Annotated in this window: 207 protein-coding genes and 2 tRNA genes (1 of these 209 only partly in view); 136 read left to right on the top strand and 73 right to left on the bottom strand. The window is 60.8% G+C overall.

The genetic code is table 11. The features are described 5' to 3' along the window. From ACH6CX_RS07230 to ACH6CX_RS07195, 8 genes are all read left to right on the top strand, one after another. Positions 1-988, top strand: partial view of a LysM peptidoglycan-binding domain-containing protein gene (locus tag ACH6CX_RS07230; protein ID WP_232940368.1) — the 3' portion only. The gene continues 74 nt to the left of window position 1, outside the view; 988 of the gene's 1,062 nt are visible here — the last part of the coding sequence; its start codon lies off the left edge, out of view; its stop codon occupies positions 986-988. An 83-nt stretch (positions 989-1,071) separates the two neighbouring features. After that, a complete protein-coding gene (gene dprA, locus ACH6CX_RS07225) occupies positions 1,072-2,214 on the top strand; it encodes a DNA-processing protein DprA (protein WP_232940369.1) in 1,143 nt (380 codons plus the stop codon). A gap of 235 nt (positions 2,215-2,449) precedes the next feature. After that, complete coding sequence (gene purE, locus ACH6CX_RS07220) at positions 2,450-2,965, top strand: 5-(carboxyamino)imidazole ribonucleotide mutase (protein ID WP_232940370.1); 516 nt, start codon at positions 2,450-2,452, stop codon at positions 2,963-2,965. 12 nt (positions 2,966-2,977) lie between these two features. Further along, a complete protein-coding gene (locus ACH6CX_RS07215; protein WP_232940371.1) occupies positions 2,978-3,544 on the top strand; it encodes an L-threonylcarbamoyladenylate synthase in 567 nt (188 codons plus the stop codon). A gap of 29 nt (positions 3,545-3,573) precedes the next feature. Continuing rightward, the gene (gene hemF / locus ACH6CX_RS07210; protein WP_334078361.1) at positions 3,574-4,494 is read left to right on the top strand and encodes an oxygen-dependent coproporphyrinogen oxidase; all 921 of its coding nucleotides are present in this window, start codon (positions 3,574-3,576) and stop codon (positions 4,492-4,494) included. Between the two features lie 34 nt (positions 4,495-4,528). Beyond that, entirely contained in the window at positions 4,529-4,960 is a 432-nt protein-coding gene (locus tag ACH6CX_RS07205) for a hypothetical protein (protein WP_232940373.1), read from the top strand. 35 nt (positions 4,961-4,995) lie between these two features. Further along, a complete protein-coding gene (gene aroE, locus ACH6CX_RS07200; RefSeq protein ID WP_396675248.1) occupies positions 4,996-5,808 on the top strand; it encodes a shikimate dehydrogenase in 813 nt (270 codons plus the stop codon). A gap of 50 nt (positions 5,809-5,858) precedes the next feature. Then, complete coding sequence (locus tag ACH6CX_RS07195; protein WP_232940375.1) at positions 5,859-6,260, top strand: hypothetical protein; 402 nt, start codon at positions 5,859-5,861, stop codon at positions 6,258-6,260. A 69-nt stretch (positions 6,261-6,329) separates the two neighbouring features. On the opposite strand, the gene ACH6CX_RS07190 is transcribed toward ACH6CX_RS07195, so the two are convergent. Both ACH6CX_RS07190 and ACH6CX_RS07185 read right to left on the bottom strand, forming a co-directional pair. After that, positions 6,330-7,241 (bottom strand): dimethylarginine dimethylaminohydrolase family protein, encoded by a 912-nt coding sequence (locus tag ACH6CX_RS07190; RefSeq protein WP_232940376.1) that lies wholly within the window; start codon positions 7,239-7,241, stop codon positions 6,330-6,332. Positions 7,242-7,362: 121 nt separating this feature from the next. Continuing rightward, entirely contained in the window at positions 7,363-8,604 is a 1,242-nt protein-coding gene (locus ACH6CX_RS07185; RefSeq protein ID WP_396675247.1) for a Zn-dependent hydrolase, read from the bottom strand. Between the two features lie 175 nt (positions 8,605-8,779). On the opposite strand from ACH6CX_RS07185, the gene ACH6CX_RS07180 reads away from it, so the two are divergent. The 5 genes from ACH6CX_RS07180 (at position 8,780) to ACH6CX_RS07160 (ending at position 16,893) form a co-directional block, all read left to right on the top strand. After that, a complete protein-coding gene (locus tag ACH6CX_RS07180; RefSeq protein ID WP_396675246.1) occupies positions 8,780-9,757 on the top strand; it encodes a LysR substrate-binding domain-containing protein in 978 nt (325 codons plus the stop codon). Between the two features lie 237 nt (positions 9,758-9,994). Further along, positions 9,995-11,422: an aldehyde dehydrogenase family protein gene (locus ACH6CX_RS07175; RefSeq protein WP_237062330.1), complete on the top strand. Its 1,428-nt coding sequence runs from the start codon at positions 9,995-9,997 to the stop codon at positions 11,420-11,422. Between the two features lie 56 nt (positions 11,423-11,478). Beyond that, on the top strand, positions 11,479-12,885 hold the full coding sequence (locus ACH6CX_RS07170) for an APC family permease (protein WP_237062332.1): 1,407 nt from the start codon (positions 11,479-11,481) through the stop codon (positions 12,883-12,885). A 223-nt stretch (positions 12,886-13,108) separates the two neighbouring features. Then, entirely contained in the window at positions 13,109-15,439 is a 2,331-nt protein-coding gene (locus tag ACH6CX_RS07165; RefSeq protein WP_237062334.1) for a TonB-dependent receptor, read from the top strand. A 38-nt stretch (positions 15,440-15,477) separates the two neighbouring features. Continuing rightward, positions 15,478-16,893, top strand: a complete 1,416-nt coding sequence (locus tag ACH6CX_RS07160) for an FAD-binding oxidoreductase (RefSeq protein ID WP_232940385.1) — start codon at positions 15,478-15,480, stop codon at positions 16,891-16,893. A 126-nt stretch (positions 16,894-17,019) separates the two neighbouring features. Here the strand turns inward: ACH6CX_RS07160 and ACH6CX_RS07155 are convergent, their stop codons facing one another. Together ACH6CX_RS07155 and ACH6CX_RS07150 are read right to left on the bottom strand one after the other, a co-directional pair. After that, positions 17,020-17,859 (bottom strand): helix-turn-helix transcriptional regulator, encoded by an 840-nt coding sequence (locus ACH6CX_RS07155; protein WP_237062342.1) that lies wholly within the window; start codon positions 17,857-17,859, stop codon positions 17,020-17,022. 142 nt (positions 17,860-18,001) lie between these two features. Further along, on the bottom strand, positions 18,002-18,559 hold the full coding sequence (locus ACH6CX_RS07150) for a gamma carbonic anhydrase family protein (RefSeq protein ID WP_232940387.1): 558 nt from the start codon (positions 18,557-18,559) through the stop codon (positions 18,002-18,004). Between the two features lie 124 nt (positions 18,560-18,683). Here ACH6CX_RS07150 and ACH6CX_RS07145 point away from each other — a divergent pair, with 124 nt between their 5' ends. Genes ACH6CX_RS07145 through ACH6CX_RS07135 form a run of 3 tightly spaced genes read left to right on the top strand, consistent with a single transcriptional unit; the run spans position 18,684 to position 21,866 of the window. Continuing rightward, positions 18,684-20,723: a M3 family metallopeptidase gene (locus ACH6CX_RS07145; protein ID WP_237062344.1), complete on the top strand. Its 2,040-nt coding sequence runs from the start codon at positions 18,684-18,686 to the stop codon at positions 20,721-20,723. A 54-nt stretch (positions 20,724-20,777) separates the two neighbouring features. Beyond that, positions 20,778-21,047: a YheV family putative zinc ribbon protein gene (locus ACH6CX_RS07140; protein ID WP_237062346.1), complete on the top strand. Its 270-nt coding sequence runs from the start codon at positions 20,778-20,780 to the stop codon at positions 21,045-21,047. A 9-nt stretch (positions 21,048-21,056) separates the two neighbouring features. Continuing rightward, a complete protein-coding gene (locus ACH6CX_RS07135; RefSeq protein ID WP_232940390.1) occupies positions 21,057-21,866 on the top strand; it encodes a hypothetical protein in 810 nt (269 codons plus the stop codon). Positions 21,867-22,099: 233 nt separating this feature from the next. Here ACH6CX_RS07135 and ACH6CX_RS07130 read toward each other — a convergent pair whose 3' ends face one another. Together ACH6CX_RS07130 and ACH6CX_RS07125 are read right to left on the bottom strand one after the other, a co-directional pair. Then, positions 22,100-22,759: a hypothetical protein gene (locus ACH6CX_RS07130; RefSeq protein WP_232940391.1), complete on the bottom strand. Its 660-nt coding sequence runs from the start codon at positions 22,757-22,759 to the stop codon at positions 22,100-22,102. Positions 22,760-22,844: 85 nt separating this feature from the next. Then, positions 22,845-24,203, bottom strand: coding sequence for an MATE family efflux transporter (locus tag ACH6CX_RS07125; protein WP_232940392.1), 1,359 nt, complete (start codon positions 24,201-24,203; stop codon positions 22,845-22,847). 456 nt (positions 24,204-24,659) lie between these two features. Between ACH6CX_RS07125 and coxB the strand changes: the two genes are divergently transcribed. Genes coxB through ACH6CX_RS07105 form a run of 4 tightly spaced genes read left to right on the top strand, consistent with a single transcriptional unit; the run spans position 24,660 to position 28,868 of the window. After that, positions 24,660-25,805 (top strand): cytochrome c oxidase subunit II, encoded by a 1,146-nt coding sequence (coxB, locus tag ACH6CX_RS07120; RefSeq protein WP_237062348.1) that lies wholly within the window; start codon positions 24,660-24,662, stop codon positions 25,803-25,805. Positions 25,806-25,829: 24 nt separating this feature from the next. Continuing rightward, the gene (gene ctaD, locus ACH6CX_RS07115) at positions 25,830-27,380 is read left to right on the top strand and encodes a cytochrome c oxidase subunit I (protein WP_237062350.1); all 1,551 of its coding nucleotides are present in this window, start codon (positions 25,830-25,832) and stop codon (positions 27,378-27,380) included. Between the two features lie 19 nt (positions 27,381-27,399). Beyond that, positions 27,400-27,972: a cytochrome c oxidase assembly protein gene (locus ACH6CX_RS07110; protein WP_237062359.1), complete on the top strand. Its 573-nt coding sequence runs from the start codon at positions 27,400-27,402 to the stop codon at positions 27,970-27,972. Positions 27,973-27,977: 5 nt separating this feature from the next. Then, positions 27,978-28,868, top strand: a complete 891-nt coding sequence (locus ACH6CX_RS07105) for a cytochrome c oxidase subunit 3 (RefSeq protein ID WP_232940398.1) — start codon at positions 27,978-27,980, stop codon at positions 28,866-28,868. Between the two features lie 42 nt (positions 28,869-28,910). Here the strand turns inward: ACH6CX_RS07105 and ACH6CX_RS07100 are convergent, their stop codons facing one another. Continuing rightward, positions 28,911-29,135 carry a DUF2909 domain-containing protein gene (locus ACH6CX_RS07100; protein ID WP_396675245.1) on the bottom strand — a complete coding sequence of 75 codons (225 nt, stop codon included), beginning with the start codon at positions 29,133-29,135 and terminating at the stop codon, positions 28,911-28,913. A 126-nt stretch (positions 29,136-29,261) separates the two neighbouring features. Between ACH6CX_RS07100 and ACH6CX_RS07095 the strand changes: the two genes are divergently transcribed. From ACH6CX_RS07095 to ACH6CX_RS07060, 8 genes are all read left to right on the top strand, one after another. Then, positions 29,262-29,951 (top strand): SURF1 family protein, encoded by a 690-nt coding sequence (locus ACH6CX_RS07095; RefSeq protein ID WP_396675244.1) that lies wholly within the window; start codon positions 29,262-29,264, stop codon positions 29,949-29,951. 42 nt (positions 29,952-29,993) lie between these two features. After that, on the top strand, positions 29,994-30,626 hold the full coding sequence (locus ACH6CX_RS07090) for a hypothetical protein (RefSeq protein WP_232940404.1): 633 nt from the start codon (positions 29,994-29,996) through the stop codon (positions 30,624-30,626). Between the two features lie 13 nt (positions 30,627-30,639). Continuing rightward, positions 30,640-31,680 carry a heme A synthase gene (locus ACH6CX_RS07085; RefSeq protein ID WP_232940405.1) on the top strand — a complete coding sequence of 347 codons (1,041 nt, stop codon included), beginning with the start codon at positions 30,640-30,642 and terminating at the stop codon, positions 31,678-31,680. A 25-nt stretch (positions 31,681-31,705) separates the two neighbouring features. Beyond that, positions 31,706-32,599, top strand: a complete 894-nt coding sequence (gene cyoE, locus ACH6CX_RS07080; RefSeq protein WP_232940406.1) for a heme o synthase — start codon at positions 31,706-31,708, stop codon at positions 32,597-32,599. A 17-nt stretch (positions 32,600-32,616) separates the two neighbouring features. Next, a complete protein-coding gene (locus tag ACH6CX_RS07075; RefSeq protein WP_232940407.1) occupies positions 32,617-33,312 on the top strand; it encodes an SCO family protein in 696 nt (231 codons plus the stop codon). Between the two features lie 88 nt (positions 33,313-33,400). Further along, positions 33,401-34,177, top strand: a complete 777-nt coding sequence (locus ACH6CX_RS07070; RefSeq protein WP_237062369.1) for a CPBP family intramembrane glutamic endopeptidase — start codon at positions 33,401-33,403, stop codon at positions 34,175-34,177. Positions 34,178-34,271: 94 nt separating this feature from the next. Further along, entirely contained in the window at positions 34,272-34,601 is a 330-nt protein-coding gene (locus ACH6CX_RS07065) for a hypothetical protein (protein WP_232940409.1), read from the top strand. A gap of 258 nt (positions 34,602-34,859) precedes the next feature. Then, on the top strand, positions 34,860-35,948 hold the full coding sequence (locus tag ACH6CX_RS07060; RefSeq protein WP_237062371.1) for a hypothetical protein: 1,089 nt from the start codon (positions 34,860-34,862) through the stop codon (positions 35,946-35,948). A gap of 48 nt (positions 35,949-35,996) precedes the next feature. Here the strand turns inward: ACH6CX_RS07060 and ACH6CX_RS07055 are convergent, their stop codons facing one another. Next, positions 35,997-37,274 carry a hypothetical protein gene (locus ACH6CX_RS07055; protein ID WP_396675243.1) on the bottom strand — a complete coding sequence of 426 codons (1,278 nt, stop codon included), beginning with the start codon at positions 37,272-37,274 and terminating at the stop codon, positions 35,997-35,999. A 402-nt stretch (positions 37,275-37,676) separates the two neighbouring features. Here ACH6CX_RS07055 and ACH6CX_RS07050 point away from each other — a divergent pair, with 402 nt between their 5' ends. From ACH6CX_RS07050 to ACH6CX_RS07030, 5 genes are all read left to right on the top strand, one after another. Continuing rightward, positions 37,677-39,125 carry a UbiA family prenyltransferase gene (locus ACH6CX_RS07050; RefSeq protein WP_232940412.1) on the top strand — a complete coding sequence of 483 codons (1,449 nt, stop codon included), beginning with the start codon at positions 37,677-37,679 and terminating at the stop codon, positions 39,123-39,125. Between the two features lie 3 nt (positions 39,126-39,128). Then, positions 39,129-39,494: an EamA family transporter gene (locus ACH6CX_RS07045; protein WP_334078354.1), complete on the top strand. Its 366-nt coding sequence runs from the start codon at positions 39,129-39,131 to the stop codon at positions 39,492-39,494. 132 nt (positions 39,495-39,626) lie between these two features. Continuing rightward, positions 39,627-39,854 (top strand): hypothetical protein, encoded by a 228-nt coding sequence (locus tag ACH6CX_RS07040; protein WP_232940415.1) that lies wholly within the window; start codon positions 39,627-39,629, stop codon positions 39,852-39,854. A gap of 36 nt (positions 39,855-39,890) precedes the next feature. Then, positions 39,891-40,070: a hypothetical protein gene (locus ACH6CX_RS07035; protein ID WP_232940417.1), complete on the top strand. Its 180-nt coding sequence runs from the start codon at positions 39,891-39,893 to the stop codon at positions 40,068-40,070. 2 nt (positions 40,071-40,072) lie between these two features. Beyond that, positions 40,073-40,219 (top strand): hypothetical protein, encoded by a 147-nt coding sequence (locus ACH6CX_RS07030; protein WP_232940418.1) that lies wholly within the window; start codon positions 40,073-40,075, stop codon positions 40,217-40,219. A gap of 20 nt (positions 40,220-40,239) precedes the next feature. Here ACH6CX_RS07030 and ACH6CX_RS07025 read toward each other — a convergent pair whose 3' ends face one another. Together ACH6CX_RS07025 and ACH6CX_RS07020 are read right to left on the bottom strand one after the other, a co-directional pair. Next, entirely contained in the window at positions 40,240-41,046 is an 807-nt protein-coding gene (locus ACH6CX_RS07025; protein ID WP_237062381.1) for an iron chelate uptake ABC transporter family permease subunit, read from the bottom strand. After that, the gene (locus ACH6CX_RS07020; protein ID WP_396675282.1) at positions 41,046-41,828 is read right to left on the bottom strand and encodes an ATP-binding cassette domain-containing protein; all 783 of its coding nucleotides are present in this window, start codon (positions 41,826-41,828) and stop codon (positions 41,046-41,048) included. The genes ACH6CX_RS07025 and ACH6CX_RS07020 overlap by 1 nt, the downstream gene beginning before the upstream one ends. Positions 41,829-41,944: 116 nt before the next feature. On the opposite strand from ACH6CX_RS07020, the gene ACH6CX_RS07015 reads away from it, so the two are divergent. Then, positions 41,945-42,907 (top strand): metal ABC transporter solute-binding protein, Zn/Mn family, encoded by a 963-nt coding sequence (locus ACH6CX_RS07015; RefSeq protein ID WP_396675242.1) that lies wholly within the window; start codon positions 41,945-41,947, stop codon positions 42,905-42,907. 10 nt (positions 42,908-42,917) lie between these two features. Here ACH6CX_RS07015 and ACH6CX_RS07010 read toward each other — a convergent pair whose 3' ends face one another. Next, positions 42,918-43,325, bottom strand: coding sequence for a hypothetical protein (locus ACH6CX_RS07010; protein WP_232940422.1), 408 nt, complete (start codon positions 43,323-43,325; stop codon positions 42,918-42,920). Positions 43,326-43,539: 214 nt separating this feature from the next. Between ACH6CX_RS07010 and polA the strand changes: the two genes are divergently transcribed. Both polA and ACH6CX_RS07000 read left to right on the top strand, forming a co-directional pair. Beyond that, positions 43,540-46,281 (top strand): DNA polymerase I, encoded by a 2,742-nt coding sequence (gene polA / locus ACH6CX_RS07005; RefSeq protein WP_232940423.1) that lies wholly within the window; start codon positions 43,540-43,542, stop codon positions 46,279-46,281. Between the two features lie 63 nt (positions 46,282-46,344). Then, positions 46,345-46,575: a hypothetical protein gene (locus ACH6CX_RS07000; RefSeq protein ID WP_232940424.1), complete on the top strand. Its 231-nt coding sequence runs from the start codon at positions 46,345-46,347 to the stop codon at positions 46,573-46,575. Positions 46,576-46,751: 176 nt separating this feature from the next. Here the strand turns inward: ACH6CX_RS07000 and ACH6CX_RS06995 are convergent, their stop codons facing one another. Beyond that, positions 46,752-47,801 (bottom strand): hypothetical protein, encoded by a 1,050-nt coding sequence (locus ACH6CX_RS06995; RefSeq protein ID WP_396675241.1) that lies wholly within the window; start codon positions 47,799-47,801, stop codon positions 46,752-46,754. A gap of 65 nt (positions 47,802-47,866) precedes the next feature. On the opposite strand from ACH6CX_RS06995, the gene ACH6CX_RS06990 reads away from it, so the two are divergent. From ACH6CX_RS06990 to ACH6CX_RS06965, 6 genes are all read left to right on the top strand, one after another. After that, positions 47,867-48,544, top strand: a complete 678-nt coding sequence (locus ACH6CX_RS06990) for a phosphoribosyltransferase (protein ID WP_232940426.1) — start codon at positions 47,867-47,869, stop codon at positions 48,542-48,544. Beyond that, positions 48,541-49,209, top strand: a complete 669-nt coding sequence (locus ACH6CX_RS06985) for a dienelactone hydrolase family protein (RefSeq protein ID WP_232940427.1) — start codon at positions 48,541-48,543, stop codon at positions 49,207-49,209. The genes ACH6CX_RS06990 and ACH6CX_RS06985 overlap by 4 nt, the downstream gene beginning before the upstream one ends. Further along, positions 49,196-50,173, top strand: coding sequence for a ribose-phosphate pyrophosphokinase (locus tag ACH6CX_RS06980; RefSeq protein WP_232940429.1), 978 nt, complete (start codon positions 49,196-49,198; stop codon positions 50,171-50,173). Before ACH6CX_RS06985 ends, ACH6CX_RS06980 begins: the two co-directional genes overlap by 14 nt. 1 nt (position 50,174) lies before the next feature. Continuing rightward, positions 50,175-52,028, top strand: coding sequence for an adenosylcobalamin-dependent ribonucleoside-diphosphate reductase (locus ACH6CX_RS06975; RefSeq protein ID WP_396675240.1), 1,854 nt, complete (start codon positions 50,175-50,177; stop codon positions 52,026-52,028). A gap of 572 nt (positions 52,029-52,600) precedes the next feature. After that, positions 52,601-53,011 (top strand): hypothetical protein, encoded by a 411-nt coding sequence (locus ACH6CX_RS06970; RefSeq protein WP_232940432.1) that lies wholly within the window; start codon positions 52,601-52,603, stop codon positions 53,009-53,011. Next, the gene (locus tag ACH6CX_RS06965; protein ID WP_232940433.1) at positions 52,995-53,189 is read left to right on the top strand and encodes a hypothetical protein; all 195 of its coding nucleotides are present in this window, start codon (positions 52,995-52,997) and stop codon (positions 53,187-53,189) included. The genes ACH6CX_RS06970 and ACH6CX_RS06965 overlap by 17 nt, the downstream gene beginning before the upstream one ends. On the opposite strand, the gene yihA is transcribed toward ACH6CX_RS06965, so the two are convergent. Next, the gene (gene yihA / locus ACH6CX_RS06960) at positions 53,186-53,833 is read right to left on the bottom strand and encodes a ribosome biogenesis GTP-binding protein YihA/YsxC (protein ID WP_232940434.1); all 648 of its coding nucleotides are present in this window, start codon (positions 53,831-53,833) and stop codon (positions 53,186-53,188) included. The genes ACH6CX_RS06965 and yihA overlap by 4 nt on opposite strands. Positions 53,834-53,978: 145 nt before the next feature. On the opposite strand from yihA, the gene ACH6CX_RS06955 reads away from it, so the two are divergent. The 7 genes from ACH6CX_RS06955 (at position 53,979) to ACH6CX_RS06925 (ending at position 60,145) form a co-directional block, all read left to right on the top strand. Further along, on the top strand, positions 53,979-54,635 hold the full coding sequence (locus tag ACH6CX_RS06955) for a cytochrome c (RefSeq protein WP_232940435.1): 657 nt from the start codon (positions 53,979-53,981) through the stop codon (positions 54,633-54,635). Between the two features lie 155 nt (positions 54,636-54,790). Further along, positions 54,791-55,477: a thiol:disulfide interchange protein DsbA/DsbL gene (locus ACH6CX_RS06950; RefSeq protein ID WP_232940436.1), complete on the top strand. Its 687-nt coding sequence runs from the start codon at positions 54,791-54,793 to the stop codon at positions 55,475-55,477. A gap of 416 nt (positions 55,478-55,893) precedes the next feature. Beyond that, positions 55,894-56,316 carry a hypothetical protein gene (locus ACH6CX_RS06945; protein ID WP_232940437.1) on the top strand — a complete coding sequence of 141 codons (423 nt, stop codon included), beginning with the start codon at positions 55,894-55,896 and terminating at the stop codon, positions 56,314-56,316. An 84-nt stretch (positions 56,317-56,400) separates the two neighbouring features. Further along, positions 56,401-57,102 carry a hypothetical protein gene (locus ACH6CX_RS06940; RefSeq protein WP_232940438.1) on the top strand — a complete coding sequence of 234 codons (702 nt, stop codon included), beginning with the start codon at positions 56,401-56,403 and terminating at the stop codon, positions 57,100-57,102. A 56-nt stretch (positions 57,103-57,158) separates the two neighbouring features. Beyond that, positions 57,159-57,569, top strand: coding sequence for an ACT domain-containing protein (locus ACH6CX_RS06935; protein ID WP_232940439.1), 411 nt, complete (start codon positions 57,159-57,161; stop codon positions 57,567-57,569). A gap of 25 nt (positions 57,570-57,594) precedes the next feature. Continuing rightward, entirely contained in the window at positions 57,595-58,329 is a 735-nt protein-coding gene (locus tag ACH6CX_RS06930; RefSeq protein WP_232940440.1) for a hypothetical protein, read from the top strand. A gap of 193 nt (positions 58,330-58,522) precedes the next feature. Next, positions 58,523-60,145: a M28 family metallopeptidase gene (locus tag ACH6CX_RS06925; protein ID WP_396675239.1), complete on the top strand. Its 1,623-nt coding sequence runs from the start codon at positions 58,523-58,525 to the stop codon at positions 60,143-60,145. A 13-nt stretch (positions 60,146-60,158) separates the two neighbouring features. On the opposite strand, the gene ACH6CX_RS06920 is transcribed toward ACH6CX_RS06925, so the two are convergent. Next, positions 60,159-61,271: a GNAT family N-acetyltransferase/peptidase C39 family protein gene (locus tag ACH6CX_RS06920; RefSeq protein WP_232940443.1), complete on the bottom strand. Its 1,113-nt coding sequence runs from the start codon at positions 61,269-61,271 to the stop codon at positions 60,159-60,161. A 195-nt stretch (positions 61,272-61,466) separates the two neighbouring features. On the opposite strand from ACH6CX_RS06920, the gene ACH6CX_RS06915 reads away from it, so the two are divergent. Next, the gene (locus tag ACH6CX_RS06915) at positions 61,467-62,966 is read left to right on the top strand and encodes a RimK family protein (RefSeq protein WP_232940444.1); all 1,500 of its coding nucleotides are present in this window, start codon (positions 61,467-61,469) and stop codon (positions 62,964-62,966) included. Between the two features lie 101 nt (positions 62,967-63,067). Further along, positions 63,068-63,562, top strand: coding sequence for a hypothetical protein (locus ACH6CX_RS06910; RefSeq protein ID WP_232940445.1), 495 nt, complete (start codon positions 63,068-63,070; stop codon positions 63,560-63,562). A 70-nt stretch (positions 63,563-63,632) separates the two neighbouring features. Here the strand turns inward: ACH6CX_RS06910 and ACH6CX_RS06905 are convergent, their stop codons facing one another. Beyond that, positions 63,633-64,514 carry a LysR family transcriptional regulator gene (locus ACH6CX_RS06905; protein ID WP_232940446.1) on the bottom strand — a complete coding sequence of 294 codons (882 nt, stop codon included), beginning with the start codon at positions 64,512-64,514 and terminating at the stop codon, positions 63,633-63,635. 135 nt (positions 64,515-64,649) lie between these two features. On the opposite strand from ACH6CX_RS06905, the gene ACH6CX_RS06900 reads away from it, so the two are divergent. Next, positions 64,650-65,426: a ferredoxin--NADP reductase gene (locus ACH6CX_RS06900; protein ID WP_232940447.1), complete on the top strand. Its 777-nt coding sequence runs from the start codon at positions 64,650-64,652 to the stop codon at positions 65,424-65,426. Positions 65,427-65,595: 169 nt separating this feature from the next. After that, positions 65,596-66,123: a lipocalin family protein gene (locus ACH6CX_RS06895; protein WP_232940448.1), complete on the top strand. Its 528-nt coding sequence runs from the start codon at positions 65,596-65,598 to the stop codon at positions 66,121-66,123. 46 nt (positions 66,124-66,169) lie between these two features. On the opposite strand, the gene ACH6CX_RS06890 is transcribed toward ACH6CX_RS06895, so the two are convergent. The 11 genes from ACH6CX_RS06890 to ACH6CX_RS06840 all read right to left on the bottom strand — a co-directional run bounded on the left by ACH6CX_RS06890 (position 66,170) and on the right by ACH6CX_RS06840 (position 80,972). Further along, the gene (locus tag ACH6CX_RS06890; protein WP_396675238.1) at positions 66,170-67,921 is read right to left on the bottom strand and encodes a hypothetical protein; all 1,752 of its coding nucleotides are present in this window, start codon (positions 67,919-67,921) and stop codon (positions 66,170-66,172) included. Then, a complete protein-coding gene (locus ACH6CX_RS06885; RefSeq protein ID WP_334078348.1) occupies positions 67,918-70,185 on the bottom strand; it encodes a hypothetical protein in 2,268 nt (755 codons plus the stop codon). The genes ACH6CX_RS06890 and ACH6CX_RS06885 overlap by 4 nt, the downstream gene beginning before the upstream one ends. After that, positions 70,178-71,335 (bottom strand): BatA domain-containing protein, encoded by a 1,158-nt coding sequence (locus tag ACH6CX_RS06880; protein ID WP_334078347.1) that lies wholly within the window; start codon positions 71,333-71,335, stop codon positions 70,178-70,180. The genes ACH6CX_RS06885 and ACH6CX_RS06880 overlap by 8 nt, the downstream gene beginning before the upstream one ends. Positions 71,336-71,353: 18 nt before the next feature. Then, positions 71,354-72,256 (bottom strand): DUF58 domain-containing protein, encoded by a 903-nt coding sequence (locus ACH6CX_RS06875; protein ID WP_232940452.1) that lies wholly within the window; start codon positions 72,254-72,256, stop codon positions 71,354-71,356. Between the two features lie 4 nt (positions 72,257-72,260). Beyond that, positions 72,261-73,283 (bottom strand): MoxR family ATPase, encoded by a 1,023-nt coding sequence (locus ACH6CX_RS06870; RefSeq protein ID WP_334078346.1) that lies wholly within the window; start codon positions 73,281-73,283, stop codon positions 72,261-72,263. 6 nt (positions 73,284-73,289) lie between these two features. After that, on the bottom strand, positions 73,290-73,997 hold the full coding sequence (locus tag ACH6CX_RS06865; protein WP_396675237.1) for a DUF4159 domain-containing protein: 708 nt from the start codon (positions 73,995-73,997) through the stop codon (positions 73,290-73,292). Between the two features lie 160 nt (positions 73,998-74,157). Further along, positions 74,158-75,789 carry a TldD/PmbA family protein gene (locus ACH6CX_RS06860; protein ID WP_232940457.1) on the bottom strand — a complete coding sequence of 544 codons (1,632 nt, stop codon included), beginning with the start codon at positions 75,787-75,789 and terminating at the stop codon, positions 74,158-74,160. Positions 75,790-75,816: 27 nt separating this feature from the next. Continuing rightward, complete coding sequence (locus ACH6CX_RS06855; RefSeq protein WP_232940459.1) at positions 75,817-77,148, bottom strand: TldD/PmbA family protein; 1,332 nt, start codon at positions 77,146-77,148, stop codon at positions 75,817-75,819. 90 nt (positions 77,149-77,238) lie between these two features. Continuing rightward, positions 77,239-78,870 carry a TldD/PmbA family protein gene (locus tag ACH6CX_RS06850; protein ID WP_396675236.1) on the bottom strand — a complete coding sequence of 544 codons (1,632 nt, stop codon included), beginning with the start codon at positions 78,868-78,870 and terminating at the stop codon, positions 77,239-77,241. A 324-nt stretch (positions 78,871-79,194) separates the two neighbouring features. Next, positions 79,195-80,577 (bottom strand): nicotinate phosphoribosyltransferase, encoded by a 1,383-nt coding sequence (locus tag ACH6CX_RS06845; RefSeq protein ID WP_232940462.1) that lies wholly within the window; start codon positions 80,575-80,577, stop codon positions 79,195-79,197. Between the two features lie 128 nt (positions 80,578-80,705). Continuing rightward, a complete protein-coding gene (locus ACH6CX_RS06840; protein ID WP_232940464.1) occupies positions 80,706-80,972 on the bottom strand; it encodes a hypothetical protein in 267 nt (88 codons plus the stop codon). Between the two features lie 313 nt (positions 80,973-81,285). Here ACH6CX_RS06840 and ACH6CX_RS06835 point away from each other — a divergent pair, with 313 nt between their 5' ends. Continuing rightward, positions 81,286-82,239, top strand: a complete 954-nt coding sequence (locus ACH6CX_RS06835) for a DnaJ C-terminal domain-containing protein (protein WP_396675235.1) — start codon at positions 81,286-81,288, stop codon at positions 82,237-82,239. Between the two features lie 13 nt (positions 82,240-82,252). Further along, positions 82,253-82,579, top strand: coding sequence for a chaperone modulator CbpM (locus tag ACH6CX_RS06830; protein WP_232940466.1), 327 nt, complete (start codon positions 82,253-82,255; stop codon positions 82,577-82,579). 10 nt (positions 82,580-82,589) lie between these two features. On the opposite strand, the gene ACH6CX_RS06825 is transcribed toward ACH6CX_RS06830, so the two are convergent. Further along, positions 82,590-83,576 (bottom strand): calcium/sodium antiporter, encoded by a 987-nt coding sequence (locus ACH6CX_RS06825; RefSeq protein ID WP_232940467.1) that lies wholly within the window; start codon positions 83,574-83,576, stop codon positions 82,590-82,592. A gap of 287 nt (positions 83,577-83,863) precedes the next feature. On the opposite strand from ACH6CX_RS06825, the gene ACH6CX_RS06820 reads away from it, so the two are divergent. The 8 genes from ACH6CX_RS06820 to ACH6CX_RS06785 all read left to right on the top strand — a co-directional run bounded on the left by ACH6CX_RS06820 (position 83,864) and on the right by ACH6CX_RS06785 (position 92,271). Next, positions 83,864-84,745, top strand: coding sequence for a DUF533 domain-containing protein (locus ACH6CX_RS06820; RefSeq protein ID WP_232940468.1), 882 nt, complete (start codon positions 83,864-83,866; stop codon positions 84,743-84,745). Positions 84,746-84,838: 93 nt separating this feature from the next. Continuing rightward, a complete protein-coding gene (locus ACH6CX_RS06815; protein WP_232940469.1) occupies positions 84,839-85,099 on the top strand; it encodes a hypothetical protein in 261 nt (86 codons plus the stop codon). Positions 85,100-85,987: 888 nt separating this feature from the next. Continuing rightward, positions 85,988-86,815, top strand: a complete 828-nt coding sequence (locus tag ACH6CX_RS06810; protein ID WP_237062418.1) for a 2OG-Fe(II) oxygenase — start codon at positions 85,988-85,990, stop codon at positions 86,813-86,815. Further along, complete coding sequence (locus ACH6CX_RS06805) at positions 86,805-87,815, top strand: glycosyltransferase (protein WP_396675234.1); 1,011 nt, start codon at positions 86,805-86,807, stop codon at positions 87,813-87,815. Before ACH6CX_RS06810 ends, ACH6CX_RS06805 begins: the two co-directional genes overlap by 11 nt. A 26-nt stretch (positions 87,816-87,841) precedes the next feature. Next, positions 87,842-88,618: a WecB/TagA/CpsF family glycosyltransferase gene (locus tag ACH6CX_RS06800; RefSeq protein WP_237062423.1), complete on the top strand. Its 777-nt coding sequence runs from the start codon at positions 87,842-87,844 to the stop codon at positions 88,616-88,618. Positions 88,619-88,629: 11 nt separating this feature from the next. Further along, on the top strand, positions 88,630-89,607 hold the full coding sequence (locus ACH6CX_RS06795; protein ID WP_334078342.1) for a glycosyltransferase family A protein: 978 nt from the start codon (positions 88,630-88,632) through the stop codon (positions 89,605-89,607). Further along, complete coding sequence (locus tag ACH6CX_RS06790; protein ID WP_396675233.1) at positions 89,600-90,874, top strand: glycosyltransferase family 4 protein; 1,275 nt, start codon at positions 89,600-89,602, stop codon at positions 90,872-90,874. Before ACH6CX_RS06795 ends, ACH6CX_RS06790 begins: the two co-directional genes overlap by 8 nt. Then, positions 90,874-92,271 (top strand): hypothetical protein, encoded by a 1,398-nt coding sequence (locus ACH6CX_RS06785; RefSeq protein WP_334078340.1) that lies wholly within the window; start codon positions 90,874-90,876, stop codon positions 92,269-92,271. Before ACH6CX_RS06790 ends, ACH6CX_RS06785 begins: the two co-directional genes overlap by 1 nt. A 62-nt stretch (positions 92,272-92,333) precedes the next feature. Here ACH6CX_RS06785 and ACH6CX_RS06780 read toward each other — a convergent pair whose 3' ends face one another. Then, on the bottom strand, positions 92,334-94,568 hold the full coding sequence (locus tag ACH6CX_RS06780; RefSeq protein ID WP_334078339.1) for a DUF5011 domain-containing protein: 2,235 nt from the start codon (positions 94,566-94,568) through the stop codon (positions 92,334-92,336). A 1,176-nt stretch (positions 94,569-95,744) separates the two neighbouring features. Between ACH6CX_RS06780 and ACH6CX_RS06775 the strand changes: the two genes are divergently transcribed. Then, positions 95,745-96,767: a sulfotransferase family protein gene (locus tag ACH6CX_RS06775; RefSeq protein ID WP_396675232.1), complete on the top strand. Its 1,023-nt coding sequence runs from the start codon at positions 95,745-95,747 to the stop codon at positions 96,765-96,767. Positions 96,768-96,805: 38 nt separating this feature from the next. Here the strand turns inward: ACH6CX_RS06775 and ACH6CX_RS06770 are convergent, their stop codons facing one another. The 4 genes from ACH6CX_RS06770 to ACH6CX_RS06755 form a co-directional block, all read right to left on the bottom strand. Further along, a complete protein-coding gene (locus ACH6CX_RS06770; protein WP_334078337.1) occupies positions 96,806-98,173 on the bottom strand; it encodes an oligosaccharide flippase family protein in 1,368 nt (455 codons plus the stop codon). A gap of 17 nt (positions 98,174-98,190) precedes the next feature. After that, positions 98,191-99,384: an acyltransferase gene (locus ACH6CX_RS06765; RefSeq protein WP_334078336.1), complete on the bottom strand. Its 1,194-nt coding sequence runs from the start codon at positions 99,382-99,384 to the stop codon at positions 98,191-98,193. Beyond that, complete coding sequence (locus tag ACH6CX_RS06760) at positions 99,381-102,563, bottom strand: AMP-binding protein (protein ID WP_396675231.1); 3,183 nt, start codon at positions 102,561-102,563, stop codon at positions 99,381-99,383. Before ACH6CX_RS06760 ends, ACH6CX_RS06765 begins: the two co-directional genes overlap by 4 nt. Positions 102,564-102,901: 338 nt before the next feature. Further along, entirely contained in the window at positions 102,902-103,591 is a 690-nt protein-coding gene (locus ACH6CX_RS06755; RefSeq protein WP_232940482.1) for a hypothetical protein, read from the bottom strand. A 562-nt stretch (positions 103,592-104,153) separates the two neighbouring features. On the opposite strand from ACH6CX_RS06755, the gene ACH6CX_RS06750 reads away from it, so the two are divergent. The 5 genes from ACH6CX_RS06750 to ACH6CX_RS06730 all read left to right on the top strand — a co-directional run bounded on the left by ACH6CX_RS06750 (position 104,154) and on the right by ACH6CX_RS06730 (position 110,449). Continuing rightward, complete coding sequence (locus ACH6CX_RS06750; protein ID WP_232940484.1) at positions 104,154-105,587, top strand: undecaprenyl-phosphate glucose phosphotransferase; 1,434 nt, start codon at positions 104,154-104,156, stop codon at positions 105,585-105,587. A gap of 66 nt (positions 105,588-105,653) precedes the next feature. Beyond that, complete coding sequence (locus ACH6CX_RS06745; protein ID WP_396675230.1) at positions 105,654-106,853, top strand: outer membrane beta-barrel protein; 1,200 nt, start codon at positions 105,654-105,656, stop codon at positions 106,851-106,853. A 55-nt stretch (positions 106,854-106,908) separates the two neighbouring features. Next, positions 106,909-107,469 carry a polysaccharide biosynthesis/export family protein gene (locus ACH6CX_RS06740; protein ID WP_334078333.1) on the top strand — a complete coding sequence of 187 codons (561 nt, stop codon included), beginning with the start codon at positions 106,909-106,911 and terminating at the stop codon, positions 107,467-107,469. A gap of 2 nt (positions 107,470-107,471) precedes the next feature. Next, on the top strand, positions 107,472-109,658 hold the full coding sequence (locus ACH6CX_RS06735; RefSeq protein WP_237062441.1) for a polysaccharide biosynthesis tyrosine autokinase: 2,187 nt from the start codon (positions 107,472-107,474) through the stop codon (positions 109,656-109,658). Continuing rightward, positions 109,655-110,449 (top strand): tyrosine-protein phosphatase, encoded by a 795-nt coding sequence (locus ACH6CX_RS06730; protein WP_232940492.1) that lies wholly within the window; start codon positions 109,655-109,657, stop codon positions 110,447-110,449. Before ACH6CX_RS06735 ends, ACH6CX_RS06730 begins: the two co-directional genes overlap by 4 nt. 17 nt (positions 110,450-110,466) lie before the next feature. Here the strand turns inward: ACH6CX_RS06730 and ACH6CX_RS06725 are convergent, their stop codons facing one another. Beyond that, a complete protein-coding gene (locus ACH6CX_RS06725; RefSeq protein WP_396675229.1) occupies positions 110,467-111,825 on the bottom strand; it encodes a serine hydrolase domain-containing protein in 1,359 nt (452 codons plus the stop codon). A 473-nt stretch (positions 111,826-112,298) separates the two neighbouring features. Here ACH6CX_RS06725 and hppD point away from each other — a divergent pair, with 473 nt between their 5' ends. The 3 genes from hppD to ACH6CX_RS06710 are packed head-to-tail and all read left to right on the top strand — an operon-like array spanning position 112,299 to position 114,961. After that, positions 112,299-113,396 (top strand): 4-hydroxyphenylpyruvate dioxygenase, encoded by a 1,098-nt coding sequence (gene hppD / locus ACH6CX_RS06720; RefSeq protein WP_232940496.1) that lies wholly within the window; start codon positions 112,299-112,301, stop codon positions 113,394-113,396. Then, entirely contained in the window at positions 113,397-113,957 is a 561-nt protein-coding gene (locus ACH6CX_RS06715) for a VOC family protein (protein ID WP_232940498.1), read from the top strand. Beyond that, positions 113,954-114,961: a fumarylacetoacetate hydrolase family protein gene (locus ACH6CX_RS06710; RefSeq protein WP_232940499.1), complete on the top strand. Its 1,008-nt coding sequence runs from the start codon at positions 113,954-113,956 to the stop codon at positions 114,959-114,961. The genes ACH6CX_RS06715 and ACH6CX_RS06710 overlap by 4 nt, the downstream gene beginning before the upstream one ends. A gap of 83 nt (positions 114,962-115,044) precedes the next feature. Here ACH6CX_RS06710 and ACH6CX_RS06705 read toward each other — a convergent pair whose 3' ends face one another. After that, the gene (locus ACH6CX_RS06705) at positions 115,045-116,505 is read right to left on the bottom strand and encodes a coniferyl aldehyde dehydrogenase (protein ID WP_232940500.1); all 1,461 of its coding nucleotides are present in this window, start codon (positions 116,503-116,505) and stop codon (positions 115,045-115,047) included. A gap of 543 nt (positions 116,506-117,048) precedes the next feature. Here ACH6CX_RS06705 and ACH6CX_RS06700 point away from each other — a divergent pair. The 3 genes from ACH6CX_RS06700 to ACH6CX_RS06690 all read left to right on the top strand — a co-directional run bounded on the left by ACH6CX_RS06700 (position 117,049) and on the right by ACH6CX_RS06690 (position 122,111). Next, positions 117,049-119,277, top strand: coding sequence for a TonB-dependent receptor (locus ACH6CX_RS06700; RefSeq protein ID WP_232940501.1), 2,229 nt, complete (start codon positions 117,049-117,051; stop codon positions 119,275-119,277). A gap of 118 nt (positions 119,278-119,395) precedes the next feature. Further along, positions 119,396-120,874: an adenosine deaminase gene (locus ACH6CX_RS06695; protein ID WP_334078328.1), complete on the top strand. Its 1,479-nt coding sequence runs from the start codon at positions 119,396-119,398 to the stop codon at positions 120,872-120,874. Between the two features lie 64 nt (positions 120,875-120,938). Next, a complete protein-coding gene (locus tag ACH6CX_RS06690; RefSeq protein WP_232940503.1) occupies positions 120,939-122,111 on the top strand; it encodes a purine nucleoside permease in 1,173 nt (390 codons plus the stop codon). Between the two features lie 65 nt (positions 122,112-122,176). On the opposite strand, the gene ACH6CX_RS06685 is transcribed toward ACH6CX_RS06690, so the two are convergent. From ACH6CX_RS06685 to ACH6CX_RS06655, 7 genes are all read right to left on the bottom strand, one after another. Then, the gene (locus ACH6CX_RS06685; protein ID WP_232940504.1) at positions 122,177-123,061 is read right to left on the bottom strand and encodes a hypothetical protein; all 885 of its coding nucleotides are present in this window, start codon (positions 123,059-123,061) and stop codon (positions 122,177-122,179) included. Positions 123,062-123,447: 386 nt separating this feature from the next. Then, complete coding sequence (locus ACH6CX_RS06680; RefSeq protein ID WP_396675228.1) at positions 123,448-124,032, bottom strand: hypothetical protein; 585 nt, start codon at positions 124,030-124,032, stop codon at positions 123,448-123,450. A 1,036-nt stretch (positions 124,033-125,068) separates the two neighbouring features. Continuing rightward, entirely contained in the window at positions 125,069-126,493 is a 1,425-nt protein-coding gene (locus ACH6CX_RS06675; RefSeq protein WP_232940506.1) for an adenylosuccinate lyase family protein, read from the bottom strand. Between the two features lie 83 nt (positions 126,494-126,576). Next, positions 126,577-128,082, bottom strand: coding sequence for a DASS family sodium-coupled anion symporter (locus ACH6CX_RS06670; RefSeq protein WP_232940507.1), 1,506 nt, complete (start codon positions 128,080-128,082; stop codon positions 126,577-126,579). An 87-nt stretch (positions 128,083-128,169) separates the two neighbouring features. Then, on the bottom strand, positions 128,170-131,085 hold the full coding sequence (locus ACH6CX_RS06665) for a TonB-dependent receptor domain-containing protein (protein ID WP_396675227.1): 2,916 nt from the start codon (positions 131,083-131,085) through the stop codon (positions 128,170-128,172). A gap of 154 nt (positions 131,086-131,239) precedes the next feature. After that, complete coding sequence (locus tag ACH6CX_RS06660) at positions 131,240-131,728, bottom strand: FecR/PupR family sigma factor regulator (RefSeq protein ID WP_334078324.1); 489 nt, start codon at positions 131,726-131,728, stop codon at positions 131,240-131,242. Then, on the bottom strand, positions 131,715-132,356 hold the full coding sequence (locus ACH6CX_RS06655) for an RNA polymerase sigma factor (protein ID WP_396675226.1): 642 nt from the start codon (positions 132,354-132,356) through the stop codon (positions 131,715-131,717). The genes ACH6CX_RS06660 and ACH6CX_RS06655 overlap by 14 nt, the downstream gene beginning before the upstream one ends. Positions 132,357-132,500: 144 nt before the next feature. On the opposite strand from ACH6CX_RS06655, the gene ACH6CX_RS06650 reads away from it, so the two are divergent. Beyond that, positions 132,501-133,307 (top strand): hypothetical protein, encoded by an 807-nt coding sequence (locus ACH6CX_RS06650; RefSeq protein ID WP_396675225.1) that lies wholly within the window; start codon positions 132,501-132,503, stop codon positions 133,305-133,307. Positions 133,308-133,331: 24 nt separating this feature from the next. Here ACH6CX_RS06650 and ACH6CX_RS06645 read toward each other — a convergent pair whose 3' ends face one another. Next, entirely contained in the window at positions 133,332-133,913 is a 582-nt protein-coding gene (locus tag ACH6CX_RS06645) for a TIGR00730 family Rossman fold protein (RefSeq protein WP_237062466.1), read from the bottom strand. Positions 133,914-133,969: 56 nt separating this feature from the next. After that, on the bottom strand, positions 133,970-134,998 hold the full coding sequence (locus ACH6CX_RS06640; RefSeq protein ID WP_396675224.1) for a transporter: 1,029 nt from the start codon (positions 134,996-134,998) through the stop codon (positions 133,970-133,972). Positions 134,999-135,381: 383 nt separating this feature from the next. Between ACH6CX_RS06640 and ACH6CX_RS06635 the strand changes: the two genes are divergently transcribed. From ACH6CX_RS06635 to ACH6CX_RS06590, 10 genes are all read left to right on the top strand, one after another. Next, positions 135,382-137,175, top strand: coding sequence for a DUF885 domain-containing protein (locus ACH6CX_RS06635; RefSeq protein ID WP_396675223.1), 1,794 nt, complete (start codon positions 135,382-135,384; stop codon positions 137,173-137,175). Between the two features lie 362 nt (positions 137,176-137,537). Further along, a complete protein-coding gene (locus ACH6CX_RS06630) occupies positions 137,538-137,816 on the top strand; it encodes a hypothetical protein (RefSeq protein ID WP_396675222.1) in 279 nt (92 codons plus the stop codon). A 99-nt stretch (positions 137,817-137,915) separates the two neighbouring features. Beyond that, the gene (locus tag ACH6CX_RS06625) at positions 137,916-138,506 is read left to right on the top strand and encodes a DUF6338 family protein (protein ID WP_396675221.1); all 591 of its coding nucleotides are present in this window, start codon (positions 137,916-137,918) and stop codon (positions 138,504-138,506) included. A 13-nt stretch (positions 138,507-138,519) separates the two neighbouring features. Continuing rightward, positions 138,520-138,693: a hypothetical protein gene (locus ACH6CX_RS06620; protein ID WP_396675220.1), complete on the top strand. Its 174-nt coding sequence runs from the start codon at positions 138,520-138,522 to the stop codon at positions 138,691-138,693. A 145-nt stretch (positions 138,694-138,838) separates the two neighbouring features. Next, the gene (locus ACH6CX_RS06615; RefSeq protein ID WP_396675219.1) at positions 138,839-139,174 is read left to right on the top strand and encodes a hypothetical protein; all 336 of its coding nucleotides are present in this window, start codon (positions 138,839-138,841) and stop codon (positions 139,172-139,174) included. Between the two features lie 197 nt (positions 139,175-139,371). Continuing rightward, a complete protein-coding gene (locus tag ACH6CX_RS06610; protein WP_396675218.1) occupies positions 139,372-141,012 on the top strand; it encodes an RNA-directed DNA polymerase in 1,641 nt (546 codons plus the stop codon). Then, positions 141,005-142,570 (top strand): DNA polymerase, encoded by a 1,566-nt coding sequence (locus ACH6CX_RS06605; protein WP_396675217.1) that lies wholly within the window; start codon positions 141,005-141,007, stop codon positions 142,568-142,570. Before ACH6CX_RS06610 ends, ACH6CX_RS06605 begins: the two co-directional genes overlap by 8 nt. A gap of 224 nt (positions 142,571-142,794) precedes the next feature. Next, positions 142,795-144,021, top strand: coding sequence for a S41 family peptidase (locus tag ACH6CX_RS06600; RefSeq protein WP_396675216.1), 1,227 nt, complete (start codon positions 142,795-142,797; stop codon positions 144,019-144,021). 44 nt (positions 144,022-144,065) lie between these two features. Beyond that, positions 144,066-144,641, top strand: a complete 576-nt coding sequence (locus ACH6CX_RS06595) for a DUF4124 domain-containing protein (protein WP_396675215.1) — start codon at positions 144,066-144,068, stop codon at positions 144,639-144,641. Positions 144,642-144,813: 172 nt separating this feature from the next. Then, a complete protein-coding gene (locus tag ACH6CX_RS06590) occupies positions 144,814-145,281 on the top strand; it encodes a hypothetical protein (protein ID WP_237064423.1) in 468 nt (155 codons plus the stop codon). A gap of 233 nt (positions 145,282-145,514) precedes the next feature. Here the strand turns inward: ACH6CX_RS06590 and ACH6CX_RS06585 are convergent, their stop codons facing one another. From ACH6CX_RS06585 to rtcR, 3 genes are all read right to left on the bottom strand, one after another. Continuing rightward, positions 145,515-145,988: a hypothetical protein gene (locus ACH6CX_RS06585; RefSeq protein ID WP_237064424.1), complete on the bottom strand. Its 474-nt coding sequence runs from the start codon at positions 145,986-145,988 to the stop codon at positions 145,515-145,517. 240 nt (positions 145,989-146,228) lie between these two features. Next, positions 146,229-146,627: a hypothetical protein gene (locus tag ACH6CX_RS06580; protein WP_237064425.1), complete on the bottom strand. Its 399-nt coding sequence runs from the start codon at positions 146,625-146,627 to the stop codon at positions 146,229-146,231. Between the two features lie 98 nt (positions 146,628-146,725). Next, on the bottom strand, positions 146,726-148,321 hold the full coding sequence (gene rtcR / locus ACH6CX_RS06575; RefSeq protein WP_396675214.1) for an RNA repair transcriptional activator RtcR: 1,596 nt from the start codon (positions 148,319-148,321) through the stop codon (positions 146,726-146,728). Positions 148,322-148,563: 242 nt separating this feature from the next. Between rtcR and ACH6CX_RS06570 the strand changes: the two genes are divergently transcribed. From ACH6CX_RS06570 to ACH6CX_RS06540, 7 genes are all read left to right on the top strand, one after another. Next, positions 148,564-149,790: an RtcB family protein gene (locus tag ACH6CX_RS06570; protein ID WP_334078307.1), complete on the top strand. Its 1,227-nt coding sequence runs from the start codon at positions 148,564-148,566 to the stop codon at positions 149,788-149,790. Positions 149,791-149,794: 4 nt separating this feature from the next. Continuing rightward, the gene (gene rtcA, locus ACH6CX_RS06565; protein ID WP_396675213.1) at positions 149,795-150,823 is read left to right on the top strand and encodes an RNA 3'-terminal phosphate cyclase; all 1,029 of its coding nucleotides are present in this window, start codon (positions 149,795-149,797) and stop codon (positions 150,821-150,823) included. 200 nt (positions 150,824-151,023) lie between these two features. Beyond that, positions 151,024-151,093: transfer RNA gene (locus ACH6CX_RS06560), tRNA-Thr, on the top strand. A gap of 378 nt (positions 151,094-151,471) precedes the next feature. Then, positions 151,472-152,629 carry a slipin family protein gene (locus ACH6CX_RS06555; RefSeq protein WP_396675212.1) on the top strand — a complete coding sequence of 386 codons (1,158 nt, stop codon included), beginning with the start codon at positions 151,472-151,474 and terminating at the stop codon, positions 152,627-152,629. Positions 152,630-153,060: 431 nt separating this feature from the next. Further along, positions 153,061-153,720, top strand: coding sequence for a hypothetical protein (locus tag ACH6CX_RS06550; RefSeq protein WP_396675211.1), 660 nt, complete (start codon positions 153,061-153,063; stop codon positions 153,718-153,720). A 390-nt stretch (positions 153,721-154,110) separates the two neighbouring features. Further along, positions 154,111-154,851 (top strand): hypothetical protein, encoded by a 741-nt coding sequence (locus ACH6CX_RS06545; RefSeq protein ID WP_232940538.1) that lies wholly within the window; start codon positions 154,111-154,113, stop codon positions 154,849-154,851. Positions 154,852-155,062: 211 nt separating this feature from the next. Continuing rightward, on the top strand, positions 155,063-155,719 hold the full coding sequence (locus tag ACH6CX_RS06540; RefSeq protein ID WP_396675210.1) for a peroxiredoxin: 657 nt from the start codon (positions 155,063-155,065) through the stop codon (positions 155,717-155,719). A 9-nt stretch (positions 155,720-155,728) separates the two neighbouring features. Here the strand turns inward: ACH6CX_RS06540 and ACH6CX_RS06535 are convergent, their stop codons facing one another. Then, positions 155,729-156,175: a GNAT family N-acetyltransferase gene (locus ACH6CX_RS06535; protein WP_237064436.1), complete on the bottom strand. Its 447-nt coding sequence runs from the start codon at positions 156,173-156,175 to the stop codon at positions 155,729-155,731. Between the two features lie 2 nt (positions 156,176-156,177). Between ACH6CX_RS06535 and ACH6CX_RS06530 the strand changes: the two genes are divergently transcribed. From ACH6CX_RS06530 to ACH6CX_RS06510, 5 genes are all read left to right on the top strand, one after another. After that, complete coding sequence (locus ACH6CX_RS06530) at positions 156,178-156,780, top strand: tRNA-uridine aminocarboxypropyltransferase (RefSeq protein WP_396675209.1); 603 nt, start codon at positions 156,178-156,180, stop codon at positions 156,778-156,780. Next, positions 156,777-157,160 carry a VOC family protein gene (locus ACH6CX_RS06525; protein ID WP_396675208.1) on the top strand — a complete coding sequence of 128 codons (384 nt, stop codon included), beginning with the start codon at positions 156,777-156,779 and terminating at the stop codon, positions 157,158-157,160. Before ACH6CX_RS06530 ends, ACH6CX_RS06525 begins: the two co-directional genes overlap by 4 nt. A gap of 12 nt (positions 157,161-157,172) precedes the next feature. After that, positions 157,173-157,550 (top strand): hypothetical protein, encoded by a 378-nt coding sequence (locus ACH6CX_RS06520; RefSeq protein WP_232940544.1) that lies wholly within the window; start codon positions 157,173-157,175, stop codon positions 157,548-157,550. A 174-nt stretch (positions 157,551-157,724) separates the two neighbouring features. Further along, positions 157,725-158,372, top strand: coding sequence for a hypothetical protein (locus ACH6CX_RS06515; RefSeq protein ID WP_396675207.1), 648 nt, complete (start codon positions 157,725-157,727; stop codon positions 158,370-158,372). Positions 158,373-158,510: 138 nt separating this feature from the next. Beyond that, positions 158,511-160,718 (top strand): OsmC domain/YcaO domain-containing protein, encoded by a 2,208-nt coding sequence (locus ACH6CX_RS06510; protein WP_396675206.1) that lies wholly within the window; start codon positions 158,511-158,513, stop codon positions 160,716-160,718. Between the two features lie 71 nt (positions 160,719-160,789). Here the strand turns inward: ACH6CX_RS06510 and ACH6CX_RS06505 are convergent, their stop codons facing one another. The 4 genes from ACH6CX_RS06505 to ACH6CX_RS06490 form a co-directional block, all read right to left on the bottom strand. After that, on the bottom strand, positions 160,790-161,827 hold the full coding sequence (locus tag ACH6CX_RS06505; RefSeq protein ID WP_396675205.1) for a DUF2235 domain-containing protein: 1,038 nt from the start codon (positions 161,825-161,827) through the stop codon (positions 160,790-160,792). Positions 161,828-162,089: 262 nt separating this feature from the next. Beyond that, positions 162,090-162,296, bottom strand: coding sequence for a DUF6445 family protein (locus tag ACH6CX_RS06500; RefSeq protein WP_369413290.1), 207 nt, complete (start codon positions 162,294-162,296; stop codon positions 162,090-162,092). Further along, the gene (locus ACH6CX_RS06495; RefSeq protein ID WP_369413291.1) at positions 162,274-162,456 is read right to left on the bottom strand and encodes a DUF6445 family protein; all 183 of its coding nucleotides are present in this window, start codon (positions 162,454-162,456) and stop codon (positions 162,274-162,276) included. Before ACH6CX_RS06495 ends, ACH6CX_RS06500 begins: the two co-directional genes overlap by 23 nt. A 258-nt stretch (positions 162,457-162,714) precedes the next feature. Next, positions 162,715-163,536, bottom strand: coding sequence for an OmpW family protein (locus tag ACH6CX_RS06490; protein ID WP_232940553.1), 822 nt, complete (start codon positions 163,534-163,536; stop codon positions 162,715-162,717). Positions 163,537-164,522: 986 nt separating this feature from the next. Between ACH6CX_RS06490 and ACH6CX_RS06485 the strand changes: the two genes are divergently transcribed. Further along, a complete protein-coding gene (locus ACH6CX_RS06485; RefSeq protein WP_334078298.1) occupies positions 164,523-164,708 on the top strand; it encodes a hypothetical protein in 186 nt (61 codons plus the stop codon). A 402-nt stretch (positions 164,709-165,110) separates the two neighbouring features. Here the strand turns inward: ACH6CX_RS06485 and ACH6CX_RS06480 are convergent, their stop codons facing one another. Beyond that, complete coding sequence (locus ACH6CX_RS06480; protein ID WP_396675204.1) at positions 165,111-168,053, bottom strand: M16 family metallopeptidase; 2,943 nt, start codon at positions 168,051-168,053, stop codon at positions 165,111-165,113. Between the two features lie 19 nt (positions 168,054-168,072). After that, complete coding sequence (locus tag ACH6CX_RS06475; RefSeq protein WP_396675203.1) at positions 168,073-168,354, bottom strand: hypothetical protein; 282 nt, start codon at positions 168,352-168,354, stop codon at positions 168,073-168,075. Positions 168,355-168,397: 43 nt separating this feature from the next. Between ACH6CX_RS06475 and ACH6CX_RS06470 the strand changes: the two genes are divergently transcribed. The 4 genes from ACH6CX_RS06470 (at position 168,398) to ACH6CX_RS06455 (ending at position 171,472) form a co-directional block, all read left to right on the top strand. After that, complete coding sequence (locus ACH6CX_RS06470) at positions 168,398-168,868, top strand: DUF3291 domain-containing protein (RefSeq protein ID WP_232940559.1); 471 nt, start codon at positions 168,398-168,400, stop codon at positions 168,866-168,868. 152 nt (positions 168,869-169,020) lie between these two features. Next, positions 169,021-169,440, top strand: a complete 420-nt coding sequence (locus ACH6CX_RS06465) for an archease (RefSeq protein ID WP_232940561.1) — start codon at positions 169,021-169,023, stop codon at positions 169,438-169,440. Between the two features lie 41 nt (positions 169,441-169,481). Then, positions 169,482-170,915, top strand: a complete 1,434-nt coding sequence (locus ACH6CX_RS06460; RefSeq protein ID WP_396675202.1) for an RtcB family protein — start codon at positions 169,482-169,484, stop codon at positions 170,913-170,915. A 107-nt stretch (positions 170,916-171,022) separates the two neighbouring features. After that, positions 171,023-171,472 (top strand): hypothetical protein, encoded by a 450-nt coding sequence (locus ACH6CX_RS06455; RefSeq protein WP_334078294.1) that lies wholly within the window; start codon positions 171,023-171,025, stop codon positions 171,470-171,472. A gap of 77 nt (positions 171,473-171,549) precedes the next feature. Here ACH6CX_RS06455 and ACH6CX_RS06450 read toward each other — a convergent pair whose 3' ends face one another. From ACH6CX_RS06450 to ACH6CX_RS06440, 3 genes are read right to left on the bottom strand one after another with little or no spacing between them, the layout of a single operon-like run. After that, positions 171,550-172,347 (bottom strand): CLCA_X family protein, encoded by a 798-nt coding sequence (locus ACH6CX_RS06450; protein WP_396675201.1) that lies wholly within the window; start codon positions 172,345-172,347, stop codon positions 171,550-171,552. A 20-nt stretch (positions 172,348-172,367) separates the two neighbouring features. Beyond that, positions 172,368-174,932 carry an ATP-dependent DNA helicase gene (locus ACH6CX_RS06445; protein ID WP_396675200.1) on the bottom strand — a complete coding sequence of 855 codons (2,565 nt, stop codon included), beginning with the start codon at positions 174,930-174,932 and terminating at the stop codon, positions 172,368-172,370. Beyond that, positions 174,920-176,590, bottom strand: a complete 1,671-nt coding sequence (locus ACH6CX_RS06440; protein ID WP_396675199.1) for a VRR-NUC domain-containing protein — start codon at positions 176,588-176,590, stop codon at positions 174,920-174,922. The genes ACH6CX_RS06445 and ACH6CX_RS06440 overlap by 13 nt, the downstream gene beginning before the upstream one ends. A gap of 377 nt (positions 176,591-176,967) precedes the next feature. On the opposite strand from ACH6CX_RS06440, the gene ACH6CX_RS06435 reads away from it, so the two are divergent. The 3 genes from ACH6CX_RS06435 (at position 176,968) to ACH6CX_RS06425 (ending at position 181,076) form a co-directional block, all read left to right on the top strand. Beyond that, complete coding sequence (locus ACH6CX_RS06435) at positions 176,968-177,753, top strand: hypothetical protein (RefSeq protein ID WP_396675198.1); 786 nt, start codon at positions 176,968-176,970, stop codon at positions 177,751-177,753. 197 nt (positions 177,754-177,950) lie between these two features. Then, positions 177,951-178,979 (top strand): zinc-binding dehydrogenase, encoded by a 1,029-nt coding sequence (locus ACH6CX_RS06430; protein WP_396675197.1) that lies wholly within the window; start codon positions 177,951-177,953, stop codon positions 178,977-178,979. Positions 178,980-179,069: 90 nt separating this feature from the next. Then, positions 179,070-181,076, top strand: a complete 2,007-nt coding sequence (locus tag ACH6CX_RS06425; RefSeq protein WP_396675196.1) for a DNA/RNA helicase domain-containing protein — start codon at positions 179,070-179,072, stop codon at positions 181,074-181,076. A 169-nt stretch (positions 181,077-181,245) separates the two neighbouring features. Here the strand turns inward: ACH6CX_RS06425 and mtgA are convergent, their stop codons facing one another. Then, a complete protein-coding gene (mtgA, locus tag ACH6CX_RS06420; RefSeq protein WP_396675195.1) occupies positions 181,246-181,926 on the bottom strand; it encodes a monofunctional biosynthetic peptidoglycan transglycosylase in 681 nt (226 codons plus the stop codon). Positions 181,927-182,083: 157 nt separating this feature from the next. Here mtgA and ACH6CX_RS06415 point away from each other — a divergent pair, with 157 nt between their 5' ends. Next, positions 182,084-182,638, top strand: coding sequence for a DUF4166 domain-containing protein (locus ACH6CX_RS06415; RefSeq protein ID WP_396675194.1), 555 nt, complete (start codon positions 182,084-182,086; stop codon positions 182,636-182,638). A gap of 19 nt (positions 182,639-182,657) precedes the next feature. Here the strand turns inward: ACH6CX_RS06415 and ACH6CX_RS06410 are convergent, their stop codons facing one another. Beyond that, a complete protein-coding gene (locus tag ACH6CX_RS06410) occupies positions 182,658-184,151 on the bottom strand; it encodes a C13 family peptidase (RefSeq protein WP_396675193.1) in 1,494 nt (497 codons plus the stop codon). Between the two features lie 135 nt (positions 184,152-184,286). Here ACH6CX_RS06410 and ACH6CX_RS06405 point away from each other — a divergent pair, with 135 nt between their 5' ends. Further along, positions 184,287-185,981: an alkaline phosphatase D family protein gene (locus ACH6CX_RS06405; RefSeq protein WP_237064456.1), complete on the top strand. Its 1,695-nt coding sequence runs from the start codon at positions 184,287-184,289 to the stop codon at positions 185,979-185,981. 246 nt (positions 185,982-186,227) lie between these two features. Here the strand turns inward: ACH6CX_RS06405 and ACH6CX_RS06400 are convergent, their stop codons facing one another. After that, positions 186,228-186,503 (bottom strand): UTRA domain-containing protein, encoded by a 276-nt coding sequence (locus ACH6CX_RS06400; RefSeq protein WP_232940578.1) that lies wholly within the window; start codon positions 186,501-186,503, stop codon positions 186,228-186,230. A 450-nt stretch (positions 186,504-186,953) separates the two neighbouring features. Beyond that, positions 186,954-187,030 (bottom strand) — tRNA-Arg (locus tag ACH6CX_RS06395). A gap of 397 nt (positions 187,031-187,427) precedes the next feature. Here ACH6CX_RS06395 and ACH6CX_RS06390 point away from each other — a divergent pair. Beyond that, positions 187,428-187,847, top strand: a complete 420-nt coding sequence (locus ACH6CX_RS06390; protein WP_232940580.1) for a cytochrome c5 family protein — start codon at positions 187,428-187,430, stop codon at positions 187,845-187,847. A 339-nt stretch (positions 187,848-188,186) separates the two neighbouring features. Here ACH6CX_RS06390 and rep read toward each other — a convergent pair whose 3' ends face one another. Further along, positions 188,187-190,220, bottom strand: a complete 2,034-nt coding sequence (rep, locus tag ACH6CX_RS06385; protein ID WP_232940582.1) for a DNA helicase Rep — start codon at positions 190,218-190,220, stop codon at positions 188,187-188,189. 225 nt (positions 190,221-190,445) lie between these two features. Here rep and ACH6CX_RS06380 point away from each other — a divergent pair, with 225 nt between their 5' ends. The 4 genes from ACH6CX_RS06380 to ACH6CX_RS06365 are packed head-to-tail and all read left to right on the top strand — an operon-like array spanning position 190,446 to position 192,265. Next, entirely contained in the window at positions 190,446-190,715 is a 270-nt protein-coding gene (locus ACH6CX_RS06380; RefSeq protein ID WP_396675192.1) for a DUF3565 domain-containing protein, read from the top strand. Beyond that, positions 190,715-191,182, top strand: a complete 468-nt coding sequence (locus ACH6CX_RS06375) for a YaiI/YqxD family protein (RefSeq protein ID WP_232940586.1) — start codon at positions 190,715-190,717, stop codon at positions 191,180-191,182. Before ACH6CX_RS06380 ends, ACH6CX_RS06375 begins: the two co-directional genes overlap by 1 nt. Further along, positions 191,182-191,703, top strand: coding sequence for a GNAT family N-acetyltransferase (locus ACH6CX_RS06370; RefSeq protein WP_232940587.1), 522 nt, complete (start codon positions 191,182-191,184; stop codon positions 191,701-191,703). The genes ACH6CX_RS06375 and ACH6CX_RS06370 overlap by 1 nt, the downstream gene beginning before the upstream one ends. Next, positions 191,696-192,265, top strand: coding sequence for a GNAT family N-acetyltransferase (locus tag ACH6CX_RS06365; RefSeq protein WP_396675191.1), 570 nt, complete (start codon positions 191,696-191,698; stop codon positions 192,263-192,265). The genes ACH6CX_RS06370 and ACH6CX_RS06365 overlap by 8 nt, the downstream gene beginning before the upstream one ends. 18 nt (positions 192,266-192,283) lie before the next feature. On the opposite strand, the gene ACH6CX_RS06360 is transcribed toward ACH6CX_RS06365, so the two are convergent. The 3 genes from ACH6CX_RS06360 to ACH6CX_RS06350 are packed head-to-tail and all read right to left on the bottom strand — an operon-like array spanning position 192,284 to position 194,611. Continuing rightward, positions 192,284-192,766: an isoprenylcysteine carboxylmethyltransferase family protein gene (locus ACH6CX_RS06360; protein ID WP_232940589.1), complete on the bottom strand. Its 483-nt coding sequence runs from the start codon at positions 192,764-192,766 to the stop codon at positions 192,284-192,286. A 51-nt stretch (positions 192,767-192,817) separates the two neighbouring features. Beyond that, positions 192,818-194,314: a YifB family Mg chelatase-like AAA ATPase gene (locus ACH6CX_RS06355; RefSeq protein ID WP_232940590.1), complete on the bottom strand. Its 1,497-nt coding sequence runs from the start codon at positions 194,312-194,314 to the stop codon at positions 192,818-192,820. Between the two features lie 54 nt (positions 194,315-194,368). Beyond that, positions 194,369-194,611, bottom strand: a complete 243-nt coding sequence (locus ACH6CX_RS06350) for an accessory factor UbiK family protein (RefSeq protein ID WP_232940591.1) — start codon at positions 194,609-194,611, stop codon at positions 194,369-194,371. 467 nt (positions 194,612-195,078) lie between these two features. Here ACH6CX_RS06350 and ACH6CX_RS06345 point away from each other — a divergent pair, with 467 nt between their 5' ends. The 6 genes from ACH6CX_RS06345 (at position 195,079) to ACH6CX_RS06320 (ending at position 200,630) form a co-directional block, all read left to right on the top strand. Further along, positions 195,079-195,792 (top strand): TorF family putative porin, encoded by a 714-nt coding sequence (locus ACH6CX_RS06345; protein WP_232940592.1) that lies wholly within the window; start codon positions 195,079-195,081, stop codon positions 195,790-195,792. A 53-nt stretch (positions 195,793-195,845) separates the two neighbouring features. Continuing rightward, positions 195,846-196,184 carry a P-II family nitrogen regulator gene (locus ACH6CX_RS06340; protein WP_232940593.1) on the top strand — a complete coding sequence of 113 codons (339 nt, stop codon included), beginning with the start codon at positions 195,846-195,848 and terminating at the stop codon, positions 196,182-196,184. Between the two features lie 80 nt (positions 196,185-196,264). Further along, on the top strand, positions 196,265-197,524 hold the full coding sequence (locus ACH6CX_RS06335; RefSeq protein ID WP_232940594.1) for an ammonium transporter: 1,260 nt from the start codon (positions 196,265-196,267) through the stop codon (positions 197,522-197,524). Positions 197,525-197,644: 120 nt separating this feature from the next. Continuing rightward, positions 197,645-197,983: a P-II family nitrogen regulator gene (locus ACH6CX_RS06330; protein ID WP_067084464.1), complete on the top strand. Its 339-nt coding sequence runs from the start codon at positions 197,645-197,647 to the stop codon at positions 197,981-197,983. 361 nt (positions 197,984-198,344) lie between these two features. Further along, positions 198,345-198,572, top strand: a complete 228-nt coding sequence (locus ACH6CX_RS06325) for a hypothetical protein (protein ID WP_232940595.1) — start codon at positions 198,345-198,347, stop codon at positions 198,570-198,572. 165 nt (positions 198,573-198,737) lie between these two features. Continuing rightward, complete coding sequence (locus ACH6CX_RS06320) at positions 198,738-200,630, top strand: DUF3604 domain-containing protein (RefSeq protein WP_232940596.1); 1,893 nt, start codon at positions 198,738-198,740, stop codon at positions 200,628-200,630. Between the two features lie 5 nt (positions 200,631-200,635). On the opposite strand, the gene xerC is transcribed toward ACH6CX_RS06320, so the two are convergent. Genes xerC through ACH6CX_RS06295 form a run of 5 tightly spaced genes read right to left on the bottom strand, consistent with a single transcriptional unit; the run spans position 200,636 to position 204,767 of the window. Beyond that, positions 200,636-201,532: a tyrosine recombinase XerC gene (gene xerC, locus ACH6CX_RS06315; protein ID WP_305080427.1), complete on the bottom strand. Its 897-nt coding sequence runs from the start codon at positions 201,530-201,532 to the stop codon at positions 200,636-200,638. 12 nt (positions 201,533-201,544) lie between these two features. Beyond that, positions 201,545-202,285, bottom strand: coding sequence for a DUF484 family protein (locus ACH6CX_RS06310; RefSeq protein WP_232940600.1), 741 nt, complete (start codon positions 202,283-202,285; stop codon positions 201,545-201,547). A gap of 46 nt (positions 202,286-202,331) precedes the next feature. Continuing rightward, positions 202,332-203,162: a diaminopimelate epimerase gene (gene dapF, locus ACH6CX_RS06305; protein ID WP_232940602.1), complete on the bottom strand. Its 831-nt coding sequence runs from the start codon at positions 203,160-203,162 to the stop codon at positions 202,332-202,334. Positions 203,163-203,169: 7 nt separating this feature from the next. After that, on the bottom strand, positions 203,170-204,435 hold the full coding sequence (gene lysA, locus ACH6CX_RS06300; protein ID WP_232940604.1) for a diaminopimelate decarboxylase: 1,266 nt from the start codon (positions 204,433-204,435) through the stop codon (positions 203,170-203,172). Beyond that, on the bottom strand, positions 204,432-204,767 hold the full coding sequence (locus ACH6CX_RS06295; protein WP_237064465.1) for a lipoprotein: 336 nt from the start codon (positions 204,765-204,767) through the stop codon (positions 204,432-204,434). The genes lysA and ACH6CX_RS06295 overlap by 4 nt, the downstream gene beginning before the upstream one ends. Before the next feature lie 99 nt (positions 204,768-204,866). Here ACH6CX_RS06295 and cyaY point away from each other — a divergent pair, with 99 nt between their 5' ends. Then, complete coding sequence (cyaY, locus tag ACH6CX_RS06290; protein WP_232940607.1) at positions 204,867-205,205, top strand: iron donor protein CyaY; 339 nt, start codon at positions 204,867-204,869, stop codon at positions 205,203-205,205. 318 nt (positions 205,206-205,523) lie between these two features. Here the strand turns inward: cyaY and argH are convergent, their stop codons facing one another. Continuing rightward, entirely contained in the window at positions 205,524-206,936 is a 1,413-nt protein-coding gene (argH, locus tag ACH6CX_RS06285) for an argininosuccinate lyase (RefSeq protein ID WP_232940608.1), read from the bottom strand. A gap of 171 nt (positions 206,937-207,107) precedes the next feature. Here argH and ACH6CX_RS06280 point away from each other — a divergent pair, with 171 nt between their 5' ends. Continuing rightward, positions 207,108-208,241 (top strand): sensor histidine kinase, encoded by a 1,134-nt coding sequence (locus ACH6CX_RS06280; RefSeq protein WP_237064467.1) that lies wholly within the window; start codon positions 207,108-207,110, stop codon positions 208,239-208,241. Further along, entirely contained in the window at positions 208,238-208,987 is a 750-nt protein-coding gene (locus ACH6CX_RS06275; RefSeq protein WP_232940610.1) for a LytTR family DNA-binding domain-containing protein, read from the top strand. The genes ACH6CX_RS06280 and ACH6CX_RS06275 overlap by 4 nt, the downstream gene beginning before the upstream one ends. Positions 208,988-209,158: 171 nt before the next feature. Here ACH6CX_RS06275 and ACH6CX_RS06270 read toward each other — a convergent pair whose 3' ends face one another. The 3 genes from ACH6CX_RS06270 to ACH6CX_RS06260 form a co-directional block, all read right to left on the bottom strand. Further along, on the bottom strand, positions 209,159-211,849 hold the full coding sequence (locus tag ACH6CX_RS06270; protein WP_396675190.1) for a kelch repeat-containing protein: 2,691 nt from the start codon (positions 211,847-211,849) through the stop codon (positions 209,159-209,161). A 232-nt stretch (positions 211,850-212,081) separates the two neighbouring features. Then, complete coding sequence (locus ACH6CX_RS06265) at positions 212,082-213,230, bottom strand: PilT/PilU family type 4a pilus ATPase (protein ID WP_232940612.1); 1,149 nt, start codon at positions 213,228-213,230, stop codon at positions 212,082-212,084. 92 nt (positions 213,231-213,322) lie between these two features. Then, the gene (locus ACH6CX_RS06260; RefSeq protein ID WP_232940613.1) at positions 213,323-214,357 is read right to left on the bottom strand and encodes a type IV pilus twitching motility protein PilT; all 1,035 of its coding nucleotides are present in this window, start codon (positions 214,355-214,357) and stop codon (positions 213,323-213,325) included. A 125-nt stretch (positions 214,358-214,482) separates the two neighbouring features. Between ACH6CX_RS06260 and ACH6CX_RS06255 the strand changes: the two genes are divergently transcribed. The 14 genes from ACH6CX_RS06255 to ACH6CX_RS06190 all read left to right on the top strand — a co-directional run bounded on the left by ACH6CX_RS06255 (position 214,483) and on the right by ACH6CX_RS06190 (position 228,282). After that, a complete protein-coding gene (locus ACH6CX_RS06255; protein ID WP_232940614.1) occupies positions 214,483-215,181 on the top strand; it encodes a YggS family pyridoxal phosphate-dependent enzyme in 699 nt (232 codons plus the stop codon). A 103-nt stretch (positions 215,182-215,284) separates the two neighbouring features. Continuing rightward, positions 215,285-216,112: a pyrroline-5-carboxylate reductase gene (gene proC / locus ACH6CX_RS06250; protein ID WP_334078283.1), complete on the top strand. Its 828-nt coding sequence runs from the start codon at positions 215,285-215,287 to the stop codon at positions 216,110-216,112. A gap of 51 nt (positions 216,113-216,163) precedes the next feature. Continuing rightward, positions 216,164-216,769 carry a YggT family protein gene (locus ACH6CX_RS06245; protein ID WP_232940615.1) on the top strand — a complete coding sequence of 202 codons (606 nt, stop codon included), beginning with the start codon at positions 216,164-216,166 and terminating at the stop codon, positions 216,767-216,769. Between the two features lie 230 nt (positions 216,770-216,999). Next, positions 217,000-218,967 carry a dynamin family protein gene (locus ACH6CX_RS06240; RefSeq protein ID WP_232940616.1) on the top strand — a complete coding sequence of 656 codons (1,968 nt, stop codon included), beginning with the start codon at positions 217,000-217,002 and terminating at the stop codon, positions 218,965-218,967. A gap of 224 nt (positions 218,968-219,191) precedes the next feature. Beyond that, positions 219,192-220,325 carry a homoserine O-acetyltransferase gene (locus ACH6CX_RS06235; protein ID WP_396675281.1) on the top strand — a complete coding sequence of 378 codons (1,134 nt, stop codon included), beginning with the start codon at positions 219,192-219,194 and terminating at the stop codon, positions 220,323-220,325. Beyond that, positions 220,325-220,915, top strand: a complete 591-nt coding sequence (gene metW / locus ACH6CX_RS06230) for a methionine biosynthesis protein MetW (protein WP_232940618.1) — start codon at positions 220,325-220,327, stop codon at positions 220,913-220,915. Before ACH6CX_RS06235 ends, metW begins: the two co-directional genes overlap by 1 nt. Before the next feature lie 91 nt (positions 220,916-221,006). Further along, a complete protein-coding gene (locus ACH6CX_RS06225; RefSeq protein ID WP_232940619.1) occupies positions 221,007-221,459 on the top strand; it encodes a DUF4426 domain-containing protein in 453 nt (150 codons plus the stop codon). A 137-nt stretch (positions 221,460-221,596) separates the two neighbouring features. After that, positions 221,597-222,223, top strand: a complete 627-nt coding sequence (rdgB, locus tag ACH6CX_RS06220) for an RdgB/HAM1 family non-canonical purine NTP pyrophosphatase (RefSeq protein ID WP_232940621.1) — start codon at positions 221,597-221,599, stop codon at positions 222,221-222,223. A 2-nt stretch (positions 222,224-222,225) separates the two neighbouring features. Continuing rightward, positions 222,226-223,440 carry a radical SAM family heme chaperone HemW gene (gene hemW, locus ACH6CX_RS06215; protein ID WP_232940623.1) on the top strand — a complete coding sequence of 405 codons (1,215 nt, stop codon included), beginning with the start codon at positions 222,226-222,228 and terminating at the stop codon, positions 223,438-223,440. A gap of 240 nt (positions 223,441-223,680) precedes the next feature. Next, on the top strand, positions 223,681-224,010 hold the full coding sequence (gene trxA, locus ACH6CX_RS06210; protein ID WP_232940624.1) for a thioredoxin TrxA: 330 nt from the start codon (positions 223,681-223,683) through the stop codon (positions 224,008-224,010). 406 nt (positions 224,011-224,416) lie between these two features. After that, positions 224,417-225,676: a transcription termination factor Rho gene (gene rho / locus ACH6CX_RS06205; RefSeq protein ID WP_232940625.1), complete on the top strand. Its 1,260-nt coding sequence runs from the start codon at positions 224,417-224,419 to the stop codon at positions 225,674-225,676. Positions 225,677-225,958: 282 nt separating this feature from the next. Further along, positions 225,959-226,228, top strand: a complete 270-nt coding sequence (locus ACH6CX_RS06200; protein ID WP_232940626.1) for an RNA-binding protein — start codon at positions 225,959-225,961, stop codon at positions 226,226-226,228. 149 nt (positions 226,229-226,377) lie between these two features. Beyond that, positions 226,378-227,841: a 4-hydroxy-3-polyprenylbenzoate decarboxylase gene (gene ubiD, locus ACH6CX_RS06195; protein ID WP_396675189.1), complete on the top strand. Its 1,464-nt coding sequence runs from the start codon at positions 226,378-226,380 to the stop codon at positions 227,839-227,841. 39 nt (positions 227,842-227,880) lie between these two features. Beyond that, positions 227,881-228,282, top strand: coding sequence for a hypothetical protein (locus tag ACH6CX_RS06190; RefSeq protein WP_232940628.1), 402 nt, complete (start codon positions 227,881-227,883; stop codon positions 228,280-228,282). The last annotated feature ends 219 nt before the right edge of the window (positions 228,283-228,501 follow it).

Raw genomic sequence — 228,501 nt, 5'->3', positions numbered from 1 at the left:
CAATCCGGACCACCCGGACGAGTATGTGGTCCAGAAGGGCGACACCCTCTGGGACATCTCCGGCACGTTCCTTTCCCAGCCATGGTACTGGCCGGAAATATGGCAGGTGAACCCCCAGGTCGAAAACCCCCACCTAATCTACCCCGGTGACCGCCTGCGCCTGGTGTATGTCGAGGGCCAGCCGCGCCTGCAACTGGAGCGCGGGCCGCGCCCGTACCGCCTGTCTCCGGGCGCCGACCGGCTCGAGCCGCAGGTGCGCCGCGAGGCGGTGGGCGAGGCCATCCCCGCCATCCCGCTGGACGCGATCAACGCCTTCCTGTCCCGCACCCGCATCGTCGAGCCCAATGCCTTCGAGGGTACTCCGTACGTGATTTCCGGTGAGGACCAGCGGATCCTGATGGGTGCCGGCGAGCGCATCTATGCCCGCGGCGACTTCCGCGCGCCGCTGGCCTCCTACGGTATCTACCGCCCGGGCGAGCTCTACACCGACCCCTACACCGGTGAAGTCCTGGGGATGCAGGCGCTGGACGTGGGCGATGTGGACCTTTACCAGCTGGATCCGGACCAGCGCCGCGATTTCTCCGTGGCCACCATGGAAGTGACCCGCACTTCCCGCGAGATTCGCCTCGAGGACCGCCTGCTGCCGGTGGAGGAGCGCTCCATTGCCGCACTGTTCCAGCCGGGCGCGCCGGCCACCCCGGTGGAGGGCGTGATCCTGGGCGTGGAAGAAGGCGTCACCCAGATCGGTAAGTACGACGTGGTTGCCATCAACCAGGGCGAGCGCGAGGGCCTGCAGCCGGGCCACGTACTGGCGATCTACAAGCGCGGTGCCGTGGTGCGCGACCGCATCGAGCGCGAAAATGTGAAGCTGCCCGACGAGCGCGCCGGCCTGTTGATGGTTTTCCGCACTTTCGACAAGATGAGCCTGGGCCTGGTGCTCGAGGCCGACCGGGCCCTGGAAGTCCTGGACCTGGTCCGCAACCCCTGATCGATCGCGGGGCGCCGGTCGCCCCGGTCCCGCTGGCCGCCCAGCCAAACGGGCGCGCCACCTGACAAAACTCCGGAAGACGCATGGATGCGCTGACTCCCACCATGGCCCTGCTGCGCCTGGAGGGCCTGGGCCCCGCCCGTTACTGGCAACTGCTGGACCGTTACGGCTCCGCTGCCGCGGCCCTTGATTCCCTGCCCCAGTCACTGCTCGACAGGCTCCCCCCGCGGGCGCGCCAGCAATGGCGTGAATATCGCCAGCGCGGTAGTGACTGTGCACTGCTGCAATGGGTGCGGGAGGAGCAGGCGCGCTGTCGTGACCGCGGCATACAGCCCCTGGAACACTCCCACGAGGACTACCCGGCCCTGCTGCGGGAGATTTCCCGGCCACCACCTGTCCTCTACCTCAAGGGCAATGTTGCCGCCCTGCACCTGCCGCAGGTGGCGGTGGTGGGTGCCCGCCGCGCCTCGCGCGCCGGGCTGGACAATGCCCACGCCTTTGCCCGGGAACTGGCCGCCGGGGGTTTTGCCATTACCTCGGGACTTGCGCTGGGCGTGGATGCCGCTGCGCACCGCGGTGCGCTCGATGCCGGCGGTGCCACGCTGGCAGTGCTCGGCAGCGGCATCGACCGGATCTACCCCCGTCGCCACGATGCGCTGGCCGCAGAAATCATCGATCGCGGCGGTGCGGTGCTGAGTGAGCAGCCGCTCGGCAGCGCCGCCGAGGCCGCCAACTTCCCGCGCCGCAACCGTATCATCAGTGGCCTCGCCCGGGGGGTATTGTTGGTGGAGGCGGCGGTCCGCTCGGGTTCCCTGATCACCGCGCGCCTGGCGCTGGAGCAGAACCGCGAGGTATTCGCCATCCCCGGTTCCATCCACAACCCGCTGGCCCGCGGCTGCCATGAAATGATCAAACAGGGCGCGGCGCTGGTGGAGACCGCGTCGGATATCGTTACCCAGCTGGGGGGGATACATGTACCGGCGACGGCACCGCCGGCCACCCTCGAGGCGCTGCCGGTGGAAGAGGGACGGCTGGTGGTAGCGCTGGGCGGGGACCCGCGCAGCCTGGAGCAACTGGCGGCCGATACCGGCGCCGCGGCAGGCGAATTGATGGCGATACTGCTGCGCATGGAACTGGCCGGGCTGGTGGAGCAGGTGCCCGGTGGCTTCCAGCTGACGGCGCGGGGCGCCACCCACCTGCAGGCGCAGCTGACTGCTGCAGACTGATATGGCAGTGAAAGCGGCGCCGACCCGGCACATCCTTGGTGTGGTGGCGCCGGAAACACCCCACGCCGCCGCGATTTGCGCTTTATTGTTGGAAGCTCCCCCCGCGCGCGGCCGGCCCGAAACAAGGGGCGGTGACCACAGCCCAGGCGAGACCCCGGGGCGGAACTTGTTTTGCGCAGGCCAATCCGCTAGATTGCCGCGTCTTTACCGCATCGACTGTGTTGAGAGAGCTGAAATGAGCAAGCCTTTTGTCGCCATCCTGATGGGTTCTGATTCCGACCTTCCAGTAATGGAAGCCGCCTTTGGCGTGCTGGAGAAGTTCGACATTCCCTTTGAAGTGAAAGTCACTTCCGCCCACCGCACCCCGGAAAACACCCACAAGTACGTTACCGATGCCGACCAGCGCGGCTGTGCGGCCTTTATCTGTGCCGCCGGCATGGCCGCCCACCTGGCCGGTGCGGTATCCGCTACTACCCTGAAGCCGGTGATCGGTGTACCGATCAATGCTTCCCTGGACGGCCTGGACGCCCTGCTGTCCACCGTGCAGATGCCCGGTGGTATCCCGGTGGCGACCGTGGCGATCGGCAAGGCCGGTGCCAAGAACGCCGCCTACCTGGCCGCGCAGATCATCGGCTCCTCCGACAAGGAGATGCACCAGAAGCTGGTGGATGAGCGTCGTGCCAACGCCGAGGCGATCATCGCCAAGGACGAGCAGCTGCAGAAAAACCTCGAGCAGCGCAAGTCCAAGTAAGCGGATCCGATCATGGCGGTATCGCCACTGGATGTCCGCTTCGCCGCCCGCGTCCTCGCCGCGGGCGGCGTGATTGCGCATCCCACCGAATCGGTGTGGGGGCTCGCCTGCGACCCGCATAACCGGGACGCGGTCGAGCGCCTGCTGCGCCTGAAGAATCGCCCGCTGGCCAAGGGCCTGATCCTGGTCTCCGGTGACGAGGACGATTTCTCCCCCCTGCTGGACAACCTCACCGGCAACCAGCTGCAGCAGCTACACCGCACCTGGCCCGGGCCTGTCACCTGGCTGGTACCCCACTTCGGCCGCGTGCCTCCCTGGATCAGCGGCGCCCATCACTCCGTGGCCCTGCGCTGCACAGCGCATCCATTCACGGCGGCTTTATGCCGGGAGTTCGGCGGTGCTATCGTGTCCACATCCGCCAACCCGGGGGGCGCGCAACCGCCGCGCCACAAGTACCAGGTATTGCGTTACTTCGGCGGTGCGCTGGATTTTGTCGGCGGCGGTGCCACCGGCGGACGGGCAACCCCCAGCGAGATCCGCGACCTGATCAGCGGCGATGTCCTGCGACCGGGCCGCTGAACCATTCCCCAGAAAGCGAACTTCTGACCATGAGCGATGCAAATTCCACCGCACTGGCTATCGCGGCGGTGAAAAATTACCTGCTCGAACTGCAGGACCAGATCTGCCAGGCCCTGGCGGCCGAGGATGGCAGCACTTTCCGCGAAGACAGCTGGGAACGCCCCGGCGGTGGCGGCGGCCGCTCCCGTGTGCTGGAGGGCGGCAGCGTGATCGAAAAAGGCGGGGTGAATTTCTCCCATGTGTTCGGCGATGGCCTGCCGCCCTCGGCCACGGCCAACCGGCCGGAGCTGGCAGGCCGTTCCTTCGAGGCCATGGGCGTGTCGCTGGTGATCCACCCGCGCAACCCCCATGTGCCCACCAGCCATGCCAATGTGCGCCTGTTCGTGGCGCAGAAGCCCGGTGCCGAGCCGGTCTGGTGGTTCGGCGGCGGCTATGACCTGACGCCCTATTACGGGGTGGAAGAGGATGTGGTGCACTGGCACCAGACGGCAAAGAAAGCCTGCCAGCCTTTCGGGGAGGAGGTCTACCCGCGCTTCAAGCAGTGGTGCGACGATTATTTCTACCTCAGGCACCGGGATGAGGCCCGGGGTGTCGGCGGGCTGTTTTTCGACGACTTCAACGACGGCGGCTTCGACAACGCCTTCGCCCTGATGCGCGCGGTGGGGGACAGCTACCTGGACGCCTACCTGCCGATTGTGCAGCGGCGCAAGGACACCGCCTACGGCGAGCGCGAGCGGGACTTCCAGCTCTACCGGCGCGGTCGCTATGTGGAATTCAACCTGGTCTACGACCGGGGGACGCTGTTTGGCCTGCAGAGTGGTGGCCGTACGGAGTCCATCCTTATGTCGCTGCCGCCACTGGTGCGCTGGGAGTACGACTGGCATCCCGAGCCCGGTTCTGCCGAGGCGCGGCTGTATTCCGACTTCCTGCCGGCCCGTGACTGGGTCTGATACAGCGGCTCGATTTACTCAGGGGGACAGGACATTGGACCAGGCGCGCGAACAGGCCATCAACCGATTGTTTGTGGAGTACCGACGCACCTTCGAGAGCGGGGATGCCGAGCAGGTCGCGGATTTCTACCGCTTCCCGCTGCACTATTACAGTGAGCGTGGCGGCAAGGCCGCGGTGAACCGGAACGACTTTGTCGTCCTGGTGGCGCGGCTGCTGGCGATATACCGGCGCCTCGGCGTCGACCAGATTGTCGGCGCTGTCTCCGATATCACCGAGTTGAATGAAAACAGTGCCCAGGTGTCACTGAACTGGGTGTTGCTGCGCCGGGAAAACAACAGCAGCGCGGAAGTCTACAGCGCCACCACCCGCTACCTGGTTAGTGATTTCGAGGGCACACTGAAGATCGATGGCCTGGTCGCCGTGGATGAAACCCGCCGGATTCGCGAAGCGCTGCGCCGGCGTTGATACGCCGGCCAACCTGCCAGCGGACGGAAACACAGATGAGAGATCAATATGCCGTGGTCGGCAACCCGATCGCGCACTCCAGGTCACCGCAGATTCATCGCGCCTTTGCCGAGCAGACCGGTGAGCAGTTGGACTACGGCCGTGAACTGGTGGAGCGGGACGATTTTGCCCGCTTCGCGCGGGAATTCTTTACCGGGGGCGGTTGCGGCCTCAATGTCACCGTACCCTTCAAGCTCGATGCCTGCGCCTTTGCCGATACCCTGACGCCCCGGGCGCAGGCGGCCGGGGCGGTCAATACGCTCAAGCGCGAGGAAGATGGCTCTATCCTCGGGGACAATACCGACGGTGCCGGGCTGGTGGCCGACCTGGTGCGGCTGGGCTGGACCCCCCGCGGCCAGCGGATCCTGTTGCTGGGGGCCGGCGGCGCGGCGCGGGGCGCGCTGCTGCCACTGTTGCAGGAAAAACCGGCCGCACTGCATATTGCCAACCGCACCGCGGCCAGGGCCCTGCAGCTGGCCGAGACCTTTGCCGGTATTGGCCCGCTGAGCGGCGGCGGCCTGGAGGATATCCCCGGTGAGTACGACCTGGTGATCAACGCCAGCTCTGCCAGCCTCAGTGACCAGGCGCCACCGATCGCGGACAGCGTGCTGGCCCCGGGTTGCCGCGCCTACGACATGGTCTATGGTGCGGAGCCAACCGCCTTTATGCGCTGGGCCGCCGATCAGGGCGCGGAGTCCGCTGACGGCCTGGGAATGCTGGTGGGGCAGGCGGCGGAGTCCTTCTACCTCTGGCGCGGTGTCTATCCCGAAGTAGAGCCGGTGTTGCAACGCCTGCGAGTCGCGCTCTAGCGTCTTCGCTGTCTGGAAAAACAATAAACGACGTTGATTTGAGGTAAAACGTGCGCGAATTCCTGAGAAACCTTTCCTTCTGTTTTGCTGCCGGTGCATTCGGTGGGCTGTGCTACGCCCTGGGGCTGTGGGCCATGGGGTACCACGGATTCACCCGCTGGGTCGGTGTCGATATCGCCCCCTACCTGTCCAATGCCTACCTCTACCAGCGAATTGTCTGGGGCGGTATCTGCGGGTTGATTTTCCTGTTGCCCTGGCAGCGGTCGTGGGTGGAGCGGGGCTTTTTCCTGTCGCTGATTCCCGCCGGCATCATGCTGTTCCTGCTGTTGCCCATGCGTGGTTATGGCTTCGGTGCCATGCACCTGGGGGCGCTGACGCCGCTGGTGATTGTCATGGCCTGTGCGGCCGGCGGGATCGGGGCGTCCGGCCTGATGCGGGCCCAGGGCAAGTAAGCGGAAGGGAAAAAACAAGTAAAAAAGGCGGCCAATGGCCGCCTTTTTTGTTGTGGATCCTGGGCGCTGTTATCCCGGCTTGCGAGCCAGCGGCTGGCACATGCAGTGAACGCCGCCACCGCCGGCGGTGATCATGGAGATATCCGGATCGATCACTTCCAGGCCGCGGGCGCGACACTTTTCCTTCAGCTCGGTGTTGTCGGCCGGCAGCATCACCCGGTCGTTGCCCAGTGCGACGACATTGACGCCCAGCTCCATCACCTGCGGGTAGGAGATATCGATGATCTCGAAGTTGCGCGACCTGAACCACTGCACCAGTTCCGGCTCCACGGCGTCGACGCACACCGCCACCAGCTTCTCCGCCAATGCCGCCACCAGTACATCGATATGCAGGAAGTAGGGGTCGAATTCATAGCCCCTGACCTCCCAGCCCTCTTTTTCGATCCAGTTTTTCATCTGCTGGAAGCCCTGGGGTGAAGTGCGCTCGCCACTGTAGCCGCACAGGATCACGCCCGGTTCCAGCACCATGAAATCGCCACCCTCGAGACTGCCGGCGGTGATGATGTCGTAAATGGGGATATCGAGCTTTTCGTAAGTCTTTACCACGTCGACCCACTCGCCGCGGCGCCAGGGGCTGTACATCTGCGTCACGATCGGGCCCCAGGGGGTCATTACGGAGGAGTCGCGGGCGTACAGCTGGTAGGGGAGGTTCTCATCCGCCGGCAGCAGGTGAGTGTTCACTCCGGCATGTCTGTAGGCGTCGAGCATCTCCTGATACTGGCGCTTTGCCACGGCGGCATCGAACTGGCGTCCCAGGCGCAACGAGCGGCGCGAGGCGGCGTTGCCGGTCTGCCAGGTGTAGTGGTCGATAGGGCCGACGAGCAGGTCGGTGAGCACGCCGTGCTCGGAATCGATGCCCCAGCGACCAAGCGCCGCAGTGTTGCCGTTGTCGTTGCGGTGTTTGTAGGTGAATTCGGTCATTGCTGCCTCGGGTTCTTGAAAATCTTTCGGGCACCGGGGCCCGGTGGCCTTGATTCCCCTCCAGGGCGACCCCGACACCGGGGTCTTCATTTCAGGTGAAGGGGTTTGTTTTTACCGCTGCTCAGTCGTTCGCCATCTTCAGCATGGCGTGCAGCAGTACATTGGCGCCGGCTTCCAGGTCTGCCGGCTCCGCGTTCTCGGCCTCGTTGTGGGACAGGCCCTTTTCGCAGGGCACGAAGATCATGCCGGTGGGGGCCACGCGGGAGACATAGACGGAGTCGTGGCCGGCACCGGAGACCATTTCCTTGTTGCTGTAGCCGAGCTCGGCTACGGCGGCGCGCACGGCCTCCACGCAGGGTGGCGCGAAGGCCACCGCCGGTGAGCGCCATTCATCACGAATTTCGGCCTCTACACCGGTATCGGCCGCAATCTCCGCAGTAATTTCGCGGAAGCGACGGTCGATTTCGTCCAGCACTTCCTGCTCCGGGTGGCGCAGGTCCACCGCCAGCACCAGTTTCTCCGGCACGGTGTTGCGGCTGCCGGGCTCGGCGCGGATATCGCCGAAAGTGACACGGGCCCAGGGGGCGAACTCTTCCGCCAGCCGGTAAAGGCGGTCGAGCACGCGGTGCAGGGCCATAAACGGGTCGCGGCGTCCCTCCATCGGGCTGGGTCCCGCGTGGCATGGCTGGCCGGTGAGGGTCAGGTCGTACCAGTACATGCCCTGCACACCGGACAGCACACCGATCTGCTTTTCCTCGGCCTCGAGGATCGGGCCCTGCTCGATATGCACCTCGAAGGCGGCGGTGAGCGGGCGCGCCCTTGCCGGTGTGGGTCCCCGGTAGCCGATACGTTGCAGCTCGTCGCCGAAGGCCTTGCCTTCCTTGTCGGTGCGGGCGTAGGCGTAGTCCTGCTCGAAGTTGCCGCTCCAGACCCCGGAGCCGATCATGGCCGGGGAGAAGCGCGCGCCCTCCTCGTTGGTCCACACCGCCACTTCCAGCGGCGCCGCGGTTCCGATGCCGGCGTCGTTCAGGGCGCGCATCACCTCAAGTCCCGCCAGCACGCCGTAAACCCCGTCGAACTTGCCCCCGGTAGGCTGGGTGTCCAGGTGAGAGCCGGTAAGCACCGGCGGCAGGTCCGGGTTGCTGCCGGGCCGGCGGGCGAAAATATTGCCCATGCTGTCGATGTCGACGCTGCAGCCGGCGTCGCGGCACCACTGTACGAAGAGGTCGCGGCCCTGTTTGTCCAGGTCGGTGAGCGCCTGGCGGTTGCAGCCGCCCTTATCCGTGGCACCGATGGCCGCCATTGCCATCAGCGAATCCCACAGGCGTTGGCCGTCCACGCGGATCTTGCTGTTATCGGTCATAAGGGGGAATCCCGGTCGTTAAACTTATTCTGTCGGCGCCCGGGGCTGTCCAGGGAGGCGTGCGGGAGCCGTGCACACCAGTCTATGGTTTGCATTTATCGACACAATTAACTTTTAATTGCCGTTATGGTGTCTTTAAGGCACCAGAAGTGACAGTCCAACTCCGGATAACCCGATGCCCACCGCGCTCAGGAACCTCTCCCTCACCTCCCTGCGAAGCTTCCACGCCGTGGGGCGCCACTGCCATATGCGCCGCGCCGCGGACGAACTGCATGTTTCCCACCCGGCACTCAGCCGCCAGATCCGGGATCTCGAGGACCGGCTCGGCACGTCGCTGTTCCTGCGCACCGGCAACCGGCTGGAACTCACCGCGGCCGGGCGGCGGTTGCACCGGGTGGTCAGCGACGCCTTCGGGCGGCTGGAGAAGGGACTGCTGTACCTGGACCCGGACAGCCTCAGCGGGGAAGTGGTGATTGCCTCGACAGCCACGATTGCGGTGCGCTGGCTGATGCGGATTCTGCGCGAGGTGCAGGCCCGCTACCCGGAAATCCGGCTGCGCCTGGTCACCATCGAGCCGCGCGCGACACGCCTTGCCAGTGAAGTGGACATCGCTATCTGCCTCGGGGAACCGCAGGCGCCGGGGCGGGAAGTGTGCCCGCTGTACCAGGAACACTACCTGCCGGTGGCGAGCCCCCAGTTGCTGCAGGCGGCGGGTGGGGCCGGCAAGCTGGCCCGGCCCCGCGACCTCCTGGCCCTGCCACTGCTGCACGATCGCCAGCAGCAGTGGCCCGGCTGGTTCACCGCCCAGGGAGTCGAGTATGCGCCGCTCGCCAATGCCGTATCCGTGGACTATGCCTACCAGGCGATAGAGGCCGCGCGGCTGGGAATGGGGGTGGCCCTTGCGGACCGCCTGGAGGTCAGCGAGGACCTGAAGAGCGGACGCCTGGCCACGGTAATCGAGCGCCCGTTTACCATCGGCCAGTCGCTCTACCTGGTCAGCGACCGCAGCGATCGGTTGAACAGCCGCACCAGCCTGGTACTGGGGCTGGTATTCCAGTGGCTGGAAAGCCGCGGCGCGCCGCTGGCGCCCCCGGCCCGCGTCCTGCAACAGACCCTTGCCCAGCCCGCGGAGGGCCCGCGCCCCGGGGCATAAGCCACGCCGCGCACCAGCTTCCATCCTGCCAATCCCGCCACTATCACCTGAACAGGTGATAGTGGCCGCCCTGTTGATCACGCATACTGAATAATAATTCGAAAAAGATTAACGATTGCGCAGATTGTTTGTTTGGTAGACGATAGCTCCGGTTCCCGGACAGTCGAAAATGGCGCCAATTGCCGGCAGCGTGCCCGGATCGCCACTCCACGCACAGCAGTAGAAAAGCCGAAGAAGATGCAAAACCATAACAAGATCTATATCGATGGCCGGTGGGTGGAGTCCGCTTCCCCCGACTGGCTGGAAGTCACCAATCCCGCCACCGGCGCGCTGGTTAGCCGCGTGCCCGCCGGTACCCCGGCGGATGTGGACCGTGCCGTGCAGGCCGCTGTCCGTGCCTTCGACGGCTGGGCCATCACTCCCGCCGATCAGCGACGCGCACTGTTGCTGCGGGTCGCCGACCTGATGGAGGCCCGGAAGGAAGCTCTTGTCGACGCTGTTTCCACCAGCATGGGTTGTCCCCGCCATATCAGCGGCTGGCTGCACGTGGAGGGCCCGATCGAGGCCATGCGGCTGTTTGCCGACCACGCCGCCATAACCGGGGAAACCGCCGAACACGGTCACTCGCTGGTATGGCGCGAACCAGTAGGAGTGTGCGGTTTTATCAACCCGTGGAATTATCCCCTGCACCAGTTTGTCGGCAAGGTGGGCGCTGCGCTGGCGGCAGGCTGCACCATGGTGACCAAGCCCTCGGAGCAGACGCCACTGCAGGATTACCTGATGGCGGAAATCCTTCATCAGGCCGGCCTGCCCGCCGGTGTATTTAACCTGGTGCCGGGTCGCGGCCCCGAGGTGGGCCAGGCCCTCTGCGAGCACACGCAGGTGGACATGCTCTCGTTTACTGGCTCGACCCGCGCCGGCATCGAGATTGCCCGGGCCTGTGCGCCCACGGTAAAGCGGGTGACCCAGGAACTGGGTGGCAAGTCCCCGTTCATCATCACCGACGACTGTGATTTCACCGCCGCAGTCCGCTATGGCGTGGACGATGTGATGCTCAACAGCGGCCAGACCTGCACCGCACTCACCCGCATGCTGGTGCCTGCCAGTCGCCACGACGAGGCCCTGGAGATTATTCGCACACGGGTGGCCGAGATCGAGGTGGGGACGGGGCCGAATGCCTTTATGGGGCCGCTCTCGTCAGAGCGCCAGTGGCAGCAGGTGCAGGACTACATCCAGGTCGGCCTCGATGAGGGTGCCAGCCTGGTCTGCGGCGGCCCGGGTAAACCGGATGGCCTGCCCCAGGGCTTCTTTGCCCGGCCCACGGTTTTTGCCGGGGTCAGCAACGACATGCGCATCGCCCGCGAGGAAATCTTTGGACCGGTGCTGTGCGTGATTGCCTACGACGACCTCGACCAGGCCGTAAGTATTGCCAACGATACACCCTATGGCCTGTCCTCCGGTGTATACGCCCGGAACCACGAGGAAGCCCTGGCGATTGCGCGCCGGATTCGCGCCGGCCTGTGTTTTGTCAATGGCGGCGAGTTCAATTACCGCGCTCCGTTTGGCGGTTACAAACAGAGTGGTAATGGTCGCGAGTTTTCCCACCACGGCGTGGAGGAGTTTACCGAGCTCAAATCGGCACAGCTGGGTGCCCCCGCGGCATAAACCGCATGGCCACCGGCTGATAATAATAATCACTGAAATAACGCGGGAGTCTTACCGTGACGGACGTTGTAGTTAAAAAGAACCTTGGCAAGCGGGATATGATCCTGTTTACCGTCTCTGCCATCCTGCTGGTGGATACGCTGGCCGCTACCGCGGCCATCGGTACTTCCAGTATTTTCTGGTGGTTGTTCCTGGGGCTGTTTTTCTTTGTGCCCTTTGCGCTGGTATCGGCAGAGCTGGGCTGTGCCTACCCGGAAAAAGGCGGCATTTATGCCTGGGTACGAGATGCCTTCGGCGGTCGCTGGGGATCGCGTATCAGCTGGAGTTACTGGGTTAATGTAGCCATCTGGATGCCGGCCATTTTCATTCTCTTTGCCGGTGTCGCCAAACAGCTGTTCTGGCCGCAGATGGGGGTGGCGGGGCAGATCGGCCTCGGCATTGTGCTGACCTGGGTCGCGGTGGCTGCCAACGTGGTTACACTGAATGTCGGCAAGTGGGTGCCAAACATCGGCGCTATCCTCAAGATCATAATTTTCGGTGCGATTATTGTCGGAGCGATTTTCCATGCCGCGGACAACGGACTTGCCAACCCGATTACTTTTGACAGTATTAAGCCGAACCTGGGCGACAGCCTGCAGTATATCCCCGCTATTATCTACGGCATGCTCGGCTTCGAATTGATCAGTGCCAGCAGCGAGGAAATGCGCAACCCGCAGCGGGATGTCCCGCGTTCAATCCTGGTCTCGGGTGTCATTATCCTCGCGCTCTACACACTGGGCACAACCGCAATCCTGGCAGCAATCCCGGCACAGGACATCGACCTGGTCGAGGGCCTGGTGGATACCCTGGAAATGTTTTTTGCCCAGCTGCCATATGGTGGCCTGCTGGTGATGGCCCTGGGCCTGGCCGCGCTTTATACCTTCTTCTCCAACGGTGTGACCTGGGCCATCGGCGGTAACCGCGCTGCCGCCGAGGCGGCGGAGGAAGGTGAGCTGCCTCAGGTTTTTGCGATCAAGAGCCGCAGCCGCAATACCCCGGTAGGCGCGGCCGTACTGATGGGCATACTGAGTACCTTTATCCTGGTCCTGTACGGCTTTCTGGTGAATTCCAATGAAGACCTGTTCTGGTCCCTGTTTGCCTTCAGCGGGGTGATTTTCCTGCTCCCCTACGTGGGCATGTTCCTGGCATTCCTGAAAATGCGCCGCACTGACGCATCGCGTTCGCGTCCCTTCCGTGTGCCCGGCGGTAATCTCGGGGCACTGGTACTGACATCGCTGTGTGTCCTGGTACTGGTGGGCAGTATCTTCCTGTTTGTGTATACCCCGGGCGAGGGCATCCAGTGGCCGGTGCTGGTGGGCTCGATAATTACCCTGTTGCTGGGCGAGCTGGCAATTCTCTGGGCGGAGAAGCAGGGTAGGGGAAAAATTACCGGGGCCAGTGGAATGCCTGTTACTGCTACATGACCTGACTAGCTACCGGGCAGCGTAATCCGGCCCGGTTCCGGCCGGCAGCGCCGCAGGCGCTGCAGCGCCATCCTGTTTGACCCGCACCCGCGGGTTTTTTTGTTCCCCGGAAAAATAAAGCGAAACCCGCCTTACTCACCCATTGGGGTGATACCCGAATTTCTATTCGGTTTTTATAGTGGATCCCACGATAAAACAGATAACTGTGTCCAGAGGGATCTCTATGCTTTCACCTGTCAGTGCCACCAGCGGTGGCTACCCGAAAAACTCACTTGCCTTCGCCATTGCCGGTGTTCTGGTTTCCGGTATCGCCCTGTCCTCCACCGCTGCCGCGCGGCAGATCGAGGAAGTCAGTGTTACGGCGCAGAAGCGCGAACAGTCCGTCAACGATATTGGCGTGTCTGCCAGTGCCCTCAGCGGTGAAATGATGGAAAGCATGGGCGTCGACAGTGCTGTCGACCTGGGTGCACACACGCCGGGCCTGGTTACCGTGAACTCCACCTCGGGTGGCACCCCGGTGTTCGCCATCCGCGGTATCGGCCTGGATGATTTCAGTCCCAATAACAGCAGCGGGGTAGGTATTTACACCGACGAGGTGTTTGCCAGCAACCCGGCATTCCTCGGTGGCCAGCTGTTCGACATCGAGCGGGTGGAAGTGCTCAAGGGGCCGCAGGGAACCCTCTACGGAAAAAATACCACCGGTGGTGCGATCAATTTTATCAGTCGCAAGCCCACCAGTGAGTTTGAGTCCTTTGTCGAGGCGGGCCTGGGTAACTACAACGCGACGGAACTGACAGGCGTTGTCAGCGGTGAGATCAGCGGCGAGGTGCTGGGCCGCCTGAGCCTGAATGTGTCAAGGGCCGACGGCTGGCAGGAGGACGCCATTACCGGCCGGGAATATGGCAGCGTCGATCGTGCCGCAGGTCGCGGCCAGGTCCTGTTCCCCTTTGCCGGTAATGGCGAGGCACTGGCAAAGGTTTACTTCAGCTCAGACAGGTCCACGCCGGTTTCGCCCCAGGTGAGCGGCCTCGGAGAAGCCTTCGGTGACCCGTCCTTCGATATGCTGAACAGCATTGCCGACCCGACCCGGGTCAATGTCGGCAACCTGGACGTCAGCCGCGATGAATCCGGCTACGGCGCGTCCCTGAACCTGAATTACGGCTTTGAGTTTTTTGACCTGGTTTCCATCAGTGCTTTGGATAACTACGAGCGCGCCGTCGTCGACAATTATGGAGGTGCGTCGGCGGCGATCCTCGATCTGTTCCAGGACAACGAGATCAGCCAGTGGTCGCAGGAATTCCGCCTGGTGAGCAACGGTGCCGAGGCCGTCTCCTGGGTGGCCGGTGTCAACATTTCCGAAGATACCGTGACGGTGACAGATACCTTCGATGATTCATTCTTCGTCACCGATTCCGTCGCCAGCACCTTTGTGCTGGACCCGGCGGATGTCCCGGTCCAGGGCTGGGACCTGCTGACGGCAAGCTATGAGCAGGTGACAGGCTCGTGGGGGGCCTACCTGCACACGGAAACCGCGCTCAATGACACCCTCAACCTGGTCGCCGGTATTCGCTACAGCGCGGATGATCGCAGCTTCGACGGTATCTCCAATAACCACGACGATATTTATTCTTTCAATGACGTGATCACTGCGCTGGATGACAGCGCCAGCGAGAGCGCGGTTACGGGTAAGCTCGGACTGGACTGGCAGCTGACCGACGACCTGCTGCTGTACGGCAATGTGGCCAACAGCTACAAGGCCGGCGCTTACTACGGTGCCGCGATCCTCGATGATATCAGCTGGGCCTACGTGGAACCCGAAGAGGTGATTTCTTACGAGGCCGGCTTCAAGGCGACGCTGTTCGATGCCGCGCTTCAGCTGAACGGTGCGATCTTTAGTCTTGATTACACGGATCGCCAGTCCCTGGTCACCATTATCGTTGACGATTTCAGTAATTTCCTCGAATTCCCCGTGGCCGATACCACCCTCGTCAACGTCCCCGAGTCCACCACCAACGGTTTTGAGATGGACCTGCACTGGTTGCCAACTGACAACCTCACATTGATGGCGGGCGTTGCCTATCTCGACAGCGAAGTTACGCGTGCACCGGGCACCGCCGAGATGCGCGGTATCGAGGCGAATGCGGCGGTCAATGGCGCGGCCGATGGTGTGAACCAGCTGTTTGTCGATGCCCTGGCGGCACCACTGCCGGAAGGCGCCGCGCTGTCACAGTCCCCGGAGTGGAGTTACAACAGCCTGGTGGCCTACGACCTGCCGGTGGCCGACTACAACCTGCGGCTGCAGACCAGTTACACCTACAGCGGCGAAATGACCGCCCAGCTTGCGGATGCCAATGCGCTCTCCGGTCCCGTGCATTCCTGGGATGCTGAAGCAACCCTGTCCGATTTTGACGGTCGCTGGGAGCTCGGCGCCTGGGTCAAGAACATCGAGGACAGCAGCGCGGAAACTTACGCCTTTTCCAGTTTTGCAGGCCGTTCCTACTATCGCCAGGCACCCACCACCTTCGGGATGTCGGTTCGCTACAACCTCTATTAATCCTGCGCTGGCGATACCGCGATGATGAGAGACCAACAATGACAGATGAACAGACCCGGGCGGATGCCCTGGCGGCGCTACAGCACACTACCTTCTTTCCCTACTGGCTGGACAACTCCCAGCGTCCACGGGAGGAGCCGGCCCTGCAGGAAAACCTTTCCTGTGACCTGCTGATTGTGGGCGGGGGCTTCACCGGCCTGTGGGCAGCGGTGCAGGCCAAGGAGGCCAACCCGGCCCGGGAAGTGATCCTGATCGAGGCCAGCAGCATTGCCATTGGCGCTTCCGGGCGCCCGGCGGCGATCCTCTCAACTTCGGTAATGCACGGACTCCAGAATGCCCAGCGACTGTACCCGGATGATATGGAGGAGCTGGAGCGACTGGGCAAGGAAAACCTCGACGGGTTCCGCGAGACGATCGAGCGCTATGGAATCGACTGCGACCTGGAGTGGGGCGGTGAGCTGACCGTAGCCATCGGCGACGAAGGACTGGCTGATATCGCAAAGGAGCATGAACTCTATTGCCACTACGGCCACGATGCCCACCTGCTGGATGCCGAAAGCGTACGGCGCGAAGTCCGGTCGCCGCTGTTCAGTGGCGGCCTCTGGTCGAAGAAGCGCAGTGGTACCGTGCACCCGGCAAAACTGGCCTGGGGCCTCAAGCGGGTAGCGCTGGAACTGGGAGTGCAGATTTACGAAAACACACCCATGGTCAGCAACCGGAAAAAAAGCGGCGGCGTTGAAGTGACAACTCCCTGTGGCCGTGTGCTGGCCAACCGCGTGCTGCTGGCTACCAACGCCTTTGCTGCAGGCAACCGCAAAATTCGCAAACGGGTTGCCGCCATTCGCGATCGCATCGTCGTCACCGAGCCGTTGAGCGAGGAGCAGATGGCAGCCATTGGCTGGCACAACCGCCAGGGTATCTACGATACCCGCACCCAGCTTAACTATATGCGACTGACGGCGGATAACCGGATCCTGTTTGGCGGCCGCCTGGATTATTTCTTTGGCAACAATACCGACCCTGCAGAGGACAGGACGCCGGATCCCTATCTGCGACTGATCGACAATTTTTACCGCACCTTTCCCATGCTGCGGGGTGTGCGCTTCACCCATGCATGGAGCGGCCCCATTGCCCTGACAACCCGCATGGCGGTGCACTACCAGCATTACCATGGCGGCCGGATGTTGTATGCGGGCGGCTATTCCGGTTTCGGCGTTACCGCAACACGCTTCGGGGCCCGGGTGGCACTGGCAATTCTGGATGACAGGAAGGTACCGGAGCGTGCGTTGAAATTTGCGCGCTCGCAGCCGGCATATATTCCCCCGGAACCCTTCCGCTGGATCGGCGCCAAGATCACCATGTACGCACTGGATACGCTGGATGAAAAGGGAGGGTGGCGAGTGCCCTGGGTGCGGATGGTAGAGCGCATGGGCTTTCCGGTAACGCAGAAATAGCGACTCAGTAACGTTTGTAAGCGAGTGGTTCCAGGTACCGGGAACCGTTGCCCGCGCGTCGCCCCCCTATTGGTTAGCGGGGCTGGCGGTGCGGGCGTTTTTATTTCCGCAACAGATATTCCGGGATTACCTATCCAGGCTTGAGAGCGGGTCTGGGTCCGCCCCGCTGTGGTGACGCAGGGCGCTGATAAAGAGGTAGAACAGTTCCGACTGCGAGGTGACATCCAGCTTGGTATAGATGTGCTTGCGGTGGGTCTTGATCGTGTCGACGCTGGCATCGAGCTTTTCCGCCATGGACTTGATCGAATGGCCGCGCATGGTCATGTGCAGTACCTCGCACTCCCGTGGGGTGAGTGTTGAGCTGCCAAAGTTGCGCAGGGCATTGTCGAGTCGTTTGCCGAAGCTCTCCCCGGTGCCCCGGGGACGGACGCGATTATTGATCCATTTCCTCAGTACACTTTCCACCAGCGGCCACAGGGCGTGCAGTAGATCCACTTCCTGCCGTGAAAACCGCCCGCCACCGAGATCCGAAGCGCGGCCGATCGACAGGCTGGCGATAATGCCACTGTCCCCGACTACCAGGTAACAGGCCTCGTCGGTCAGGTTGGCCTCGCGATAGTACATGCGGAAATATTCTGTCTCCCCGAACGCATCGGGGGCCACTTCGCGCAGCAGGAACAGTCCCTGGCGATTATCGTCCACCGCGGCACGATAAAAAGGATCGAGCAGGTAGGCTCCATCGACATAGCGGTCTACCTGGGTGCTGGGCTTCTCGTTGGCAAGCAGGCGATGGTGGGTGATTTCGGGGGCGCTGTCGGAAGGGTAAATGATTGCCATGCTGCTGTTGCCCTTGACCAGGGCCTCGGCGCCTTTCAGCAGTTCGTAGATGCGCTGTGAATCTGACTCACAGTCGAGCAGGGTGGCAATACACTGGTGCCACTGGCTGAGGTCTGGTGCAGTCGTCATAAAACATCCCCGTTGCAGCGGATATTACCAAAGAACGGGACCCCGCGGCGCCTGCGCGGGGCTCATGAAGGCGTGTTTTTGCGACCCGGGCCGGTGTGCCGTCCACACTGTGCCCGGCCACCGCTGGTGGCCATGCTGCGAATCAGAACTGCTCGTGCTCGGTCAGGTACTGGTTCTTCAGTTTGACGTAATTGGCGGCCGAATAGCGGAAAAACTCCTTTTCCTTTTCTGTCAGTGGCCGCGCCTGCTTGCAGGGGGCGCCGACATAGAGGTAGCCGCTCTCGAGCTTCTTTCCCGGCGGTACCAGGGCCCCGGCGGCCAGTACCACCTCGTCGCCGATCACGGCGCCGTCCAGCACAATTGCACCGATCCCGATCAGTACACGGCTGCCTACGGTGCAGCCGTGCAGGCAGGCCTTGTGGCCGATGGTGACATCCTCGCCGATCTCCAGTGGCCAGCCCGCTTCATTGAAAGGCCCGGCATGGGTGATATGCAGAACCGCGCCGTCCTGCACACTGGTGCGGGCGCCAATCCGGATCCGGTGCATATCGCCGCGGACCACCGCCATGGGCCAGACGGAGCAGTCATCCCCGAATGTGACATCGCCGATCACCGCCGATTGCGGGTCGATATAAACACCGTTCCCGAGCTGTGGTGACTTTTCCGCCTCGCCGTCACCGTGGGGGCGCAATGGGGACATACCTCTCCTCCTGTACAATGGGTCCGCTATCATAGCAGGCTGGGGCTACCGCGAACCTGCCGGCGCCGCAGCCGTGGCCTCGCCCAACCAATTGTTGCACCGATGTAAGAGAACAGGGTCCCACATGTCCAATCCGCTGTCAGAAAACGCCCTCCTGCCGCCCTTTGACCGTCTTCACCCGGAGCACGCTGAGCCCGCAATAGGGGAGCTGATAGATGCGTGCCGGGAAGTGCTGCGGGAGGGCCTGCGCCAGCCGGGCTGGGACACGACCCTGGCCCCCCTGGAGGAGGCCGAGGATCGCCTGAGCCGGGCATTTTCCCCGGTCAGCCACCTGAACAGCGTGCTCAGCGGTGACTGGCGCGCCCCCTACGAAGCGACCCTGGCGGAAGTGACCGCTTACTCCACTGAGCAGGGCCAGAACCGCGAGCTGTTCGAGGTCTACCGGGATATCGCCGACAGCGACGAATTTGCCCAATGGCCCCAGGCCCGTCGCCAGATGATCGAGCTGGGCCTGCGGGACTTTCGCCTCGGCGGTGTCGCCCTGGACGGCGAGGAGCGCGAGCGATTTGCCGCCAACAAGCGGCGGCTGGCGGAGCTGTCCAGCCGCTTCGCCAATAACGTACTCGATGCCACCAACGCCTGGACCCACCACACCCGCGATGTGGAAGAACTCGCCGGCCTGCCCGCCACCGCGCTGGCCGCGGCGGAAGAGGCCGCCCGCAACCGCGACCAGGAGGGCTGGACCATCACCCTCGATGGACCCTGTTACCTGGCGGTGATGACCCACGCCGACAACCGCGACCTGCGCGAAATGGTCTATCGCGCCTTCGTCAGTCGCGCCTCTGACGTGGGCCCCCAGGCCGGCGCCTTCGATAATTCCGCGGTAATGGAAGAGATCCTCACACTGCGGGCGGAGCAGGCGCAGCTGCTGGGTTTCGCCAGTTACGCCGAGCTGTCCGTGGCCCGCAAGATGGCGACGGATGCCGCCACCGTAACCCGCTTCCTCGAAGACCTGGCGGCCCGCGCCCGGCCCGCCGCCGAGCGTGAGTTTGCCGAACTGCAGGCGTTCGCGCGGGAAACACTGGACCTGGACCACCTGCATCCGTGGGACATCCCCTGGGCCGCGGAAAAACTCAAGCAGGCTCGCTACGCCGTCAGCCAGGAAGCGCTGCGGCCCTATTTCCCGTTTCCGCGGGTGCTGGAAGGGTTGTTCGCGGTAGTGGAAAAACTGTTCGCGGTCACCGTGGAGGAAGACACTTCCGTGCCGGTCTGGCACGAGGACGTGCAGTTCTTCTGGCTGTCGCGGGACGGTGAGCGCATCGCCGGCTTCTACCTGGACCCGTTTGCCCGCGAGCGCAAGCGCGGCGGAGCCTGGATGGATACGGTCACCACCCGCCGGCAGGGGGCAGGCGGCCTGCAGCTGCCGGTGGCCTACCTGGTGTGTAACTTCAGCGCGGCGACCGGCGATACGCCCTCCCTGCTGACCCACAATGAGGTCACCACCCTGTTTCACGAGTTCGGGCACGGCTTGCACCATATGCTGACCCGCGTGGATGTGGCCGCGGTTTCAGGGATCAACGGTGTGGCCTGGGATGCAGTCGAACTGCCCAGCCAGTTCCTGGAGAACTGGTGCTGGGAACCCGAGGCCATCGCCATGATTTCCGGGCACTACAAAACCGGCGCGGCGTTGCCGCAGGCGCTGCAGGAAAAAATGCTGGCGGCGCGCAATTTCCAGTCAGCCATGTTTACCGTGCGCCAGCTGGAGTTCGCTCTGTTCGACTTCCTGCTGCACAGCCGCCCTGGCGGCGCCACGGCACAGGAGATCCAGCAATTGCTGGACGAAGTGCGGGCGCGGGTCGCGGTGGTGCCGGTGATTGCCGACAACCGTTTCCAGCACAGCTTCAGCCATATTTTTGCCGGCGGCTATGCAGCGGGTTATTACAGCTACAAGTGGGCCGAGGTTCTGTCGGCGGACGCCTTCTCCCTGTTCGAGGAGCAGGGTATCTTCGATCGTGACACTGGCCAGCATTTCCTCCACTGTATCCTCGAGCAGGGCGGGAGTCGCGATGCACTGGACCTGTTCACTGAATTCCGCGGCCGCGAGCCTAAAATAGATGCGCTGCTGCGCCATTCGGGCATTGACTCCACCGCCGAAACCGCGTGATGCCACCACCAGTAAACATCCAACCGAAGCAAAGGCAGTATCGGGAAAATTGATATGAGTACAGAAGATGGCGGCAAGCAGACTGGCAAGAAGCGTTTTATTGCCGGGGCGGTCTGCCCGCGCTGTAGCGCGATGGACCGAATCGTCAACTTTCGCGAGGGGGATCGCAATTACCGCGAGTGTGTAGAGTGCGGTTTCAAGGACGAAATTCGCCTGCAGTCCACGCCCCGCATCCCGGACACGCGGGTACAGCGGACGCCGGATGCAGAGCATGAGGCACCGGTGAAAATCATCCAGCCACCTAAAAAGAATAACCAGGACTGATAACAACCTGTGAAGAAAATCCTTGCCTGCGGCGGGCTGCTGCTCGCCGGCATCATTGCTTTTACCTTTATTGGCCACTACCGGGAAGTACGCGAAGAGCAGCGCGAACAGACGGCACAGCTACTGGCGCGCTGTGTCAATGAGAGCCTGCTGTCACTGTTCCGGCTGCAGGCAAATGAGTGGCGTGATCGGCCGGACTTATACCGGGACGAGGCAGCGCGGCTGAGTAAAAATGTCGCCGCGCTGCCGCAGCGACTGTCGTCCGGAGAAGACTACCCGGAATGGCGGGAAGCGGTGCTTATCTGTGAACAGTTTACGGAGCATACCAACGCACAGCACCGCACGATATTCCGTCCGCTGGCTGCCTTTGCCGAATTGCCGGTGGGAGACAACCGCCTGTTAGGTGACCGGCGCGAATTGCGGCAGCTCCGTCGCCGCCTGGCATCAGTAGAGGTGTCGGCGCGTGCGGCGGACCGATACCTGCAGGATATGCAGCGGGATATCGCCCAACTGGTCAATGATTCAGGTCTCTCTGCGGCGACCCGGCAAGCAGCCGAACAACAGATCAACAGCGAGGTCCTGGACCGCTACCGGCGCGGAGCCTTCTCCCTGAAGCAGGTGCTGGCGCATACGGGACGAGTGCACCACTATTATAAATTGCTTGCCGGGAATCCGCGCGGCTGGACGCTGCGTGCCGGGGGATTGTACTTCCATGATCGTGCACTGCGCAGTGAAGTTGACCAGTTGAACAGTGCGGTATTCCAGGGTGAGGGGCAGTTCTATGCTAACTGGAAACAGGTTCTACAGCGCCAGCAATAACCGGGCCGGCCGGGGGATAATCCGGTTGGAAAAGCGGGATGTATGCGGACTGTGAAGTGGGTGTAAAAAATAATGAGCAGGCACAGCCATTATTATTCGACCTGCTCCATGCTTCCATCCTGGAAAGATATTTTTATTGGGAATCCTCTATAACTGGCAAAACAGCCAGTAAACAAACCTGTAATCAATTCGAAAAATAACCCTTCAGACCGATATACGTCAGGTTGCCCTGGCTAGTGCACCGTATCATTGCTGATTACCGCACCCGGGGTCAGCAACCCGAACTCCAGGCTGTGGGCCAGGTCCGGCCACTCGCCGGGATCGTGGCTAAAACGCTGGCGACAGAGAATCAGGGCCACCGTCATCTCGCTGTCGAGCTTCAGGTCCATGAAAGCCCGCCCCAGGCGGGCACTCTCGGAATCCATCTCCTCACAGTGCTTTTCATTCAGTAGCCCGCGAATGACCAGGTTCGCGCGCATGGGGTCCATGGGCAGTAGCGGTGCGCCACAAAGTGGTTGCAGCCGGTCGTTGATTTCTTCCATTACCCGGTGCGACAGGTAGGCTTCCGGGACCAGGGTGTGCAGCTGTGGACGCTCTCCAGCAATGCCGGACATCCGCTCCAGGCACTGGTCAATCATCACCTGCACCGGGTTAAAGTCGATGTCGGCCGCCGCCAGCTGGTGGTGCAGCTGGTGTAACCAGGGCGGCACACTCCGTACATAGCGTATCGCAAAGCAGGTCAGGTGCAGTGCACTGTCGCCCTCGGGTAACTGGATGCTGCGGTGCAGCGCAGGTAATTGCCGGTGGACGTGCCGGCGAAAATCGCCCTGCTCGCGCTCTCGCATAACAGCGAGATCGATCGTCCGCTGCATCTGGCGGTATTGGTTGTACATCGGAACCCGCTTTGCTGTGTAGTTAAATATTTTTTAATTTGTCTGATATATAGCAACGGAGATCGGATAGTGCAAAAAAGATCTGCTATTGATTGCTGTCGGGGATCCACGAGTTGCTTTGAGTGTAGTAGTGGTAATAAAGCAGTAGACTGAAAGATCGTGCGCTGATCCACAAAAACAGGCTGAACCAAACGCCATGGTTGTCCCACGGACGTGTCAGCCACCATGCGGGAAAGAAAACCAGCACGGTTGCAATAAACATGGTGTCCCGCATTTCCCGGCTGCGTCCCGCACCGATAAATACCCCATCGAGCAGAAAGCACCACACTGCCAGCAGTGGCAGGGCGCACAGCCAGGGGTAGACCGACCGCGCTTCCACCAACACTGATTCCAGGTCGGTAAACAGCGGCAGTATCCATTCCCTGCCCGGTACCAGGATGGCAGTGACCAGCAGCGCGCTGCCCAGTGCCCAGCGGCCCGCGCTGCGGACAGTTGCGCGGAACGCGGGTTGTGAGCGCCGTGCTATCGCGTCACCCACCAGGGACTCGGTGGCATGGGCGAACCCATCCAGTGCATAAGAGGTCATCATCAGTAATTGCAGCAGGATAGCGTTGGCTGCGAGTACTGCGTCGCCCTGCGCAGCACCCTGGGCCGTAAAAAAAGTGAGCGTTAAGAGCAGCAGGCAGGTGCGCACAAACAGGTCGCTGTTGATGCGCAACAGCTCCCGCCATGGACTGCTATCCGCCCAGGGATACAGGCGCGGGTCCCGGAGCCGCCGGGCAATTTGCCGGTAAATATCGCTACCGATCCCCCGCAGCAGGAAAATACCGCAGCCGAATGCGCAGATATCGGCGCATACCGTTGCCAGCGCTGCCCCGCGGGCACCCCATCCCAGGCCAATGATAAAGACCACATCCAGCAGGATATTGAGCAGGTTGGCAGCGAGCAGAATCAGCAGTGGCGCGCGGCTGTCCTGGCGGCCGATAAAGAACCCCAGCAGTGCGAAGTTGGCCAGTACCAGGGGGGCGCTGAACAGCCGGATCTGCAGGTACGCCTCAGCCTGGGGCGCGGCCGCGGCACTCGCATTCATCCATTGCACAATGGTGCCGAGTAAGGGGGACGCGATCGCCAGCAGTGCCAGCCCCAGCACCGCGGCCAGGCACAGCGCCCGCAGCAGCCAGCCGATACCGCCATCGGAACTGCCGGCGGCCCGGGCCACCAGCCCGGTGGTGCCCATGCGGAGGAAGCCGAAGGCCCACAACAGCATCGACATCACGCTTGCACCCACGGCCACCCCGGACAGGTAGGTGGGGGAGGGCAGGTGGCCGAGGATTGCGGTATCCACCGCGCCCAGTAGCGGCACGGAGATATTGCTGAGGATCATCGGCCAGGCCAGCTTCCAGACGCGCTGGCCGGGATCTTCCAGGAGTTGTGACTGCTTCATTCACCCGAGACTTAAGTTGGCGGATTCATTGACTTTTTGCCAGCGATGTGTTCCTTTTGTTGTCGTGCTGCCCCTCTGTGAAGAGGCCGCACCGGCTCTTCCCGGGGGCGGTCCACAGGGCCACACCGGCAGGCCGGAAAAAAGATGTACTGAGACAGTAATTGCAACAAAAAGAGACGCAGGTTGTTGGTTGTACCTTCCGGACGACGACATCTGAAGTAAAAAATCTTTGGGAAAAGAATAACAAGTTGCACTGAAGCAGTATCGCGGAGCAGGTTTTTCCCCTGCTGCGCCCAGTGTAAGTAGTCTTGTGTTACTACGCGATGTCCACAATTTTTGTGTGGAATTACCCGGAAACCGTGCCCGGCGAGCGCCCGGCCGGCAATGGGGAATCCAGTTATCCGTGAATGCAGCCGATGGCTGATATAAAAACAAACACACGGAGATCTGTAGGCGATGTTGAAAGGCTTCGATCGGCTGTTCGCCTTGCTGGCAACTTCGCTGCCGGCCTACTCCGCTTTTGCGGAAGTCGAGGGGGCGGAGCGCTGGGGGGTCAATATGACCCAGGGCGTTACCGAAGTTTCCCGTACCACTTACGACCTGCACATGCTGATCTTCTGGATCTGTGTGGCAATCGGCGTGGTCGTCTTCGGGGTGATGTTCTACAGCATGTGGCGTCACCGCAAAAGCAAGGGCTACCGGGCAGCACAGTTCCATGAGAGCACCGCAGTGGAGCTGGTGTGGACCATTATCCCCACCCTCATCCTGGTGCTGATGGCAATACCCGCCACCAAGACCCTCTACGATATTTACGATACCGGCGAAGCCGACCTCGATATCATGGTCACCGGTTACCAGTGGAAGTGGAAATACGACTACCTGGGTACCGATGTTTCCTTCTTCTCCAACCTCTCCACACCGCGTTCCCAGGTCGACAACCAGTTGCCCAAGGGTGAAAACTACCTGCTCGAGGTAGACGAGCCTGTAGTGGTGCCGGTGGGCAAGAAAATCCGCTTCCTGTTTACTGCCAATGACGTGATTCACGCCTGGTGGGTACCGGACCTGGCGGTGAAGAAGGATGCAATCCCCGGCTTTATCAACGATGCCTGGACCCGCATCGACGAACCCGGTATCTATCGGGGCCAGTGCGCTGAACTCTGCGGCAAGGACCACGGCTTTATGCCGATTGTGGTCAAGGCGGTACCCCAGCAGGAGTACGATAACTGGCTGAATGAGCGCGCTGCCACAGCTGCGAAGATGCGCGAGCTCACCGAGAAGACTTTCGACTTCGACGAGCTCTTCGCCATGGGCGAGAAGGTCTATAACCGCAACTGTGCCGCCTGCCACCAGCCCGACGGCCAGGGCGTACCCGGCACCTTCCCGGCCATTGCCGGCTCGCAGATCGCCACCGGCCCGCTGACCGAGCACCTGAGTATGGTGGTGAACGGTTCGCCCAGTAACCCAGCCATGCAGGCATTCGGCCCGCAGTTGTCGGAGGTCGACCTGGCCGCGGTGATCACGTACCAGCGCAATGCCTTTGGCAATGAAATGGGCGATACCGTCCAGCCCGTCGACATCCTCAATTTTAAGAATAAACAGTAAGCGGGAGCCGAAAGGAGCATAAGTATGGCACACGGTCCTCAACCCGGATTCTCCCGGTGGCTCTACACCACCAACCACAAAGACATCGGCAGCATGTACCTCTGGTTCAGCTTTGCCATGTTCCTGCTGGGCGGCTGCATGGCGCTGGTCATCCGCGCCGAGCTGTTCGAGCCCGGCCTGCAAATCGTGCAGCCGGAATTCTTCAACCAGATGACCACCATGCACGGCCTGATCATGGTCTTCGGTGCGGTGATGCCGGCCTTCGTGGGGCTTGCCAACTGGATGATCCCGATGATGATCGGGGCACCGGACATGGCCCTGCCGCGCATGAACAACTGGAGCTTCTGGATCCTGCCGTTCGCGTTCGCGATGTTGGCTTCCACGCTGTTCATGGATGGTGGCGCACCCAACTTCGGCTGGACTTTCTACGCCCCGCTGTCCACCGAGTACGCACCACCGAGTACCACCTTCTTTATTTTCTCGATCCATATCATGGGTGCGTCTTCGATCATGGGGGCAATCAATATCATCGCCACCATCCTCAATATGCGCGCACCGGGTATGACCCTGATGAAGATGCCGCTGTTCGTGTGGACCTGGTTGATTACCGCCTACCTGCTGATCGCGGTAATGCCGGTACTGGCGGGCGTGGTCACCATGATGCTGATGGATATTCACTTCGGTACCAGCTTCTTCAGCGCAGCCGGCGGTGGCGATCCGGTGCTGTTCCAGCATGTGTTCTGGTTCTTCGGCCATCCCGAGGTGTACATCATGATCCTGCCGGCTTTCGGTATCGTGTCGGCGATCATCCCCACCTTCGCGCGCAAGCCACTGTTCGGTTACAGCTCCATGGTGTACGCCACCGCATCAATTGCCTTCCTGAGCTTTATCGTGTGGGCGCACCACATGTTTACCGTGGGAATGCCGATTGCCGGTGAGTTGTTCTTCATGTACGCCACCATGCTGATCGCGGTGCCCACCGGGGTGAAGGTGTTCAACTGGGTGACCACCATGTTCCGTGGCTCCATGACCTTCGAAACGCCGATGCTGTTCGCGATTGCCTTCGTGATCCTGTTTACCATCGGTGGCTTCTCCGGCCTGATGCTGGCGATCGCACCGGCGGACTTCCAGTATCACGATACCTACTTTGTGGTGGCCCACTTCCACTATGTGCTGGTGCCCGGTGCGATCTTCTCGATCACCGCCGGCGTCTACTACTGGCTGCCAAAGTGGACCGGCAACATGTACAACGAAACCATGGGCAAGGTGCATTTCTGGCTCGCTTTCGTCGGCCTGAACGTGACCTTCTTCCCCATGCACTTCGTCGGCCTGGCCGGCATGCCGCGGCGGATTCCTGACTACGCGCTACAGTTTGCCGATTTCAACCAGATTGCCAGCGTGGGTGCCTTCCTGTTCGGTGCGGCGCAGATCGTGTTCCTGTTCAACGTGGTACGCACGGTAATGGGTGGCAAGAAGGCGACCGACGAGGTGTGGGACGATCCGGAAGGCCTGGAGTGGACCGTGGCCTCCCCGGCACCCTACCACACCTTCAGCACGCCGCCGGCGGTGCGCTGAAACACGGAGTGGCGCGGTGATGCAACTGAGTGAAAACGCAAAACTCACAGCCAAGCTGCTGGCCCTGGCCGGCAGCATGCTGGTGTTTGCCATCTTTATCATGCCGCCACTCTACGACGCCTTCTGTGAAATCACCGGGTTGAATGGCAAGACTGGCAGCCGTTACGAGGCGGTCCCGGCTGCAGTGCAGACTGACCGTACGGTAAAAGTGCAGTTTGTCGCCAGCCACAACGAGAGCATGCCCTGGGATTTCCGCCCGTCTGTGGTCTCCATGACGGTGCATCCGGGCGAGGCAGTGGACACGGTTTTCCTGGCCCGCAATCCCACCGGCCGCGATATGGTGGGGCAGGCGATACCGAGCCTGGTGCCATTCAAGGCGGCCGAATATTTTCACAAGACGGAATGCTTCTGTTTTAACCAGCAGACCCTGAAGGCGGGGGAGAGCGCTGAACTGCCGTTGCGCTTTATTGTCGACCCGGACCTGCCAGCAGGGGTCAACACCATTACACTTTCCTACACGCTGTTCGATGTCACGGAAAAATTTACCCGGAACCTGGATAACAAAAATGCCGACTCCGAGCGAGAGGGATAAAAATTATGGCCAGTGAAAGCAGCTACTATGTGCCCGAGCAGTCCCGGCTGCCAATTTTTGCGACCATCGGTCTGTTCCTGACCGCGTTTGGAGCCGCCAACTGGATCAACGGCGGCTCCTCCTATATTTTCTTTATCGGTGCTCTGGCGATGGCCGGCGTACTGTGGTTCTGGTTTGCCGCAGTGATCCGCGAGAACATGGCTGGGCTGAACAGTGACCAGCTGAAGCGCTCCTACGTCTGGGGCATGGGCTGGTTCATCTTTTCCGAGGTGATGTTCTTTGCCGCCTTCTTCGGTGCGCTCTATTACATCCGCACCTTTGCGCTGCCCTGGCTGGGCGGGGAAGGTGACCGGGGCGAGTCCAATATGCTGTGGCAGGGTTTCGAGAACACCTGGCCGCTGATGGTAACCCCGGATGCCGCGGTGCATGGCGATGCCGCCAAGGTGGTCGGGCCCAACGACATCATCGACCCCTGGCACCTGCCGCTACTGAACACCGTGATCCTGCTCACTTCCAGTGTCACAGTGCATATCGCCCATGTATTCCTGAAGAAGGGCAAGCGCAACGCCTTTAACCTGTGGCTGGGACTGACCGTGTTGCTGGGGGCACTGTTCCTGTTCTTCCAGGTGGAGGAATACTATGAGGCCTATGTCCACCTGGGGCTGACACTCGAGTCCGGTATTTACGGCACGACCTTCTTTATGCTGACAGGCTTCCACGGTGCGCACGTGACCCTGGGCACCATCATGCTGTTGATCATGTTGCTGCGCTCGGTCATCGCCCATCACTTCAAGCCGGACGATCACTTTGGCTTCGAGGCTTCCAGCTGGTACTGGCACTTCGTGGATGTAGTCTGGGTAGGCCTGTTTATTTTTGTATACGTACTCGGCTCCTGAGGACTAATGGCGGCCCGCAATGCGGGCCCCGAAAGAGCGGTATCAGTATTTATTGGCCCAGGGAGCAGTATTGGAGAGCATGCCGCTGTCAAAGCCATACCAGATGGCAAGCAGCAGCAGGGCAGCCAGGGAAATACGGATACCCAGGGCGTAAAGGGTGCGCTTCGATTCTGGGGCGCCCATATCGCGCAAGAGGAAAAACAGCGCGCTGGACAGGCTGGCCAGCACAGCTAAAAACAGAAAGACAATAACGACCTTCAGCCACATTTGTATTCGCCATTTGTTGTAGGGGCCTGTTCGCAGGCTGGAATCGGCATGACAGTAGAGACCCATCCAGTGCGACCCCGGAAACCTTCCGAGAGGGCCAGTGTAGCACTGATTTCCAATTGGCCCGTGACCGTGTTCAGCGCACTGTTGTTGCCGGTCCTGGTGGGCCTGGGGCTTTGGCAGCTGGATCGGGTAGCGGAAAAGCGGGCCCTGGTTACTGCCGTTGACAGTCGCCTCGCCGCCCAGCCGCAGGACCCCAGCCAACTCGCGGACCTGCAGCGCTATATCCCGGTTCGCCTGCTGGGTTACTTCACCGACGAGTACTTTTACCTGGACAATCGCACGCGTAGCGGTCGCGTGGGTTACGAAATCCTCCAGATTTTTGTGTCCGGTGACCGACGCTGGCTGGTCAACCGGGGCTGGTTACCGGCGGAACGCAAGCGCTCAGCGCTACCGGAAGTGACCTGGCCCCGGGCGGCGAAAGTGATCACTGGCTTTCTCTACCCGGTAGCGCTGGCCGAGGATGAGGCTGCTGCGTCGGCTGTCGCCGGCACAGCGCGAATCCAGGCGGTGGATTCCCGGCTGGCCGACACACTTGACCTGGCGCAGCCGCAATGGACGATCAGGCTGAGTGCGGACTCGGATACCGCACTGGTCACTGACTGGCACCTGGTCAGCAGCTCGCCGGCACGCCACCTGGCCTATGCGTGGCAGTGGTTTGCGATGGCGATGGCACTGGTGATTCTGTGGCTGCTGGCGGCCACACGGCTCCCGGCCAGGCTCCGTGGAATTGATCGCCGGCGGCAAAGAGATTAACCGGCTCGAGAATAATGAAAACAGACAAGAGGTAACCTAGCCGTGACCCAGAGCAACGACACCCACCGTGAAATCAGCGAAGATGCCCCGCCCCGGTCCCGCCGGTTGCAGGCCCTGTCCGTGGTAGCCTCGGTAGTGCTGCCTATTGCGGCCGCCTACATCGTCTTCTACACCGGCGTGGGTATGCCCGATGCCACCGTGAACGAGGGCAGCCTGCTGGAGCCGCCGCGCAATATCCAGTCACTGCCGCTGATGGAGCAGGGCCGGGCCCCGCTGCAACTGGAGGCGGAAGAGCCCAAGTGGCGCTACCTGATTGTGCCGGGGCAGGATTGCGATAACGCCTGTGAGGAGCTGCTGTACACCAGCCGCCAGGTTCACGTCCGGCTCGGGGAGAAGGCCCGCCGGGTCGAGCGCCTGCTGGTCAACACTGCACCGCTCAGCCCGGAGCGCCGCGAGCAGCTGGCAGAAAAACACCCGCGCCTGCGATTCGTGACGCTGCCTGCGGCGCAGCTGGACAGCCTGCTGCAGGGTACCAGTCACAGCACCATCGATTATCCCAGTGCGCTGCTGGTGGACCAGCAGGGTTACGCAATGATGGTTTACAACAATGAACACAGCGGCAACCAGCTGCTGAAAGATATCAAGCGACTGCTGAAGTACTCCTACGAGCAGTAAGCCGGAGAATTGCATGCGCCAATACCAACCCGACCCGGACTATAACCCACGCAATGACTGGCGACTGCGGGTCGCCATGGCCGGTACCCTGCTGGCAGTGGTGGTGGTGGTCCTGGGTGCATTCACGCGGCTGGTGGATGCCGGTCTGGGCTGTCCTGACTGGCCTGGCTGTTACGGCCACCTGACCTGGCCGGACGAAGTGCACGAGATCGAGAGTGCCAATGCCGCCTTCCCGGATAGCCCGGTGGCCACGGACAAGACCTGGCCGGAAATGGTGCACCGCTATTTTGCCGGGGCACTACTGCTGCTGGTTGCAGGGCTGACCGTGATGGCCTGGCGCCGGCGGGGGCAGCGGGGTTTCCTGCATACCCATTTCCTGCTTGGCCTGATCATCCTGCAGGCCGCGTTCGGTATGTGGACAGTGACGCTCAAGCTCTGGCCCCAGGTGGTCACCGCCCACTTGCTCGGGGGTATGGCGACCCTGTCCTTGCTGTGGCTGTTGGTTGAACGCCTGCGTTACCGCAAGCGACTGATTCCGGTACATGAGTTCCGGCGGTTGCAGAAAATCCGGCCGCTGGCGATTGTCGCCGTGGTGGCAGTTTCATTACAGATTGCGCTCGGGGGCTGGACCAGCTCCAACTATGCCGCGCTGGCGTGTGCCGACTTCCCCACCTGCCATGGCGAGTGGTGGCCGGCGATGGATTTCAGCCAGGGTTTTAACGTGGCGCAGCACATCGGTCCCAATTACCTGGGGGGTGCCCTGGAGAGCGATGCCCGCACCGCAATCCATATTACCCACCGCCTGGGTGCGCTGGTTGTCAGCGCGATAGTCCTGTTGCTGGCGGCACTGGCATGGCGGGCAGGTTCGCGGCGCTGGGCTGTAGGCCTGGCCGGGGTGCTGCTGCTGCAGGTATCACTGGGTATAGCCAATGTGGTGATGTCACTGCCACTGCCGGTGGCCGTGGCGCACAATGCCGGTGCCGCGTTACTGCTACTCGGGCTGCTCACCTTCTGTTACCGTATCCAGACGGCCCAGCCGCGAATGAAAAAATAATAACGAAGTACAAAGAGGTGAAACCATGAGCACCCAAGCCGCCGCCCTGACGCACGCCACCTGGCGCGACTACTACGAGTTGACCAAGCCGCGGGTGGTCATGCTGATGATCCTCACCTCGGTGATTGGCATGCTGCTGGCAGTGCCGGGGATGGTGCCTCTCGACGTGCTGGTGCTGGGGAACCTGGGTATTGCGTTGTGTGCCGGCAGTGCCGCAGCGGTCAATCACCTGGTGGATCGCCATATCGATATCAAGATGGCCCGCACCAGCAATCGTCCTATTGCGCGTGGTCGGGTGGAGCCCCGCCGGGCGCTGGCATTCGCCCTGGCCCTGGGTGTGGCGGGCATGGCCGTGCTCCTCGCATTCGTCAATGCGCTCACGGCATGGCTGACCCTTTTCTCACTGCTGGGCTATGCGGTGGTCTACACAATGTTCCTGAAGCGCGCCACGCCGCAGAATATTGTAATCGGCGGGATCGCCGGGGCCGCACCACCACTGCTTGGCTGGACCGCGGTAACCGGGGAACTGCACGGACATGCGCTGCTGCTGGTGCTGATTATCTTTGCCTGGACTCCCCCGCATTTCTGGGCCCTGGCGGTTCACCGCCGCGAGGATTACGCCAAGGCCGACATCCCCATGCTGCCGGTGACCCACGGCGTGGCTTACACCAGGCTGCATATCCTGCTTTACACCTTTATCCTCTTCGCTGTCAGCCTGCTGCCGTTTGCAACCGCCATGCTGGGCTGGCTCTACCTGCTTGGCGCTGTGGTGCTGGGTCTGGGTTTTGTCTACTGGGCAGTGGAAATGCTGCGTGACCGGAACCCGAATGCGGGCATGGAAACCTTCAAGTATTCCATTATTTACCTGATGGCACTGTTCTGCATCATGCTGATTGATCACTACCTGGTAGCAGTGTGATAAATGGGTGAGGAAAAATGAGCAAAAATACTGCTGGTGATCCAGGCCTGAACAGCCAGGACAAGAGCCCGGAACAGCAGCGCGGCGTGCTGATTACAGTTGCCGTCTGTGTCTTTTTTATGTTGGCAGTGCTGGCCGGTTTCCTGAATAAAATGGGCCAGCCGAGGGTGCTGACCGAGGCTGAAATGCGGGCCAATGGGACCGTGGAGCTGGAACGCCCGCGGATACTGGATAATTTTACGCTGGTAGCGGACAGCGGCGACAACTGGGAAACCGGAGAGCTGGCCGGTCGCTGGACGCTGGTGTTCTTTGGGTTTACCCACTGCCCGGATATATGCCCCACCACCATGTCGACCCTGAACAGCTTCTACCAGATGCTGGATCCGGAAACCCGTGCAGATACGGATATCCTGCTGGTCTCCGTGGATCCCAAGCGAGATACCGCTGATAAGCTGCGCCAGTACGTGGACTATTTCAATCCGGAATTTGCCGGTGTCACCGGTGAGTTTCTCAACCTCAAGCGCTTTGCCAACCAGCTCAATGTGCCCTTTAACAAGGTACCGCTGGAAGACGGCGAGTACACGGTGGACCATGGGTCGCAGGTGGTCTTGATCAACCCCCGCGGACATTACCACGCCTTTTTCAAGGCGCCGCTGGATCCGGCGAAAATGAAACTGACCTACCGCTCCCTGCGCGCAACCTACAACGGCTGAATGCCGACGGGCCGGTAATACAGGGTAGGCCTGTGGGCCCGCCACCTTACGAAAGGCCGGCCAGTTAACCTGGACTGATATCCCCGATATGGACATCGAACAGCGCAGTGCCAGCCCGGTACTGCCATTGCAAACCAGAGCGCTTTATATTCCGCTGGCGCTGGCTTTATGTGTGCTGCCGTTTGGCTGGGTCGGTTTGGCGGCGCCCCTGATCTGGCTGGCCCTGAATGGAATAGAGCGCAGCTCGGGCTGGTCCCGTGGACTGCTATTTGTTGTCGCGGCGATCGCCATGCTCGCCGCGGCGCTGGGTTTGCTGCCGGCGGTCCCCCGGATCGAGTTGCTGCCGCCATACGCAGACAATGCCGGAAACATGATTGTTAGCAGTTTCAACCCGGGCAAGGCCACCATTGCGGTTGCAGTGATTGCCTTTATGTTCGGGCGTAACCAGTGGCCCGCAAGGCGGGACTTGCCGTTGCTGATCTTCGCCGCAGTACTGCCGGTGGCACTTGCACTGCCGCTCACCGGCCTCTCAGCCAAGTTTTCCGTAACCATTCTGCTCGCACTGGTGATCAACCTGGTTGTCGTATGCGTGAGCGAAGAGGCGTTTTTCCGCTGGATCCTGCAGCGTGGCAGCGAGCAGCTGCTGGGGCGGTGGCGCTGGCTGGCGGTGCCCCTGGTGGTGGCGATATTCACCCTGTTGCATACCGGCTGGGCGGCGAGTCCACAGGTTGTCACGCTGGTGGCACTGGCGGGGTTTGGCTATGCACAACTCTGGTACCTGCGGGAAAAATTCTGGGTTTGCGTCCTGGCGCACTGGGGTGTGAATAGCCTGCATATGCTTCTGTTACCCTATCCACTGCAATAACCATGAAAACATATGCCGCGACGTCGGTGCAGTAATAGCTAATTACCACCGTCCAGCGTGCACACTCCCCTGGCTCACCGGAATACAGTAAACAATGGGAATTAGTACTGAAGTCATACTCTCACTGGTCATATACAAAGTCGTTTCGCTGCTGGTGGGTAGCCTGTTCGGCTATCTGGGCTACAGGCTTTTCATATCCGGCGTCTGGGGTGGCGCCGGTGAGCTGCAAGCCGCATTTCGTGATAACCGCCTGGTCCTGAAAGAGGCCGCACCGGGCACCTTTTTTGCCATCTGTGGCGTGGTTATTATTGCCGTTACCTTATATAAAGGCCTGGAGTTTGAGGACTACCACAGGGGCAATACGAATTACGTGGAAATCGCGGAAGAAGGGGGCGATGACCTGGCGGCCCAGCCGAAAGAGTGAAGGACAGTCCGGTGGCCCAACCGGAGAGAGCTATATCATCTTTCCCTCTCAAGGGAACAATAAGGTCATTGCGCATCCAGCGTGCCCAATCCTTCTCAGTAATTGAGGCAGTTCCCCACTTGGGTTATCCAGTCGGCCGGCACAGCGTCGCGGGGGATCACATGGAATACGCAACCGCTGGTTGATGGACAGCACCGGATGCTGTTCAGATAATGCGGAATAAAGTTTGCAGAATTGCATTGCAAGGGAAGCGCCGTCATGGAAAGAGCCGTCGTCGTTCATGAGGACCGGCCGGAAAATACTGAGGGCCTGGTGCTGGCAGTAGAAAGTATTCTCCGGCACACGAATTCCACCGACATTATTGTCAGTCACCGATTTCCTGACCCCGTTTTTCGTGCCTGGCTCAAAGCGCAGCCGGTGCGTGAGGCCCAGCTGGATACTACAGGTTTTAGTGGTTGGAATATCAAGGCGCGAATTATCCAGCAACTACTGCAACAGGGGTATCCCGAGGTGATCTGGATCGATGCGGATATCCTTGTCTGCGGAAACTTCCTGGAAAAGTTTACGGACTTTTCACCCTCAACAGTGATTGCCACAGAAGAGACGGCTTTTGGGCAGCGCCAGGGTGGCAGCCACCGGACAGTAAGCTGGGGATTGAAGCCCGGCCGTCGCCTGGCCCGCACCATTAACACGGGCGTGTTGCGTGTGACGTGTGAACACACCGAGCTCATCGACACCTGGTGCAACATGCTCTCCCATCCGGTTTATCGTCAATCCCAGAGGTTGCGCTGGTTCGAGCGGCCGCTGCATATGGTGGGGGATCAGGAGGCATTCACTGCCTTGGTGTGTGCGGATGAGTTTGCCCACATTCCTGTATACCAGTTACGCAGCGGTGTGGAAATTGCCCAGTGCTTTGGCCCTGCCGGCTTTACACCCGCTGAGCGCGTAAAGGCCTGGTTGCGCAGGCGCCGGCCGCTCTTCGTGCATGCCATGGGTACCAAACCCTGGGCGCGCGGGCCACTGGAGAAGGTGCGTGGGCTACGCGCCCTGTATAACTACATTCACCTTGAGACTTGCCCCTATACCCTGATCGCATCGATCGATTACGGAAGTCGCCGGTACCCACTGGACTGGACGAGACCCCGACACCGGGTATCGCGGTTGTTTCGCCGCCTGTCCGGCGATCATTACCTCTTTTGCCAGTTACCCCTCGCGCTGTTTGACAGTGCTACGCGGCTATTGCGCAGGGTGCTTGGGATCGGTCGCTACCAGGCCAACGCCCGCTTTACTCTCGAAGCGCAGGACTTTCGTCGTAGCACCGTGACCACCTCAACACCGGGATCCTGACCGTGGCCTGAGGGCCAGCTTTTCAGGGCTGGCGGGTCCATTGTGGGCTCACCCGGCCTGTGATGCGCGGCGGGGGTAGGCAGTGCTGTCGGTATGGCCCCGGAGCAGCCTGTCACTGACAGCCACCAGGACCAGCGCCGCGAATGCTGCGATGAAAGGCACAGTGGGAAGGTGATAGCGATCCTGGGAGGCTATCAATGCATGAATACCCGCATTGGCTCCCCAGCTCAGGATGAATGGGTGGGTCAGTGCCCTGGCAAGCCCGGCCTGGTACAGGGTTAGCGCGAGGCCGCCGAGGCCTGCTGCCAGCAAAAGGAGCCAGTATCCCTGGGCCAGGATTTTCAGCGGTAGTAGCGCGCCTTCACCAAAGCGCGTCCTGATCCCCTCTGCGTTCCAGGTTATCCCAATGGTTTCATAACTGTGAAAGCGAAACAGTTTTATGAAAGTGCGCTGTACAAATGCTACCGGTTCTTCCGCAATATACTCCAGGGCGCGGGCCCTCAGAACCCGGCTCATTTCGTAAGTAGAATTCGTATTTGCAATCACGTCGGGCGGGATTTCGGCATAACCTCCATTGGTACCCGGTGAATTCCCCATCCAGAATACGGCTCCGCCGTTAGAGGACATGGGCACAAAATCATCGTATAGCTGGTAATTCCGGTAAGCCCAGGGCGCGACCATCAGTGCGAGTATCAGGAAGCAGCAGCCGGTGCGAAGAACCACTGCCAGAGGGCGTTGCCGCAAATACGCGAAGCAGGCAATCGCAAAAATGATTATCGAAACGGTAATCAGTGGCCGCACATAATACGCAGCGCCCAGCAACAGGCCCGCAAAGACCACTCGGCCCTTTGCCCCCTTGTCAGCGGTCACAAAACAATAAAGCCCGGCGACTGAAAAAAACATAAACAACAGTTCGCTCGCGAGTACGGTCACGTAAAAAATACCGGTCGGCCAGAGTGCAAGCAGTAAAAGGCTGAGCCTGGCAACCCGCGTATCGCTGAAAAAGATCTGGCACAGACGTCCAGTAAAGAAGAGGATTCCCACAGACAGGCAGATGTTTAGTGCTACGATCGGCCAGTATGCATGGCCAAACAGCAGGTACAGGGCTGCGTAGATCGCCGAGGTGCCCACTGCCCAGTAGCTGCCGGGCTCATCGGGTTGCCAGCCGTAAGTCCCGTGCTGCCAGATATTCACGGCAAAGGTATCGTAGGCGGCACTGTCGGAAACCGGCATCACCGGCACCAGCAGGGCCCATAGCAGGCGCAGGCCAATGGCGAGCAGGTAGATTCCGGGCGTCGCCACCAGCAGGCGCATCAATCGATCCATGATTATCGCTCCATAAGCTTTTGCAAAGCGGCAAGGATTATACGGATAGCGCCCGGGCGGCGACAGCTGTTGTGATTCGTTGTAACACCCTCTTCCGGATTCCGGTTTTTACCGCCTGGACGGGATGGTGCGAACCTTGCAAGCACTATGCCTGCCCGGCCTGTGTATTACTGTAATCGCGCCGGGGTTGCATTTGTGCCGAAATAACGAAAAGATCCCGTGCTCGTCCCGCACTAGAAGCGGACGCGGGTTTTAGCTCGCCTGGTACATTTGTTCAAGAAGGTAGGTGCCGGGAATTTACTGGAACGAGTCACGGATAATGAGAGCACTTGCCTGTAAAGGGTAAATGCCAATGAACGCCCCATGGAACCGGGGAGCAGAATCGCTTAAGGAGAGAGCGCAGTGTCCCATCACGAGTCCCCGTTGATTGTCGACCTGGATGGCAGCCTGATCCGTACCGACTTACTCTATGAGTCATTCGTGCGTACCCTGTTTACCCGCCCCTGGGCACTGGCTTTCCTGCCCCTATGGCTGTTCCGCGGTATTGCCTACCTGAAATATCGCCTGGCCCAGGCCATCGATATCGACGTCAGTGCATTGCCTTATAACAGCAGCCTGCTGGAGTTCCTGCGGGAGCAGAAGGCACAGGGCCGCAGCCTGGTTTTATGCACCGGTGCCAATGAAGGCCTCGCACGGGAGGTAATGGATCACCTGGGTATTTTTGATGAAATCTACGCCACCGGAATTACCCACAACCTGACCGGCGAGAGGAAAGCGCAGTTCCTGCGCGAGCGTTACGGCGAGCGTGGCTTCTCCTATGTGGGTAATGAGAACCGGGACCTGCGCGTCTGGCGCTTTGCCAGGTCTGCCGTGGTGGTTGGGTCAAGCCGGGCCCTGGCGGAAAACGCAGCACAGGTCTGCCAGCTGGAAAACAGCTTTCCAACAGCGGCACCGACTTTGTCAATTTATCTGCGGCAGGTCCGTATCCACCAGTGGGTCAAAAACCTGCTGTTGTTTGTGCCGCTGGTGACGTCACATCAATTCCTCGACGCGGAAGCTGTAACGGCAGCATTGCTGGCGTTCGTCTGCTTTGGCCTGTGTGCCTCGGCCACCTACATCATCAATGATATTGCGGACCTGGATTCTGACCGGGCGCACCAGAAAAAGCGCTGGCGACCATTGGCCTCGGGGATGTTGTCCATCCGCGCGGGCCTGCTGCTGTGTTGCCTCCTGCTGCTCGCCTCGGGTGTGCTGGTTACTTTCCTGCCACCGTGGTTTGGTGCCGTGCTGTTCCTGTACCTGGTTACCACGCTCGGTTACAGCTTCCTGCTCAAGCGGCTGCAGACCGTTGATACAGTGGTTCTGGCGGGGCTGTACACCACCCGTATCCTGGCTGGGGCTGCCGCCATTGGCGTCTACCCCTCCTACTGGCTGCTGGCATTCTCGATGTTTGTGTTCCTGTGCCTGGCGCTGGTCAAGCGAATTTCAGAAATCTACCGCAAGCAGGGGGCAGACGAGACGTCCTTGCAGATCCGTGGTCGCGGTTATTTCACCTCCGACCTGCCGGTTCTCACCAGCCTGGCGTCAGCCGCGGGTATGGTTTCGATCCTGGTGTTTGCCATGTACGTAAACAGTGCGGAGGTGATGGGCATGTACCGTTCACCGATGATCCTGTGGCTGGCCTGCCCGCTGTTTGCCTACTGGATTATCCGCATGCTGGTTATGGCTTCCCGCGGTGAAATTGATGAGGACCCGATTGCGTTTGCGATCAAGGACAAGCGCAGCTGGATAACCGGCCTGGTTCTCGGCCTGGTCCTGGCAGCTGCCTCCACCATGACGATTCAGGGATAAGAAATGAATGTGCTCAACCTCTCCGTCATATTGTTGACGGTGTTCCTGTCCGCCTGCGCGCAACTATTGCTGAAGCTGGGTATGCAAAGGGCCGGTGAGGATTACCTGGCTGACGGCGTTGGAGGTATGGTGCGTGTACTCTTCAGTCCCCACGTCTTTTCCGGGATATTCGTATACGCAGTCAGCGTACTGGTATGGCTCTGGGTGCTGTCGCGGGTGGACCTCAGTATCGCCTATCCGTTTGTTGGGCTGAGTTTCATTTTTACGCTGTTGTTTGGCTATGCGTTTCTCGGTGAGCCGGTCAATGCCATGCGCGTTGGCGGATCCATGCTGATTGCCGCCGGCTGTATCTTCGTGGCGCGCTCCTGATCCTTCCATTAACGAACCCTAGTGCTGTGTATCCGCTGGTGGCAGCCGGCTTGCTTGCACAGTGCTATTCATCGTGTACGCTCAGGGTAAGATTGGCGCTGCCGAGAGGCCCCAGGCGACAGGGTTCGTGCATTGAAAAACCTGTTCGATAAGTTTTCGCACTCGCGCAGGGTCTGCCGTGCCCTGGGTTGGCTGGGGCTTTGCCTGGTAGTACCCGTTGTGCTGTGGGCGGCGCTCGGCGGGCTGGGCCTGGTCCCCTCCCTGGTGGAGGTGTTCACTGTGCCGGGCCTCAGGATTCCGGCATCAATCGCCATTACCGGGCTGTTGATGGCCGCTGTTGGTTTCTGGGATTACGACTGATCTTCCGGGCACAGCCCGGTATTGCTGGAGGCAGCCATGTTCAAGCTATCGGACCTGTTCATCATGATCGCAGTGGGGATCTCTTTTGTGCTGTCGGGATACCTGTGGTTCAACGGGTATCGGGAACAGGGGATCTTCACAGCGCTGTGGGTGCCGAGCATTCTCGCTTTCGGCATTTACTTCAAGGTTTCCGCGCTGCTGGCACGGAGGCAATAACCATGTCGGATACGATGCTCCTGGTCATTGCCATCGGCGTATTCGTCATGCTGGTGATCGGTATTGCGCTGACCATTTACGAGTTCCGCCAGGCCGGTGAGGAACCGGCAGAAAACTCGCATTCCAAGGGCGACCATCCGGGGCGCTAAGCCGCGCGGACGGGGATGCCTCAGGTTGCGGGCCCGGTTCGCAACTGGGCCAGCAGGAATAACAGCGCTGCCGCCAATACAATCGAGGGCCCGGCCGGGGTATCCCAGAGGATGGATGCCAGCAGCCCAAGGATGACCGCCACTGCGCCGATCAGGGAGGCGAGCAGTGCCATGCGTTCGGGCGTGTCGGCCAGGCGCCGCGCTCCGGCCGCCGGAATGATCAGCAGGGCGGTAATCAGCAGGATGCCCACCACTTTCATGGCAATGGCGATCAGCAGTGCCAGCATCAGCATCAGGGCGAGCCTGACCCGTTCCACCGGCACTCCCTCCGCGGCGGCCAGTTCCTCATTCAGGGTGAATGCCAGCAACCTGTCCCACAGGAAAAACAGCAGGCCGCCGATAGCCGCAACTGCCGCCGCCATCAGCACCACATCCTGGTTACTGACGGCCAGCAGGTCGCCGAGCAGCAGCGCCAGCAGGTCGACGCGGATCCCGAACAGGCTCACCGTGACAATACCCAGCGCCAGCATGGAGTGCGACAGGATCCCAAGCAGGGTGTCTACCGACAGGGTCTGTCGGCGCTGCAGGTAAACCAGCAATACTGCCAGCACGCAACAGGTGGCGCCCACAGCGAGGGTTGGTTGTAACTGCAGGAGGAAACCCAGGGTCACACCGAGCAGGGCGGAGTGCGCCAGGGTATCGCCGAAATACGCCATGCGCCGCCAGACGGCAAAGCAGCCCAGTGGACCGCTGACCGATGCCACCAGCAGGCCCGCGGCCAGGGCGAACCACAGGAACTGGCTGCTGAACAATGCACTGACATCCATTACGCGGTCTCACTCCCGTTACCGTTGTCCCGGTGGCTGCAGCCTTGGTCGTGCACGATGTCGCCCCCCAGGTCGTGTTCATGGTTATGCTGGTGGGTATAAGGTGCCACCTTGTCGCCGAATAATTCGATAAAGGCCGGGTCGCGACTCACCTGCTCGGGATGGCCGTGACAGCAGATATGCTGGTTGATGCACAGCACCCGGTCGGTAGCCGCCATCACCACGTGCAGGTCGTGGGAAACCAGCAACACACCGCAGTTCAGTTCGTCCCGCAGGCTGGCGATCAACTGGTAGACCTCGCCCTGGCCCCCCACGTCCACGCCCTGGGTGGGTTCGTCCAGCACCAGCAGCTGTGGCCGGCGGGCGGCTGCCCGTGCCAGCAGCACCCGCTGCATCTCTCCCCCGGACAGGTCTGCCAGGCTGGCCCGCGCCAGGCGCGCCGCGCCGACCCGGGCCAGTGCTTCGTGCGCCGCGGGCGCATCGACGCGCTCGTTACCCAGTTGCAGGAAGCGCAAGACCGACATGGGCATGGACGGGTCAACCTGCATACGCTGCGGCATGTACCCGAGGCGCAGTCCCGGCTGGCGCCATACATTGCCGTGGGTAGGGCGGGTGAGTCCCAATAACAGGCGCAGCAGGGTGGTCTTGCCGGCGCCGTTGGGACCGATGACGGTGACGATCTCATCGCGCCGCAGTTCCAGCGTGATGTCGTGCAGCAACTGGCGGCCGGCCACCTCGAGGCCCAGCCCGTTTGCTGTGATGAGAGGGTCAGTTTGGCTCAGGGTGAAGTCTCCGCGACCGCGTGGGGATGCCAGGGGCTCTGTCGGCGCCGATGCTGTGTGTCGGCCCGGCAGGCGTTTGAAAGTGGCGCGCCCGGACTGGCGGGCTGGCGCCGGCTGTGATTATATCGCAGTTTACGCCCGACCCGATGGCCCGCGAATCCCGGATCCTGATGAATTTCCCGCAGTACCCAGTAAAGTATCTCCTGCTGTTCCCCCTGTTCCTGATGCTCGCCGCCTGTGCCCGGGAAGCGTCGGAACCGGCGCCGGACAATAAGGCGCTGGTCGTCAGTGTGCGCCCACTGGCGCTGATCGTGCGGGAAGTTGCGGAGCCGGATACGCCGGTGCAGGTACTCGCGGCAAACGGCGACCCCCATCACTATGCTCCCGGGGTATCCGACCGGGCGGCGCTGGAATCGGCGCGGTTGGTGATATGGCTGGGGCCGCAGATGGAAAGCGCCCTGGCGCGGCAGCTGTCACTGTTGCCGCAGGGACGCCAGCTGCAATTGCTGGAGCAGGACGGGTACGAATTCGGCGGGGCCTCGGCGGAGGATTTTCACCTGTGGCTGCGCCCTCGCAATGCCGCCGTGATGGCCGCCCATATTGCCGCGCGCCTGGCAGAGATGGATCCCCGGCGGGCCGACGCATACCGGCAGCGGGCACGGGACTTTTCCCGCCGCATGGCAAACCTGCAGAAAGTGCTAGACCGGGCCCTGTGGGCATACCGGGATGTGCCCATTGTGGTTACCCACGATGCCTACGGGCATTTTTTCGGTCCCGCCGGTGTCGAGACGCAGGCTCTGGCCGATTCGGCCCATGGCGGGCATGGGGCCCGGGCAATGCTGGAGTTGCGTGACGGACTGGGGGAGTCGGCCGCCGGCAGCGGCTGCCTGTTTGGTGAGGTGCCGGAAAATGCCCGCGACCGGCAGACGGCGGAGAACCTTGGCCTCCGCTACGCGACGCTCGACCCGCTGGGGACACAGTTGCCGGCCGGTGCTGATTACGAGAGCCTGGTGCAGGCGTGGCTGGCCCAGGCTCGCAGTTGCCTGGCCGAGGTGCCCGATCGCAGCGACCGCGGTTGATCCCGCCCGCTCAGGAAGCCTCCTCCCCCGGTTCGTCCGCCTGGAGAGCCTCGCGTTCCCTCTGTAGCCTTTCCTGTTGTTGCTGGCGGGCCGCCTCTTGCTGCTCGGATTCACCGCGCTGTTGCACCTGCAGTTGCTGCAGGCGCTGACGGAATGATTCCATCTGTTGCCGATGTCGCACGAGCAGCGAGCCCAGTTGCTCACGCTTGCCCTGGTGTTCCAGTGCCCGTTCCTGAGCCTCGCGCTGGCGCGCTGCCTCCCTCTCTGCCCCGGTAACATCCAGTTCGTCGGTCACTTCCAGGTACTCCATCGGCCCGGGCTTCTGCGCCGGCCGCCCCACCGAGTCAGCGGATACGGCCCCGGTCGCCAGTACAGCGGCCAGGAACACACTGGAAATAAACTCTCGCCTCATGGTCATATCCCTCTCTCGAGCATCTCGCCGATAGCGGCAGGCCGGCGGCAGAATGGGCACTGCCGTTCAACTAAAGCCTAGAAGCCCGGGAGAAAACTGGCGGTGACACTGCGATGACCGCCACGGATGCGGCGCCGGGGCGAGCGAAAAAAAACGATCGCGGTTATCCTGTCGCGCAATCCCAGACATCCACGATGAAATTCCAGCTTTCCGGATACTTATGAGTAACAACAAGCCCAGTGCCGCTCCCCTGATCCTGGTGGACGGTTCTTCCTACCTCTACCGCGCCTTCCACGCGCTGCCGCCGCTCGTGACCAGTGAAGGGCAGCCCACCGGGGCCGTGCGCGGTGTGATCAGCATGCTGCGCCGCCACCTGAAGGAACATCCGGACAGCACGGTTGCAGTTGTATTCGATGCCAAGGGCAAGACCTTTCGCGACGAACTGTTCGCCGACTACAAGTCCCACCGGCCGCCCATGCCCGACGACCTGCGGGAGCAGATCCAGCCCATCCACGACATCATCGACGCCATGGGCCTGCCGCGGCTGGTAATCGACGGGGTCGAGGCCGATGACGTGATCGGCACGCTCGCCCTGCAGGCGCAGGAACAGGGCCAGGAAGTGATCATCTCCACCGGCGACAAGGACATGGCCCAGCTGGTGCGCCCGGGTATCACCCTGGTGAACACCATGAGCAACACGGAAATGGATACCGACGGTGTGCGCGAGAAGTTCGGTGTCGGGCCCGAGCTGATCATCGATTTTCTCGCCCTGATGGGCGACAAGTCCGACAATATCCCCGGAGTTCCCGGCGTGGGCCAGAAAACCGCCCTGGCCCTGCTGCAGAACCTGGGCAGCCTGGAGGACATCTACGCCGACCTGGATGCCATCGCGCCCCTGGGTTTTCGCGGCAGCAAGACCCTGGGCAAGAAAATGGCCGAGCACCGCGAGGCGGCCGATCTCTCTTACCAGCTGGCCACCATCAAGACCGATGTGGACATGCCTTATAAGCCCGCCGACCTCCACCACGGTGAACCGGATAAGGCGAAACTGGCGGAGCTGTTCAGCGCACTCGAATTCCGCAGCTGGCTGGAGGAGCTGAGCGGTGATGACGAGGCCCAGGCAGCGATGGCCGAGGCCATCGAGCGGGATTACCGCGTAGTTACCGAGCGCGGCGAGTTCGACGCCTGGCTGGAAAAGCTGAAAGCCGCCGAAATTTTCGCCTTTGATACCGAGACCACCAGCCTCAATTACATGCAGGCGAAGCTGGTGGGGGTGTCCTTTGCCGTGGAACCCGGGGAGGCGGCCTATGTGCCGCTGGCCCATGACTATATGGGGGCGCCGGAACAGCTGCCCTACGACGAGGTGATGGCCGCCCTCAAGCCGCTGCTGGAGGATCCGGAGCAGAAGAAAGTGGGCCAGAACCTGAAATACGACAGCCATATCCTCGCCAACTGCGGCATCGAGCTGCGCGGCATCGCCCGCGACACCATGCTCGAGTCCTATGTGCTGGACAGCACCGCCAGCCGCCACGACATGGACAGCCTGGCGCAGAAATACCTGGGTGAGCAGACCGTCCACTACGAGGATATTGCCGGCAAGGGTGCCAAGCAGCTCACCTTCAACCAGATCGAGCTGGAGCAGGCCGGCCCCTATGCCGCCGAGGATGCGGACATCACCCTGCGCCTGCACCGCGAGCTGGGCGGGCGCCTGGCGGAAATCCCGCCGCTGGAGAAGGTGCTGGACGAGATCGAGATGCCGCTGTTGCCGGTACTGGTGCATATGGAGCGCAATGGTGCCTACATCGACGCCGAGATGCTGGCAAAGCAGGGCGCCGAGCTGGAAAAGAAAATGCGCGACACCGAGCAGCAGGCATTCGAGGTGGCTGGCGAGGAGTTCAACCTGGGTTCCACCAAGCAGCTGGGCGCTATCCTGTTTGAGAAGCTGGAGATCCCGGTAATCAAGAAAACCCCCAAGGGGGCACCCTCCACCGCCGAGCCGGTGCTGCAGGAGCTGGCCCACAGCCACGAACTGCCGGCACTGATCATGCAGTACCGCGGCCTGGCCAAGCTCAAGAACACCTACACCGACAAGCTGCCGCAGATGATCGACCCGGGCACCGGCCGGGTGCACACCTCCTACCACCAGGCTGTGGCCGCCACCGGGCGCCTGTCGTCCAGCGATCCCAACCTGCAGAACATCCCCATCCGCAGCGAGGAAGGGCGCCGCATCCGCAAGGCGTTTGTGGCTGACCCGCGCATCGACGGCGGCAGCGTGATCATTGCTGCCGACTACTCACAGATCGAGCTGCGCATCATGGCCCACCTGTCCGGCGACGAGGGCCTGGTAAAGGCTTTTGCCAATGGTGAGGACATTCACCGCGCCACCGCCGCGGAGGTGTTCGAGGTGAGCCCGGAAGAGGTGGACGACGAGCAGCGCCGCCGCGCCAAGGCGATCAACTTCGGCCTGATTTACGGTATGTCGGCCTTCGGCCTGGCGCGCCAGCTGGGGATTCCGCGGGGCGATGCGCAGACCTATATCGATCGCTATTTCGAGCGCTACCCGGGGGTACTCGCCTACATGGAGAACACCCGCAAGCATGCCGCCGAGAAGGGCTACGTGGAGACCCTGTTCGGCCGCCGCCTGTACCTGCCGGAGATCAACTCCCGCAATGGCGCGCGCCGCCAGGCCGCCGAGCGCACCGCGATCAATGCGCCCATGCAGGGGACTGCGGCGGATATCATCAAGCGCGCCATGGTAGAGGTGGATGCCTGGCTGGGACGGGAAAAAATGGCCAGCCGCCTGATCATGCAGGTACACGATGAGCTGATCCTCGAGGTGCCGGCGGCGGAGGTGGAGCAAGTACGGGACAACCTGACCCGGCTGATGCAGGATGCCGCCGAGCTGGATGTGCCGCTGATCGTCGATGTGGGGCAGGGCGCCAGCTGGGAAGAGGCCCACTGAGCCGGGCAGTATGGCCATGAGAACGACATGACCGGGGAGACAGGGCAAGTGAAGGGAATTGCGGTGAAAGATTGGCTGCTCCGGTTCGCGCGGATGTTCGCCATCGTGCTGGCAGTACTGCTGCCGGTGGAACTGTTCAAGGGGGCGACACTGGCCGGCGCCCTCCGCTACGGCCTGTTCTGGGCCGGGGCCAGCAGCCTGGTTTATTGCCTGGTGCTGGCCTACCGGCTGCGGCGCGAGCGCGCCTACGTGGAGGAGGTGACGCGGGCGGCATCACAGGAGCGGCAAGACTGAGGGAAAGCGGCGCCAATGATTAACACTTTTTAACCTGCCTGCGGGAACCGTCGCAAAAATGGCGGCTCTAAACAGGCAAGATCGTTGGAATGCGTCATCCCCCCCAAGGAAGTCAGATGTTGCTCGCCCCGGTGCTCCCCCAGCCCGGGGATTTTTTTTGCCTGCGGGAAAAGTGATCAGGCGGCATGGGCCCCGGCGCGCCGGCCGTAGTGGCGCGCTGCGTCCAGGTAGCGGCTGGTCTTGTCGCGCCATTTCTGTGGCTCGGCCACCACACCATCCTGCAGGTGCGCCGCCGCCAGTTGTGCCCTGACCAGCGCCCGGTAAGCCTTGTAAAAGTATTCCAGCAGGGCCGGGGCGGGGTCGGCGCAGGCACGCCGATAGCTGGCGAGGATACCGTCCCCCAGGTCCCGCCGGCCCAGCAGTTCGCACTCCAGTGCCAGGTAGCCCAGTTCGTCCAGGGGGTCGATGCTGCGCAGGTCGCGATTGAACTCCAGGCAGTCGATAATCTGTGGCGGCTCGGTCAGGAAGCAGTGTTCGGGCCGCAGGTCACCGTGGCCCTCGACGATGCGGCCGTCCACCGCCCGCTGCGCCAGCAGTGGGGCCTCGCGCCGGGTGAAAGTGACGAGGAAGTCGGCCAGCGCGTGAATACCGGCCGCCGGCAGCCCCAGTTCCGGTGCCAGCAGGGCCGTCCGTCGCAGCTCCACATGCTCACGCAGGTCGGTGACGTAGGCCACCGGGTCCACCGCCAATGGCGGCGCGGACCGGTAAAAATCGCACAGGCGCCGCACCAGTGGCGCCAGTTCCTCCCCCGTGACCTCCCGGCCCCGCGCCGCCAGGTTCTGCGCCTCCGGCAGGCGCCGCATTTTCACCAGCCATTCCACCACCTCGCCGTGGCCGCCACTATCGGCCAGTTGCAATTGGCCATCAGGCCGCTGGCACAGCGGCACCACCGCCAGATAGACCCCGGTGGTCAGGCGCCGGTTGAGCCGCAGCTCCTCCCGGCAGTCGGCCTCGCGCAGGGCCAGGGTGCTGAAGTCCAGGAATGCCGTCTGTACCGGCTTTTTCATCTTGTAGGCATGGCGATCGGTCAGGAACACCCGCGCCATATGGGTTTCCACCAGTTCCACCGCTGTCGTGTCCCCGGCATAGCTGCCCGGCGCCAGCAGGAAGCGGGTCTTGGTATCCAGGTCAGGGGGTGCCGGTTTGGGATCGCGCTGGTCACTCATATTCAGATTGCCGGGAGGGTCTGTTTGCTAGTCTAGTTTTATCGGCATTACCTGCGGAGATCCCAGTGGTAACCCCCTTCAAGGACCGTGTAGCGGCAGGCCGTGAGCTGGCCGCCAGCCTGCGGGATTACGTCGATCAGCGGCGCCGCTCGGGCCGCGATGACATCATCATCCTCGCGCTGCCCCGGGGCGGCGTACCGGTGGGCCTGGAGCTGGCGCGCGCCCTGCATGCACCGCTGGACCTGATGCTGGTGCGCAAGCTGGGCGTGCCCGGTCACGAGGAACTGGCGATGGGCGCCATCACCGCGCAGGCGCGGGTCCTGAACCAGGATGTGATTCTCGGGGCCGGCATCACCGATGAAATGCTCGAGCGCGAGACGGAAGCCGAGCGGCGCGAGCTGGAGCGCCGGGCACAGCGTTATCGTGGCGACCGGCCCTGGCCGGAACTGCGGGATCACTGCGTGATCCTGGTGGACGACGGGATCGCCACGGGGGCCACCATGGAGGCGGCGGCCCGTGCGGTGCGCGCCCAGCACCCGGCCGAGATCGTGCTGGCGGTGCCGGTGGCGCCGACGGATGCACCGCGGCGCTTCGAACCGCTGGTGGACCGCTTCGAGTGCCTGGCGATGCCGGCGGCCTTCTGGGCCATCGGCGCCTGGTACGAGGACTTCTCCCAGCTCTCCGACGACCAGGTGATCGACATGATGCGCGAGGCGGACCGCCTCCGGGAAAGCGGGCAATGAGCGGTGGCGATGTACTGATCGATGCGGCGGGAGCGCGGCTGGAGGGCATCCTGCAACTGCCGGAGGATCCCTGCGGCCTGGTCCTGTTTGCCCACGGCAGCGGCAGCAGCCGCTTCAGCCCCCGCAACCAGATGGTGGCCGGCCAGCTCAACCGCGCCGGCATCGGCACGCTGCTGTTTGACCTGCTCACGGCAGAGGAGCACCGCGAGGACGAGATTACCCGCGAGTACCGCTTTGATATCGCCCTGCTGTCCGATCGCCTGATCGCGGCGCTCGACTGGGCGCACGGTATGGAAGAGACCCGCGACCTGAAGCTGGGCCTGTTCGGTTCCAGCACCGGCGCGGCGGCGGCCCTGATTGCCGCCGCCGAGCGCCCGGCACTGGCGGCGGCGGTGGTCTCCCGCGGCGGCCGGCCGGACCTGGCCGGTGAGATGCTGCCGCTGGTACGCGCACCCACTCTGCTGATCATCGGCGGGGAGGACGATGTGGTCATCGAACTCAACCGCGAGGCGGCGGCCCGCATGAGCAATGACCCGGCGATGGAAATCGTCCCCGGTGCCACCCACCTGTTCGAGGAGCCGGGCACACTCGAGGCAGTGATCCAGCTGGCGATTGACTGGTTCCGGCGCCACCTGGCGGGCACGGGCGGCCATGGGCCGGATTAAGCTGTTCAGCCTTGAGGCCGGCGCCGACCTGGCGCAGCGGGTCGCGGGCTTGCTGGGCGAGCCGCTGGCGGCCCACGAGGAGCGCGACTTTACCGACGGCGAGCACAAGCTGCGCCCGCTTGACGATGTGGAGGCGGCGGACGTCTACCTGCTGCAGTCGCTCTACACCGACCGGCCCGGGGGCACCGGCGGCAGCGTGGATGACAAACTGGTGCGCCTGCTGTTTTTCCTCGCTGCGCTCAGGGATGCCGGCGCCGCCCGCGTCACTGCGGTGATCCCCTACCTCTGCTACGCACGCAAGGACCGCCGCACCAAGCTCCACGACCCCCTGTCGAGCCGCTACCTGGCCAGCCTGCTGGAGGCCATGGGCTGTGACTGCGTGGTGACCGTGGATGTCCACAACCTGGCCGCATTTGAGAACGCCTTCCGCTGCCGGACCCTGCACCTCCCGGCACGGCCGTTGTTTGTCGACTTCGCTGCCCGGCTGCTGGCGGGGGAATCCCGCCAGCTGGTGGTGGTGTCACCGGATGTGGGTGGGGTGAAGCGGGCCGAGGCGTTTCGCGCGGACCTGGCGCAGCGGCTGGGGCGGGACGTGGGGCAGGCGTTTGTGGAGAAATATCGCAGCGGCGGCGAGCTCAGTGGCGGCACCCTGGTGGGGCGGGTCGAGGATTGCTGCGCGCTGGTCATTGACGACCTGATCGCCGGGGGTGGCACCACCGGGCGCGCGGCGGCGGCACTGGATCGTGCCGGCGCCGCGCGAATCCTCGCCCTGGCCAGCCATGGGCAGTTTGCCGGCGATGCCCTCGAGCAGCTGGGGCGGGCGCCACTGGAACTGGTTGCGGTAACCGATACCCTCCCGCAGCTTGATGCTGACCGCCTGCACGTGATCGAGTGCGCGCCGCTGCTGGCAGAAGCGATCCGGCGGCTCCACGAGGGCGGGCCGGCAACCGAGCTGGGCCTCTGACATGCCTGCCGGTGATGCAACGGGCCGGGACCCGTTCACGGCCGATATTTCCCGTTTTGTCTGGCAAACCAAATACCGGCAGCAGGCTCGCGGCCGGCCTGTGGATAACTCTATCGAGGATACCTGGCGCCGGGTGGCCGGTGCACTGGCCAGTGTCGAGCCCGGCGGCCAGCACCGCTGGGCGGCACGCTTCTACCGCAACCTGGAGGGCTTCCGCTTCTTGCCCGGCGGTCGCATTCTCGCGGGCGCCGGCACTGCCCGCGACGTCACCCTGTTCAACTGCTTTGTGATGGGGTCCATCGAGGACTCCATCGAGGCCATCTTCGAGCGGCTCAAGGAATCTGCCCTGACCATGCAGCAGGGCGGCGGGATCGGCTGCGACTTCTCCACCCTGCGGCCCGCGGGAACTATTGCCCGGCATACCGGCACCATTGCCTCGGGACCGGTTTCCTTTATGCGTATCTGGGACAGTATGTGCGCGACCCTGCTTTCCACCGGCAGCCGCCGGGGCGCAATGATGGCCACCCTGCGCTGCGACCACCCGGATATCGAGCAGTTCGTGGACGCCAAGCGCGATCCACGGGAATTGCGGCACTTCAATGTATCGGTGCTGGCCAGCGATGAATTCATGCAGGCGGTGGAGAACGACAGCGACTGGCCACTGGTATTCCCCCGGGCACAGCTGGATGACGGCGCGGGCGAGACGGTCATGCGCCAGTGGAGCGGCACCGCCGGCCCGGTTCCTTGCCGGGTCCTCAGGTCCGTGAACGCACGAGGGCTGTGGCAACGGATCATGCGCGCCACCTACGACTGTGCCGAGCCGGGGGTATTGTTCGTCGACAGGATCAATGGCGACAACAACCTGTATTACCGCGAACAGATCAACGCCACCAACCCCTGTGGGGAAATTCCGTTGCCCGCTTTCGGCGCCTGCGACCTGGGCTCGGTAAACCTGCTGGCGTTCGTGCAGAACCCCCTGACACCCAATGCCCAACTGGACTGGCAGGGCATTGCCGATTGCGCAACCGTGGGGGTGCGGATGCTGGATAACGTAATAGACCTCTCCCGCTACCCGCTGCCGGCGCTGGAGCAGCAGGCCAGGGGCAGCCGGCGTATCGGCCTGGGTATTACCGGGCTGGCCGATGCCCTGATCGCGCTGGGCCTGCACTACGACAGCGATGACGCCCGCGAACTGGCGGGAAGGGTGATGTGCCTGTTGCGGGACAGCGCCTACAGGGCCTCGGTGGCCCTGGCGGAGGATAAGGGCCAGTTCCCGTTTTTCGATGCCGCCGCCTATAGCCGGGCCAAGTTTGTGCGCGGGTTGCCTGTGGGACTGCAGGAAGAGATTGGTGAGCGTTATATCCGCAACAGCCACCTGCTGGCGATTGCACCGACGGGAACAATCAGCCTGCTGGCCAACGGCGTCTCCAGCGGGGTGGAGCCGGTGTTCGATTTCCGCCACCGGCGCAAGGTACTGACGGCGAGCGGCGATTACCGCGAATTTGAGATCTGTGACCCGGTCTACCGCCTGTGGCTCGACCGCCATGGTGGGCACGGGGAGTCGGCTGCGCTGCCGCCGGAGTTTGTTCCTGCCCACAAGCTCTCGCCGGCCGCCCACCTGGCGATGGAGGCGGTGCTGCAGCCTTATGTGGACAACGCCATTTCCAAGACGGTGAATGTCCCGGCCAGCTATCCCTTTGCCCGGTTCGAATCCCTCTACTGGGAGGCGTTCCGGCTGGGGCTGAAGGGCTGCACCACCTACCGCCCCAACGAAATTACCGGCGGCGTCCTGAGCACAACTACTGGCGACGGCGGCGGACCCCATTGCTGCAGCATCGAGCGGGAAGGTGAGTAGTCGGAAAGGTAAAATTTCTCTGTTTTAAGGGAACCTACAGCAGTCAGGTGCGTCTCAAGAGACAGTATTGTTCCCACCCCGTGAGGTTGAACAATCTTCCCTATGCCCCGATACCTCCCCCAAGGTCGGGGCTTTTTTTCACCGGCAGTATGCATTTGCCCGCACAGAGGCACCGGAGGAGAACGATTTCCCGGTATTCAGGGAACAGGGAAACAGGATATGCAGGGGGCGCAGCGGATTATGCTGGCACCAATATGGTGTGGGAAATCCGTTGTTGCGAGCTTACCGTACATATAGAGGTCAGTGAGTAGCTGACGGCGTCGAGACCCCCAAGCGACGCCGGGTGAGAACCCATAGGCGTACCCGTCCCCCTGGGTGCGTCTAGTAAGATGCCCATCCCCAAGGGCATCGACCCCTGGCCGGCAGTCCCCATCTGCCGGCTTTTTTTTGCCTGCCGAACCGGTTTTCCCCACAGGCCTCTTCAGTTTAGCGGATTCTCCGCCACTGCATTGCAAATGATAATTATTATCGTTAAGGTTGGACGTGGTTTTTTGCGAATACAGGGAGGCTCCGTGAAGTATCGTTTTCTATGTGCCGGCCACCGCGCCTGGCTGATGTCGGATTGCCAGCGCGCCGAAAGGTCCATGCTGGGTTGGCTGGAGGAGGGGCAGGGACTGCTGGCCCAGGGAAGCCCGGAGCGGGCTTTGGCGTATTTTGGCTGTGCGTTCGAGCTGGCTGGTTTCCTGCTGCGCGGGGAGCGGCACGGGAGCGTGCGGCACTTCAGTGAATGTGCCCGTTGCCTGCTGGCCGCCGGCTGGCAGCTGGGCGAGCGGGAACTCTGCGGCTGGGTTACCACTGTTACCCGCATGCGGCTGTTGCGGGGCCTTCCCACAGGAGGTGGCAGCCAGGCAGCAGTATCAGGGAGGGACACTGCCGCCAGTGGCGGCGACAGCGGGGGAACGCCAGATGGACTCCTGCACTAGCCCCGCGGACGCGCCGGGATTCCTGGAGCTCCAGGTACGTGAAAAGACCCTGCTGGAGCTGCTGGCCGGGCGCCGGCTGGTAGCGGAAGACCTGCGGGCCCAGACGCCGGGCGCCCGTCGCCAGTTGCGCCGCCTGCTGCTGCAATCGCTGCGCCGCGGACCCGCCGGCAATCCCTAGGCGCCTGCCGGCGGGACCTCTTCTTCCAGTGCCAGCCACTCGGCGAGCTTGCGCTCGAGCTTGTCCAGCCCGGTCTTCTTGGTGCTGGAAAAGATCTGTACCGACACCCCGGTATCCAGGCCCTGTTCCCGCAGGGCCTTCTCCACGGCAAAACGGGTGTTGTTGGCCGGCCCGTTCTTCAGTTTGTCGGCCTTGGTGAGCAGGATGTGGGCTGGCAGGCCGCCGCTTACCGCCCAGGTGAGCATCTGCTGGTCGAACTCTTTCAGCGGCTGGCGGATATCCATCAGCAATACCAGCCCGCGCAGGCACTCCCGGTGCTCGAGGTAAAACGCCAGGTGCCGCTGCCACTCGTCTTTCATCGAGCGGGCGACTTTGGCATAGCCATAACCCGGCAGGTCCACCAGGCGCTGCTGGTCACTGATGCGGAAGAAGTTGATCAGCTGGGTGCGGCCGGGGGTCTTGGAGGTGCGGGCCAGCTTTTTGTTGCCGGTCAGGGCATTGATGGCGCTGGACTTGCCGGCATTGGAGCGCCCGGCAAAGGCGACCTCGGCACCACTGTCCTCGGGACACTCGTCGAGGGTCGGGGCGCTGGTTAAAAATTGAACGTTGCGAAAGTTGATTCGCTCGGGATTGCTGTCAGACATGATTGATCTACCAGATTCGGTACACTCGCTTGGCGCGCAAGTATATAATGCCGCGGTTTACGCGTCGCAGGATTGACTGGGGGCGGCGCGGGGTTCGGTGAAAGCCGGGCCAAATGGCATATTTCAGCGCGCAATGGGACGACGTATGAACAGCATTGTAAAGAACTCCGCCCTGGCCCTGGGGCTTATTCTCGCCGCACCGTTCGTCGCGGCCGAAGGTGACCCGGCCGCGGGCAAGACCAAGGCCGCGCAGTGCGCCGCCTGCCACGGCCCCGACGGCAACAGCCCGGCGTCGGCTTTTCCCAAGATCGCCGGCCTGGGAGAGAAGTACATCCTCAAGCAGCTGATGGACGTGAAGAGCGGTGAGCGCGAGATTCCGCAGATGATCGGCCAGCTGGACAACTTCGACCAGCAGGACCTCGAGGACCTGGCGGCCTACTTCGCCTCCCAGCAGATGCAGCTGTCCGGCGCCGAGCCGGTCTCCGTGATGCTGAACAATGGTGAGAATGTCGACGGCCTGATGCTGGGACGCAAGATTTTCCGCGCCGGCAACCCGCAGACTGGTGTGCCGGCCTGCATGGGCTGTCACTCCCCCACCGGCCAGGGCAACGCGCCGGCGGGATACCCGCGACTGTCCGGTCAGTGGTCTGACTATATCGAGACCCAGCTCAAGGCCTTCCGTTCCGGCGAGCGCGCCAACGATGGCGAGACCCGGGTCATGCGCTCCGTGGCGAGCCAGCTGTCCGATGCCGAGATCACGGCGGTGGCCCACTACCTGGCGGGCCTGACCGACGGCAACTGATCTGTCGCAACAATCATCCAAAAAGGCCGGGTTTATCCCGGCCTTTTTGCGTTTGGTCCCGTGGATCTTGCACCGGCGCGCCGGAACTTCAATAATCGGGGCTGATCAAAGTTTTACCACCGGCGCTTGCCGGGAGAATAATGATGGAGAACGCCATGCGAGCAGTTGCCGCCCCCTTTACCCTGATCCTGACACTGTTGCTCAGCCTGTCGGCTTGTGCCCAGGACAACGGCCAGTTCAAGGCCGGCCAGCACTACCAGGTACTGCCCCAGGCGGTGCCGCAGAGCGATGAAGACAAGATCCAGGTGACCGAGCTGTTCTGGTATGGCTGCGGCCACTGCTACCACTTCGAGCCGATCCTCAACAAGTGGAAGTCGGACATGCCGGCAGACGTGGCGCTGGACAAGATCCCGGCCATCTGGCAACCGGTGATGGAGGTGCATGCGCGCCTGTACTATGTGGCTGACGCCATGGGTGTGCTGGACAAGATGCACCAGCCGATTTTCAATGCCATCAACAACCAGCGCCAGATGTTCGCCAACCGCGATGGCCGCGAGTGGAATCCCGACATGGACGCCATCGAGGAGCTGTTCAATGAGCACGGCGCCGACGGTGCCAAGGCGGTCAAGCTGATGAACTCCTTCGCCATCAACAGCAAGGTCAAGCAGGGCATGGCCAACCAGCGGGCCTACCAGCTGAGCGGCACCCCGGAAGTTGTGGTCGCGGGCAAGTACCGCATCAGCTCCTCCCTGCCGGGTTTCAAGGGCAAGAGCAATGGCCAGCAGCTGATGCTGGAAGTAGCGGATTACCTGATCGAGAAAGAGCGCGCCAATCGCGGCTGATCGAAGACAATCGCTGAAAAACCCCGCCAAGTGCGGGGTTTTTTTTATGGGTTCCCCCCCGTCCACTCCCTGTCGCCTCCCGCGCCACTCCCCCCAGTTGCCCCACACCCGACCTGTCGGGTGGACTACAGCGAGCACCGCTGGTGGCGGTGAAATGAATATTTTTGATGCTTCCCCTGCCACTGTTGGTTTTTACGTCTAGCCTTGAGTGAAAGGGACGTGAAAAAGCGCGCAGATGCACTTTTTCATGCCGGCGGAACCAACACCAGCGCCGGCCAGGAAAACCGGCAGCTGGCGGACCCGATTGCCCCACTGCCAGACATTGGTCAGCAGTAGTCGAGTTGCGCATGAAGTTGTTGCGTCACCTTTTGCCCGCGAATCCTCTTTCCCACTTCCTTCCAGCCTGCGCGATGACAATGGCGCTGGCGTTCCTCCTGTCCTTCCCGGCCGTCTCATCCGCGGAGGTCTCCCAGCGCGAGTGGGCCGGTAACTGGCTGGTGGTCGGCGAGGGCGATGCCCAGCTGGTCTGGCAGCTGCACGCCGACGGCTCCGGTTATGCCTACGGTTTCCAGCCCGGCGGGGAGCTCTCCCATGGCTTCGCCATCAGCTGGACACTCCAGGGCGACCGGGTGCGGGTGCGAACCGGTGCGGCGGTACGCTGCAGTGGCGGTGTGGTGGATGTGGCCTTTACCGGCTGGAGCCCCGTGACCCTAGACTTCGCAGTACTGGATGGACGCCATTGGCGCCAGCATGGCGGCGGGTTGCTGAGCTTCCAGCGCCGCCTGCAGGACTGGGAGACCCCCACGGCCGGCAACGAGTGCCCCAGGCTGAATAGCTAGGGGCATCCAGCAGGACCGGTGCGGCAGAGCCCGCCGGTCCCCTCCTCAGGGATGAGTAAAGCGACTGACTGGAGAACAGCTGTAATGCAGCGGCGCTTTATTCCCGCAGTAGCCCTGGCTCTCTTGGCCGGGTGGACCGTGTCCGGGGTCGCCCGGGCACAGCCGGAATCAGATGAAGCCCCCGACGGGGACGGCTGGGGCTGGGACGTAGAATCCCGGCTCGAGGCGGACCAGTGGGTGGGCGACTGGCTGATTTCCCGCGACGGCGAGGCACGCCATGTATGGAGCCTGCAAGCCGATGGCACGGGTCGCTCCTACGCCTTTGTCCAGCGCAGCAACGGCGATATGCGGTTCGCCTACGGCTACGACATCCAGTGGTATTTCGACCCGTTCACGCAGATGGCCAACATTCGCACCGAGCGGCGTATCGTCTGCCGTGGTGGCAAGCTGTATCCCTACTTCCTCACCCTCAAATCCTACGAAAGCGATTACGCGGTGCGCGGCAAGTACGCGTGGCAGACCACCTGGACCGAGGCCAGTATCGGCGAAAACAACCTGCACAAATCCCTCATCGTGTTTGTTACCCCGCTGTCGGGCTGGCACAACCCGCGGAAGGACGCGCCCTGCCCGGACTTTCCCAGCATCGAGCTGGAACAGGATATCGACCGGGCACTGGACCGCTGGGCCAGGGATGCGGAGCGGGCCCGGGTGAGTGCCGAGAGCGCAGAGGATGTCACGCCATCCGCGGACGAGCCGGATATAGAGGGGGAATCATTCAGCAACTGATGGCCGCCCCAACGATGGCGGCCGCCATACCAACCAGACCGGGAGTGACTCGATGTATGAACGCCACCATAGGGCTGGAAAAGCTGCTGCGCAGCTGTGAACCGCAGTTGCACGGCAGCGACTGTGTCTTCTGTACCCTGAGCGCGGAGCAGCTGCCCCTGCTGGCCGGCCAGTGCCTGTTACTGGTCAGTGAGCGGGACGGCTACAGCGCGATACTGCCGCGGGAACTCGCCGAGCGCGAGGGTATCCCGGTGGACGCACCCCTGTGCCAGATCACCCTGCGCCAGCGAGGCGGGCCGGTGTTGCCGGGACTGCTGGCTGCCCTTGCCGGTGAGCTGGACGGTGCGCGCATCAGCGCCCGTATCACCTCGACACCGCGGGGCCATCACCTGTTTGTCCCGCAGGCGCAGGCCCAGGACACACTCATGCTGTTGCGGGGAATCGGCAACCGGGCACACTACTGTTAGCGCTTGCCCGGTTCGCCGGCCGGCTATGCAGATTGACTATCCGCTGGTGCAACCCCACGGCGAAATCCGCCGGCTGTTACCGGATATTTTTTATATTCCCGGGACGGCCCAGCTGGCGCCCGCCACTGCCGTGAATCGCAACATGGCCATTGTCCGTTGCGGCGATGAGCTGGTGCTGGTCAACCCGGTGCGCCTGCGCCCCGCGCAGGAGGAAAAACTCGAGGACCTGGGCCATATCCGCCATGCGGTGCGCCTGGGCTATTTCCACGGCTGTGACGACCTCTACTATCGCGACCGTTTCAACCTGACCTTCTGGTGCCAGCCGCACTCGGACTACTATCCCGCACCCGCCGCAGACGCGCTGGTGGAGGAGGGTGGCGAGTGCCCGGTGCCGGGTGGGCAGTTCTTCGAGTTTACCCGCGGCCGCCATCCCGAGGCGGCGTTGCTGGTACCGGGCTGTGGCGGCCTGTTGCTGACCTGCGATGCGCTGCAGTACTGGACATCCTGGTGTGGTTGCAACTGGTGCGGCCGCAACCTGCTTCGACTGGCCGGCTTCCGCCAGGGCATGCAGGTGGCGCCCACCTGGTGCCGCCGCATGGCGCCCGAGGGCATGGATCCGGTGCGCTGGTTGCGGGCGGATTTCGAACGCCTGCTGGAGCTGCCATTCCTCCACTTTATTGCCGCCCACGGCGATTTCTGTCCCGATAATGCCCACGAGGAGGTGGCCGCTGCAGTGGACAGGCGGTTTGCCCGGCACTGACCCCGGCGACGAGTCGCCGAATTATTTTCCCGGTATGTGCGTCAATACGCTGCGATGACCCGGAACCGGTTGGCAATACCGCCGGAATGGATCGTGGTAACCTTGCTGGCGTATAAGAACTCATTCCGCCGGTGCCCGGTGCGCCATGGTTACTGCTGGCGGGCACCTTTCAACGCTGGACAAGAACCTGACGATGAGACTCACCAACCTGCTCGGTGCCCTGGCTGTGGGCGCCCTTGCTGCCTGCGCCACCACCCCACCACCGCTGCCGCAGGCGGATGTGGAGCATATCCGCCAACAACTGGAATACCTGGCTGCGGATGAGCTGGCCGGGCGCGAGACCGGCACGCCGGGCTATCGCCAGTCGGCGGAATATGTCGCCGGTCAATTCCGCGCCCTCGGGCTGCAGCCGGCCGGGGGAGAGGACTTCCTGCAGGAGGTGCCGTTCCGCCGGGCCAGCTGGGACGGCCGCGAGCCGACCCTGGTACTGCAGGGCCGCGACGGCGACATCACTTTCAGGTTCGGTGAGGATTTTGTGGCCTCGCCGCCCACGACCGCCGAGAGTACCGCCATCGCTGCCGGGCTGGTGTTCGTGGGCTTTGGTATCGACGCACCGGAGTACGGTATCGATGATTACGCCGGCCTGGATGTGAGCGGCAAGATCGTGGTGATCCTGTCCGGCCGCCCCTCCAGCCTGCCCAGCGAAGTGGGTGCCCACTACGCGTCTTCCCGCACCAAGCGCCAGACCGCCGCGCGCCACGGCGCCGTGGGTTACATGACCCTCAATACGCCACAGCGGGAAAAGCGCTCACCCTTCGCCCGTGCGGTAGAGCACCGGGAGGATGCCAGCTTTGACTGGATCGGCGCCGATGATATGCCCGGCAATGCCATTCCCGGCCTGCACCCCGGCGTCTACCTGGATATGCCCGCTGGCCGCCAGCTGTTTATGGGCGCCGAGCGCAGCCTGGATACCGTATTTACTGAGGTTGCCAATGGCCTGGCGCCGCGTGGCTTCCCATTGCCCTACCGCGCCTCCCTGACCAGTGGCGCGCGCCACGAGCAGGTTCTCAGTCCCAATGTGGTGGCGGTGCTGCCGGGCAGCGATCCCGAGCTGAAGGACGAGTATGTGGTGTTTTCCGCGCACCTGGATCACCTGGGTAAAGACGCGGAGGGGCGTGTGGTCAACGGTGCACAGGACAATGCCGCCGGCATCGCCATCATGCTGGAGACGGCGCGACTGTTTGTCGAATCCGGCCGTGCGCCCCGGCGTTCGCTGATGTTTGTGGCGGTGACCGCCGAGGAAAAAGGCCTGCTGGGTTCCGACTACTTTGCCCAGCACCCGCCGGTGCCGCCGCGCGCCATGGTGGCGAATATCAACCTTGATATGCCGATGCTGCTGTACCCGTTCCGGGACATCATCGCCTTCGGCGCCGAGCATTCCTCACTGGGCCAGACCACTGCGCGCGCCGCGGCCCGCGCGGGCCTCAGGCTGAGCCCGGACCCGATGCCGGAACAGGTGATTTTCGTGCGCAGCGATCATTACAGTTTCGTGCGCCAGGGGGTTCCCGCCATCTACCTGATCACCGGGCGCGAGGCACAGGATCCGGCAGCCGACGGCACTGCAATGCAGAACCGGTTCCTGCGCGAGCGTTACCACAAGCACACCGATGAGGCCGACGCCCAGGTGGATTACGTGGCCGCGCAGCAGTTCGCCCGGGTCAATTACGCCATTGCCCGCGAGGTGGCCGACGCGGACCGCAAACCGCGCTGGTACGAGGGGGATTTCTTCGGCGAGTTGTTCGCCCCCGGGGGTTGAACCACGCTGCAGATCAACTGCGCACTACCACCGCGGTGCGCAGTCGCTCCCTTCCAAACACGGACATGCGGGCAAAATCCTCGCGGGCAATGGGCAGGTAACTGCTATCCAGCTGGTCCCAGAGCTCATCACAGTCGGGATCGTGCACGTACAGGCACTGTTCATCCATACCCACCAGCGTTACCCAGTGGGGCACCTTTTTGCCGTCGAGCCGATAGGTGCTGACCAGCATTAACACCAGTGCACCTGCTTCCAGCCACTGCTGCAGCTGGTCCTGGGTGAATTCCTCCGGTACCACCTGCATGCCGGCGGCAGTCGCTGCCGCGCGGAAATCCGCATCCACCTGGCTGATCACTTTCTTTTTCCCGGGCGCTCGCACACTGTCGATAAACAGCGGACCCTCCCGGTTCAGGTACACAGAGGCGTCGAAGCCCCGCGCGCGCAGTGCCAGCCCCAGGCCCACCGGGTGGCAGCCACCGTGGCCGGAGGTCATGAAAATGGTGGTGGCCTCCCGCCACAGGGCCAGTTCCTCGCTGACAGAGGGGTCATAGCTGCTGTCCAGGGCTGCCATGGCCATCATGGCGGCAGCCGGGCCACAGGTGAAATCCGTCGTCTGCCGGTACCAGGGCACTGCCAGCCGATGCAGGTTTTCCGGATGGTAGTGGATGCGTTTCTGCATGCGCAGGGCATGGCTGTCATCCTGGTAATAGTTGCGGTAGCGGCCGAAGGCGCGGTAACCCAGTGCCTGGTACAGCGCGATCGCGGCCTGGTTATGTTCGGCAACTTCCAGGCGCATGAAAAAGCGACCACTGTCACTGGCAGCCTTTTCCACCGCTGATACCAGGTGGCTGCCAATACCCTGGCCGCGGGCGCTACTGGCTACTGCCAGCGAATAGAGCCGTGCCAGCCGGGTACCGCGACGCAAAATGACCAGCGCGTAGCCGAGCAGAGACGTGTCCCGTTCCGCCAGCAGGAACACACAATTGTCGGCCATTACCCAGTGACGCAGGCGTCGCCGGCTGAGTCGGTCGCGGGCAAAGGCGGCCTGCTCGAGGTCGTGCAGGGCCGCCACGTCGGCGGGCATCGCGGGCCGGATGACAAGGCCGGTTTTTTCCGGGGCGGGCATAGGGGGGCCTGTCGGCAAGAAGCCGTCAATACCGCGACATTGCGGCTGCGCAACAGTAGCAGAAGCGTCCCGGAAGGGAAGATTCCCCGGTGAAAAAACGCATAAAAAAACCTGTAGGCCGAACTCCGGTTTTCCTCTATCTTTCGCCTGCTGTCCGGCGTCCGCCGGACCCGATCCTGCGAGGCTTTCCTGCCGATGTCCCGGGTACTTATTGTTATCGACCAGCCCAGTGACTGGGCCCCCTATTATCCCAGCGAGCGCGTCATCACTTTTGCCGATTACCTGGCACTAGCTTCCCCCCAGCAGCGGGTTCGGGTGATTAACCTGTGTGGTGACTACCAATACCGCAGTGAGGGCTATTACTGCTCCCTGCTGGCGGAGGCGCGCAGCCACCACGTGCTGCCCAGCGTGCGCAGTCTCAATGACCTGGCGCTGCCGCAACTCTACAAGCTCCAGCTGGGTAGCATCCTGCCGGCGCTGGGCAAGTTGCCGGCACCGGCCGACGGCAGCAGCGAACTGCGGGTCAAGTCGTATTTCGGGCGCTGCCCCGAGCCGGTGTTGCAGCCGCTAGCACGGTTGCTGTTCGATCGTTTTCCCTGTCCGGTGCTGGAAATCCACCTGGTCCGCAACCAGTCCTGGGAAATTGCCGACCTGCACGTCTGTTCCCACCGCGACCTGGACGATGCAGAGGAGACGCTTTTTGCCGAGGCACTGGACGGTTTCAGCAACCAGGTGTGGCGGCCGCGGAAAAAGAGTGAAAGCAGCCGTTATGACCTCGCCATCCTGGTCAACCCGGAGGAATCACTGCCGCCGTCGGATAGCGTTGCCCTGAAGAAATTTGCCAGCGCCGGTCGCGAGCTGGGTTTTGCCGTGGAGATGATTACACCGGCGGACTACATGCGCCTGCCGGAATTCGATGCGCTATTTATCCGCGAGACCACGGCCATCGACCATCACACCTACCGCTTCGCCAAGCGGGCCGAAGCTGAGGGCCTGGTGGTACTCGACGATCCCACCAGCATCCTGCGCTGCACCAACAAAATCTACCTGGCGGACCTGTTCCGCACCCACAGGGTGCCGGCTCCCCGCACCGCTATCCTGCGCCGGGGCGACGAGGCCGGGTTAATGGCGGCAGTGCAGGAGCTGGGCCTGCCTATGGTGATCAAGATCCCGGATGGTTCTTTTTCCCGCGGCGTGGTCAAGGTAAAGAGCGAGGAGGAGCTGCGCGACCGGCTGGGTGAGTTGTTTGCCGAGTCCAGCCTGCTGCTGGCACAGGAGTTCCTGTACACGGAGTTTGACTGGCGTATCGGCGTTCTCAATAACCGGCCGCTGTATGCGTGTCGCTACTATATGGCCAAGAACCACTGGCAGATCTACAACCACGGCGACAAGAAAAACAGCAGTGGCGGCTTCGCCACCCTGCCGACCTTCGAGGTCCCGAAAGCGGTGCTGCAGGCCGCGCTCCGGGCCACCCGCCCGATCGGTAATGGTTTTTACGGCGTCGATGTAAAGGAGTCCGCAGGCAAGGGCTATGTGATCGAGGTCAATGACAATCCCTCGATCGACAGTGGCGTGGAGGACAAGTACCTGGGCAGGGAGTTGTATCGCCAGATCCTGTCGGAGTTTATCCGGCGACTGGAGGCGCGCCGCGTCGGCAGACAGGAAGCCCGGGCCGGACAGGGGATGCCGCTGTAATAAGCTGTAATCCTGTACCAATGAAGCCCATGTTAATCTCCGTGCCGGCTGGCGCTTGTATCAACCAGCCGACCGATAAAAAATACGCTAAAGGACGAAACATGATTAAGAAAATTGCCTTGGGGGCCTCAATCGCTGCACTGACCCTGGCTACTGGCTGTGCCAGCATTCTCAGCGACAGCAAATACCCGGTAACCATCAGCAGCACGCCCACCGGTGCCAACTTCTCTGTGATCAATGAGGCGGGCCTCGATGTGCATTCCGGTGTAACCCCGGACACCATCACGCTGGACGCTTCTGACGGTTTCTTCTCGTCCGCCAACTACACCGTCAGGTACCAGATGGCCGGTTACAATGAGCAGACCTTCCAGATCAAGGCTGGCATGGACGGCTGGTATATCGGCAACATCCTGCTGGGCGGCCTGATCGGCATGCTGATCGTGGATCCGGCCACCGGTGCCATGTGGAAGCTGCCGGAAACGGCCAATGCCACCCTGCAGCCGCAGACTGCCGCTGCCTCCTCCGAGGACCTGACCATTGCCTCTATCGACCAGGTGCCGGAAGAACTGAAATCCCAGCTGGTACGGGTGAAGTAATCCCGTTACTGCCCGCAGGGGTGGGAACAGTTAGCGAAGCCACCCTCCGGGTGGCTTTTTTATTGGCGGGTTACGCGGCCTGCCGGCACAGCTCCAGCCAGCGCTCGATCCCCGTGCTGCGGTATTTCTGCCGGTGCAGGGCGAAATAGAACTCGCGGCGGAAATCCCGCTGGGGTACCGGCAGCTCAACCAGCGAGCCGCGTTTCAGGGCATCGGTAAGGGATACCCGGGACAGGCAGCTAATCCCCAGTCCCGCTTCAACCGCACGCTTGATGGCTTCGGTGTGCTGTAATTCCAGCAGGATATGCAGCTGGGGAAGCAGCCCCGCCAGCGCACGCTCGAAAGTCTGCCGGGTGCCGGAACCCGGCTCGCGCAGTATCCAGGTGGCGCTGCACAGGTCGGCGTCGCCGAGGGCCTGATGGCCTGCCAGTGGATGGTCCGGCGCGCAGAAGACCACCAGCTCGTCGTCGCGCCAGGGCATCATTTCCAGGTCCGGGTGGTTGAGTTCCCCCTCGATCAGCCCCAGGTCCAGTTCAAAGTTCAGCACGCGCTCGGCGATGGCGGCGGTGTTGGCCACGTCCAGCTCCACCCGGGTACCCGGCTGCTCGGCCATGTAGCGCGCCATGATGCCCGCCGCCAGGTAGTTGCCGATGGTGAGGGTGGCGCCGATCTTGAGCCGCCCAAGGTCGCCGTGGGCGGCCAGCGACTGTTCCAGTTCCCGCGCCCGCTCCAGCAGCTCTTCGGCCCGCGGCCACAGCTGGCGTCCCAGCTCGTTGAGGCGTAGCCGCTTGCCGGTGCGCTCGAACAGGCGCAGCTCGAACTGCTGTTCGAGTTCCTTCAGCGCCGTGGAGGCGGCGGACTGGGACATATTCAGGCTGGCGGCGGCGCGGCTGACATTCTCGTGGTGGGCGCAGGCGAGGAAGACTTCCAGCTGGCGCAGGGAGTAGCGCAAGGCATACCTCCGGGTCGGGATTTCAGTTATCTATTAAATAGATAAGGATTATCGAAATATCCCATTTTGCCAATAGGTATTCCGCAGCTAGAATTCAGGCATTAAGAGAATTGAGGAATAACTGGTTCTAATCTTATGTCAAATTTGAATATTGAAAAGGTGCTGGATGTCCATCACTGGAACGACACCCTGTTCAGCTTCAAGACCAGTCGCGACCCGTCATTCCGCTTCGAGAACGGCCACTTTACCATGATCGGCCTGCAGCAGGAGAACGGCCGCCCGCTGCTGCGCGCCTATTCCATCGCCAGTGCCAACTATGAGGATGAGCTGGAGTTCTTCAGCATCAAGGTGCCGGACGGCCCCCTGACCTCCAAGCTGCAGAAGATCCAGCCGGGTGACGAGATCTATGTCAGCCGCAAGCCCACCGGCACCCTGGTGGCGGATCACCTGCTGCCGGGCAAGCGCCTGTGGCTGCTGTCCACCGGCACCGGCCTGGCGCCGTTCCTCAGCATCATCAAGGACCCGGATGTCTACGAGCGCTTCGACCAGGTGATCCTGACCCACGGTGTGCGCTACAAGTCGGAACTCGCCTACCAGGACTTTATCCAGCGGGAACTGCCGGAGCACGAGTACTTCGGTGAGATGATCCGCGAGCAGCTGCTCTACTACCCCACAGTGACCCGCGAGCCCTACGAGAACAATGGCCGCCTGACTGACCTGATGCTGTCCGGCAAGCTGTTCGACGACCTGGGCACGCCGAAACCCAACGTGGAAGAGGACCGCTTTATGCTCTGCGGCAGCCCGGGGATGCTCAAGGACCTGACCAGCATCCTGGATGACTGGGGTTTCCGCGAGACCCGCGCCGGTGTCCCGCACGAATACGTCATTGAACGCGCCTTTGTGGAAAAGTAATTACCACCCGCTTCGACTGTCTGGCCACCCTCGGGTGGCTTTTTTATTTCCGGAACCGGCATTAATGTAATCCCGGCGGCTGCGTCAGGCGTATTGGGCAGTGACATCCGGCTACCCTATAAATAGCCGGTGATGGATTTCCGCTAATGGCTGGCTGAGAGGCGCTACCTTGCGAAAACTTTTGCTGCTGTGTTTTGCATTCCTCTGGGGTTGTACCGGGGTGCCGGAGAATGTGCAGCCGGTTACCGGCTTCGATCTCGACCGCTACCTGGGCCGCTGGTACGAGGTGGCCCGCCTGGACCACTCCTTCGAGCGCGGGCTGAGCCATGTCACCGCCGAGTACAGCCTCAACGACGACGGTACCGTGAAAGTGGTGAATCGCGGTTATTCCCGTGAGAAAGGTGAGTGGCAGGAAGCCGTGGGCCGCGCCCGGTTTGCCGGTGACCCGGATACCGGCCACCTGGAGGTTTCTTTTTTCGGGCCCTTCTACGCCTCCTACGTGGTGGTGGCACTGGACGCGGACTACCGCCACGCGATGGTGACCGGCTACAACCGGGAATACCTGTGGCTGCTGTCCCGTGAACCGGAAATTCCCAAAGCCGAACTGGAGCAGCTGCTGCAGCAGGCGCGGGACCTGGGCTACAACACCGACAACCTGATCTTCGTCGACCACAGCGGTGAGCCCCCCGGCCAGTAGGCCCTGGCGCAGCTCCGGCTGGTTTGCGCCAGGGCTGGAAGTGCCTTCAGCGTTTCAGTTTCCGCTCTCCCCACCAGCTGATTGCCAGCAGGCCCAGTAGCAGCAACGCCAGCCAGTGTCGCGGTAGGGGCCGGTGCGGCGCCGGGGCTTCCCTACCGGGGCCCAGCCTGGCGGTGGCCATCTGCCCGGTGGACTGTGCTTTTAACGTGCGTTGCCAGGCGGGCCAGGCATCGGCGGCGAACACATACAGGCTGAACGGAGCCACCGCCGCTTCCGCCGTGGCTTCCAATTCATACCAGCCGTGCTCGCGGGGCCAGAAGGCATAACAGCCGTCAGTGGACTGCGTTCCCGCCAGGCGCTGCTCGCCGGCAACGGCCGACAGTAGCGGTGCCGCACCGGTGAAGCCGCGACTGCACAGGGTTACCCGGTGGCCCGCCCGCGGCAATGCCTGGCGCACCGTCACCGGTGCGCCACTGCCCCGGTAGGCCAGTTGCGGTTCCAGCACCGCCTGCCACAGGCGGGCGAAAGCCTGGCCATAGCCGGCGGTGATCCAGCGGTAGCTGTTGCGAAAAAACACAAACCCCAGTGCCCCGTCCGCATCCCCACGACCCCAGTAGAGCGCGGTATCCCTGCCATCGACTGGACCCGCGGGAGCCCCCCGCAGCACCCGGTCGGTGGCCTGCACGGCAACGGGCCGGAAACCGGTCGTGCCCAGGGCCGGCGTTTCGCGGTCGCCGAAGGGCGCCCGCAGTTCAGCGGACCTGTCGCGCTCCAGCGTCATGCCGTTGGCGCGGGCATAGTCGATAAAGCCCTCCGGCGCCTCGTCGCCCACCAGCCACAGCACCGATGCCTGTTGCCGCAGCTGCTGTCGCTGGCGCCGGTCCAGCTGCGGCCACAGCTGGCTGTCGAGGATCAGCAGGTCGAAGCCATTGGCGGGGTCCAGTGGTGCGCGATTGCCGCCGTCAAAACCGTTCAGGTTGCGGCTGCGCTCGATACCCGGTGCCAGCCGGGTAACGGCCCTGGTCGGTACGCCGGACTCCCGCAGCCAACGGGACAGCGCGGCGGACTCGAAGTCCGGCTGCGCCAGCCACAGCAATACCTGTGGCCGTTCGCCCCGGTTTACCTGTACCGGCACGGCTTCGCGCCTCGCCGATGGTCCCTCGCCAATCTGCAACTGGTATTCCCAGCGCCCGGCCAGCCGCGGTGTATCCGCCAGGGTCACCTTGCCGGGGGGGGGGGAGGCGGGGATGGTTGTTTCCGCAACCGCCGTACCGAAGGGATCCAGCAGTTTCACCGGCGTTTCTGCGGGCAGTGTCGCGGGCAACTGCAGCTGCAGGGCAAGCTCCTGCCCCAGGCCCAGCTGGCGCGGCCAGCGCGGCTGCCAGCCATCCGCTGCTGCCGTAGCGGGGGCAGCGTGTTCGTGGCTGGCGCCTGTCACCCGCAGCCGTACCGGCGGCAGGGCGAGCAGGTCCTCCCGGTACAGGCCGGGGCCGCTGACCGCGAGAGCCGGCAGCGCGTCCAGTTCACGGCTTGTAAGCGCCGGTGTTATTGCCTGGCGCGGCCCCGTCGCTGTATGGGCCAGGCCATCGCCGTCTTGCAGGCGTTCGCTATCCAGCAGCGCAGCATCGGGGGCGGGCAGCAGTTGCGGCGGCTGGGACAGGAGCCACGCGGCCAGCCAGATTGCCAGCTGCAGCACTCCGGCAGTGACGCGCCGCTGCGCCGGGGCATGGCGCCGGGCCACCAGTAACAGTGACACCAGCGCACCGGCGATACAGGTTGCCGTTATCCACAGGCTCATGGCATTCCCCCGCTCGGCACCGTCTGTTTACCGTGGGGATTGGCGGCGCGGATCCAGTCGGCGTAGCTGCCCTGGTTAGCGCCACTGGCCGGCAGTGCGGGTGCCGCCTGCGGCGGCGCCAGCAGCTGATACAGCTGTGCCTGCAGTTCCCGCCGACACTGGCTGCACGCCGTGTCCTGGCGGAAACGGCGCAGGGCCTTGCTGACTTCCAGTCGTTTCCCCTGTTGAAGCCCGGATTGCCCGCTGGCAGACATAAGCCCCGGCAGCGCGGCGAGCTCGTCTTCCGTTGGTGTTTCCCCGCTGAGCAGGCTGCGCAGGATGGACTCCAGCCTGGCGCGATCGGGGTCATCGAAGGCGGTGGTAACTTCCGGTGGCGCCACTTCGTCGCGCTCGCCGGTCAGGCGGCGCTCCTCGTCGATGGGCGGGGGCTCGAAGCCCACCCGCTGCAGGTAAATGCGCGAGGCCTGTTGTACCTCCTTGATATAACGCAGTGCGCGATGCTGGTGTGGGAGCGACGCCTGCGGTTCCACGATCGACAGCTCGCGCCAGGAGCTCCACATGGCATTGAGGGCGCTGCGCAGTAGTTCTTTCGTCTGCGGGTCGAACAGGGTCGCGTGCTCGGAGTTGTCGTGCTGGTGGCCCACTGCGGCGACGATGCCGGCGGCGTTGCCAAATTGCGTGGTTTCCCGCTGAATCTCGCCGGCACTTCCGGCCTGTTCCCCCGCGCTTTCCCCGCCATGTTCGTCCCGGTGCTGGCCGCCATCGCCATGTTCCCCGCTGTGTCCGGGTCCATCATCGTGCTGTTCCATGGCCGAGTCCTCCTCGCCCAGGAATTTGCCGTAGCGCATGCGCAGCAGGTTCTGTTCGTAGGCCAGGGATTCGGCGCGGCGGCGGAATTCGCCGGGGGGAATTTCCGGTTGGTCCGCCAGTAACGCCTCGGTATCGATAATCAGCTGCCGCTGGCTGCGGAAATATTCCGGCATCACCTTGATCGCCATGCCCTCGGCATCGCTCAGGCCAAAGATCTCCTCCTGCTGCCAGCGCAGGATAAAGTGCTGGCTGCTGGCCACATTGGGCGCGGGCGCACGGTTGTCGCGGGCCTCCAGGAACCAGTAGAGCTCGTCGCCGGGTTCGATGGTGAACCGGTCCACCGGCACCTGGAACTCAAAGCGCTGGCGCTGCCCGTCGGCGGCAGCCGGTTGCAGGGGAATGCGCTCGTTGCGAAAGCGCACATTCTCACCATTGCCGCTGGCCAGGGTCACCACCAGGGCGGTGTCCTCGATACGGAAGTCGTCTTCCACCGTCACCAGTACCCGCAGTGCCGCGTCGCCGGAGGCCAGCGCGGCACCGACCACCATAAGGCTGTCGCGGGGCAGGCTGAACTGGAATTGCGGTGCCCGGTCCGGGATCACCTCGATATTGTGGATTTCCGGCAACAGGGTCTCACGGCCGTCGCGGGTCAGTGCCAGCTGGTAGAAGTCACTCTCCGCCAGCCGGCGCTGCAGGGTCCAGCGGCTGGCCGGCAATTCCCCCCGGGGCTGGAATTCGAAATCGGCCTCCGCCGCTTGCATCCGCAGCCTCTCCACCGGGGCAGACAAGCTCACAGACCACTCGGCGCGGGCATTTTCCGGCGCACGGACCTGCAGCGCCTGTTGTTGCTCCGGGAGTCCGGTATAGGCCGGCGGCATGACCCGGACCTGTGCGCTGTCGACCTGGATCATTCCCGGCCCGTCAGCTTCCGCCGACCCGGAAGAATTGGCCGCGATGCCGTGTGCAGGCTCCGGGCTGCCGGGCCACAGGGTGGTCACCGGGGCCAGCAGTGCTGCCAGGCATAACACCAGGGTAACGCCAATGGCGGGCCGCCAGCGGCGTGGCCTGAAGTGCAGCAGTGCCCCGCCGGCTACCAGTTGCTCCAGCGCGCTGCGCGTGAGCTGTTGCTGGAGGCGCACCAGCGGCGGCAGGGTTTCCGGCGCCTCCAGCAGCAGGGCACTGCTGTCCTGCAGTTGCGGGAAGCGGTGGTCCAGCAATTGGCACAGGTCCCGGTGGCCGGGGCGCCAGCGCTTATCCAGTAATGCGCCCAGCCCGGCGACTAACGTGGCGGCGATGCCGCTCCACAGCGGCCAGCCCAGCAGGCCGTGGCTCACCTGGCCCAGCAACAGTGAAAGCAGTGCCAGCGCGATATACGGCGCGAGGCCCCATGCGCGCCAGTGGCGCCGGGCGATCCGCAGCGGAGAAGAGAGGCGGTGAGGCCGGTGCTTATCCATGGACCTGCCTCCGTGACAGAGTGAGTGCCCGCTCCGCCAGCAACACCAGTAACAATGCCAGCAGCAGCGGCTGCTGCAACGGTTCCCGGGCCGCGGCTGCCACCTCGCTGTCCGCTACCGGGATGCCCGGTGGCTTGCCCGCCGGCCAGTGTGGCTGCAATTGTGCCTGCAGCGGCCAGTCCTGTTGTGACCACTGCTGCCACAGCAGCGCCGGCAGGTCGGTACGGTGATAGAAAGCCTCGTCCTGCCAGTTGCCCCGGTAGCGCAGCCAGCTGCCGCGCCCCAGCGCGGCCGCTTCGCGAGCGGGCCCGCCGTCACCCCCCAGCGGCACAAAATCCAGTGCCCCGGCAGGGGTGACTGAACTGTCGCTGACCAGCAGCCCGCCGGCGCGCACGAATGCCTGCACCGCTTCCGGCAGGGGGCCGGGACGGTTATAGAGCAGCCACTGGAATTGCTGCGGGTCCAGTTGGCCCGGATCCGCCAGTGCCTGTGGCTCCAGCTGTGCGGTACCGGTTTCCGCCAGCTCCTGCAGGGCAGGGCCCAGCCAGGGTGGGGCTTCGCCCATGATGGCCATGGGTGGCGCCGGCGGGGCCGCTGGTGTGTTCTCGCCGGTGCGGTGCCACTGCCAGTGTGGGCTGTAGCGCAGCGCCCGGTAACCGGCAGCGCTGGCACCGGTGTCGAGCAGGATATGGGCATGGCGGTAGCGGGGCTCTGCCGCCAGTGCTGACAGGCTGTTCCAGCTGTCGCCACTCTCGGGGGAGCTGCTGGCCACCGGCTGTGGTCGCGGCTGCAGCCACAGGACCCGGGCGAATGGTCCCTGTGCCTCGCTAAAAGCGGCAAGCTCAGCGGGTTCCACCGCCGGGTCCACCAGCAGCAGCGCACCCGTGTTTTCCCGTTGCTGCAGCAAAGGTATCGCCAGCAGGGCCGCCAGCAGGGCCAGCAGCAGGAGCCGCAGGCACAGCAACCCGGTGTCGCGCAGCTGCAGGCGTTTCCAGCTCTGTGGCTGGCGCTGTTGCAGCCAGTGGGCCGCGGCGAAGGTAATTTCCCGCGGCGCGCTGCGCTGCAACAGGTGGATCAGCAGCGGGATCAGTAAAGCCAGCAGCAGCCACAGCCACTGCGGGGATTGCCAGCTCCAGGGTAACCACGACATCTCAGCTGTCCCCCCGCATCAGGCAATCCGCGAATGCAGTTGGACGAAACGCTGTACCGCATCCGCCAGCGGCCGCTCGATCTTGACGCTGGTCAGCGGGCTCTCGCGGCCGGCGAAGCCTGCGGCCAGGGACTGCTGTGCGCGGGCAAATGCCTCCAAGTACTGCGCCCGCTGGCTGCGTGCGTCCATTTCCCGCACGGGTGAACTGCCGAAACCGGCCTCCGGGTCGCGCACGCGCAGTTCGCCCTTGAACGGGAAAGTCTCTTCCGCCTCCACCAGCAGTTGCAGGGGCAGGCAGGGACGGCCGGCGGCATGCAGCCGCGCGGCAAAATCACTGATTTCCTGCCCACGCTCGAAAAAGTCGCTGACCAGCACTACCTGGCAGTTGCTGTCGAACTGCGACCAGAGCGGCTGCAGCTGGGTGCCATCCGGCCAGTGACCGGTGGCACGGCTGCGCTGCAGTTCCAGTGCAATGCGGTGGTGGTGGGCTTCGCCCTGGCCGGCGGGGACGCGGCGCAGGTCCGCGTCGTTCAGCACCAGCAGGGAGCAGCGGTCGCCCTGTGCCTGCAGCAGCCAGCACAGGGCGGCGATCCAGCATTTGCCGAACTGCAGCTTGGTGAGTTCCGGCACGGCAAAGCTGGGCTGGGCCATGGAGGCGCTGGCATCGAGCACAAAGCAGACGTGCATCTGGCTCTCCTGTTCCGCCTCGCGCACGTAGTATCGGTCGGAGCGGGCGAAGAGTTTCCAGTCGATATGGTTGATGGCGTCGCCCGGCTGGTAGCTGCGGTACTGCTGGAATTCCAGCCCGGCACCGCGGCGCCGGCTGTGTTGCGCGCCCAGCATTACGCCCGCGGCAATATGCCGCGACAACCATGCCAGGTCGCGGGTGCGGGCCAGTGTCAGCGGGTCCAGCAAGTCCACCGGGTCAGTCCTGCCCCGGCTCCGGGCAGGCCCGCAGCAGTTCATCGATCACGCGCGCGATACCGACCCCGTCGGCCTGGGCGTGGAAGCTCAGCAGGATGCGGTGACGGAGTACCGGCAGCAGCAGGGCGCGGATGTCCGCGCGGGTGACCGCCAGTCGCCGGTTCAGCAGCGCGCGTGCCTTGGCCGCCAGTACCAGTGCCTGGCCGGCGCGGGGCCCGGCGCCCCACTGGATCCACCGGGCCAGGGGTGAGTCCTCACTCCCGTTCGCTTCCCCGGTGGGGCGGGTGGCGCGCACCAGCCGGGCGATATAACCGTACAGGTCATCGCTGATGTGTACCTCGCGCACCAGCCGCTGCATCTCGATGATGGTGTCGCCGTCGAGGCAGGGTGAGGGTGGCGCGGTATCGCCGCCGGTGGTACCGCGCAGGATGGCGATTTCGTCTTCCTCGCCCGGGTAGTCGATATGGATATTGAGCAGGAAGCGGTCCAGCTGTGCTTCCGGCAGCGGGTAGGTGCCGGCCTGCTCAATCGGGTTCTGGGTGGCCAGCACGAAATAGGGCCGCGGCAGGGCCATGGTCTCGCCGGCCATGGTGACGGCGTATTCCTGCATCGACTCCAGCAGCGCTGCCTGGGTCTTGGGCGGGGTGCGGTTGATCTCGTCCGCCAGCAGGATATTGGTAAAGATCGGGCCGCGCTGGAACTTGAAGAAACGCTTGCCGGTGCTGTGGTCCTCCTCCAGGATCTCGGTGCCGAGGATATCCCCCGGCATCAGGTCCGGGGTGAATTGCACCCGCTTGAAATCCAGCTCGGTGGCCTCCGCCAGGGTTTTTACCAGCAGCGTCTTGCCCAGGCCGGGCACCCCCTCCAGCAGGGCGTGGCCGCGGGCCAGCAGGCAGATCAGCAGCTGGTCCACCACCTCGCGCTGGCCGACAATCACGCGGCCGATCTCAGCGCGCAGTTGTTCCAGCGCCGACAGGGTTTGCTCGATGCCGCTCTCGGTGGCGGTGCGGGTTTCAGTTTCCATGTTGTTTCACGTGGTTAATGCGTAGATAACGATATTGACGGCGAACTTTGTATTGTCGATCGCCAGCCAGCGTTTGTTGCGGTAGTCGTAATCCCACTCGCAACCGAAATCCTTGTTGCTGTAGAGCACCGCGATACGGCCGTCCACGACGATGGCCTTGAGGTAATCGTGTACCAGGTCATCGCCCCAGCCATTCAGCTCAAAGCTGGTCACCGGGAGCTCGTCGAACTCGAAAAAGCACCGGTAGATTTCGTGATCGGCTGGCAGCTTCTGCAGGCAGTCCTCGCCGAACAGCTCCACCATCTGCGCCTCGAAGGATTTGGCGAACAGGCCGTCGATATCGTGGTTGCAGTCGTCCACGAATACGAAGCCGCCGCGATTGACATAGTCGCGGAAATTGCGCTTCTCGGCCGGGGTAAACTCCCCCAGCTTGTGCCCGGCCAGGTAGCAGAAGGGCGCCAGCAGCATGGCCGGGTCCGCCAGCGGCACAATGCGTTCCTTCGGGTCGACCTTCAGGTTCGTATATTCGACCAGGGAATTCAGCACATTCGATGGCATGCGCTGGTCCACGTCCCAGTCGCCGGATTCGTACATCAGGCGGGTAAAGTAGAAATCGTAATACTCCCCGGGTTGCGCACGCAGGCCTGCCGGCAGCGCGAGAGCGCCGCTGGTGAGCAACAGGTGGCTTAGGAAATGCCTGCGGGAGAGGGACACGGTTACTGCTCTGTGATCGACTGAAAATCGTGCTTGTAGTTACGCAGTGCCGGTAATGCACTACTGCCCTGCCATCCATGGCGCAACCAAAGGCGTTTATCCCGGCTTCAGCCCCGCCATCCATGGCGGGGCTGAAGCCGGGCGCAAAGCATCGCCCGGCTTAGCCCAACTTGCGCTTGGTGTTGATCACATTGACCCCGTCGAAGCGCGCCGTGGAGCTGCCGTGGGACACGGTGCTGATCTGGCTCGGTTGGCCCTTGCCGTCGAAGAAGGAGCCGCCCAGGCGGTAGTCGCGCTTGTCGCAGATCTGCGAGCAGGAATTCCAGAATTCCTGGGTGTTGGACTGATAGGCCACATCCTCCACCATGCCGGTGATCTTGCCGTCCTCGATCTCGTAAAACAGCTGGCCACCGAACTGGAAGTTATAGCGCTGCTGGTCGATGGAGAAAGAGCCGGCACCGACGATGTAGATGCCCTTTTCCACGTCCTTGATCATGTCGTCCAGGCCCAGTTCATCCTGGCCTGGCAGCAGTGACACGTTCGGCATGCGCTGGAACTGCACACTGGACCAGTCGTCGGCGTAGGAACAGCCGTGGGATTTCTCCTGGCCGAGCATGTGCACCTGGTCGCGGGTGGCCTGGTAGTTCACCAGGATGCCATCCTTCACCAGGTCCCACTTGCCGGTCTCCACGCCCTCGTCGTCGTAACCGACCGCACCCAGTGACCCGGGCTGCACCTTGTCGGCGAACAGGTTCACCTTGTCACTGCCGTACTGGAATTTGCCGCTGCGCCACTTGTCGAGGGTGGCGAAGGAAGTGCCGGCGTAGTTGGCCTCGTAGCCCAGTACGCGATCCAGTTCCAGCGGGTGGCCGACGGACTCGTGGATGGTCAGCCACAGGTGGCTGGGGTCGAGCACCAGGTCGTACTTGCCGGGCTTGACGGACTTCGCCGTGAGTTTCTCTTTTGCCTGCTGCGCCGCCAGCCGGGCGTCCTCGACCATGTCGTAGGAATCGCGATACAGCACGGTCTGCGACTGCACCTTGTCCTCGGCGCGGCCATCCAGGTACTCGAAGCCGCGCCCTACCGGCTGGCTCAGGCCGTTGCGGGTGCGGAAGCCGCCGGTCTTCTTGTCTACGGCGGTCACCTGCATCGGCGCCCACAGGCGATGTACGTCCTGGTCGATATAGGAGCCATCGGTAGAGGCAAAGTACTTCTGCTCGTTCACCACGTAGAGGCTGGAGTTGATAAAGCTGGCCCCGGCGCCGAGGGCGGCCTCGTTGACTGCCATCAACAGGTCGACTTTTTCCGCCAGCGGGATCTGCATGGCGTTTTTCTGGATCGGTGTCTTCCAGCTTACCTCGCCGTAGCCTTTCTGCTCGGCCAGCTGCACCGGCTCGCTCTGGTACCTGGAGTTGGCCTTGGCGGTGGCCACGGCCTTGCGGGTAGCCCTGGCGATCCCGTCGCTGGTCATATCGTTGGTGGCGGCGAAGCCCCAGGTGCCGTTGGCGATCACGCGCACGCCCATACCGATGGACTCGGTATTGACTACGTTCTGCAGCTGCATTTCACGGGTGATCACATACTGGTTCAGGTAGCGGCCGATGCGCACGTCGGCATAGGTGGCCCCCAGCTTGGTGGCGGTATTCAGGGCGGCGTCGGCCAGCTCCTTCTTGACGGAGAGGTCGATACCGCTGGTGGTCAGCTTGCTCTCGGCCACCAGGTTGCCGGACAGCGGCAACATGGAAACGCCCATGCCGGCGCCGGTCAGCTGTAAAAATTTTCTTCTGTCCATGTCAGGTCCTCGTTTTGGCTGCCGGGCTTAAACCGCGTCGGAAAGGCTGCTGAAGGTGAAGTCGCGCACTTTCAGTGCGGGGACCATGGCGGGGAAGCCCATCATGTTGACGCGCTTGGCCTGTCCCATTTCCTCGATGTTGTTCAGCATGATCACCGGGCTCTCGTTGAAGCGGAAGTTCTTTACCGGGTACTTGATCTTGCCGTTCTCGATATAGAAAGTGCCGTCGCGGGTCAGGCCGGTCAGCAGCAGTGACTGCGGGTCCACCATGCGGATGTACCAGGTGCGGGTCACCAGGATGCCGCGGCGGGTGTTCTTGATCAGTTCCTCGGTGGACTTGTCGCCGCCGATCATGATCAGGTTGCCCGGTGTCGGTACCGCTTCCTCTTCAGTCTTTTCGGCCCAGTAGCGGCTGCGGAACATATTCTGTGCGACACCGCCCTTGACCCAGTCGATGCGCTGCAGGGGCATGTGGTCGTCCTCGGCCCAGGGAGTCGCAGGTACCTGCGGGTCGGTGGGGTCGGAGTAGATGTGCACGCGCTTGTCGAACATCTTCTCGCCCAGGCGGTTGCCGCCGCCCTTCTTGCTCATGAAGCTGCGGCCTTCGTCGGCGTTGCGCGCATCGTAGCTGTACATCATGTAGCCCAGCAGGCCGGAGACGGCGTTGGGCTCCAGGATCACGGTGTACTTGCCCGGCTCCAGCGCGCGGGCCTCCTGGGACTGTACCGCCTTGTCGATGGCAATGCCCGAGGTGGCGGCTGTGCTCATGTTGTCAAAGTCGGTCACGTCGCTCTCGGCCCAGCCCGAGCCCAGGCCATTTTCGGTGCGCATGGTCACGGTGAAATTGGCCGAGGTGGAGACGTGGTAGCCGAACAGTCCCCTGGTGTTGGCCACGGCGGCGAAGGAGCGCGCATCCTCCAGGTAGCCGGCAGCCACGACCTTGTTTTTCTTGGCTGCCATGATGGAGTCGGCGGCGGCCTTGGCGCGCTGCTCCGGGGTGATGTTGGCGGTGGCCTTGGCGAAACCGTTTACGTCCAGGTATTTCTGCGGGCCCAGCAGCGGCATGGCCTCGGGATTGTCCGGGGAGAGTTTTGCCAGCTCCTCGGCGCGGCGCATGACTTTCTCCAGGGCCGCGTCGCTGAACTCATTGATGGTGGCCACGCCGGACTTCTTGCCGAAACGTGCCTCGACCGCCAGCGAGATATCGTCGACGATACCGCTGGTGGAAACACTGTTGCGCGCGTAGCGGATGTTGCCGGTCTCGGCACCGGTCAGCTGTGCGCTGGCTCCATCGGCACGGCTGTATTCCAGCACCTTGTCGAGAATGCGCTTTGCTTCACTTCTGGTCAGGATTGCCATTATTTTTTCTCCGGTTACTTATTCTTGTGTCGGCACCGCCCTGGGGGCGGTGCCGCGCTGTCAGTACGGGGCAGTTGCCCCAGCAGTGTCTTACGAAATCTTGCGCTTGGTATTGATTACATTGATCTTGTCGAAGCGGGTGGTGGAACAACCGTGGGACACCGCGCTCACCTGGCTGGGCTGGCCCTTGCCATCGAAGAAGGTGCCGCCCAGGCGGTAATCGCTCTCGTCACAGATGGCCGAGCAGGAATTCCAGAATTCCTGGGTGTTCGACTGGTAGGCGACATCTTCGACCTGGCCGACAATCTCGCCGTCCCTGATTTCGTAGAACAGCTGGCCGCCAAACTGGAAGTTGTGGCGCTGCTGGTCGATGGAATAGGAGCCGCGGCCAAGGATATAGATACCCTTCTCCACGTCCCGGATCATGTCCTTCACGGAGTACTTTTCCTTGCCCGGCGCCAGTGACACGTTCGGCATGCGCTGGAATTGCACGCTGTCCCAGCTGTCGGCATAGGAGCAGCCGTGGGATTCGTCCTGATCGATCATGTGCACCTGGTCGCGGGTGGCCTGGTAGTTCACCAGGATGCCGTCCTTTACCAGGTCCCAGCGCCTGGCCTTCACGCCTTCGTCGTCATAGCCGACGGCGCCGAGGGACCCGGGCTGGGTGCGGTCGGCAAAGAAGTTGACCTTGTCGCTGCCGTACTGGAATTTGCCGCTGCGCCACTTGTCCAGGGTGGCAAAGGAGGTGCCGGCGTAGTTGGCCTCGTATCCCAGCACGCGGTCCAGTTCCAGCGGGTGGCCGACGGACTCGTGGATGGTCAGGCGCAGGTGCAGGGGCTCCAGCACCAGGTCGTACTTGCCCGGGTCGATGGACTTGGCCGACAGCTTGGCCTTCGCCTGCTCGGTAGCGAGGATCGCGTCCTCGGCCATATCGTAGGAATCCCCGTAGAGGGTGGTGTGGCCGTGGATCTTGTCCTCCTCGCGGCCGTCCAGGTACTCGTAGCCGAGCCCCACCGGGGTGCTGAGGCCGTCGCGGGTCTTGAACACACCGGTGTCCTTGTCCACGGCGGTCACCTGCATGGGCGCCCACAGGCGGTGGATGTCCTGGTCGATATAGGAGCCGTCGCTGGAGGCGAAGTACTTCTGCTCGTTGACCAGGTAGAGGGAGGAGTTGATGAAGCTGGCCCCGGCCTTCAGTGCGCTGTTATTGACCTCCATCAGGTAGTCCACCTTCTCGCTGATGGGCACCTCGAAGGCATTCTTCTGGATGGGGGTCTGCCAGGACACCTCGCCCACGCCCTTGACCGGCGCCAGCTGTACCGGCTCGACCTGGTACCTGGAATTCGCCCTGGCGATGGCCACCGCACGGCGCGCGGCAGTCGCGATGCCGTCGTCGGTCAGGTCATTGGTGGCGGCGAAGCCCCAGGTGCCGTTGGCGATCACGCGGATGCCGGCACCGAAGGACTCGGTGTTGATGATGTTCTCGACGCGGGTCTCGCGGGTGACCAGGAACTGGTTCAGGTAGCGGCCGATGCGCACATCGGTATAGCTGGCGCCGGCCTTGCGGGTGGTGTTCAGCACTATGTCCGCCAGCGCTTTCTTGCGCCGCACGTCCATACCATTTTGGGTCAGTTCCGCGGCGCTGACGCGGGTGCCGTAGACCGGCAGCAGGATACCGCCAGCCCCGACACCGGCCATCTTCAGGAATTCTCGTCTCTGCATGGTCCTCCCCAGCCCGGTACACCGCAGGGCGGTAGCGCCGGGAGTATTGGTTATTGTTCTCTGGTCGCAGGGCCCGGTGTCCCGGCTGACCGGTGTATCCAACCTATCACAATGGTGATGGCCGGTCAGGACATCCCGCGGCAGGTGCCCGGAATGCAAAAAAATTGACCAATGATCAGGATCTTCCGGTCGCGGGGGGCTTGTAAAGCGGCGGTCGTTAAACGGAGGGCAGGGGCGGATGAATTGAAGCGGGCTCGGGGAGGTGGTGCGCCCCGGGGCGCCCAGCGGATCGACAGTGAACCGTTCGCCGGTTGTGGGCGATAGTCAGATCTCGGCCCGGCGGCGCACCTCCGCGAAGGTAGTCTCGCGCAGCAGCCGGCCATCGCGGAACACCGGTCGCAGCAGGTTGGTGCGCTCGCCCAGTTCCTCCAGGCGCACTGTCTGCATTTCCCCGGCATCGTCCCGCACCAGCGCCAGCCGGCCGCGCATGGACTTCTTCTCGGGGCCCGTGACCGGGTCCTTCCAGACATCCTGCCACTCGCCGTCGATACAGATGGCACTGGCCTTCATGGCAAAGCTCATCAGGTCGCGGTCGAGTTTCTGCAGCAGGGCGCCGCCCATGCCGAAGGTCAGGTTATCGGCGGACAGGCCCCGGTCCTGCATCGCCTGCAGTATCTCGGGGATGGAGTGGCGGTCGACGCCATCCCCCTGGATCACGCGGATGAAATCCGGCAGGACCCGGTAGCCCTTGCTGTTGGTGGTGGAACCGAAGATGCGCATCAGGCGCTCCAGGCTCTCGCACACGATCTCCACCGGGTCGCCGGAGTCCGGCCGCACAACTAAAGTGCCGCCACTGTTGATTACCCGCTCTTTCAGCTCCCCGCCCCAGATATTCTCGATCGCGTGCCAGAGGTCCCAGCTGTCGCTGACCACGGCCACGATCTTGCCGGGGCCGGCGAACTGGTCGAGCATATTGGCGTAGGCATCCGCCTCGCGCTCACGGCCCCAGGCGGTCATGGTGCTGTGCTCGGCGGCGGGAATGGATACCCCGGCCATGGGCTCGTCATAGTAGCGCCGGGCCCCCACCAGCCCGGACACGGTATCGGTGCCGTGGAAGTTCACCAGGTGCGACATGCCGCCCAGCATGGCGCTCTCCAGGCTGCTGGCGCCGCGGCCGCCGAAGTCGTGCAGCTTGAGCGGCAGCCCGTCCAGGGAATCCGCCGTCTCGCGCAGGTAGCCGGCGATGATTTTCTTGATCAGGCGGCTCTGGGTGGACACGGTCACCGGGTACCAGATGGCGCGCACCAGCCCGGTCTCGATATAGCTGGTGAGCCAGAAACAGGCCGGGCAGGTATTGACCACCTGCAGCATCACATTGTGCAGCGGCACCAGCGTGCCCTCCGGTACCGCCGAGATCTCCAGTGGCAGCAGCCCGCCGTGCTCCTCCAGGATGTGCTCCCAGCCGGCGCGGTGGAACGGCAGGCCATGGCTGTGGAGCATTTCCTCGGCCTCATCGATATCGCCCATATGAATGGGGGTGAGCAGGTACTCGCGGATGTACGCCTGCAGGCCGAAGAACACCGCCTCGGGGAAGTCGCCGCCACGGCACTCGATGTAACTGCTCACATACTCCGCCCCCGGCGGGTACTGCAGGTAGTGGCTGGCCTTGTAGCTGTCGACGTTGAGGATCAGGTTATGTGCAGTCATAGGTGGCTGGGCAGCGCGCAATCAGGGTTTTATTTCAATAACGTGCCATGGAACTTTACCTATCTCCATCGCTGTAAAGCCGATGTATTGATTTGGGGGCAGTGTAATTAAAGCAGGCAGGGCCCAGGCTACAGATTGCTCATCAGTTCTTTGAGGGACAGGGTCGGTTGTATCCGGATCTCTGCATCGAGGGCCGCAAAAAGTACCTCATTGTATTCCATGAGTTTGGCCTGGTTTGTTTCCTCGAAAACAAAAACCGCGTCACGCTTGCCTTCCCATAGGTGGAAATAGGCCGCTTCCGGGTTGGCAGACTCAATGAAGGCTTTTAATACCTCAGCCATCGACCCATCTGCTTTACTGTCGTTGCCCTTCTCCACAGGAATACGCACTTCCATGAATAGCCGCACAGCTACCTCCTGATCACTAAAGTTATGTAACGGGATTGTCCGTCTCCGATTAACAATAGAGTGACCATGAGCGTCCATGAGGCAACAGGGGCCAAATACGGCGCACGGCCGGGATTTCTTTCTATGATTGCTAGCGAGGCGACTCGTATCGGACGCAAACGATACTCGGCGGGACGTAGTGCTGGCTAAAGGTGTTTGTTGCCTGATAAGGGAAGCCTGATCGCAGTCGCCCACCGCTCAATAGCGCAATTGTTCGCGCATGATTGCCAGGGTTTCCCGGGCTCGGAGTAAATGAAGCGACATGGAGTACAGGGACTACTACCAGATCCTGGGCCTGGAGCGGGATGCCAGCCAGGACGAGATCAAGCGTGCCTATCGCAAACTGGCACGCAAATACCATCCGGATATCAGCAAGGAGGCCGATGCCGAGGACCGCTTCAAGGAGGTGGGCGAGGCCTATGAAGTACTGAAAGACCCGGAAAAGCGCGCAGCCTATGACCAGGTCGGCAGTGGTTATCACGCGGGCCAGGACTTCCGCCCGCCGCCCAACTGGGATGAGGGTTTTGAGTTCCACGGCGGCGGTTACACCGAAGCGGATGCGGGCGCCTTCAGTGACTTCTTCGAGAGCCTGTTCGGGCGCGGTGGCTTCAGCCACGGCTATGGCGGGGCGCGCCAGCAGCAGTTTCACGCCCGGGGCGAAAATACCTATGCCAAGATCGCCATCGACCTGGAGGACAGCTATCACGGCGGTAGTCGGCAGATAGCGCTCAAGCACTCCGAGCTGGGGCCCGACGGGCGGCCGCACCTCAAGGAGCGCAAGCTCAACGTCAAGATCCCCAGGGGAGTGACCGAGGGGCAACAGATCCGCCTCGCCGGACAGGGCGAGCCCGGCTTCGGCGAGGGCAAGCCCGGTGATCTTTACCTGGAAATCAGCTTCAACCCCCATCCCCTGTACTCGGTGGAGGGCAAGACCGTGTACCTGGACCTGCCGGTGGCGCCCTGGGAGGCGGCTCTGGGCGCGAAGGTGAAGGTACCGACCCCGGCGGGGGAGATCCAGCTGACCGTCCCCCCCAACAGTCGCGGCGGTAGCAAACTGCGGCTCAAGGGGCGCGGTATACCGGCCGCTGAACCCGGTGACCTGTATGTGGTGCTGCAGGTAGTGACCCCACCGGCCAGCAGTGAGGCAGAGAAGGAGGCGTACAGCGAGTTCAGTCGCGCCTTCAGTTTCGACCCGCGCAGTAACCTGGGCAGCTGAAAGGAGAGGGCCAATGCAAGGTGATAATCACAGGGAAATCAGCGGCGCGCTGCTCGATGAAGAGAGTGAGCTGACCCTGGGTGAGCTGTGCCGGGCCTGCGGTATTCCCGCGGAGGCAGTGCTGGCGCTGGTGGAGGAGGGGGTAATCGAGCCCCGCGGACGCGGGCGCACCCGCTGGCGCTTCAGTGGGATCTGTGTCCGTCGCGTGCGCCGGGTTTATAGTATTGAGCGCGACCTGGGGGTGAACCTGGCCGGGGCCGCGCTGGCGATCGACTTGCTGGAGGAGATCGAGCGGCTGCAGGCGCGGCTGGCGCGCCTGGAACACGGAAAGAATAAGTAGTGGGAGTTGTTTAAGCTCCCGCAACCCGGGTAATGGTCATTACCAGGTAGGCGTTATAGACCACATAGGCCAGCAGCAGGGCAGCACCCTCGAAGCGGTTGATGCGGCCCTGGCGACCACGGAAACCGTAGCCGAACACGAACAGCGCAACGGTCAGGCCCACCACCATCGGCCAGTCCCGGGACAGCACCTCCGCCGGAACGCTCGACATGGGCGCAATGACGCCGGCGATCCCCACCACCGCCAGCAGGTTGAACATATTGGAGCCCACCACGTTACCGATGGCGATATCGTGTTCGCCCTTGCGGGCGGCGACCACGGTGGCGGCCAGTTCCGGCAGCGAGGTGCCCAGGGCAACAATGGTAAGGCCGATGATCAGGTCGCTGACACCCAGTGACTCGGCGATGGTGACCGCGCCCCAGACCAGGATGCGGGAACTGATGATCAGCAGTGCCAGGCCGGCCACCACCCAGAAAATCGCCCGGCCCAGTGGCATGGCGTGTTCCTCCAGCTCCTGCGCGATCTCACCCTCGACCGCATCTCCCTTGCCAGTCAATGCGGTGAAGATGGACCAGCCGATCAGGCCGAAGAATCCCGCCAGCAGTACACCGGCCTCCCAGCGCTCCAGGTTGCCGTTCCACAGGAAGGCGCCGGTCAGGCAGCTGATGGCCAGCAGCAGCGGCAATTCCTTGCGCACGATCTTGGAGTGCACCGCCAGGGGGATCATGATCGCGGTCAGGCCCAGGATCAGGCCCGTATTGGCGATGTTGGAGCCATAGGCATTACCCAGGGCCAGGCCCGGGCTGCCATCCAGCGCCGCCATGGCGGATACCACCATTTCCGGGGCCGAGGTGCCGAAGCCGACGATGACCATACCGATCAGCAGGGGCGGCATACCGGCGTGCTGGGCGGTCGCGGCGGCGCCCTCGACAAAGCGATCGGCACTCCAGACCAGCAGGGCAAAACCGGCAATGATGGCGAGGGCGGCGAGAATCATAGGTCGTCCTTCGTGAATAGTTTCAGGCTAGCAGTCCGTCCGGCGCGGTGGAATCGGTTTAACCGGTAACGATGTTGCCAGTAGGGGCTGTGCCCGGGGCCGGGGTACCAGGCGCCGGCCCGGCGGGGGGCCGATTGTACCGGCTCCGCAGAATTGGGAAAGGGCAGGCTGGAATCAAGGCCTTGCTATTGCCCTGGACTCGATGGTCACGGGCGCTCTGCAGATGGGGGTTCCTGTCGGTTCTCATTAAAGTGCTGTTGTACTGGACAGACTTAGCGGGGGCTTCCATGAACAGGAAACTCTTACTGGGCGCCCTGGTGGGTGCCGGCATCTCGATGTTGAACAAGAAACGACGCCAGGCGCCCCAGACCCGGGCGCCGAACATCCCCCCGCCCGACTTCTCCCGGGTACCCCCGCCCACCGGCGGCAGCCTGAACAGGCCCCAGGACAGCGGCCTGGATGACATCTTTGGCCGCCACACCGGCCGGGGCAGTGAGGGCACGGTGCCAGGTGGGGCCCGACGCGGCGGCGACGTATTTGGTGGCTCCACAGCCGGGGCAGGTGCGGCCGGGGCCGGCGGGGCCACGGTATTAATGGATATCGCCCGCCGCATTTTCCAGGAGATGCAGCAGCGCGGGGGCAGCCAGGCAGCGCCCCGCGGCGGCAACCTGACCGATCTGCTGGGGCAGATCTTCGGGCGTACGAATGGCAAGTTCGGCCAGCAGGGCCCACTGGGTCCTGCGGGTGATTCCCGTGCCTGGCAGGGCGCCGGCCAGGGCGAGCTGTTTGGTTTTGCCGCGAATGACAGTGGCGCCGAGGGTGAGGAACAGGCCGAGCTGATGCTGCATGCCATGGTGGCAGCGGCCCAGGCCGATGGGCGTATCGACGAACATGAACAGCGCAATATCCTCAGTTCCCTGGAAGGACAGCTGGATCAGGATGACCTGACGGAGTTGCGAGAGTTAATGACCACACCGGTGAATATTGATCGCCTGGTAGACAGGGTCAATGACCCCGCCACGGCATTTGATATGTACCTTGTTTCCGCGATGACCATCAACGAGGACAACCCGCGCGAACATGAATACATGGATCGACTGGCAGAAAAGCTCGGTATTTCTGAGCAGGCTGCGCAGATGATTGAGCAACAGGTGCCGAAGGCTGCCTGAATCCGCTCCAGGCTCGATAAACCGATTCAACCTGAGTCGCGGCAGGTTGCCGCGACGAGATTTTGCTGGGACGAAATTGTGGGAGGTGTGCCGATGCAGTCTTTGCAAATGATGGTAAGGGTGCTGCTATTGTCGCTGTTGGCGCTCGCGCTCGCCGGGTGCGGCCCGAAACGCGACGGGCAGGAGAATCCCGGGGACGGGGTGAGCGGCCAGGTGGGCTGCTGCCAGGAGGGCCCGGATGCCTGTTCGGCCCCGGCAACAGAGTCGGCATGCCTCGAGACAGATGGCACTTTCCACCGGGGCAAAGCGTGCGATATTGATAGCGGTAAATGCGAGGACGGCCCCGGGCCCTGATCGACTACCCACACTGTTCACCTCGCCACGTTACGGATGCCGGACAACAGCACAGTGGCGCCCCGTCGGAGGGGTAGGGTTTTGCCGGCCAGTTCAGGTGCACCATTACAGTGCTGGTGGCCAGCGGGCTCATCCAGCATGACGGCGGCACGTGCTTCATCATGCTGTGGGCAGGGTAATGAGACTACTGAAATCGCCTTTCCGTGATCGCGCATTCCCAACCTGTGTCCCGGGAAGAAACGCTCTGGCCAACGATACCTAAATTCCGGGGAGGCACTTAATACCTAAGAACTAATTGACTCCACTTATTGGCTGTTTTGTACCACTTGAGGCCCTGTATTTATACGTAAGGTAAAAACTCGAGCGCACCATTTACACTGAAAAAAAATTTATCAATAATCTGTCCCTACTATTTTCGCAGTAACCCGCTGTCGCGGTCACAGGCAGCTGAAGGGGAGCGTGGCTGAGCGATATCCTGGCCAGGATAGAGCCTATACGTATTCCCTGGTCGCCCCGGCGGCGCATGGAAACTGCTTCGTCGGCAGGGCCGGCGAAAAATTCAGGGATGCGGCTTACCTACCAGGGCCGCGATATATGCGCAGGGAGCGCGACAAGATGATTACCTCTCAAATTGCCGGTGGGCCACGGTCGTGGCCCAGCGCTGGCTGTTTTCCTTTTGTGCCCGGCTGTGCGGGTCGAGAAGAAGCTTCCCTCCTGAATACTCTGTCATCGCGATCGGGCACGTGCTGTCAAAAGGCTGCGCAATCACCAGTCGGTATAGATATTGCGTGGCTTGAATACGGTCAAGCATAACCATGAGCCCGGACACCCGGGCGCTTAACTGAATCATATGGCCCGCCCGGCCAGTAATTAAGCTGAAACAGAAAAATGAAAGAGTTTACTTACCAGGACTACCTTCCCAATGAGCAGCTGAAGACGCTGGTGCGGGAGAGCGCAGAGGACTATCGTAGTGCGCTGCCGTTTGCCCATGGGGTATACGATGATGTGTTTTCACCCGAGGTCCTGAATGCGGTACTGGAAGAATTCGAGCGTGGTCAGAAATACTGGCGTGAATTCAATTCAAAGTATGAGAAAAAATTCCAGATGAGTTCGGACCTGAGCATGGGCCCGGTAACCCGGACTTTCATCCATACGCTAAATTCGGCGCCATTCCTTGAATTTCTCGAGCAGCTGACAGGCATCCAGGGACTGATTCCCGATCCCTACCTCCATGGCGCCGGCCTGCACAAAATACCGGCCGGTGGAAAGTTGGGGGTGCATGTGGACTTCAACGGGCATCGCCGTATGAATGTCTACCGCCGTATCAACGTGCTGATTTACCTGAACAAGGACTGGCTGGAAGAGTGGGGGGGAAACTTTGAGCTGTGGTGCGCACGGGAGAAGGTTTGCAAGAAATCCATAGCCCCGATCTTCAACCGTATGGCGATTTTCTCCACCACCGCCAAGAGCTTTCATGGCCATCCACACCCGCTGAGCTGCCCGGAGGATCGCCACCGTGTTTCCCTGGCGCTGTATTACTACACTGCCGGTGAACGGGGCGAGCAGAAAAAGGACCTTCACAGCACAATTTTCCTGCGCGCCGATGGCAAGCAGGAGGAATTATCACGACAGCCAAAGGGCCTGGTCGCGAGGATCCGACGGGCATTGGTGAACAGGCTGGTCAGTAACAACGAGCAGGCCAAGCATGTCGGCTGAGAGGGCACCGGGAAAACTCGGCATTGTGGTTATCGGCCGCAATGAGGGGGAGCGCCTGAAGGCCTGCCTCGACTCCCTGGCGGCGAGTGCATATCCCATTGTCTATGTGGACTCGGGCTCGACCGATGGCAGTGCCGCGCAGGCCGCCGACATGGTCGACTCCGTCGTGCGGCTCGATCCCGCCCGGCCATTTACCGCGGCAAGGGCCCGTAACGAGGGTGCGGCACGCCTGCTCGAACGCTTTCCCGGGCTCACCCTGATCCAGTTTGTGGATGGTGACTGTGTGTTGGACCCGGCCTGGCTTGGCCACGGGATCATGGTGCTCGAGCAGAGTCCGGGCACAGCCGTGGTCTGCGGCCGCCGCCGGGAGCTCCATCCCGATGCTTCCATCTACAACCGACTCTGTGACATGGAGTGGGATACCCCCACTGGTGAGGCCGACTCCAGCGGCGGCGACTTTTTAGTGAGAGTGGCGGCATTCCGGGCAGTAGATGGGTTCAACAGCGACATGATCGCGGGAGAGGAGCCGGAGCTGTGTTACCGGCTTCGTAGTGCGGGCTGGAGGATCCAGCGAATCCCACATGAAATGACCCTGCATGACGCTGATATCAGCCGCTTCTCCCAGTTCTGGCTCCGCGCCAAGCGGGCGGGGCACGCATATGCACAGGGCGCCTACCTGCATTCCGGTGACGGACGCGGTTTTCGCTGGCGGGAAGTCCGCAGCATCATCTTTTACAGTGCATTGCTACCGCTTGCACTACTGTTTTTGAGCCTGTTGCTGGGCCCGTTGTTACTGGCATTACTACCAGTCACTTACCTGGCCCTGGCTGTGCGTGTCTATCTTGGGCGGCGGGTGCGCAAGGAAAGCGAGACCAGGGCTTCAGCAGCTATCTATGCGACCTCCGTAGTCGTGGGGAAGTTTGCACAACTGCTCGGCGTGCTGGAATTTTTCACCAGCCAGTGGGTGAAGAAACCACGTGAATTGATCGAATATAAATAGCGTATCGCGGGAAAGGAGTTCCCTGCATGATCCATCACCAGCGCACAATCGGTGCCTGTCATATCGACCGGATGACCATGGCGTCGGCGCTCGAGAAAATCGTGTCAATGAGTCGGCAGGATACCAATCAATTTGTAGTAACGCCGAATATTGATCACATGCAGCGCCTGGTGACCGGGGAGAAATGTGACCGGCTCCAGGCTGCCTATGATAGCGCCGGGCTTTCACTCTGTGACAGCCGTATCCTCGCCCATATGCTGCGCTTGAAGGGCATCGTGGTGCCCGAGGTAGTCCCCGGCAGCACGCTGACCAAAGCACTGTTTAAGGGAAAGCTAACATCCCGGGATCGTGTCCTGCTGATCGGTGGGGATGAATCAGTCTTTTCCGGCATCAGGTCTCGTTTTCCACACCTCAATCTGGCGCACTACAACCCGAGCATGGGTTTTATCCACAGGGAAGAGGAGGTGAAAACCCTGGTGCAGTTTATCCTGCGACAGAAAGCAGATTATATCTTCCTTGCGTTGGGATCCCCGCAACAGGAATTACTGGCTTACCTGTTCGCACAGGAGCCGGAATCACGAGGAGTGACTCTCTGCGTGGGCGCGTCCCTGCTTTTCCTGTCCGGCCAGCAGCAACGGGCGCCTCGCTGGCTGCAGAAACTGTCACTGGAATGGGTGCACAGAATGCTATCGAATCCGCGTCGGCTTGCGCCCCGCTACTTCAGGAATTTACTTGCGCTCCCGGCAATCTACCGCAGCATCAGGCGAGATCAACGCCAGCCTGTGGTAACGACGGAAAACTAGGCTTGTTACCCATGTTGGCAATCAAAGAAAAACCGTATGTCATCATCTCTCCCTGTCGGGATGAAGAGGAGTATCTCGAGAACACCCTACACAGCGTAATAAACCAGACTGTTCCACCTACGCTGTGGCTGATCGTCGATGATGGTTCGACAGATAGAACACCAGAAATTCTTGAGCGCTACCGGGAGAAATACGACTTTATCCGTGTCCTCCGCCGTGATAACCGGGGCTTTCGTAATGTTGGCCCCGGAGTAGTCGATGCATTTTATGCCGGCCTGGAAGAAGTGCAGTTGGATCGATTTGATTTCATATGCAAGCTGGACCTGGATGTTGAGTTGCCAAGCCGCTATTTCGAAACACTATTGCAGAAAATGACAGCCGACCCGCGACTCGGCTGTGCCAGTGGTAAGCCCTATAATATGCGCGATGGCCGGCTGGTAAGTGAGCGGCGTGGCGATGAAATGTCAGTCGGGATGACCAAGTTTTACCGAATCCAGTGCTTCAGGGAAATTGGCGGGATTGTCCGCGAGGTAATGTGGGATGCCATTGACTGCCATCGTGCGAGGATGCTTGGCTGGCGCGCCCGCAGCTGGGATGAGCCGGATCTCCGTTTTATTCACTTGCGGATCATGGGGTCGAGCCAGCGGGGGATACTAACCGGCAAGATGCGCCACGGTTACGGCCAGTATTTTATGGGCACTGGGTTCCTGTACCTCGCCGCTACGGCTGTCTTCAGAATCGCTGACTACCCCTTTATGGTTGGCAGCATGGCCGTACTCTGGGGTTACCTGCGGAGCTGGCTTTCGCGTAAACCCCGGTTCCCCGACCGTGAATTTATTGATTACCTGCGTGCATTCCAGCTTTATTCACTGGTGGCTGGTAAGCGGCGGGCGATCGAAAAGTATGAGGCTGCAGGGCTTGAGCGCTGGAAGTCGGCGCGACGGGAGAATAACGTCCAGGTTTCCGGCGGGGCACCTGCCAATGCCTGATCCTGTACTTGCCTACATCGCACCGGAAATTCCCGGCCTTTCCAGTACTTTTGTTTACAAGGAAATCTATATCCTTGAAGACCTTAGATTGAAAGTCGAACCATTTTCCATTCATGCCCCGATGGTGACTACGGGAGATAGCCGGCAGGAGGCGTTGGCGAGACGTACAACCAGGGTCTATGGCCAGGGAAAAGCGAAGCTTTTCCGTAGCCACCTGCATTTTTGTTTCAGGAATCCGCTCAGGTACTGGCGTCTGGCTACGACTGTGGTCACAGATGCAATATCGGTGTTGCCTGACCTGAAAACAGCTATCGGCCTTTGTTACAGGGGAGTCATCGCTCCCTGCCTTGCGCGAGAGCTGTCAAGGCGAAAGGTCGATCACTGTCACGTACATTTTGCACACGTGAGCACCGATATTGCGATGTACTCAAGCCTACTGTCCGGTATCCCATTCTCTGTAACCGCCCATGCCAATGACCTGTTCCAGCGTGGCTACCTGCTGCCCCGGAAGGCCAGGCGTGCTGCGTTCATAAGTACCATTTCCCGGTTTAACATTGGCTGGCTACAGGACAAAGGAATACCCGCTGATAAGCTACGGCTGGTTCGTTGTGGCGTGGACAGCCGGGAGTTCAGCGCACGGCAGTACCGGCGTCAGCACGAAGTATTCCGCTTCGGTTTTCTTGCTCGCCTGGTGGAGAAGAAGGGTCTCAATATATTACTGGACGCCTGCCTGTTGCTTAAGCAGCGTGGGATAAAGTTCAAGCTGGAAGTGGCGGGCGATGGGCCACTGTGGGACAAACTGCAGAGCCAGGTATCTACGTTGGGTCTGCAAGCGGAAGTCAGCTTCCTGGGGGCAATCGCCAACACAGAGGTCAGGGCATGGTTGGAGCAGATTGATTGTTTCGTGCTGCCATGCTGTCGCGACAGTGCCGGGGATATGGATGGCATCCCGGTGGCACTGATGGAAGCCATGCTCACTGGTATACCGGTGATATCCACGTCTGTCTCGGGAATCCCCGAGTTGGTCATCGACGGTGAGACAGGCCAGGTGGCGGATCCAACCCCGGACTCTATGGCCAAATGTATGCATTCGTTGATTGGGGTGGAGCCGGAAGAACTCGTGGCGCGAGTAGCCAGGGCCCAAAAGCTGGTGGCCGGCGAATTTGATATCCACCGAAATACCCTGCACCTGCTTGAAGAAATCAAACAATCCCTGGCAGATAAGGCCTCTGGCAACACCGCGCGAGCCGGCCTGAAGGCAACCTGATGATGCCCAACGCAATAGCACAACTGGCATTACTGTTGTGGCCGGCATTGGCGGCGGTGCTTTATGCGCGCCTCAGTGCGCTGACCGCTACTTTTATCACGATCGTTGGTGGTTACCTGTTCCTGCCGGTTAAAGTCGAGTTTGACCTGCCGCTGCTTCCACCCCTGGACCAGGAAAGCATCCCGGTAATCTGCGCAGCAATCGGTTGTCTTGTCGCCCGGGGGACCGGCTTTATCGGTATACCGGTGCGGGGACTGGAACGCATCATTGTAATCGTGCTACTCCTTTCGCCGGTCGCCACGGTAATGACCAATGGGGAACCTTATTTTGACGGGGAGATCTTCATTCGGGGGCTGGCTATCAAAGATAGCCTGACGGCGATTGCCGAGACCTACCTGATGCTGTTGCCGTTTGTCCTGGGCCTGGCATTGGTAAAAACAGACGAAGACCTGATAAAGGTATTCCGTCTGCTGGTTTTCTTTGGATTGGCCTATACACCATTGGTGCTTTATGAAGCCCGTATGAGTCCGCAATTGCATACCATGGTTTATGGGTTTTTCCCCCACAGTTTTGCCCAGCAGGTACGCTTTGGCGGCTTCAGGCCAGTCGTTTTTGTCGGTCACGGCCTGTTGTTGGCTCTCTTTTTTACTGTGCCTTTTCTTGCATCGGCAGTCTTGTCCCGGGCCCGCCAGCGGATTACGGCACTGCCCAACGTGCTGGTGACTCTTTACCTTGCATTGATCCTGGTTGTCTGCAAGTCGGTTGCCGCATGGTTGATCGGTTTTATCGGATTCTGCTCCATAATGTTGATGCCGGAGTTCCTGACCAGGCTGCTGATCCGATTGATCTGTGTCACTGTCATCGCCTATCCCCTGCTTTGTATTATGGACCTCTTCCCCCATCAGGAATTCGTCGAGTTCGCCGCACTATTTGGCGAGGGCAGGGCGCAATCGCTTGATTTCCGCTTTTATCACGAGGAGCGGTTGCTGGAGCATGCGCGGGAAAAGATATTGCTGGGATGGGGCGCTTGGGGACGCAACCGGCTTTCGGACTCCGTTACCGATGGCTTCTGGATTATCCAGCTGGGTTGCTACGGCTTAATCATGTTCGCCGGGCTTTTTGGCCTGATGTCATGTAGTGTTTTTCGCGCGCTGGGAGTAGCCGGAAAGAGCTCGGGGAATGATCGTCGTGCTTTATACACCGGTGCTGCGCTGGTGGCGGCACTTATGATGATGAACCAGTTGCCCAATAGCTCATTGTACTCCTGGCTCTGGTTCCTGTTCGGTTGTATCGGGGGGGTATCTTACAACCGGGTATGGGTGGTTGGTCACCGCGAGCGACAGGTGCCGGGAACTGCGCCTGCTGGCCGTAGCCAGCAGGGAGCCCTCCAGTTGTAGGGGGGCAGGATGTTTACCCGGGCTGGCAGTTGCTGCCAGCCCGGATGGGAGATCTATCCAGTTCAGTCGGTGCCGGGAGCCAGGGGAATGGGATAGTCTTGCTGGATCGGTGTCCCGCAGTCAGTAATATCAGTGAAGATGCTGTCATCGTCCTGCAGCGGCGACCCATCCGGGGGGGTGCTATTGAGGCGGCACTCGGCGTTCACCGGGTTGAATTCGTTGCCGATTGCGACGATGTTGACACCACCGAGGCGTAACTGGGCCTGGTTCTGGTCGACCTGGTCCAGAAGGTACTCGTTATTGAAATAGCCTGAATAGAAATGACCGCCACTGAACTCCGTAAAGGAAGCTGAATCATGCTCAGGGTCCATTTCGGTATCATTGAAAATGCTGTCAAAGACAAAGTTGAAGTGCGGCGTGAAGTGATTGGAAAATGACTTGGGCCGAATATAGTTGGCCGGGTCACTGAAGTCTTCGGGGTTCTTGTTGATATCAACCTCATTGCCTGCGGCAGACTGGCGCAGTGTGAGTCGATGCTTGCCGCCCACGCCACCTATGTGGTTTCCGCGGAACCACACGTTCGATACCACCAGGCCCCAGGCACCCTGGAACCGCGCATTGTGCTCGATGGCTGTGCGGTTATCCACACCGGCTATACCACCATTGATCATCAGGCAGTTGTTCATACAGCCAATATTCACGTTGGGCAGGTTGTCCGGGTGTGCACGCTGGATGGAATCGGTGAAGAAGATTCCATAGGAAAGCGGCACCAGGTCGCAATCGAGTTCATCGGGGTTATTAATGCAGTAATTGGTTGAATCACCGAAAGCAAACAGGCCGGGAAATTCACCACTGCCAGACCAGTCCAGGTCCAGGTCGTGCATGGTCACCAGCGTGGCAGACGTGCCGGTGATCGCGCTGCCAACCTTAAGCCCGGTGACGGTGTTGCCATAGGCCCACCCCTGGGTGATATGACCCTGGTCGTTCCTGGTGAGCATTGGGTATCCGCGGGCCTGGGTTGTACGCGGCACATCCAGGCAGCGATTGACCACACCGACTTGCACCACAGGTACAACAGGGCGTGAACCCTCCCCGTAGCGATCGATAGTGACATCGCGCTCCTGGTAACCGATGCAGATGTCCCCGAAACGTTCACCGGCGTGTAGCAGCACCCGCTTGCCGCTGTATTCACCCGCCAGCGGCACAGAAGTCTTCCGTTCAGCGCCCTGTGGACAGCCCGCGAAATCACTCGAGGGTGATACGCAAATCACATCACTGGTCGCGTAGAAGTTTTCCTGCGCGTGAATCTGGATAGTGACGAAATCGTCTGAGTAGACTCCGTCAGGTGTCTGGACCCTGACTCCCACCCGATACTCGCAGACTCCATCCTGGTATTTGCTGCTCTCTGGTGTGCAGGCAAATGTATGCAGCGCCCGGGGTGACGGACCGACCTGGCTGTTGCGGCTATTGCCCGTTGTCGCAAAGTTGCCCGAGTCGGGGTCGTCGAAGCTGAAGTGATATCGAAACCACTGGCCACTGGCACAGGCATCTGCATCGCTTCCACCGCTGAGGTCAGTACAGGCGGTGTCGGTGGAGTCCTGTGCAGAAAAATAAACTGTTTCCGGGGATATACCCACTGTCCGGGTCAGGGAGCGAAGGCGCGCGGTTACATCATCTGACTGGAGACCACCGTCACCTACCAGGACCGTGCGTTGGCGGGTAGTCTCGATCCCTGCGGAATCCTTGACCGAGTAGCGGACCCAGTATTCACCTGAAGTACTGGTATCGACATTTGAAGTCTGCGAAAGCAGGTTGGTAAGATCCCCGTCCTCTTTATCCTCCGCCATGGCACCTTCATCCTGGTAATCGGTGCCTACCGGAACCACGACCCTCTTGCTGCCCTTGAGTGTTATTGTCGGCGCAGTATTGTCCTCTACCACTACGTCGCGATTTGCCCTGGCAGTGGCGCCGGCGGAGTCCACCACGGTGTAGACCACGGTATAGGTGCCGGGTGCATACTCATCGATATCGTCGCCTTCGGTGGCGACTTGGTCACTGATGTCTCCGTCTTCTTCATCGACGGCAGAGAACCCCGGCTCCTCATAAGGGGTCCCATATGCCAGCGTCACCCGTGAACCTCCGGCAAGCGAAATAGTCGGAGGGGAATTACCACTGCCGGAATCGGGTGGCGGTGCCACAGTTGTTGGTTTTTCGGAAGAATCATCCCCGCCCGACCCCCCGCCACCACAAGCACTGATAGAAGTGATCAACAGCAAGAGAATCGAACGCCTGAACATCATGAATACCTGGAGTTTTATGAAATGGAAATTACAGGAGGCCGTTCCGTGGTGTCACCCATCCAGAACATCTCACTGAAAAAGAATCTTAATAAGCACGGGCAGTTTCAACCGAACTTTTGACCCTGCACCAAACAAGTTCAAAAACAGCAGCACAGGCCAGGTTGAAACATCGTTTTGGGTGTCATTCTGACTTGAAGCTCTCTACTAGTCGCGGGTTCAAAGTCACCCGGGGAGAACCTATTGAGCCCCAGCATTGAATAAAGTTTCCTGAGCCAGCCAGTTAGAACCGGCCACTGCTGGATCACCTTCAGGCCCTGGAACAACGCCAGCAGCAATGAGGGAAATATTATACCCGCCAGGAAAACAATGGTGCGCCCAGAAACCTGACCAAATTCACGAAACGGAAATCCAAGCCTGTACAAATGATTTAACTTGGTACTAAAGGATCGTCTTGAAACCAAATGTGGTACGAAAGTTCTTTCCATAAAAGTAGATCAAAAAGTTATTTTGTGGGCACAGGAAAGAATTCAATTCTTGGCCCGTCCGCCGATGTTAAGCATGCCGGTTTACAGCGGAGCCTGACGTGCTGCCGTTGGGAGGCCGGCCATTTGCGCTGGCGGATACAGTCGCGCGGTTACAACGCGTCTCTGGTGTGCGGCTGCGCAGGAATTGTCCTGGATTTGCGCGGTACAGCAGGGACACAGATGCTCCCGGTGACCAATTACAGTGCGCTGCCAGGCAAGTTGTAATATCATGCATGCTGCGATCTGGGCGTCTCCTGGTTCGTCTGTTCAGTCGCATTTTCGTCTGTCAGGGAGGCTGCTTGGCAGCTTATATTCTGCCCTGGTGAGCCGCCTGGGATATCGAAGCTGACGGGGATGGGCATGGCAGGGACTGTTCTGTTGCTGCCCGGTGGATCGGGACGGCCTGTTAAAATTCCCGGGGGGGAGAGCCAGGCGATGGCCGGATTGACACTGGTCATAAACGATTAAGATGGCATGAGTATTGTATGCTATCTATGCCCTCCGGCCGCTCCGGTTCCTGCAGAAGCGAACAATACTCAAAGGTTGGATCATAAGTTCTTATAGTTAAGAAAATAGGGAGCTGTACCGCGCTCCCATGATAATAGCGAATACCCGTCAATTGGATGACGTAATAAGCAAAGGGATCATCATGTACGCAAAGGGAGCTGCTGTAGAGACCGCCCAGGGAACGGATAATTGCAATCTCAAAAAACCTGTCCGCGAAAGACTGCCAGATTTTTTTGTAATCGGTGCCATGAAGTCAGCTTCGACTTCTCTGTATTTCTACCTTGAGCAGCATCCGGACGTTTTCCTGCCGGCCCGGAAAGAGCCAGAGTATTTTTCCTTTCGCTACGGATCCAGCACTGATTACGCCTGGTACCTGTCGTTGTATGAGGGGGCAAAGCCAGGGCAGGTTTGTGGTGATTGTTCGACCGGATACTCCAGGGGGCTGGATGAACACCATGTCCCCGCTCGCATAGCCCGGCAAGTTCCCCATGCGAAAATAATTTACCTGCTAAGGAATCCGGTAAAACGGGCCTGGTCCCATTACGTCCATCGTATGAATGAGCGTGTTTCAAGCGGAGAGCCAGTACTGGAATTTGCGGAAGCTGTCCGTGAATACCCGGATATTATCGATGCAGGTCGCTATGCGAAGTGCCTGAGGAAGTACCTTGAATACTTCCCGCTGCGCCAGATAAAGGTTTTTATCCTCGATGAATTATTGGCCGATCCAGCCGCACATGGCAGGGAATTGGATGAATTCCTAGAGGTTGAACATGTACCTGAACGGCAGTTTTCCCGCAGTAATGTCGCAGGACAGTGGAACAAGGAAAAAAAGCTGGCTGCCTGGATGGAGCGGCTTGAGGGCAGTACCTTGGGAAAGGTCATGAAAAAGATCCTGCCCCGGTTTATCCGGTCAAGGATCCGTGGTGGCCTTCGTTCCAGTAAATGGGTCAGGGCTATTGCCGAGAAAAGGACAAAGACTGTCGAGTTGCCCAAAGAGCCGCCGCTGGAGTTGCAGGACTGGCTCCGGGGTGCCTACAGGGACGAAATGCGGGCATTGGAGCAGTTACTTGGCAGGCCAATACCATCCAGCTGGCGGGGTGACAGCGAGCATGAGCATCCAAGCGGGGGCGTCAACCCCGGGGAACCATTCTTGCGGGCCAGCTGACAGGAGGCCCGGATTCCCCTGTCGAAAACAGGTTCGCTTTATCCGGACGCGGCCAGTGATAACGATAGCTGGCCGATATAGCCCGGAAGCAGCGTTGCCAGGGGCGTGGTAAAAAGCAGGCCGTCGATCAACAGGACCTTGCGCGTAAAGTAAGGCATTGCCACTAGTATGGTAAGGATGCCTGCCAGGAGTTGGGCGGCTGCGGTAGCGCCTACAACATGGGCACTGTCACCGTACCGGAATGCAAGTAGCATTCCCGCAGCCAGGGTGCCGAATTGTATTAGCCTGACGAGGAAAACTCGCCGAGAATCAGCGTTACCTTTCAATACTGGAAGGTAGAGTGCGGTGACAATGAGCCCACCTGAACCCAACGCAATAACAGAGAGGAAATCCGCAACGGTTTTAAACTCTGGCGTGTAAAGTATTTCCACCAGTATTTCAGAACAGTACACCAACCCAGTGATTACGACGATCGATACCGCGAGGATAGCGGCGCGTATCCTGGCGGACTGGAGCTCGCTGTCATGGTTGCCCTTGTTTCTGCAGTATACCGGGAACAACCATTTCTCACTGAACTCACGTAAAACCATTGCCAGGACAAGACCTATATTCGAGGCAATGGCAAAAAAACCGAGAGCAGTTGGCAGAAGGAAAAAGCTGAGAGCGAGCTTGTAACCATCCCTGATCGCCCAGGTTACGATTGTCGCGGGGAGCATCCACTTGCCATAATCCAGGATTGTCTTTATTGCGCTTCGCTCAAGGCAAATACGATTAGAGATGCCGGGCAGTACCTGGTGTGTAAGGAGTACAGTCAGGCACATGGCGATCGCATTCGCCCATAACACTGAGCCCGCATTGGGCCAGAAATAGCACAGCAGGATTGCCACAAGCAATGCGAAGAGTCTCTCCACGAGCACGATGGCCGCAGGACCCGCGGGTCTTACCAGCTTTTCCTGCTGAAACACTTTTGTGGACGTAAACCCGGTCAGGAGCGCGGTCAGTGCACATATCCTCAGGTAATTATCGATATTCGCAATTGCCGGGTACAGCCGGTGCACGAAAAAAGAAGCTACGAGCAGGGCCATAGCGACCAGCAGGTACTGCGCGATACGTAGTGTCCAGGCCGTATTGACATACTTCGGATCTGCCATGCCGCGATCATTATTAATGATGCTGCCGCGAAGGCCAATTTCGGAGCAGAGCGTAATCAGGCCGGTAATGGTGGAGACGACCAGTATCTCACCAAAAGCCTCTGGAGCCAGGAGGCGGGTAAATATAATAGTAGAAACCAGGCGCAGGAGTATCGACGCTCCCTGGGACGCAAGCACTATGCCGGCGCTGCCTGTGAGCAGGGGGATCGACGCCTGGAGATAGGCAATCCGCCCACGAATCGGTTCTGTCAGCATAAGGACCTGGTAATTCTTTATTGCGGGCCGGTGGCCTGGGTGGTTCCCTTGCCGGGAGGCACTGATTTCGAGGTCATCAGTCGGGATACGACGTAGGGCTTGAACGCAAGTAACGGTCTCTCGATCAAGTGCCAGGAAACGTAAGCAAGGCTGAAGGCCATTAGATACAGGAGGCCGGTATAGAGCATTGTTTCCCGCTGTAGCTCCATGTTTACTTGCAGCAGAAGCCAGGACAATATGTGAGTAGCAAATGCATGATAGATATACAGTCCATAGCTGATTCGTCCTATCAGTCTCAGGTTTCTTGCGCGTAAAAAGTGACTGCCCCTGCTCGCCCCTGGCAAATTCACCAGCAATATAACCACAGTGGCGCAAATGAGAGCGAGTACACTATCGAACAGTGCCAGATAGAGCCGCACAGCGGTATCCTGCCAATACAGGACAAGCAAACCCGATGCCACGATCGCACAGCAAGAGCATGCGGTCCTGATATATTTTTTCATTGGCTGGCGAACCGGCAGCGAGCCTCGCTGGTAGAGTGCTGCCAATGCGCCAAGACACAGCGAATCCATCACACCGGGAAGAAGCATCAGGCCGGTATGTGGGTAACTGGGATCCAGGATAAAGATACAAAATATGCGCCATGCCGGTGCAGCAGCCACCGCGGCGCATAGAACCCAGAAAAGTGTATGCCGGGTCAAAAGTACAGCGAGCAATGGATAGAGCAGGTAAAACTGCTCTTCAATTGCCAGAGACCAGAAATGAGCAGTGGATGGATGGCGTAGTATTGTGCCGGCATCCGTTGTGATATAGCGAACGCCATCCAGGTTGGAAAGATATGCGAAGTGCCAGCCGGAAACATCCCGGAATCCCTGAAAATCGATCAGGTAGAGAAGTATGATTGTCAGGTAGTAAATAGGAAAGATGCGCAGGGTGCGGCTGGCGTAGAATTTATAGAATACCTTTGAGGGAGAGATCCCCCCGGTACTGGCTTTATCCAGATCCAGCAGTAACACGCTGGTGATCAGGAAACCGCTAAGGACAAAAAACAGCCTGACACCAATATGCCCCAGGCCCAGGTGGCTGACAAAATCGAGAGAAGCCGGTCCCAGGCCAAAATGGCTTACAAGCACAAGCAGTATGGCAACACCGCGGAGGCCTTCCAGCTCCGGCACGAACCCATGGGAATTTGCGGCGGCTGGGTTGTTCATGGGGAAAGGTTGTTCCCTTGTGCGGCTACCTGCCGCGGCGGCGTACCAGACGTAATAGTGGCAGAGTGTCCACGAGCTGGCTCACTTTGAATTACCCTGGCGATATGCTCCACATTTCCCGCCCGCAGGATGCCAATATGGTTCCCGGGAACGTCATACACACTCACACTCCGGGTGCGGCCGCTCCAGCCCAGGAAGGTGTCCCCGTGGTAGCCATAAAGTGATTCCCTGTCTGTCGCTTTGAACAGCAGGATATCCAGGTCGAAGTATTCGTCGTGAAAGTGATCCAGTGCACGCCGGCGAGCCTGCTCACGGGGATCGCTTGTCGCCGGGTCTTTCCGTCGCAGGACATACTTGCGTAAGGCTTGCTTGAATTTCCTGGGCAGGCTTGCGGAATCCATGCTTGAGTCAACGCTTCGCGGATACCAGCTATCGAACAATGCAAGCAGGCGTACCTCTTCACCAGCCGCTTGCAGGCGGCGGCCGACCTCAGCGGCTATCAGCCCACCGAAAGATGCACCGCAGAGATAATAGGGGCCCACAGGCTGGTCCGCAGTGATTTCCTCTATGTACCGTTCGACAATCATGCCGAAATCGGTGATTGAAGTATTCTCATCTTCCGTGATGCCGGCAGTGATTATGTTGGCTTCCTCTGGCAGGGCGACTCCGCAGACACGCCAGTCGCCACCCAGTGCATTGGCAAGGTCACGGTACTGCAGGATGCCGTTACAGCAATACAGAGTCCTTGTTGCCTGGCTATTTCGGGTGAGCTCATTGACAACACGCCGGTCGTCTGCGGTTGCGCCACTGTCAATGACGGCGGCCAGCTGCGCAATACTGGGTGACGTCAGCAGGGTGCGCAGTGGCGGGGCGAAGCCATAGGTGCGCGCCACTTCGCTAAGCATGCGGACAGCTTTCAACGAGTTTCCGCCGAGGTCAAAAAAGCTGTCATTAATACTGAAATCCAGCTCGGGAAAGTAGGTGCACCAGATCCGGTAAAGGCACTCTTCAGTCGACGAGGTCGGGAGCGCGGCAACAGTGCCCGTATGTAAAGAGTTCGCCCTGGATGGTGAAGGGAGCCTCTTTCTGTCAACCTTGCCATTAAAGTTGGTGGGCAAGTAATCGAGCGATACAAAATGTGCCGGAACCATGTAGGCCGGTAGCTGCTCGGCCAATGCCGTTGCCAGGTCTGTCCGGGAAAGGGATATGCCATCTGCCATAACCAGGTATGCAACCAGCTGCGTGGATTTGTTGTCCTCTGGAGACCAACCCGAGACTACAGCCTGCTGAATACCCTCGAAAGACTTCAGGAGCAGCTCAACTTCCTGCAGTTCCACTCGATTCCCATCAATCTGGACCTGGAAATCATTACGGCCAAGTAATTCAATATTTCCGTCAGCGTCAAACCGCCCGATGTCACCGATAGCAAAGAACCTTGCCCCATCGATCATGCGGAATTTATCGCGATCTGTTTCAGGGCGATTGATATATCCGGGTACTACGCCGGGACCGGAGAAATGCAGTTCGCCGGGAGCGCCCAGAGGTACCGGGTTACCATAGGAATCCAGGATCTTTACACGGGTATTGGGGAATGGCTTGCCGACCCGTGTCCGTTGCAGTTTTCGGTCCCTGCGCACCTCGTAGGTGCAGCCCAAGCAGCTGATTTCACTGGAGCCGTAACACACGTAAACCTGCGCCATCGGGAATACAGATTTGGCTCGCTCCAGAAGTTCTGGTGGCACCATATCCCCGCCGCTGATAACAGTCGTTACTCCACGGGTGATTGCTTCGCCATCGCCGTTGTCTTCCAGCGAGTCCATTATCCTCGCGAGCAATGACGGGACGGCATGAATTACGCTCGCGCCTCCAATCGAAAGGCATAGTTGCTCGCTGTCGAGGAAAGCCTCCTTTGAGAGAATCGCTACGCTGCCACCGGCACGGAGGGCGGTTAGCATTTCAAACATGCTGATGCTGAAGGTGCTTCTGGCCATGGAGACGAAGTGGTCATCCGCAGAAAAGCCGTAGCGCTCGATTGCTGCTGAGAGGCAATGGTCCAGGTTGCGATGTGTAGCCAGTATCCCCTTGGGTATGCCGGTAGTCCCGGACGTAAAGAATACGTGGGAATAATCGTTGTAGCTGGCAACAGTTTTCGGGGCCGGGACAGCCTGGCGGGCAGCGAGGTCCTCGATATCGCGGGTGAGAACCGTATGCCTGACCAGCGAATGTATGCCCGCATCACTTTCATGGCTGGTGATGGCAAACCCCAGGTCCAGCTGATCACATACTGCCTGTAGGCGCGCAGCGGGGAATTCTGTATCCAGTGGTACATAAATGGCACCCGCCTTGTGGATCCCGAGCAGGCAGGCAACGTTCAGGTGTGAGCGTTCAATATAAACACCAACGTAATCCTCCCTGCCTACACCGGCCTGCGTCAGTACCGATGCAACCGCATTGGCCAGGTTGTCCAGCTCAGCATAGGAAATCTCCCTGGTCCCATTCAGAATTGCGGTACTGCAGGGATTGGCTTGGGCATGGTCAGCGACAGCCTCAAAGAGCAACGCGCTATTGTGAGATAAACAACAGGGGCTACCGAAATCCGCCTGGATCAGGCGCTCATCCTCACCAACAATATCCAGCGACTCGTGCAGGAACGAGTCGCCTGAATGATGCCGACGCGCGAATGCCGCCACATACGTGTCGAGCCGGGTGACTTCCTCGATCTGCCTGTTTCCGCTCTGTACAAGCCAGCAGGCGTCTGGTGCGCGGTCTGATAACCACAGGACCGGTTGGCCCCCCGCGACAGAGATGAGCTGGCGCAGTGCCGGGGTTTCTGTGCCATAAGGCATCTCCGGGCCGATTATTACGTGTAGCGGCAGCGTTGTTGCTTCACCGGCTGGTGTAACCGGGCGGCGATCCGTTGCGTGCTGTAACTCGTAGTGAATAAGCTCACAGAGCTTGCGGAAATCCTTGCCTTCGATGTCATCGATAACAATCGAGTGGAGCTGACGCTCAGGTAATAAAGAGCAATGGATAGCCAGCCGGGTGGACCTGTTGAGCCTGAATCCGGCAGCAGCCACAGCTGCCAGGACCATGGCGATGCGCTGGGTGGTAGAGTCATATTCACGCAGGAAACTGGCAAAGCTTGCCTCGAGCAGGGTGATGGGATCCGGTATTTCCATGGGCCCCGTTTGCGGCCGGGAACCGGACCGGGTAGCCGAACCGGCCCCGGACCCTTCTCCGGAAACTGTGTCCGGGAGGTCACCGGTAATTTCAATCGGGTAAGCCATAAGCCACATTCCTGTGAAAATATCCTGGACGTCGTCCCTGTCCATCCAGCGCCCCGGGCTGTGCAGGGTGCTGGAACAGCCCTGGCCGCAGCCAGTTATTCTAAGCCCCTGTTCCACGGATGTGGGACGGAGCTGATTACATTTTATTACGGAAAGCCGCCCCCCGGACCTTATGCCGGGCTGCAACGGAAACCGGCTCAGCCGGGGAGCTCACGGGGTAGGGGAACCGGTCAGGCAGTGGCGAGTGCGTCGGTAGCTGAAGCTTTGGCAGATGTTTTCTGCTCCGCAACTTCCGGCTGCTCGGTGCGTTTCACCACAGTGGGCTGCCACTGGTCCGGCATCGCGGCAAAATCGGTCAGCGAAGAAACGTCACCGCGGTTGCGGGCATCCTCAATACGCTGGTAAAAGTTTTTGCCGGTATTCTGGGGGACATCCGTATTCAGTTCGGCACCTTCCTTCCCTCCACGCGGCCGCTCTACATATTCCGGGAACGACATCTGTGATGCCTTCAGGGGGGCATAGCCCTTGCCGAACAGTTGCTTCAACTTGCCGAAGCCATCGTCGTTGACCAGTTGCCGGCCACGGAAATTGACTCCCTTGGACATGGCGTGACCGACAAACCCCTCAAGACTGTCGGTATCAAAGGCAATATGCTGGACGCTGTGGTCACCGTGCAGGTCGACAAATTCCGTAACCTGGCTCTTCTTCTTGCGATCAATGCCTTCAACCAGGACGACCCCAAAACTGTCGAAGTCAATGCACCAGAGTTTCATGCTGCTTTCGGGGTCATCGGGTCGTACATCCGGGACGATCTTGGATACGGTCCCGCCCTCGATTTCGGTGTGGTACCAGCCCCATTTCTCAATCATGCCGGTTGATACGGCATAGGTGATGTGGTCTACGCGGTTGACCTTGGACATTCCTTGTCCCCCAAATTGTGTAAATTTTTAATATGAAAATTCCGGCAGACCTGCCGGGAGACGAATTAATATCATGAGAACCACCGATTAACAATCGATGCTTTCAAAAATTTTAAATCTTGAAAGTGCGATGTAATGGCATAAGGAAAACCATGCCAGCGTGGGTACCGATGTTCCAGATAGTGATAGTCCGTAATGAAAAAATTGTTTAGCAGTCACAGTTATCTGGCACACTTCCTGCTCGAAAATTACCGTGCGTCCCGCCGTTGAAGAGTACCAATTTGGCGCAATTAAAAGCACTGGCATAGAGCGGTTGGGGTAATTGGTACGAAAGGTAGAGTTCCGCAGATCCGTGCATGATCGTTGGTACCCAAGCTTCATAAAAAGCCGGGTGAATTTCCACTAATTAAATATTTTTGGCGACTAAATCGTGATTTGCACCAGTTTGTGGATTGAATTGGTACGCAGTTTTGAAGGACGATAGGCGCCCCCAGGAAATGCAGGCATTGACGCCAGGCTCCCGGGGGGCAAGAAAAACCGGCGCACACAGGAAAGTGCCCGGTTGACCAATCCTCAGGGGGATAACGTGAACCAGGGATGGATCAGGACGCACCGGCGTGGAATCACCACGCTGTACCGCTTATTCGACCTCTTGCTGGTCCAGGCAAGCCTGCTGCTTGCCTTACAGGTGCTTGGCATCGCACCCAGCAAGGACTGGCTGATCGTCGCGCTTTTTGCGGTGGTCTGCTTCGCCTTTATCGCCGAGTCGGTGGATCTCTACCGGTCCTGGCGCTCGGAGAGTTACTTCAAGATCGTCGGCACCACGGCGGCGGCATGGCTGTCAGTCTGTGTGATCCTGTTGTTTGCTGGTTACCTCAGCGGCTATTACGCAGATTTTCCACCGCGTGCCGTTATTCTCTGGTTTGGCTTCGGCTTTACCGCCCTCACCCTGTGGCGATACGCATTGCGTCGGGTGCTGTTCCTGCTCCGGGCCCACGACAGGAATACGCGTTCAGCGGTGATTATCGGGCTATCAGAAGCGGGCCTGCGCCTGTGGCGGGAAATGGACGAAAACCCGCAGCTGGGTATTCGCTGCCAGGGTATCTACCGGGTTCCCGGTTCCACGGAGAGTGGGTTCGGGGCGGAGGGTTTTGATGGCCGCGCGATCCTTGGCGATGTGAACGACGCAATTGCAAGGGCGCGGGCCAACCGTTGCGACCTGGTCTTTATCGCCCTGCCCATGCACGAAGAGAAGAGGATCGCCGATATCCTGGCCGCGCTGGCTGATACCACCGCGACGGTGCATATGATTCCCAACTTCTTTGTCGCCAACATGCTGCATTCGCGGCTGCACAGTATTGGTGACACCAGCCTGCTCAGTATTTACGACACGCCTATCCAGGGTATCAATGGCTGGATCAAGCGTCTTGAGGACCTGTTGTTGGCCTCTGCCATCCTGGTGCTGGTTTCCCCGGTTTTGCTGGCTGTGGCCATTGCCGTAAAGCTCACATCACCGGGTCCGGTAATATTCAGGCAACGCCGCTATGGGCTGGATGGCAGGACAATAATTGTCTGGAAGTTTCGCACCATGACAGTCCAGGATGATGGCGCCAGGGTAGTCCAGGCTACCCAGAATGACAGCCGTGTGACACCGGTCGGTCGCTTCCTGCGTCGTACCTCCCTCGATGAACTGCCCCAGTTCTTCAACGTGCTGCAGGGGCAGATGTCAATTGTCGGCCCGAGACCCCACGCGGTTGCGCACAACGAGCAATATCGTGGCCTGGTCAGCGGTTACATGTTGCGGCACAAGGTGAAGCCGGGGATTACCGGTTGGGCCCAGGTCAACGGGTGGCGCGGTGAGACCGATACGGTGGACAAGATGAGCAAGCGTATCGAGCACGACCTGGATTACATCCGCAGGTGGTCGCTGCTGCTGGACCTGCGCATCGTCCTGATGACGATATTCAAGGGCTTCGGCGGCAAGAACGCCTACTAGGAATGCACCGGCAAGCTTCCCGGCATCGAATGGAATCACAATGGGCTTGAAAGGAAGACTGTAAATATGAGCTCGGTGAAAGGAAAAATGGCGCTGGCACCATTAGCGGTGGCTGTGGCATTGGCAAGTGAGACGGGCTTTGCGGCCATCAACCTGGGTGGCGGCACAACCCTGACTGCCGGTATGCGTGGACAGGTGATCTATGACGATAACCAGTTTGGCCTGGCAGAGGACCCGGTGGAAAGTATCCGCACCGTAGGCGCTCCGTACGCACAACTCTCAAGAGAGTCGTCGGCGCTGGGTTATGGGCTTTTCTATGAAGCGCGTGCGGGTGAGTACGCGACGCCAGATACTGAAGGCTACCTGGACCATGTGGCCTCTGGCGACCTGCAGTGGCAGCCGGCTTCGATATTCCGTACCTCGATCAGGTTCGATTACAGCGACCTGCACGAGGATCTCGGAATCGATGCCCTGTTCTCGGATGATTTAGAGCCCGGGGCGGTACCGCTGCTGGAGCCGGGACGCAACCAGCGTGAATCCGTCAGGGGAAGGCTGGAGCTGGGTGGCAATGACCACCGCCTCGGCGCGGCGCTGGCCCTGGGGGTTGTGGATGAGGATTTTTCCCAGGACCTGAGGGATAGAAAAGGAAAGCATGCCGGCCTCGAGCTGGGGCTCGCTATTTCAACATCGGCGCGCCTGGTGGTCGGTGCCGCGCGGACCGAGCAGGAATACGACCTGGTGCCCGAGGCAATTCCCCTGCAAAGCAATCACCAGGACGAGCATGTGGTGGGTCTGGTTTTCCGGTCCAGCAGGACCTCCCTGGATGTGCGTGTCGGTGAGGTTGAGAAAGACTTCGACGATGTACGGCGCTCTGACTATAGCGGTGACCTCTGGCGTGCGGGCCTGACCTGGCGGCCCCGGTCCTACAGCACCTTCTCCTACACCACTGCACAGGTGCCGCAGGAAAGCCAGGATTTTGCCCGCGCAGATTTTCTTGAAGTGCGCTCCCATACCCTGTCGTGGGGGCACCAGTGGTCAGATCGATTGAGCAGCTCGCTCGCCTACGGCACCTCTTCACAGGCGCCCCGGGGCGGCACCGGCAGCGACACGGTGGACAGTCGTCGCTACGGGCTCAGGCTGGACCTGGATGTGAATCGCCATCTGGTTGTCGGCATCGCTGCCAGCAGCGTCCGGCGACAGCCGGGTAATGGCCTCGAGGGCATCGACAGGAACCAGCTGGCACTCACCTGCACAGTGGAAATCTGATCCCGGTAACAGGAAATGCGGCCTCCGGGTTTCAAGCGAAAATATGGAAGTGATGATGAGTAGACGTTTGCGGCCCTTGGTCGTCGTACTGTGGCTGGCGCTGCTGGCCGGGTGCGCATTGGCCAGTCAAGCACTGGCGCAGCCCGGGGCGGATCCGGACAAGTATCGGCTGGGCCCGGGCGACCGTATCCAGGTTTCCGTTTACGGGGAAAACGACCTGAGTATGGAGATTCTCCTGAATGACAGCGGGGTAGTGAACTACCCGTTCCTGGGTGAAATCCTTATCGGCGGGCGTTCGGTCAAGGAAGTGGAGAAGATCCTGCTGGACGGCCTCAAGGGCGACTACCTGATCAACCCCAGCATCAGCGTCGCCATTGTGGAGTACCGCCCCTTCTATATTTATGGGGAGGTCCAGGTACCCGGCGGCTACCCCTACCAGCCGGGCCTTACGGTGGGCAAGGCGGCAGCCCTGGCCCAGGGGCTCACCGAGCGCGCCTCGGAACGGAGAATTTATATCGTGCGGGAAAGCGCGGGCAGTGATCAGCGGATCGAGGCCAGCCTGAACACGCAGTTACGGCCCGGCGATGTGGTTACCGTCGAGCAGGGATTGTTCTGAATATGACAGCAGCCAATATGAACCCGGAATCCGGACAGTCGGGATCAATCGACATCCTCTATTACGTCCTGTTGCTCCTGCGCAGCTGGTGGAAAATTGCCCTGGTGGTGATTCCGGTGACCGCGGTGGCCTTCTATTTTGCATGGAAGATGCCGGTGCGCTATGAGGCGACAGCGCGACTCATGTTCGACCCCAACCAGGCTAACCTGGTCTCAATCCGGGATATTTACGATTTCGGTACCCAGCGCCGGGAGTTTTTCCTGACCCAGGCGGAAATCCTGCGCTCCCGGGGCATCGCCGAGCGGGTTGTGGAGGATCTCGACCTGGTCAATTACCGGGCATTTACTGACGAGGAAAAGAAGCCGGGTCCACTGGAGCGGCTGCTGCCCGGTTTGTTTGGTGATGAATCGGCTGATGAGGAGGAGCTGGACCCGGCTGAGCAGCGCAGCAGGCTGGTCCGGGTAGTACAGGCGGGCCTTACCGTTCGCCCGATTCGCAACACCCAGCTGGTTGAGCTCGGTTACCAGGCGGTTTCACCGCAGCTGGCGGCCGCAGTGCCCAATGCGGTGGCCAATGCCTACGTGGAGCGGCAGATGGAAGCGAAACTGGATGTCACCCAGCGTGCTACCAGCTGGCTCAACGAGCGCCTTGCGGGGCTACGGGAAAAACTCGAGGAATCGGAACGCCGGCTGCAGGCATTCCAGCGCCAGGAAGGCCTGGTAGACGTGCAGGGTGTGCGTGGCCTGGCCGAACAGGAACTCAATGACAACCTGAACCAGCTGCTGGAGGCGCGCCGTGAGGCCAAGCGCCTGGGCGGTATCTATCGCAATATCCGTGCACACAGCGGGGATTTCGAGGCGCTGAAAAACCTGCCGGAAGTCATGAATCACCCGCTGATCCAGAATGTAAAAAGCGTGGAGATCTCCGCGGCCCTGGGCGTTTCCGAACTGGCGCAGCGCTATGGCCCCAAGCACCCCCGCATGATCGCCGCGCGGGATGAGCTGGACTCCGCCCGGGCGCAACTGCGCCAGGAAGTGGCCAACCTGGTGCAGAGCATCGAGGGTGATTACCGCGTGGCGCAGCGCAAGGTGGCAGAACTCGAGAGCGCACTGTCTGCAAACAAGGTGGATATCCAGAGTGTTGCCGATAAGGAGATCAAGTACGACGAGCTAAAGCGCGATGTCGAGGTCAACCGGCAGCTTTACAACACCTTCCTTACCCGTTTCCGCGAGGCCAGTGAGGCCACCGGCTTCGAATCACCGGCAGCGCAGCTGGTGGAACCGGCGATACCGCCGGAGTACCCGGTAAAATCCAAGAAGCGCCTGATCGTGCTGGCGGCGTTTGTCCTGAGTGGCGGTTTTGCTGCCGTCGCGATCCTGGCACTGGACTTCTTCCGCGCGGGAATCCGTTCCGCGGACGACGTGGAACAGAAACTGGGGCAGACCCTGATCGGCCAGCTGCCGCTGGTAAAACCGCAGGGCAAGGGAGGCCTGCCGCCGAAACTGTTTTTCGATCCGCAGCAGAGAGAGTACACCGAGGCAGTCCGCACCCTGCGTACGGGCTTGCTGTTGGGGCGGGAATCGCTACCGGCGAAAATTGTCAGTATTACCTCTTCCGCCCCGGCCGAGGGCAAGAGCACAGTGGCCGAAAACCTGGCCTTTGCCCTGAGCCAGGTGGAGCGCGTGGTGCTGATCGACACCGACCTCCGCTGCGCATCCCTGTCGGCGCATCTCGGCCTGCCCCCGAGCAAGCCCGGCCTGGCAGACATCCTCAGCGGCAGTTTTTCCCTGGAGGAATGTATCTCCCACGATGCGGATACCGGCCTGGATATCATCGGTGCCGGCAAGCTTCCCGGCGACCCACTGCGCATACTGGGTTCCCGCCAGTTCAGTGCCATGCTGGCGGAACTGGCCAATCGCTATGACCGGGTTATCCTGGATACCCCGCCAGTGATGGCGGTGAGCGACCCGCTGGTGGTTTCAAAGCTCGCGGATTCGCTGCTGTACGTGGTCAAGGCAGACGCGACCCACGCGCGGGTAGTGCGTCGGGGCCTGGACAAAATGCGCTCACTGGGATTGGTGGTCGACGGTGTAGTGCTCAACCAGGTGGATACCCGCAAGCTGGCCGGTTACGACGAGGGATATTACGGCGGCTATTATGGTGCCGCGCAGGGGGCTGCGGCCACATGAATGCGGCGCTGATCGACCTGCACTGCCACTTCCTGCCCGGTGTGGATGACGGGGCCAGGACCATGCTCGAGGGGCTCGCGCTGGCCCGGGACGCCGTGGACGACGGTATCGGTTTTGCGATGCTGACCCCCCATATTCACCCCGGCCGCTACGACTCTGACATCCACGCACTTACCGCCGTGTTTCGCCGGTTCAGCGCCGCCGTGCGCCATGCCGGCATCCCGCTGCGGCTGGGCCTGGCGGCGGAGGTACGCCTGACCGATGAACTGCCGGCACAGGTGCGTGCTCGTCAGGTGCCCTACCTGGGCCGCTGGGATGGCGAACGGGTACTGCTGCTGGAGATGCCCCACAGCCATATTCCCCCGGGAACCACCGCCCTGGTGTATTGGTTGCGCAGCCGCGGCATACGCCCGTTGATTGCGCACCCGGAGCGGAATCGGGATATTCTCCGCAGCCTGGACAAGCTGGACCCGCTACTCGAGGCCGGATGCCTGCTGCAGGTGACCGCCGGCGCACTGTGTGGGCGTTTCGGCGATCGCCCCGAGCGCCGCGCCCGCCAGCTGGTAAAGCGGGGGCTGGTCACCGTGCTGGCAACCGATGCGCATCACCGCGTGCGCCGACCGCCGCTGCTGCAGGAGGGCAGGGCGGCCGCGGAGAAACTGGTGGGTGCGGAACATGCACGCATGCTGGTGCGCGACAACCCGGCCAGGATCCTCTCCGGCGGCCTGTCCCAGTCACGGCCCGTACCGCCGGGGCCACTCCCCGGCCAGCCACATCTTGTGACCGCCTGAGATTCCCGGGCGGGAAATCAGCTGCCCGGCAGCAAGCGGGCGAAATTCTCGCCGGTGGGATAGCGGCTCGCCGACCAGCCCAGCCGCACCACCACCGTATCGGTGGACGGGGAGATCATCACCCGCTGCCGGCGGTTGCCCTGCATCAGGAACACGTCTTCCGGCAGTTGCGGGTAGCGCGGTGAGGCGCCGCCGCGGTTGAGCCAGAATTGGTAACCGTAGCGCGGTTCGTTGTCACTGCCGTTCGGGGTTGCCGCGCGCGCGACCCAATCCTCGCTGAGCAGCCGCTGGCCGTTCAGCTCGCCCCGATTCAGCATCAGCTGGCCCAGGCGCGCCCAGTCCCTTGCCGAGGCGTAGATATAGGAGCTGCCCACAAACACGCCGCTCGGATCCATTTCGAACACCGTATGTGCCATGCCCAGCGGCTGCAGGATTTCATTGCGGAAAAAGTCGAGGTTCGCCTGCGCACCGCCGAGCCGGTCGTGCATCCAGCGGGCAATCAGGTTGGTGGTGCCGGAGGAGTAGGAAAAGTGGCTGCCGGGGTCGAGCGCCGCCGGGCTGGCCAGGGGCAGGTCAGAGGCGCTGTGCGCATTGAACAGCATCTCGGTGGCATCGCTGCCCGGTGCGTAGGTCTCGTCGAAAGCCAGGCCCGAGCTCATCTGCAACAGATCCTCCATTGTAATCCCGGCCCGTTCGTCGTCCTGCCACTGGCTGAATACCGGCGTCGCAGTGGTATCCGCCAGCCCCAGGTGCTCCAGCCGGCCCAGCATGATCGCGGTGAGGCTCTTGCCCATGGACCAGCCCAGCAGCGGCGTCTGTGCATCGATGCCCGGGCCGTAGGCCTCCGCCACCAGCCTGCCGCCCTGGACCACCAGCAATGCGCGCGTCTGCAGCCCGGCCCGGTTGTCCGCTGCCAGCATGGCCTCCACCCGCTCCTGCAGGACCGGATCGATGGAGGAGACCGAAGAGCCCAGCGGCCATTCCTCGCCATTGGTTTCCACCGGCGTTACCCGCACGCGATCGAGCGGCCCCGTGTCACCGATATCCAGCGTGCAGCCCAGCCCCTCGCGATAGATGGCGCTGGTGCGTCCCATGCCCAGCAGGGTGGCGCTCACGCGGTCGTCGCCGTATTCCAGCTCCAGCAGGCGGTTGGCCGGGGAGTAGGAGGCCAGGTCCTCGACAATCCGCGAGGGCTCGAAACCGGAGATAAACCGGCCCGAGCAGGCCAGCTTGGCCCCCATGCCCGTGGCGACGCGCACGGCGTCATCCAGCTGCGCGACCGAGAAACCCAGCAGGCGTGGCGCCAGCAGTGCGGCCAACAGCAGCAGGGCCGCAACACCCCCCAGCAGGATCAGGCTGATTTTTTTCACGTTCATTATTGTTGTGCTCTCCCGGTCACCACCCGCAGCGGATGGTGGGTTATGACTGATTGGGGCGATTCTAGCCGCAACTGCCAACGGGCGCTGGTCAGTTTGGGTCGCGCCGCGCAGGTCGGGCCGCGCAGGTCGGGCCGCGCAGGTCGCGCCGCGCAGGTCCGGGCCCCCAGTTCGGGGCAGGCTGTCCCGTACGTCCTGCCGGTGCGCGCCCGGCGACACTAGAAATAGGGCAGCCCGGCAGGAGCGTACGATTGGGCTGCGCGCCCCATTTTCTCCGAAAATGTGGGCATAAACGGTGAAGATGCAGGCTATAGCGGGCAATTTGACTGAAGTTCAAGCCCGCGTCGCGACGGCGCAGGGGGCGCCGCTTGACATTAGTTACACATGCAACTAAGTTCGTTGCACCTGAAACTAATCAGTCCGCCGCCACACCCGCATGGCGGCACATAAAGTGAGAGATAACGGAGGAACACATGGCCGATTTGTTTGAAAACCCGATGGGCCTCGACGGCTTTGAGTTTGTCGAATTTACCGCGCCGGAGAAAGGCATCCTCGAAACCGTATTTACGGCCATGGGCTTCTCCAAGGTGGCCCGCCACCGCACCAAGGACGTCGAGCTGTGGCGCCAGGGTGACATCAACTTTATTACCAACTACGAGCCGGGCAGCCACGCCGACTACTACGCCCGCGAGCACGGCCCGTCCGCCTGTGGCCTGGCCTTCCGCGTGAAGGACGCCACCTTCGCCTACAACGAGGCGATCAAGAAGGGCGCCCAGCCGGTGGAAGTGGAAACCGGCCCGATGGAACTGCGCCTGCCGGCCATCAAGGGTATCGGTGGCGCCACCCTGTACCTGATCGACCGTTACAAGGAAGGCGAGTCCATTTACGACATCGACTTCCACTGGCTGGAAGGCGTCGACAAGCATCCGGAAGGCTGCGGCTTCCATACCCTGGACCACCTGACCCACAACGTCTATCGCGGCCGCATGGACTACTGGGCCAAGTACTACGAAGACCTGTTCAACTTCCGCGAGATCCGCTACTTCGACATCAAGGGCGAGTACACCGGCCTGCTGTCCAAGGCCATGACTGCGCCGGACGGCAAGATCCGCATCCCGCTGAACGAAGAGGCAGCCGGTGGCGGCGGCCAGATCGAAGAGTTCCTGATGAAGTACAACGGCGAGGGCATCCAGCATATCGCCTTTGCCTGTGACGACCTGATCAAGTGCTGGGACCGCCTGAAAGAGCAGGGCATGGAATTCATGACCCCGCCCCCGGAAACCTACTACGACATGCTGGAAGAGCGCCTGCCGGGCCACGGCGAGCCGACCGAAGAGCTGAAGGCCCGCGGCCTGCTGCTGGACGGTACCACCGAGGGCGGCCAGCCGCGCCTGCTACTGCAGATCTTCTCCGCCAATATGCTCGGCCCGGTGTTCTTCGAGTTTATCCAGCGCAAGGAAGACGAAGGCTTCGGCGAGGGCAACTTCAAGGCACTGTTCGAGTCCATCGAGCGCGACCAGCTCAAGCGCGGCGTGATCGGTGACAAGAAAGAAGACAAGCCGGAGGCCTAAATGGGCATCAAGCGTATTCACCACGTGGCCTACCGCTGTCGCGACGCCAAGGAGACCGTGGAGTTTTACCGCGATCTCCTGGGCATGGACTTCCAGCTGGCCATCGCCGAAGACAAGGTTCCCTCCACCGGGGAACCTGACCCGTACATGCACATCTTCATGGATGCGGGGCAGGGCAACGTCCTGGCGTTCTTTGAGCTGCCCAACTCCCCGGATATGGGCCGCGACCAGAACACCCCTATGTGGGTGCAGCATATTGCGCTGGAAGTGGAGAGCATGGACGAGCTGCTGGCCATGAAGCAGAAGCTCGAGGATGCGGGAATCGATGTGCTCGGGCCCACCGACCACACCATCTTCAAGTCCATTTACTTCTTCGACCCGAACGGGCACCGTATCGAGCTCGCCGCCAACACCGCCGAGCCGGGCATGCACGAGGAGCTGAAGCGGGTAGCGGAAGACATGCTCGAAGAGTGGTCCCGCACCAAGAAGGCACCGCGGCACGCCGCCTGGATGCACGGTGAGGGCGAATTCAATCCGAATACAAAAGGGGAGGCACAGTGAAGTTAGCCAGCCTTAAATCCGGCCGCGACGGCAAGTTGGTCGTGGTCTCCGAAGACCTGTCCCGCATGGCGCCGGCCGGTGATATTGCACCGACCCTGCAGGCCGCACTGGACAACTGGGAGCAGGTTTCCGGCAAGCTGGAAAAACTGCACGCGCAACTGGAAAGCGGCGAAGTGGCCGGCGAGGCCTTCGACCAGGCCCAGTGCCACTCACCGCTGCCGCGCGCCTACCACTGGGCCGATGGCAGCGCCTACGTCAATCACGTGGAGCTGGTACGCAAGGCCCGCGGTGCGGAAATGCCCGAGAGCTTCTGGACCGACCCGCTGATGTACCAGGGCGGTTCCGACACTTTCCTGGCTCCCCGTGAGCCGGTGAAAATGCCGCAGAGCGAGGGCTTCGGCATCGACTTCGAGGCCGAGATCGCCGTCATCACCGACGACGTGCCCATGGGTGTTTCCCCCGAGGATGCACTCAAGCACATCAAGCTGGTAATGCTGGTGAACGACGTTTCCCTGCGCGGCCTGATCCCGAACGAACTGGGCAAGGGTTTCGGCTTCTACCAGTCCAAGCCGTCCAGCGCCTTCTCGCCGGTGTGCGTCACCCCGGACCAGCTGGGTGACAGCTGGAAAGAGGGCAAGCTGCACCTGCCGCTGGTATCCGAACTGAACGGCAGCAAGTTTGGTGAGCCGAATGCCGGCGTGGACATGACCTTCCACTTCGGCCAGCTGATCGCCCACGCCGCCAAGACCCGCCCGCTGGGCGCCGGCACCATCATCGGTTCCGGTACCGTGTCCAACAAGCTGGACGGCGGCCCCGGCAAGCCGGTCAAAGAGGGTGGTGTTGGCTACAGCTGTATCGCCGAGATCCGCATGATCGAGACGATCCAGGACGGCAAGCCCAGCACCTCCTTTATGGGCTTCGGGGACAGGATTGCCATCGAGATGCTGGACGACAAGGGCCAGTCCATCTTCGGTCGCATCGAGCAGACGGTGGAGCAGGTGTAACAGCCTCGCTTCACCGGATAAAAAAGGCCACCCCGCGGGGTGGCCTTTTTTGTTTGGCGACGGCTCTATTCTTTGGGGGTAGGCTACCGCGTCATTTTGATCATCACATCAAGAATCTTCCGGGCCGTCTTGCCGTAGGGCGGCATCAGCATCTTCAGCGGATCCAGCGGCCCCTGGTAAAACACCGGGCGCAGTTTGGAGAAGGCGATAAAGCCCTCGTAGCCGTGGTAGTGCCCCATGCCGCTGTCGCCGACGCCGCCGAACGGGATATCGTGCTGGGCCACATGCAGGATGCAATTATTCACCGTGACGCCGCCGGAAATCACCCGCTCGACATAGTAGTCTGTCAGCGACCTGTCGTCGGTGAAGGGGTACAGGGCCAGCGGCCGCGGCCGCGCGTTGATGTAGCGCGCCACCTCCTCGCGGTCCCGGTAAGTCTTGATCGGCAGCAGTGGGCCGAAGATCTCACGCTGCATCACTTCCATATCGTCGGTGACATCCAGCAGCAGGTGCGGCGGAAACTTGCGCAGTGGATCATCGCGGCGGCCCTGCCCGTTGGAAAGGTCGATGGCCGTTGCCCCTTTTTGCACGGCGTCATCCAGCGTTGCCCAGAGACGGCGGTAGGCGTTGTCGTCGATGACCGAAGTGTAATCCTCGCTCTGCAGGTCCGGGTACCGTTTCTGCACCAGCAGCCTGGCCTTGTTTACAAAACTGTCGCGCGAATTTTCGGGTACAAACAGGTAATCAACCGTGGTGCAGATCTGGCCGGCGTTCAGCAGCTTCCAGAACATGATCCGCTCGGCGGCGGTATTCAGGGAAAAGTCCGGGCCGATGATCGCCGGCGACTTGCCGCCCAGTTCCAGGGTTACCGGCGTCAGGTTGTCAGCGGCCGAGCGCATGACCGCGCGACCAGTGGCCGTGGAGCCGGTAAACAACAGGTGGTCGAATTTCAGGGTGGAGAAAATAGGGCCCAGGCTGCCGTCATCATCGGCAATGAACGTGAGTTTTTCCGGCGGGAAGTAATCACCGCTGATCCGCTCCAACAGCGCCGCCAGTTTGCAGGAGTTGTAAGACATCTTCACCATGGCACGGTTACCCGCGGCAAAGATACTGGTGAGCGGGGCGAAGGCCAGGTTCACCGGGAAGTTCCACGGCACAATGACACCCACCACGCCCAGCGGCTGCGGGATCACCCGGTTTTTCGACAGCGGGTAATTGAGCATGGGGGTGTGGCGGCGCTGGGGCTTCATCCACTTCTTCAGGTTCTTGATGGCGTCCTTGATGCCGTCGAGGGCCACGTAAACCTCACAGAAGAGGCTTTCCACACCGGAGCGATTGCCATAGTCGTCGCTGATGGCCTGCACGATTGCGTCCTGGTGGTCCCGCAGCATCCGCGCCAGGGTCTTCAGGTCGCTGACACGAGAGTCGTAATCCGGCGCCGGCTCCTGCAGGTAGGCGTTGCGCTGCTGCTCCAGGAGGGCCTGCAGCATCTCCCGCTGCCGGGTTTCATCTACCTCGGGTAAAGTCAGAGTGTCCGTATTCATGGAAGCTTCCCGGAAAAGGGCCGGCAAACCGGCCTGGTGGAATTTCGCGTGTCCAGTCCCCGTCATCGAATAGCCACAGGGGCAGTGAGGGATTGTAGGCGCTGTGCATGCGGGAGCCAATGTGGTTCGGCGCGCCATGCCCTGTAAAGGTGCAGTTTTATCACCGTGCCCAGCGCGATGAGCTTTTATGGTGCATAGTGGCCGGGCGTGATCAGCCTGCTTTGCCGGAACGATAAGAGTGAAGCCTGATAACAGGCATACTGATCTGGTCACCATCGACTTGCAGGCAGTTCCCTTGCGATTTTCCAGCCAGTTGGCACGCCGGTTGCTCATTGCACGTCGGTATAAAAATTATGTGAATTCAATCGTGTTTCCTATTTGTGGCCGGTCACCCTGTGGGGCCCGGCAGCGCGGCTCCCGGCCCGCGCCCACAGCCAGGCTGCCGCAAGAGCAGCGCGGGACACGCTACCCCAACCACGAGAACCCATGGCCAGCGGCCGTCCCTACGGGAACGGCCGCTGGCTGCTTCAAGGAAAAAGATAAATGAGCAGAGTAATTACCCCGACCCTACTCGCGAGTGCCATTGCGGCCACGGTTCCGGCAGCGTTCGCCCAGGACACTGAAGGCAAGCGCCTGGAAGAGGTCACGGTGACTGCGCAGAAGCGCGCGGAGAGCCTGCAGGACGTGCCCATCTCCGTGGCGGCGCTGTCCGGGGAGCGTTTCGACAGCATCTTCTCCGCCGGCGACGATATCCTCGCGCTGGCGGCGCGGGTGCCCAACCTGTACGCGGAATCCTCCAACGGCCGCGCCGCACCGCGCTTCTATATCCGCGGCCTGGGTAACTCCGACTTCGACCTGGCCGCCTCGCAGCCGGTATCCATCATCTTCGACGAGGTGGTGCAGGAAAACGTGGTGCTGAAGAGCTTCCCCATCTTCGACGTGGAGCAGGTGGAAGTGGTGCGCGGCCCGCAGGGCACCCTGTTCGGGCGCAACACCACCGCCGGTATCGTCAAGTTCGACAGCCGCAAGCCCACCTGGGAGACCGGGGGATATACGAAGGTAGCCGCCGGTGGGCTGGGTACTGCGAATATAGAAGGCGCCGTGGGTGGCAGCCTGGTGGACGACAAGCTGGCGGCACGGGTGTCGTTCCTGCGCCAGGAGCGCGGCGACTGGATCGACAATACCTATTCAGGTGGCCCCAGCGGCACCGGCGAGGAGGAGGCCATGGGCGGCTTCACCGAGCTGGCCGGCCGCGCCCAGCTGCTGTGGACCCCCACCGATGATTTCTCCGCGCTGCTGAATGTGCACCAGCGTGACCTGGACGGCACCGCCAGCATCTTCCGCGCCAATATCCTCGAGCCGGGTGCCGAAGGCAAGCTGAGCGATAACTTCGACCGCGATTCCGTCTACTACAACCAGGGCGACAACAACCCGCAGCAATACGAGAGCGCCGGCTCCTCCCTGAAACTGGAGTGGGACCTGGGCGACGTGATCCTCACCAGTATCTCCGCCTACGAGGGCGCCGACGGCCTCAGCAAGGGCGATATCGACGGCGGTGTGGCCGGCGACGGCCCCGGCTTTATTCCCTTCGATGCGGTCACCGAGGACCAGGCCGATGTCTCCCAGCTGACCCAGGAAGTGCGCCTGGCCAGCAATACCGCCAGCCCGCTGCAGTGGCAGGCCGGTGGCTTCTATTTTGATTCCGAGCTGGACGTCACCAGTATCGATGGTTTCTTCGGGGCCACCACCGTCAGCCACGGCAACGAGTCCTGGTCGCTGTTCGGCCAGACCTCCTACGACTTCACCCCGGCACTCACCGGTACCCTGGGCCTGCGCTACACCTACGACGAGAAGACCCTGGTGGTTGGGCAGCAGAACGTGGACGGCTTCGCCCTGCTGATCGGCGCCGCCGCCGTGCAGGACTACGAGCCTGTCAGTATCGATGACAACCAGCTGAGCTGGGAGAGCAGCCTCAACTACCAGCTGGATGACTTCTCCAGCCTGTATGTGCGCCTGGCGGAAGGCTTCCGCGCGCAGTCGATCCAGGCCCGCGACGTGGCCTTCGAGGGCAGCCCCTCGGTGGCGGACTCCGAGACCATCACCTCGTTCGAGGTGGGCTACAAGGCCGACCTGCTGGAAAACACCCTGCGCCTGAACAGCTCGGTGTTCTACTACCAGATCGACGACATCCAGCTGACCGCCGTCGGTGGTGGTGGCAACTTCAACCGCCTGCTGAACGCTGACAAAGGTGTGGGCCAGGGCTTTGAGGTGGACCTGGAGTGGGTGGCCACCGACAACCTGCTGGTCACCGCCGGTGCCGGTTTCGCCGATACCGAAATCCAGGATGCCGGGCTTACCACCGCGCCCTGCGGTTCCGGCCAGTGCACTGTCACCGACCCGCTGACCGCCGACGGCCTGGCGCTGATCGACGGCAACCCGTTCCAGTCCGCGCCGGAAACCATCTACAACTTCACCCTGCGCTACAGCCAGCCCGTGGGCACCACCGGCGAAGTGTTCTTTTACACCGACTGGGCCTACCAGGGGGAGACCAGCCTGGCGCTGTACGAGGCGAAGGAATACACCATCGACGGCCAGTTCGAGGGCGGCCTGCGCGTTGGCTACACCAGCTTTGCCGGCGACTATGAAGTGGCCTTCTTCGGCCGCAACATCACCGACGAGGAGAACATCAAGGGACAGATCGACTTCAATAACCTGACCGGCTTCGTCAACGATCCGCGTATCCTGGGCGTGGAGTTTAATAAAAACTTCTAACCCGGATATTGCGCCAGGGGCCACAATGACCGTGCCTGTGCAGTCATCGTGGCCCCTATGAAAGCGGGTAGCGGACCTGTAACTTGCGCGCCTACATAGGCAGATAAGAGAGATATCCATGACCAGCCTGAAGAGCAGCCGCAGTCACACCCTCTGTTCGCGGGTGGCGGGCCTGTTACTGGCACTAGTCGCAACGGCGGCCAGCGCCAGCGATGGCCAGTGGTTCGAGGAGTTCAAGGCAGAAGCCAGCGACTCCGATCTTTATCGCTTCCTGTATGCGCTGCCCAAGGGCGGCGACCTGCACAACCACCTCACCGGTTCCAACTTCAGTGAGTGGTGGTATGACCTGGCCACCGACCAGAAGCTGAACGGTGGCTACCAGTACTACACCCGGGTGCGCATCGATAACTGCGCCGGCTACGGCAGCAACATGTTCGGCATGGCGCCCTACCTGCTGTACTTCCGCAACCTGCAGGAATCCAGCTACCAGCAGCTGTCCGAGTGCGAAAAGGGCGAGTACAAGAAACTCGAGGCACTGGATGCGAAAGAGAAGGCCGCCTGGCTGGACAGCATCCGCCTGGACAAGGCGCACGAGGGCCGCGAGGAATTCTTCCAGACCCACTGGCAGCGCCTCAATGAGCTGGGCCGCAACCCGCATATCAACGCCGAGATGCTGGTGCGCAACATGCAGGCCTTCGCCCGCGAGGGGCTCAGCTACCTGGAGACCATGGAAGGCACGCGCTACTACCTGAAGCCCGATGGCAGCGACTATGCCCCCGACGCCGTGGCGGATATCTTCCGCGCGCGCCTGGCTGAGCCGGATGCCCGCGCCACGGACGTCACGGTACGCATGCAGTACTACCTGCTGCGCTTTACCGACAACGCCGAGCAGGACCTGGAGTGGATCTACAAATTCGTCGACCGCCACCGCGACCTGTTCGTGGGCATCAACTTTGTCGGCCGCGAGGACAACGACAAGGGGCACCCGCTGCGCTTCCTGCCCACCCTGCGCAAGATGCGCCGCGAGATTCCCGCAATCCCGCTGGCCATCCATGCCGGCGAGGTGGACGAGCCCAACCAGCATGTGCGCGATACCCTGTTGCTGGGCGCCAGCCGCATCGGTCATGGCGTCAACCTCATCAGCGACCCGGACACCATGCTGCTGATGCGCAACAGTGACCACCTGGTGGAAATCAACCTGATCAGTAACCTGCTGCTGGAGTACGTGGACGATTACAGCCAGCACCCGTTTCCCGAGTACCTGCGCACCGGTATCCCGGTCGCCCTGTCCACCGATGACCGCGGCATGTGGGATTCCAACATGACCGATGAATACTTTGTCGCGGTCAAGGAGTTCAACCTGTCCTGGGAAGAGCTGGTGTCATTGGGGCGCAACTCGCTCAAGCATGCCTTTGTCGACAAAGAGACCCGGGACCGGCTGCTGCGCGACTACGAGCTGCGCGTCGATGCCTTCCGCAAGCGCCTCGAGCATCGCGGTACCGCAGTGCTCGGTGACGTGGTGCCCCGCAGCCACGGCTTTACCTGCGAACATTATGGCCTGTGCGAGTTCACCACACCGGTCACCGCCGCCAACTGAACTGCTGAACCGAGAGCCCCATATGCATCCTGACGATGGACTGCAACAACGAGAAGAGAAAAAGATGTTGAAAAACTTTTCCCCGGCCCGCCTTGCCCACGCGGCGATCCGCTCCCCCCTGGTACTGATCCCGCTGCTGCTGGGCCTGCTGTTCCTGGCCGCCTGTGAACAGCGCGATGCCGGGGCCGTCGCCGGCGCGCAGGAACCCATCCCGGTCAAGGTGGTGGTGATCAATATGTTCGAGATCGGCGAGGACCAGGGCGATACCGCCGGTGAATTCCAGCTGTGGAAAGAGCGCCAGCAACTGACCCAGCGCTTCCCCTTCCCGCAGTCGCACCACGACCTGTACCTGAACCCGGAAACCGGCGTGCTGGGCATGGTGACCGGCATGGGCACCAACAAGTCCGCGTCGGCGGTAATGGCGCTGGGCCTGGACCCGCGCTTCGACCTCAGCAAGGCCTACTGGCTGGTGGCCGGCATTTCCGGCTTCGACCCGGCCGACGGTTCCATCGGCTCCGCCGCCTGGGCCGAGTGGCTGGTGGACGGCGACCTGATGCACGAGATCGACAGCCGCGAAATCCCCGAAGACTGGAGCACCGGCATCTTCCCGCTGTTCAGCAAGGGCCCCTACCCGGAAAAGCGCCCGCCCAACCAGGGCGAGGTATTCCAGATCAACGGTGATCTCACCGAGTGGGCCTACCAGCTGACCAGGGACACGGAGCTGAGCGACGATCCCACCATCGCCGAGAACCGCGAGCACCTGGAAGGGTACCCCAATGCCCAGCGCAAGCCGTTCGTCATGAAAGGGGACAACCTGGCCGGCATGACCTTCTGGCACGGCGAGCACCTGAACCAGTGGGCAAACAAGTGGGTGGACTACTGGACCGAGGGGCAGGGCAGTTTCGTCTCCTCCGCCATGGAAGACACCGGCACCGCCCAGAGCCTGTTCTACCTGGACCGCGCCGGCAAGGCCGACTACGACCGCCTGATGGTCCTGCGCACCGCCAGCAACTTCACCGTACCGCACCCGGGCATGACCGCCGCCGAGAGCCTGCTGAGCGAGGGCGAAGACTACGCCGGCCTGGCCATCGCACTGGAAAGCGCCTACCGCGTGGGCAGCCGCGTGGTGAACACCCTGGTGGATAACTGGGATGTCTATGCGGAGCAGATGCCGTATGAATCGGCAACTGATAGCGATAGAAACGACAGTAAAATGAAAGCTGAAAAAGCTGAATAAAAAATACTGTTAACTAAACAGAGAGCACGAAAAGCTTTCTGTGAATAGGTTTCCTGGCCAGAAAACTACTCCCCCGGATTGGTGATTACCATCCGGGGGGCCTCATTTATATAGTCAGATGCCCACTGATTCGGATTTGGAATCGGGTAAGCCATAAAGCTAAACTGAAGCTCAACAAAAGGATGGGTATGATTATCAAATGGCGGTAGGCCAATCGCTTCTCTCTGCTTGGTGAGACTGTCGTAAATTTCTTTCGCAGAAGAGGAAATATTCATTTTCTCTGACTCACTGAGCGAAACTCCGCTTCTATGGAGTTCATGCAGACTCACTAGAATCCCCTCCGGATCCCCTCGCATAGCGGCAACTTCAGCGTAGACAAGCATTGACTTGAGATTGACCAATCTATCAACTTCTTCCAAGTCTCCGGACCAGAGATTTGTACGGAAGATAGAGACCATTTCGGTCAGTGGTTCAGTCGGCCCATAAGCAGCAGATATGAGTCGGGCTTGTATCGCTTCTTCTTCGTAACCTTCCCTGTCAAGGGTGTCCGCCCAAAGATCCATTGCGATCAAATCTCCCTGATTCGCGAGCTTCCAGAGAGTGTCTCGGTCATAACTCAAGTAGAGGCCCAGCTCTTCTTCGCTGAAATAGCCCCTTTTTCTCTTCCACTTCTGAGAGTCAGCTTCGAGCGATGATAACTCCTGAGAGCCAAGAATTTGGAAAGAAGGAGATCTCCTTTCCCCAGTATTCTTGTTACCCGGAGAAGGTGTGATTTCAGAAGAGGAGTTGATGTCGTCGGCTGCGGCTACTCTTTCAGGGTGACTATGCAGGTTGAATCGCTTTAAATAAGCAACGCTAATAGTGAATAGCAGCGCCAAAAGAAAAGCTAAAGTTGATAAATAGAGTACGTAATGATGTTTCCTGAGTAATTTGATTCTGTTTAAGAACATGGCCTTCCTGGCTCGTCTCTATCTAGCATAATTAGAAAGGGTTTATATATGCGACTACTAAATCGACCCGAGTTTCGATCTCCCTGACATTGGGTGTATTAATCCAGGCTTGATAGCTGAGCACGCAAATTAAACCCAAGTGTTATAAGATGTATTACCGCATTAAAATAGCGGAAGAAGTTGTCCTCAGACTTGAAAACTGCACTATTTGCTATGTAGTGGTCAATTATTGCCCAGCTGATCACCGTTACTATCCATAGGGTAATAAATAGGTGATATCTCTTTTTTCTGCCAGTTTGAGTTTTACTTGATTCGTTCTCGGCTTTGCCTGTGGAAAAGTTTTCGAAATCAATTCTCTGATCGCTCAATTTACTATCCCTCAGTGATTACTTGCATCTTTCAGAGGCAAGTTTAGCTTGTTGTTTGCACCAGCCAGCAGCTTTTTCATATAGTGCCGTGCAGAATGCTGCAGCTCCGACTCCTGATGTTGTCTCTGCGCTACCAACAAAGGCTTTTGGTAGTCTCCCGGATGCACCGACACCAAATTGGATGAAAGGGTAAAGGCACAAACCAGTACCATATACCTTATACGTCCTTTTACAATTACTTTCAGCCTTTCTATATTTGTTTATACACTCCTCCTTGCTGTCTTTCTTATTGTTTTGTTTATCCTTGTTCCCAGGATACGCTGGTCGTGACGGTGGCCTGGGGAAGAGAGCTGTCGGCCCGGCGGGAGGGGAGTAGATTGGCGGTGCATAGTCAGGTAACGGACGACCGGTAACATCGATACACTCCAAAATCTTTGGCGGAGCACATTTATGATTATTGGCCATTGATTCAGAAGGTAAGACGCTAATTGATAAAAGAATACAGGCGGCTGGTAGCAATCGGTATTTTTCGATAGATGTGGATGAGCTGTATATTATGAAATTCTTTAATTTACAAATAGAAAATATTTTGAAGTAAGACATGTAGCATCCTTGCTTAAGTTATTACTAGTAGATACCTCCGTTGTCAGTTGGAAATTATCAATCGGAATTTGTGTCGACAATGCTTGCAAACCGTTTTAGTTAAAACTTGGCGCGAAAAATTTGAGCTTTTACCTTACTAGAAAATTCTTTTCTTCGTTTAAGATAATTATAAATTTATATTGGAGATAACTTTAATTTCTCAGGTTATTGGTGGGATATTATCGGTGGACGCCAAGAGGATTCTATGAAAGTTAATCTTGAACTTTTAACTAGGGGCTGTTCCGGATGTATGCGCTGCGGCTTTTGCCATTTCTTTGCCCAGCAGATCCCGAACAGGTTTCTAGATTAATATTGCTCGCTTATCGAGAGAATTATTTGGCCTGTAGTTCCCTAGCAGATCAATAATTTATCAAAGCTACTCTAGGGCACACGTATGAGTGGCTATTGGTATTCAGCATACAGCTCGTAGTACTCAGCAAAGAACCCGGGTACGCGCCTTCAATCAGTTACTTCCACACAATATAACTACGCTCGACTTTGTCCCCTGGTCAAATTTTGGGCGGTGGAAAATGTTGATAGCAGAGCGGTGAGGTCTTTTTTTGTTCATTCGCTCGTGTAGCCATGCAGGTGTACTTTTCGTGGGGCACACGCAAATCGTTGTTTTTTCACACGTTTTTTCCGGGGCCAGTAACCATGCGGTTCCGGCGGGATACTCAAAACTTATTCACAGATCTATCCCAAGAATGTGTTAGTAACCGGAATTTCATCATCGCCCGGTTTAAGTGGTGGTTATTAAACGCTGCAGTGAGCACTCGCTGACCCTGCCTGTGGCAGCAGGGCTCGAATCGCCGGGTGTGAATAAATTGGCAAGGCGTGCATCGCAGTGCAAGTTGGCGGGGCCGAAACCGGGTTGGCAGGTTGTTCGACGGGGCGGGCCAGGCTTTTTAAACACAAGCCGGCGCCGGCTGTGGGAAAGTCGCCGGCCTGTGGCCGGCGGGGGTGAAGAGTATCTGTCGGTGGCAGCCGCAGGCCAGGGCTAGGGGGCCAGCATATGGTCCTGCTTGCGTGCCTCGCGGCAGTAGGCAATCACCGCCTCCACCTGCTGCGCCGCCAGGCCGGTATAGGTGGTGGCATCGAACAGTGCGTCCAGTTGTTCGCCGCTGAACAGCGGGCCCAGGTCGTCGCTGCGCTCGATTGCCTGGCGCAGGGTGATGCCCTCGTCCATGGCGTCGGTGGCCAGCTCGTGCAGGCGGGCATTGGCGGTGGTCTTGCCAATCTTGTCCGCCAGGGCAAAGGCCACCCGCTGGGACAGGATCATGCCGCCGGTCTTGTCCAGGTTGGCCCGCATGGCCTCCGGGTTCACCTGCAGGTTGGACAGCAGGCCCCTGGCGTCCGCCAGCATCTCTTCCGCATCCAGCGAGATCTCTGCCAGCAGGCGGTTGGTGCGCGAGGTATTGTCCCGCTCGAACACATTGATCATGTCATCGGCAATGGTCTCCGCGGTGCGCGGGATGCGGCGGGCGTAGAACACCAGCGCCTCTGACTTGCTGGGGTTTTTCTTGTGCGGCATGGTGCTGCTGCCCACGGCAGTCTTGCGGCGAACCTCCAGGGTTTCGCCGATATCCGTCATCTGCAGCAGGAACAGCTCGTTGCCGACGCGGCCCAGGGAGCGGCTGATCATGGCCAGGGTGCCGGCGTATTCGGCAATCACGTCGCGCGCGCCGTGCCAGTCGTCCGCATAGGGTTCCTGCAATCCCAGGTGGCGGGCGAAGGCGCGTTCCACCTCGATACCCTTTTCACCCAGGCCCACGTAGCTGCCCACCGCACCCTTGAGGATGCCGGAGCGCAACAGGCGGCCATGCAGTTCCTTGAGCCGCTCGATGTTGCGGCGGTTTTCCCCCAGCCAGGTGCTCACCTTCTTGCCGAAGGTGATTGGCAGGGCGTGCTGGCCCAGGGTGCGCCCGACCATCACGGTATTTTTGTGCTCATCCGCCAGGCGGATCATGATTGCTTCCAGTGCCCGCAGATCTTGCACCAGGGTGCGGGTGGCTTGCTCGAGCTGCAGCACCAGCGCGGTATCGTAAATATCCACCGTGGTCGCGCCGAAGTGCATATACTCGGCGGCCTTCGGGTCCATTGCCCGCTGCCAGACGTTCAGCAGTGCCACCATCCGGTGGCGCACCACGGCGTATTCACTTGCCAGGTCTTCCTGGGATACATACTTTGTGCTGCCCTTCGCGGCCATCTCGGCGGCGGCCCAGTCGGGAATGATATCCAGCTCGGCCTGGGCCGAGGCCAGCGCCACTTCGATATCCAGCACCTTCTGGGTCTTGTTTTCCGGCGAGAAAATTTCCTCGATGGATAGGGGCGGACTGTCCGGGGCGGCAGTTGCGGCCAGGGCGGGGCAGGTGGCCAGCAGGCCAAGGGCGCTGGCGGCGAGGAATTGCTTGATGGATGCCATGGGTAGGGCTCCTCTTTTGTCTCCGGCTTTTTTGTCCAGCCGGGGGCGGGCACCGGGGAACAACACCCCGGCGCCCGCAACGCTTACAGGCCCAGGACGCGCGGCGCCCACTGGGTGGCGACAATGGCCAGCAGTACCAGGCTGAGCAGGTTCAGTGTCACACCGGCGCGCACCATCTGCGGAATCGTCAGCATGCCCGAGGCATAGACGATGGCGTTCGGCGGCGTGGCCACCGGCAGCATGAATGCACAGCTGGCGGCCAGCGTGATCGGCACGCACAGCAGCAGCGGGGAAATATCGGCCTGCACCGCAATGGCCGCCACCGCCGGCAGGAAGGTGGCGGTGGTGGCCAGGTTACTGGTGAGCTCGGTGAGGAAAATCACCAGCCCGGTGGCTGCCACCACCAGCGCAATCACACCGATCGCCGACACCAGCGACAGGCTCTCGCCCAGCCAGGCCGCCAGGCCGGAGGCGGACACCTGTGAGGCCAGGGCCAAGCCGCCACCAAACAGCACCAGCACGCCCCAGGGCAGCCGGCTGACGTCCTGCCAGGTCATCAGTTGCTCCTGCCTGGAGTCACCGCTCGGCACCAGGAACAGCAGCATGGCCGCGGCCATGGCGATGCCGGCGTCCGAGAGCCCCTCGAGGCCGAAAGCCGATGAAAGCGGGCGGCGCAGCATCCACGCCAGTACCACCAGCGCAAAGATGATGGCGACCCTTGCCTCGGGTTTGGAGATCGGGCCCAGCTCGGCTTTCAGTTCCTGCAGGTGCGCCTTTACCTCGGCGTTTTCCGGGATCTCCACCCGGTAGACCCAGCGGGTCAGCAGCAGCCAGCCCAGCGGCAGCAGCACGGCGGCAACCGGTACGCCGATCAGCATCCAGCGGGCAAAGCCGATCTCGATACCGTAGTTATCGGCCAGGAACGCGGCCAGCAGCGCGTTGGGCGGGGTGCCCACCAGGGTCGCCAGCCCGCCGATGGTGGCGGCGTAGGCCAGCGCCAGCAGCATGGCGGTCTGGAAGTGCGAGCGGGCGCGCTCGGACAGCCCCTCCACATTTTCCACAATGATCGCCGTCACCGAGATGGCGATGGGGAACAGCATCATGGTGGTGGAGGTGTTGGTCATCCACATGGACAGCAGCGCCGCCACCAGCATGAAACCGCCGATCATGCGCCGGCCGTCGGTGCCGGTGCGGCTCAGGATCATCAGCGCGATGCGCTTGTGCAGGTTCCAGCGCTCCACCGCCAGGGCCAGCACAAAGGCACCCATAAACAGGTAGATGATCGGGTTGGCGTAGGGGGCCGTGGCCTCCTTCATGGTGCTGATGCCCACCAGCTGGAAAGTGGCAATGGGCAGCAACGCGGTCACGGGCACGGGGACCGCCTCGGTGGCCCACCAGGCCGCCATCCACAGGCCGATGGCCGCCACCTTCCAGGCCACCGGGTTCATGGTGGTCTGCACGTCGGCGAACAGCATCATCAGCACAAACAGTGCCGGCCCCAGCAGCAGCCCGATGCCCTGGTAGCCGGGGCGCTGGATGCCAGCGCCACTGCCGGGCTGGGAATGGGCAAGGTCGGGAGTATTGCTCATCGAATTTACCTCGGGAATATGCGCGAATTGGCGGGGCCGGTTTCCCGCAATAGTGCACTGCGGGAAACCGGCTTGCCAGTGCCTGGCTTAGAAGCTGGACTTCAGGCTCAGGTAGTAATAGCGGCCGTAGTCGCTGTGGGCATCGGAGAAGTAACCGAAGTAGCGGTCGGCCAGCGGCGCGCGCTCGTCGGTCAGGTTCTTGACCCCGAAGCGCACACGGTTGCTCGCGCCGGCGTAGTCGAAGCGATAGTCGACGGTGGCATCGTAGGTGGTCATCGACGGGATGACGTAACGGGTGCCGTCTTCCAGGGTCAGGGAATCCTGGTAGAAGTCGCCGATCCGGAAGCCGCTCAGGGACGCACCGAACTGGTCGTAACGCCAGTTCAGCTGCACCGAGTGGCGCTCTTCCTGGTTGCCGTTCTTGCCGATCAGGTCGGCAAAGCCCGCGACCGGGTAGTTGACCGGGATATCGCCGTTCTGCTGCGCCTGCACCAGTACTGCCGCATCGCCACCGGCATCCTGCTCGAACTTGGTGGTGAACGAGCCGTTGTACTTCAGGCCGAACTCACCGATATCGGTGTACAGGTCGTAGTAGATGCCCACGTCGTAACCGGCCAGGGTGCGGGTATCCAGGTTGGCATAGCGGTCGTTCACCGAGTCGATGCTGCCCGCGGCGCAGATACCGGCGGCCTCGTAGTAGCCCGCCTCGTCGGGATCCACCTCACCGCGGCTCACCGCCGTGTTGCCCACCGAGCCGCAGTTGGCGGTGCCGTTCTGCAGGCGGTAGTACAGGTCCAGCAGGGTGTGGTTTTCCTCACCGAACAGGCCGATGGTGTCTTCCTTCTCGATGGACCAGTAATCCACGGTCACGGTCAGGCTGTCCAGCGGGGTGAACACCAGGCCCAGCGAGGTGTTGGTGGACTGCTCGGCTTCCAGTTCATCGCTGCCCTGGGCAATACGCTGGATCGAGTAGCTGCAGTCGAGCACATCCTGGTCCGGGTCGCCGCCGTTCTCGGCCGCATAGACGCAGGCCCAGTCGGTGGTGGAGCTGTTGCGGGCGATGATCTCCTCGTTGATGGTGACCAGGTTCGGTGCGCGGAACGCCTCGGACCAGGAACCGCGCAGCAGCAGCTGCTCAACCGGGCGGTAGCCGAAGGCCACCTTGCCCACGGTGGCATCGCCGAAATCGGAGAAGTCCTCGTGGCGCAGCGCCAGCTGCATGTCGAAGTTATCGAATACCGGCACTTGCAGCTCGCCGAACAGGGAGGTGACAGTGCGCTCGCCGCTGTTGTCCGGGGTCGGGCTGGAGTTCACCACGTCGGAGACAAACGGATAGGTATCGCCGTCCTGGTCGGTGAACTGGATAGTGCCGTCGAGGCGGTCATCGCGGTCGTCGACAAAGGATTCCTCGCGGATCTCGAAGCCCGCCAGCGCCGCCACCGGACCGGCCGGCAGGCTGAACAGGCCATTGTTGGAGAACTTCACGTCGAAGCTCTTCAGTTCGCTCTCGCTGTCGCGGCGCACATCGATCAGCGCACGCTCGATATTGCTGTCCACGCCACCGCTCAGCGGGTTGTAGGCTGCCTCGGTGGTATCGTTGAGGGCTTCCTGCATCAGGGTGTTGGACACGCGGTTGCGGGTAACGTCAGTTTTCTCGTCGCGGTTCCACAGTACCGCGGTTTCCCATTCCCAGTCCCCCAGGTCGCCGCGCAGGCCCTGCAGCAGGCGGAAGTTGTCGCCGTCGTTCTCGACGATGCGCGGCAGCTCCGCAAAGCGGTAGTTGTCGAGGATGAAGTCCTCACCGAACGGGTTGTAGGGGTTTTCCGCCGGGAACAGCAGCTCCGAGGTGGAGAAGGAAGCAGTCGGGTGGCGGGACATGGTGGTGGCAGAGCGGTACAGGCCGAACTCCGAGAAGCTCTCCATGCCGTTGCCCAGGTCGTGGTTCAGGAATACAAACAGGTTGCTGCGCTCCAGCTCCGAGCTCACATCGCGGAACTCGTTCAGGTTGTAGCGCTCGGTGCCCTGGCCGTCGACCGCGCCGCACACATACTGGTTGATGGCGTATTCGCAGCGCTCGTCACCCACCGGGTAGGTCTCCAGCTCACCGCGGCTGTCGGTAATGCCGTCGATGCTGCCGCTGGGCATATCCAGCTGCGGGTACAGCGAGTTGGCGCTGTTGTTGCGGAACGCGGTGTCGTCGAACCAGGGGGAGTTTTCCGGGATACGCTCGCGCAGGTCGGCGTCGGCCCAGCGCGGGTCCTCGGAAGCGGCGATGCGGTCGCGCTGGTAGTGGCTGAAGAAGGCGCTCACATTGGTGCGGCCCTCGTTGAAGGTTTCGCCCCACTCGATGCTCAGCTTCTGCGTATCGCGCTCGAAGTTGTCGAACTCGGAATGCTTGACCGACACGCTGAAACCGTCGAAGTCGCTCTTCAGCACACTGTTGACCACACCCGCCACGGCATCGGCACCGTAAATCGCCGAGGCGCCGTCGCGCAGCACTTCCACACGCTGCAGGCCGGCGGTGGGCAGGATATTGGAGTTGACGGTGGTGACCGGCACAAAGCTGCCGCCCACTTCCTCGGTCTGGTAGGCCGCGGAATTCACCACCCGGCGGCCGTTCAGCAGCACCAGGGTATTGCCGGTGCCCAGGTTGCGCAGGTTGAAAGCGCCAATGTCGCCGCGCGCGGAGTTCACGCCACCGCTGATGTTCTCGGCTTCGTTGAAGTAGTTCTGCCCGTTTTCCGGGATCAGGGCCAGCAGCTCATCGCCGGAGTCGACCCCCAGTGTCTCGATATCCTCGGCATTGATCACGGATACCGCCAGGGCATCATTGATCTGGGCACCCTTGATCTGGGTACCCACCACCGTTACCTCTTCCAGTGACTGGTTTTCGGTTGCAGCTGTGGTGTCGTCACTCGCCTGGCCCTGGATGGCCAGTGCCAGCGGGCTCATCAGCATGCCGGACAGCAGCGCCAGTGATTTTTTGCTGCGGGGGTCTCTCATCGCTTTTCTGCTCATGGTTGGCATTCCCTTATTGTTTGAATTGGGATCTTGTTAGAGTCGCGTACAGGCCGGGACTGGCCCGGCAGAATTACCTCTAACTGGCTCAACGCATGGGCAGGCAAAATCCCCTAACGGGATAATGAAAAAAAGTTGGTCAATCGGCGCTGATCAGGTTTTGCTCAATTGACGGCGGCTGGGCGTAGTGGGCCGGCGCCGGTTCGGCGGACTGCCGGGGCTGGGAGGCGGGAGGCTGGCCCAGGGAGAGGACCAGGCCGATGGCGATCAATGCCATGGCCACCACCGGTTGCCATTGCTGGCGGAATGATGGCGCACTGGCGGCAGCGGCAGTGTCTGCCGGCGGTGCCGAAGGGGAGGGGGCCCGGGGTGTCGCGGGCTGCGGGAACAGCAGTACCCGGGGTGCATCGATCCGGGCGCGCACCGTGGACAGGGTGGCGGCGCGGGCGTACAGCTGCGACAGCTCATCGAAGGCCCAGCGGTGCGTCGGGTCCGCGTCCAGCCACCTGGACAGGCGCTGGCGCTCGTCGAGCGAGACATGGTCGGCGTCCAGGCGCGCGAGCCAGGCCGATGCCTGCTCCTGCACCTCGTCGGGAATGCCGATACAGAGCCACTCATCCAGCTGCAACTTTTCCCTCCCTGGCCGGTACCTGTTGGGTATTGATGGTTTCACCAGTAGCCTGATGCAAACCGCCTGCCACAATATGGTTGCGGCACAGGCGCATGCCCCGCGCCAGGTGATTTTCCACCGTCTTGGTGGAAATGCCCAGCACCTCGGCGATCTGCCCGTGGCTGAGGCCATCGATCTTGCGCATCACGAACACCTGCCGGCATTTCAGGGGCAGGGCATTGATGGCCGCCAGCAGCGCCCCCTGTTCCTGTTCCCGGCTGATGCGGCTCTCCACCGCCTCGTGGTGCGCCGGCATGGCCAGCTGCACTTGCGCACCCCGCTCTTCCACCACCTTCTGGTGCCGCAGGCGGCTGATGGCCTCGTTGCGGGCCACCCGGTAAAGGAAGGCGCGCGGTTCCGGCGCGCGGTCTTCCCGCAGTGCCAGCAGCAGTTTCAGGTAGGCCTCCTGCAGCACCTCCTCCGCCTGGGCGGGTTCCAGCATGCGGCGCAGGCTGGTCAGCAGCGGCTCGCGCGTGTCCGCGTGAATACCATTGAACAATTGCTCGACGTCCGGCGCCTGCCGGGACGCGGGCTTGCCGCCGGAAAACGGATTGAGCAGGAACCTGGACAGGAAACTTTTCGACATGGGCGCCTTTTCATTTTTATAGTATCGGAGCGCGCACCAGCGCTGGTATCGCCGGATAGTAGCATGCTGGCTGGCGGGGATTGTAGATATCCACAAGCCGATCTGTGGACAGAAACTGGTCACCGGTCGAAAGGGAACCACAAAATGAAGTATGTACTTACACTCCTGCTGGCCCTGTCACTGTGGGGGTGTGGTTCCCCGGCAACGGCACCGGCCGTGCCCGATCGTACCGCCGCCGCTGTAACCGCCGCGCCGCTGCAGCGCGCCATGGTGGCGCCGTCGCTGGTGTACCGCGCCATCGAGGTGCAGCAACAGCTGGACGCCCGCGAGGGCCAGCCGCTGGCGGCGGGCGCGCCCTGGTTCCGGGTGGTGCCCGGGCGCATCCCGGTGGTGATCACCGCTCCCCACGCCACCCGGCCGCTGCGCAACGGCAAGCGGCGCTTCTCCGATGGCGGCGGCACCGCCGCACTGGCGCTGGCGCTGGCCGAGCTCACCGGCGCCCATGTGGTCTACACCACCGAAGAGGGGCCGTCCGACCCCAATTACCACGACGACAACGCCTTCAAGCGCGCGCTGGCAGGCCTGGTGCGCAAACTACAGCCGCGCTATGTGCTGGATATCCACGGCAGCCACGCCTTCCGCCCCTACGATATCGACCTGGGCACCATGCACGGCGAATCCCTGCTGGGGCAGGACCACCTGCAACAGGGGCTGGTCACCAGCCTGCGCAACGAGGGCATCCTGAATATTTCCGGCAATTACTTTGCCGCGGCAAAAAACCAGACCATCACCAAGTTTGTCGCCGCCCTGGGGGTGCCCGCCATCCAGGTGGAGGTGAACACCACCTACCTGTCGCCGGCCGCCGGCAAGATCGAGGCGCAGCGCTTCAGCCAGCTGGCCCAGGCCATGGCCAGGTTTATCGAGTCGGGTGTGGAGCGGCCGCGGGGTTGAGCGGGCAGGTCGCCCGGGCTGCGGTTACAGTTCGTCCCGGGTCAGGCGCTGGTCCATCGCCGGCGGCTTATAGTCGTTCATCCTGGCCAGCAGGCCCGCGGGGGTGTCCGCCTCCAGCAGCATATTGCGGTACTGGGGCTGCAGCAGCTGTTCATTGACGCAGTGATCCAGGAAACTGGCCAGGTGCTGGAAGTAGCCGGCCACATCCAGCAGGCCGCAGGGTTTGCGGTGGAAGCCCAGTTGCGCCCAGGTGAGGATCTCGAATAGTTCTTCCAAGGTGCCCAGGCCGCCGGGCAGGGCGATAAAGCCATCGGAGAGCTGCTCCATCATCGCCTTGCGCTCGTGCATGGAGCCCACCACATGCATCTGGGTGACACTGGGGTGGGGCACCTCGCGCACCGCCAGCGCCTCGGGGATCACGCCGGTAACGCGGCCGCCGCCGGCCAGCACCGCATCGGCCACCGCGCCCATCACGCCGATACTGGCCCCGCCGTACACCAGCCCGATATCCCGCGCCACCAGCTCCGCCGCCAGCGCCTCGGCCGCCTGCCGGTACTCGGGCAGGCGCCCGGGGCTGGAACCGCAGTAAACACAGATATTCTTCATGCTTTTATTCATTCCCCGTTGATGGATTGGGCACTGCGCCTATTGTGCCCGCATCCTCAACGGTTTGCCCCCGGCTGGAACTGGTACACCACCTTCAGCCACACGTAATCGCCCTCCGGAGTATTCTCGGTATCCAGTTCCGGCAGCCAGCTGAGTTCCACCAGGAAGTTCTCGCTGCCCTTCGGCACCATATAACCGATCACCGGGCCGATGCCCGCCGTGCGCTGCTTGAAGTCCCCCTGGATAATGATGCCCGGCTTGCGGTCGTCGCTGATCTGGTCGGCCCAGAAACCGTTCAGGCCCAGGGTCAGGAAACCGCTGCCGGCCTTGATCATCTGCTGGATGCTGGCATCCAGGTGGAACAGCCGGCCGCTGCGGTAATTGGTATCGTCGTTCTCCTCGTTGAACATCACCCCGGCGAACATCGAGGCATTAAAGCCCGCGGTGGGGTTGGTGTAGGCGGCGCCGCCCACCAGGTCCAGCGCCCAGTAGTTCAGCCCCTCGTTCGCCAGCCGGCCAGCCTCGTAGTCGCCGGTGGGCGCGTGGGCAAAGGCGGCAAAATTGTATTGCCAGCAGTCGTCCACCCAGGCCATCAACGCCGGCACCAGGGTGGTATCCCCCAGCCCGGACACGGAATCCCGCCGGCTGAAATTGCCCAGCGGGGTCTCCACCGTACCGGTGACGGTGACATCCGCCCAGGAGGGGAAGGCGCCCAGGGTGTAGTCGGCACCCAGCACTTTCTTCTCGAAGGTATACAGCAGGCCCGGCACAAAGGCATCGATTTCCACATCCAGCCCCAGCGCCACCAGGCCGGCGATGGGGGTTTCCGCCCCGGCGGCGAAATCGCCGCTGTAGTGCATGTACTGCGGCTTGATCACCCAGCCCTGCTGCACCGGCGCCCGGTCGATCAGCGTGGCCATGGAGCCGGGCACGTAGTAACCGATACCGCCCTCGGTGGCGTGGCCGGGCAACGCCGCCGCCAACAGGGCCAGCGCCGCCCACCGGCGCCAGCATTGCATGGCCCGGCCGGCGCCCCGGTGGCCACCAACAATCACTGCAGAAACTTTACCGGTAATTCCCTGCATATCACTTTCCCCGACTTCCTTGCCCGTCGTTTCTTTCACTGCCGGTATGTGGGTGCTGACCCACTAACCGTGGCGAGATACTCAGGAAAGTCTAGTTCGTACCTATGTGCCAACCGCGAACTGCGGCATTGCCGGCGCGGGGTTAGTCGCAAATAGCGCGTTACGCGCCAGCGGCCCCACGGGCGTTGCCGCCCAATGGCGCGTCATTAAACCGGCACGCCGGTGCAATGTCGTGTAATCGAAAACTGCCGACCAACGGTTCACTCCTGCGACACACGTGGTAGAGTTTCGTGGCTTGCGTCACAAAGCTGCAATTAAAAGCAGCATCACAATAAAGGGCGCCGGCTCGATAACAACAATGCATAAAAATCGCGGAGCGTATTATGGCGAGCATCCTTGGGGCGCGTCTGAAGCACTTCCTGCCCATCCTGCTGGCATCCACCTTCTTCCTGGCCACAGCCACCAGCGCCCGCGCCGCCGACGCCGGCGAGCAGCTGCAGGCAATCATTGACGAGCACTGGCAGTACAGCCTGCGGGAAGACCCGATCATGGCCGGGCGCATGGGCGTGCCGGATTACAACGACCGCCTGCCCGGCGTCACCGCAAAGGACCGCGCCCGCCGCCTGAAGGCAGAGCAGGACTTGCTCAAGCGACTGCAGCAGATAGACGGCGATGACCTCAGCCAGGACCAGCGCATCAACCGCGACCTGCTGGCCTGGGTGCTGGAAAACTCCATCGAGGGCAACCAGCTGTTCCTCGACCGCATCCCCTTCAATACCTTTTACGGTTTTTACAACTCTGCCGTGGAGGCCAACGATGGCCTGGCCATGAACGATGTAAAAGCCTACGAGGATTACATCGCCCGCATTCGCGACTTCGGCCGCTACTTTGACGAGAACATCGCCAATATGCGCCAGGGCATAAAGGACGGTTTCGTGCAGCCCAAGATCGTGGTGCAGGGCATTGCCCCCACCGTGCGCGCCCAGGTATACGACGACCCAACCGAGAGCCGCCTGTACAAACCCTTCGAGAAAATGCCGGCCTCTATTCCAGCCGCAGAGCAAAAGCGCCTGCGCGCCGAGGGCAAAAAAGCCATTGATGAGGTGGCCACCCCGGCCTTCGCCCGCCTGGCCGACCTGCTGGAGGGCGACTATATGCAGGCCGCCACCGACAGCATCGGCGCCGAGCAGCTGCCCGGCGGCAAGGACTACTACCGCCACGGCATCAAGACCTACGTCACCCTGGATATGGACCCGGCCGAGATCCACAAGATTGGCCTGGCAGAAGTGAAGCGCATCCGCACGGAAATGGACGAATTGATCGAGCAGAGCGGCTTCGACGGCAGCTTCGAGGAGTTCACCGAATTCCTGCGCACCGACAAGCAGTTCTATGCCGAGACCCCGGAAGAACTGCTGAAGGAAGCGGCGTATATCTCCAAGAAGATCGACTACCGCCTGCCGGCCCTGTTCGGCAAGCTGCCACGCCTGCCCTACGGCGTGGTGCCGGTACCGGACGCCATCGCCCCCAACTACACCACCGCCTCCTATAATCCTGCCGCCATCGGCGGTACCCGTGGCGGCGCCTACTGGGTGAATACCTATGCCCTGGACCAGCGCCCGCTGTACGAACTGCCGGCCCTGACCCTGCACGAGGCCGTGCCCGGCCACCACCTGCAGGGCGCACTCAGCCAGGAACTGGAAAACGTGCCGGAATTCCGCAAGGGCCTGTACCTGAGTGCCTTCGGCGAGGGCTGGGCGCTCTACTCCGAACGCCTGGGCAAGGAGATGGACGGCATCTACACCACCCCCTACGAACACTTCGGCCGCCTCAGCTACGAAATGTGGCGCGCCGCCCGCCTGGTAATCGACACCGGCATCCACTCCCAGGGCTGGACCCGCCAGCAGGCGCTGGATTTCCTGGCCGACAACACCTCCCTGTCAAAAGCCAACGTACGCGCCGAGGTAGACCGCTACATCTCCTGGCCGGGCCAGGCGCTGTCTTACAAGATGGGGGAGATCAAGATTCGGGAGTTGCGGGCGAAAGCGGAGAAGGAGCTTGGGGACAAGTTTGACCTGCGGGAATTCCATGATGCGGTTTTGGCTAATGGTGCCTTGCCCATGGGGATGTTGGAGGGGGAGGTAAACCGCGTTATTGAGGACGAAAAAGGGAACAGCTGACTTGTTCACACTAACAGACCTCTATGATGTCACAGGTCCATATGTCACTGGAAAATAAGCGTCACGCCCTGGATCATGCGACGAGTCGTCTGTCTGCGGTGAAATTTACAAAAACTCTTGATTTAAATGTGGTATGGGTGTGATCGAACAACGGGAATCAAGCCGACAGAACACGAGGCGTCGTGATTTATCGCAGAAACTGAAGTTGATGGGCCCATAGCGTCCTGAAAAATATGCAATTTGTTATTTGGGTTGGCAAGATTTGCGGTAGATAGCCGGTGCCTAGCTATAAATTCCCATATTTTGAATAAAGTGTTAAGTCTAGTTAGGCCTCGTTACGTATAACCATATGGAAATTAAAAATGTCAAGTGAAGTTTTAACCGTACGTGAACTCAAAGATATGCTGGAAGGGTTAAAGGATAGCGACAAAATTCACCTGCCTGGAGAGCTTACATTTTATAGGCTAAAGCCTTGGGGCGATGATGAGTTTATCATCGAAGTAAATGAACCACAGGCCTACGTTTCAGATGAATTTAAAAGAAAAAATCCGCAATTAAAAGTGGCATTTATAAGCACCGATAATGTTGAGTGGGATGAGGCAGGATTTTTAGGTGGGCCTGTGAATGTAGAGTTGAGCTAAGGCACGCCTGCCAAGTGCAAGCAGGCAGGCCAATTTTTCTGCTGGCTTTCCAAATTGGCCCCTGTTGCGGGCGGCAAACTAGAGTAAGGATGTAGACTTTTGAATATTTGGGATTTAGACAAGCTCTACTTGTTTATCGCATTTGTGATTCCTGGTTTCATATCGATTAAAGCTTATGAATTGCTGATACCGGGCGAGGCTAAAGATTCATCAAAGCAGCTGATCGACGCAGTAACATATAGCTGTTTGAATTATGCGCTTTTGCTGTGGCCAATTTTAGGAGTTGAGTCTGGATCACTCTCTACCGCCCATCCATTTCTCTATAAGCTATTTTATCTTGCAGTTCTATTTTTATTTCCAGTTTTATGGGTATTGATCTGGAAACGAATTAGAACTTTAGAGTTTTTTCAAAAGAACTCCCCGCATCCAACCGCGAAACCATGGGATTTTGTTTTTTCACAAAGGCAATGGTACTGGGTTATCGTAACGCTGAAAAATGGTGACAAAATTGCTGGTAAGTATGCGGGCAACTCATTTTCCTCAAGTGCACCTGCTAAAGAGCAAATTTATCTCGAAGAAAACTGGCACCTTAATGAGGACGGAGGGTTTGATCGACCAAGAGAAAATACTGCAGGAATTATCATCTTAGCAGACGAGATTGCATCAGTAGAGCTGTTTAAATTTAAATAAAAGGAGAGTAAAAGTGTCAGATAAAAAACCACTGAATGAAGGTTATCAGCCGTTAGAGAAGGGATACAAGCCTGCATCTAGTCAACCGCAACCCGTGGAAATGCCTAATCAAGGTCAGCCTGGCGCAGGTTATCAACCAACGATCTCCGAAGGAGAAAGCCCAGGTAACCCACCAAAAAAACCATAAATTATCTACCGGAACGAGTCGCTGATAGCTGAATTTTATTGGTATTTGTGTGATAGCCCCACACCTATTCTTGGTGCAACGACACTTAGATGAAGCGATAAACCAAGTGCGGCGACTTACGAGGCATGCGAGCTAAGGAAACAAAATGGAAGTCGATGAGTTAGAAAGGAATATAGAGGGAGAAGTCGTAGCATCAAATAACCATGAGGAGGTGGAGGCATTTGCTGGATTGATAAGAAGTCTCGCAGAACCAATTACAACTAGCCAGATAGAAGTGGCCAAGGAAACTACAAAGCAAACACAGATAATTTCAGGCATAACAAAGTCACTCCTGCGGGGCGTATTTGGCATTGCTTTTTCAATTGTATTAATTGCAGCATTTGCCTTGTTTAAGGGTGAAGCGCAACTGGCAGAAAAAGTTATTTTTGCATTATTAGGCTTTCTTGGCGGCTTTGGTTTCGGAAAAAGTTCCAATAGGTAAGGTGACCCGCCAAAGGATGCCGGGCGTAGTTATTTATTCCTTTACTTAGAAAGTATTATGCGAAGCTATATCTTAATAAATCCAAGAATTTTATGCGTGAAAATAATAAATAAAATTATGCAAGAGGTTTGCGTTAATACCTTGAGATCGCAGTAGTCATTTTTTCTGTAAAAAAATAGATAGTTTGTGAAAGTGATATGGATGAAAACCTTCTAGCATTTCCTATCAACATTGGAGCCACATTAAAACATCTTCGTCAAGATATGAAGGATGACTGGTTTTATGATGCTGTGCGGTACGAAGACTTACTTTCCAACGGCAATAACCTCCATGAGATTCTATCGCAGAATCTTGAAATAAATCATGGGGAATATAAATCTGGCCATAAAGCTATCTATGATGTCCCGAAGAGGGCGCTTGGGCTCAGATATACATTAGAATTGGATTTCTACGACAGATTTATTTATCAGGCGATTTGTACTTATTTAGCTCCCTATTTTGATCCACTTTTATCAAATAGGGTGTTTAGTCATCGATATAACAAGTATGGTAAAGAGAAGTACCTCTTTAAGCCTAGGATCGAACTTTGGAATACCTTTGAGAGTATCAGTCATCTTGCATTGGCCGATGAAAAAACATTGTTAGTAACAGATTTGCTCAACTACTTCGAGCAAATTTCAGTAGACGCTATTGAAAATGCATTTGTAGGTGTGATATCCGATATTGATGCAGGCGGTGCTGAAAAAAATAATATACGAAGCGCAGTAAGCACTTTAACCGCTTTATTGAAAAAATGGTGCTATAGCGAAAGGCATGGGCTGCCACAAAACCGAGATGCGTCCTCTTTTATCGCAAACGTCGTATTGGACGTTGTTGATAAAAGCATGGCTGATAAAGGGTATGATTATTTCCGTTATGTGGACGATATAAGGATTGTATGCGCTGACGAATACGAGGCCAAAAGAGCGCTTAATGATCTTATTTTTGAGTTGAGAAAACTTGGCTTGAATATAAACTCAAAAAAGACCGCGATACTAAATAATGAGAGTGAGGGAATTGAAGAATTTTTCCCAAGTTTTGATGAAACGATGACTCTCATCGATACCATGTGGAGATCAAGGAGTAAGAAAGTTATTGCGCGGTCGATACCAATTTTATATGAGTTTCTACAAAAGCAAATAGAAGAGGGACAGACCCAAAGTAGGCCTTTTCGTTACTGCGTGAATAGATTCAAAACATTAATCTCCTCAAATCTCTTTGATTCAAAATCGGTTCTGGCTAGTAAAATTGCAGATGCCTTAATTAAAGAATTTGATAGGCAGCCAGTATCTGCGGATCAGTTTTGTAAGCTTTTAATGGACTTGGATTTATCTGTGGAGCAAAAACAATCCATAGCAAGTTTTATTGTAGATAGAGAGGTCGCTATACATGGTTGGCAGAACTATCATCTCATTTTGCTTATGGCTTACAAGAAGTTTAACGCGTTGAACCTAGTCGAGCATTGCAAGAATCTAATTAGGGAAGATGTTGGAAGTCCTGAAGTTCCTGCTTGCTTTATATATCTTGCTTCGATTGGCCTGGAGAGTGAAGTTGAGGAATTCATAGAGGATTTCAAGGGGAGCTGGCCTTATCAACATCAAAGATACTTTTTAATTGCCCTTCAGAATACGCCGAAAGATAAGTTAAAGCCCTTATACGGTAAGGTAGGATACCGTCTGCGCGGCACTATAGCTAGGTTAAAAGGAAATAAGAACCTTAAAGGTGACACAGTGTATCTGAAGGATTTTAACACGACTCTAATCGACGAAATTTATGATGAGATAACGCCATATGAATGAGGAGAGAATTTTATATCTCGTCTATCAGAAGGATTTTTCTGAAAGTGGCTACGATCGATACTTTTTATTTGACGGTGAGGCATTCTCTGAAGTGTCTTCGCAGGAGGTTGTTGCACTTGATTGCATTCTCGTTACACATGATTTTTGGCTTATAGCAAGCTCTTTACATAAAAAACACGAAAGCTTGCCTTCAAATGTCCTTGATGTGGTCTTGTTGTCAAAAATAGTGGCGGGCGTTAAGTCCGTAGACGGCAGTGTCCAGCCATGGGAGATATCTAAAACTATTAAGCCGCTTTTCAAATTGAGCGAGGATTTTGATAGTTATATGGATATATATTATCGGCGCACAGAGCTGACTATGGACGTATACATGCTCTTCTCACACAAGCTTGCAGAATACTTTGAACAATTATCGGCCCGCGCGTCTGACTTAGGAGAAGCGGATAGGTTCTACTCCCTAGAGTTGCCAGTTTTTAATCAGCTGACTCTGTCGGCATGCAGAGGGATCCGAATAGACAAGGACGTGGTAAAGGCACACAAAGTTGCTCTCAAATTAGATTTCTATCGCCAGCTGAAGTTATTTGCAGAGAAGCATAAGGTGCTATACGAAATTCCCAATGAGGGTGAAATCAGAGAGGTAATGGGCAAGCTAGGCTATAGCATTCAAGATTATAGTCTTGACTTTATGATCGATTTTCTGCCATCACGTGATGGCTACACTGAGGACTTACGAAGTCTTCAAAAAGTTAATAAAAGTTATAGGGTTTTTAACTCAATTTCATCAGGCTCAAGCCGGCTAAGGCCGATAGTTGAATCACATTGGACTTCCACCTCTAGAATCTATCATAAGTCCCCAAGCCTTCAGAACATATCAAAGAAATATCGGAATATATTTATCCCTGATGAAGGAATGTCTCTTTGTTATGTAGACTATGACCAATTCGAGATTGGGATCATGGCTGCTCTTTCGTCTGACTCAAAAATGAAGAGTATATATGAAGAGGGAGACGCCTATAAAGATCTGGCTGTCCATATATTCGATGACGAAAGCATGAGAAAGAAAGCTAAAGTAATGTTCCTTTCTTATACATATGGAATGTCGATCGAAAATATTGTCAGCTCTGTTAGAGAATTGGGTGGGAGCCAAAGAAATGCTCGCGCCTATTTTTCCGAATTTGCCATATTTGAAGATTGGAAGGAGAAGCTCAATGAAAAATTTTTGAAGGATGGAAAAATCCCAACAATTTCGGCTAATTACTTAAATCGATCCACGGGCAGCGATTCCTGTTATAAAGGATTGACAGAGAAAGAAAAGCGGACGTCTGTGAACCATGTGATTCAAGGTACAGCTACCTATATCTTCAAGAAGGCGCTGTTAGAGCTATCCAAGATCGATTCGATTCAAATACTGATACCGATGCATGATGCTGTCTTATTCCAGCATCCAAAAAAAGTAGACCCAGATTTTGCAGTAAAGATATTTGAGGACGTAATGACTACAGAATTGGCGGGGAAGGTTGCTGGAAAGGCGTCTATTGAAGAATTCTATGCCAAATAAAAATGACATCCGTAAAGGGAATAATCGGAAATAATTAGGGGCAGAGTAAAATATTGACGCACTAACACACTTATGCTCCTGCTTGAGTCGAGCGTCCTACTAGTTTGAACGGATTGCCAAGAATAATAACTCTTAAAATTAACCATGGAAGAAGAATGTCTAAAGGACTATATATAGCCATCGTGGCTGGGTTGGGCTTAGTTGGCTGTTCTTCCGCATCAGCATTGGCCCCTGCTGATACGGAGAAGTGGCAAGAAGATATCGAGGTATATCGCCAGACGCTCGAACAGCGGCACATCAACCTGTACCACACCGTTGATAAGCAAGGCTTCCACAAAGAACTAACTTCCCTCAAGGCCAACCTGCCTGCACTCACCGAAGACCAGGTAATGATCGAGCTGATGCGAATCAGCCGGCTGGTGGGGGACGGGCATACCCGCGTGCCGTTCTGGGGTGCGGAACACCGGCATTTCCCGCTGCTGTTCCAGTTTATGGATGGTGAGTTACGCCTGCTGCGCACCGGACCGGAGCATCGCCGCTTGCTGGGACGCAAGCTGGTGGCGGTGGGAGAGATGTCCACCGCAGAGGTAGTCGAAAAGCTGGAACCCGTGGTGCAGACGGTGGAGAACGAATACTCCCTGCGCCGCCACCTGCCGTACCACCTGAATGTCGCGGACATCCTGGCCGGCCTAGGGGTCGTGGATGATCCTGCTACCGCTACCTTCACCCTGGAGGACGAGCGCGGCCAGCGGGAAGCGGTCACGCTGGAGGCCATTTCCTGCCCGGACTACCGGGAGGGCGTCACCGTCCGCTATGCGGAGCAGATAGTGCCCTTCGGCGAAAAGCGGGTGACCGAGTCCGACTACCTGTGGCTGAGTGCCGACGAGGACCGGCGCGTGGCCTACGTCTACTTTGCCCGCTACCCGTCCTTCTCAGACATGGAATCCTTTGCCGAGGATGTCCGCGAGTACCTGGATGAGCACCGCATCCGCAACCTGGTAGTGGACCTGCGGGACAACACCGGCGGCGACTTCTTTGTCGGCCTGCGCTTCGCCCACCAGATGATCCTGGTGGATGGGCTGGACTGGGACGGCGGTATCTATACCCTGATCGGCAACGCCACCTTCTCCGCCGGTATGAGCAATGCCGCCCACTTCCGTGAAATGTTCAACGCCACTCTGGTGGGCGAACCCACCGGCGGCAACCCGGTCGGCTACCAGGATATGGACAGCTTCAACCTGCCCAACTCCGGCATTGAGGTCAACTACTCCAAGCGCCTCTACCGCTTCCAGGATAAGCCCACCCAGGGCATCCAGCCGCACGTGCTGATACCAACCCGCTGGGCCGATTACCGGGTGGGCAGGGATGCGGTGCTGGACTGGGTATTGGACGACATCAGCAAGCGCTATGCAGGGCGGGATGCAGATGCTGCCCGGGTCTCCGGCCTATGATTACTGGGATGACTTGATGCCCCTGAATAGCTAGAAATTAAGTTATGTCTACTATTGCGATAAGAATCCTTACCTTACTGCTACTGATGTCTGCGGCGGCACTAACGCGAGCGGAGATATACCAGTGCGTGGACAGCGAAGGAAGGACTGTTTTCAGCGACCACAAATGCTCCGACGACGACAGCAGCGTCAAGGTCGTCGAGCCCAGGGTCAATGTGGCCCCGTTTAAAGATGTGCTTGAAGGGCAGGAAAACAGCTCGCGGGTGATATACCGGGGAAGCAGGGTTGGACGGAAAAGCCGGTTCCTGGATGTTTCTATCTACGAAGAAACAGAGTCCTACATCATCTTCGAAGTAGAAGTTTACTACCGTGGGCCAGCCCACGGCCGGGGCGAGTACCGGGTTATGCCGAATATCCACTGGCGCGCTCGCTCTTTCAGTACATCAGACGTAGGTGTAAGCAGCGGGTTTGCCCGTGTTGAACTGGGCTCCAGGGCAAAGGACGGAGATGTCTCAGATGTCATCACCCTCCAGCTTTGGCAATACATCCCAGGGGAAAGCCCAAGCGTTCTTGAAACAAGGGTCATTCCCTATAAAAAGAAATGGAGTAAGAAAGCATGAAGTATCTCCAGCTTTGATAGTTGCACTGTGCAGAAAAGGACTAAGTCATTGAGTCAAAGGGAGTGAGCTGTATCAAATTTGCTGCAAAGCCGTCACGAAATATGGGTAGAAAACCCAATGCGTGCTGTAGTCTCCAAGTTCCACAGGGAAATATAAAGTAAGGATTGGAAGAATGGCTAATTCGCCGTATCAGCCCGATTTCAAAATGTGGTTTTTTTCAATAGTCATAGCTGCTGGCTTCGGAAATGCAGCGGTGGATGGTATTAAATTCCTTTTACAGGAATTTCTCAAAAAAGAAGGTGAACTCTCGTTCGTAGATTATGGTTGCTGGGATAGAAAAACTAAGAACGGGAGCATTCCAACCTGTGAGTATATTTTTAAAAATATAGGTGATGAGGCAGTGATTGTTACTGACCTTAAAGTCGGTGATCTACCTTTTCGTTCTTTTCACACAAATATGCCTGGTGGACTTAAAAAGGCTAAGTTCAATTTTACTAATGCCAATATAGCCCAGGCGAACGCTGGTGACTTACTGGTGGTAAGTAAAGGACCAATTCCACGTAGTTATTGGAAGAAAAAGGTATGCTTAGAGTATATAGGCGAAACTTTAGTATGTACGAAGGGTGAACCTGAAAAGTAATAGCTTTAGCATAACAATAAAAGGGTGGTGGGCAGGCTGAGTCCGGAGCTTGTGCGCGGTATCGGTACGTTACCTGCAAAGTCGATGCTTCCAGTCTGAGAGTGAACGCAATTTTTAGAGTCTCGATGCAGTCTTGTTGGTGAAGAGACAAGTCGCAGTGGCACTACCATAATAGGTGTACGTCCAATTAATGAGCCACACAAATATCATTTATGAATACGTTTTTATTGAGTTCAAATTAGTTTCAATATGAAAGGAAAAACTGAGTAAATACCGCCCGCACAGAATAAAAGATAATATAGTTTGAATAGCTGCGGGACAATTTCGGTATGGTGGAAAACTCCCCTTTTGTGGTTATCTAGCCGTGATGTGATATTCCAGTGAGCTTTCAAGGTCTCGCTAGTTTTCGAAATTTCCTCCTCGGCTGCAATTAACAACTCTTCAGAGCATTGAACAATTTGTTCATTTCTCTTATCGAGTTCTTGAAATATATGAGTCAAGCGCGCACCAGCAAATGCAATAACTAACCCCACTACTGCTCGTGGTAGAGGGTGAAGTTCCGAGTTTGCCAAAAAAGCAAACCCGGTCAAGAATATCGCAATGGCTACTAAATAGAAGTTTAGTGACTGGATTCTTTGTCCAGCATTATAAATAAACAGCTCCCTACTGTGTAATAGTGCCAACTCAGTATTTCGGTCAGTGTTCATATCGATAATAGGTTCGCTGAAGTTTTTTTTAAAATTGATTCTGCAGTTTTATTTGCTCGATTGCTCAAAGAGTGATTAAAGTGGCTGTATGCATATGAAAATGACGAGACGCTAAGTTAGAAAGAGGTGACGGCTGAAATTATTACTCTGATCTTATGCTGTGCACTGGCGCATGATTCGATCTTTGAGGCTTTAATTAAACTACACAAGAATAGCTTGGTGTGCCAGAGATTACCGCGCCTATACCACTTGTCCCTCAGAGTGTCGTGCCATCGAATCTCGTAACCTCCTAATCGAGTCCACCCCAACTATCACCGGGCAGAGCAGGTTCGCACCCACAAAAATTGTGATCAGTTGATTCTGCGTATTAGCTCCATAAATGACCCCGGCAGTTACCGCCGAAATAACACCGCACATGAGAAAGCGGACCGCCAGTCGAGCTCTACCCGGTTTCCTGTAGGTATTCTCCATGCTTGCCAGTACAATGCCTGCAATGCCCAATAGGCCCATCAAAAAAGCAGCAATAGCCACGTATAGGATGGGGCTGTATGAATGGGTGAAGGCGCCCAACACGAAAGGTGTGCCGACCAGTATGAATGGAGCCAGTGGAATGACACCGGCGAGGATTCTGACATCCATGCCCGTCTCCTGTTGTCTTCTCAAGGATTGTAGTCGCGATAAGCGCTCCATGGTGGAGGGCTGTTGCACGGGCATTGCAGTTCGCCACCCGGCGTACACTAAGTACGCAGGTCTTCAAATCGCAAGTCATGCTTTGCCAGCAACTGCTTCACCCGGTGCGAATCGTTGTTCGACTTCTTCGCCTGCCGGCTCACATTAAACAGCTTGCGCCCGGCCTCCGCCATAGAGCTGGAGCGCCGGCACACATCAATCAGCGCGGCCAGCTTGAGCTGGTCGTAGTAATCCATCTCGGCGCTGCTGCCGCTGCCCAGTACGCTCTCCACTGCACTGCGGGCATGTTCGCTGCTGTGCGCGGGCGTGTGCCACTTGTGCTTCAGGCGGCGGATCTCTTCGTCCACCACTTCCACCGTAATGCGCCCGCCATCGGCCAGGGTGGCCATGCGGGTGATGCTGGCGTTCAGGTCGCGGAAGTTGGCCGCCCAGGTGGCGTCGGCTGAGCGGCCGAAGGCCAGGTACTTTTCCCGCGCCGCCCTGTTGAAGCTCACCAGGTGCCCGGCCTTGTTGGAGAAGGATTCCAGTTCGTAATCGACATTGGGCTCCAGGTCTTCGATGCGGTCGCGCAGGGACGGTAGTTCGTAGGTCCACAGGTCGATCCGTGCCAGCAGGTCGGCGCGGAAGCTGCCCTCCCTGGCTTTCTGCGCCAGATCCTTGTTGGTGCCGGCAATCAGCTGGAAGTCGCTGCTGGCCTCGCGGTCGGAACCGAACGGGATAAAGCGCTTGTCCTCGATCGCCCGCAGCAGCATCGCCTGTTCGTCCAGCCCCAGCTCGCCGATTTCGTCCAGGAACAGCAGGCCTTTGTGGGCTTCCTTCAGCAGGCCGGCGCGATCGGCGGTGGCGCCGGTGAAGGCGCCCTTCTTGTGGCCGAACAGGGCGGACATGGTGTTCTCGCCTTTCAGGGTGGCGCAGTTGATGGCCACCAGCCGTCCCTCCAGCTTGCCGCGCTGCTTGCGCAGTTCGTACACCCGCTGGGCCAGCTGGGTCTTGCCCGCACCGGTGGGGCCGGTGATCAGGATCGGCGCATTGGAGCGGATGGAGACCTTCTCCAGCTGCTCGATCATGCGGTTGAACGGGGCGTTGTTGGTCTGGATGCCGCCCTTCAGGTAGACGGTGCCTTCCTGGTGTTCCTTCTGGAAGCGCGACGCAATCTGGTCGTACCGGGACAGGTCCAGGTCAATTACCTGGTACTGACCGGGCGCGTCGCTGTCGCGCCGGGCGGGGGAGGTCTGCAGCAGCTTGCCGGGCAGGTAGCCCGCCTCGGTCAGCAGGTACAGGCAGATCTGCGCCACGTGGGAGCCGGTGGTGATATGGGTGAGGTAGCGCTCGCGGTTGGGGCGGAACTGGTAGCCGCGGGCGAAATCCAGCAGCTGGCTGTAGACCGTCTCGAAATCCCACGGGTCCGGGAAGTTCACCTTGTGGTGGACCACCTCGGTCTCCGGCGATACCAGCGCGATATCCTCGGTGACCTGGTTCGCCAGGCCCTGGGAGTGGTTGTCGAACAGCAGTTCCAGCCGGTCGATCAGCAGGTCTTCGTGCTGGCACATGGAAACGGTCGGCCGCCACTTGTCCCAGCGCTTATCGCCCTTGCCGCGCCGGTCCATGGTGGTGCCGAGAATACTGATGGCAACTGTTTTCATGGTTATCAAATATATTATCTGGCTATCAAAAAAGATAGATCGGTGGCGCTTCGATGATGGTGGTCGCTGGCGGGAAATCGCTTTATGAAGAAAAATTCTTTATTTAAATCAACGGGTTAAAAGTTTTTTCAGCACGCTGGCAAAAGTTGGCACTGTCCTCGCTATACAGGGGCTACACATAAGCAAGCACGAACCCGGCAGCCGAACAGAAAAGCCGGGATGGAAGAAGAAGGAAAGGAACAATGACTCAGCAAGCCTATGAAGTAATGCAGGACGGTGGTGTGCCGATCAAGTCGTGGACTGTCGGCGTGCCCTTCGAAGCTGAGGCCAGGGAGCAGCTGAAGAACATCTCCCGCATGCCGTTTATCCACCAGTGGGTGGCGGCCATGCCGGATGTGCACCTGGGTAAGGGTGCCACCATCGGCAGTGTGGTGCCGACACTCGGCGCGGTGATCCCGGCGGCGGTGGGTGTGGATATCGGCTGCGGCATGATGGCGGTGCGCACCAGCCTCAAGGCGTCGCAACTGCCGGACGGCCTGGCGGGTGTGCGCTCCGCCATCGAGCGGGCGGTACCCCACGGGCGTTCCTCGCGGGCGCGCGGAAGCCGCGACAAGGGTGCGTGGGGGAGCCTGCCGGACGATGTGATGCAGGCCTGGGCGCCGCTGGCGGCGCAGTTCGATGTGCTGCAGGAAAAGCACCCGGTGCTGAAGAACACCAACAACATCAATCACCTGGGTACGCTTGGGACCGGTAACCACTTTATCGAGATGTGCCTGGATGAGCACGACAGCGTCTGGCTGATGCTGCATAGCGGTTCCCGCGGTGTGGGTAACCGCATCGGTACGCACTTTATCGAGATGGCGAAGAAGGACATGGAGCGCTGGCATATCCACCTGCCGGATACCGACCTGAGCTACCTGCCGGAAGGCACCGAGCATTTCGACCAGTATGTGGAAGCGGTGGAGTGGGCGCAGGACTTTGCCCGCATCAACCGCGAGGTAATGATGGCCCGCACCATCGACGCGGTGAAGGCGGCGCTGGGGATGGAGTTCGAGGCCCGTATGGAGGCGGTGAACTGCCACCATAACTATGTGTCCCGCGAGCACCACTTCGGCAAGAACGTGCTGGTTACCCGCAAGGGCGCAGTGCGTGCCCGCGAGGGCGAGATGGGAATTATCCCCGGGAGTATGGGGGCGCGTTCCTTCATCGTCCGCGGGCTGGGAAATGCGGACAGCTTCTGTAGCTGCAGCCACGGTGCGGGCCGCGTGATGTCCCGCACCAAAGCCAAGAAGCTGGTGTCGCTGGAAGAGCACCTGCAGGCGACCGCCGATGTGGAATGCCGTAAGGATGCCGGCGTGATTGATGAAACCCCGGCGGCCTACAAGCCGATCGAGAAGGTGATGGCCGCCCAGAAAGACCTGGTGGAAGTGGTGTACACCCTGAAGCAGGTCGTCTGCGTGAAAGGATAGGACCATGCATACCATTGATGGATCACAGGGCGAGGGCGGTGGACAGATTTTCCGCTCCACGCTGACTTTGTCCACCTGCCAGGGGGAGCCGGTGCGGATAAGGAATATCCGCGCTGGCCGCCGCAAGCCGGGCCTGATGCGCCAGCACCTGGTGTGCCTGCATGCGGCCCAGGCGATTTCCGGCGCGCAGGTGACAGGGGACGAGCTGGGCTCAACCGAGGTGACGTTCAAACCGGGCAAAGTGAACGCTGGTGAGTATCGGTTTGCCATTGGCACCGCCGGCAGCACCAGCCTGGTGTTCCAGACCATCCTGTTGCCGCTGCTGCTGGCGGACGGGGTGAGCGAGGTCTGCCTGGAGGGCGGCACCCACAACAAACAGGCGCCCAGCTTCGATTTTATCCAGGCCGGTTTCCTGCCGGTGATGGCGCAGATGGGTTACCGGGCCGAGGTGCAGCTGGAGAGGTTCGGCTTTTACCCGGCCGGCGGCGGCCGGTGGCGGGCACGGATATACCCGGTGGGTGAACTGAAGCCGCTGGCTCTGCTGGAGCGGGGCGCCGTGCTAAGCAAGGAGGCGCTGGTGACCTCGGCACAGATTCCGGGCCACGTGGCAGACAGGGAATTGCGGCATATCGCCAGCAAGGGCGACTGGGCGGCGGACGAGCTCCAGCGCCGGCAGGTGGATTCATTCGGGCCGGGCAATATCGTGTCGCTGCGGGTGTACGCCGAGCACGTTACCGAAGTGATTGAGGTGGTGGGCGAGAAGCAGCTGTCGTCGGAGCGGGTTGCGGGCCGCGCGGTGAAGGAGTTCAACCGGTATATGGAAGCCGGGGTGCCGGTGGGCGAACACCTGGCGGACCAGCTGCTGCCGATGGTGTTGGGCAGGGGCGGCCGTTTCAGGACGCTGGCGCCGAGCCAGCACCTGCTAACGAATATCGAGGTGATCCGGCAGCTCACCGGGATGGAAATCAGCGTGCACAGGGAAGGCGGGCACGCCTGGATCGTCAGCGTGCCGGGCAGCACGCAAGCGCGTTAGGCGCCGGCAGCAGGATATGCCCAGGGATGAAAAATGGCACAGGGGATGTGCCCGCGTGAGAACACTGGCCGCCTGCAATGCGCAGGTGGCAGCAAAAGAGTTTGGGCCAATGGCCCGGCATGCGGAGCTGGTTCACAACGCCAGCCCGGCACAGGAGCCCCTGGCTTGCTGTGTACCTGCCGGGGCAATTACCTGAACACTACTTTGTAGCTCAGAGGTAGAGCAGCCGATAGTTTCGGCCGGTCGCAGGTTCGACTCCTGCCAGAGTAACGTCGTCCACTACACGACTTATCCGGTAAAGGCGAAAGCCTGGGGTTCGACTCCCCACAGGGTTAATACCCTTGTTGACTACCAGAGGCCCATGGCCCCTGGGTGCTGGCGACTTGCACTCCCCCGGGAAGGCAGCCGCCGGTACCCGGAGGCGCCGGAAGTCCGGGCGCCGGTGGTGGGCAACCTGGCACGTGGCATTGCCACGCCGGGCTCGCCTGCAGTGTGGGCAATGCGCATTGGCGCACCCCCGCTGCAGGCCGGCCGGCCGATGACTTTGCCACCTGCCCGGTTCAAGCCGCCGGCCCCCGGGCTTCCGGGTGGGCCTCACCCCTGGTTACGCAGGTAATGCGCCGGGGAACAGAAGTAAGGAGAAGTAAAATGATGATATGGAAAAGCGTCGATATTGCCGATCACGAGCGGGCGCTGCTGTTCCGCCGTAACCGTTTTATCCGTGTGCTCGAGCCGGGCCGGCACCGCCTGCTGCAACTGGCGGACAAGGTGACGGTCGAGGTCCACGATATCAGCGATGTACTGTTTGAGCGCCCGAACGCCAGGTTCTTCCTGAACACCCATGCGGAAAAGCTGGCGCCCTACACCGAGACCCACGAGCTGGGTGACAGCCAGGTTGGCCTGCTGTACCGCGACGGCCACCTGGTGAATGTCCTCAGCCCGGGTACCTTCCTGCCGGTCTGGAAAGGGGTGGAGAATGTGCGTGTCGATATTATCGATATCAGCGCGCAGTACACGGTGGATGAGCGGCTTGTCGGCCTGCTTGGCCGGGGCACCGGCGCGGTGCAGAAGGCGTCGGTGGCATCCGCTATCCACTACGTCGAGGTGCCGGATGAGCACGTGGGCCTGCTGACCGTCAATGGCACGCTGGTGCGCAAGCTCGAGCCCGGCAGTTACGGCTTCTGGAAATACAACCGGACCATCGCCGTACGGCTGGTGGATCTCAGGCTGCAGACCGTGGAGGTCAGCGGCCAGGAAATCCTCACCAGGGACCGGGTGAGCCTGCGCATCAACCTGAGCGCGAGCTACCGGGTGCTGGATGCCGAGCGGGCTGCACTCAAGTTGGGTAATTTCGCGGAATACATCTACCGCGAGCTCCAGCTGCGGCTGCGTGAGGCGGTAGGGGGCAACACCCTGGATGCGCTGCTGGAGGACAAGGACAGCCTCAACCTGGGCATCGCCACGGCCGCGCGGGAAAAGCTGGCGCACTACGGTATCGAACTGGCGACGGTCGGGGTGAAGGACATCATCCTGCCCGGTGATATGAAGCAGATCCTCAACCAGGTGGTGGAGGCCCAGAAGGAGTCCGAGGCCAACCTGATCAAGCGCCGGGAGGAAACCCAGGCGATGCGGTCGCTGCATAACACCGCGAAGATGATGGACAACAACCCGGTACTGATGCGCCTGAAGGAGCTCGAGGCCCTGGAGCGGGTAACCGCGCGTATCGACAAGATATCCGTTTACGGCGGGCTCGAAGGTGTCCTCAACAACCTGGTGAACCTGAAACCCACCGGCACAACCCAGTAGGTAGCCCGCCCGAAAGGGCGGGTTACTCTCTCCGCTACTGCCGGCAGCTGAGAAGCCGATCCACCGTTGGGCTGGTCTGCCTGCCAAAATCCTACCCAGTTCGGCAAGTATGTGTTTTTCCCGAAGTCATGGGGAAAGTGGCGTTTCTTCCGCAGCACCTGTGGTGAGCCAAACTCTGGCCCCATTGATTCACTAACCCCCCGCTCCACAGCTTTTTTTGCGGTAAGGCATCACTCCAGGATACGCGCAAGGTGTAATTTGGTGTAATAAAGCAGAGCAATTTGTTCGAAATCATTGCTGATCTGTGGCACATAGTTCCTTATAATGATGATAGGGAAGAATATATAGAGCAAGGTAGCTGTTCGTGTTCCTGCCGATTTGGCCGTGCGGGATGCTTTAAACAAACAACGAATGACTTGGGGTAAATACAGATGATAAAGAAACTGATGGTGCTGACCCTTGCGGTTGTTGCTACAGGTTGTGCGGGCGTGAAAAATATGCCCTTATCTGCAGATGCTGGGCCGATGATCGAAGGTCGGCAATTGAGTGGCGTCAGCCGCGAGAAGCCAGACTTTATTGCCACTACACCCGGTAATAGCATGTTCGGCGCCGTTGGTGTTATTGCCATGGTCAAAACTGGCAACAAGCTGGTAAAAGAAAACAATATTGAAGATCCGGCAGGTCGCATCTACGACATTCTTGCAGATGCCATGGCTCAGGAGCATAAGCTTGTACTGCTGGATGACAATACTGTCACCGCTGAAGGCAATGACGTAGAGGAACTCACTGCCCAGGTGAATGACTCCCGGCTGCTTCTGGATGTGCAAACCCTGGGGTGGAAATTTCTCAATTTCCCTCTGAATTTTAGCAAGTACCAGGTTGGTTACGGTGTCAGGATGAAGCTGGTGGATACTTCCACTAACGAAATCCTGGCTGAAGCGCAATGTGGCCAAGCGAGCCCGGAAGAGGTCGAGCAGGCTCCGACGCATGACGAGCTACTGGCCAACAACGCAGCGCTTCTAAAACAGAAACTGCGTGAAGCTGCTGATCACTGTGCGAACGAGTTTAAAGCCAATACATTGATGCTTTAACGGTCCGGGTAACCGAATCTACCTGGAAACCTCCGGGGAAGCCCAGTCGATAACCCGCCCAAAAGGCGGGTTACTTTCCCGGGATGTCATCGGGAATGCTGTAGTTCTCCGCCTATGGCTGGCGGCAATATAGACAGCAGCAGCGCTGTCCGAGAGCGTCGGGAGTGGACGGCGAAAATAATAATCAGGAATGAGACTTTGACGTCTGAAAACAACAGGAAATCTCCTACCAGAACACAACTCCAGCCGGAATATTGAGATCCAGATATAACACGACTGAATCCGACGTGTTCCATCGATTTTTGTGCCTACTGCTTGCACCATATGCTGCTAAGTTAACATCGGCAGAGTTTACCCCCTTGGTGTCGCTAAAGTCCCTCTAGAGCACATATGAGCATCTATGTTTCGTTCCTGGCGGTCCTGGCATTGTCCCTGATCGGGCTGACGGTGCCGCACTGGCCCGTTTTCCAACGGAAAGCGCATCCGCCCATATTGAGTGTCTCTGCGGGTGTGGGGATTACATATGTTTTCCTTGTGCTGCTCCCAAAGTTGGCCGAGGTGCAGGCATCACTTCAGGTGAGTGAGGATGAGGCTGCAATATTGCCTGTAGACCTGCATGCATACCTGAGTGCACTGGCTGGCTTTATTGTTTTCCTGTTGATAGCGAACAAGGGTTTTTCTGACAGGGCTGATAGAACGCCGTCGAGGCTTTCATTCAGTGAAACACTGGTTCTTGTTGTTTTCGGCATCTATTACGCGCAAATTGGCTTCCTGTTGCGCTCCTGGCCCAGCGCAATATGGTTTGGATACCTGGGGTTGGTCGGTGCCTTTGCGATGCATCTGGTAGGGATTAATTACCACCTGTGGAAGCGCTATCCCAACCGGTTTCCCAGGGTTTTTCGCTGGGTGCTATTCCTCTGCCTGTTGATTGGCTGGATGGCGGCCGTTATATATGAGCAACTTTCTGGCGTGGTGAAGTTCTCGACGATGTTTGTCGCTGGCGGAATTATCATTACCGCGATCCGGGAAGAAATACCGGCACAGAAAGACGCAAATATTCCTTACTTCCTCGCGACGGTGTTAGTCACGACGATCTTTGTCCTGTTTATTGAAATTATCCTGCTTGATTGAGTGATGCCGATTCTGGCGATCGCTTTCCGAACCTGTCGCCTGGTTAGCACAGGTGTCGCTATTGGCGATGTCCGCAGAGATGCCCGCCACAATGGCCTGTGTCGTTGACATTTCACTTGGGCCCAACATACTCACAGCGCGATGAGGGATCCTTGATTTCAGGATCAATGCGTGTGAGCGTGTCTTGGGCTTCAACAAAGGATAAGTACTTATGTCTCTTCGAATAAACGATACCGCGCCAGATTTCACGGCAGATTCCACCGCCGGCAAGCTGAAGTTCCATGAATGGATTGGCGACAATTACGCCATACTGTTTTCGCACCCGAAGGATTTTACGCCAGTCTGTACCACCGAGTTCGGCGCCGTTGCGCAGCTCGCCGATGAATTCACCAGGCGGAATACCAAGGTGATTGGTGTGTCCGTTGACAGCGTTGAAGAGCATGAGAAGTGGAAGCGCGATATTGAGGAATTTGGCGGTGCCCCGGCGGACTTCCCCATCATTGATGACGGCTCGCTGGAGGTATCCAAGCTCTATGATATGTTGCCGGCCGATGCCTACCTGCCCGATGGCCGCACACCCGCGGATACTGCAACCGTGCGCACTGTATTCATCATAGGTCCGGACAAGAAGGTCCGGCTCACCATGTCCTACCCCATGTCTGTGGGTCGTAACTTCGACGAGATCCTGCGTGCCCTGGATGCGATCCAGGCCACCGACGGCCAGCCGATTGCAACACCGGAAAACTGGAAGGCGGGGCAGAATGTCATTGTGGCGTTAAGCCTTAATGACGATGAGGCAAGGGAAAAGTTCGGCACATTTCACGCCAAGATTCCTTACCTGCGCTTTACGGAAGCACCGAATAGGTAGGCATGCCAGTCAGGAATCGGCAGGGTCGTGATAGCGCATCACCAGGATATCGCGCCCCTGCTTCTGGTAGGTCAGGAACCGATCGACGATGGAACTGGGCTGCCCCTGCGGCTCTTCTTCTGCAAATCCCAGGGACTGGTAAAAAGGCACCAGGTGCCGGTAGGGGAAGGTAAACGTCAGATCGTCAAAAGCCTCGCCCATGCTGCGGAGCAGAAAGCGGGCCACTCCCTGCCCCTGGTATTCCGGCGCCACTGCAACCCCCGCCAGTAACCGGGCACCGGTCAGCTGTCGCAGGCAGCCGCAGGCAATAATCTGGTTCTGCCTATCCCTGATCACCATACACGGGTCATGGCGTCGGGCTTTGCCGCGGAATTTGTGCGTGCGGTAGAATTTGTTGGCCAGCGGGATCTCTGCGTCCGAGAGCCAGTGCGCTGAAAAGTCGTTACCAGAAGTCATCTATGCCGCGCCAAACCTGCCCCACTTGCCAGCGCCCCTTGAACGTCTGCTACTGCAGCGCGCTGGTCCATAAAGCCAATCACATCAAGGTGCTCATCATACAGCACCCGCTGGAAGTGAAGCATCCGTTCAACACCGGCCGTATGGCACACCTGTGCCTGGAGAACAGCGAGCTGGTGGTCGCGGAGACGCTGGACGATACCGAACTGGCCCGCCTGCTGGCGCCCCGTTCGGCCTTGCTCTACCCGAACCTGGACTGGTTGCCGCCGGTGGAGCAGGTGGGTGAGGGCGGCCAGCTGGCCCGTGGCCCACTGGAGCAGCTGGTGGTAATCGATGCCACCTGGCGCAAGTCGAAGAAGATGCTGCACCTGCACCCGGCACTGCAGCAATTGCCCCGGGTCAGCCTTGCGGGCGAATTGCAATCCAATTACCAGGTGCGCCGCTCCTCACTCGCCAACAGCCTGTCAACCATCGAGAGCGTCGCCATGGCGATGGATCGCCTTGAGCCGGCCGGGTGTTTTGAATTGATGCTGAAACCGTTTGAGCAGATGATTGCGTTACAGCAATCCAGCTCTCATACGATAGAGCCCGGGGACAAGCCATGAGTGAACACGAAAAAATCAATTACGTGGAATTTCCATCCAGCGACCTTGGGGATACCAGGGCGTTCTTCGAGAAAGCGTTCGGCTGGTCATTCGTTGACTATGGGCCTGAATATTCAGCGTTCTCCGGTGCCGGGCTCGACGGGGGCTTTTACCAGGCCGATGCCTGTTCCAAAGCGGACAGAGGTGCCGCACTGGTCGTGCTTTACAGTAACGACCTGGAGGGCAGCCAGCGCAAGGTGGAAGAGGCCGGTGGCACCGTGGTCAAGCCTACCTTTACTTTCCCCGGTGGCAGGCGCTTTCACTTTACCGAACCGTGCGGCAATGAATTTGCCGTATGGTCGGACCTGGGCATCCAGGCGCGCGGCAAGTTCTGGGGATAGGTAACTGTTTCTATGTGGTACAAGCGCTACGGCTATAAGCACCCTGCAAGCAACAGTGAGATCGGCTTTTTCTCCGGGCTGGCAGTGACACTGGCCGCCAGTGGGTTCGCCTGCGCCCTGGTGGCGATATTCGACAGTTACTGGTTTTTGCTGGTGGCGGTGCCGGTGGCCGTTGCCGGCTTCGAGCTGCTGGCGCGCCGGACCGCGAAGGATCGCAATGCGATGCGGGACGAACGGCACCGGTACCACATTGACCAGGCATACGCGTATATCGAGGCTGGGCATAAGGAGGCGGCACTGGAGGCCATCAGGCGCGCCAGAATCTACGGCGAGCTTCCCGCCGGGCTACAGGCCTTTGAAAAGGAGCGCCGCGCGCACCAACGGGCATGAGGGGCAAACCGACTGCCAGCTGTTCCTACGAATAGCACATCAGCCCGGCCAATTCCCCCCCCCCACACGCAAGAGCCTGCCGGTCGCTGGCCTATAGTCTGCGGTATAGAGCAAAAACTCGTATTGGTAGTTCGTTGGTCAGGTCAGCGATCTCTAATGGGCAAGGATGAGTACATGGCGCGGTTGGCTTCTGGAATGTTCCGCCTCCTGTTGGTGCAACTGCTATGGGCTACAGGAGTCCAGGCGACACAGGCGGCAACCGAAACACTGATCGTAGTGGTGCGCCATGCGGAGAAGCCGGCCCAGGGGCTTGGGTTGCTGACCTGCCAGGGCCTGAACAGGGCCATACGCCTGCCGGGGTATTTCCGTGAACATTTCCCTCGCCCTGACCACATCTTTGCTCCCGATCCCTCTGTAAAGGCCACGGAAATCCACGGGGACGGCCAGCGCCACGACTATGTGCGGCCACTGCTGACCATCGGCCCCACGGCGGTTGATATGCAGGTGCCCATTAATACCCAGATTCCCTACAACGATCCCGGGTTGCTGGCGGATACCCTGCTGAGCGAGCCCTACCTGGGTTCCACGGTGTATGTGGCCTGGGAGCATATGAACATCGACCTGCTGGCCAAAATACTGTTGCGCCGCTTCGACTCCAGCTCGGAGGTGCCAGAGTGGCCCAACTCTGACTACGATACGGTATTTGTCTTCCGGCTCTCCGGCGTGCCGGGCAGCGGCAAGATCAAGCTGGAAGTGGACCAGCAGGGGCTCGATGGCATGGATAAGCGGTGTCCGGCTGGGAGCAGCGAAGCCAGCCGCTGACGCGTCAGCTGTCACCTGGGAGAGACACCGGCCAGTCGCACTTTCCGGCAATGGGTCGAGACGCAGTGCAGCAAAAACTGGATAATGCGCGCCGCTGGCCTTTGGCCCACCAAATCCCGCAGACCTGGTAGTTCCCCCATGGAAATCAACGTCAACTTCCTCGATAACCTCCGCCTGGAAGCCAAGTTCGATGACTTTACCGTCATCACCGACCAGCCCATCCGCTACAAGGGCGACGGCTCGGCGCCGAGCCCGTTCGACTACTTCCTGGCGTCCTCTGCCCTGTGTGCGGCCTACTTTGTGCGGGTCTACTGCAAGGCGCGCGATATCCCCACCCACAATATCCGCCTGTCCCAGAACAACATCGTCGACCCGGAGAACCGCTACAACCAGATCTTCAAGATCCAGGTGGAGCTGCCCGAGGACATCTCCGAGAAGGACCGGCAGGGCATCCTGCGCTCCATTGACCGCTGCACGGTCAAGAAGGTGGTGCAGACCGGCCCGGACTTCCAGATCGAGACGGTGGAGAACCTGGCCGAGGACGCCCAGGCCCTGCTGATGGTGGAGCCCGACAGCGAGCACACCACCTTTATCGAGGGCAAGGACCTGCCGCTGGAGCAGACTATCGCTAACATGACGAAGATCCTGGCGGACCTGGGCATGAAGATCGAGATCGCCTCCTGGCGAAATATCGTGCCCCACGTGTGGTCGCTGCATATCCGCGATGCGGCTAGCCCCATGTGCTTTACCAACGGCAAGGGCGCCACCAAGGAGGCGGCCCTGTGCTCGGCGCTGGGGGAGTTCATCGAGCGGCTGAACTGCAACTTCTTCTACAACGACCAGTACTTCGGCGAGGAGATCGCCAACAGCGATTTCGTCCACTACCCGGACGAGCAGTGGTTCCAGCCCGGCCCGGGCGATGAGCTGCCGGCGGAGATCCTCGACGACCACTGCCTGGCCATCTACAACCCGGAGGGCGAGCTGGGCGGCTCCAACCTGGTGGACACCAACTCCGGCCGCATGGACCGGGGCATCTGTTCGCTGCCGTTCGTGCGCCAGTCGGACGGCGAGGTGGTGTACTTCCCCTCCAACCTGATCGAGAACCTGTTCCTCAGCAACGGCATGAGCGCCGGCAACACCCTGGCCGAGGCGCAGGTGCAGTGCCTGTCGGAAATCTTCGAGCGGGCGGTGAAGAAGCAGATCATCGAGGAGGAGATCGCGCTGCCGGATGTGCCCGCCGAGGTGCTGGCCAAGTACCCGGATATCGTCGAGGCGGTGGAGGCGCTGGAGCAGCAGGGCTTCCCGATCCTGGTCAAGGATGCCTCCCTGGGCGGGCGCTTCCCGGTAATGTGCGTGACCCTGATGAACCCGCGCACCGGTGGCGTGTTCGCTTCCTTCGGCGCCCACCCCAGCTTCCATGTGGCGCTGGAGCGCAGCCTCACCGAGCTGATGCAGGGCCGCAGCTTCGAGGGCCTGAACGACGTGCCGCCGCCCACCTTCAGCACCGAGGCGGTGACCGAGCCCAACAACTTTGTGGAGCACTTTATCGACTCCACCGGCGTGGTGTCCTGGCGCTTCTTCAGCGCCACGTCGGAATACGAGTTCGTGGAGTGGGATTTCTCCGGCGACCACCACGATACCAACCAGACCGAGGCCGACCGCCTGTTCGGTATCCTCGAGCACATGGGCAAGGAAGTGTACATGGCCGTGTACGAGGACCTGGGCGCGCCCACCTGCCGCATCCTGGTGCCGGGCTACTCCGAGGTCTACCCGGTGGAAGACCTGGTGTGGGACAACACCAACAAGGCCCTGGACTACCGTGAGGATATCCTCAACCTGCACTCACTTGGCGACGCTGAACTGGAAGACCTGGTGGAGCGGCTGGAAGAGAGCCAGATCGATAACTACGAGACCATCATCACCCTGATCGGTATCGAGTTCGATGAGAACACCGTGTGGGGCCAGCTGACCGTGCTGGAACTGAAACTCCTGGTCTACCTGGCCCTGCAGCGCCACGAGGAGGCGCTGGAGCACGTGGAAATGTTCCTGCAGTACAACGACAACACCGTCGAGCGCGGCCTGTTCTACCAGGCAGTAAACGCGGTGCTGGAAATCGTGCTGGACGACGAGCTGGAGCTGGACGATTACCTGCACAACCTAAAGCGCATGTTTGGTGAAGAAACAATGGCAGCCGTGGTCGGTTCAGTAAACGGCACCGTGCGCTTCCACGGCCTGACACCCACCAATATGCAGCTGGAGGGGCTGGACAAGCACCTGCGGTTGATCGAGAGCTACAAGAAGCTGCATGCGGCGCGGGCGGCGAAGCACCCGGCTGTGACCGGGTAAGCACAGAACCCTGGTAAAAGGCAGGGAAAGGCCGGGCGCGCACGGGGCGCCCGGCTATCTGCGTTGCGTACCTACCGGCCGATATTAATCCCATCCCACCCGACTTCCTCCACCAGCGCCTTGAGCATCGGCGGGCGGTAGTTCTTGTCGTGCAGGTAGCGGCTCTTCACCGTCGGGTGGATCAAGGTGGGCTTGCCGTCGACGATGAGCGCGCGGTCCAGCGGGCGCTTGAAGCGGTAGACGTGCTTGCGCGACTGGTGAATCGACGCATGGGTGCCATCGGTGAGGCTTTTCTTCAGGTCGGGCGCTATCTTCAGGCCGGCGAAGTGGGCCTCATGGATCATCCAGGTCAGCGGCACATCGGAAGCCAGCTTCCTGGTATTTTTATCCGGTGGGTAAGAACCGCCCACATCTGAATGCACGCCGGCAAACCAGACCTGCTTCAGGTCCACACCTGGCCGCGGTGTCCATACGGTGGGCATGAAATCCTCGCGCTTTTCATCGATGGCCAGGGCATGGCGGGCGATCTGCACGTTGGAACCCATCTTGGTGTCATAGAACTCGTCGTGGGACTCGAACAGGCCCATCAGGCTGAATGGAATACCCAGCGCCCCGACTGTATCCCACACGCCGATAAAGTGGATCCTGTTGGAACGGTGGGAGTAGTCCCGGCGGAATTTCACCGCCGCATTGCCATCGGGGTGGTTCTTCCTGCTGGGGCTTTTGTAGATTTTCCAGGCCTCGGCAATCAGGCGGGCGTTGGCCTGCCTGACGATGCCACAGTTATTGATCAGGCCGCAGAGTGACCTGGCGGTATAGGCCCCGCGACTGAAGCCGAACAGGTAGACCCGGTCGCCCGGGGCATAGTTGTGGACAATGTAGCGGTAGCCATCGAGGACGTTCTTGTGCAGCCCGGCACCGGTAATACCACCGCTGAACCTGTCGTAGTAAGAGCCCACGCCCCAGTCGTAGAACACACTCTGCTTTACATCACCGCTGGATGGGCTGACCGCGCGGGCCAGCCGCAGCACATTGGTGGGGAAATCCTTTTCCAGGTCCTCTTCCGGGCGGTTCCAGGTGCCATCGGAACAAACAACCAGGTTAGCCATACGTAATCCCTCACTGGTCTTCAGCACTTCCTGTTGTCGGCACCAAGGCTGCGGAGCAAAAGCAGCGAAATTAAATCCTGGCTAGGTCATTTACAGCCCGGGCCTCTTTTATCGTCAGACTGAAATTAGCGCAAAAGCGACCGGTAATGGGCGCCCGAATCCTCAAGGGGTAATAAACAGCTGGTAACGACCGGGGAATAAAAACCCGCGCACACTTTTACCGGAAGAGCAGTTGGTACATTACGCGAAATTACTGCAGGGGTTACCAGGAAAGCGGCGCGGCCAGGTTGATAAAGCCGGTAATGGTCAGCCTGCCGTTGCTGATATGGTCAGGCAGCTGCTGCCCCGGCTCCACAACTCCGGAATGCAACAGACTGGCCGGGTAAAAGGCCACGCGGTTGAATGTCGCTGCCACTTCGCCAACCGTCTCGTACCATTCGTCGCATTCACTCGCGTAACCCGGCCGCACCAGCTCCAGCAGCGGGCTGGCCAGGCCGTTGTGGGTATCCAGCCCGCAGCCATGGCGTGTTGCGGGCGGTCTCCACCAGTTGTTCGGGCCGCGGGTATGCCCCATCAATAATGACCACCGGGGTCTGCTCGGCACCGACTTTCTTGATAGTGACCTGCATCTGCTGACCCGGCTGCGTTGAAGCCTGCGCCCATTACGCCCGAGCCGGATGGGCTTGGTAAGGAAGCCGGATGGCCTCTCGCGCGCTGCCCTCTCGTGCAGGTCGGGGCTACCTGTCACATCACCCGCTTGCCCGGGGAATTCATCCTGCCGCTATTACGGGCGATGATAGTTGCGATTATGACAGGCGTGTTCTGCCCCGATTTATGCAATAAAAAAGGGCGCCGAAGCGCCCTGGCAAATTGATTGGGTCGAGCCGTCAAAATGCGAACTTGTATCCCACGGACAGGTTGAACATCCACGGGTCATAGATGTAGTCACCGGAGTAGGATTCGAAGAAGAATTCCTCATCCTCGGCCAGCGGCTCCCGGCTGAAAACCTGGAACTGCATATCAGTTACAGCGCGTACATACATGGCAGAGGCATTCACCAGCCAGGCGCTGTCATGACCGAAATTGAAGTCCACGCCGGCCTGCCAGGTATAGCCCCAGGAATATCCCAGGTTGACTCTCCCTCTCAGGTTGGCCGCATCAAGGTCCGCCCGTGCGGGGCCGCGGAAATTCTCGCTACCGAAGTCGGTATAGCTGATACCACCACCGATATAGGGTTGCACCAGGCAGGATGGATCCAGTGGATACCACTTCAGGCTTGCGGTACCGATTTCCGGCTCGAACTCGCCGATGTCGCGGAGCCCGAGGTCATCAAACCCGAAATCATTGATGTCACTGATGATGGAGAAATACCCGTCTGCGTCACCACCGACATGGTCGTCACCCTGGGCATAGGTAAGCTCGATGCCCCAGTGATGCATTGGTCTCCACTCGCCGTTGATATACCAGCCCCATTCGGCGTCCGGATCTACGGTCGCCCGGAACGAGTCAAAGAATTGGAAAGTATCATCGGTAAAGGTGACATCATCCTGTATCGGGTCGATATAGGTGGCACCGAGGCGAACAACAAACTCCTGTGCCGGCGGGGGTGGCGGTGCCGGCGTATAGCCGGACGGGCCGGCCGACGCCACGCTGGATACCGCCAGAGTCAGTGCTGCCACAGCGGGGATAAAAACGTCCTTCGTCTTCATTTGGTCAACTCCCTTGAGATAAAGCAGATTAAACAGCAATCAGCTCACTATCAGTGTAAAAGCGCGAAAGAGAACTGTAGAAAAAATGACCAACTTCTGGCGGGTAAATAGCACATCGGCACAAATCGGGCGCGTCGTATCTTTTTTTTGCGGCACTGCGCGCCGCCGGTGGCAGGGGAGGAAGCTTGGGTGTGCGTGACTTTCTTCGGGACAGTGACGCGAGAAGTATCAGAAAGAATTTTCAGGCGCCATGTAGAGGGAGACAGTGAGCTGCTGCTGAATGAGAGATCCAGTAGGTTGTAAGGTTGCCCTGGTGGAGGTCACCCAGTCACGACTGCAGCCCCTGTCGCCACCTAAGATTTTGATGTAATGGAAACATCATAGAGTGCATTGAGTCTCGCTAAACGCACAAGTCTCTGGAAAGTGCAGTGGGTTGCACTTCTTGCACTCTTCATTTCTCATGTTGCGGTCGGTATCTGCCATTGTGAATTCATCTATAGGGGACACTGAGCCAGCCAAAATTTGCAGTTTCAGGGAGGGTGCTATGTTCTGCACTTATTATTACCTCACATCTTGGTGCAGTGGTCGGTTAATCCTTAAGGGTAAGGGTTGCTAGGTCAGAGTATCGGTTGGTTATGTGAAGTTCTTTTACTCGAGTCTCTCTATTCTCAAGATAAATTGTGTATTCAGAATAACCCCCATTCAATGAAAATATTTATGAGAATGTTTTAATATCAATAACCAATATTTTGAAAAATGAGGTCAAGATGAATTTATCAATATATTGGCGCATATTCATATGTGCAGTTTTTATTGCTGTGTATCATGGTGGCCCCAAAGAGAAGAAGTCTGCTTTGCAGAGAGTTCTAAGGCCATTCAAAAGAATGGTCGAAGAAAATTTTAAAAGCTTGGCAAGGATATGCTCTGTCTTTTGGGTATATAGAAAATAGTAAATTCATAAGGTAATTTTTTAAAAGGATTTAGCCATGAGAGAAATAAGTGAAAATGAGATCGATCAGGTAAAGGGTGGCATATGGAGCTGGTTTGCCGGCTATGCTGCAGGAAAAGCGATTGACTGGTACTTTACCGGCTACGCAGACTGGGTTAGCAATGGTGCAGGTGGGTGGAAAGAAACATACAATGGAAGAGGGTATTCGGATCCATTGCTTTAAATTTTGGCGGTATTTTGATGTTATCCCCTGCCAGTTTGCAGGGGATATAATAGAGAGGAATGCATGCAAAAAGTAATAATATTCATGATTTCATTTATAGCTTTTCAGCTTTTCACAAAATATTTTTCAATAGATTATAATTTGTTTGGAATGGAGCTGGATTGGAAGCGCTTGCTAGTTGATTTTATTTTATTTTTGCTTTTCTACTTTATCGTTCTGATGCTGTGGTCAGCATTCTGTGCTGTTGGGAAAAGATGAAACGCAGCAGGATTTTTCCTCTCATGTATGCCGGCTCTCATTATTTAAGTAAACGACTCCCATCGCGAATATCCATGCATACAATTTTCTCTACAAAAAAGCCCACCTGACGGCGGGCTTTCTTTTTGCGGGAAGGACGGTTCCTCAGAGGCTGGCAGATTCTGCGGATTCCACCGGTTCTTCAGCTTCCTTCACATAACCGTCCTCATCCAGCTCCACGATGGGCATGCCCAGGGCCTGGATGTCCTCGGTGATGCTGGCCTTGTCACCCACCACCACGATGGCCATGTTGGCCGGCTGCAGGACATCGGTGATTACCTTGTTCAGGGTCTTGCGATCAATCTCCTGCAGGATGGCGTTCTGCTGTGAGCGATAGTCCAGCGGCAGGTCGTAGCGCAGGATACGGCTGAGCAGGCCCAGCTTGTCGCCGGGGGTTTCGTAGCTCAGGGCTTCCTGCTGGCCGATGGCCGAGCGCATGTAGTTGAACTCGGTCTCGGTCATGCCTTCCTTGTCGTAGGCCTCCAGTTCGGTGAGTACCTCGTTCAGGGCATCCGCGGTTGCATCCTTCTTCACCTCGGAGCTGAACAGGTACAGGCCATCGCGGGGCTCGCCGACCAGGTAGGTGCGGGCACCGTAGGTGTAGCCCTTGTCTTCCCGCAGGTTCAGGTTGATGCGGCTGTTGAAGTTGCCACCCAGGGGGAAGTTGCCCAGGTAGGCGCGGTAGTAGTCACCCAGCGCATCGTAGGCCAGTGCGTACTGGCTGGCGCGCAGGCTTGACTGGGCTGCCCCTTCCTTGTTCACCAGGTACACGGTGCGGCCCTTGAGCTCCGGCTTCTGGAAGGCGATGGCCGGGCGCATGGCCTGCTTCACTTCCAGCTTGGCCAGGCCGTCCAGTGCCTTGAGGGTGGTTTCCTTCGGCAGGCTGGTGCTTACCGTAATACCGCCCAGGTGGGTGGGGAAGTGGGCCTTGTAGTAGCCCTTGACGTCCTCAAGGGTGATCTCGGCCACGGTGCTCGGCAGGCCGCCACCGGGGTAGCTGAGCGGGTGCTCGGGGCCGCGCATCACGGCGCCCAGGGCACGGCTCGCCAGCCCCTGCGGGGTCTTGCGGGCCTGCTGCAGGCCCTCGATGGTCTGCTGCTTGATACGGGCGAAGTCTTCCCCGGTGAAGGCCGGCTTGGTGATGCGTTCCATCATCAGCGGCATGGCCTGGTCCAGGTTCTTGGCCAGTACGTTGAGGGTTACGGTGGTCTCGAACTTACCGGCGTTGACGCTGATGGAGGCGCCCAGGCGCTTCATTGCCTCGGCAAACTCGGCGGCGCTGCGCTCGGTGGTGGCCTCGCCCATCAGGTTTGCCATCAACGAGGTGAGGCCCGCCTTGCCGCGGGGCTCGTCGCGCTGGCCCACGTCAAACACCGCCTGCACGGTGACAGTGGGAGTTTCGCTGTTCTCCACCGCCAGCAGGCGTACGCCGTTGTCGAGCTTGCTGTCCCAGATGCTGGGCAGCTCCACCTGCGGGTTGACGCCCGGGGTGGGCTGCACGCTGCGGTCGAAGGTGTCTTTCACCGGCCGCAGGGCCAGCTCTGCGTCATCGTCGCCGTAGCTCTCGGGGATGGTGCGATCCCACTCATGGTTCTGCGGGGCTGCCGCCAGTTCGGGTTTGCCGTTGGGCACAATGCTCAGCAGCACGGACGGCTTGTCGGCAATGTACTCCTCGAATACGCGGGTGACGTCCGGGGTCTCGACGCCCAGGTAGGCCTGGATCTCGTCATCGATGCCCTTGGGGCTACCGGTGAAGGTCTCGTAGTCCGCCAGGGCGGATACCTTGCCGGACACGGACTGCAGGCCGAACACGCGGCTGGACTCATAGCCGGCCTTGAACTTCACCAGATCGTCCTCGGTGACGCCGCGCTCGGCGAACTCGGTGAGGGTCTCGCGCACCGCCTGTTCCATCTCCGCCAGGGACTCGCCGGAGGCGGGATTCTGGATCACGATAAACCACATCTCGCAGGCCAGCTCCTTGCAGGAGTGGGACACGCTCGCCTGTACCGCACGGCCGGTCTGCACCAGGCGCTGGTAGAGCATGGAGTCCTGGCCCTGGCCGAGGATGGCCGCCGCCGCATCCAGCGCCGGCTCGTCGGCGTGGCCGCGGTGCACGGTGGGGATCATCATCGCCAGTGCGGGCAGGTGGATGTTGTCCTCGAGGGTGACATAGCGGTCGGACTCGAGGGTGGCGGGCTGCTCGGGCAGGTCCTCGACCTCGGGGCCGGCGGGAATGGGACCGAAATACTTGTTTACCCACTTCAGCGTCTGCGCCTTGTCGATGTCACCACCGATGGTCAGCACCGCATTGTTGGGGCCGTACCAGCGCAGGAAGAAGCGCTTCAGGTCGTTCAGGTCGGCCCGGTCCAGGTCTTCCATCCAGCCGATCACCGGCCAGGAGTAGGGGTGGCCGTCCGGGTAGGTGGCGGCGTACATGGTCTCCAGTGCCCGGCCGTAGGGGCGGTTGTCCACCCGCTGGCCGCGCTCGTTCTTGACCGTCTCGCGCTGTACCTCGAACTTCTCTTCGGTGACCGCGTCCAGGAATACGCCCATACGGTCGGATTCCAGCCACAGCACGGTTTCCAGCTGGTTGGCCGGCACCGTCTCGTAGTAGTTGGTGCGGTCGGTGTTGGTGGTGCCGTTCAGGGTGCCGCCGGCTTCCTGGATGATACGGAAGTGCTCTTCATCCGCCACGTTGACGGAGCCCTGGAACATCATGTGCTCGAAGAAGTGGGCAAAGCCGGAGCGGCCCGGGTCTTCCCGGTTGGAGCCCACGTGATAGGTCACGTCCACGTGCACCAGCGGGTCCGAGTTGTCCTCGTGCAGGACCACGGTCAGGCCATTGGCCAGTTTGTACTTGCTGTAGGGGATGGCGATTTCAGAACCCTCGCCATCGAAGGTCTCTACAAGGGTGACGCCGTCGGGCAGCGCGCTGGTGGCCTCGGCGGCCGCATCTGGTGATGCCTGCGAGGCCGGTTCCTCCGGCCCCTTGCCGCAGGCTGCAAGCAGCGCGGCCGTCAGGATCAGTGCAATTCTGGTGCGATGCATGGTGGTTTCAAGCTCCGTCTTACTTTACGCAGTTATTAGAAGTTCTCAGCGAGAGAAGTTTCCCGATGCTATCACAGCCCGGATTCAGGAAGATCAAACCGGCGCCACCGGCTAATCGATGTCTTTCGACCAGGGGTTGAGGCGCCGCGAATTCCTGTTCCAGGATTTGCGAGGAACCTGTTGCCGCCCGCGTGACATTCTGGAAATATAATTCCAGTTCCGCTTTTTGGGGGCGTCGGGGCGGCACCCGTTGTTTGCGCTCCGTGCCGGCCACCGCCGGTGCAGTATCGATGGAAATCATGCTTCCCGCGAGGAACGCACACGTCACTTCCAGGGAGGAAGCCTTGAGCCGTTATCACCTTGCCCAGTTAAATCTCGCCCGGCTTTCCGCGCCGATTGATTCCCCGCAGCTGGCCGATTTTGTTGCGAACCTGGATCGAATCAACGGGTTGGCTGACGACTCGCCGGGATTTGTCTGGCGCCTGCAGACGGAAGAGGGGGACGCGACCGGGATCGATTTCTTCGGTGCCGACTACATCGCCAACCTGTCAGTATGGGAGTCGCTGGAATCACTGCACGACTACGTCTACCGCAGTGGCCACCTCGAATTTTTGCGGCGCAAGAAAGAGTGGTTCGAAAAAATGCCGGGGCCGTATATTGTCCTGTGGTGGGTGCCGGAAGGACACCTGCCGTCGATAGAGGAGGCGGCGCAAAAACTGGCCTTGTTGCAGGAGGAGGGCCCGGGCGAGCGCGCCTTTACTTTCCGCAAGCCATTCCCCGCCCCGGATTCTACCGTGACGGCACTCGCCGATTAATTGCAGCGCGATAGCGCTCTCTCATTGCGGTAAATGCGCGCCGGTCTTTCCTGCAGGGAGAAGCCTGTCGCCCTGCCTCTCCCCGGCCTGCCCCGACTTCCACCTGTTGCCGTTGCTATGCTGCCGGTAACCTCAGCCAGGAATCTTGCAAAGTGCCGGCACACTGGGAGCATTTCAGCCACGAGGCGGATATGGGCGTCCGCGGCGTCGGCGCCACAATCGCGCAGGCGTTTGAGCAGGCGGCACTGGCCATGACGGGGATTATCGCCGACCCCGGCGTTGTCAATGCATCGCAGCGGGTGCCGATCCATTGCGAGTGCCCGGATACGGAGCTGTTGCTGGCGGACTGGCTCAACGCGCTGGTGTTCGAGATGGCATGTCGCAATATGTTGTTTTCCCGCTTCGAAGTTGCTATCGAAAACGGCCGGCTGGACGGTTGCGCCTGGGGCGAGCCAGTGGACCGCGAGCGCCACCAGCCCACCGTTGAGGTGAAGGGCGCCACCTATACTGCCCTGCATGTGGGGCAACAACCCGACGGCACCTGGCTGGCCCAGTGTGTCGTGGATGTGTAAGCCCCGGAAACCTTTCCAGACCGGCAGCGGCGTACAAATCCATGACCACTCACTACCCCCTGAAGCAGCAATCGGAATTCAGCTGGCGCATCGAGCCATTCGGCAAGATGCGTGTGCCCGGCATCATATACGCCGATGAGCCGCTGGTGCGCGCCATGGACGACAAGGTGTTCGAGCAGCTGTGCAATGTAGCGACCCTGCCCGGCATCGTGCAGGCGGCCTACGCCATGCCCGACGCGCACTGGGGCTACGGTTTCCCCATTGGCGGCGTGGCGGCATTCGACGCCGATGCCGGCGGGGTGGTCTCCGCCGGTGGCGTGGGGTTCGATATTTCCTGTGGTGTGCGGGCCCTGCGCACCGGCCTCACCATCGATGAAGTGGAGGCCCGCAAGACAGAGCTGGCCAATGCCCTGTTCCGCCATATCCCCGCCGGTGTCGGCAGCACGGGGCGCATCCACCTGGATGAGCACGGCATGAATGCCATGTTGCGCGGCGGAGCGCGCTGGGCGGTGGAGCAGGGCTATGGCGAATCGTCCGACCTGGAACGCATCGAAGAGCAGGGCTGCATGCGCGGCGCCGAGCCGGATGAAATTTCCGCGCGGGCGCGCAAGCGCCAGCAGGACGAGATGGGCACGCTCGGTTCCGGCAACCACTACCTGGAAGTGCAGCGGGTGGCAGATATTTACGATGTGAATATTGCCAACACCTTCGGGCTCAGGGAGAACGACGCCGTGGTGTTTATCCACTGCGGCTCTCGCGGGCTGGGCCACCAGATCGGCACCGAATACCTGAAGTACATGGTGCTGGCGGCCAGCAGCCACAATATCGAGTTACCGGACCGGGAACTCGCCTGTGCGCCCATCCAGTCGGAACTCGGGCAGTCCTACCTGGGGGCCATGCGCGCCGCCATCAATTGCGCGCTGGCCAACCGCCAGATCATTACCCACCTTACCCGCCAGGTGTTTGGCGAGGTGCTGCCGCGCTCGGACCTGACGCTGCTGTTCGATGTTTCCCACAACACCTGCAAGCTCGAAACCCACACGGTGGATGGGCAGAAGCGCCAGCTGTACGTGCATCGCAAGGGTGCCACCCGCGCCTTCGGCCCCGGCCACCCGGATATCCCATCGGCGTTGCGCAGCGTGGGCCAGCCGGTTCTGATTGGCGGCTCCATGGGCACCGAGTCCCATATCCTCGCGGGTGCGAAAAGCGGCGAGTCACTGTCGTTCAGCTCCGCCTGCCACGGTGCCGGCCGCGCCATGAGCCGCCGCCAGGCGACAAAGCGCTGGAAGGGGCGCTCACTGGTGGACGACCTGGCGGCGCGCGGCATCGTCATCCGCAGCCCCTCCATGCGCGGCGTGGCCGAGGAGGCCCCGGGGGCCTACAAGGATGTGCGCGAAGTGGTCGACGCAGCCGAGCGGGCGGGGCTGGTACACAAGGTGGCCCGGGTGGAGCCGGTGGTTTGCATCAAGGGGTGAAGGATAAGCTTATTGTTTCCGGTCTGCGGCAGATTCATACTGTCCGTATGGGTACGGAGAGCCTGCCCGGTTAACACATGCTTACTGCTACACTAGGTGGGAATGATTTGACGGAAAAGACGCTTTTTTACATCTGTAATCAAGTCGAATGTGGATCGATGCTGCGCTTGCCGGAAGCAGAGGCGCAAAAGCATCATTTCCGTTGCAATTCATGTGGCATGAAGATGGCCAGTGAACTGGTTCCTTATACGCAATACCGGGTTGCAGCCTGGTTTTCCGGGCGCAAGGTGTCACTCTCTATCGGTCTCGCCCTGCTGTGTACATTCTATTTTCATTTTTACTTCCTGGAAAATCCCGCTGAACCCATTTCCTTCATCAAGAGTTTTATCTTTGCCTTTTGCTGGTGGGGTTTTAATGCACTGGTGTACATGGGAACGATCAAAAGATTCCGGGCATGGAGAAGTCGTCTTCCCCGCTCAGAAACAAATCTCTGGCCGCTCTGGGCCGCGATGCTGGTTGTCAGTGTCAACCTGCTGGTCTTTTTCACGACCTATTGATTTTAGGGGTAGGTGGGGAACCCGGCAGTTGGCCTGGAGAGTAAAAAAGCCAAATATTGCTGTGAATAGTCTGAAGCTCAGGACTTTTCTGCCTCACGCTCCATGTTCGCCCGCAGCGCTCCGCCCAGGTAGCGGAAATATTCACTGAACGCCCTGTTGATCCGCTGCCGGTGCTCGCCGGTGGGATACAGCCCGAGTTTTGCCTCGTCCGTGGCCTTGGTGCCCGCCACGAGGAAGTTATTGCTGATGCTGGCGTCCTGCACAAATGCCTCGAAAGCGCGCGCACACATTTCTGCCGGGTCGGCGTAATAGACACAGCCATTGGCCTTGTCCACGGTTTTCGATACCCGGAACATCTCGCTGGGGTTTTCCCCGGACTCGTCGAGCATGATGGTGCGGAAGCAGGCAAACAGCTGGTCGTTGAGCGGGTGGACCACTGGCGTGGCGTCGCGCAGCCAGGCCTCCGAGGCGAACATGCGGGCGGGGGCATCGCTGAATGCCTTGTCGGTCAGGTAGTGGTCGAGGGCGTGGAACCATTCGTGGGCGATGGAGCCGGGCCCGGCGTTCTTGGCCAGCGCGAAAGTGCGCGATGCCGGCTCGTAATGGGCGGAAATGCCCGGGCGGCCACCGGTGCCGTACTGGAAAGAGAGCGAGCCGCGCAGCGACACCAGGATTTCCGGCCCCTGCAATATTGCCATCAGGTCCCCCAGCGCGTCGTAGAACAGGCCGGCGGCGCGATCCCGCTCGGCCTGGGTCACCCAGCGACCGATACTGATGGAGCGGAAACCGAAGCGCCGGCGCACGTCGGTAAAGCTGACGGTGTCCTGCTCCCGGCGGACGGGGCTGCGGCGGTAGAACTGTCGGTTGAGTACCATCGGTCCCGTTATCTCTCCAGTCAAGTTGTCGCCGGCGCGGGCCTGTCGTCGGCAGTATCCCAGAAGGCCCCGAGCCCCTGTGACAGTGCCTCGCCATTGTTGCAGGCCTGCAGCTGCCAGTGTTCCGGGTACAGGTTGCGGTAGAAGGGATCGGTAAAGCGGGTATCCGCCAGGATCACCACCCCCCGGTCCGACTCGGTGCGGATTACCCGCCCGGCGGTCTGCAGTACCCGGGTCAGGCCCGGGTAGCGGTAGGCGATATCGAAGCCGTTGCCGCTCACTTGCGAGTCGTCACTATCGCAGGCCTGCCGCAGCAGTTCCTGCTCCTGGTTCATTTGCGGCAGGCCCACGCCCACCACGATGGTGCCCACCAGCTGCTCGCCCACGTAATCCACACCCTCACCGAACACGCCGCCCATGATGGCAAAACCCAGGCTCTGGCGGCCATCGGCAAAGTGCGCCAGGAAGGCGCCGCGTTCCTGCTCCCCGGCCCCGGGCTGCTGCTGTACCAGTGCGATCCCGGGGTAACGTTCGCCGAAGCGTTCCGCCACCTGCTGCATAAAGCGATAGGACGGGAAAAACACCAGGTAATTTCCCGGGCGGCTGTGGTAGACCCGCGCCACCATGTCCACCAGCGCGTCGGTGGACCGGTCGCGGGCCCGGTAGCGGGTGTCCACGTAGGGACACAGGAACACGCCCAGCTGGTCGGGGTTGAATGGCGACGGCAGGGCCAGGTAGGGGGCGTCCGCCTGCAGACCCAGCTGCCGGTAGATATAGCCGGGGGGACGCAGGGTCGCGGAAAAGGCCAGCACCGCGTGGAATTGCCGGTAGGCCTGCGCCAGGTAATCGGCGGCATTCAGGCACAAGAATTTCAGTTCCTGCTCCTGCCATCGGGCGCCCCGCTTTTCCGCGCGGGTGAGGCAGCGGTGCTGGTCGCCCACCAGTTGCTCGATGGCCAGGAAACGGAACAGCGCCTTCAGCCAGTCGGCGATGTCCTCTGGCGGTGCCTTGGACTGCTCCCACAGCTGGCTCACCACCGTCAGTACCTTGTGGGCCGCGCGGCTGACCGCGGCGGGGTAGGGCTCGATATTGCCTGTGTCGTTTTCCACAAGTGGGGTTATCCACAGTTCGCTGTTGCGGCTATCTGGTGTGGTGGCCTGGGTATGGTGGGGATTGCCCGCTTCCCGGCACTCGATGACCCATTGATCCAGTGCCCGCACCAGCGACTGGATCGCCCGACGCAGGGCCGGGTGCGTGCCCTTGCAGGCGGCCGCGGCGTGGCGACTGTCGCCGCGGGTCAGTCTGGTGCTGTACATGGCGCGCGCCCGGTCAATCAGGTTGTGGGCCTCGTCCACCAATAGTGCGCGGCGCCGGGACTGGTCCTGCAGGATGTTCATGCGCACCAGCGGGTCGAATACATAATTGAAGTCGCATACCACCAGGTCGGCCCAGGGCAGCATCTGTAGTGACAGCTCGAACGGGCAAAGCTGCAGGCGGTCGGCGGTTGCCGCCACGGTTTCCGGGGTCAGCAGTGGCTGGCCCAGCAGCTCCCGCCGGGCTTCCGGCAGGCGATCGTAAAAACCGCGGGTACGCGGGCAGATGCCGTCTTCGTCGCGGCTGCACAGGCCCAGGCTGCAGGCACAGGTTTTGTCCCGCGCCTGGATTTCCAGCACAGAGAGCCGCAGGCCTTTCTCATGCAAGTGCGCCGCAGTTTCCCGCACCACCCGGCGGCCGGAATTCTTTGCGGTGAGGTACACCAGCTGGTCCACCTGCTGTTCGCCCACGGCCTTGATGGCCGGGAACAGGGTGCTGACGGTTTTGCCGATGCCGGTGGGCGCTTCCACCACCAGCTCACCGCCGTCGCGCAGGCAGCGGTAGGCGGCCACCGCCAGCTCGCGCTGGCCGGGACGAAAGGCGGGGAAGGGGAACGCCAGTGCTTTTGATGTTGCCCGCACTTTCCCGCGGTGTGCCTGCCAGTCGCGGTGCCACTGCAGGTACTGCCCGAGGGCGGCCAGGGCAAAAGCCTCCAGTTCGGGCCAGCTGAATTCCTGCCGTTCCGGGTAGGTTTTGCGGTCCTTGAGGTTGTGCCACAGCATCTGCAGGGCCACACGTTCGCCATCGCCGGTTCCCGGGCCGGTCTCTTTCACTGTGGCGGCCTGTTGCTGCAGCAGGTAGCAGTAGCCGTAGATTTTCAGTTGCGCCCAGTGCAGTGCCCGGGCGGAGTCCGGCAGTTGTTCCGGTGTTACGTAGGTGGTCTTGATCTCATCCAGCTGCACAGGCGTGTGCAGGTCTGCCGGTGGGTGCAGGATATCCACGCGCCCGCCCAGTACCACAGCCTGGCCGTCGATCTGCAGTGCAACCTGTAACCGGTATTCGGCCTCGCTGCCTTGCGGGCGTTTCTTCTGCAGTCTCTGGTGGGCGCGGATGCCCTCCTCGGCGGTGGGGCCGCCGGGCCCGTCGCTGGCCAGGTCGCCGCTGCGGCAGGCGAACGCCACCAGTTCCTTGACCGACAGTTGTAGTGTGTTGTCGCTCTCCGAGGTTGGTGACTCCTCGCTCACGGCTGTTGATTCGCTCAAGGCTGCCACTCCACATGCAGTACCCGGTGCGGGATCCGGTGGCGGGCGAAGAAGGCCAGCCAGCGCTGCTGGTTCTGCTGCAGGCGGTCGCCGGGGCCCTTTACTTCCACCAGCTCGTAACCGCCCCCGGCCGGGAACAGCACCAGGTCCGGCAGGCCGTTGCGGTGGTGGGCGATATCCCCCAGCAGCCGGCGGAACAGCACTCGCCAGTGGTCGGCGGGGATACGTTCCAGCGCCAGTGCCAGCAGCTCTTCCGGCAGGCCCTCCCAGGCCACCAGGGGGTTGGCGATACCCTGTTTCTGCCGGTAGTGGAGCCATACCCGCTCCGCCAGGGTGCCAGCGTCCAGCTCCGCCAGGCGCTGCTCGAACGCCGCGCGGCGTTGTGGATAAAAGTCGGGGGTGCGGAAGTCGCTGGGCGCTACCTGGAATGGGTTGAAAAAGGCCCCGGGCACCGGGCTGAAGAGGATGTCCCACACGTACAGCCCCAGCACGCCCTTGAACAGGGTGTTCTCCACCCAGTAACACTGGTTCTCCTCGTGGCCCTGTTCCAGGTGCGCCGCCGCCAGCAATTCCACCCGTTCGGCTAGCCGGGGCAGGGCGACGGTCTCCGTGGGCGGCTGGTGCCGGGCCGGTGCTTCCCAGCCATCCAGGCGCCCGGCCTTCTTTGCGGTGCGGTAGCCGAAGCTCTCGGCAAATACCTGTTCGGCCTCGTTGTGGGGCGCGTCGAGGATTTCCCGGCACAGCGCCAGGCCGGTGTCGACAGCGTCGCGCTTGACCGCGATGCGTGCGCGCCGCTCCCGCGCCGGTGGCCGGGTGCAGCGTTGGTAGAGCTGGTCGGCGGCCTCCAGGGCGTCGATGCGCTCCAGCTGCCGGGCCAGTGTCAGGCGCAGGCGGTCGAGCCGCCGGTGCAGGGTGGCATCGCCATCGATGCCGTCGGGCAGCTGCTCCGCCAGTGCGAGGATGTCTTCGGCTTCGCCCTCCAGGGCCTCCTCCAGCTGGGCCAGGCAATCGTAATAGCGCAGGTGCCGGTCGATCTGCTTCCGGTCCCGGAACGGCAGGTGTTCCCGGTCCAGCGGGTAGGCCTCGTAGCGGAACAACCCCAGGTCGCGCAGCACATAGTCGGTCAGGTCCTGGTTCAGGTTGCCGAAGAAGCACAGCTTGAAGGTCTCGAAGTGCTCCGCCGCCTGCACCGCCAGCAGGGTTTCCCCTTCCAGCAGTGCCTTCATTAAGGCAGGCGTTGCGGCCTCCTGCTCGAGCAGGGCCTGTTCCAGCTCCGGGCGCTTCAGCGCTTTTGGCAGGGGAACGGGGCTGTTGCCCAGCAGCTCTGCCTTGGTGAACAGGGGCAGAATTTCTTCCAGCGGTAGTGCCGGGTCGCGCAATAACAGGCCGGCTTCCACCAGCTGGTCGGCGGCGCGGGGCAGGTCGGTGATCTCGGCATAGGCCAGTTTTTCCAGCCGGAACAGCGCGCCACAGGAGGACGGCACACCCTTGCGCGACAGCAGCCGCACATAAAGCCGCTGGCTGTCCGGCTGCAGCGCGCAGAAGTCCCGGTAAAAGCGCTGCTCCCCCGCCGACAGCAGGCCCTCATACCGCGCCATCACAAAATCCACCAGGGCGCGGAAGTTGCTCAGGTAATAGTCCGGTGCCAGTTCGACGGGTTCGCTCATGGGCCTGCAGGTTGTTCCGGGATGGTTGCCAGCGGTGGTGTTGCGGAAGCGGGTGAGGGCCGGCTGGGGACAGCGGGCCGGTTGCCGCACGGGAGCTGTATGGTTATACAGCATGGGGCCTGCGACGACAAACCCTGCAGCCGACCCGCTGGACAGGGGCGCCGGCCCGGCTGGATGGAATACCACTGTGACCGTGATCCCAACCCGGGTCTGTAGTTTGCGGTTAGTATGGATGCGCGCGAAGCCGGTATGATGCAATGACCGGACAGCAGGATGGAGACCCTTCTTGCTGGCCGTGCCTTTTCTGGCTGCCGTCGCCGGTATGCGGTCGCGCGTGAAAAGATCAATAATAAACCGCAATCCTGGAGAACCCTGTGATGCTCAGGAAATCCCTCCTCCTGTTCTGCACTGCGGCCATTGCCGCCTGTGCCTCCGTCGACTCGCACCAGCCTGCCAGGCCCGCGGATGCCACCGATTACACGGCCATAGAGGTCGCACCGGCCGAGACCGAGCATTTTGTCCAGACCGACAGCAAAATTTTTGATGAGCCCATGCTCGGCGTGCTCTACGACTACGCCAACAAGCAGTATCCATCTGACAACCTGGACCTGTTTGTATACCCGATCAATCACTTCGACTGGGGCGACACTGAGTCCCTGCTGCAGCAGGAGATGCAGAGGGTACTTGCCGAGATTGATCGGGCGACGGAACTTGGCTACTACCGCTCGCGGGGAGCCGAACAGGTGGATCCGCATACGGTAGCTTCCGCCGACGGACAGCTGGAGGGACTCAAGGCCTCATTTGAGTTTGAGACCAATAATGGTGGCCGGTATTTTTCCAATGTGTACCTGTTTGTCGAGGGTGACAAATTTATCAAGGTCAGGAGCAGCTTTGACAGCGAGGCGACGGTGCCCTGGGATGGCGATGAGTTTGTCCGCGAAGTCCTGCCGAAGCTACAGGTTCCCGGTGAATCCGCACACCTGAAAAAACTCCGTGCCGCCCATCGACAGCAACTCAAGGACAACCTGATGCGGGTGTTCCTGCAGGCGGCCATGGAACAACAGGGAAGCACGGACGGAATCGAAGCGGCGGATGAGGCTGGCGAAGCTGCGCAAGCCCCGGAATCCGCAACTGGTGCAGGGATGGAAAGCACTGAAGAATAGCTGCCTCGCTTAATAGTCCTCCTGTTATTCCCTTCGCCCTGCAGCTGGCTCGCCTAACGGTCACGACCGGGAAGCGGCCGGCTGCTGCAGCGGCCGTCCATTGATGGCCTCACTCCCGCCGGCCGTCCAGGCTGGCCGCACGATCTCCATACCGTTACCCTGACTTCTTTCACCGCGTAAATGAAAGGTTGTTATTCATGAGCCAGTCCCGGCGTGCCTGGCGCACGCGCAAGGCCGGAGCCATCAGTAACCTGCAGCTGGTGGAGGAACCACTGCAGCCACTGGCCGCCGATAAAATCCGGGTGGAGGTGAAGGCCGTGGGCCTGAACTTCGCCGATATCTTCGCGCTTACCGGCCTCTACTCGGCCACACCAGAGGGGAGTTTTGTCCCCGGGCTGGAATTCAGTGGGATAGTGAGCGAGTTGGGTGCCGCGGCTGAGACCGACCTTGCCGTGGGAGACCGTGTCTACGGCTGCATCCGCTTCGGCGGCTACGCCACCAGTGTGGATGTACCGCCGCAGCACTGCCGCCGGATGCCCGAGGGCTGGTCATTCGCCGAGGGGGCGGCCTTCCCGGTGCAGAGCCTTACTGCCTACTACGCGCTGACTGACCTGGGTGCGGTGCGGCCGGGCCAGCTGGTGCTGGTGCAGAGCGCCGCCGGCGGCGTGGGGCTGCAGGCCATGCGCATGCTGCAGCAAATGGGTGCAGTGCCCATCGGTACGGTTAGCTCGGACAGCAAGCGCACATTCCTGGCGGGGCTGGGTTTCGATGAGGTGATCGTGCGCGGTAACGACTTCGGGGCACAGCTGCGGGAACAGCTGGCCGGCCGACCGTTGCACGCAGTGCTGGACGGCATCGGCGGCGAGATACAGAAACAGTCCTTCGCGGCGCTGGCACCCACCGGGCGGCTGGTGGTGTTCGGGGCTGCAGAGTTTACCCCGGGTGATAAACCCAACTGGCTGAAGGCCGCCTGGCTGTACCTGAAGCGGCCGCGCTACGACGTGATGGATATGATCAGCAGCAACCGCTCGGTGATGGCCTTCAACCTGATCTGGCTGTGGCAGGAACAGGCGCTATTTGATCGCCTGCTGGAGGGCAGTGCCAGCCTGGGATTACCGGCGCCCCACGTGGGTCACGAGTTTGGTTTCGAGGAGGCACATGAAGCGATTGGATGCCTGCGTAGTGGCAAGTCGGTGGGTAAGGTGGTGCTTAACCTGAATCCTTGATGATGTGGTACGGTATTACTAATTTAATGGCAGAAATTAATAATGTCTGCTGAAGTTTGATTCAAAAAAATATCAAAAATAAGATAACTCATGCCCGCCTACTTTTCGTCTGAAATTAGAGGTTTCGTCCAGGCACCGTATAAATCTGTGACGGCTGATCTGCATGCTAAATACGCAGATGATGGCTTCTCAACTCAATATACTACGCAAACAGATTCATGGAATGAATCTATTCCATTACTGCAAACAGCACTGAGTTCGGTGATAGATAGAATCCCAGAAATTGGGGCTTGGCGGGTTCTTCTTGAGCTTCCGTTATATCGGCTTCGAAGACGTATTGACGTTGTACTTGTTAGCCCCCATTGCATAATCCTTGTAGAACTCAAAGTTGGTGAGTTTCAATTTAAATCAAGTGATCGAAGGCAGGTAGAGGAATATGCCCTTGACCTTAGGGATTTTCATGAGTATAGCAGCGAAGCTTGTATTCTACCTGTCCTTTGGTGTACTGAGGCAACTTCAGAGAAGATCAAAAATTTACGACTTTCAGGTGGCGTAAATGAAGTTGCAGATGTTGGAAAATCAGGGATCGTGAATTTACTGTTAGAAGCTGCACGCTACAAGGTGAGTTCCTCATATGAAATACGAGAGTGGGAATCGGGCTCTTATAAACCGGTACCATCGGTAGTTAATGCAGCAACATCGTTGTTTTCAGGGCATGATGTACGAGAAATCGCACAAGCTGACGCTTCTAACTTAAATGAATCATCTCAAAGAATCTTAGAGATAATTAGACATGCCAAAAAAATAGGGCAGCATGCTTTAATATTTCTTACTGGAGTCCCTGGTTCTGGGAAGACTCTAGCGGGTTTGCAGGTTGTTCATCAAGCCATAGAAACTGGCGTAGAGGATAAGGGGGATATTGTCTATTTATCCGGAAATACTCCCCTAGTTACTGTTTTGAGAGAGGCACTCGCTCGAGACGAGGCTAATCGTCGAAAAAATCGAGGTGAAAAACAGGCTCTTTCAGAGGCTAGAAGTTCTGTTAGAACCAGAATTCAGCATATCATCGATTTCCTTAGAGAGTACTTAGCTAACGATGATGGTTCTGCTCCGCATGAGCATGTAATCGTATTCGATGAAGCGCAGAGGGCTTGGGATGAAGACTATGGGCGAAAAAAGTTTGATCGGCCTTCCTCTGAGCCAAGGTTGTTGCTCGATATCATGGCGAGGCATAGTGATTGGTCAGCTATTGTTGCTTTAGTAGGTGGCGGGCAAGAGATTAATGCTGGAGAGAACGGACTGGAAGAATGGGGTAAAGCGCTTAGGTCGCTCCCGGCAGAAGTGGTGAATAAGTGGAGCGTTTTTGGCCCCGCTGCAATTAAATCGGGGAATGAGGCAACAGCTCATCTGGGTATTGGTGAGATTTCTAGTGCGAATAGCCTGATTAATGAGCCAAGTCTTGAGCTCCAGGTTCCGCTCCGTAGTTTTCGGTCACCGTTACTTAGTCAGTGGGTCTCATTAGTTTTAAATGGAGAATCAGCCGAAGCTAGACAGGTTGCTCAAAGATTAGGCAGATATCCTCTGTACGTTACAAGATCACTTAACGAAGCTAGATCTTGGCTAAAACATGAAACTCGCGGAGAGCGAAGGTTTGGGCTTGTCGCTAGCTCAGGCGCGAGGCGGTTAAGAGCTGAAGGTTTGGGTGTGACCTTAAATGCAACTGATGGTAGTGCAATTGCTCAATGGTATTTGAATGATCATGATGATGTGCGGTCATCATTCGCGTTAGAGGTAACTGCGAACGAATACACAGCACAGGGATTAGAGTTGGATTTTGTCGGTTTGTGTTGGGGCGGTGATTTAATCCGCAAAGAAGGGGCATGGCATTGCCGTCAATTTCGGGGCAATAGTTGGAGTAAGGTAGGAACAGGGAGGCGGAGATTTATCAGTAATTCGTACCGCGTACTGATGACAAGAGGCCGTGAGGGCTTAATTATCTGGGTTCCGAGAGGGTCGCAAAGTGATGCCACTAGGGATCCTGCGCCGCTGGATGAAACCGCTAAATTTTTTATGGAATGCGGCGCTAAACCACTATGAGAGAAAATTTCAATAACGCTTTCTGGTATGTTTTCTGGTCTCAAAAAAAACTAAATGATTTTCGTTCCTGATTTGTAGCTTGGTAATTATGCTAGCGAAAAACAGGGTGAAGGATTAGCTTGGTCTGGTAGATGCTTTTGGGTTTCAGGGGCATCGCGCTTGTCTTGAGTTATAACTGTCCCAGATAACCGGTCCCTCCGAGCTGGCGCACCTGCCGGTCGATGGTGTAGGCGCGGTTGCGCACATAGCTTGACGGGTTGCGTGCCGACATCCGCTTCGGGCTTGGCAGTACCGCTGCCAGCCGCCCGGCCTGCCAGCGGTTGAGGTGCTGGGCGGAGGTGCCGAAGAAGTTGCTGGCCGCCGCCTGTGCGCCGTAGACCCCTTCCCCGAATTCGGCGATATTCAGGTAAACCTCGAGGATACGCTCCTTGGGCCAGAGGACTTCCATCAACACGGTGAACCAGGCCTCCAGCGCCTTGCGCACATAGCTGCGCCCGTTCCACAGGAACAGGTTCTTGGCGGTCTGCTGCGTGATGGTGCTGGCGCCACGGATGCGCCCCCGGTCCTCGCTCAGGGCTTTCTTCAGCGCGGCAAAGTCAAAGCCAAAGTGGTGGGGGAACTTCTGGTCTTCCGACGCGATTACGGCCACCTGCAGGTTGGGGGAGATCTGCTCCAGCGGCCGCCACTGGTGCACCGCCTCGCGCCCGCTCTCCCGCTCCCACGCGGAGATCACCGCAGAGGAGGCCGGGTCGACCCAGCGCAGGGCCAGGACCATCAGTGCGGTCACCACGACAAATCCGCTGCCGAGCCAGAATGTGTACTTGGCGGTGCGTTGCAGGTATCGGGTCATAATGCTTCGGTTTCAGGTTTTCTCGGTCGATTCACTGGGACCGCATGGCAGGCCTTGGGTTCCGGCGATCGAGTTTACTCAGCTGACAGCATCGAACAGAATCATGCAATCGATCATATACAGGCACATGACCGCAGCGAGTCTCCCGGAGCCCCCCATGCCCAGCACCATTGTGAAAGACTGGTTTGGATGCCAGTTTACCGACCTGCACCCGATGCTCCAGCAGCTACATATCCGGGGTGGCAGGCTGGTTGGTGAGGTAACCCTGGCCAGGGGTAGTGGGTTTGCCGGCCTGGTTGGGCGGCGCCTTGCGAGAAAAATGAATCTACCGGAACCGGGTGCCCACAGGTTGGCCGTCGACATTTCACACGATGCTGATGGACTGCACTGGCGCCGCAGTTTCAACGGAACGAACCGGGTCGATTCCCTTTTTCGGCCGGTAGGGAATATCGGGCAGGGTTACTGGATTGAGGAAACCGGGCCGCTGTCCATGCAGTTGACGGTGGATATTATCGATGGCGGCTGGTTCTGGCGTTGTCTCGGAGTGAAGTTCCTGGGGGTGCCGGTGCCGCGCTGGCTAATTCCGGACTCCCGGGCTTACAAAGTCATAGAGGCAGGGAAGTACCGCTTTCACGTGGAGTTTTCCCTGCCGATACTTGGCTCCCTGGTTTCCTACAGTGGCCTGTTGACCGCTGGGCACGCTGCGCCGTGATTGGGCGAGCCCGCAGGTTTTAGTTTTGCCACCACTGCAGGAACTGCTTGCCGACTGAATGCTGTGGCATTGAGTGTTCATCCGCCGCGATATCCTGCTCTTTTTCCATTTCCGTAACCCTCCGGTTGGCGGCCGTGAACCAGGCGGAGGGATCACTGGTTCCCATTTCCAGCGCATCCCCGTACAGGGCAGCGCTGAACCAGGTGCGCTCGGAGTCGTCGCTGCAGCCAAACGAGGTACGGTCGGCTGCGGCGGAAGCAAAGACTGCGCGATAGGGGTTCGCCAGCGCCTGTTGCCACTGGCCGGAGTAGCAGGCGGAAATGATGATCCACTGGTAGCGGGTTTCCAGGTCGTCCAGCCACTGTGTGCCCTCGGTAACGGAGAGATCATTGAGGGCCAGGTTCTTCTCTGCCAGCTTCAGGTCGCCGTTCTTGTCGCCGTGGCTGACAAAGTGGACCAGCAGCAGGTCTTCCTGCGGGTCGAGTATCGAGTCGAGCTGTTCCAGGCTCCGGCGGATGCTGGTGCGGGTTGCCATCGGCAGCTCGCCGCTGCCGCCGTTGGTAAGGCGCAGTTGGCGGCCCTCAATATCGAACACGGTGCCCAGGCGCTGCGCCACCCAGTCCACCTCGCGGGCGAACACGCCCTCGGTGCCGTCGCCGCCCACAATCAGTGTGTACACATCGCGCACGCCCGGCCGTTGCGGCGCCAGCCCGGAAAATGCGGATTCCAGCCGCTGGGCCTCGCTGTACAGGCGGGATTCCATTTCCGCCCGCTGCCGGGTGTCACTTTCCCGCCAGGCCTGTTCGCTGGGGTAGTAGCGGCCGGAGACAAAATAGCCCTGCTCCTCCACCCGCTCGCCGTTGTCGCCCTCGCGAATACGCACACCCTCTCCGCTGGCCTCGCCGTACTGGAAGTTGGCCCGGATAATGGTGCCGTCCGGCCGGGTCAGTTCGCCCTCGCCGTTGTAGTAGGTGTATTCAAACTCGCCCTGGTACTGGTAGCCCTCGTCGTCCCGGTAGTTGCCTTCCACCAGGTAGCCGTATTCAAAGGTGCCCTCGTAATCGGTGCCATCGGCGGTGGTGCGGTGGCCCTGGCCATGGGGGGCATATTCCTGGAATTCGCCCCGGTAGGTATCGCCGCCGGCGGAGGTCACCGTGCCTTGTACCAGTTCCCCCTGCCGGAATTCGCCATCCCATACCGCATCACCGCAGGCGTAGTGGCCCTGGCCGTGGAAATCGCCCCTCTGGAATTCCCCGGCATAGGTGCAGCCATCGGCAAACACCATCCGCCCCTCGCCGCTCATCTGGCCCTGGTTGAATTCACCCTCGTAGTGGCGGCCGTCCGGCCAGTTGAGTTCGCCCTCGCCGTGGAACAGGCCGTTTTCCAGCTCGCCGGTGTAAACCGAGCCGTCCGGCAGGGCCGTGCCGCCGCCGAACTGCTCCGGCCCGCAGCCGGCCAGGGCCAGCAGCAGCGCGGATAGCGACAGGGAAGTGAGCGGTGAGAGGGGTTTCATGGACTGTTCCAGGTTGCGGACATCTGCCCCCAGACTAACAAAAAGGCATTCCCCGTGCTTCACCATACTTTAGCCGGGCTGTCATACTGAGCGGGTAAATTGCCTACGATAATCAATAAACAGAAGAGGGCAGCCGTGAGCAGACTGACTCGACGCAATTTCATCAAAGCCGCGCTGGCCGCCAGCGGCGGTGTGCTGGTATCCACCCCACTGCAGGCCATGACCCGGCCCGAGCTGCCCTCCGAGGTCGGCTTTCCCCACGGTATCGCCAGCGGCGACCCGCTGCAGGATGCGGTGATCCTGTGGACCCGCGCCGTACCGGCGAAAACCGCCAGCGGCGGGGATCCGGTGAGGGTTACCTGGGAACTGGCGCGGGACCGGGATTTCACCGATGTCCTGCGCCGGGGCAGCGCGGAAACCGGTGCGGGCCGTGATTACACCGTCAAAATCGATGTGCAGGGACTGGAGCCGGAAACCCGCTACTACTACCGCTTTGTGGGTGCCAGCGAACAGAGCCCGGTGGGGCGCACCAGGACCCTGCCCGCCGGCGGTGTGGAACAGGTAAAACTGGCCGTGTTCTCCTGCTCCAACTACCCCGCAGGTTATTTCAATGCCTATGCCCTGGCGGCGCAGCGGGATGACTGGGATGCAGTATTGCACCTGGGGGATTACATCTACGAATACCCGGCCGACGGTTATGCCACCGAGCGCTCGGCGGAGATCGGCCGCGCATTGCCGGCCGACAATGCCGGCGAGATCCTGACACTGTCCGATTATCGCAAGCGCTACGCCCTTTACCGGACCGATGCCGGCCTGCAGGCGCTGCACGCGGCCGCACCGTTTATCGCCGTGTGGGACGACCACGAAATCAGCAACGACACCTGGAAGGGTGGGGCGGAAAACCACAGTCCGGAAGAGGGTGACTTCTACGAGCGCCGCGCCGCGGCAATCCAGGCCTATTACGAATGGCTGCCAATCCGCCCGCCCATGGGCGAGACCAAACCGCAGATTTACCGCAGCTTCCGGTTCGGCGACCTGCTGGACCTGCATATGCTGGATACCCGCGTGATCGGCCGCGATCAGCAGCTGGATTTCACCGGTTACCTGGGGGAGGACGGCAGCTTCGATGGTCGAGCCTTCGGCGCCGCGTTGGCAAACCCGGACCGCACGCTGCTCGGTCCCACCCAGCGCAACTGGTTGGCGCAGTCGCTGGAGCAGTCCCCCGGCCACTGGCAGCTGCTGGGCCAGCAGGTGTTGATGGGCAAGATGCACCTGCCGGCGGAAGTGATGATGAGTTTCTACAGCCGGGGCAAAAAGGAAGACCCGACGCCGGAGCTGGTCCAGCTGAAAGCCGCCAGCCTGAAAGGCGAGCCCCTGTCCGATGCCCAGCGGGCGCGGCTGGCACAGGTGGTGCCCTATAACCTGGACGCCTGGGATGGCTACGCGGTGGAGCGCGAGGCGCTTTACCGCCATGTGGCGGCGCAGGGCAAGAACCTGGTGGTGGTGGCGGGGGATACCCACAACGCCTGGTGCAATCACCTGACCGATGACAGCGGCAAGCTGGTGGGGGTGGAATTTGCCACGCCCAGTGTCACCTCACCGGGTATGGAGAGCTACCTGAAGCTGGACGAGCAATCCGCGGCGGAGATGGCCCGCGGCATGTCGGTGCTGGTGGACGACCTGCAGTACTGCAACCTGCACCAGCGCGGCTTTATGGCACTGACCTTCAACCGCGAACAGGTAAAAGCGGACTGGCACTTTATCGATAACATCGACAGTACCGAGTTCGCCGAAGCCGGCAGCCACACTGTGGTGCATCGCCCGGCCTGAAGCAGGGGTGGTTGACGTCACCCCGGCGCAGGCCGGGATCCAGTGGTGGAAAAGTGGTGGCAAGTCGCCGGCCGGCTAACTCTCAAGTGGTGCCGTGGAATGATCGCCACGATGGGGCCTGGCTGCAATCGCGTCAGCAAACCACTGGGTAACCACCTCGGTGCGGGTAATCGCGGTACCCACCGTTACCACCCAGCTGTTTTGCTCGCGCGGTATCCCCGGGTGTGTTGAAGCGGCCCTCGGCCATTACTCGTACACCGAGGCCAGCCGGGTGCCGTTGCGCTGCACCATCAGGTTAAAGCGATAGCGATCGGCGCGATACAGGCCCCTGGCCAGCTCGATAATCCGTCCCTGCTCGTCGTAAACAGTGCGCTGCGCCAGCAGGGCGGGGCTGAACGCGGGGATCTGCAGCAGGTCTGCCTTCTCTTCATCCACCACGGTGGCACTGATCTCCTGGCTGGCATGGTCCACGACAATTTCGTACTGGTCGTGCAACAGCCCGTAGAGGGAGCCGGTGTTCAATTACTGGATTGCCAGGTCGGGTAGAACTGGGCTTTTGGATTGGAGGTGCGGGGAGTTCAACAAGTCCGCTTTGCGGACTTTCCCCAGAGGATGCGCTCCCCCCGGTCGCGCATCTGGGCCCTGGGACTAGCCATATACAAGAAAGGCCACCCGTTGGGTGGAGCTGGGCTTTTGGATTGGAGGTGCGGGGAGTTCAACAAGTCTGCTTTGCGGGCTTGTCCCAGAGGATTAGCTCCCCCCGGTGGCGCATCTGGTCGCTGGGGCAACCCATATACAAGAAAGGCCACCCTGGTTGGGTAGAGCTGGGCTTTTGGATTGGAGGTGCGGGGAGTTCAACAAGTCCGCTTTGCGGACTTGCCCCAGAGGATGCGCTCCCTCCGGTCGCGCATCTGATCGCTGGAGCAACCCATATACAAGAAAGGCCACCCGTTGGGTGGCCTTTCTTGTATATGGCCCGCCCCAGAGGATTCGAACCTCTGACCTTCGCCTCCGGAGGGCGACGCTCTATCCAGCTGAGCTAGGGGCGGGAAAACTGGTTTTTCAAAGTCGTACAGTGCTTGCCTTGGCCAGGGAAGCCTTCGGCTTCCTGCGACGCTCCCCTCGCGGGGCTCGGGCCCGGCCACCAATCGCAGATTGGTGGCGTTCGGCGGCGCGCAACGCGGTGCGTTGCACTCGCTTGCCTCACCCAGCTGAGCTAGGGGCGGTTTTCGCTCTGGGTGACCGATACGGCTCAACCCGGCGAGGACGCGGATTATACAGAAGGGGTGGGGGCGGGTGAAGCTTGGATTTGGCTTTTCGCCTGCCGGCCCTTCGCAGCGGGCGGCACAATGACTATAATGCCGGGCTGGTATATATACGCGGCAATGTGCCGAAGCGAGTACCGGAAGTCACCGGACGGCGGTGGCTGCCTCTAGGGGGAACCGAATGAAAGCGATTTTGAGTATTGTAGCGGCCCTGGCCGTGGGGACTGCCGCGGCTGTGGCACAGTCCGTGGACGACCAGATTGCCGAGCGCATCGCGCCGGTGGGCGAGATTTGCATGAAGGGCGACGAGTGCGCCGCAGCGGCTCCGGCCGGTGGCGCTGCCGCCGCTGGTGGCGGTCCGCGCACTGGTGAGCAGGTTTACAACGGCGCCTGCCAGACCTGCCACGCGGCCGGTGTGGCCGGGGCGCCCAAGTTTGGCGACGCCGATGCCTGGGCCCCGCGTATTGCCCAGGGCATGGAGACCCTGTACTCCAACGCCATCAACGGCATCAGGGCGATGCCCGCCAAGGGCCTGTGTGCGGACTGCTCCGACGAGGAGATCCAGAACGCCGTGGACTACATGGCGGAGAACAGCCAGTAAGCGATTGCTTACCCCGGTTGCAGAAAGGCCGCTCATTGAGCGGCCTTTTTTGTGCCCGGATTTCCCGTTCTCAACGCAAGCGGCCTGTAGGGGCGGACCTTGTGTCCGCCCGGCTCCCCGAGCCGCGACCGACCCCGGGCGGATACAAGATCCGCCCCTACGGGGGAAGTCCTGTGCCGGGGGATACATAATCGAGCCGTTGGGTGGGCGATACGGGCAACTGTAGGGGGGAACCTTGTGTTCGCCCTTGCCCAGGGGCAGGCACCGACCCCGGGCGGACACAAGATCCGCCCCTACACCGGTGGCGCAGGTCACCGAACATCCGTCGGGCCGCCCGGGTCAGTCGAACATGCTCAGCAGCGACCCCAGCGTTTCCTCTCCGCGGGCCTGGTTCTGTTCCGGGGTGGCCTGGCCGAAGCCCTCGAGCTCCACGTCTTCCTCCGGCAGCTCGTCCAGGAAGCGGCTGGGGGTGGTGTCCTGGTTCTCGCCGAACATCTTGCGCTTGCCTGCCAGCGTCATGGTGAGGGTACGCTGGGCGCGGGTGATACCCACATAGGTCAGGCGACGCTCCTCCTCGATGTTGTCGTCCTCGATGCTGTTGCGATGCGGCAGCAGGTTTTCCTCCATGCCGATCATGAACACATGCGGGAATTCCAGGCCCTTGGCGGCGTGCAGGGTCATCAGGCTCACCTTGTCGGTGGCCTCTTCCTCTTCCTGGCGATCCAGCATATCGCGCAGGATCAGCTTGGAAATGGCCTGTTCCAGGCGCACGTCCTGCTCCAGCTCGTCGTCGGTGCCCTCCATGGTCTTGTTGAGGCTCTCCAGCAGCCAGTAGACGTTCTCCATGCGCTTCTCGGCCACCTTGTCACTGCTGGCGTTCTGGCGCAGCCAGCCGGCGTAGTCGATATCGTCGAGCATCTCGCGCAGCGCGGCGTCCGGGCTGCGCTCGCGGCAGTCACGCTGCACCTTTTCCAGCCACAGGGCGAAGCGGTTGAGGCGCTCGTAGCCCTGCTCGTTGATGTGCTCGCGGAAACCCATTTCCGAGCAGGCCCGCAGCATGGAGATCTCGCGGCCCCTGGCATAGTTGCCCAGCGCCTCCAGGGTGCTGGTGCCGATCTGCCGGCGCGGGGTATTGATGATGCGCAGGAAGGCGTTGTCGTCGTCCGGGTTTACCAGCAGGCGCAGGTAGGCCATCAGGTCCTTGATCTCCGCGCGGGCGAAAAACGAGGTGCCGCCGGACATCTGGTAGGGGATCTGGTTTTCCTGCAGCTTCATCTCGATCAACCGCGCCTGGTGGTTGCCCCGGTAGAGCACGGCGAAGTCCTTGAAGCCGCAGCCGCGGCGGGACTTCTGCAGGAAGATCTCGTTGGCGACCCGCTCGGCTTCCTCGTTCTCGTTGTTTACCTTGACCACCCGGATCTCTTCACCCAGGCCGCGGTCGGACCACAGGGCCTTGTCGAATTCGTGCGGGTTGTGGGCGATCAGGTGGTTGGCCACCTTGAGGATGCGGCTGGTGGAGCGGTAGTTCTGCTCCAGCTTGATCAGGCGCAGGTTGGGGAAATCTATCTTCAGCTGGCTCATGTTTTCCGGCCGCGCGCCGCGCCAGGCGTAGATCGACTGGTCGTCGTCGCCCACCACGGTGAGGCCGCCGCGACCGCCCACCAGCAGTTTCACCAGCAGGTACTGGGAATTGTTGGTGTCCTGGTACTCGTCCACCAGCAGGTAGCGGATCTTGCGGCGCCAGCGCTGCAGCAGCTCCGGGTCGGAATCGAACAGTTGCACCGGCAGCAGGATCAGGTCGTCGAAATCCACCGAGTTGTAGGCCTTGAGGGCGTCGCAATAGCGGCCGTAGGCCACGGCGATGGCCTGTTCGCCCGGGCTCTGGGCCTGCTCCACCGCCTGGCGCGGCGTGAGCATGTCGTTTTTCCAGTTGGAGATCTGGTTCTGCACCCGGTCCAGCAGGTCGGTGTCCAGGTCGCCATCGCGCAGCATCAGTTCCTTGATCAGGCCGCGGGCATCCTCGGCATCGAAGATGGAGAAGCCGGGGCTTAGCCCGGCCGCGCGGTACTCCTTGCGCAGGATATTCAGGCCCAGGTTGTGGAAGGTGGACACGGTCAGGCCGTGGGCGGCCCGGGATTTCTTGCCATCGGGGCCGGTCACCAGCTTGCCCACGCGCTCCTTCATTTCCCGCGCTGCCTTGTTGGTAAAGGTCAGCGCGGCGATATTGCGCGCGGCAAAACCGCACTCCTCGATCAGGTAGGCGATCTTGCGGGTGATTACGCTGGTCTTGCCGGAGCCGGCCCCGGCCAGGACCAGGCAGGGGCCGTCCACATATTTCACGGCCTCTGCCTGGCGAGGATTAAGCTTGGTCATGGAAAAACATCTGGTCCGCGTCGAGGTGGGCATTCTAACAGCCGGGATCGCCCCTGCGTGGTACTGAATTGGCAGTCGCACGGGCCTCTGTGACTGCACTACGCTGGGGCGTTCGTATACACAGCAGCCCCGATTGGCTATAACTGCTGCCGTCGCCCAGCCGGGCGCGGGCCCGGCTGGGCAGATGGGGGGTTAAAGGGTCAGCGCGACCCGGGGAGAGCAGTAATGGAACAGCCAATTGTGGGTTACCACCGGGATGAGGAAGACCACTGGGTGGCGGAGCTACGCTGCGGCCACAACCAGCATGTGCGCCACGACCCACCCTGGACCAGTCGCCCGTGGGTCATCACGCCGGAAGGCCGCCAGTCGATGCTGGGCTACCGGCTGAATTGCAAAAAATGTGACGAGGGCGCACCGCCGGACCACGATAACGGCACTCCGCCGCAACGCAACGGACACGCGCCACAGGGTCGCGACAGAGGGGAATCACAGTAATGGCCAGAATCTGGGTGGACGCGGATGCGTGTCCGGTGGTGATCAAGGAGATCCTGTTCCGTGCCGCCGAGCGCACCGGTACAGAGATGACGCTGGTGGCCAACCAGCCGGTGCGGGTGCCACCCTCACGCTATATCAAGTCGATGCAGGTCACCGCCGGCTACGACGTGGCCGACAACGAGATCGTGCAGCGCTGTGGAGCCGGCGACCTGGTGATTACCAGCGATATCCCGCTGGCGGCGGAGGTAATCGACAAGGACGCCACCGCCCTCAGTCCCCGCGGCGAGCGCCATACCAAAGCCAATATCCGCGCGCGCCTGAATATGCGCGATTTTATGGACACCATGCGCGCCAGCGGAATGCATACCGGTGGGCCGCCGGCCCTGAACCAGCAGGACCGCAAGGCCTTCGCCGACCAGCTGGACAAGTGGCTGGCCCGGCAGAAGCCGGCGCAGGGAGCGCGCTGATGGATAAGTCCCTGCGGCTGGTGGAACCCGTCCCGCAACAGCTGGAAGAGTTGATGTCCTGGGTAACTGACGCGGACAGCTGCCGCCTCTGGGGCGGGCCCTGGTTCCGCTTCCCGTTCGATGCCATCTCGTTTCGCGAGGACTGTCGCTGGGACGAGGCGGGCGGCCGCGTGCTGGCGGGGCCCGACGGCGGGATGCTGGCGTTCGGTCGCTACTACCTGCGCGAGCAGCGTTGCCACCTGGGCCACCTGATCGTGTCACCGGCAGAGCGGGGCAGGGGACTGGGATCGGCGCTGGTGCAACGCCTGTGTGCCGAGGGCTGTCGCCAGCTGCGGGCTGCGGAATGCTCCCTGTTCGTACTGAAAGACAATGCCCGGGCCCGGTCGGTTTACCAGCGGCTCGGGTTCCGGCAGGCGTCCTATCCGGGCAAGGCCGAGTGGCTGGAGTTGTGTGACTATCTGGTGGCCCCCGGCGATATCATCGCGGCGGCTTCCCCACTGGACCTGCAGGATCATGGCTAAACCGATGGAGCTGCGCACCGACCGCCTGCTGTTGCGCCAGTGGCGCGAGGCGGATCGCGGGCCGTTTGCGGCGCTGAACGCCGACCCGCGCGTGATGGAGCATTTTCCCTCGACCCGTAGCCGGGCGGAAAGCGATGCGACCCAGGACCGGCTGGCGGACCATATCGCCAGGCACGGCTGGGGATTCTGGGCCGTGGAGACCCTGGCCCGGGAAGAGTTTATCGGTTTCGTGGGGATCCAGTCGCTCGGAAGTGATGTCATGTTGGCGTCCGGCGTGGACTCGCCGGGCGTGGAAATCGGCTGGCGGCTGGCATTTGCGCACTGGGGCCGGGGCTATGCCAGCGAGGCGGCCCGGGCGGCGCTGGCCTGCGGTTTCGGGGATTTGCAGCTGGACGAGATTGTCTCCCTCACCACCCTGGACAACCACCGCTCGCAGGGTGTCATGCAGCGGTTGCTGATGCGCCCGGCCGGGGAGTTCGATCACCCTGGCCTGCCGGCAGGGCATCCTCTCCAGCGGCACTGCCTGTACCGCCTGGCCCGGACAGACTGGTCGGCACAATAAGAAAGGGCTTCGTTGGCCCTAAATGTACCGCCGCACGCGTTTGCGGTAACTGCGGTATTCGTGCCCGAATTTTTCCAGCAGGTACCGCTCCTCCGGCTTGACCACACCAAAGTGCAGCGCAGCGGCCAGCGGCAGCAGCAACAGCGGGCCCCACCAGCTGTTGAACAGCAGGGTGACACCCAGGTAGATCATCAGCAGGGCCAGGTAGATGGGATTGCGGGAGAAGCGGAAGGGGCCGTCGCAGACGATGCTGGTGGTGGGCCGGCGCGGGTGCACATGGGTGCCCGCGCGCACCAGCGCCCGCGCGGCCCACACCGCGAGCGCCACACCGGCCAGGGCCAGGAACAGGCCCGGGCGCCAGAGGTACCGGTGCGTGCCGGAAACCGGCAGGGGCCAGAGCCACTGCAGCGCCAGTGCCGCGCCCAGGAAAAGCGCCAGCACCAGGGGCGGCAGCGCGACGATATCCGGGCGATCGGGTTTACTGTCACCGGCTCTGGTCATCCCCACCTCAAAACTGCTTTTACTCGACGCTTTTGCCTTCTATCGGCCTGTTCAGGCCCCGGCGCCAATGGGCTGCCGGCGGTCCAGGTTGCGATAAGCCAGTGCCTCGGCGATATGCCCGCTGCCGATGGATGCTGCGCCTGCAAGATCGGCAATGGTTCGCGCTACCCGCAACACCCGGTGGTAGCTGCGGGCCGAAAGGCCCAGCTGGTCCACCGACCGGCGCAGCAGCTCCTGCTCAGGGCCGCCGAGACTGCACTGCTGTTCCAGGGCGTTGCCCCGGAGCTCCGCGTTGATTGTAGCCTGTCGTTGCTGTTGCCGGATACGGGCATCGACGACCCGCTCCTGCACCACCGCCGAGGCCTCCCCGGTGGGCGCATCCTGCAGCTGGCCGGCAGTCATCGCGGCGACCTCCACGTGCATATCAATCCGGTCCAGCAATGGTCCGGACAGCTTGGCGCGGTAGCGCTGTACCTGGTCGGGGGTGCAGCGGCAGCGCGGCTCGCCCAGGTAGCCGCAGGGGCACGGGTTCATTGCCGCAACCAGCTGGAAGCCGGCGGGGAAGGCGACGCTGGCGCGGGCGCGGGCAATGCGCACCTCGCCGCTTTCCAGCGGTTCGCGCAGGATCTCCAGGGCGTGACGGGGAAACTCCGGCAATTCATCGAGAAACAGGATCCCGCGGTGGGCCAGTGAGATTTCCCCGGGGCGGGGATTGCTGCCGCCACCCACCAGTGCTGTCGGCGAGGCACTGTGGTGGGGCGCACGGAAGGGCCGCTGGCCGGGGAAGTCCAGGCCGGCGCTGGAGTAAACCGCGGCCACCTCCAGCTGCTCCCGCTGGCCCAGCGCCGGCAGTATCCCCGGCAGCCGGCTGGCCAGCATGGTCTTGCCGGTCCCCGGGGGGCCGTAAAACAGCAGGTTGTGACCGCCGGCGGCGGCGATCTCCAGGGCCCGGCGGGCGCGCAGCTGGCCGCGCACGTCCGCCAGGTCCGCTACCTGCGGCCTGGCCGGCGCCGGCGGGGGTTGCGCTGCCGGCAGTGACTCGCGCCGGTGCAGGTGGGCGCAGACCTGCAGCAGGTTCTCCGCCACCAGTATCTCCCCGTCTGCCAGCGCGGCCGCGGGGCCGGATGCCCGTGGCACCACCAGGCGGTGCCCGGCATCGGCACAGGCAATGGCTGCCGGCAGGGCGCCGGGCACTTCCCGCAGGTCACCGGTGAGCGCCAGCTCGCCGATAAACTCGGCCCCGGCCAGGGATTCCACCGGTACCTGCCCGGAGGCGGCGAGGATGCCCAGTGCAATCGCCAGGTCGTAGCGCCCGCCCTCCTTGGGCAGGTCGGCGGGGGCCAGGTTGACGGTAATGCGCCGCTGGGGGAATTCGAAATGGCTGTTCACCAGGGCACTGCGCACCCGGTCGCGGCTCTCGCGCACGGCGGCCTCGGGCAGGCCGACAATATTGAAGGCGGGCAGGCCGTTGGCCAGGTGGGTCTCGACTGTGACCAGGGGGGCAGAGACCCCCAGCTGGGCGCGGGTGTGGGTAACAGAGAGGCTCACGGATTCATCCTTGAAGTGCGAGTTCCCGGGGTGGGCTGAAGCCCTGCAGGCTATCTACTTGTCCCCGGTGTTGTCCTGTTCCTGCACGGCTTGCTCCAGCTCCTGCAGCTGTGCCTCGAGCCGGGCCACCTTTTCCCGGGTGCGCTCCAGGATCGCGGCCTGGGTGTCGAACTCGGCCTGGCTCACCAGCGGCAGCCGGTTCAGCGCCACGCCAAGTGCGTCCCGCAGGTCACCGGTGATGACTGCCCCCTGTTGTTGCAGCTCGTGCAGTAACTGTTGCAATTTATCTGGGGCCACACGCAATTCCTCGCTAAAAAACACCGGTATATAGTGCTGGAATTGTAACCCAGTGCCCATGGGGGCAAAAGTTATGTGACCGATACACGATTTCTGTCGATAAGTGCGCTGTCATGGTTCGCTGGTGATTTCCCGCTCACCATTTGGGTGCGACCTCCCTTGGCCGGCTTCATTCTGGTGCATCTCCCCTCCCGCTTTTCCCCCGCTCATCTCCCGCCACGATTCTGGATCAGTTTTAAGTGGTTGATTTTCCAGCGTTTTGCCAACTTGGCATCAAGCCTGCAGATGCACCACTGCAGATCATTTCAGCCGGCGGGCATAAAAAGGCTCACAAGGCATAAAAAGATCGAGGGCCACACACCACCCCTCCATAACGAAAAAAGTCGCCCGATGCTGACAGCAGACTGCACAGAATAATTTCGACGAGAAAATCACAGAGTCCAAGGAGAATTAAGGTGGGAACGACTATGAATAAAATCGCTGCCGCAATAACGGCCGGGGCCATCGCCCTGGGCACCACTGCCACTGCCACTGCCGCCGAGGGTGGCGTTTCAGCCAGCGCCAACGTGGGTGTGGTGACTGACTACAAATTCCGCGGTATTTCGCAGACCGACGGCAGCCCGGCCGTGCAGGGCGGCGTCGACCTGGACTTCGGTAACGGCCTGTACGCAGGCACCTGGGCCTCCCAGGTGGATTTCGCCTACGGCGAGGACGAAACCGATTTCGAGCAGGATTTCTACGCAGGCTACGCCGGCGAAATCAGTGAGACCACCAGCTACGACGTTGGCTACATCTACTACGCCTACCACGGTGGCGACAATGACGAGGATTACCAGGAAATCTACGGCAGCGTCAGCATTTCTGCCCTGACCCTGGGCCTGGCCTATTCCGATGACTACTGGGCCGGCACCGGTACTTTCTATTACCCGTACGCAGAGTACAGCTTTGCGCTGCCGTCCGATGTGAGCCTCGACTTCCACGTCGGCGCCAACATGTTCAGTGATGAGGGCTTCCTGTTCGAGTCGGATTCCTACATCGACTACTCGGTTACCGTCGGCAAGGAATTTGGCGGCCTGAGCCTGAGTGCCTCGCTGGTCGGCACCGACATCAGTGATGCCGAGTGCTTTGACCTGGACTGGTGTGAACCATCGGTACTGGCTGGAGCCTCTTACACCTGGTAACGCGCGGGCCCTGCCGATCCCGGCAGGGCCACATTACGATGGGGGATCGCACCATGAAACTGGTTACCGCAATTATCAAGCCTTTCAAGCTGGACGCCGTGCGTGACGCACTGGCCGAGGCGGGCGTTAACGGCATTACCGTTAGCGAAGTGAAGGGTTTCGGTCGGCAGAAAGGGCACACGGAACTCTACCGCGGGGCAGAGTACGTGGTGGACTTCCTGCCCAAGACCATGCTGCAGATCGCTGTTGGCGACGAGCAGCTCGACGCCGTACTGGAAGCGGTCGGTTCCAGCGCCCAGAGCGGCAAGATTGGCGACGGCAAGATCTTTGTCGCCGACCTGGAGCAGGTAGTACGAATCCGCACCGGTGAAACCGGCGCGGAAGCCATTTAACCGGCCGCACCCGCGAGGGGAAACCGGTCGATAAAAACTAAATCAATTTCCACCAATTTCGGGATTGAACGGAGCGAAAGATGGAAAACCAAATTTTTCAGTTGCAGTACGCAATTGATACGTTTTACTTCCTGGTGTGTGGCGCACTGGTAATGTGGATGGCCGCCGGCTTCTCCATGCTGGAAGCTGGCCTGGTGCGTTCCAAGAACACCACAGAAATTCTCACCAAGAACGTGGCACTGTTTGCCATTGCCTGCATCATGTACCTGCTGACAGGTTACGCCATCATGTACGACGGCGGCTGGGCCCTGTCCGGTATCGAGGCGTTCAGCCTGGAGAGCGTGCTGTCTGACTCGGCCGACGCCGGCTTCGACGGCGGATCGGTTTACTCCGGCGCTTCCGACTTCTTCTTCCAGGTGGTGTTCGTGGCGACAGCCATGTCCATCGTCTCCGGTGCCGTGGCCGAGCGCATGAAGCTGTGGAGCTTCCTGGTGTTCGCGGTCATCCTGACCGGCTTCATCTACCCGATGGAAGGTTCCTGGACCTGGGGCAGCGCTTCCGTGTTCGGTATGTACACCCTGGGCGACCTGGGCTTTTCCGACTTCGCCGGTTCCGGCATCGTACACATGGCCGGTGCGGCCGCGGCACTGGCCGGTGTCCTGCTGCTGGGCGCACGTAAAGGCAAGTACGGCCCCAACGGCGAGGTCTACGCTATCCCCGGTGCCAACCTGCCGCTGGCGACCCTGGGTACCTTCATCCTGTGGATGGGCTGGTTCGGCTTCAACGGCGGTTCCGTACTGAAGCTGGGCGACGCCGCCAGCGCACACTCTGTGGCCATGGTGTTCCTGAACACCAATACCGCCGCTGCCGGTGGTGCCGTAGCCGCCCTGATCACCGCTCGGGTACTGTTCGGCAAGGCCGACCTCACCATGCTGCTGAATGGCGCGCTGGCGGGCCTGGTGGCAATTACTGCCGAGCCCTCTACCCCGACTCCGCTGCAGGCAACCCTGTTCGGCGCCCTGGGTGGTGTACTGGTGGTCTTCTCCATCGTTTCCCTGGACAAGCTGAAGATCGATGACCCGGTGGGTGCCATTTCCGTGCACGGTGTGGTTGGCCTGCTGGGCCTGCTGCTGGTGCCGCTCACCAACGACGGTTCCACCTTCAGCGGCCAGCTGATTGGCGCGGCAACCATCTTCATCTGGGTATTCGCCACCTCCTTCGCGGTGTGGTTCCTGCTCAAGGTCATCACCGGTATTCGCGTGAGCGAGGACGAGGAACAAGAAGGTGTTGACTTGGTAGAATGCGGAATGGAAGCTTATCCCGAATTCATGGGCAAATAAGCGCCCCGCAACGGGCTGCCGGCGGCACCGCCGCCGGCATTTCCGGGTCCGCATTGCGACGGTCCCCAGAATAAAGCAACCAGGTCAGATTCCGGGCCTCAAACCAGGGGAATACACAAAATGAAATTGATTACGGCTGTAGTTAAGCCCTTCAAGCTGGACGACGTGCGCACCGCGCTCTCGGAAGTTGGTGTACAGGGCATGACGGTGACGGAAGTAAAAGGCTTCGGTCGCCAGAAAGGGCACACGGAACTCTACCGTGGCGCCGAATATGTGGTGGATTTCCTGCCCAAGGTCAAACTGGAGCTGGCGGTGGATGACAGCATGGTGGATGGCGCTGTAGAGGCCATCACCAAGGCAGCACAGACCGGCAAGATTGGCGACGGCAAAATCTTCATCACCGCACTTGAGGAAGTGATCCGCATCCGTACCGGTGAGACCGGCAGCGAAGCGGTTTAAATTCCTCCCTTCCCGAAAGCGGTGCGCGGAATTGTGCGCCAATGCTTGAAAAGGCCCCAGTGGGGCCTTTTTTCGTTTCCAGCCGGCATCGGCGGTATCCGGGCGGCTAAAAATTGTACAGTCGCTGGCAGGATTACTGCCCCAAAATTGGCGCAATTTGTTCCATAACCAGGGGCAATATCTGTGTGTCCCTGATGCTACAAAAAACTCTACCCCGGCCGCGGTCCCCGGCTGGCAGGGCCCGCCGCGAGTGCCTATATATTATTCGCCGTCGCGTATCGCGCAGCCGCGGTTTTAATGACCCGGTGCGGCACAGGGGTACTTCCTCTGTAACAGGAGTAGTAGTTACAGGGTTTCTACGATGAAAGCTAATGGTTACGAAGATCAGAGCAACAGCGCCCGTAGCAAAGACCAAGAGGATTTTGCCGAGGAGCGTTCAATTACGTCGAGAGAGCGGGCCAGAAGCCAGCTGAACAACGAAATCGAGGAGTTTCTCGCCCGTGGCGGCGCCATTAGTGAGATCGATCCGGAGGTGACGGCGGACCCGCCGCGCAAACCGCAGCCCAAGTACGGCAGCCGGCCGATCTGAGGGCTGGCCTGGCCCGGAACTTTCACCTGGCCATAACGATCGCTCCAGCCCGGGTGGCTTGCCCGGGCTGGGCGTTTGTGTCGATGGACCTCCCTCTGATCCGGTCATGAGGCCAGCCTGGAGGTTGCCGAGTTCCCGGGAGATATTGTGTAAGGGAGTATCAGAATGATGGCCCCAAACTGGTTGGGCACCTGCTTCATCGCGATGACGATAGCAGCCTGGAGCCATGCCCAGGACGCGCCCCCCGCCTCGCCCAACCCCGATACAAAGTACTCTCCTTATCCCGAGCAGAACTTCCCCAATCGGGTGTTCTTCGGCGACACCCACTTGCACACCAGTTATTCCACGGATGCCGGTATGTTCGGCAATACGCTGGGACCGGATGCCGCCTACCGGTTCGCAAAGGGAGAAACGGTTACCTCAAGCACCGGGGTGCCCGCGCGCCTGCATCGCCCGCTCGATTTTCTGGTGGTTGCCGATCACGCAGAGAACCTCGGCCTGGCGCCACTGATCGAGGAGTCCGATAAGCGCCTGCTCGCCAGCGAGTGGGGCAAGCAGGTGCATGACCTCGTCAAGGCGGGCAAGCCCGATGAAGCCTATGCGATGTGGGGGAGCGCGGTCTCTGAGCGCAAGGACCCGTTGACCGATATCGATGGCCTGGTGGAGTCCATGTGGCACCGGATCACCAAAGCGGCGGAAGCGCATAATAATCCGGGGCTGTTCACTGCACTGATCGGTTTCGAGTGGACCTCCAGCCCCGATGGCAGCAACCTGCATCGCAATGTTGTTTTCCGTGACGACAAGGCCAGGGCCGATCAGGTAATTCCCCTGTCTGCCTACGACTCCGAGGACCCCGAGGACCTCTGGCGCTGGATGGCCAACTACGAGGAAAAGGTTGGCGGTCGGGTTCTCGCCATTCCGCACAATGGCAACCTGTCCAACGGCCTGATGTTTGACAGTGTCACCCTGACCGGCAAGCAACCCCTCGACCGGGATTACGCTGAACGCCGTCGCAGGTGGGAACCACTCTACGAGGTCACCCAGATCAAGGGCGATGGCGAGACGCATCCGCTGCTGTCACCGAACGATGAGTTCGCCGATTTTGAAACCTGGGACAAGGGCAGCTTTGGCGCCGCAAAAGAGCGAGACATGCTGCCGCGGGAGTATGCCCGTGAAGCCCTGAAGCAGGGGCTCGCGTACCAGGAAAAACTGGGAGCGAACCCTTACCGGTTTGGGATGATCGGCAGCACCGACTCCCATACCTCGCTGGCCACGACCGGGGAGGACAATTTTTTTGGCAAGGCCACTGCGATGGAACCGAGCAGTGACGAGATCCGGTTCGAGGAAAGGATTACCGGTTATCTGCCCGACCCCCAGGGGCGGGACTATGCCATCCGCCATTACCAGGCCAGTGCCTCGGGCCTCGCTGCGGTGTGGGCACGGGAAAACACCCGGGAGGCACTCTGGGACGCCATGGCCCGCAGGGAAGTGTATGCCACTACCGGAACGCGCCCGATAGTGCGGGTGTTCGGTGGCTTTGAGTTCACGAAGGACGACCTGGTGCGCTCAGACTTCGCCAGGCACGGCTATGAAAAAGGCGTGCCCATGGGCGGGGAACTCGAGGGGTCCGACAAGGCCCCAACCTTCCTGGTGCGGGCGATGCGCGACCCGGACGGTGCCAACCTCGATCGTATCCAGGTCGTCAAGGGCTGGCTCGATGCCGGGGGCAAGACCCACGAACGGATCTACGATATTGCGGTTTCCGACGGCCGCAAGATTGGCGCTGACGGCCGGGCGAAAAAAAAGGTGGGCAACACTGTGGATGTGGGCAATGCCACCTACACCAATGCGATCGGCGCGCCCTTCCTGCAGGCCTGGTGGAAAGACCCCGATTTCGATGGCACACAGAACGCTTTCTATTATGTGCGCGTTCTTGAGATCCCCACCCCGCGCTGGACTACTTATGACGCCAGGTTCTTCGGCCTGAAGAGGCCGGAGGATGTTCCGGGCAGTATCCAGGAGCGAGCCTACACCTCCCCCATCTGGTACACGCCCTAGCTCACCTACGACTTTTTGCCTTTTGCCCGCGGGTGCGCCTGGTCGTAAACACGCGCCAGGTGCTGGAAGTCCAGGTGGGTGTAGATCTGGGTGGTGCTGATGTCGGCGTGGCCGAGCAGCTCCTGCACTGCGCGCAGGTCGCTGCTGGATTCCAGCATATGGCTGGCGAAAGAGTGTCGCAGCATATGGGGGTGTACCCGCTGCTCGGCACCGCTGGCCCGGGACCAGTGCGCCAGGCGTGCCTGCACCGCACGGTTGCCCAGTCGCCGGCCCTTGAGGCTGGTAAATACCGCATCGCCTTCGGCTGCCGGGGCAATACTGCGCCAGGCCCGCAGGGCTTCGCGTGCCTGCTGGCCGACCGGCAGCACACGGGTTTTGGCCCCCTTGCCGGTAACCCGCACTTCGCCGCCGGCCAGGTCCAGGTCGGCCCAGTTGAGCCCGGTAAGCTCTGACAGCCGCAACCCGCTGCTGTAAAACAATTCCAGCAGTGCGCGGTCGCGCACCTGCAGGCGTTCATCCCCGTCGCCAGCACCGGGGCTCTCCACGAACTCGCCGGCGGCATCTGCGTCCAGCACCCGGGGCAGTTTCTTGTCGGCTTTCGGCGCCCGCAGGCCGGCGGCGGGATTGGCGCGCAGCCAGCCCTGGCGCAGGGCGTGGTCGCCCAGGCTGCGCACTGCCGACAGCCAGCGCTGCAGGCTGCGGGGGGACAATCCCTGCCGGTGCAGCCGCGCCAGCCAGCTGCGCAGGGTCATTTCCCGGATCTCGCTGATTTCAGCCAGGCCGTCCACCTCGGCCTGGCGCAGCAATTGCGCCAGGTCGCGACGGTAGGCGGAGAGGGTGTGGGGGGAGAGCTGGCGCACGCTTTCCAGGTGGGCCAGGAAGCGCTCGATGGCATCGGCCAGCGGCATCGGCAATCAGTCCCGGTCCAGCAGTCGCGGCAACAGGCGCTCGAGCACTTCACCGATATAGGACAGGAACAGGGTGCCGAGGCTGGAACTGTAGTGCTGGGGGTCGGAGGAACCCACGGCCAGAATACCGAGCTGGTTTGCCAGCGGTACCACGGCGGCCGAGGCCACCCGGTCGGCGGACTCCTTGCCGAACAGGTATTCGCGTTCCGCCGGACGCAGTACGCCGCAAACCGTGCGGCCATTGCGCAGGATTGATCCCACAGATGCCTCGGCAGTGGTGCGGTTGCTGGCCCGCACCCGGCCCAGTTCGCGCTTGCCCTGGGGCAGGGGTTCGAACAGGGTCAGGGCCGTGGTTTCCACACCGAAATCCTCACGGAAGCTTTGCAGCAGGGACTCGCCGGCCTCGGCCACGGTCTGCGCGTCGAGTAGCGCCAGCACCAGCCGGCGGCTGTGCATAAACAGCTGGTCATTGTCACGCGCCGCCTGCAGCAGCTGGTCGAGGCGCTGGCGCATCTCGATATTGCGCTCGCGCAGCAGGTTGGTCTGGTGGGTCATCAGCGACACGGTCTTGCCGCTCTGGCTGGGCAGCTGGATGGTTTCCAGCAGCTCCATGTGGTCGGCGAAAAAGTCCGGGTTCTGGATCAGGTAACGGGCAACCTGGCGCGACAGGACTTTCTTGTCCCGTTGGCTTTCCTGTTGGTCCGCGTCGGCGGCCGGGGCCTGGATTGCATCGCTTGTGTCGGTCATGCTTTCTCTTATTACCTGTTCCTGTTGCCGGCATTCCTGGGGGCGGTTAAAGGAGAATCTGCCCCTGGTACACGGTGGTTGCGGGCCCGGTCATGGTAACCGGCTCGCCGGGCCCGCTCCAGTGGATCGTCAGCTCGCCGCCGGGCAGGGCGACCGTGACTTTCTCATCCACCAGGTCGCGCAGCCGCGCCGCCACCACGGCCGCGCAGGCGCCGGTGCCACAGGCCCGGGTCTCGCCCACACCCCGCTCGAACACCCGCAGGCGCGCCCGGTCGCGGGACTCTACCTGCAGGAAGCCCACATTAACCCGGTTGGGAAAACGCGGATGACTCTCAATTTTCGGGCCCAGTGCTTCCACGGGCGCCCGGTCGGTGTCCTCGACCAGCAGTACTGCGTGGGGATTACCCATGGACACCGCGCCGATGATAAAGGTCTCGCCATCGACTTCCAGTGGATAGGTCTCGGCGCGGCGATCGGCGTCAAAGGGGATTTCTGCGGGTTCCAGCACCGGCGCGCCCATGTCCACACTTACCCGGTCGCGCTCGGCCAGTTCCAGCTGCAGCAGCCCGCCGGTGGTTTCCACCAGCAACCGGTGCTTGCCGGTCAGGCGCCGCTCGCGCACAAAGCGGGCAAAACAACGGGCGCCGTTGCCGCAGTTTTCCACTTCGCTGCCATCGGCATTGAATATGCGGTAGCGGAAGTCGGCATCCGGGTTGCGGGGTGCCTCGACCAGCAGTACCTGGTCACAGCCCACGCCCAGGTGGCGATCGGCCAGGCGGCGGATCTTGTCCGGGGACAGTTTGATGCGCTGGCTGATGCCGTCGAGCATCACGAAGTCGTTGCCGAGCCCGTGCATCTTGGTGAATTTCAGGCGCATGGCGTGCTTACCCCTCGCCGCCGCGGGCGGGGGGCACGGTGCTCTCTCCGCGCAGCAGGTCCGCCAGGTTTTCCCGCGCCCGCACCAGGTGGGTGCGATCGCCATCGACGATCACCTCGGCGGCCCGCGGGCGTGTATTGTAGTTGGAGCTCATGGTGAAACCGTAGGCGCCGGCGGACAGCAGCGCCAGCAGCTGGCCCGGCTGCAGCGCCAGTTCGCGTCGCTTGCCGAGGAAATCGCCGGTCTCACACACCGGGCCGACGATATCCCAGATTTCCACGTCGCCGTTGCTGGGCTTCACCGGGACGATATCCTGCCAGGCCTGGTAGAGCGCCGGGCGCAGGTTGTCGTTCATGGCCGCATCGACGATGGCGAAGTTGTGCTCCTCGGTACGCTTCAGGTATTCGACCCGGGTCAGCAGCAGTCCGCCGTTGGCGGCAATAGAGCGGCCCGGTTCCATCACCAGTTCCAGGTCGCGGCCCTGCAGCCGCTCCTTGACTGCTCCCAGGTAATCACTCACCGGCGGCGGCATCTCGCCGCGATAGCGCACGCCCAGGCCACCGCCCAGGTCCAGGTGCTTGAGCCGGATGCCTTCTTCCGCCAGCTGGTCGATCAGTAGCAGCAGCCTTTCCAAGGCGTCGAGGAAGGGGGAGATTTCCGTCAGCTGTGAGCCGATATGGCAGTCGACGCCCACCACTTCCAGGTGCTCGGACTGCGCCGCGCGCCGGTAAGTGTCGAGGGCGTCGTCGATGGCGATGCCGAATTTGTTTTCCTTGAGCCCGGTGGAAATGTACGGGTGCGTTTTCGCATCCACGTCCGGGTTCACCCGCAGGGATACCGGCGCGTTGACGCCCATGTCTGCCGCCACTGCCTCCAGCCGTTCCAGCTCGCCGTCGGACTCGACGTTAAAGCAGTGCACGCCCACCTCGAGCGCGCGGCGCATTTCCGCGGCGGTCTTGCCCACACCGGAAAACACTACCCGCGACGGATCGCCACCGGCCTGCAGCACCCGCTCCAGCTCACCACCGGAGACGATATCGAAGCCGGCCCCGAGCTGCGCCAGCAGTGACAGGATGCCCAGGTTACTGTTGGCCTTTACCGCATAGCAGATCATACCCGGGTGGTCGCCCAGGGCATCGGCATAGTCGCGGTACTGCTGTTCAAAGTGCGCGCGGCTGTACACGTAAGTGGGGGTGCCGAATTGCTCGGCGATGTGTTCCAGCGAGACGTCTTCAGCCCACAGGCTGCCCTCGCGGTAATTGAAATCGCTCATTTTTCTACTTCTTGCTGCTCGGGTTCTTGCTGCTCCGGCTGTTCCGCCTGCCCGGTATCGGTTTCCATACTGTCCACCGGGGTGTCGACCGGCCCTGGCTGGGGCGCAGCCTGCTGTGCCTCTGCCGCCGGCAGGCCAGTGGCGGGAGAAGAGGGCTGCCCGGACGCTGGTGCTGCCGGAGCGCCGGCAGCCGGGGTGCCGGCCACCGGGGCGCCGGGCATCGGTGCCGCGGGCTGTGCGGGATCCTGCGGCAGGTACAGCGGTCCCTTCTGGCCGCAGCCGCCCAGCGCGACGGCAGTAAGAATGGTGGCGAGGAAAAATCTCTGGCGCATGCGCGGCTTCCTGCAGCTGTCTGGCGGAGTTCGGGTGAAAGCCTGCTAGTATAGCGACCTCAGATCCATATCGTACACGGTAACAGAAGTAACCATTTTATGAGCCAAGCGGAATTCGATGCGGCCATCGAGCGTACCCTGATTGCCATCGAGGATGCCCTGGATGAATGCGAGTGGGACATCGATTACGAGCGCGCGGATGCGGTGCTGACCCTGACCCTGGAAGATAACGGCAGCCAGGTGATCCTCTCCCGCCAGACCGCCAACCAGGAGCTGTGGGTGGCGGCGCGCTCCGGCGGCTTTCACCTGTCCTTCGACAATGCCGGCACCGGGCCGGTCTGGAAGTGCACCACCACCGGCGAGGACCTGCCGACGCTGCTGGACCGCGTGCTGACCGAGCAGCAGGGCGAGCCGGTGTCCCTCAGCCTGGACCTCTGACCACATACCGCCCATGTAGGCGCGGCCCATGGCCGTGACCAGCGCCGGGTAACCGTTGCAGCCAGTCGCCGTCGCGGCCAGCGGCCGCTCCTACAGCGTTACTTCGGTGGTGCCGTTCAACTGGGCGTTGTCCGGTAGCGGCGGGGCGAGTCTGCCTTTCATCATATCTTCCCGGCTTACCCCCCCCCCCACACTCCTGTAGGAGCGGCCGCTGGCCGCGATCGCCCGGTGCGTCGTCATGCAGCCACAGATATCGCGGCCATGGGCCGCTCCTACAGGTGTTCTTCGTCATGCCGGCGAGGGCCGGCATGCAGTGATTCAGCGCGCGGCGATCAGCTTTTTCGCCCGCGCGCACGCCGCGCGCACCTGCGCCGGCGCGGTGCCGCCGATATGGTCACGGGCGGCCACGGAACCTTCCAGCGTGAGCACCTCAAAGACATCCTCGCCGATGTCGGCGGAGAACTGCTGCAGCTGTTGCAGGCTCAGTTCCGCCAGGTCTGCCCCCTGCTCGATGGCGAAGGACACGGACTGGCCGACAATCTCATGGGCATCGCGGAAGGCCACGCCCTTGCGCACCAGGTAATCGGCCAGGTCGGTGGCGGTGGAGAAGCCCTGGGCGGCCGCGGCCAGCATATTCTCTTTCTTGGCCTCCAGCGCCGGCACCATGTCGGCGAAGGCACGCAGGCAGTCGAGCGCGGTATCGGCGGCGTCGAACAGCGGTTCCTTGTCCTCCTGGTTGTCCTTGTTGTAGGCCAGCGGCTGGCTCTTCATCAGGGTCAGCAGGGATACCAGGTGGCCGTTGACGCGGCCGGTCTTGCCGCGCACCAGTTCCGGCACATCCGGGTTCTTCTTCTGCGGCATGATGGACGAGCCGGTACAGAAGCGGTCCGGCAGGTCGATGAAATCGAACTGGCTCGAGGTCCACAGCACCAGTTCCTCGCTGGCGCGGGACAGGTGGGTCAGCAGCAGCGCGGCAAAGGCACAGAACTCGATGGCGAAGTCCCGGTCGCTGACCGAGTCCAGCGAGTTCTCCGTGGGGGCATCGAAGCCCAGCAGCTCGGCAGTCCGCGCCCGGTCGATGGGGTAGCTGGTGCCGGCCAGCGCCGCGGCACCCAGCGGCGAGCGATTGACCCGCTTGCGGCAGTCCATCAGGCGCTCGTAGTCCCGGGTCAGCATTTCGTTCCAGGCCAGCAGGTGGTGGCCGAAGGTGACCGGCTGGGCCGACTGCAGGTGGGTAAAGCCGGGCATGATGGTGTCCGCCTCCCGCTCGGCCAGGTCCACCAGGCCGGTCTGCAGGCGGGTCAGCTCGGCGCCGATCAGGTCGATGCGACCCCGCAGCCACAGGCGTATGTCAGTAGCCACCTGGTCGTTGCGTGAGCGGCCCGTGTGCAGCTTCTTGCCGGTGGCACCGATGCGCTGGGTGAGGCGCGCCTCGATGTTCATATGCACATCTTCCAGCGCGACCTCCCAGGGAAACTGGCCGGCCTCGATCTCGCCGGCAATATCCTGCAGGCCACCGGCGATCTGTTCGTACTCCTCCGCGGTGAGTACGCCCACCTCGGACAGCATCTGGGCATGCGCCAGCGAGCCCTGGATGTCCTCCATCGCCATGCGCTGGTCGAAACTTACCGAGGCGGTGAATCGTTCCACGAAGGCATCGGTGGCCTCGCTGAAGCGGCCGCCCCAGAGCTTGGCGGCGGGGTTGGCGGAAGCGTTGGTGTCTTTGCTCATAGTGCCTCTGTATTCATGCCTGGGTATCGGTGGCCCTGCCTGGTTGCAGGGCGGTGGAACTGCGCGGGTGATGGCGGTATCTTGCTTGTTTCCCGGTCGCCCTCGCAGCGACAGCTGCCGGGGCGGTTACGGCCCAAGAATAGATAACAAATCCAGAAGAAAGAACGTGGTATGACTTCCCCACAGCCCGCTCGGCCGGCGGGCATTATAGCGCAGCAAATTCGCGAAACAGCCCCCGAAGGCAAAGAATCTGCACCTGCCCACTTCCTGCCGGACCTGTGCAGCGTATCCGCCGTTGCCGTGCTGGTGATGATGGGCGAGCTGCTGGCGGTGGTGCTGGTGCTGGCGGTGGACGGCCTGCGGGAGTTCAGCTGGCAGAGGCTGGGCCTGTTCTCCCTGACTACCCAGTGGGTGATCCTGCCGGCGGCGGCGCTGTTGTGCCGCCTGCGGCCGCGGCTGGCCCGGCTGTCACCACGCCGGGCCGGCGCGCTCAGTTTTGCCGTGGTGCTGGCGGTGCTGGGCGCGGTGATGCTGGCCCAGCAATGGTGGCTGGCGAACCTCTCCGGGCAGCCGCTGGATCTCTGGGCACTGGGCGGTAACCTGCTGCTGGGTGCCATCTGTGCCGGGGTGGTGTTGCGCTACGCGTTTGTCCAGCAGCAGCTCCACAACCAGCAGCGCGCCGAGCTGGGCGCCCGTATCGAGGCGCTGCAGTCGCGCATCCGCCCGCATTTCCTGTTCAACAGCCTCAACAGCCTGGCCAGCCTGATCGCGGTGGACCCGGATCGAGCCGAGCGGCTGGTGGAGGAATTGTCAGCCCTGTTCCGTGCCAGCCTGGCGGAACCGAAAATGGTATCGCTGGCGCAGGAGCTGGCGCTGGCGCGGCGCTATATGGAAATCGAGGCCCTGCGCCTGGGGGAGCGTCTCCAGCAGGACTGGCAGGTGAACGATGACCTGGCCGACGTGCAGGTACCGTCCATGCTGCTGCAGCCACTGCTGGAAAATGCCGTACTCCACGGTGTGGCACGGATTCGCGGCGGTGGCTGTATCCGGGTACAGGTGTCACGGGAAGCCGACCGGCTGGCAGTGTGGATCGACAACCCGCTGCCCGCGGAGAGCCCGCAAGAGCATGCTGCGGGCAATGGTATGGCGCTGGAAAATATCCGCCAGCGCCTCGCCGCGCACTATCCGCGGGGATTCGAATTCCGTGCCGGCAGGGAGGGCAACCGCTACCAGGTCAACCTGCACTTGCCGATTTCGCCCACGTCGCGGCCACTGGTGCAGCAGGCACAGGAGGAGCCGGCATGACGGAACTGGGAGTGCTGATCGTTGACGATGAACCCCTGGCCCGCACGCGGCTGGCGCGCCAGCTCCAGGGCCTGGCGCAATGTGAATTGCTGGGCGAGGCGGCCGATGCGGTCGAGGCCCTGCGGCAGGTACAGCGGCTCGATCCGGACCTGGTGCTGCTGGATATCGAGATGCCGGGTGACAACGGCCTGGAGCTGGCCCGGCAACTGTCGGCACTGGAGTACCCGCCCGCGTTGATTTTCTGTACTGCCCACGATGAATTCGCGTTGCCGGCCTTTGCCACGGCGGCGGTGGGGTACCTGCTGAAGCCGGTGACGGCAGCGGACCTGTCGGCGGCGGTGGACAAGGCGGTGCAATTGAACCGGTCACAGCGCAAGGTGGCCGGAATATCCGCGCAGCCGGCAATGGCGGCCGGCCGCAAGCGCCTCAGGTCTGCCAGCCGCCGTGGTGTGGAACTGGTGGATGTTGCGGGAATCCGCTGCTTTGTCGCCGACAACAAATATGTGGTGGCGCATTACCCGGGCGGTGAGGCAATCCTGGAGGAATCCCTGAAGGAGCTTGAGGCGGAATTTGCCGGCCGGTTTGTGCGGGTGCACCGCAATGCGCTGGTGGCAGTGGAATCCATTACCGGCCTCGAGCGCGAGGGTGGAAACTACCGTGTATTGCTGGACGGCGTCGACGAGCGGCCGCAGGTAAGCCGGCGATTACTGCCTGCGGTAAGATCCCTGATTGAAGAAATGGCCTGAAGCCAGCCACTCGCCCGTGGGTTACCGAATGGCCAGGTTGGGTTACCCGGGGCGGCCATCCCCATACCCCTGGTCATGCGCCCGCTGAGCCGCGTCAAAAAACGGCTCGGCAGGCTGGGCCCGCTCTGCGGCCCAGCCTCACTTACGTTCACGCGCGCTATTGGCCGGGGTTCAATTGGCAATAAACCCGCGGCTGTAGCCCTTGCGCCAGCCATCAGGCGAGGTGAATCGCCACGGTTGCCGGTACTCTTCAAAGTTGTGGCCCACACCGCCAAGCATCCACAGCTCACCATTAAAGGGCAGTAGCTGGTGGTGGTAGCGGGGCGCGAATGGTGCATCACCGGCTGCCTGAATCCAGGTGATCCCGTCTTCGGATGTCCAGATATCACCCAGGGCATTGATGCTGCTGTCGTAGCCGCCAGTCAGCCACAGCTTGCCCTCGTAGTTCGTTACCTGGTGATAGACCCGCGCGGGGAATGCTGGAACCGGTATTACCTGCTGCCAGCTTTTCCCGTCCCCGGAATACCAGACGTCGCGCTTGAGAGTGTTGTCTACCGGATCAGAGCCGCCACTGACCCACAGCTTGCCGTTGAAGCTGGATACTTCATATCTTTCCAGTGGCGAAAACTGGGGCAGTGAAGAGACCAGGTCCCAGTTGATGCCATCTGCCGAAGACCAGACCTCATTCGTGGGGACCCCGCTGACCTCGGCCTGGGCAAATACCCACAACCTGTTGTCATGCACAACCACGCGGTGGCCTGTCTCGGCAGGAAAGCCGGCGTCGCTGGTTTCCTGCGACCAGGAAATACCATCGGGTGACGACCAGACGTCGTTTTTGGCTGCCGTGCCCGAGCCCAGGTCGTAACCGCCAATCAGCCAGAACCGGTTGTCAAAATAGGCGAGCCGGTGACCGCTCCGGCGAAGCAAGCCGCCAGTCGTTGTTCGCCTGGACCATTCGAGGCCATCCGCTGATTGCCAGATGACGGCATCGGACGGGTTGCTCTGATCGACCGGGTCAAGAAGGATAAACTGCTCATCTGAAGCCACGACGGGGATATCGCCATAGTAGATGTTTTCCGGCAATGCCTGCGCCGGCGACTCCCGGATCCAGGAAGAGCCAGAGCCTGTTGACCATACCCAGTTCCTGCGCTTGCTCCCGCTGGAGTTTTCCCCGAGGGATACTGTGTAGCTCCCGCCGACAATCCACAGGCGGTCCCGGAAAGAGACGGCCTGGTGCTCCCTGATATGGCTGTCAGCCAGCGCCTGTGCATCGATATCCAGCTGCTCCCAGTTGATACCGTCGCCAGACCGCCATGCCGTGGTTTCAATGGGGTTGAAGTCCAGGTAAGCGGAAGTCCCGATTATCCAGAGTTTGCCCTGGTGGGTCAGCATCTGGTGGTTGCGAAGGTTGGCAAACTGCTCCAGGTCGGCTGCCCTGTTCCAGTTTTTGCCGTCAGGAGAGGACCAGACAGTCTCGTTCTCCCCATTTGCTTCCCCACCGGTCAGCCAGAGCCTGTTGTCGTACACGGCGACACGGTGCCCGAAGCGTCCACCGAAAGGCGCGGTTGCAACTTCCCGAGTCCAGGTGATGCCATCGGGAGAGGACCAGACATCTGAAAATATGCTGGTGCTGTCGCTCCAGCTGGAACCACCGATCACCCATAGTTTCCCGTTGAAGCTCACTGCCTGGTGGTCGGCCCTGGGCGGGAATCCGGCATCGCCGGTGAGCTGCGTCCACTCGGTGCCATTGGTCGATGTCCAGACATCACTCTTCTCGCCATCACTATTGCCTGCAATCAGGAACAGCTTTCCCCCGTGCTCGACGATCTGGTGATCGAGCCTGCGACCCGGCAGGTTGGAATCCGCCTGTTGCCAAACCCGGCCATCGCTGGAGACCCAGGGGTCAAACGGTGTCCTGCCGCTGCTGGTACCGCCGTAAAGCCACAGTTTGCCATTGAACTCGATCACCTGGTGTTGCGTGCGGCGACTGAACTGGTGTGGCCAGGCGGTGACCTCACTCGTTCCGGCAAGTTTCAGGTAGGCGGGAGTGCCCAGCGTTGCATTATTGTCGACAAGTGAGCCATCAATAGCCTGCACACTGCCGTTCGCACAGCCAGCGAAGTTACCAATATCGCATTCCGGCTCGCTAGAGCTGTAAAGGCTCATACCGTAGGTTGCCTCAGGGAGTTCAAGCAAGGTGTCCGAGGCTCCGCTCCAGGCGTGCATTATGGCGCTGGTGCGGATTTCAAAAGATGCAGACGCAGCAGAAAAAACACTGTCGGCTTCCTGGTGCGCTGAAATTATTGACCTGCCCAGTCCATGCGCTGTCACCACGCCATCGGGGGCGACTGTCGCAACATTGGTATTGCTCGAGCTGTAGGTGATGTCGGTGGAGGCGAGTCCGCTTGCCGGGTTGGACAGGCTTTTTCCTGTCGCGAGTGGTTGTACCTCAGCTGAGGAAAAGGAGAGCGCGTTTTCCCTGGTTGATACGTTGACATCATAGGCAGCGGAGGCTCCGCTGTACTCGGAGTCCTCTGCGATATTGGCCGTAATCCTGGTGCTGCCCGCACCCATGGCTGTAACCTGGCCGCTACCGTCGACCATCGCTACCTGTTCATTGCCGGAACTATAAGTAATAGCGCCACTGCCGGGCGCAGTCGCGGGATTGTCCAGGCTTTCCCCGACTGTCAGGGCGACTGGCCCCTCCTGCGAAAACGTCAGGTCCTGTTCTGACAGTTGCGTCTCCGGGGGTGAAGTTGAACCAGGTGATGGATCACTGTTGCCACCACTACCGCCGCCACCGCAGTTTATCAGGGCGAGAGCCCCCCAAAGGACTAAAAATAGCCTTGCCCCCTTGAGCATGAAACCTCCGAATTTATTGTTATCAGGATATGGTGAGAACTTAATTCTCAATGATAACAGTTGTAAGGGATAAAATTGCCTGGCATATGGCAGTGAGGGGGGCGTGGCGGGAGTGTCAGGTGCTTCTCGGTGTTTAGCGCCTGCTGTGGCTGGAAAGGTGTGTCAGCGAACCGCCTTGCGCCTCACTGACACACCTTTCAATCATGGATGTTGAATGGGTAGACGCCGCAAATCAGAAAATCTGCGGTCCCTTGTAGTCGTCAGTCTCGCCTTCAAGGCTCAGCTCGCCCGCTGCCTCGTTCAGGTACTCGGCGTCGGATTCTGACTTGAGCTTGATCATCAGGCGCAGGTCGTTGGCGGAGTCGGCGTGGGCGAGGGCGTCCTCGTAGGTGATCTCGCCGCGGTCGTACAGTTCGTACAGGGCCTGGTCGAAAGTCTGCATCCCCTGCTCGTTGGAGCGCTTCATCAACTCTTTCAGCTTGTGCACCTCGCCCTTGCGGATCAGGTCCGAGGCCAGCGGGGTGTTGATCATGATTTCCAGGCACGCGCGGCGGCCGTCGCCATCGGGGGTGGGTACCAGCTGCTGGGCCACCATGGCCCTCAGGTTCAGGGACAGGTCCATCCACAGTTGCTGGTGCCGGTCGGCGGGGAAGAAGTGGATGATCCGGTCCAGCGCCTGGTTGGCATTGTTGGCGTGCAGGGTACACAGGCACAGGTGGCCGGTTTCGGCGAAGGCGATGGCGTGGTCCATGGTTTCGCGCGAGCGCACCTCACCAATCAGGATCACGTCCGGCGCCTGGCGCAGGGTGTTCTTCAGGGCCACTTCGAAGGATTCGGTATCCAGGCCCACCTCGCGCTGGGTCACGATACAGCCGCGGTGCTGGTGGACGAATTCGATCGGGTCCTCGATCGAGATGATGTGTCCCTTGGAGTTCTCATTGCGGTGGCCGATCATCGAGGCCAGTGACGTGGACTTACCGGTACCGGTGGCACCCACGAAGATGATCAGGCCGCGCTTGGTCATCGCCAGTTCCTTGACCACTTCCGGCAGCCCCAGGCCATCGATGGTGGGGATCTTGGTCTCGATCCGCCGCAGCACCATGCCCACCAGGTTGCGCTGGAAGAACGCCGAGACCCGGAAGCGGCCCACATTGCGCACCGCGATGGCAAAGTTGAGCTCTTTCTTTTCCGCGAACTCGCGCCGCTGTTTCTCGTTCATTACCCCCACGACCATCTCGCGGGCCTTTTCCGGGGTCAGAGCCGTGCTGCTGGCGGGCACCACCTTGCCGTGCACCTTGATTGAGGGCGGCACCCCGGCAGTGATAAACAGGTCGGATGCGCCTTTCTCGACGACAAGCTGGAGGAGTCTTTCGATTTCCATTGTGGTTACCGCTTTTTATCGATTGTTGTGGCGGGCTTGCGGCCCGCTGGCAGGGCCGTGGCCCCGCACTGGCTGACACCGGTTTGCCGGTGTTAGAAATTTTCCGGCATCTTGGCTTTTTCGCGCGCCGTCTCGCGGCTGATGATGCGCTTCTCGACCAGGTCCTGGAGGCACTGGTCCATGGTCTGCATGCCCACATTGGCGCCGGTCTGGATGGCGGAGTACATCTGCGCGATCTTGTCCTCACGGATCAGGTTACGGATCGCCGGGGTGCCGCGCATGATTTCATGTGCCGCCACGCGGCCGCCACCGACGCGCTTCATCAGCGTCTGGGAGATCACCGCCTGCAGGGATTCCGACAGCATTGAGCGCACCATGGCCTTTTCCGCGGCCGGGAACACGTCAACCACCCGGTCGATGGTCTTGGCGGCGGAGGTGGTGTGCAGGGTGCCGAATACCAGGTGGCCAGTCTCCGCGGCGGTGAGCGCCAGACGAATGGTCTCCAGGTCACGCATCTCGCCCACGAGGATGATGTCCGGGTCTTCCCGCAGGGCGGAGCGCAGTGCCTCGGCGAAGCCGTGGGTGTCGCGGTGCACCTCGCGCTGGTTCACCAGGCACTTCTTGGATTCGTGCACGAATTCGATCGGGTCCTCGACGGTGAGGATGTGCTCGTACTTGTTGTCATTGATGTAGTCCACCATGGCCGCCAGGCTGGTGGACTTACCGGAACCGGTGGGGCCGGTGACCAGCACCAGGCCGCGCGGCATGTCGGAGATCTGCTTGAACACCTGGCCCATGCCCAGGTCCTCCATGGTCAGTACCTTGGAGGGAATGGTCCGGAACACGGCGCCGGCACCGCGGTTGTGGTTGAAGGCGTTGACCCGGAAGCGGGCGACGCCCGGGACTTCGAAGGAGAAGTCCGTTTCCAGGAACTCCTCGAAATCCTTGCGCTGCTTGTCGTTCATGATCTCATAGATCAGCGCGTGGACCTCCTTGTGCTCCATCGGGGGCAGGTTGATGCGGCGCACATCGCCATCCACCCGGATCATCGGCGGCAGCCCGGCGGAGAGGTGCAAGTCGGAAGCGTTCTGCTTGGCGCTGAAGGCGAGGAGTTCTGTGATGTCCATACTGCTACCTTATTGTTCTCGGCGGACCTGTTCTGGTGATTATTTAACCTGTGCGAGGCGGCAGCATATGCCTTCCCCGGACTCTGTTAGTACAATCCGCCCATTTCTGGTACCGGACCTAGTATATGCGCAAAGCGGATATCACCGAAAACCTCAATCGCGTGCGTGAGCGGATTGTCACATGTTGCCGTAGCTGCGGTCGCGACAGTGACAGCGTGACACTGCTGGCGGTTTCCAAGACCAAGCCGGCTGAAGACCTGCGCGCAGCCTTTGCTGCGGGGCAGCGCGATTTTGGCGAAAACTACCTGCAGGAGGCTCTGGACAAGCAGGCTGAACTGTCAGGCCTGTCGATCTGCTGGCATTTCATCGGCCCGCTGCAGTCGAACAAGACCCGCGCCGTGGCGGAGCATTTCCAGTGGCTGCATACCGTGGACCGGCTGAAAATTGCCCGGCGGCTGTCGGAACAGCGACCGGCGGGGATGGCACCGCTGAATATCTGCCTGCAGGTGAATATCGATGCCGAGGAGAGCAAGTCCGGAGTGGCGCCGGCAGAGCTGCCGGCGCTGGCGCGGGCCGTCGCCGGATTGCCCGGCCTGCGGCTGCGGGGCCTGATGGCGATTCCCGCCCCGCGGGCAGATGCGGCGGCGCAGCGTGAGCCGTTTGCGGCGCTGGCGGCGCTGCTGCAGCAGTTGCGTGAGGAACTGCCCGGGGCGCCGCTGGACACCCTGTCGATGGGGATGTCCGGGGACCTGGAGGCGGCAATCGAGGCAGGCAGCACGATGGTACGGGTGGGCACGGATATCTTCGGGCGGCGCGACCAGTAAGTTGCAGTGGCGGGCGCCATTCCCACAGGCCCGCCCCGGCGGCCATAATTAGCCCACGCCCGCGCGGCACAGGCACAACAGGATCCAACGACGAGAGGTAACAGTGGACACACCCAGAATGGTATTTATCGGTGGCGCCGGCAACATGGCCGGTGCGGTAATCGGCGGGCTGGTGGCGGATGGCTACCCCGCGGACAGGATCCTGGCGACCGGTCGCGACCGGCAGAAGCTGGATGCCTTTGCCGCCCGCACCGGGGTGCCGGTGGGCACGGACAACGCGGCGGCCATCGCCGATACCGATATCCTGGTGCTCTCGGTCAAGCCGCAGGTGATGAAGGACCTGTGTGAATCCATCCGCGACGTGGTGCAGGAGCGCCGGCCGCTGGTGGTAACCCTGGCGGCGGGTATTCCCCTCGCTGCCTACCAGCGCTGGCTGGGTGAAGGGGTGCCGGTTGTGCGGGCCATGCCCAACACGCCGGCGCTGGTGGGCACTGGCGTCACCGGTCTGTTTGCGGCGGACGATGTCAGTGAGGAGCAGCGCGGCCAGGCGCAGCGCATTGCCGAGGCGGTGGGGCTGGCCCACTGGGTCGATGAGGAATCCGGCATCGACCAGGTGATTGCGGTGTCAGGCTCCGGGCCGGCTTACTACTTCCTCTTTATGGAGTCGATGATCGATGCGGCGGAGAAGGCCGGCATGGCCCGTGCAGACGCCGAGCGGCTCACCTTGCAAACCGCTCTGGGTGCGGCGAAACTGGCCACGGCCAGCGACGTCGATGTGGCCCAGCTGCGCCGCAACGTGATGTCTCCCGGTGGCACCACGGAGCGCGCCATCCGCTGCTTCGAGCAGGGTGGCCTGAAGTCGCTGGTGGAACAGGCCATGGGCGACTGTGCGGAACGCGCTGCGCAGATGGCGCGCGAGCTTGACCAGTAGCCGGGCACCTTTACGGCAACGACCCCATAACAGAGCTAACAGGGACAATTCATGGGCAATACGTTTTCCAATATCGGCGTTTTTCTGGTCGCTACACTGGGGATTCTCTTCCTGTTCGCGGTACTGCTGCGCTTCCTGCTGCAGCTGGCGCGGGCCGATTTTTACAATCCCATCTCCCAGGGCGTGGTGAAAGTCACCAATCCGCTGCTGCTGCCGCTGCGCAAGGTGGTGCCCGGGATGTTCGGCGTCGACATGGCGTCGCTGGTGCTGGCGCTGCTGGTGGGCACCGTGATGATTATCGTGTGCGGTTTTATGATCGGGGCCGGACTGGTGAACCCATTGAGCGCGCTGTTGTGGTCGTTGATCGGCTGTATCAGCACCACTATCGCCATCGTGTTCGTGGGAATGCTGATTTCAATCGTGTTCAGCTGGATTGCACCGCAGAGCAGCCATCCGGCGCTGCTGTTGTTGCACCAGCTGCTGGAGCCCTTCATGGGCCCGATACGCAAAGTCATCCCGCCGCTGGGAATGATCGACATCAGCCCGATCTTCCTGTTTATCCTGCTGACAGTGGCGGACAAGCTGCTGGTAGGGTTTGCCCAGGCCGCCAGCATGCCGGCATTTGTCTACAGCCTGTTCTGGCATATTCCTTTCTGATCCACCGCTGTCCCGCCGGGCGCCGTGCGCCCGGCGATTCCTGCCCGCCCCCGGCCTGCGCCGCCTGGGCGTTAAACGCCGCATGAATTCCCGGCTTGTGTGTGTATTCCGCGCACTGGGTCGCATTTTGCTTGCGCGCCAGCTTTTATAAATGTCCCTGTTAGCGGACAATGCCCCGCTCCCCGGGAAATTCGCAAAATAAAGCAGCAGTAGAAGAACAACAGGAATACATGGAAGACGCCATCTTGCGACAGCACATTGCCGAGTACGACCGCTGGAAGAAAGCGCTCGACCACCAGTTTGACGAGTTCAATAACTGGCTGGAGCAGCACTTCCCCAACTCCGCCGGCGCCCGCCAGGTAGTGCGGCAGGCCCGCGCGCTGCTGGCGGAGGACCAGTTCACGCTGGCGCTGGTGGGCGAGTTCTCCCGGGGCAAGACCGAACTGATCAACGCGCTGCTGTCCCATACTTATGGCAAGCGCCTGCTGCCGTCCAAGCCGGGGCGCACCACCATGTGCCCCACCGAGATCTACAGCGACGGCAGCGACAAGGCCAGCCTGCGCCTGTTGCCCATCGAAACCCTGTCCACCAATACCAGCCTGGAAAGCTTCCGGCGCATCCCGCAGAAATGGGTCTCGCACCAGTTCAATGCCGATGACCCGGAGGCGACCCGCGCGGCGCTGCAGAAAGTGGCCGCGAGCAAAACGGTTACCCCGGAGGAGGCCGCGCGCTATGGCTTCGATCGTCGCCACCTGGACAGCCACGGCAACCTGGTGGAGATCCCGGCCTGGCGCTATGCCCTGATCTGCCTGCCGCACCCGCTGCTGTCACAGGGACTGCGCATCCTCGATACACCGGGGCTCAATGCCCTGGGCAACGAGCCGGAACTGACCCTGAGCACACTGCCCAGTGCCCAGGCGGTGGCCTTCCTGCTGTCCGCCGATGCGGGCGTAAGCGGTACTGACCTGAATATGTGGGAGACCCACCTGGTGCCGTTGAAGGAACACCGCGGCACCGCGGTAATGGCGCTGCTGAACAAGATCGATGTGCTCTGGGGAGACCCGGACGAGGATCACGAGCAGATGCTGCGCGGTATGCGCGCGCAGGTTGCCAAGCTGCTGGAGCTGCCGATGGAGAGCGTGGTGGGGGTGTCCGCCAAGCAGGCCCTGGTGGCACGGCACCAGCGCGACCCGCAGCTGCTGCGGGACAGCCATTTCCAGGACTTCGAGCGCATGCTGGTGGAGCGCCTGCTGGAGCACCGCCAGAAAGTTTCCGAGCACCGCTCCCTGCACCAGGCACTGACGCTGATGGCGGATACCCGCGACCTGCTCAAGCGCCGGCTCAACAGCGGTCGCGCGGCACTGTCCCACCTGGAGCAGAACAGCGGCACCACCAAGGAGCAACTGGAAGAGCTGGTGGCCCTGCACAAGACCGCCCGCGAGCAACACAAGCTCTGCCACCAGGAGCTGCTGACCCTGAAATCCAGCCAGCGCATGCTGGCCCGCCAGCGTGCGGCCCTGCTGGAGCCGGTGTCCAGCCAGCAGCTGCAGACCCTGATCGAGGAAACCAGTCGCGCGCTCTACGAGCGCTGGACGCCGCTGGGACTGGCCAAGGCCATCGACGATTTCATGCACGGTGTGGATCACCAGCTGGGCAGCCTGGAACGCGAGGCGGAACAGGCTAACCGGGTGGTGGATGCGATCTTCGAGCGCTCCTCGCTGAGTCACCTGGATGCCAGTGAACAGCATCTCGACATGGGCAGCTTCCGCGCTGCCCTGCGCGGCCTGCACCGCCAGGCGGCCCAGCTGCGCCGCTCGCCGCAGCTATTGCTGGCGCGCCGCAACCGCCTGACGGAGCGCTTCCTGGCCACCCTCGCCAGCGAGGTGGGCCGGCTCTACAGCCAGCTGATTTCCGCTGCCGATGGCTGGCTCGACCAGGCGCTGGAACCCCTCAAACAGCACGCGCAGTACCAGAAGCACCTGCTGAACCGGCACCTGATCAAGCTTACCGAGCTGAAGCAGAAGACCCAGAGCAAGCGCACCGACCTGCGTGCGCTGGAGAGCGAAGTGGTGCGCAACGACAGCGCGCTGGCATCCCTGGAAGAGCTGCTGCGCCGTAGCGCGCCATCACCGCGTCCGGTGGCCCCGCCGCCCCGGGCCAGCAATGTGACCCCGCTGAAGGCCCCGGCCAGCAACTGACGCTGGCCATCATTTGTAATTTTCCGGCGCGCTCCCGTAAACTTGCCGCACGCCCCGATCGCCGCACTGGCGTGCAGCAGTGTGCCCGGGGGCCCCGATTCTGATCACCAAGCGAAGCCGCCTTGTCCACGGAAAAAGTCTCCCCCTCAGCAGACGCGCGCCCGCAGCCTGCCGGTGCCGCGCCCTCCGGATCCGGCCCAGCCAGTGCGGCGGGCTCAGTCGGTATTGTGGTACCGCAGCGGCATACATTCAGTGAGCCACTGGAACTGGCCTGTGGGCGCACGCTGCGTGACTACACGCTCGTTTACGAAACCTATGGCGAGCTCAATGCCGAGCGCAGCAATGCGGTGCTGATCTGCCACGCGTTGTCCGGCCATCACCACGCCGCCGGGCGCCACCATCCCGACGACAAGCGCCCCGGCTGGTGGGACAACTATATTGGGCCCGGCAAGCCGATCGATACCGACCGCTTTTTCGTGGTGTCGCTGAATAACCTGGGGGGCTGCCACGGTTCCACCGGCCCGGCGGACACCAACCCGGAAACGGGCCGGCCCTGGGGGCCGGATTTCCCCATGCTGCGCGTGCGCGACTGGGTGCACAGCCAGGCGCGGCTGGCCGATGTCCTCGGCATCGATCAGTGGGCCGCAGTGATTGGCGGCAGCCTGGGTGGCATGCAGGCAATGCGCTGGGCACTCGAGTACCCGGAGCGGTTACGCCACTGCGTGGTGATCGCCTCGGCAATGAAGCTCTCGGCGCAGAACATTGCCTTCAACGAGACGGCACGGCAGGCGATTACCTCGGACCCGGACTTCTGCGAGGGCCGCTACCTGGAACAGGGTCAGCTGCCCCGCCGGGGCCTGGCCGTGGCGCGCATGATTGGCCACATCACCTACCTGTCCGATGATGGCCTGGGACGCAAGTTCGGGCGCGAACTGCGCTCCGGCAGCTTCCGCCTGGGGGCGGAGGAAGAAGTGGAATTCCAGGTGCAGAGTTACCTGCGTTACCAAGGCGATACCTTCTCCAGCAGCTTCGACCCCAACACCTATATCCTGATGACCCGTGCACTGGATTATTTTGACCTGGCGCGGGAATACGGCGACGACCCGGTGGCGGCTTTCTCCCATGCCCGCTGCCGTTTCCTGTTGCTGTCGTTCACGTCCGACTGGCGCTTTGCGCCCGAGCGGTCGCGGGAAACTGCCGACGCATTGATGCACGCCAATATTCCTGTCAGCTACGCCGAGATTGAGTCCGCCATGGGACATGACGCCTTCCTGTTGCCCAATGATCGCTATCGACGGGTGTTCGGCACCTATATGGCAGGCGTTGCCGCGGAATGCAGTGAAGAGGTGAACGGCTGATGCGTATCGATCTGGACATCATCCAGGAGTGGATCGCGCCGCATACCCGCGTACTGGACCTGGGCTGTGGCGATGGCCTGTTGCTGGAGCAGCTCGGCCGCCACAAGCAGGTGAGTGGCTACGGCCTGGAAATCGACCACGGACAGATCGAGCGCTGCCTGGCGCGCGGGGTCAATGTGGTGGAGCAGAACCTGGACCAGGGCCTGGGCAATTTTGCCGACGGCAGTTTTGATACGGTGGTGATGACCCAGGCCCTGCAGACCCTGCGCCAGCCACACCTGGTAGTGCGGGAGATGCTGCGGGTGGGGCGTGAGTGCATCATTACCTTCCCCAACTTCGGCCAGTGGAGCGCACGCTGGCACCTGGCCTTTTCCGGGCGTATGCCCGTGTCGGATTTATTACCATTTGAGTGGTACGACACGCCCAATATTCATTTTTGTACTTTCCGGGACTTTGACCTGCTCTGTCGGGAGAACGACTGGACTATCCTGCACCGGCAGGTAGTATCAGAGTCATTGCCAGGCAGGGCGTTCAAGGATTTCCTGCCCAATCTGTTCGGCGAGACGGCAATTTACCATCTCACTCGCTAAACTGAATCTAGTAAAAGTAAAAGCGCGCCATGCGGCCCCGCTGTAACCGGGCCACGCAGACCGCGCACCGCAGGTGACAGAGGAGGTGAACGTGAAACGCATCTTAGCCGCAGTGGGCGCCGCCGTGCTGCTGTTCTGGGCTGCCAGCGCCGCGGCGCAGGAAGCCAAGATCATCAAGAGCCATGAGGATTTCGGTGACTACCGGGTGATCTATTCGGTATTCAACAGCGATTTCATCAAACCGGAGATTGCGCAGAACTACCAGTTGGTGCGCGCCGGTGACCGCGCCTTCGTCAATGTGTCGGTGGTGAAAAAAGACGGCGGCACCAAGGGGCTGGCCTCCGAGATGTCGGGAACCGCCAGCAACCTGATGCAACAGTCGCGCAACCTGGAATTCACCGAGATTCGCGACGGGGATGCAGTTTATTACCTGGCACCCCTGCGTTTCGAGGATGAAGAGGTGCTGACGTTCAATGTGAATGTCAAACTGCCCGATGGCCGCACCGAGACCATTACTTTCCGGCGCAAGCTGGAGCGCGGCTGAAGGCCGGCCATTCCCGACGGCGTTACCTGGAAAGCAAGCAAAGCGAGCGCCTGGCGCTCGCTTTTACGTTGCGCTACCGCATCGACGGTGGCGGTAGCCGCATACCGGCAATAAAAGACAAATCCTGGAATTCCTGAATGTTTGACAAGATCGTGCTGGCCAGTGGCAATGCCGGCAAGTTACGCGAATTTTCCCAGCTTTTCTCAAGCTGGGACATCGAGGTGGCACCGCAGTCCGATTTCGATGTGCCGGAGGCCGATGAAACCGGCCTCAGCTTTATCGAGAACGCCCTGATCAAGGCGCGCCATGCCAGCCGCATCAGCGGGTTACCGGCGCTTGCCGATGACTCAGGCCTGGCGGTGGACGCACTTGGCGGTGCACCGGGCATCTATTCGGCCCGCTACGCAGGCAGTGACGCCAGTGACGCGGACAACAACCGCAAGCTCCTGGAGGCGCTGGCGGATGTGCCCGACGAGCGCCGGGGAGCGAGCTTCCATTGTGCCCTGGCGTTCGTGCGTTCCCATGACGACCCGGTACCGCTGGTGTGCAGTGCGCGCTGGAGCGGGCGTATCCTGCGGGAGCCGGCCGGGGAGCAGGGCTTTGGTTACGACCCGCTGTTCTATGTGGAAGAGCAGGGCTGCAGTTCCGCGGAGCTGCCGCGCGAGGTGAAAAACCGCATCAGTCACCGCGCCCGGGCGGTGCAGCAGTTCGGGCAACTCTGGCAGGAATTGATGGGGCGTGAACAGATAAAGGGTGGGAACTGAAGTTGGCGGAAGAGCGTGACAAGCTGCTGGCGCTGCCGCCGCTGAGCCTCTATGTGCATATTCCCTGGTGTGTGCGCAAATGCCCCTACTGCGACTTCAATTCCCACGCCGCCGGCGAAACGCTGCCTGAGACGGAATACGTGGCGCAGCTGGAGCGTGACCTGCGCAGCCAGCGGCTGTGGGCGCAGGGGCGCCGGTTGCAGAGCATCTTCTTCGGCGGTGGCACCCCGAGCCTGTTCTCGCCGCAGGCCATCGGTGCCATTCTCGCCGCTGCGGAGCGGGAAGTAGGCTTTGCGGATGATATCGAGATCACCCTGGAGGCAAACCCGGGCACCTTCGAGCAGGCCAAGTTCGCCGGCTACCGCGCCGCCGGGGTCAACCGGCTGTCGATCGGGGTGCAGAGCTTTGATACGCAACAGCTGGATAACCTGGGCCGGATCCACTCCGGCAGCGAGGCCGAGGGCGCGCTGGAAATGGCACGCCGGGCGGGCTTCGACAATATCAACCTGGACCTGATGCACGGCCTGCCGCAGCAGTCCGAGGAAGAGGCGCTGGCGGACCTGCGCCGGGCGGTGTCACTGGCGCCGGAGCATATCTCCTGGTACCAGCTGACCATCGAGCCCAATACTGCCTTTTACAGTGCGCCGCCGGTGGTGCCGGGTCCCGCCCATATTGTCTCCATGCAGGGTTCCGGCCGCGAGTACCTGGCGCTGCAGGGCTACGGCCGCTACGAGGTGTCCGCCTACTGCCAGGCGGGGCTGGAGTCCCGCCACAACCTCAATTACTGGTCCTTTGGCGACTACCTGGGCATCGGCGCCGGTGCCCACGGCAAGGTCACGCTGCCCGGGGAGGGGCGGATACTGCGCAGCCGCCGCACCCGTGCCCCCCGGCACTATTTAGCGCTTCCGCGGGCCGCAGGCGCTGAAGCGCTACCGCTGGCTAACGGCGAGGATGCGCTGGAGTTGCCGCTGGTGGAGGCCGTGGCCACCGAGGAGTTGCCGCTGGAGTTCCTGATGAATGCGTTGCGACTGGTCCGTGGCGTGCCGGTGGGGAGCTTCGCCCCCTATACCGGGCTGCCGCTGGCGGTGCTGGAGCGCCAGTGGCCATCGCTTGAGCAACTGCAGCTGGTACAGCCACTGGGGCCGCGCATCGCCGCCAGCACCTTCGGCTTCGACTACCTTGACGAGATCCTGCAGCGGTTCCTGGAACAGCCCTGAGCGAACCTGCAACCAGCCCTGAGCCAACCGGGAACCCGCCCCGGGGACCAGGGGCCATAATTGAACCAGTGGGCAGGCCTGCAGTTGACGGGCTTGAAACCGGCACCTGTGCCCCCATCTAGGGGGGAAACGGTGCCCCGGGGCCATCCCTTGCGGGTGGGGCCGGGCAATCCTTATCATGTGCCGGCACCCCGCCGCGGGGTCGACCGCACCGAGTAACCCAGAGAACAGGAAAGCAATATGAGCGATAACGCTATTGTCAATGTCACCGACGCCGAATTCGAAGCCGAGGTTCTGAAGGCCGAGGGCCCGGTACTGGTAGATTTCTGGGCGCAATGGTGCGGCCCCTGCAAGATGATCGCTCCGGTACTGGAAGACCTGGCCGGTCACTATGGCGACAAGCTGAAGATCGTCAAGGTCGACGTGGATGCCAACAAGGAATCCCCGGCCAAGTACAATGTCCGCGGTATCCCGACCCTGCTGCTGTTCAAGGGCGGCAATGTGGAAGGCACCAAGGTCGGCGCCCTGTCCCGCGCCCAGCTGACCGAGTTTATCGACAGCCAGCTGTAAGGCTGGCCCCCTGGCCGGGATTGCCCGGCCGCCCCGTCCTGCGGGGGGCAAATACCCCTTGCAGGATGGCATTCTGCCGTTATACTGGCTATCATTCTTGAAACCGCTCCGACGAGCCAACTAACTGATCTGGACCGAGCTGAACCAAGTCGCCCCTCCGCAAGGTTACAGACCCCCCGGCGCACAAACTCCTCGAGTTGAACTTTTCTGAAGCTGAGCTGCCCGATTAGCTGGCTTGAGAGCGGTATGATTTCCCCTGATGTTGTCGCGTTCGCGGCAAACCTGATTTCGGCCATAACCTGGGCATCCAAGCGTGGGCAAGATAGAACAGATTTCTCAAACCCCTCCTAAAAAATCAGGCGCGTCCGCGCCAATTGAAAACAGAAACGTTAATAAAGCAATTGGTATGAATCTTTCCGAATTAAAAACCAAACCCATTGAAGAGCTGATTGAAATTGCCAAGGGCATGGGCCTCGAAAACCTGGCCCGCTCGCGCAAGCAGGACATTATCTTCAACATCCTCAAGCGTCACGCGAAGAGCGGTGAAGATATCTACGGCGACGGTGTCCTGGAAATCCTGCAGGATGGTTTTGGTTTTTTGCGCTCTGCCGACTCTTCCTACCTGGCGGGCCCCGACGACATCTATGTGTCCCCCAGCCAGATCCGGCGCTTTAACCTGCGTACCGGTGACTCCATTGCCGGCAAGATCCGGCCGCCGAAAGAGGGCGAGCGCTACTTCGCGCTGCTGAAAGTCAGCGAGATCAACTTCGACAAGCCGGAAAACGCCCGCAGCAAGATCCTCTTCGAAAACCTCACCCCGCTGTTCCCCAACAACCGCCTGACCCTCGAGTGTGGCAACGGTTCCTCCGAGGACCTGATTGGCCGCATCATCGACCTGGTGGCGCCGATCGGCAAGGGCCAGCGCGGGCTGATCGTGGCACCGCCCAAGGCCGGTAAGACCATCATGTTGCAGAACATGGCCCAGGCCATCACCCGCAACAACCCGGAGTGCCACCTGATCGTCCTGCTGATCGACGAGCGCCCGGAAGAAGTCACCGAGATGCAGCGCTCCGTCCGCGGTGAGGTCGTGGCCTCCACCTTCGACGAGCCGCCGGCGCGCCACGTCCAGGTGGCCGAGATGGTGATCGAGAAGGCCAAGCGCCTGGTGGAGCACAAGAAGGACGTGGTGATCCTGCTGGACTCCATCACCCGCCTGGCGCGCGCGTACAACACTACCGTACCGAGTTCCGGCAAGGTCCTGACCGGCGGTGTGGACGCCCACGCACTGGAGCGCCCCAAGCGCTTCTTCGGTGCCGCGCGTAACATCGAAGAGGGCGGCAGCCTGTCGATCATCGCCACCGCGCTGGTGGATACCGGCTCCAAGATGGACGAAGTGATCTTCGAGGAGTTCAAGGGTACCGGTAACATGGAACTGCAGCTGGACCGCAAGATCGCCGAGAAGCGCGTCTACCCGGCCATCAATGTGCGCCGCTCCGGCACCCGCCGTGAGGAGCTGCTGATGCCGGAAGGCGAGCTGCAGCGGGTCTGGATCCTGCGCAAGCTGCTGCACGATATGGAAGATATGGCGGCCACCGAGTTCCTGATCGACAAGCTGAAGGACTTCAAGACCAACGATGAATTCTTCCTGTCCATGAAACGGAAATAATAGCGATTCACAATCGGGCACCTGAGCGGGTGCCCGCTTTGAATACGCGACGAAATTGGCGATTATTTACGCCGATTTGTATTGAAAAGGCGAGCCGTTAGGCATATAAAGTCCCACATTGTGGCGCTGGATGTGTATTGAACGAACGACGCCCGACCGAATTGGCCCAAGCCAGTCATTTTGTGGCAGGCGACAGGGGTCAATCTCAGATGGATGATCTGGTGGAGCTGGTTATCCATTTGTGACTTGCACGACAGCCCACATACTCAGTGAGAACTTTTTGTGAATATCTATATTGGAAATCTGGCCTACGCGGTAACCTCCGAAGACCTGCAGGACGCTTTTGGCGCTTTCGGGGAAATCTCTCGCGCGACTGTAATCACCGACCGGGAGACTGGCCGCTCTAAAGGTTTCGGTTTCGTTGAAATGCCGAACGACGACGAAGCTCGTAAGGCGATCGAGGAAATGAATGATCAACCGCTGTCTGGCCGTAACATCCGTGTTAACGAAGCCAAGCCGCGCGAAGATCGTCCGCGTCGTCCCCGCTTCTAAGCTGATTCTGGCTTAAGAATTTTACGGCCCGCCCCCCGGCGGGTCGTTTCCCCCTCTCTCCCCAGCACCCGTTTCCACCGGGCTGCCATTCCCCATTTTGTGCCGAGTCCTTTACACTGGCGTGGTTTGAAACCGATGTCAGGACCTGCATGAAATACAAAGACCTGCGCGACTTTATCAAGCGGCTGGAAAAACGCGGCCTGCTCAAGCGCATCAAGCACCCGGTAGACCCGAACCTGGAAATGACCGAAATTGCCGACCGTGTCCTGCGGGCCGGCGGACCGGCACTCCTGTTCGAGAACCCGGTTGGTTTCGATACGCCGGTACTGGCCAACCTGTTCGGCACCCCCGAGCGGGTTGCCCTGGGTATGGGCCGCGAGAGCGTGCGCGAGCTGCGCGAGGTGGGCGAATTGCTGGCTTTCCTCAAGGAGCCGCAGCCCCCGGAAAGCCTGCGCGATGCCTGGGAAAAGCTGCCGGTGTTCAAGCAGGTGCTCAATATGGGCCCCCGGGTGGTGAAGAACGCACCCTGCCAGCAGGTGGCGCTGACCGGCGAGGATGTCGACCTGTACCGGCTGCCGATCCAGACCTGCTGGCCCGGCGACGCCGCTCCCCTGGTGACCTGGCCCCTGGTCATTACCCGCGGCCCGGAGAAGAAGCGCCAGAACCTGGGCATCTACCGCATGCAGCTGATTGGCAAAAACCGGCTGATCATGCGCTGGCTGTCCCACCGTGGCGGCGCGCTGGATTTCCGTGACTGGTGCCAGCGCAACCCCGGCAAGCCCTACCCGGTGGCGGTGGCCCTGGGGGCCGATCCCGCCACCATCCTCGGTGCCGTGACCCCGGTGCCCGACACCCTGTCGGAATACGCCTTCGCCGGCCTGCTGCGCGGCGACAAGACCGAGGTGGCGGATGCCGGCCTGAGCGACCTGCAGGTACCCGCCAGTGCCGAGTATGTGCTGGAGGGCTTCATCTACCCGGACGACATGGCCGACGAGGGCCCCTACGGCGACCATACCGGTTACTACAACGAGGTGGATCGTTTCCCCGTGTTCACGGTGGAGAAAATCACCCACCGCAAGGACCCCATCTACCACAGCACCTATACCGGCCGCCCGCCGGACGAGCCCGCCGTGCTGGGCGAGGCCCTGAACGAGGTGTTCGTGCCCATCCTGAAGAAGCAGTTCCCCGAGATCGAAGACTTCTACCTGCCCCCGGAGGGCTGTTCCTACCGGCTGGCGGTGGTCAGCATGAAGAAGCAGTATCCCGGCCACGCCAAGCGGGTGATGATGGGCGTGTGGTCCTTCCTGCGCCAGTTTATGTACACCAAGTTTGTGATCGTCACCGACGACGACGTAAACACCCGCGACTGGAACGACGTGATCTGGGCCATGACCACCCGCATGGACCCGGCACGGGACACGGTGATGGTGGAGAACACACCCATCGATTACCTGGACTTCGCCTCGCCGGTATCCGGCCTGGGCTCCAAGATCGGCTTTGATGCCACCAACAAGTGGCCCGGCGAGACCGACCGCGAGTGGGGCCAGCCCATCGAGCGTGACCCGGACGTGGTCCAGAAGGTAGACCAGATGTGGGACAAGCTCGGGCTCTGATCCCCCGCACTCACCATAGGCATTCCCAGGGAGGGGAACATGCAAGTCATCAAGACCATCCGCCCGGGCCAGCCGGGCGCCCGCCGATTCGAGCACCGCTTTGGCAAGCGACTCTGCGCCGTTCGCTACCGCGAGTCCACCTGTGGCGAGAAAATCCTCACTACCGTCGAACTTGTGATCGATGAACGGGCAAAGCCTGCACCCGGGGTGTCGCTGGCCGCTGTGCAAGCACACGACCGTGCCGAGCCGGTCGCCCTGTCAGTCGGCCGCGAAGAACTCGCCATGCGCAGGCTGGTCAAGCAGGCCGGGGCCCGCTGGAGTGCCAGAGGCAAAGCCTGGATCCTGAAACGGGAGATGGCCGTAACACTGGGACTATCACACCGGATGGTCGAGGGGCTGGCGGACGAATGTACCGATATAGATACCAGCGTTGAACTGTAGCATGGCCATATCTGCCCATTTATGGCTACATATAGGCATACATGGTCATATGTACCCATATGCCCAGATATGACCATGCCTAAGAATTAACTGTTAGATTTTGTCGGCCTCGGAGTGATTGGCTTTTGGACTTTACCAGAATCTAACACCTGTATAGAAATACAGTAACGAAATATAAATTAACTGGACCAGTGGAATTACTTCTAAAAGGAAGATGAC

The sequence above is a fragment of the Microbulbifer sp. JSM ZJ756 genome (assembly GCF_044383805.1).
GTDB classification, from domain to species: Bacteria; Pseudomonadota; Gammaproteobacteria; order Pseudomonadales; family Cellvibrionaceae; genus Microbulbifer; species Microbulbifer zhoushanensis.
The sequence above is the reverse complement of the archived record's forward strand: the minus strand, read 5'-3'. Positions and strand labels throughout refer to the sequence as shown.

What these genes read in the sequence shown, in the direction of transcription:
- ACH6CX_RS06580 (WP_237064425.1), bottom strand. Translation starts at nt 146,627, where the DNA reads ATGGATGTCAGAATCCTCGCCGGTGTCATTCCACTGGCTCCATTCATA.
- ACH6CX_RS06855 (WP_232940459.1), bottom strand. Translation starts at nt 77,148, where the DNA reads ATGGCAATCCTGACCAGAAGTGAAGCAAAGCGCATTCTCGACAAGGTG.
- ACH6CX_RS06540 (WP_396675210.1), top strand. Translation starts at nt 155,063, where the DNA reads ATGTCTCTTCGAATAAACGATACCGCGCCAGATTTCACGGCAGATTCC.
- ACH6CX_RS06950 (WP_232940436.1), top strand. Translation starts at nt 54,791, where the DNA reads ATGCGAGCAGTTGCCGCCCCCTTTACCCTGATCCTGACACTGTTGCTC.
- ACH6CX_RS06745 (WP_396675230.1), top strand. Translation starts at nt 105,654, where the DNA reads ATGAGCTCGGTGAAAGGAAAAATGGCGCTGGCACCATTAGCGGTGGCT.
- ACH6CX_RS06695 (WP_334078328.1), top strand. Translation starts at nt 119,396, where the DNA reads ATGACCAGCCTGAAGAGCAGCCGCAGTCACACCCTCTGTTCGCGGGTG.
- ACH6CX_RS06700 (WP_232940501.1), top strand. Translation starts at nt 117,049, where the DNA reads ATGAGCAGAGTAATTACCCCGACCCTACTCGCGAGTGCCATTGCGGCC.
- aroE (WP_396675248.1), top strand. Translation starts at nt 4,996, where the DNA reads ATGAGAGATCAATATGCCGTGGTCGGCAACCCGATCGCGCACTCCAGG.
- ACH6CX_RS07030 (WP_232940418.1), top strand. Translation starts at nt 40,073, where the DNA reads ATGTCGGATACGATGCTCCTGGTCATTGCCATCGGCGTATTCGTCATG.
- ACH6CX_RS07140 (WP_237062346.1), top strand. Translation starts at nt 20,778, where the DNA reads ATGAGTACAGAAGATGGCGGCAAGCAGACTGGCAAGAAGCGTTTTATT.
- ACH6CX_RS06265 (WP_232940612.1), bottom strand. Translation starts at nt 213,230, where the DNA reads ATGGAAATCGAAAGACTCCTCCAGCTTGTCGTCGAGAAAGGCGCATCC.
- ACH6CX_RS07185 (WP_396675247.1), bottom strand. Translation starts at nt 8,604, where the DNA reads ATGACCGATAACAGCAAGATCCGCGTGGACGGCCAACGCCTGTGGGAT.
- ACH6CX_RS06630 (WP_396675222.1), top strand. Translation starts at nt 137,538, where the DNA reads ATGTCAAGTGAAGTTTTAACCGTACGTGAACTCAAAGATATGCTGGAA.
- ACH6CX_RS06715 (WP_232940498.1), top strand. Translation starts at nt 113,397, where the DNA reads ATGGGCATCAAGCGTATTCACCACGTGGCCTACCGCTGTCGCGACGCC.
- ACH6CX_RS06955 (WP_232940435.1), top strand. Translation starts at nt 53,979, where the DNA reads ATGAACAGCATTGTAAAGAACTCCGCCCTGGCCCTGGGGCTTATTCTC.
- ACH6CX_RS06515 (WP_396675207.1), top strand. Translation starts at nt 157,725, where the DNA reads ATGGCGCGGTTGGCTTCTGGAATGTTCCGCCTCCTGTTGGTGCAACTG.
- ACH6CX_RS06260 (WP_232940613.1), bottom strand. Translation starts at nt 214,357, where the DNA reads ATGGACATCACAGAACTCCTCGCCTTCAGCGCCAAGCAGAACGCTTCC.
- ACH6CX_RS06890 (WP_396675238.1), bottom strand. Translation starts at nt 67,921, where the DNA reads ATGAGCCTGTGGATAACGGCAACCTGTATCGCCGGTGCGCTGGTGTCA.
- ACH6CX_RS06985 (WP_232940427.1), top strand. Translation starts at nt 48,541, where the DNA reads ATGAGCGGTGGCGATGTACTGATCGATGCGGCGGGAGCGCGGCTGGAG.
- ACH6CX_RS07010 (WP_232940422.1), bottom strand. Translation starts at nt 43,325, where the DNA reads ATGACCATGAGGCGAGAGTTTATTTCCAGTGTGTTCCTGGCCGCTGTA.
- ACH6CX_RS06900 (WP_232940447.1), top strand. Translation starts at nt 64,650, where the DNA reads ATGTCAAATTTGAATATTGAAAAGGTGCTGGATGTCCATCACTGGAAC.
- ACH6CX_RS06845 (WP_232940462.1), bottom strand. Translation starts at nt 80,577, where the DNA reads ATGACTGCACATAACCTGATCCTCAACGTCGACAGCTACAAGGCCAGC.
- ACH6CX_RS06190 (WP_232940628.1), top strand. Translation starts at nt 227,881, where the DNA reads ATGCAAGTCATCAAGACCATCCGCCCGGGCCAGCCGGGCGCCCGCCGA.
- ACH6CX_RS06525 (WP_396675208.1), top strand. Translation starts at nt 156,777, where the DNA reads ATGAGTGAACACGAAAAAATCAATTACGTGGAATTTCCATCCAGCGAC.
- ACH6CX_RS06790 (WP_396675233.1), top strand. Translation starts at nt 89,600, where the DNA reads ATGCCTGATCCTGTACTTGCCTACATCGCACCGGAAATTCCCGGCCTT.
- ACH6CX_RS07175 (WP_237062330.1), top strand. Translation starts at nt 9,995, where the DNA reads ATGCAAAACCATAACAAGATCTATATCGATGGCCGGTGGGTGGAGTCC.
- ubiD (WP_396675189.1), top strand. Translation starts at nt 226,378, where the DNA reads ATGAAATACAAAGACCTGCGCGACTTTATCAAGCGGCTGGAAAAACGC.
- ACH6CX_RS06415 (WP_396675194.1), top strand. Translation starts at nt 182,084, where the DNA reads ATGCCCAGCACCATTGTGAAAGACTGGTTTGGATGCCAGTTTACCGAC.
- ACH6CX_RS06795 (WP_334078342.1), top strand. Translation starts at nt 88,630, where the DNA reads ATGTTGGCAATCAAAGAAAAACCGTATGTCATCATCTCTCCCTGTCGG.
- trxA (WP_232940624.1), top strand. Translation starts at nt 223,681, where the DNA reads ATGAGCGATAACGCTATTGTCAATGTCACCGACGCCGAATTCGAAGCC.
- ACH6CX_RS06380 (WP_396675192.1), top strand. Translation starts at nt 190,446, where the DNA reads ATGGAACAGCCAATTGTGGGTTACCACCGGGATGAGGAAGACCACTGG.
- ACH6CX_RS07065 (WP_232940409.1), top strand. Translation starts at nt 34,272, where the DNA reads ATGGGAATTAGTACTGAAGTCATACTCTCACTGGTCATATACAAAGTC.
- ACH6CX_RS06345 (WP_232940592.1), top strand. Translation starts at nt 195,079, where the DNA reads ATGAATAAAATCGCTGCCGCAATAACGGCCGGGGCCATCGCCCTGGGC.
- ACH6CX_RS06495 (WP_369413291.1), bottom strand. Translation starts at nt 162,456, where the DNA reads ATGCAGGTCACTATCAAGAAAGTCGGTGCCGAGCAGACCCCGGTGGTC.
- ACH6CX_RS06995 (WP_396675241.1), bottom strand. Translation starts at nt 47,801, where the DNA reads ATGAGTGACCAGCGCGATCCCAAACCGGCACCCCCTGACCTGGATACC.
- ACH6CX_RS07145 (WP_237062344.1), top strand. Translation starts at nt 18,684, where the DNA reads ATGTCCAATCCGCTGTCAGAAAACGCCCTCCTGCCGCCCTTTGACCGT.
- ACH6CX_RS07150 (WP_232940387.1), bottom strand. Translation starts at nt 18,559, where the DNA reads ATGTCCCCATTGCGCCCCCACGGTGACGGCGAGGCGGAAAAGTCACCA.
- ACH6CX_RS06240 (WP_232940616.1), top strand. Translation starts at nt 217,000, where the DNA reads ATGGAAGACGCCATCTTGCGACAGCACATTGCCGAGTACGACCGCTGG.
- ACH6CX_RS06615 (WP_396675219.1), top strand. Translation starts at nt 138,839, where the DNA reads ATGGAAGTCGATGAGTTAGAAAGGAATATAGAGGGAGAAGTCGTAGCA.
- ctaD (WP_237062350.1), top strand. Translation starts at nt 25,830, where the DNA reads ATGGCACACGGTCCTCAACCCGGATTCTCCCGGTGGCTCTACACCACC.
- ACH6CX_RS06810 (WP_237062418.1), top strand. Translation starts at nt 85,988, where the DNA reads ATGAAAGAGTTTACTTACCAGGACTACCTTCCCAATGAGCAGCTGAAG.
- yihA (WP_232940434.1), bottom strand. Translation starts at nt 53,833, where the DNA reads ATGTCTGACAGCAATCCCGAGCGAATCAACTTTCGCAACGTTCAATTT.
- cyoE (WP_232940406.1), top strand. Translation starts at nt 31,706, where the DNA reads ATGAGCACCCAAGCCGCCGCCCTGACGCACGCCACCTGGCGCGACTAC.
- ACH6CX_RS06510 (WP_396675206.1), top strand. Translation starts at nt 158,511, where the DNA reads ATGGAAATCAACGTCAACTTCCTCGATAACCTCCGCCTGGAAGCCAAG.
- ACH6CX_RS06485 (WP_334078298.1), top strand. Translation starts at nt 164,523, where the DNA reads ATGAGAGAAATAAGTGAAAATGAGATCGATCAGGTAAAGGGTGGCATA.
- ACH6CX_RS06280 (WP_237064467.1), top strand. Translation starts at nt 207,108, where the DNA reads ATGACTTCCCCACAGCCCGCTCGGCCGGCGGGCATTATAGCGCAGCAA.
- ACH6CX_RS06550 (WP_396675211.1), top strand. Translation starts at nt 153,061, where the DNA reads ATGATAAAGAAACTGATGGTGCTGACCCTTGCGGTTGTTGCTACAGGT.
- ACH6CX_RS06610 (WP_396675218.1), top strand. Translation starts at nt 139,372, where the DNA reads ATGGATGAAAACCTTCTAGCATTTCCTATCAACATTGGAGCCACATTA.
- hppD (WP_232940496.1), top strand. Translation starts at nt 112,299, where the DNA reads ATGGCCGATTTGTTTGAAAACCCGATGGGCCTCGACGGCTTTGAGTTT.
- ACH6CX_RS06805 (WP_396675234.1), top strand. Translation starts at nt 86,805, where the DNA reads ATGTCGGCTGAGAGGGCACCGGGAAAACTCGGCATTGTGGTTATCGGC.
- ACH6CX_RS06555 (WP_396675212.1), top strand. Translation starts at nt 151,472, where the DNA reads ATGATGATATGGAAAAGCGTCGATATTGCCGATCACGAGCGGGCGCTG.
- ACH6CX_RS06520 (WP_232940544.1), top strand. Translation starts at nt 157,173, where the DNA reads ATGTGGTACAAGCGCTACGGCTATAAGCACCCTGCAAGCAACAGTGAG.
- ACH6CX_RS06375 (WP_232940586.1), top strand. Translation starts at nt 190,715, where the DNA reads ATGGCCAGAATCTGGGTGGACGCGGATGCGTGTCCGGTGGTGATCAAG.
- ACH6CX_RS06975 (WP_396675240.1), top strand. Translation starts at nt 50,175, where the DNA reads ATGCCTGCCGGTGATGCAACGGGCCGGGACCCGTTCACGGCCGATATT.
- ACH6CX_RS06935 (WP_232940439.1), top strand. Translation starts at nt 57,159, where the DNA reads ATGAACGCCACCATAGGGCTGGAAAAGCTGCTGCGCAGCTGTGAACCG.
- rep (WP_232940582.1), bottom strand. Translation starts at nt 190,220, where the DNA reads ATGACCAAGCTTAATCCTCGCCAGGCAGAGGCCGTGAAATATGTGGAC.
- ACH6CX_RS06645 (WP_237062466.1), bottom strand. Translation starts at nt 133,913, where the DNA reads ATGAAGAATATCTGTGTTTACTGCGGTTCCAGCCCCGGGCGCCTGCCC.
- ACH6CX_RS06535 (WP_237064436.1), bottom strand. Translation starts at nt 156,175, where the DNA reads ATGACTTCTGGTAACGACTTTTCAGCGCACTGGCTCTCGGACGCAGAG.
- ACH6CX_RS06585 (WP_237064424.1), bottom strand. Translation starts at nt 145,988, where the DNA reads ATGAACACTGACCGAAATACTGAGTTGGCACTATTACACAGTAGGGAG.
- ACH6CX_RS06725 (WP_396675229.1), bottom strand. Translation starts at nt 111,825, where the DNA reads ATGAACGTGAAAAAAATCAGCCTGATCCTGCTGGGGGGTGTTGCGGCC.
- ACH6CX_RS06690 (WP_232940503.1), top strand. Translation starts at nt 120,939, where the DNA reads ATGTTGAAAAACTTTTCCCCGGCCCGCCTTGCCCACGCGGCGATCCGC.
- ACH6CX_RS06435 (WP_396675198.1), top strand. Translation starts at nt 176,968, where the DNA reads ATGCTCAGGAAATCCCTCCTCCTGTTCTGCACTGCGGCCATTGCCGCC.
- ACH6CX_RS07110 (WP_237062359.1), top strand. Translation starts at nt 27,400, where the DNA reads ATGCAACTGAGTGAAAACGCAAAACTCACAGCCAAGCTGCTGGCCCTG.
- ACH6CX_RS06735 (WP_237062441.1), top strand. Translation starts at nt 107,472, where the DNA reads ATGACAGCAGCCAATATGAACCCGGAATCCGGACAGTCGGGATCAATC.
- ACH6CX_RS06325 (WP_232940595.1), top strand. Translation starts at nt 198,345, where the DNA reads ATGAAAGCTAATGGTTACGAAGATCAGAGCAACAGCGCCCGTAGCAAA.
- metW (WP_232940618.1), top strand. Translation starts at nt 220,325, where the DNA reads ATGCGTATCGATCTGGACATCATCCAGGAGTGGATCGCGCCGCATACC.
- ACH6CX_RS06425 (WP_396675196.1), top strand. Translation starts at nt 179,070, where the DNA reads ATGCCCGCCTACTTTTCGTCTGAAATTAGAGGTTTCGTCCAGGCACCG.
- ACH6CX_RS06440 (WP_396675199.1), bottom strand. Translation starts at nt 176,590, where the DNA reads ATGAGCGAACCCGTCGAACTGGCACCGGACTATTACCTGAGCAACTTC.
- ACH6CX_RS07055 (WP_396675243.1), bottom strand. Translation starts at nt 37,274, where the DNA reads ATGGATCGATTGATGCGCCTGCTGGTGGCGACGCCCGGAATCTACCTG.
- ACH6CX_RS07215 (WP_232940371.1), top strand. Translation starts at nt 2,978, where the DNA reads ATGGCGGTATCGCCACTGGATGTCCGCTTCGCCGCCCGCGTCCTCGCC.
- ACH6CX_RS06870 (WP_334078346.1), bottom strand. Translation starts at nt 73,283, where the DNA reads ATGGAAACTGAAACCCGCACCGCCACCGAGAGCGGCATCGAGCAAACC.
- ACH6CX_RS06320 (WP_232940596.1), top strand. Translation starts at nt 198,738, where the DNA reads ATGATGGCCCCAAACTGGTTGGGCACCTGCTTCATCGCGATGACGATA.
- ACH6CX_RS06270 (WP_396675190.1), bottom strand. Translation starts at nt 211,849, where the DNA reads ATGCTCAAGGGGGCAAGGCTATTTTTAGTCCTTTGGGGGGCTCTCGCC.
- ACH6CX_RS06830 (WP_232940466.1), top strand. Translation starts at nt 82,253, where the DNA reads ATGCAAGGTGATAATCACAGGGAAATCAGCGGCGCGCTGCTCGATGAA.
- ACH6CX_RS07035 (WP_232940417.1), top strand. Translation starts at nt 39,891, where the DNA reads ATGTTCAAGCTATCGGACCTGTTCATCATGATCGCAGTGGGGATCTCT.
- ACH6CX_RS06965 (WP_232940433.1), top strand. Translation starts at nt 52,995, where the DNA reads ATGGACTCCTGCACTAGCCCCGCGGACGCGCCGGGATTCCTGGAGCTC.
- ACH6CX_RS06820 (WP_232940468.1), top strand. Translation starts at nt 83,864, where the DNA reads ATGAACAGGAAACTCTTACTGGGCGCCCTGGTGGGTGCCGGCATCTCG.
- ACH6CX_RS06730 (WP_232940492.1), top strand. Translation starts at nt 109,655, where the DNA reads ATGAATGCGGCGCTGATCGACCTGCACTGCCACTTCCTGCCCGGTGTG.
- ACH6CX_RS07060 (WP_237062371.1), top strand. Translation starts at nt 34,860, where the DNA reads ATGGAAAGAGCCGTCGTCGTTCATGAGGACCGGCCGGAAAATACTGAG.
- mtgA (WP_396675195.1), bottom strand. Translation starts at nt 181,926, where the DNA reads ATGACCCGATACCTGCAACGCACCGCCAAGTACACATTCTGGCTCGGC.
- ACH6CX_RS06635 (WP_396675223.1), top strand. Translation starts at nt 135,382, where the DNA reads ATGGCGAGCATCCTTGGGGCGCGTCTGAAGCACTTCCTGCCCATCCTG.
- rtcR (WP_396675214.1), bottom strand. Translation starts at nt 148,321, where the DNA reads ATGAAAACAGTTGCCATCAGTATTCTCGGCACCACCATGGACCGGCGC.
- hemF (WP_334078361.1), top strand. Translation starts at nt 3,574, where the DNA reads ATGAGCGATGCAAATTCCACCGCACTGGCTATCGCGGCGGTGAAAAAT.
- ACH6CX_RS06490 (WP_232940553.1), bottom strand. Translation starts at nt 163,536, where the DNA reads ATGAAGACGAAGGACGTTTTTATCCCCGCTGTGGCAGCACTGACTCTG.
- ACH6CX_RS06310 (WP_232940600.1), bottom strand. Translation starts at nt 202,285, where the DNA reads ATGACCGACACAAGCGATGCAATCCAGGCCCCGGCCGCCGACGCGGAC.
- ACH6CX_RS06755 (WP_232940482.1), bottom strand. Translation starts at nt 103,591, where the DNA reads ATGTCCAAGGTCAACCGCGTAGACCACATCACCTATGCCGTATCAACC.
- ACH6CX_RS06680 (WP_396675228.1), bottom strand. Translation starts at nt 124,032, where the DNA reads ATGTCTTACTTCAAAATATTTTCTATTTGTAAATTAAAGAATTTCATA.
- ACH6CX_RS06825 (WP_232940467.1), bottom strand. Translation starts at nt 83,576, where the DNA reads ATGATTCTCGCCGCCCTCGCCATCATTGCCGGTTTTGCCCTGCTGGTC.
- ACH6CX_RS06705 (WP_232940500.1), bottom strand. Translation starts at nt 116,505, where the DNA reads ATGAATACGGACACTCTGACTTTACCCGAGGTAGATGAAACCCGGCAG.
- rtcA (WP_396675213.1), top strand. Translation starts at nt 149,795, where the DNA reads ATGCATACCATTGATGGATCACAGGGCGAGGGCGGTGGACAGATTTTC.
- ACH6CX_RS07045 (WP_334078354.1), top strand. Translation starts at nt 39,129, where the DNA reads ATGAATGTGCTCAACCTCTCCGTCATATTGTTGACGGTGTTCCTGTCC.
- ACH6CX_RS06245 (WP_232940615.1), top strand. Translation starts at nt 216,164, where the DNA reads ATGGGCAATACGTTTTCCAATATCGGCGTTTTTCTGGTCGCTACACTG.
- ACH6CX_RS06545 (WP_232940538.1), top strand. Translation starts at nt 154,111, where the DNA reads ATGAGCATCTATGTTTCGTTCCTGGCGGTCCTGGCATTGTCCCTGATC.
- ACH6CX_RS06605 (WP_396675217.1), top strand. Translation starts at nt 141,005, where the DNA reads ATGAATGAGGAGAGAATTTTATATCTCGTCTATCAGAAGGATTTTTCT.
- ACH6CX_RS06650 (WP_396675225.1), top strand. Translation starts at nt 132,501, where the DNA reads ATGAAGTATGTACTTACACTCCTGCTGGCCCTGTCACTGTGGGGGTGT.
- ACH6CX_RS06475 (WP_396675203.1), bottom strand. Translation starts at nt 168,354, where the DNA reads ATGATTTCCATCGATACTGCACCGGCGGTGGCCGGCACGGAGCGCAAA.
- ACH6CX_RS06370 (WP_232940587.1), top strand. Translation starts at nt 191,182, where the DNA reads ATGGATAAGTCCCTGCGGCTGGTGGAACCCGTCCCGCAACAGCTGGAA.
- ACH6CX_RS06765 (WP_334078336.1), bottom strand. Translation starts at nt 99,384, where the DNA reads ATGAACAACCCAGCCGCCGCAAATTCCCATGGGTTCGTGCCGGAGCTG.
- ACH6CX_RS06800 (WP_237062423.1), top strand. Translation starts at nt 87,842, where the DNA reads ATGATCCATCACCAGCGCACAATCGGTGCCTGTCATATCGACCGGATG.
- ACH6CX_RS06925 (WP_396675239.1), top strand. Translation starts at nt 58,523, where the DNA reads ATGAGACTCACCAACCTGCTCGGTGCCCTGGCTGTGGGCGCCCTTGCT.
- ACH6CX_RS06590 (WP_237064423.1), top strand. Translation starts at nt 144,814, where the DNA reads ATGGCTAATTCGCCGTATCAGCCCGATTTCAAAATGTGGTTTTTTTCA.
- dprA (WP_232940369.1), top strand. Translation starts at nt 1,072, where the DNA reads ATGGATGCGCTGACTCCCACCATGGCCCTGCTGCGCCTGGAGGGCCTG.
- rdgB (WP_232940621.1), top strand. Translation starts at nt 221,597, where the DNA reads ATGTTTGACAAGATCGTGCTGGCCAGTGGCAATGCCGGCAAGTTACGC.
- ACH6CX_RS06640 (WP_396675224.1), bottom strand. Translation starts at nt 134,998, where the DNA reads ATGCAGGGAATTACCGGTAAAGTTTCTGCAGTGATTGTTGGTGGCCAC.
- ACH6CX_RS06920 (WP_232940443.1), bottom strand. Translation starts at nt 61,271, where the DNA reads ATGCCCGCCCCGGAAAAAACCGGCCTTGTCATCCGGCCCGCGATGCCC.
- rho (WP_232940625.1), top strand. Translation starts at nt 224,417, where the DNA reads ATGAATCTTTCCGAATTAAAAACCAAACCCATTGAAGAGCTGATTGAA.
- lysA (WP_232940604.1), bottom strand. Translation starts at nt 204,435, where the DNA reads ATGAGCGATTTCAATTACCGCGAGGGCAGCCTGTGGGCTGAAGACGTC.
- ACH6CX_RS07085 (WP_232940405.1), top strand. Translation starts at nt 30,640, where the DNA reads ATGCGCCAATACCAACCCGACCCGGACTATAACCCACGCAATGACTGG.
- ACH6CX_RS07125 (WP_232940392.1), bottom strand. Translation starts at nt 24,203, where the DNA reads ATGAAGCAGTCACAACTCCTGGAAGATCCCGGCCAGCGCGTCTGGAAG.
- ACH6CX_RS06570 (WP_334078307.1), top strand. Translation starts at nt 148,564, where the DNA reads ATGACTCAGCAAGCCTATGAAGTAATGCAGGACGGTGGTGTGCCGATC.
- ACH6CX_RS06655 (WP_396675226.1), bottom strand. Translation starts at nt 132,356, where the DNA reads ATGTCGAAAAGTTTCCTGTCCAGGTTCCTGCTCAATCCGTTTTCCGGC.
- ACH6CX_RS06450 (WP_396675201.1), bottom strand. Translation starts at nt 172,347, where the DNA reads ATGGTACTCAACCGACAGTTCTACCGCCGCAGCCCCGTCCGCCGGGAG.
- ACH6CX_RS07160 (WP_232940385.1), top strand. Translation starts at nt 15,478, where the DNA reads ATGACAGATGAACAGACCCGGGCGGATGCCCTGGCGGCGCTACAGCAC.
- ACH6CX_RS06295 (WP_237064465.1), bottom strand. Translation starts at nt 204,767, where the DNA reads ATGCGCCAGAGATTTTTCCTCGCCACCATTCTTACTGCCGTCGCGCTG.
- cyaY (WP_232940607.1), top strand. Translation starts at nt 204,867, where the DNA reads ATGAGCCAAGCGGAATTCGATGCGGCCATCGAGCGTACCCTGATTGCC.
- ACH6CX_RS06760 (WP_396675231.1), bottom strand. Translation starts at nt 102,563, where the DNA reads ATGGAAATACCGGATCCCATCACCCTGCTCGAGGCAAGCTTTGCCAGT.
- ACH6CX_RS07155 (WP_237062342.1), bottom strand. Translation starts at nt 17,859, where the DNA reads ATGACGACTGCACCAGACCTCAGCCAGTGGCACCAGTGTATTGCCACC.
- ACH6CX_RS06910 (WP_232940445.1), top strand. Translation starts at nt 63,068, where the DNA reads ATGATTAAGAAAATTGCCTTGGGGGCCTCAATCGCTGCACTGACCCTG.
- ACH6CX_RS06880 (WP_334078347.1), bottom strand. Translation starts at nt 71,335, where the DNA reads ATGTCGTGGTTACCCTGGAGCTGGCAATCCCCGCAGTGGCTGTGGCTG.
- ACH6CX_RS06930 (WP_232940440.1), top strand. Translation starts at nt 57,595, where the DNA reads ATGCAGATTGACTATCCGCTGGTGCAACCCCACGGCGAAATCCGCCGG.
- ACH6CX_RS06330 (WP_067084464.1), top strand. Translation starts at nt 197,645, where the DNA reads ATGAAATTGATTACGGCTGTAGTTAAGCCCTTCAAGCTGGACGACGTG.
- purE (WP_232940370.1), top strand. Translation starts at nt 2,450, where the DNA reads ATGAGCAAGCCTTTTGTCGCCATCCTGATGGGTTCTGATTCCGACCTT.
- ACH6CX_RS06945 (WP_232940437.1), top strand. Translation starts at nt 55,894, where the DNA reads ATGGCGCTGGCGTTCCTCCTGTCCTTCCCGGCCGTCTCATCCGCGGAG.
- ACH6CX_RS06885 (WP_334078348.1), bottom strand. Translation starts at nt 70,185, where the DNA reads ATGGATAAGCACCGGCCTCACCGCCTCTCTTCTCCGCTGCGGATCGCC.
- dapF (WP_232940602.1), bottom strand. Translation starts at nt 203,162, where the DNA reads ATGCGCCTGAAATTCACCAAGATGCACGGGCTCGGCAACGACTTCGTG.
- ACH6CX_RS06670 (WP_232940507.1), bottom strand. Translation starts at nt 128,082, where the DNA reads ATGAGCAATACTCCCGACCTTGCCCATTCCCAGCCCGGCAGTGGCGCT.
- ACH6CX_RS07130 (WP_232940391.1), bottom strand. Translation starts at nt 22,759, where the DNA reads ATGTACAACCAATACCGCCAGATGCAGCGGACGATCGATCTCGCTGTT.
- ACH6CX_RS06390 (WP_232940580.1), top strand. Translation starts at nt 187,428, where the DNA reads ATGAAAGCGATTTTGAGTATTGTAGCGGCCCTGGCCGTGGGGACTGCC.
- polA (WP_232940423.1), top strand. Translation starts at nt 43,540, where the DNA reads ATGAGTAACAACAAGCCCAGTGCCGCTCCCCTGATCCTGGTGGACGGT.
- ACH6CX_RS06360 (WP_232940589.1), bottom strand. Translation starts at nt 192,766, where the DNA reads ATGACCAGAGCCGGTGACAGTAAACCCGATCGCCCGGATATCGTCGCG.
- ACH6CX_RS06850 (WP_396675236.1), bottom strand. Translation starts at nt 78,870, where the DNA reads ATGCAGAGACGAGAATTCCTGAAGATGGCCGGTGTCGGGGCTGGCGGT.
- argH (WP_232940608.1), bottom strand. Translation starts at nt 206,936, where the DNA reads ATGAGCAAAGACACCAACGCTTCCGCCAACCCCGCCGCCAAGCTCTGG.
- ACH6CX_RS06665 (WP_396675227.1), bottom strand. Translation starts at nt 131,085, where the DNA reads ATGAGAGACCCCCGCAGCAAAAAATCACTGGCGCTGCTGTCCGGCATG.
- ACH6CX_RS06275 (WP_232940610.1), top strand. Translation starts at nt 208,238, where the DNA reads ATGACGGAACTGGGAGTGCTGATCGTTGACGATGAACCCCTGGCCCGC.
- ACH6CX_RS06340 (WP_232940593.1), top strand. Translation starts at nt 195,846, where the DNA reads ATGAAACTGGTTACCGCAATTATCAAGCCTTTCAAGCTGGACGCCGTG.
- ACH6CX_RS06740 (WP_334078333.1), top strand. Translation starts at nt 106,909, where the DNA reads ATGAGTAGACGTTTGCGGCCCTTGGTCGTCGTACTGTGGCTGGCGCTG.
- ACH6CX_RS06335 (WP_232940594.1), top strand. Translation starts at nt 196,265, where the DNA reads ATGGAAAACCAAATTTTTCAGTTGCAGTACGCAATTGATACGTTTTAC.
- ACH6CX_RS06770 (WP_334078337.1), bottom strand. Translation starts at nt 98,173, where the DNA reads ATGCTGACAGAACCGATTCGTGGGCGGATTGCCTATCTCCAGGCGTCG.
- ACH6CX_RS06785 (WP_334078340.1), top strand. Translation starts at nt 90,874, where the DNA reads ATGATGCCCAACGCAATAGCACAACTGGCATTACTGTTGTGGCCGGCA.
- ACH6CX_RS06365 (WP_396675191.1), top strand. Translation starts at nt 191,696, where the DNA reads ATGGCTAAACCGATGGAGCTGCGCACCGACCGCCTGCTGTTGCGCCAG.
- ACH6CX_RS06815 (WP_232940469.1), top strand. Translation starts at nt 84,839, where the DNA reads ATGCAGTCTTTGCAAATGATGGTAAGGGTGCTGCTATTGTCGCTGTTG.
- ACH6CX_RS06460 (WP_396675202.1), top strand. Translation starts at nt 169,482, where the DNA reads ATGACCACTCACTACCCCCTGAAGCAGCAATCGGAATTCAGCTGGCGC.
- ACH6CX_RS06430 (WP_396675197.1), top strand. Translation starts at nt 177,951, where the DNA reads ATGAGCCAGTCCCGGCGTGCCTGGCGCACGCGCAAGGCCGGAGCCATC.
- ACH6CX_RS06595 (WP_396675215.1), top strand. Translation starts at nt 144,066, where the DNA reads ATGTCTACTATTGCGATAAGAATCCTTACCTTACTGCTACTGATGTCT.
- ACH6CX_RS06675 (WP_232940506.1), bottom strand. Translation starts at nt 126,493, where the DNA reads ATGGCATCCATCAAGCAATTCCTCGCCGCCAGCGCCCTTGGCCTGCTG.
- ACH6CX_RS07105 (WP_232940398.1), top strand. Translation starts at nt 27,978, where the DNA reads ATGGCCAGTGAAAGCAGCTACTATGTGCCCGAGCAGTCCCGGCTGCCA.
- coxB (WP_237062348.1), top strand. Translation starts at nt 24,660, where the DNA reads ATGTTGAAAGGCTTCGATCGGCTGTTCGCCTTGCTGGCAACTTCGCTG.
- ACH6CX_RS06980 (WP_232940429.1), top strand. Translation starts at nt 49,196, where the DNA reads ATGGGCCGGATTAAGCTGTTCAGCCTTGAGGCCGGCGCCGACCTGGCG.
- ACH6CX_RS07180 (WP_396675246.1), top strand. Translation starts at nt 8,780, where the DNA reads ATGCCCACCGCGCTCAGGAACCTCTCCCTCACCTCCCTGCGAAGCTTC.
- ACH6CX_RS06255 (WP_232940614.1), top strand. Translation starts at nt 214,483, where the DNA reads ATGCGCAAAGCGGATATCACCGAAAACCTCAATCGCGTGCGTGAGCGG.
- ACH6CX_RS06940 (WP_232940438.1), top strand. Translation starts at nt 56,401, where the DNA reads ATGCAGCGGCGCTTTATTCCCGCAGTAGCCCTGGCTCTCTTGGCCGGG.
- ACH6CX_RS06505 (WP_396675205.1), bottom strand. Translation starts at nt 161,827, where the DNA reads ATGGCTAACCTGGTTGTTTGTTCCGATGGCACCTGGAACCGCCCGGAA.
- ACH6CX_RS07100 (WP_396675245.1), bottom strand. Translation starts at nt 29,135, where the DNA reads ATGTGGCTGAAGGTCGTTATTGTCTTTCTGTTTTTAGCTGTGCTGGCC.
- ACH6CX_RS06480 (WP_396675204.1), bottom strand. Translation starts at nt 168,053, where the DNA reads ATGCATCGCACCAGAATTGCACTGATCCTGACGGCCGCGCTGCTTGCA.
- ACH6CX_RS06915 (WP_232940444.1), top strand. Translation starts at nt 61,467, where the DNA reads ATGTCCCGGGTACTTATTGTTATCGACCAGCCCAGTGACTGGGCCCCC.
- ACH6CX_RS07070 (WP_237062369.1), top strand. Translation starts at nt 33,401, where the DNA reads ATGGACATCGAACAGCGCAGTGCCAGCCCGGTACTGCCATTGCAAACC.
- ACH6CX_RS06685 (WP_232940504.1), bottom strand. Translation starts at nt 123,061, where the DNA reads ATGTTCTTAAACAGAATCAAATTACTCAGGAAACATCATTACGTACTC.
- ACH6CX_RS06860 (WP_232940457.1), bottom strand. Translation starts at nt 75,789, where the DNA reads ATGGACAGAAGAAAATTTTTACAGCTGACCGGCGCCGGCATGGGCGTT.
- ACH6CX_RS07075 (WP_232940407.1), top strand. Translation starts at nt 32,617, where the DNA reads ATGAGCAAAAATACTGCTGGTGATCCAGGCCTGAACAGCCAGGACAAG.
- ACH6CX_RS06840 (WP_232940464.1), bottom strand. Translation starts at nt 80,972, where the DNA reads ATGGAAGTGCGTATTCCTGTGGAGAAGGGCAACGACAGTAAAGCAGAT.
- ACH6CX_RS06835 (WP_396675235.1), top strand. Translation starts at nt 81,286, where the DNA reads ATGGAGTACAGGGACTACTACCAGATCCTGGGCCTGGAGCGGGATGCC.
- ACH6CX_RS06530 (WP_396675209.1), top strand. Translation starts at nt 156,178, where the DNA reads ATGCCGCGCCAAACCTGCCCCACTTGCCAGCGCCCCTTGAACGTCTGC.
- ACH6CX_RS06410 (WP_396675193.1), bottom strand. Translation starts at nt 184,151, where the DNA reads ATGAAACCCCTCTCACCGCTCACTTCCCTGTCGCTATCCGCGCTGCTG.
- ACH6CX_RS07165 (WP_237062334.1), top strand. Translation starts at nt 13,109, where the DNA reads ATGCTTTCACCTGTCAGTGCCACCAGCGGTGGCTACCCGAAAAACTCA.
- ACH6CX_RS06775 (WP_396675232.1), top strand. Translation starts at nt 95,745, where the DNA reads ATGTACGCAAAGGGAGCTGCTGTAGAGACCGCCCAGGGAACGGATAAT.
- ACH6CX_RS07025 (WP_237062381.1), bottom strand. Translation starts at nt 41,046, where the DNA reads ATGGATGTCAGTGCATTGTTCAGCAGCCAGTTCCTGTGGTTCGCCCTG.
- ACH6CX_RS06780 (WP_334078339.1), bottom strand. Translation starts at nt 94,568, where the DNA reads ATGTTCAGGCGTTCGATTCTCTTGCTGTTGATCACTTCTATCAGTGCT.
- ACH6CX_RS07190 (WP_232940376.1), bottom strand. Translation starts at nt 7,241, where the DNA reads ATGACCGAATTCACCTACAAACACCGCAACGACAACGGCAACACTGCG.